General features: G+C 62.3%; 195 protein-coding genes, 1 tRNA gene and 11 pseudogenes (2 of these 207 cut by a window edge). 133 read left to right on the top strand and 74 right to left on the bottom strand.

Annotated elements, in window-relative coordinates; genetic code table 11:
• Positions 1 to 499, bottom strand: partial view of a gamma carbonic anhydrase family protein gene (locus tag ABIE53_RS13530; RefSeq protein WP_006051294.1) — the 5' portion only. The gene continues 26 nt to the left of window position 1, outside the view; 499 of the gene's 525 nt are visible here — the first part of the coding sequence; it begins with the start codon at positions 497 to 499; the stop codon falls past the left edge of the window.
• 403 nt (positions 500 to 902) lie between these two features.
• On the opposite strand from ABIE53_RS13530, the gene ABIE53_RS13525 reads away from it, so the two are divergent.
• The 10 genes from ABIE53_RS13525 (at position 903) to ABIE53_RS13480 (ending at position 10102) form a co-directional block, all read left to right on the top strand.
• Positions 903 to 1808, top strand: a complete 906-nt coding sequence (locus tag ABIE53_RS13525; RefSeq protein ID WP_192698849.1) for a ferritin-like domain-containing protein — start codon at positions 903 to 905, stop codon at positions 1806 to 1808.
• A 102-nt stretch (positions 1809 to 1910) separates the two neighbouring features.
• On the top strand, positions 1911 to 2795 hold the full coding sequence (locus ABIE53_RS13520) for an alpha/beta fold hydrolase (RefSeq protein ID WP_029967461.1): 885 nt from the start codon (positions 1911 to 1913) through the stop codon (positions 2793 to 2795).
• A gap of 129 nt (positions 2796 to 2924) precedes the next feature.
• On the top strand, positions 2925 to 3755 hold the full coding sequence (locus ABIE53_RS13515; protein WP_029967460.1) for a 3',5'-nucleoside bisphosphate phosphatase: 831 nt from the start codon (positions 2925 to 2927) through the stop codon (positions 3753 to 3755).
• Positions 3756 to 3914: 159 nt separating this feature from the next.
• Entirely contained in the window at positions 3915 to 4550 is a 636-nt protein-coding gene (locus tag ABIE53_RS13510; RefSeq protein WP_006051298.1) for an L-threonylcarbamoyladenylate synthase, read from the top strand.
• A 47-nt stretch (positions 4551 to 4597) separates the two neighbouring features.
• A complete protein-coding gene (locus tag ABIE53_RS13505) occupies positions 4598 to 5260 on the top strand; it encodes a site-2 protease family protein (protein WP_006051299.1) in 663 nt (220 codons plus the stop codon).
• A gap of 6 nt (positions 5261 to 5266) precedes the next feature.
• The gene (locus ABIE53_RS13500) at positions 5267 to 6469 is read left to right on the top strand and encodes a tryptophan--tRNA ligase (protein WP_006051300.1); all 1203 of its coding nucleotides are present in this window, start codon (positions 5267 to 5269) and stop codon (positions 6467 to 6469) included.
• Positions 6470 to 6486: 17 nt separating this feature from the next.
• Positions 6487 to 7086, top strand: coding sequence for a class I SAM-dependent methyltransferase (locus tag ABIE53_RS13495; RefSeq protein WP_107706565.1), 600 nt, complete (start codon positions 6487 to 6489; stop codon positions 7084 to 7086).
• Between the two features lie 43 nt (positions 7087 to 7129).
• A complete protein-coding gene (gene dapA, locus ABIE53_RS13490) occupies positions 7130 to 8056 on the top strand; it encodes a 4-hydroxy-tetrahydrodipicolinate synthase (protein ID WP_006051302.1) in 927 nt (308 codons plus the stop codon).
• Between the two features lie 125 nt (positions 8057 to 8181).
• Complete coding sequence (gene bamC / locus ABIE53_RS13485) at positions 8182 to 9321, top strand: NlpB/DapX family lipoprotein (protein WP_107706566.1); 1140 nt, start codon at positions 8182 to 8184, stop codon at positions 9319 to 9321.
• A 7-nt stretch (positions 9322 to 9328) separates the two neighbouring features.
• Positions 9329 to 10102: an MBL fold metallo-hydrolase gene (locus ABIE53_RS13480; protein ID WP_107706567.1), complete on the top strand. Its 774-nt coding sequence runs from the start codon at positions 9329 to 9331 to the stop codon at positions 10100 to 10102.
• Between the two features lie 154 nt (positions 10103 to 10256).
• On the opposite strand, the gene ABIE53_RS13475 is transcribed toward ABIE53_RS13480, so the two are convergent.
• Positions 10257 to 10955, bottom strand: a complete 699-nt coding sequence (locus ABIE53_RS13475; protein WP_006051305.1) for a Bax inhibitor-1/YccA family protein — start codon at positions 10953 to 10955, stop codon at positions 10257 to 10259.
• A gap of 343 nt (positions 10956 to 11298) precedes the next feature.
• On the opposite strand from ABIE53_RS13475, the gene ndk reads away from it, so the two are divergent.
• From ndk to ABIE53_RS13390, 17 genes are all read left to right on the top strand, one after another.
• Complete coding sequence (gene ndk / locus ABIE53_RS13470) at positions 11299 to 11724, top strand: nucleoside-diphosphate kinase (protein ID WP_006051306.1); 426 nt, start codon at positions 11299 to 11301, stop codon at positions 11722 to 11724.
• A 158-nt stretch (positions 11725 to 11882) separates the two neighbouring features.
• Positions 11883 to 13034, top strand: a complete 1152-nt coding sequence (gene rlmN, locus ABIE53_RS13465; protein WP_029967454.1) for a dual-specificity RNA methyltransferase RlmN — start codon at positions 11883 to 11885, stop codon at positions 13032 to 13034.
• Positions 13035 to 13249: 215 nt separating this feature from the next.
• Positions 13250 to 14326, top strand: a complete 1077-nt coding sequence (locus ABIE53_RS13460; protein WP_053858429.1) for a helix-turn-helix domain-containing protein — start codon at positions 13250 to 13252, stop codon at positions 14324 to 14326.
• A gap of 83 nt (positions 14327 to 14409) precedes the next feature.
• Positions 14410 to 15726: a flavodoxin-dependent (E)-4-hydroxy-3-methylbut-2-enyl-diphosphate synthase gene (ispG, locus tag ABIE53_RS13455; protein WP_053858428.1), complete on the top strand. Its 1317-nt coding sequence runs from the start codon at positions 14410 to 14412 to the stop codon at positions 15724 to 15726.
• 20 nt (positions 15727 to 15746) lie between these two features.
• A complete protein-coding gene (gene hisS / locus ABIE53_RS13450; protein ID WP_053858427.1) occupies positions 15747 to 17087 on the top strand; it encodes a histidine--tRNA ligase in 1341 nt (446 codons plus the stop codon).
• A gap of 79 nt (positions 17088 to 17166) precedes the next feature.
• Entirely contained in the window at positions 17167 to 17796 is a 630-nt protein-coding gene (locus ABIE53_RS13445; RefSeq protein WP_053858426.1) for a YfgM family protein, read from the top strand.
• Between the two features lie 74 nt (positions 17797 to 17870).
• Positions 17871 to 19016: an outer membrane protein assembly factor BamB gene (bamB, locus tag ABIE53_RS13440; RefSeq protein WP_029967447.1), complete on the top strand. Its 1146-nt coding sequence runs from the start codon at positions 17871 to 17873 to the stop codon at positions 19014 to 19016.
• A gap of 625 nt (positions 19017 to 19641) precedes the next feature.
• Positions 19642 to 20979 carry a ribosome biogenesis GTPase Der gene (der, locus tag ABIE53_RS13435; RefSeq protein ID WP_029967444.1) on the top strand — a complete coding sequence of 446 codons (1338 nt, stop codon included), beginning with the start codon at positions 19642 to 19644 and terminating at the stop codon, positions 20977 to 20979.
• A gap of 142 nt (positions 20980 to 21121) precedes the next feature.
• The gene (gene hfq / locus ABIE53_RS13430) at positions 21122 to 21358 is read left to right on the top strand and encodes an RNA chaperone Hfq (protein WP_006051315.1); all 237 of its coding nucleotides are present in this window, start codon (positions 21122 to 21124) and stop codon (positions 21356 to 21358) included.
• Positions 21359 to 21430: 72 nt separating this feature from the next.
• The gene (gene hflX, locus ABIE53_RS13425) at positions 21431 to 22603 is read left to right on the top strand and encodes a GTPase HflX (protein ID WP_114156720.1); all 1173 of its coding nucleotides are present in this window, start codon (positions 21431 to 21433) and stop codon (positions 22601 to 22603) included.
• A gap of 49 nt (positions 22604 to 22652) precedes the next feature.
• Entirely contained in the window at positions 22653 to 24065 is a 1413-nt protein-coding gene (gene hflK, locus ABIE53_RS13420; protein WP_114156231.1) for an FtsH protease activity modulator HflK, read from the top strand.
• Between the two features lie 12 nt (positions 24066 to 24077).
• Positions 24078 to 24980, top strand: a complete 903-nt coding sequence (gene hflC, locus ABIE53_RS13415) for a protease modulator HflC (RefSeq protein ID WP_114156230.1) — start codon at positions 24078 to 24080, stop codon at positions 24978 to 24980.
• Between the two features lie 45 nt (positions 24981 to 25025).
• A complete protein-coding gene (locus ABIE53_RS13410; RefSeq protein ID WP_006051319.1) occupies positions 25026 to 25217 on the top strand; it encodes a DUF2065 domain-containing protein in 192 nt (63 codons plus the stop codon).
• A gap of 244 nt (positions 25218 to 25461) precedes the next feature.
• Positions 25462 to 26613, top strand: coding sequence for an ATP phosphoribosyltransferase regulatory subunit (locus ABIE53_RS13405; RefSeq protein ID WP_006051320.1), 1152 nt, complete (start codon positions 25462 to 25464; stop codon positions 26611 to 26613).
• A 244-nt stretch (positions 26614 to 26857) separates the two neighbouring features.
• Positions 26858 to 28204 carry an adenylosuccinate synthase gene (locus tag ABIE53_RS13400; protein WP_006051321.1) on the top strand — a complete coding sequence of 449 codons (1347 nt, stop codon included), beginning with the start codon at positions 26858 to 26860 and terminating at the stop codon, positions 28202 to 28204.
• A 3-nt stretch (positions 28205 to 28207) separates the two neighbouring features.
• Complete coding sequence (locus ABIE53_RS13395) at positions 28208 to 28798, top strand: phosphoribosyltransferase (RefSeq protein ID WP_006051322.1); 591 nt, start codon at positions 28208 to 28210, stop codon at positions 28796 to 28798.
• 254 nt (positions 28799 to 29052) lie between these two features.
• Positions 29053 to 30939, top strand: coding sequence for a potassium transporter Kup (locus ABIE53_RS13390; protein ID WP_029967434.1), 1887 nt, complete (start codon positions 29053 to 29055; stop codon positions 30937 to 30939).
• A gap of 149 nt (positions 30940 to 31088) precedes the next feature.
• Here ABIE53_RS13390 and ABIE53_RS13385 read toward each other — a convergent pair whose 3' ends face one another.
• On the bottom strand, positions 31089 to 33440 hold the full coding sequence (locus ABIE53_RS13385) for a Tex family protein (protein ID WP_006051326.1): 2352 nt from the start codon (positions 33438 to 33440) through the stop codon (positions 31089 to 31091).
• A 142-nt stretch (positions 33441 to 33582) separates the two neighbouring features.
• Positions 33583 to 33852, bottom strand: coding sequence for a hypothetical protein (locus ABIE53_RS13380; protein ID WP_153067628.1), 270 nt, complete (start codon positions 33850 to 33852; stop codon positions 33583 to 33585).
• Here ABIE53_RS13380 and ABIE53_RS13375 point away from each other — a divergent pair.
• From ABIE53_RS13375 to yoaA, 3 genes are all read left to right on the top strand, one after another.
• A complete protein-coding gene (locus tag ABIE53_RS13375; RefSeq protein WP_114156719.1) occupies positions 33830 to 34690 on the top strand; it encodes a hypothetical protein in 861 nt (286 codons plus the stop codon). The two genes, ABIE53_RS13380 and ABIE53_RS13375, sit on opposite strands and share 23 nt — an antisense overlap.
• 247 nt (positions 34691 to 34937) lie before the next feature.
• Positions 34938 to 35156, top strand: coding sequence for a DUF465 domain-containing protein (locus tag ABIE53_RS13370; protein ID WP_006051328.1), 219 nt, complete (start codon positions 34938 to 34940; stop codon positions 35154 to 35156).
• Positions 35157 to 35220: 64 nt separating this feature from the next.
• Positions 35221 to 37497 (top strand): DNA repair helicase YoaA, encoded by a 2277-nt coding sequence (gene yoaA, locus ABIE53_RS13365; RefSeq protein ID WP_192698850.1) that lies wholly within the window; start codon positions 35221 to 35223, stop codon positions 37495 to 37497.
• A 169-nt stretch (positions 37498 to 37666) separates the two neighbouring features.
• On the opposite strand, the pseudogene ABIE53_RS32000 reads toward yoaA, so the two are convergent.
• A pseudogene (locus ABIE53_RS32000) lies at positions 37667 to 37928 on the bottom strand (hypothetical protein).
• A 233-nt stretch (positions 37929 to 38161) separates the two neighbouring features.
• The gene (locus ABIE53_RS13355; protein WP_502922733.1) at positions 38162 to 39052 is read right to left on the bottom strand and encodes a JmjC domain-containing protein; all 891 of its coding nucleotides are present in this window, start codon (positions 39050 to 39052) and stop codon (positions 38162 to 38164) included.
• Between ABIE53_RS13355 and ABIE53_RS31995 the strand changes: the two genes are divergently transcribed.
• The gene (locus ABIE53_RS31995; protein WP_502922732.1) at positions 39032 to 39241 is read left to right on the top strand and encodes a hypothetical protein; all 210 of its coding nucleotides are present in this window, start codon (positions 39032 to 39034) and stop codon (positions 39239 to 39241) included. The genes ABIE53_RS13355 and ABIE53_RS31995 overlap by 21 nt on opposite strands.
• A gap of 203 nt (positions 39242 to 39444) precedes the next feature.
• Entirely contained in the window at positions 39445 to 39990 is a 546-nt protein-coding gene (locus tag ABIE53_RS13350) for an FKBP-type peptidyl-prolyl cis-trans isomerase (RefSeq protein WP_006051465.1), read from the top strand.
• Here ABIE53_RS13350 and ABIE53_RS13345 read toward each other — a convergent pair.
• The 6 genes from ABIE53_RS13345 to ABIE53_RS13320 all read right to left on the bottom strand — a co-directional run bounded on the left by ABIE53_RS13345 (position 39970) and on the right by ABIE53_RS13320 (position 48480).
• The gene (locus ABIE53_RS13345) at positions 39970 to 41403 is read right to left on the bottom strand and encodes a hypothetical protein (protein ID WP_244231009.1); all 1434 of its coding nucleotides are present in this window, start codon (positions 41401 to 41403) and stop codon (positions 39970 to 39972) included. The two genes, ABIE53_RS13350 and ABIE53_RS13345, sit on opposite strands and share 21 nt — an antisense overlap.
• Positions 41390 to 44071: a DNA mismatch repair protein MutS gene (gene mutS, locus ABIE53_RS13340; protein WP_114156227.1), complete on the bottom strand. Its 2682-nt coding sequence runs from the start codon at positions 44069 to 44071 to the stop codon at positions 41390 to 41392. Before mutS ends, ABIE53_RS13345 begins: the two co-directional genes overlap by 14 nt.
• 138 nt (positions 44072 to 44209) lie before the next feature.
• On the bottom strand, positions 44210 to 44833 hold the full coding sequence (locus ABIE53_RS13335; RefSeq protein WP_114156226.1) for a flagellar biosynthesis sigma factor: 624 nt from the start codon (positions 44831 to 44833) through the stop codon (positions 44210 to 44212).
• Positions 44834 to 44835: 2 nt separating this feature from the next.
• A complete protein-coding gene (locus tag ABIE53_RS13330) occupies positions 44836 to 45843 on the bottom strand; it encodes a DUF2515 family protein (protein WP_006051469.1) in 1008 nt (335 codons plus the stop codon).
• A gap of 104 nt (positions 45844 to 45947) precedes the next feature.
• Positions 45948 to 47246: a lysophospholipid transporter LplT gene (gene lplT, locus ABIE53_RS13325; RefSeq protein ID WP_114156225.1), complete on the bottom strand. Its 1299-nt coding sequence runs from the start codon at positions 47244 to 47246 to the stop codon at positions 45948 to 45950.
• 430 nt (positions 47247 to 47676) lie between these two features.
• Positions 47677 to 48480 (bottom strand): inositol monophosphatase family protein, encoded by an 804-nt coding sequence (locus tag ABIE53_RS13320; protein ID WP_029970735.1) that lies wholly within the window; start codon positions 48478 to 48480, stop codon positions 47677 to 47679.
• A 795-nt stretch (positions 48481 to 49275) separates the two neighbouring features.
• On the opposite strand from ABIE53_RS13320, the gene ABIE53_RS13315 reads away from it, so the two are divergent.
• Positions 49276 to 50151 (top strand): RNA methyltransferase, encoded by an 876-nt coding sequence (locus ABIE53_RS13315; protein ID WP_029970736.1) that lies wholly within the window; start codon positions 49276 to 49278, stop codon positions 50149 to 50151.
• 274 nt (positions 50152 to 50425) lie between these two features.
• The gene (gene cysE, locus ABIE53_RS13310) at positions 50426 to 51337 is read left to right on the top strand and encodes a serine O-acetyltransferase (RefSeq protein WP_114156224.1); all 912 of its coding nucleotides are present in this window, start codon (positions 50426 to 50428) and stop codon (positions 51335 to 51337) included.
• A gap of 224 nt (positions 51338 to 51561) precedes the next feature.
• On the opposite strand, the gene ABIE53_RS13305 is transcribed toward cysE, so the two are convergent.
• From ABIE53_RS13305 to ABIE53_RS13290, 4 genes are all read right to left on the bottom strand, one after another.
• Positions 51562 to 52359: a UDP-2,3-diacylglucosamine diphosphatase gene (locus ABIE53_RS13305; protein WP_006051474.1), complete on the bottom strand. Its 798-nt coding sequence runs from the start codon at positions 52357 to 52359 to the stop codon at positions 51562 to 51564.
• Positions 52360 to 52405: 46 nt separating this feature from the next.
• The gene (locus ABIE53_RS13300) at positions 52406 to 52900 is read right to left on the bottom strand and encodes a peptidylprolyl isomerase (RefSeq protein ID WP_006051475.1); all 495 of its coding nucleotides are present in this window, start codon (positions 52898 to 52900) and stop codon (positions 52406 to 52408) included.
• A gap of 171 nt (positions 52901 to 53071) precedes the next feature.
• The gene (locus tag ABIE53_RS13295; protein WP_006051476.1) at positions 53072 to 53656 is read right to left on the bottom strand and encodes a peptidylprolyl isomerase; all 585 of its coding nucleotides are present in this window, start codon (positions 53654 to 53656) and stop codon (positions 53072 to 53074) included.
• A gap of 45 nt (positions 53657 to 53701) precedes the next feature.
• Entirely contained in the window at positions 53702 to 54574 is an 873-nt protein-coding gene (locus ABIE53_RS13290) for a tetratricopeptide repeat protein (protein ID WP_114156223.1), read from the bottom strand.
• 345 nt (positions 54575 to 54919) lie between these two features.
• Between ABIE53_RS13290 and cysS the strand changes: the two genes are divergently transcribed.
• From cysS to ABIE53_RS13240, 10 genes and pseudogenes are all read left to right on the top strand, one after another.
• Positions 54920 to 56317: a cysteine--tRNA ligase gene (cysS, locus tag ABIE53_RS13285; protein WP_114156222.1), complete on the top strand. Its 1398-nt coding sequence runs from the start codon at positions 54920 to 54922 to the stop codon at positions 56315 to 56317.
• 47 nt (positions 56318 to 56364) lie between these two features.
• On the top strand, positions 56365 to 57477 hold the full coding sequence (locus ABIE53_RS13280; RefSeq protein WP_107706581.1) for a DNA-3-methyladenine glycosylase family protein: 1113 nt from the start codon (positions 56365 to 56367) through the stop codon (positions 57475 to 57477).
• Positions 57478 to 57603: 126 nt separating this feature from the next.
• Positions 57604 to 58575, top strand: a complete 972-nt coding sequence (locus ABIE53_RS13275; protein ID WP_006051481.1) for an acetyl-CoA carboxylase carboxyltransferase subunit alpha — start codon at positions 57604 to 57606, stop codon at positions 58573 to 58575.
• Between the two features lie 61 nt (positions 58576 to 58636).
• Positions 58637 to 60109, top strand: a complete 1473-nt coding sequence (tilS, locus tag ABIE53_RS13270; RefSeq protein ID WP_114156221.1) for a tRNA lysidine(34) synthetase TilS — start codon at positions 58637 to 58639, stop codon at positions 60107 to 60109.
• Positions 60110 to 60509: 400 nt separating this feature from the next.
• Positions 60510 to 61762 (top strand): annotated as a pseudogene (locus ABIE53_RS13265) (aspartate kinase).
• Between the two features lie 199 nt (positions 61763 to 61961).
• Positions 61962 to 62055: transfer RNA gene (locus ABIE53_RS13260), tRNA-Ser, on the top strand.
• Positions 62056 to 62368: 313 nt separating this feature from the next.
• Positions 62369 to 62422: pseudogene (locus ABIE53_RS13255) on the top strand (hypothetical protein); the annotation flags it as partial.
• A gap of 18 nt (positions 62423 to 62440) precedes the next feature.
• A complete protein-coding gene (locus ABIE53_RS13250; RefSeq protein WP_308810912.1) occupies positions 62441 to 62563 on the top strand; it encodes a hypothetical protein in 123 nt (40 codons plus the stop codon).
• The gene (locus ABIE53_RS13245; protein ID WP_308810907.1) at positions 62536 to 63090 is read left to right on the top strand and encodes a tyrosine-type recombinase/integrase; all 555 of its coding nucleotides are present in this window, start codon (positions 62536 to 62538) and stop codon (positions 63088 to 63090) included. The genes ABIE53_RS13250 and ABIE53_RS13245 overlap by 28 nt, the downstream gene beginning before the upstream one ends.
• Positions 63087 to 63362, top strand: coding sequence for a helix-turn-helix transcriptional regulator (locus ABIE53_RS13240; RefSeq protein ID WP_310399526.1), 276 nt, complete (start codon positions 63087 to 63089; stop codon positions 63360 to 63362). The genes ABIE53_RS13245 and ABIE53_RS13240 overlap by 4 nt, the downstream gene beginning before the upstream one ends.
• Positions 63363 to 63585: 223 nt before the next feature.
• On the opposite strand, the gene ABIE53_RS13235 is transcribed toward ABIE53_RS13240, so the two are convergent.
• Complete coding sequence (locus ABIE53_RS13235) at positions 63586 to 63747, bottom strand: hypothetical protein (protein WP_165939632.1); 162 nt, start codon at positions 63745 to 63747, stop codon at positions 63586 to 63588.
• Positions 63748 to 63986: 239 nt separating this feature from the next.
• Positions 63987 to 64550, bottom strand: coding sequence for a TetR/AcrR family transcriptional regulator (locus ABIE53_RS13230; RefSeq protein ID WP_006051394.1), 564 nt, complete (start codon positions 64548 to 64550; stop codon positions 63987 to 63989).
• A 115-nt stretch (positions 64551 to 64665) separates the two neighbouring features.
• Here ABIE53_RS13230 and ABIE53_RS13225 point away from each other — a divergent pair, with 115 nt between their 5' ends.
• The 3 genes from ABIE53_RS13225 (at position 64666) to ABIE53_RS13215 (ending at position 67317) form a co-directional block, all read left to right on the top strand.
• Complete coding sequence (locus ABIE53_RS13225; protein WP_053858345.1) at positions 64666 to 65310, top strand: glutathione S-transferase; 645 nt, start codon at positions 64666 to 64668, stop codon at positions 65308 to 65310.
• Between the two features lie 82 nt (positions 65311 to 65392).
• The gene (locus ABIE53_RS13220; RefSeq protein WP_006051397.1) at positions 65393 to 66358 is read left to right on the top strand and encodes an alpha/beta fold hydrolase; all 966 of its coding nucleotides are present in this window, start codon (positions 65393 to 65395) and stop codon (positions 66356 to 66358) included.
• A 245-nt stretch (positions 66359 to 66603) separates the two neighbouring features.
• Positions 66604 to 67317: a dienelactone hydrolase family protein gene (locus tag ABIE53_RS13215; protein WP_044021824.1), complete on the top strand. Its 714-nt coding sequence runs from the start codon at positions 66604 to 66606 to the stop codon at positions 67315 to 67317.
• Between the two features lie 552 nt (positions 67318 to 67869).
• On the opposite strand, the gene ABIE53_RS13210 is transcribed toward ABIE53_RS13215, so the two are convergent.
• Positions 67870 to 68661 (bottom strand): alpha/beta fold hydrolase, encoded by a 792-nt coding sequence (locus ABIE53_RS13210; protein WP_107706583.1) that lies wholly within the window; start codon positions 68659 to 68661, stop codon positions 67870 to 67872.
• Between the two features lie 352 nt (positions 68662 to 69013).
• Between ABIE53_RS13210 and ABIE53_RS13205 the strand changes: the two genes are divergently transcribed.
• The 4 genes from ABIE53_RS13205 (at position 69014) to ABIE53_RS13190 (ending at position 71817) form a co-directional block, all read left to right on the top strand.
• Positions 69014 to 69439: a MarR family winged helix-turn-helix transcriptional regulator gene (locus ABIE53_RS13205; protein WP_107706584.1), complete on the top strand. Its 426-nt coding sequence runs from the start codon at positions 69014 to 69016 to the stop codon at positions 69437 to 69439.
• Positions 69440 to 69515: 76 nt separating this feature from the next.
• The gene (locus ABIE53_RS13200; protein ID WP_107706585.1) at positions 69516 to 70064 is read left to right on the top strand and encodes a nuclear transport factor 2 family protein; all 549 of its coding nucleotides are present in this window, start codon (positions 69516 to 69518) and stop codon (positions 70062 to 70064) included.
• A 2-nt stretch (positions 70065 to 70066) separates the two neighbouring features.
• Positions 70067 to 71113 carry an aldo/keto reductase gene (locus ABIE53_RS13195; RefSeq protein ID WP_107706586.1) on the top strand — a complete coding sequence of 349 codons (1047 nt, stop codon included), beginning with the start codon at positions 70067 to 70069 and terminating at the stop codon, positions 71111 to 71113.
• 2 nt (positions 71114 to 71115) lie between these two features.
• Positions 71116 to 71817 carry a glutathione S-transferase family protein gene (locus tag ABIE53_RS13190; RefSeq protein WP_376915293.1) on the top strand — a complete coding sequence of 234 codons (702 nt, stop codon included), beginning with the start codon at positions 71116 to 71118 and terminating at the stop codon, positions 71815 to 71817.
• Here the strand turns inward: ABIE53_RS13190 and ABIE53_RS13185 are convergent.
• Entirely contained in the window at positions 71741 to 72724 is a 984-nt protein-coding gene (locus ABIE53_RS13185) for an AraC family transcriptional regulator (RefSeq protein ID WP_114156219.1), read from the bottom strand. The two genes, ABIE53_RS13190 and ABIE53_RS13185, sit on opposite strands and share 77 nt — an antisense overlap.
• A 466-nt stretch (positions 72725 to 73190) precedes the next feature.
• Here ABIE53_RS13185 and ABIE53_RS13180 point away from each other — a divergent pair, with 466 nt between their 5' ends.
• From ABIE53_RS13180 to ABIE53_RS13160, 5 genes are all read left to right on the top strand, one after another.
• Positions 73191 to 74429: an efflux RND transporter periplasmic adaptor subunit gene (locus ABIE53_RS13180; protein ID WP_192698851.1), complete on the top strand. Its 1239-nt coding sequence runs from the start codon at positions 73191 to 73193 to the stop codon at positions 74427 to 74429.
• A gap of 14 nt (positions 74430 to 74443) precedes the next feature.
• Positions 74444 to 77581: an efflux RND transporter permease subunit gene (locus tag ABIE53_RS13175; protein ID WP_107706588.1), complete on the top strand. Its 3138-nt coding sequence runs from the start codon at positions 74444 to 74446 to the stop codon at positions 77579 to 77581.
• A 167-nt stretch (positions 77582 to 77748) separates the two neighbouring features.
• The gene (locus tag ABIE53_RS13170) at positions 77749 to 79251 is read left to right on the top strand and encodes an efflux transporter outer membrane subunit (RefSeq protein ID WP_165919796.1); all 1503 of its coding nucleotides are present in this window, start codon (positions 77749 to 77751) and stop codon (positions 79249 to 79251) included.
• A 73-nt stretch (positions 79252 to 79324) separates the two neighbouring features.
• A complete protein-coding gene (locus ABIE53_RS13165; protein ID WP_107706590.1) occupies positions 79325 to 80299 on the top strand; it encodes a LysR family transcriptional regulator in 975 nt (324 codons plus the stop codon).
• Between the two features lie 131 nt (positions 80300 to 80430).
• Complete coding sequence (locus ABIE53_RS13160; RefSeq protein ID WP_006051409.1) at positions 80431 to 81000, top strand: TetR/AcrR family transcriptional regulator; 570 nt, start codon at positions 80431 to 80433, stop codon at positions 80998 to 81000.
• Positions 81001 to 81114: 114 nt separating this feature from the next.
• Here ABIE53_RS13160 and ABIE53_RS13155 read toward each other — a convergent pair whose 3' ends face one another.
• From ABIE53_RS13155 to ABIE53_RS13145, 3 genes are all read right to left on the bottom strand, one after another.
• Entirely contained in the window at positions 81115 to 81654 is a 540-nt protein-coding gene (locus tag ABIE53_RS13155; RefSeq protein WP_107706591.1) for a hypothetical protein, read from the bottom strand.
• 92 nt (positions 81655 to 81746) lie between these two features.
• Positions 81747 to 82745 carry a quinone oxidoreductase family protein gene (locus ABIE53_RS13150; RefSeq protein WP_107706592.1) on the bottom strand — a complete coding sequence of 333 codons (999 nt, stop codon included), beginning with the start codon at positions 82743 to 82745 and terminating at the stop codon, positions 81747 to 81749.
• A gap of 23 nt (positions 82746 to 82768) precedes the next feature.
• Entirely contained in the window at positions 82769 to 84001 is a 1233-nt protein-coding gene (locus ABIE53_RS13145) for an MFS transporter (protein ID WP_376915289.1), read from the bottom strand.
• Positions 84002 to 84129: 128 nt separating this feature from the next.
• Here ABIE53_RS13145 and ABIE53_RS13140 point away from each other — a divergent pair, with 128 nt between their 5' ends.
• A complete protein-coding gene (locus ABIE53_RS13140) occupies positions 84130 to 84978 on the top strand; it encodes a LysR family transcriptional regulator (RefSeq protein ID WP_181324798.1) in 849 nt (282 codons plus the stop codon).
• Positions 84979 to 85769: 791 nt separating this feature from the next.
• Positions 85770 to 85945, top strand: a pseudogene (locus tag ABIE53_RS13135) (IS5/IS1182 family transposase); the annotation flags it as partial.
• A 133-nt stretch (positions 85946 to 86078) separates the two neighbouring features.
• On the opposite strand, the gene ABIE53_RS13130 reads toward ABIE53_RS13135, so the two are convergent.
• The 6 genes from ABIE53_RS13130 to ABIE53_RS13105 all read right to left on the bottom strand — a co-directional run bounded on the left by ABIE53_RS13130 (position 86079) and on the right by ABIE53_RS13105 (position 90596).
• Positions 86079 to 86492 carry an ExbD/TolR family protein gene (locus ABIE53_RS13130; RefSeq protein ID WP_107706595.1) on the bottom strand — a complete coding sequence of 138 codons (414 nt, stop codon included), beginning with the start codon at positions 86490 to 86492 and terminating at the stop codon, positions 86079 to 86081.
• The gene (locus ABIE53_RS13125) at positions 86492 to 87190 is read right to left on the bottom strand and encodes a MotA/TolQ/ExbB proton channel family protein (protein ID WP_107706596.1); all 699 of its coding nucleotides are present in this window, start codon (positions 87188 to 87190) and stop codon (positions 86492 to 86494) included. The genes ABIE53_RS13130 and ABIE53_RS13125 overlap by 1 nt, the downstream gene beginning before the upstream one ends.
• Before the next feature lie 54 nt (positions 87191 to 87244).
• Positions 87245 to 87694: an energy transducer TonB gene (locus ABIE53_RS13120; RefSeq protein WP_244230935.1), complete on the bottom strand. Its 450-nt coding sequence runs from the start codon at positions 87692 to 87694 to the stop codon at positions 87245 to 87247.
• A 546-nt stretch (positions 87695 to 88240) separates the two neighbouring features.
• Positions 88241 to 88981, bottom strand: coding sequence for a DUF6250 domain-containing protein (locus tag ABIE53_RS13115; RefSeq protein WP_107706599.1), 741 nt, complete (start codon positions 88979 to 88981; stop codon positions 88241 to 88243).
• 110 nt (positions 88982 to 89091) lie between these two features.
• Positions 89092 to 90042, bottom strand: a complete 951-nt coding sequence (locus ABIE53_RS13110) for a FecR family protein (protein WP_107706600.1) — start codon at positions 90040 to 90042, stop codon at positions 89092 to 89094.
• Complete coding sequence (locus ABIE53_RS13105; protein WP_244230934.1) at positions 90039 to 90596, bottom strand: sigma-70 family RNA polymerase sigma factor; 558 nt, start codon at positions 90594 to 90596, stop codon at positions 90039 to 90041. Before ABIE53_RS13105 ends, ABIE53_RS13110 begins: the two co-directional genes overlap by 4 nt.
• A gap of 396 nt (positions 90597 to 90992) precedes the next feature.
• Between ABIE53_RS13105 and ABIE53_RS13100 the strand changes: the two genes are divergently transcribed.
• Entirely contained in the window at positions 90993 to 93545 is a 2553-nt protein-coding gene (locus ABIE53_RS13100) for a TonB-dependent receptor (RefSeq protein WP_132384533.1), read from the top strand.
• Positions 93546 to 93694: 149 nt separating this feature from the next.
• On the opposite strand, the gene ABIE53_RS13095 is transcribed toward ABIE53_RS13100, so the two are convergent.
• On the bottom strand, positions 93695 to 94978 hold the full coding sequence (locus tag ABIE53_RS13095) for an oligogalacturonate lyase family protein (protein ID WP_107706603.1): 1284 nt from the start codon (positions 94976 to 94978) through the stop codon (positions 93695 to 93697).
• A 465-nt stretch (positions 94979 to 95443) separates the two neighbouring features.
• Here ABIE53_RS13095 and ABIE53_RS13090 point away from each other — a divergent pair, with 465 nt between their 5' ends.
• The 14 genes from ABIE53_RS13090 (at position 95444) to ABIE53_RS13025 (ending at position 108757) form a co-directional block, all read left to right on the top strand.
• Complete coding sequence (locus ABIE53_RS13090) at positions 95444 to 96202, top strand: GntR family transcriptional regulator (protein WP_107706604.1); 759 nt, start codon at positions 95444 to 95446, stop codon at positions 96200 to 96202.
• Positions 96199 to 96942: an ABC transporter ATP-binding protein gene (locus tag ABIE53_RS13085; RefSeq protein WP_192698852.1), complete on the top strand. Its 744-nt coding sequence runs from the start codon at positions 96199 to 96201 to the stop codon at positions 96940 to 96942. The genes ABIE53_RS13090 and ABIE53_RS13085 overlap by 4 nt, the downstream gene beginning before the upstream one ends.
• 3 nt (positions 96943 to 96945) lie before the next feature.
• Positions 96946 to 97731, top strand: coding sequence for an ABC transporter permease (locus ABIE53_RS13080; RefSeq protein ID WP_107706606.1), 786 nt, complete (start codon positions 96946 to 96948; stop codon positions 97729 to 97731).
• A gap of 19 nt (positions 97732 to 97750) precedes the next feature.
• Complete coding sequence (locus tag ABIE53_RS13075; RefSeq protein WP_107706607.1) at positions 97751 to 98761, top strand: ABC transporter substrate-binding protein; 1011 nt, start codon at positions 97751 to 97753, stop codon at positions 98759 to 98761.
• A 53-nt stretch (positions 98762 to 98814) separates the two neighbouring features.
• A complete protein-coding gene (locus tag ABIE53_RS13070; protein ID WP_181324813.1) occupies positions 98815 to 99819 on the top strand; it encodes a zinc-binding dehydrogenase in 1005 nt (334 codons plus the stop codon).
• Positions 99820 to 99846: 27 nt separating this feature from the next.
• Positions 99847 to 100317: a PaaI family thioesterase gene (locus ABIE53_RS13065; RefSeq protein WP_107706608.1), complete on the top strand. Its 471-nt coding sequence runs from the start codon at positions 99847 to 99849 to the stop codon at positions 100315 to 100317.
• The gene (locus tag ABIE53_RS13060; RefSeq protein WP_107706609.1) at positions 100317 to 101090 is read left to right on the top strand and encodes a VOC family protein; all 774 of its coding nucleotides are present in this window, start codon (positions 100317 to 100319) and stop codon (positions 101088 to 101090) included. Before ABIE53_RS13065 ends, ABIE53_RS13060 begins: the two co-directional genes overlap by 1 nt.
• The gene (locus tag ABIE53_RS13055) at positions 101087 to 102655 is read left to right on the top strand and encodes a class I adenylate-forming enzyme family protein (protein ID WP_107706610.1); all 1569 of its coding nucleotides are present in this window, start codon (positions 101087 to 101089) and stop codon (positions 102653 to 102655) included. Before ABIE53_RS13060 ends, ABIE53_RS13055 begins: the two co-directional genes overlap by 4 nt.
• Positions 102656 to 102671: 16 nt before the next feature.
• Entirely contained in the window at positions 102672 to 103751 is a 1080-nt protein-coding gene (locus ABIE53_RS13050) for an ABC transporter substrate-binding protein (RefSeq protein WP_107706611.1), read from the top strand.
• Positions 103748 to 105064, top strand: a complete 1317-nt coding sequence (locus ABIE53_RS13045; protein WP_107706612.1) for an acyl-CoA thioester hydrolase/BAAT C-terminal domain-containing protein — start codon at positions 103748 to 103750, stop codon at positions 105062 to 105064. The genes ABIE53_RS13050 and ABIE53_RS13045 overlap by 4 nt, the downstream gene beginning before the upstream one ends.
• Complete coding sequence (locus ABIE53_RS13040; RefSeq protein ID WP_107706808.1) at positions 105061 to 105819, top strand: ABC transporter ATP-binding protein; 759 nt, start codon at positions 105061 to 105063, stop codon at positions 105817 to 105819. The genes ABIE53_RS13045 and ABIE53_RS13040 overlap by 4 nt, the downstream gene beginning before the upstream one ends.
• A complete protein-coding gene (locus ABIE53_RS13035) occupies positions 105816 to 106622 on the top strand; it encodes an ABC transporter permease (protein ID WP_107706613.1) in 807 nt (268 codons plus the stop codon). The genes ABIE53_RS13040 and ABIE53_RS13035 overlap by 4 nt, the downstream gene beginning before the upstream one ends.
• Positions 106623 to 107427: 805 nt before the next feature.
• The gene (locus ABIE53_RS13030; protein ID WP_132384534.1) at positions 107428 to 107733 is read left to right on the top strand and encodes a hypothetical protein; all 306 of its coding nucleotides are present in this window, start codon (positions 107428 to 107430) and stop codon (positions 107731 to 107733) included.
• A gap of 331 nt (positions 107734 to 108064) precedes the next feature.
• A complete protein-coding gene (locus ABIE53_RS13025) occupies positions 108065 to 108757 on the top strand; it encodes a phosphatase PAP2 family protein (RefSeq protein ID WP_107706615.1) in 693 nt (230 codons plus the stop codon).
• A 106-nt stretch (positions 108758 to 108863) separates the two neighbouring features.
• Here ABIE53_RS13025 and ABIE53_RS13020 read toward each other — a convergent pair whose 3' ends face one another.
• Together ABIE53_RS13020 and ABIE53_RS13015 are read right to left on the bottom strand one after the other, a co-directional pair.
• Complete coding sequence (locus ABIE53_RS13020; RefSeq protein WP_006051418.1) at positions 108864 to 108974, bottom strand: DUF2254 domain-containing protein; 111 nt, start codon at positions 108972 to 108974, stop codon at positions 108864 to 108866.
• Entirely contained in the window at positions 108964 to 109161 is a 198-nt protein-coding gene (locus ABIE53_RS13015; RefSeq protein ID WP_258196059.1) for a DUF2254 family protein, read from the bottom strand. The genes ABIE53_RS13020 and ABIE53_RS13015 overlap by 11 nt, the downstream gene beginning before the upstream one ends.
• Before the next feature lie 478 nt (positions 109162 to 109639).
• Between ABIE53_RS13015 and ABIE53_RS13010 the strand changes: the two genes are divergently transcribed.
• The 5 genes from ABIE53_RS13010 to ABIE53_RS12990 all read left to right on the top strand — a co-directional run bounded on the left by ABIE53_RS13010 (position 109640) and on the right by ABIE53_RS12990 (position 121504).
• The gene (locus tag ABIE53_RS13010; protein ID WP_107706616.1) at positions 109640 to 110284 is read left to right on the top strand and encodes a hypothetical protein; all 645 of its coding nucleotides are present in this window, start codon (positions 109640 to 109642) and stop codon (positions 110282 to 110284) included.
• Between the two features lie 920 nt (positions 110285 to 111204).
• Positions 111205 to 119811 carry a glycoside hydrolase family 94 protein gene (locus ABIE53_RS13005; protein ID WP_107706617.1) on the top strand — a complete coding sequence of 2869 codons (8607 nt, stop codon included), beginning with the start codon at positions 111205 to 111207 and terminating at the stop codon, positions 119809 to 119811.
• 78 nt (positions 119812 to 119889) lie between these two features.
• Positions 119890 to 120333 carry a hypothetical protein gene (locus ABIE53_RS13000; RefSeq protein WP_029970750.1) on the top strand — a complete coding sequence of 148 codons (444 nt, stop codon included), beginning with the start codon at positions 119890 to 119892 and terminating at the stop codon, positions 120331 to 120333.
• 390 nt (positions 120334 to 120723) lie between these two features.
• The gene (locus ABIE53_RS12995; protein ID WP_053858329.1) at positions 120724 to 121137 is read left to right on the top strand and encodes a type II toxin-antitoxin system HicB family antitoxin; all 414 of its coding nucleotides are present in this window, start codon (positions 120724 to 120726) and stop codon (positions 121135 to 121137) included.
• Between the two features lie 160 nt (positions 121138 to 121297).
• Positions 121298 to 121504 (top strand): hypothetical protein, encoded by a 207-nt coding sequence (locus ABIE53_RS12990; protein ID WP_029970752.1) that lies wholly within the window; start codon positions 121298 to 121300, stop codon positions 121502 to 121504.
• Positions 121505 to 122085: 581 nt separating this feature from the next.
• Here ABIE53_RS12990 and ABIE53_RS12985 read toward each other — a convergent pair.
• The gene (locus ABIE53_RS12985) at positions 122086 to 122373 is read right to left on the bottom strand and encodes a DUF1488 family protein (RefSeq protein ID WP_081653058.1); all 288 of its coding nucleotides are present in this window, start codon (positions 122371 to 122373) and stop codon (positions 122086 to 122088) included.
• A 746-nt stretch (positions 122374 to 123119) separates the two neighbouring features.
• Between ABIE53_RS12985 and ABIE53_RS12980 the strand changes: the two genes are divergently transcribed.
• From ABIE53_RS12980 to ABIE53_RS12970, 3 genes are all read left to right on the top strand, one after another.
• Entirely contained in the window at positions 123120 to 123572 is a 453-nt protein-coding gene (locus ABIE53_RS12980; protein ID WP_029970754.1) for a DUF2934 domain-containing protein, read from the top strand.
• A gap of 726 nt (positions 123573 to 124298) precedes the next feature.
• Positions 124299 to 125213: a LysR family transcriptional regulator gene (locus ABIE53_RS12975; RefSeq protein ID WP_107706620.1), complete on the top strand. Its 915-nt coding sequence runs from the start codon at positions 124299 to 124301 to the stop codon at positions 125211 to 125213.
• Between the two features lie 204 nt (positions 125214 to 125417).
• Positions 125418 to 126185 carry an SDR family NAD(P)-dependent oxidoreductase gene (locus ABIE53_RS12970; protein WP_053858327.1) on the top strand — a complete coding sequence of 256 codons (768 nt, stop codon included), beginning with the start codon at positions 125418 to 125420 and terminating at the stop codon, positions 126183 to 126185.
• 141 nt (positions 126186 to 126326) lie between these two features.
• Here the strand turns inward: ABIE53_RS12970 and ABIE53_RS12965 are convergent, their stop codons facing one another.
• The 6 genes from ABIE53_RS12965 to ABIE53_RS12940 all read right to left on the bottom strand — a co-directional run bounded on the left by ABIE53_RS12965 (position 126327) and on the right by ABIE53_RS12940 (position 133644).
• Positions 126327 to 126713: an MFS transporter gene (locus ABIE53_RS12965; protein ID WP_132384535.1), complete on the bottom strand. Its 387-nt coding sequence runs from the start codon at positions 126711 to 126713 to the stop codon at positions 126327 to 126329.
• A 424-nt stretch (positions 126714 to 127137) separates the two neighbouring features.
• Complete coding sequence (locus ABIE53_RS12960) at positions 127138 to 128469, bottom strand: MFS transporter (protein WP_107706622.1); 1332 nt, start codon at positions 128467 to 128469, stop codon at positions 127138 to 127140.
• Between the two features lie 28 nt (positions 128470 to 128497).
• Entirely contained in the window at positions 128498 to 129799 is a 1302-nt protein-coding gene (locus tag ABIE53_RS12955) for an MFS transporter (protein WP_107706623.1), read from the bottom strand.
• 130 nt (positions 129800 to 129929) lie between these two features.
• Positions 129930 to 131558 carry a CoA-transferase gene (locus ABIE53_RS12950; protein ID WP_006051435.1) on the bottom strand — a complete coding sequence of 543 codons (1629 nt, stop codon included), beginning with the start codon at positions 131556 to 131558 and terminating at the stop codon, positions 129930 to 129932.
• Positions 131555 to 132295 (bottom strand): enoyl-CoA hydratase/isomerase family protein, encoded by a 741-nt coding sequence (locus ABIE53_RS12945; RefSeq protein WP_107706624.1) that lies wholly within the window; start codon positions 132293 to 132295, stop codon positions 131555 to 131557. Before ABIE53_RS12945 ends, ABIE53_RS12950 begins: the two co-directional genes overlap by 4 nt.
• Before the next feature lie 11 nt (positions 132296 to 132306).
• Complete coding sequence (locus ABIE53_RS12940; protein ID WP_107706625.1) at positions 132307 to 133644, bottom strand: FAD-dependent oxidoreductase; 1338 nt, start codon at positions 133642 to 133644, stop codon at positions 132307 to 132309.
• A 198-nt stretch (positions 133645 to 133842) separates the two neighbouring features.
• On the opposite strand from ABIE53_RS12940, the gene ABIE53_RS12935 reads away from it, so the two are divergent.
• Positions 133843 to 134529, top strand: coding sequence for a GntR family transcriptional regulator (locus ABIE53_RS12935; RefSeq protein ID WP_006051438.1), 687 nt, complete (start codon positions 133843 to 133845; stop codon positions 134527 to 134529).
• 58 nt (positions 134530 to 134587) lie between these two features.
• Here the strand turns inward: ABIE53_RS12935 and ABIE53_RS12930 are convergent, their stop codons facing one another.
• From ABIE53_RS12930 to ABIE53_RS12920, 3 genes are all read right to left on the bottom strand, one after another.
• Positions 134588 to 135448 carry an isocitrate lyase/PEP mutase family protein gene (locus tag ABIE53_RS12930; RefSeq protein WP_107706626.1) on the bottom strand — a complete coding sequence of 287 codons (861 nt, stop codon included), beginning with the start codon at positions 135446 to 135448 and terminating at the stop codon, positions 134588 to 134590.
• Positions 135445 to 136782 carry an MFS transporter gene (locus tag ABIE53_RS12925; RefSeq protein ID WP_107706809.1) on the bottom strand — a complete coding sequence of 446 codons (1338 nt, stop codon included), beginning with the start codon at positions 136780 to 136782 and terminating at the stop codon, positions 135445 to 135447. Before ABIE53_RS12925 ends, ABIE53_RS12930 begins: the two co-directional genes overlap by 4 nt.
• Before the next feature lie 110 nt (positions 136783 to 136892).
• On the bottom strand, positions 136893 to 137843 hold the full coding sequence (locus tag ABIE53_RS12920; protein ID WP_244230932.1) for a LysR family transcriptional regulator: 951 nt from the start codon (positions 137841 to 137843) through the stop codon (positions 136893 to 136895).
• A gap of 286 nt (positions 137844 to 138129) precedes the next feature.
• Between ABIE53_RS12920 and ABIE53_RS12915 the strand changes: the two are divergent.
• Positions 138130 to 139639 (top strand): annotated as a pseudogene (locus ABIE53_RS12915) (M81 family metallopeptidase).
• A 35-nt stretch (positions 139640 to 139674) separates the two neighbouring features.
• Here ABIE53_RS12915 and ABIE53_RS12910 read toward each other — a convergent pair.
• Positions 139675 to 140643 (bottom strand): LysR family transcriptional regulator, encoded by a 969-nt coding sequence (locus ABIE53_RS12910; protein ID WP_107706628.1) that lies wholly within the window; start codon positions 140641 to 140643, stop codon positions 139675 to 139677.
• Between the two features lie 74 nt (positions 140644 to 140717).
• On the opposite strand from ABIE53_RS12910, the gene ABIE53_RS12905 reads away from it, so the two are divergent.
• The 5 genes and pseudogenes from ABIE53_RS12905 to ABIE53_RS12885 all read left to right on the top strand — a co-directional run bounded on the left by ABIE53_RS12905 (position 140718) and on the right by ABIE53_RS12885 (position 145132).
• Positions 140718 to 141611: an MBL fold metallo-hydrolase gene (locus ABIE53_RS12905; protein ID WP_107706629.1), complete on the top strand. Its 894-nt coding sequence runs from the start codon at positions 140718 to 140720 to the stop codon at positions 141609 to 141611.
• Between the two features lie 26 nt (positions 141612 to 141637).
• Complete coding sequence (locus ABIE53_RS12900; protein WP_107706811.1) at positions 141638 to 142645, top strand: alpha/beta hydrolase; 1008 nt, start codon at positions 141638 to 141640, stop codon at positions 142643 to 142645.
• 180 nt (positions 142646 to 142825) lie between these two features.
• The gene (locus ABIE53_RS12895; RefSeq protein WP_114156212.1) at positions 142826 to 144457 is read left to right on the top strand and encodes an HAL/PAL/TAL family ammonia-lyase; all 1632 of its coding nucleotides are present in this window, start codon (positions 142826 to 142828) and stop codon (positions 144455 to 144457) included.
• Between the two features lie 48 nt (positions 144458 to 144505).
• Positions 144506 to 144622, top strand: a pseudogene (locus ABIE53_RS12890) (GntR family transcriptional regulator); the annotation flags it as partial.
• A gap of 51 nt (positions 144623 to 144673) precedes the next feature.
• Positions 144674 to 145132 (top strand): GntR family transcriptional regulator, encoded by a 459-nt coding sequence (locus ABIE53_RS12885; RefSeq protein WP_244231007.1) that lies wholly within the window; start codon positions 144674 to 144676, stop codon positions 145130 to 145132.
• A 99-nt stretch (positions 145133 to 145231) separates the two neighbouring features.
• On the opposite strand, the gene ABIE53_RS12880 is transcribed toward ABIE53_RS12885, so the two are convergent.
• Complete coding sequence (locus ABIE53_RS12880) at positions 145232 to 145981, bottom strand: SDR family oxidoreductase (protein ID WP_107706630.1); 750 nt, start codon at positions 145979 to 145981, stop codon at positions 145232 to 145234.
• Between ABIE53_RS12880 and ABIE53_RS12875 the strand changes: the two genes are divergently transcribed.
• From ABIE53_RS12875 to ABIE53_RS12830, 10 genes and pseudogenes are all read left to right on the top strand, one after another.
• Complete coding sequence (locus ABIE53_RS12875; RefSeq protein WP_310399508.1) at positions 145982 to 146635, top strand: TetR/AcrR family transcriptional regulator; 654 nt, start codon at positions 145982 to 145984, stop codon at positions 146633 to 146635. It begins immediately after the preceding gene.
• Between the two features lie 260 nt (positions 146636 to 146895).
• On the top strand, positions 146896 to 147621 hold the full coding sequence (locus ABIE53_RS12870; protein ID WP_006051450.1) for a GntR family transcriptional regulator: 726 nt from the start codon (positions 146896 to 146898) through the stop codon (positions 147619 to 147621).
• Positions 147622 to 147652: 31 nt separating this feature from the next.
• Positions 147653 to 148459 (top strand): SDR family oxidoreductase, encoded by an 807-nt coding sequence (locus ABIE53_RS12865; RefSeq protein ID WP_006051451.1) that lies wholly within the window; start codon positions 147653 to 147655, stop codon positions 148457 to 148459.
• Positions 148460 to 148474: 15 nt separating this feature from the next.
• Positions 148475 to 149407, top strand: coding sequence for a 3,5-dioxohexanoate:acetyl-CoA acetone transferase (gene kce / locus ABIE53_RS12860; protein WP_006051452.1), 933 nt, complete (start codon positions 148475 to 148477; stop codon positions 149405 to 149407).
• Positions 149408 to 149423: 16 nt separating this feature from the next.
• On the top strand, positions 149424 to 150203 hold the full coding sequence (locus ABIE53_RS12855; RefSeq protein WP_114156211.1) for an N-acyl homoserine lactonase family protein: 780 nt from the start codon (positions 149424 to 149426) through the stop codon (positions 150201 to 150203).
• A 39-nt stretch (positions 150204 to 150242) separates the two neighbouring features.
• Positions 150243 to 151382, top strand: a complete 1140-nt coding sequence (locus tag ABIE53_RS12850) for a sugar ABC transporter substrate-binding protein (RefSeq protein ID WP_107706631.1) — start codon at positions 150243 to 150245, stop codon at positions 151380 to 151382.
• Positions 151383 to 151392: 10 nt separating this feature from the next.
• Complete coding sequence (locus tag ABIE53_RS12845) at positions 151393 to 152916, top strand: sugar ABC transporter ATP-binding protein (protein ID WP_107706632.1); 1524 nt, start codon at positions 151393 to 151395, stop codon at positions 152914 to 152916.
• Between the two features lie 10 nt (positions 152917 to 152926).
• Complete coding sequence (locus ABIE53_RS12840; protein ID WP_107706633.1) at positions 152927 to 155026, top strand: ABC transporter permease; 2100 nt, start codon at positions 152927 to 152929, stop codon at positions 155024 to 155026.
• A gap of 15 nt (positions 155027 to 155041) precedes the next feature.
• Entirely contained in the window at positions 155042 to 155983 is a 942-nt protein-coding gene (locus tag ABIE53_RS12835) for a 3-hydroxyacyl-CoA dehydrogenase (protein ID WP_107706634.1), read from the top strand.
• A 37-nt stretch (positions 155984 to 156020) separates the two neighbouring features.
• Positions 156021 to 156925, top strand: a pseudogene (locus ABIE53_RS12830) (SMP-30/gluconolactonase/LRE family protein).
• A 175-nt stretch (positions 156926 to 157100) separates the two neighbouring features.
• On the opposite strand, the gene ABIE53_RS12825 reads toward ABIE53_RS12830, so the two are convergent.
• Both ABIE53_RS12825 and ABIE53_RS12820 read right to left on the bottom strand, forming a co-directional pair.
• Positions 157101 to 158471, bottom strand: a complete 1371-nt coding sequence (locus tag ABIE53_RS12825; RefSeq protein ID WP_107706635.1) for an FAD-dependent oxidoreductase — start codon at positions 158469 to 158471, stop codon at positions 157101 to 157103.
• Positions 158472 to 158581: 110 nt separating this feature from the next.
• On the bottom strand, positions 158582 to 160231 hold the full coding sequence (locus tag ABIE53_RS12820; protein WP_107706636.1) for an FAD-dependent oxidoreductase: 1650 nt from the start codon (positions 160229 to 160231) through the stop codon (positions 158582 to 158584).
• A gap of 220 nt (positions 160232 to 160451) precedes the next feature.
• On the opposite strand from ABIE53_RS12820, the gene ABIE53_RS12815 reads away from it, so the two are divergent.
• The 10 genes and pseudogenes from ABIE53_RS12815 to ABIE53_RS12770 all read left to right on the top strand — a co-directional run bounded on the left by ABIE53_RS12815 (position 160452) and on the right by ABIE53_RS12770 (position 168404).
• Positions 160452 to 161423 carry a GlxA family transcriptional regulator gene (locus tag ABIE53_RS12815; protein WP_114156209.1) on the top strand — a complete coding sequence of 324 codons (972 nt, stop codon included), beginning with the start codon at positions 160452 to 160454 and terminating at the stop codon, positions 161421 to 161423.
• Between the two features lie 160 nt (positions 161424 to 161583).
• A pseudogene (locus tag ABIE53_RS12810) lies at positions 161584 to 162385 on the top strand (SDR family NAD(P)-dependent oxidoreductase).
• Positions 162386 to 162427: 42 nt separating this feature from the next.
• On the top strand, positions 162428 to 163189 hold the full coding sequence (locus ABIE53_RS12805; protein ID WP_114156208.1) for an SDR family oxidoreductase: 762 nt from the start codon (positions 162428 to 162430) through the stop codon (positions 163187 to 163189).
• Positions 163190 to 163302: 113 nt separating this feature from the next.
• Positions 163303 to 164505 (top strand): MFS transporter, encoded by a 1203-nt coding sequence (locus ABIE53_RS12800; RefSeq protein WP_107706638.1) that lies wholly within the window; start codon positions 163303 to 163305, stop codon positions 164503 to 164505.
• Between the two features lie 159 nt (positions 164506 to 164664).
• Positions 164665 to 165018, top strand: coding sequence for a DUF1428 domain-containing protein (locus ABIE53_RS12795; RefSeq protein ID WP_006052629.1), 354 nt, complete (start codon positions 164665 to 164667; stop codon positions 165016 to 165018).
• Between the two features lie 133 nt (positions 165019 to 165151).
• Complete coding sequence (locus tag ABIE53_RS12790) at positions 165152 to 165529, top strand: nuclear transport factor 2 family protein (protein WP_107706812.1); 378 nt, start codon at positions 165152 to 165154, stop codon at positions 165527 to 165529.
• Positions 165530 to 165605: 76 nt separating this feature from the next.
• A pseudogene (locus ABIE53_RS12785) lies at positions 165606 to 165734 on the top strand (ABC transporter ATP-binding protein); the annotation flags it as partial.
• A 258-nt stretch (positions 165735 to 165992) separates the two neighbouring features.
• Entirely contained in the window at positions 165993 to 166811 is an 819-nt protein-coding gene (locus ABIE53_RS12780) for an ABC transporter substrate-binding protein (RefSeq protein WP_107706639.1), read from the top strand.
• A 91-nt stretch (positions 166812 to 166902) separates the two neighbouring features.
• Positions 166903 to 167643, top strand: coding sequence for an amino acid ABC transporter permease (locus tag ABIE53_RS12775; protein WP_181324801.1), 741 nt, complete (start codon positions 166903 to 166905; stop codon positions 167641 to 167643).
• Positions 167640 to 168404: an amino acid ABC transporter permease gene (locus ABIE53_RS12770; RefSeq protein ID WP_114156207.1), complete on the top strand. Its 765-nt coding sequence runs from the start codon at positions 167640 to 167642 to the stop codon at positions 168402 to 168404. The genes ABIE53_RS12775 and ABIE53_RS12770 overlap by 4 nt, the downstream gene beginning before the upstream one ends.
• A 162-nt stretch (positions 168405 to 168566) precedes the next feature.
• Here ABIE53_RS12770 and groL read toward each other — a convergent pair whose 3' ends face one another.
• Both groL and ABIE53_RS12760 read right to left on the bottom strand, forming a co-directional pair.
• A complete protein-coding gene (gene groL / locus ABIE53_RS12765; protein WP_006052636.1) occupies positions 168567 to 170207 on the bottom strand; it encodes a chaperonin GroEL in 1641 nt (546 codons plus the stop codon).
• Between the two features lie 18 nt (positions 170208 to 170225).
• Complete coding sequence (locus ABIE53_RS12760; RefSeq protein WP_006052637.1) at positions 170226 to 170516, bottom strand: co-chaperone GroES; 291 nt, start codon at positions 170514 to 170516, stop codon at positions 170226 to 170228.
• Between the two features lie 300 nt (positions 170517 to 170816).
• Here ABIE53_RS12760 and ABIE53_RS12755 point away from each other — a divergent pair, with 300 nt between their 5' ends.
• Positions 170817 to 172313 (top strand): sugar ABC transporter ATP-binding protein, encoded by a 1497-nt coding sequence (locus ABIE53_RS12755; protein ID WP_114156206.1) that lies wholly within the window; start codon positions 170817 to 170819, stop codon positions 172311 to 172313.
• Complete coding sequence (locus ABIE53_RS12750) at positions 172310 to 173389, top strand: ABC transporter permease (protein WP_114156205.1); 1080 nt, start codon at positions 172310 to 172312, stop codon at positions 173387 to 173389. The genes ABIE53_RS12755 and ABIE53_RS12750 overlap by 4 nt, the downstream gene beginning before the upstream one ends.
• Here the strand turns inward: ABIE53_RS12750 and ABIE53_RS12745 are convergent.
• Genes ABIE53_RS12745 through ABIE53_RS12730 form a run of 4 tightly spaced genes read right to left on the bottom strand, consistent with a single transcriptional unit; the run spans position 173380 to position 177947 of the window.
• Complete coding sequence (locus ABIE53_RS12745; protein WP_114156204.1) at positions 173380 to 174339, bottom strand: ABC transporter permease; 960 nt, start codon at positions 174337 to 174339, stop codon at positions 173380 to 173382. The two genes, ABIE53_RS12750 and ABIE53_RS12745, sit on opposite strands and share 10 nt — an antisense overlap.
• A complete protein-coding gene (locus ABIE53_RS12740; protein WP_114156203.1) occupies positions 174332 to 175360 on the bottom strand; it encodes an ABC transporter permease in 1029 nt (342 codons plus the stop codon). The genes ABIE53_RS12745 and ABIE53_RS12740 overlap by 8 nt, the downstream gene beginning before the upstream one ends.
• A complete protein-coding gene (locus ABIE53_RS12735; RefSeq protein ID WP_114156202.1) occupies positions 175357 to 176910 on the bottom strand; it encodes a sugar ABC transporter ATP-binding protein in 1554 nt (517 codons plus the stop codon). Before ABIE53_RS12735 ends, ABIE53_RS12740 begins: the two co-directional genes overlap by 4 nt.
• Entirely contained in the window at positions 176907 to 177947 is a 1041-nt protein-coding gene (locus ABIE53_RS12730) for a sugar ABC transporter substrate-binding protein (RefSeq protein WP_114156201.1), read from the bottom strand. The genes ABIE53_RS12735 and ABIE53_RS12730 overlap by 4 nt, the downstream gene beginning before the upstream one ends.
• A gap of 236 nt (positions 177948 to 178183) precedes the next feature.
• On the opposite strand from ABIE53_RS12730, the gene ABIE53_RS12725 reads away from it, so the two are divergent.
• The 4 genes from ABIE53_RS12725 to ABIE53_RS12710 are packed head-to-tail and all read left to right on the top strand — an operon-like array spanning position 178184 to position 183203.
• Positions 178184 to 179431, top strand: coding sequence for an SfnB family sulfur acquisition oxidoreductase (locus ABIE53_RS12725; RefSeq protein WP_244230931.1), 1248 nt, complete (start codon positions 178184 to 178186; stop codon positions 179429 to 179431).
• 4 nt (positions 179432 to 179435) lie between these two features.
• Positions 179436 to 180650 (top strand): SfnB family sulfur acquisition oxidoreductase, encoded by a 1215-nt coding sequence (locus tag ABIE53_RS12720; RefSeq protein ID WP_114156200.1) that lies wholly within the window; start codon positions 179436 to 179438, stop codon positions 180648 to 180650.
• Between the two features lie 45 nt (positions 180651 to 180695).
• On the top strand, positions 180696 to 182078 hold the full coding sequence (locus ABIE53_RS12715; RefSeq protein ID WP_114156199.1) for an LLM class flavin-dependent oxidoreductase: 1383 nt from the start codon (positions 180696 to 180698) through the stop codon (positions 182076 to 182078).
• 48 nt (positions 182079 to 182126) lie between these two features.
• Positions 182127 to 183203: a substrate-binding domain-containing protein gene (locus tag ABIE53_RS12710; protein ID WP_029970784.1), complete on the top strand. Its 1077-nt coding sequence runs from the start codon at positions 182127 to 182129 to the stop codon at positions 183201 to 183203.
• A 164-nt stretch (positions 183204 to 183367) separates the two neighbouring features.
• On the opposite strand, the gene ABIE53_RS12705 is transcribed toward ABIE53_RS12710, so the two are convergent.
• The 5 genes and pseudogenes from ABIE53_RS12705 to ABIE53_RS12685 all read right to left on the bottom strand — a co-directional run bounded on the left by ABIE53_RS12705 (position 183368) and on the right by ABIE53_RS12685 (position 188943).
• Positions 183368 to 183628: a hypothetical protein gene (locus tag ABIE53_RS12705; protein ID WP_006052649.1), complete on the bottom strand. Its 261-nt coding sequence runs from the start codon at positions 183626 to 183628 to the stop codon at positions 183368 to 183370.
• A 175-nt stretch (positions 183629 to 183803) separates the two neighbouring features.
• Positions 183804 to 185342: an efflux transporter outer membrane subunit gene (locus tag ABIE53_RS12700; protein WP_114156198.1), complete on the bottom strand. Its 1539-nt coding sequence runs from the start codon at positions 185340 to 185342 to the stop codon at positions 183804 to 183806.
• A complete protein-coding gene (locus tag ABIE53_RS12695) occupies positions 185339 to 186415 on the bottom strand; it encodes an HlyD family secretion protein (RefSeq protein ID WP_114156197.1) in 1077 nt (358 codons plus the stop codon). The genes ABIE53_RS12700 and ABIE53_RS12695 overlap by 4 nt, the downstream gene beginning before the upstream one ends.
• 12 nt (positions 186416 to 186427) lie before the next feature.
• Positions 186428 to 187901 (bottom strand): annotated as a pseudogene (locus ABIE53_RS12690) (MFS transporter).
• 355 nt (positions 187902 to 188256) lie between these two features.
• Entirely contained in the window at positions 188257 to 188943 is a 687-nt protein-coding gene (locus ABIE53_RS12685) for an antibiotic biosynthesis monooxygenase family protein (protein WP_114156195.1), read from the bottom strand.
• 14 nt (positions 188944 to 188957) lie between these two features.
• Between ABIE53_RS12685 and ABIE53_RS12680 the strand changes: the two genes are divergently transcribed.
• Together ABIE53_RS12680 and ABIE53_RS12675 are read left to right on the top strand one after the other, a co-directional pair.
• On the top strand, positions 188958 to 189158 hold the full coding sequence (locus ABIE53_RS12680; protein WP_153067626.1) for a hypothetical protein: 201 nt from the start codon (positions 188958 to 188960) through the stop codon (positions 189156 to 189158).
• 135 nt (positions 189159 to 189293) lie between these two features.
• Positions 189294 to 190214 (top strand): LysR family transcriptional regulator, encoded by a 921-nt coding sequence (locus tag ABIE53_RS12675; protein ID WP_044021990.1) that lies wholly within the window; start codon positions 189294 to 189296, stop codon positions 190212 to 190214.
• On the opposite strand, the gene mug is transcribed toward ABIE53_RS12675, so the two are convergent.
• A complete protein-coding gene (gene mug, locus ABIE53_RS12670) occupies positions 190187 to 190717 on the bottom strand; it encodes a G/U mismatch-specific DNA glycosylase (protein ID WP_244230930.1) in 531 nt (176 codons plus the stop codon). The genes ABIE53_RS12675 and mug overlap by 28 nt on opposite strands.
• Positions 190714 to 191739 (bottom strand): GlxA family transcriptional regulator, encoded by a 1026-nt coding sequence (locus ABIE53_RS12665; protein ID WP_006052655.1) that lies wholly within the window; start codon positions 191737 to 191739, stop codon positions 190714 to 190716. Before ABIE53_RS12665 ends, mug begins: the two co-directional genes overlap by 4 nt.
• 345 nt (positions 191740 to 192084) lie before the next feature.
• Here ABIE53_RS12665 and ABIE53_RS12660 point away from each other — a divergent pair, with 345 nt between their 5' ends.
• The 4 genes and pseudogenes from ABIE53_RS12660 (at position 192085) to ABIE53_RS12645 (ending at position 196194) form a co-directional block, all read left to right on the top strand.
• Positions 192085 to 192750 (top strand): AraC family transcriptional regulator, encoded by a 666-nt coding sequence (locus ABIE53_RS12660; protein WP_192698853.1) that lies wholly within the window; start codon positions 192085 to 192087, stop codon positions 192748 to 192750.
• 198 nt (positions 192751 to 192948) lie between these two features.
• Positions 192949 to 194816 (top strand): annotated as a pseudogene (gene ilvB / locus ABIE53_RS12655) (biosynthetic-type acetolactate synthase large subunit).
• Between the two features lie 20 nt (positions 194817 to 194836).
• A complete protein-coding gene (locus ABIE53_RS12650) occupies positions 194837 to 195169 on the top strand; it encodes an ArsR/SmtB family transcription factor (protein ID WP_114156716.1) in 333 nt (110 codons plus the stop codon).
• 83 nt (positions 195170 to 195252) lie between these two features.
• On the top strand, positions 195253 to 196194 hold the full coding sequence (locus tag ABIE53_RS12645) for an aldo/keto reductase (protein WP_114156191.1): 942 nt from the start codon (positions 195253 to 195255) through the stop codon (positions 196192 to 196194).
• Positions 196195 to 196357: 163 nt separating this feature from the next.
• Here ABIE53_RS12645 and ABIE53_RS12640 read toward each other — a convergent pair whose 3' ends face one another.
• Together ABIE53_RS12640 and ABIE53_RS12635 are read right to left on the bottom strand one after the other, a co-directional pair.
• Positions 196358 to 196813 (bottom strand): VOC family protein, encoded by a 456-nt coding sequence (locus tag ABIE53_RS12640; protein ID WP_053858299.1) that lies wholly within the window; start codon positions 196811 to 196813, stop codon positions 196358 to 196360.
• Positions 196814 to 196818: 5 nt separating this feature from the next.
• On the bottom strand, positions 196819 to 197775 hold the full coding sequence (locus ABIE53_RS12635; RefSeq protein ID WP_006052661.1) for an enoyl-CoA hydratase/isomerase family protein: 957 nt from the start codon (positions 197773 to 197775) through the stop codon (positions 196819 to 196821).
• A 383-nt stretch (positions 197776 to 198158) separates the two neighbouring features.
• Here ABIE53_RS12635 and ABIE53_RS12630 point away from each other — a divergent pair, with 383 nt between their 5' ends.
• The 3 genes from ABIE53_RS12630 (at position 198159) to ABIE53_RS12620 (ending at position 200475) form a co-directional block, all read left to right on the top strand.
• Entirely contained in the window at positions 198159 to 199484 is a 1326-nt protein-coding gene (locus tag ABIE53_RS12630; RefSeq protein ID WP_114156189.1) for an epoxide hydrolase family protein, read from the top strand.
• Positions 199485 to 199593: 109 nt separating this feature from the next.
• Complete coding sequence (locus ABIE53_RS12625) at positions 199594 to 199953, top strand: BON domain-containing protein (protein ID WP_114156188.1); 360 nt, start codon at positions 199594 to 199596, stop codon at positions 199951 to 199953.
• 318 nt (positions 199954 to 200271) lie between these two features.
• The gene (locus ABIE53_RS12620) at positions 200272 to 200475 is read left to right on the top strand and encodes a universal stress protein (RefSeq protein WP_376915257.1); all 204 of its coding nucleotides are present in this window, start codon (positions 200272 to 200274) and stop codon (positions 200473 to 200475) included.
• Between the two features lie 23 nt (positions 200476 to 200498).
• On the opposite strand, the gene ABIE53_RS12615 is transcribed toward ABIE53_RS12620, so the two are convergent.
• Complete coding sequence (locus ABIE53_RS12615) at positions 200499 to 200912, bottom strand: response regulator (protein ID WP_149029180.1); 414 nt, start codon at positions 200910 to 200912, stop codon at positions 200499 to 200501.
• 156 nt (positions 200913 to 201068) lie between these two features.
• Positions 201069 to 201716: a response regulator transcription factor gene (locus ABIE53_RS12610; protein ID WP_006052666.1), complete on the bottom strand. Its 648-nt coding sequence runs from the start codon at positions 201714 to 201716 to the stop codon at positions 201069 to 201071.
• Between the two features lie 315 nt (positions 201717 to 202031).
• On the opposite strand from ABIE53_RS12610, the gene ABIE53_RS12605 reads away from it, so the two are divergent.
• Entirely contained in the window at positions 202032 to 202709 is a 678-nt protein-coding gene (locus ABIE53_RS12605; protein ID WP_006052667.1) for a type 1 glutamine amidotransferase domain-containing protein, read from the top strand.
• Positions 202710 to 202809: 100 nt separating this feature from the next.
• Positions 202810 to 204543 carry an FAD-dependent oxidoreductase gene (locus ABIE53_RS12600; RefSeq protein ID WP_053858296.1) on the top strand — a complete coding sequence of 578 codons (1734 nt, stop codon included), beginning with the start codon at positions 202810 to 202812 and terminating at the stop codon, positions 204541 to 204543.
• Positions 204544 to 204563: 20 nt separating this feature from the next.
• Here the strand turns inward: ABIE53_RS12600 and ABIE53_RS12595 are convergent, their stop codons facing one another.
• Entirely contained in the window at positions 204564 to 205571 is a 1008-nt protein-coding gene (locus ABIE53_RS12595; protein WP_161966572.1) for a LysR family transcriptional regulator, read from the bottom strand.
• A 478-nt stretch (positions 205572 to 206049) separates the two neighbouring features.
• On the opposite strand from ABIE53_RS12595, the gene ABIE53_RS12590 reads away from it, so the two are divergent.
• The 3 genes from ABIE53_RS12590 (at position 206050) to poxB (ending at position 214467) form a co-directional block, all read left to right on the top strand.
• Positions 206050 to 212016, top strand: a complete 5967-nt coding sequence (locus ABIE53_RS12590) for an ATP-binding sensor histidine kinase (protein ID WP_114156186.1) — start codon at positions 206050 to 206052, stop codon at positions 212014 to 212016.
• 75 nt (positions 212017 to 212091) lie between these two features.
• Positions 212092 to 212601 carry a DUF3331 domain-containing protein gene (locus ABIE53_RS12585; RefSeq protein ID WP_310399737.1) on the top strand — a complete coding sequence of 170 codons (510 nt, stop codon included), beginning with the start codon at positions 212092 to 212094 and terminating at the stop codon, positions 212599 to 212601.
• A gap of 144 nt (positions 212602 to 212745) precedes the next feature.
• Positions 212746 to 214467 carry a ubiquinone-dependent pyruvate dehydrogenase gene (gene poxB, locus ABIE53_RS12580; protein ID WP_029970807.1) on the top strand — a complete coding sequence of 574 codons (1722 nt, stop codon included), beginning with the start codon at positions 212746 to 212748 and terminating at the stop codon, positions 214465 to 214467.
• A 60-nt stretch (positions 214468 to 214527) separates the two neighbouring features.
• Here poxB and ABIE53_RS12575 read toward each other — a convergent pair whose 3' ends face one another.
• Together ABIE53_RS12575 and ABIE53_RS12570 are read right to left on the bottom strand one after the other, a co-directional pair.
• Positions 214528 to 215166, bottom strand: a complete 639-nt coding sequence (locus ABIE53_RS12575) for an AEC family transporter (RefSeq protein ID WP_376915253.1) — start codon at positions 215164 to 215166, stop codon at positions 214528 to 214530.
• Positions 215167 to 215194: 28 nt separating this feature from the next.
• Positions 215195 to 215470: an AEC family transporter gene (locus tag ABIE53_RS12570; RefSeq protein ID WP_376915251.1), complete on the bottom strand. Its 276-nt coding sequence runs from the start codon at positions 215468 to 215470 to the stop codon at positions 215195 to 215197.
• 230 nt (positions 215471 to 215700) lie between these two features.
• Here ABIE53_RS12570 and yfcF point away from each other — a divergent pair, with 230 nt between their 5' ends.
• Positions 215701 to 216333, top strand: coding sequence for a glutathione transferase (gene yfcF / locus ABIE53_RS12565; protein WP_192698907.1), 633 nt, complete (start codon positions 215701 to 215703; stop codon positions 216331 to 216333).
• A 180-nt stretch (positions 216334 to 216513) separates the two neighbouring features.
• Here yfcF and ABIE53_RS12560 read toward each other — a convergent pair whose 3' ends face one another.
• The 8 genes from ABIE53_RS12560 to ABIE53_RS12525 form a co-directional block, all read right to left on the bottom strand.
• The gene (locus ABIE53_RS12560) at positions 216514 to 216816 is read right to left on the bottom strand and encodes a gamma-butyrobetaine hydroxylase-like domain-containing protein (protein ID WP_114156183.1); all 303 of its coding nucleotides are present in this window, start codon (positions 216814 to 216816) and stop codon (positions 216514 to 216516) included.
• Positions 216813 to 217817, bottom strand: coding sequence for a HEAT repeat domain-containing protein (locus ABIE53_RS12555; RefSeq protein WP_114156182.1), 1005 nt, complete (start codon positions 217815 to 217817; stop codon positions 216813 to 216815). The genes ABIE53_RS12560 and ABIE53_RS12555 overlap by 4 nt, the downstream gene beginning before the upstream one ends.
• 39 nt (positions 217818 to 217856) lie before the next feature.
• The gene (locus ABIE53_RS12550) at positions 217857 to 218132 is read right to left on the bottom strand and encodes a 4Fe-4S dicluster domain-containing protein (RefSeq protein ID WP_053858289.1); all 276 of its coding nucleotides are present in this window, start codon (positions 218130 to 218132) and stop codon (positions 217857 to 217859) included.
• A 12-nt stretch (positions 218133 to 218144) separates the two neighbouring features.
• Complete coding sequence (locus tag ABIE53_RS12545) at positions 218145 to 219884, bottom strand: fumarate reductase/succinate dehydrogenase flavoprotein subunit (RefSeq protein ID WP_053858288.1); 1740 nt, start codon at positions 219882 to 219884, stop codon at positions 218145 to 218147.
• Complete coding sequence (locus tag ABIE53_RS12540; protein WP_114156181.1) at positions 219881 to 220714, bottom strand: GntR family transcriptional regulator; 834 nt, start codon at positions 220712 to 220714, stop codon at positions 219881 to 219883. Before ABIE53_RS12540 ends, ABIE53_RS12545 begins: the two co-directional genes overlap by 4 nt.
• A 159-nt stretch (positions 220715 to 220873) precedes the next feature.
• A complete protein-coding gene (locus ABIE53_RS12535) occupies positions 220874 to 222058 on the bottom strand; it encodes a porin (protein ID WP_114156180.1) in 1185 nt (394 codons plus the stop codon).
• Between the two features lie 69 nt (positions 222059 to 222127).
• Positions 222128 to 224551 carry a glycoside hydrolase family 31 protein gene (locus ABIE53_RS12530; RefSeq protein WP_114156179.1) on the bottom strand — a complete coding sequence of 808 codons (2424 nt, stop codon included), beginning with the start codon at positions 224549 to 224551 and terminating at the stop codon, positions 222128 to 222130.
• Between the two features lie 18 nt (positions 224552 to 224569).
• A complete protein-coding gene (locus tag ABIE53_RS12525) occupies positions 224570 to 225856 on the bottom strand; it encodes an MFS transporter (RefSeq protein ID WP_006053087.1) in 1287 nt (428 codons plus the stop codon).
• 604 nt (positions 225857 to 226460) lie between these two features.
• On the opposite strand from ABIE53_RS12525, the gene ABIE53_RS12520 reads away from it, so the two are divergent.
• The 4 genes from ABIE53_RS12520 to ABIE53_RS12505 all read left to right on the top strand — a co-directional run.
• Positions 226461 to 226808 carry a hypothetical protein gene (locus ABIE53_RS12520; protein WP_006053088.1) on the top strand — a complete coding sequence of 116 codons (348 nt, stop codon included), beginning with the start codon at positions 226461 to 226463 and terminating at the stop codon, positions 226806 to 226808.
• Between the two features lie 341 nt (positions 226809 to 227149).
• Complete coding sequence (locus tag ABIE53_RS12515) at positions 227150 to 228976, top strand: extracellular solute-binding protein (protein WP_374710135.1); 1827 nt, start codon at positions 227150 to 227152, stop codon at positions 228974 to 228976.
• 63 nt (positions 228977 to 229039) lie between these two features.
• Positions 229040 to 230077: a microcin C ABC transporter permease YejB gene (locus tag ABIE53_RS12510; RefSeq protein WP_114156177.1), complete on the top strand. Its 1038-nt coding sequence runs from the start codon at positions 229040 to 229042 to the stop codon at positions 230075 to 230077.
• Positions 230077 to 230686: the 5' portion of an ABC transporter permease gene (locus ABIE53_RS12505; protein ID WP_006053091.1), read on the top strand. The gene runs 497 nt beyond the window's last position; the window shows 610 of its 1107 coding nt (coding positions 1-610); the start codon lies at positions 230077 to 230079; its stop codon lies beyond the right edge, outside the window. Before ABIE53_RS12510 ends, ABIE53_RS12505 begins: the two co-directional genes overlap by 1 nt.

Genomic DNA, 230686 nt, shown 5'->3' with positions numbered 1-230686 from the left:
TGAAATACTCGCGGCGCTCGGCGTAACTCGCCGTGCCGCGCTGCATGTTGGCGATGTCCGCGTCGGTCAGTTCGCGCACCACTTTCGCGGGCGCGCCGAGAATCAGCGAATTGTCGGGAAACACTTTGCCTTCAGTCACGATGGCGCCCGCTCCGACCAGACAGTTGCGGCCGATTACCGCGCCATTCAAGACCACCGCCTGAATTCCGATCAGCGCGCCTTCCTTGATCGTGCAGCCATGCAGCATGACCTGATGCCCGATTGTCACGTTGGCCTCGATGGTCAGCGGAAAGCCCGGATCCGTGTGCAGCACCGCGTTTTCCTGGATGTTGCTGCCCGCGCCGAGCGTGATCGGCTCGTTGTCGCCGCGCAGCGTCGCGCCGAACCAGACGCTCGAATTTTCCTCCAGCGTCACGTTCCCGATGATGGTCGCGGAATCCGCGACGAACACGCTTTCGTGGATGTTCGGTGCGGCGTCGCCAAGCTTGTAAATGGTCACGTTGTCTCCTCGTGGATCGGTCGGATCGGTCGCCGGGCGTGCGGACGGCTCGCGGCGTGTCGGGTTTGACGGCTTTTCGTTGGCTGCTGCGAGGCGCTTTGGGCTCTCGCGAGCGTCGAATCGAGTATTGTAAACGGTTGTGTGGTTCGGCCGCTTCGTGCGATATGCGGGGTGGTGGGCGCGGTTTGGTGGGTCTGGCGGGTTGCTGTTGCATGGTGTTGCAGCGTGCGGACACAAGCGGCCAGTGCGGCCATGCCGTCAGACCTGCAAGCGGCGGTAGCCACTGCGCTTGTGACCCGACCGACGCCAGCTCCGTTCGCTGTTTGCCCGCGACAGGCGCGCGCTGCCCTTAAACGTCCGTCGACCTCCGTCGCTCTCACTTCCCTCTACCGATCACGCTGCCATGATGTCCGCCGCTTCGTCCGCTTCGTCCGCTTCGTCCGCTTCGTCCGTTCAGTCCGCGTCTGACATGGGCGACGACGCGCTTTGCGCGCGCACAGCGGCGCTTGCCGCGCTGCGCGAACCCGATCCGGCGACCAAGGCAAACGCCGCGCGCGCGCTCTACGCAGCGGTGCTCGACGGCAGCCTGCCGTGTATCGCCAATATCACACTCGACGAACCGCCGGAATTGCCCGGCCGGCCCGCGCGTCCGGAACTCGTCGAGCCGCGCAAGCTCGGGCGGCGCAGCATGCAATCGCCTCAAGGTCGCTCGGTATTGCTGCACGCGCTCGCCCACATCGAATTCAACGCGATCAACCTGGCGCTCGACGCCGTGTGGCGCTTCGCCGGCATGCCCGCCGCTTTCTACACCGACTGGCTGAAAGTCGCCGCCGAAGAGGCGTACCACTTCTCGCTACTGTCCGCGCGGCTCGCGGACTACGGCCATGCGTACGGCGACTTTCCCGCGCACGACGGCCTGTGGGACATGTGCGAGCGCACCCGTGGCGACGTGCTCGCGCGCATGGCGCTCGTGCCGCGCACGCTCGAAGCACGCGGCCTCGATGCGTCGCCGCCGATCCGCGCGCGTCTGCAGCAGGCGGGCGACGACGCTTCGGCGTCGATTCTCGACGTGATTCTGCGCGACGAAATCGGCCACGTGCTGATCGGCAATCGCTGGTTTCGTCATTTGTGCGACGAAGGCGGGCTGGACCCGCACACGACCTACACGCGCCTCGCCGACCAGTATCACGCGCCGAAATTGCGTGGTCCGTTCAATTTCGAGGCGCGCCGCGATGCAGGTTTCGACGACGCGGAACTCGCCGAACTGGCGGCGCTGGCGGGCCTCGACGTGGACGATCCGCAAAAGTAGGGCGTCTCCACGCGACTGAGTTAGTCCGCACTCGGGCGCCGCCCATCGTCGGCCTATCTCGTTATAATCGAACGATCATTCTTTTTTGGCGGGCATCCGACCATGAATACTTCCCGCTCCGAGTTCGTCGCCGTCCGAGGCATCCGTCTGCATGTGCGGCGCTGGGGCCATCCCGACGCGCCGATGCTGTTCATGCTGCACGGCTGGATGGACGTCGCCGCGTCGTTCCAGTTCGTCGTGGATGCGCTCGGCGGCGACTGGCAGGTCATCGCGCCGGACATGCGCGGCTTTGGCCTGTCCGACTGGCCGGTGGCGCAAAGCGGCGGCGGCCACTACTGGTTCCACGATTACCTCGCCGATCTCGACGCGCTGCTCGACCACTACGCGCCGACCGGCCAGGTAAATCTCGTCGGGCATAGCCTCGGCGCGAACGTCGTCTGCCTGTATGCGGGCGCGCGCCCCGAGCGCGTGCGGCGGGTGGTCGATCTGGAAGGCTTCGGACTCGCGCCCGCGCACCCGGCGCAAGCCCCGAAGCGTCTGCAGAACTGGCTCGACGAGTCGCGCGATCCGCCGCAACTCAAGCGCTACGCGTCGCTTGACGAGGTCGCCGGGCGCCTCATCAAGACGAATCCGCGGCTCGCCCCGGCCCGCGCGGAGTTCCTCGCGAAGCACTGGTCGAAGCCCGACGGCGAAGGGCGTTTCATGCTGCTCGCCGACCCGGCGCACAAACTGCGCGGCCCGACGCTGTACCGGCTCGACGAGGTCATGGCCGTCTGGCGCAAGGTGAGCGCGAAAGTGCTGCATGTCGAAGCCGCCAATTCGCCGACGCTCGCGACACTGGCCGGCGAGATTCCGCTCGACGAATTCAAGGCGCGTTTCCAGGCATTTGCCGACTGGCGCGAGAAGTTCATCGACGAAGCGGGGCACATGGTGCACCACGACCAGCCCGAACAGGTGGCGGCGCTGATCGAGGGATTCTGCGCGTAGCGCGGGGAAGGGGGCACAGCGCCGGCGCGAGCGTCGCAGCGAAGCCGCCGGAGCAATCGCCTACGAGATTTGCTCTGCGTCCACTTACTGCGTTGCAGTAAAATGGCTGCAAACCTTCTCCAGACGATGATGAACGCCGACCTCCACTGTCACTCCACCGTTTCCGACGGCCAGTTCGCGCCGGCCGATGTCGCGCGCCGTGCGCATGCGGGGGGCGTGACCTTGTGGGCGCTGACCGATCACGACGAACTCGGCGGCCAGCAGGAAGCGCGTGAAGCCGCCGCGGAACTGGGCATGAGCTATCTGAGCGGCGTGGAAATTTCGGTGACGTGGGCGGCGCGTACCGTTCACATTGTCGGGCTCGGCATCGACCCGACCAGCTCGGTGCTGATCGACGGCCTCGCGCGCACGCGCAACGGCCGCGCGGCGCGCGCCGAGGCAATCGGCGAGCAACTGGCCACGCTCGGCATTCCCGACGCGTATCAAGGCGCGCTCAAGTACGTGTCGAACCCGGACATGATCTCGCGTACGCATTTCGCGCGCTTCCTCGTCGAAAGCGGCTACGCCGCGTCCACGCAAGACGTATTCAACCGCTATCTCGGCGACGGCAAACCCGGCTATGTGGCGCACCGCTGGTCGAAACTGGCCGACGCGGTCGGCTGGATCAAGGCGGCCGGCGGCGAGGCAATCGTTGCCCATCCGGGCCGTTACGCGTACTCGCCGACCGAATTCGACGCGTTTTTCGCCGAATTCATCGACCTCGGCGGCAAGGCAATTGAAGTCGTCACGGGCAGCCACACGCCCGATCAATACCGCGAATACGCCGACGTCGCGCGCCGCTTCGGGTTCGAGGCGTCGCGCGGGTCGGATTTTCATGCGCCGGGCGAGGGGCGTGTCGAACTGGGCACGCTGCCGCCGCTTCCTTCCGATCTCAAGCCCGTCTGGGAACGCTGGCTGTGAACGCGCGCCGTGCCGACGCGGCACGTCGTGTGCGAGCCAGGGGTCTGGCGCGCTCGCGTTCCCGCTCGTCAAGTCCGCGTTTGCTTCGCACGGTCCACGGTCGTTTTGCCTTGAGCCGCGCTATAAACCGTTGTTTCTCCGTCGCCATCGTTAGCCGCCATGTCCCAATACTTCCGGCTTCATCCCGATAACCCGCAGCCGCGCCTCGTGAAGCAGGCCGTGCAGATCATCAACGACGGCGGCGTGGTCGCATTGCCGACCGACTCGAGCTACGCGCTCGCGTGCCATCTCGACGACAAGGACGCCGTGGAGCGCCTGCGCCGGATTCGCGGCCTCGACGAGAAGCAGTTGCTGTCGCTGCTGGTGCGCGATCTGTCGGAACTCGCGAACTTCGCGATGGTGGACAACCGTCAGTACCGGCTGATCAAATCGGTGACGCCGGGGCCTTATGTGTTCGTGCTTCAGGCCACGAAAGAAGTGCCGCGGCGGCTCTCGCATCCGTCGCGCAAGACGATCGGCCTGCGCGTGCCGGACCATGCGATCACGCTCGCGATTCTCGGCGAACTTGGCCAGCCGCTGCTCGGCTCGACGCTGATTCTGCCGGGCGAAACGGCGCCGCTCAACGAGCCCGAGGAAATCCGCGCGCGGCTTGAAAAACAACTGGATCTCGTGATCGACGGCGGGGCTTGCGTGTGCGAGCCGTCCACGGTGATCGATCTGACCGGCGACGAGCCGGTGCTGGTGCGGGCAGGGCGCGGTTCTCTCGCGCCATTCGGTCTCGAAGAGACGGCATGAGCGAAAGCGGACAGACGCACGCAATCGCATTGTTACAATAGCGAGTTATGGATTCTTCCCTGATACAAACCATCGCGGTCTACGCGTTGCCGGTGATCTTCGCCATCACGCTGCACGAGGCCGCGCATGGTTACGTCGCGCGCTGGCTCGGCGACAATACGGCCTACGTGCTCGGCCGCGTTTCGATCAATCCGATGCGGCACATCGACCCGCTCGGCACGATCGCCATTCCGTTGCTGCTGTACTTCGCCACGAGCGGCGCGTTCATGTTCGGCTATGCGAAGCCGGTGCCGGTCGCGTTCGGCAATCTGCGCAATCCGCGCTGGGGCAGCCTGTGGGTCGCGGCCGCCGGGCCGGGATGCAACTTCGTCCAGGCGCTGATCTGGGGCCTGTTCGGCGTGGCGCTCGCCGTGATGGCCGTCGACGAACCGTTCTTCACGCGCATGGCGGGCGCGGGCGTCGGCGTGAATCTGGTGCTCGGCGTGCTGAATCTGTTCCCGCTGCCGCCGCTCGACGGCGGCCGCGTGCTGATGGCGCTGTTGCCGCCGCGCCAGGCCATCGCGCTGTCGCGCCTCGAACCGTATGGCTTTTTTATCGTCATGGCGCTGGTCATGACGGGCACGCTGACGCGCTACTGGTTGAGCCCGCTCGTCGCGCTCGGCTACAGCGGCATCACCGCAATCCTGACTCCACTTGTTTCGCTTTTCTAAATAATCATGTTCCCAGACCGTATCTTCTCCGGCATGCGGCCCACCGGGTCGCTGCACCTCGGCCACTATCACGGCGTGCTGAAAAACTGGGTGCGGCTGCAGTCCGAATACCCGTGCTTCTTCGCTGTCGTCGACTGGCACGCGCTGACGACCCACTACGAAACGCCCGAGGTCATCGAGAAAAACGTCTGGGAGGTGCTGATCGACTGGCTCGCCTCCGGTATCGACCCGGCGCAGGCCACGCTGTTCATCCAGAGCCGCGTGCCCGAGCATGCGGAGCTATCGCTGCTGCTCGGCATGAGTACGCCGCTGGGCTGGCTCGAACGCGTGCCGACCTACAAGGAGCAGCAGGAAAAGCTGAAGGACAAGGATCTGTCCACGTACGGCTTTCTCGGCTATCCGGTGCTGATGGCGGCGGACATTCTGCTGTATCGCGCGTCGCTCGTGCCGGTCGGCGAAGACCAGGTGCCGCACGTCGAAATGACGCGTGAAATCGCGCGGCGTTTTAACTATCTGTACGGCCGCGAGGCGGATTTCGAGGACAAGGCGAACGAAGCCGCGAAGAAGCTCGGCGGCAAGCGCGCGAAGCTGTATCACGAACTGCGCAACGCCTATCAGCAGGAAGGCGACGACGAGGCGCTCGAGCAGGCGCGCGCGATGTTGCAGGAATCGCAAAGTCTGTCGATGAGCGACCGCGAGCGCCTGTTCGGCTATCTCGAAGGCTCGCGCAAGATCATTCTGGTCGAGCCGCAGGCCATGCTGACCGAAGCGTCGCGCATGCCGGGTCTCGACGGCCAGAAGATGTCGAAGTCGTACGGCAACACGATCGGTCTGCGCGAAGATGCCGAGACCATCACGAAGAAAGTGCGCACCATGCCGACCGATCCGGCGCGCGTGCGCCGCACCGATCCGGGCGATCCGGACAAGTGCCCGGTGTGGCAGTTGCACCAGGTCTACACGGACGAAACCACCCACCAGTGGGTCCAGAAGGGCTGCCGGTCGGCGGGTATTGGCTGTCTCGAATGCAAGCAGCCGGTGATCGAAGGCATCTTGCGCGAGCAGCAGCCGATGCTCGAGCGCGCGCAGAAGTACATGGACGACCCGTCGCTGTTGCGCGCGATCGTCGCCGACGGCTGCGACAAGGCGCGCCGCTTCGCCACGGAAACGATGCGCGACGTGCGCGAGGCGATGGGTCTGTCGTACAACTGACGAGCGGCGCGCACGTCATGAGCACGCCGGCCGCAGCCATGCATGGATTGGGCGAGCCGTCGCGCTGGGTGCGTCATTGGGCGCATCTGGTCGCGGCGGGCGGCGCGGTGCTCGACGTCGCTTCGGGTGCGGGGCGGCATGCGCGCTTTTTTGCGTCGCTGGGGCATCCCGTCACCGCGATCGACCGCGACGCGGCCGCGCTCGATGCGCTCGCCGACGAACCGCTCGTCACACGTATCCTGGCCGACATCGAAGGCGCTCCGTGGCCGTTGCGCACGGACGAGAAGTTCGCGGCGGTCGTCGTCACCAACTATCTGCATCGGCCGCTTTTCGGCCAACTGGTTTCGTCGCTCGCGCCCGGCGGCGTACTGGTTTACGAGACCTTCGCGCAAGGAAACGAAACGGTCGGCAAGCCCTCTAACCCCGCGTTCCTGCTCGCGCCTGGCGAGCTGCTCGAGGTCGTGCGCGGGCACTTGCGGGTGGTCGCGTTTCAGGACGGTTTTCTCGCGCAGCCACGCCCGGCTTACGTCCAGCGCATCTGCGCCATTCTCGAGGCGGACCGCTCAGACAACCCCGCGCAGGCGGCGCCCCCGCCTTGTTACGAGTTGGCTGGCTAATCCGCTACAATCGCGGTTTACCTGATCAAATTCATGGCGTTTCATGACTAACGGCACACACTCGGGCAACACCGCCGGCAACGACGGCGTTCAGATTCGCGGCAGCATTCCTGCCATCATCACCCCGATGCTCGAAGACGGCAGCCTCGACCTGCCGGCGTTTCGCAAACTGATCGACTGGCATATCGCCGAGGGCACGAATGCGCTCGTGGTGGTCGGTACGAGCGGCGAATCGGCCACGCTTTCCGTCGAGGAACATGTGCTGATGGTCAAGACCGCGGTCGAGCACACGGCGGGCCGGATTCCGGTGATTGCGGGCTCGGGCGGCAATTCCACGACCGAAGCCATCGAGCTCACGCGCGAGGCAAAAGAAGTCGGCGCAAACGCGACGCTGCAGGTCGTGCCGTACTACAACAAGCCGACGCAGGAAGGCATCTACCGTCATTTCGTGAAGATCGCCGAAACGGTCGATCTGCCGGTGATCCTGTACAACGTGCCGGGCCGCACGGTCGCGGACATGAGCAACGAGACCATTCTGCGTTGCGCGCAGGTGCCGGGCATCATCGGTGTGAAGGAAGCGACCGGCAATATCGATCGCGCCGCGCATCTGATCAAGTCGGCGCCGGCGCACTTCGGTATTTACAGCGGTGACGACCCGACCGCCATCGCGTTGATGCTGCTCGGCGGCCACGGCAATATCTCAGTGACGGCCAACGTCGCGCCGCGCGCCATGAGCGAGCTTTGCAAGGCCGCACTTGCGGCGGACGCGAAGACCGCGCGCGAAATTCATCTGAAGCTCTTGTCGCTGCATAAGAACCTGTTCATCGAATCGAATCCGATTCCGGCGAAATGGGCACTGCAGCAATTGGGTCGTGTGCAGGGCGGCATCCGCCTGCCGCTCACGCCGCTCGACGCGCAATACCACGAAGTGGTGCGCGGCGCGTTGCGCGAAGCGGGCCTGCTCGGCTAACCGGGCGGCCTGTCATACCCGTCAGCGCTCGCCCAGCCACCGGCATTTCCTTAACCGACGTCGATCCAGCCCACGTTCCCGGCACCCAGAACCAGGCACCGCGTTCCAGCATCACGAAGGACCTCATGAAACGTTCCGCACTTTCCCTCCACGCAACCCGCATGGCGGCGCTGACGCTTGCCCTGGTGACGCTCGCCGGCTGTGACACCCTGAACGACTGGTTCGCTTCCGATCGTGTGAATTACAAGGCTGCGGGCAGCGCGCCGCCGCTCGCCATTCCCGGCGACCTGACCACCACCGGCACTGATCAGCGTTACGTTGCACCGCCGGCCAATCTGGCGTTGGGCGGCGCGAGCAAGCGCGCGGTCACGGCGGCCGGCAATTCGACCGAAGGCCAGCCGACCGCGCAAGACCCGTACGGCATGCACATCGAGCGCGACGGCGACCGTCGCTGGCTGGTGGTGAACGGCCGCTCGCCGGAACAACTGTGGCCGCAGCTGCAGGAGTTCTGGCAGGAAAACGGCTTCGCACTGAAGACCGACGCGCCGGCCACCGGCATCATGGTGACCGACTGGGCGGAAAACCGCGCCAACATTCCGGACGACTGGTTCCGCCGCACGGTGGGCAAAGTGATCGACTTCGCCTATTCGTCGGGCACGCGGGACAGTTTCCGTACGCTCGTGTCGCGCGGTCCTTCCGATACCACGGACATTTCCGTCACGCATAGCGCGATGGAAGAAGTGCTGACGGGGCAGGACAAGACGTCGTCGCGTTGGGAAGAGCGTCCGCGCGACCCGGCGCTCGAAGCGCTGTTCCTGACCAAGCTGATGCAGAAATTCGGTCTCACCGAAAAGCAGTCGAAGCAATTGCTGACGGAAGCGCGTCCGGCCACGGCTCCCGCCACGCTTGACAAGAGCGCGGGCGCGTCGACGCTCGACCTGCAGGAATCGTTCGACCGTGCGTGGCTGCGCGTGGGCCTGGCGCTCGACCGCACCAACTTCACGGTCGACAACCGCGATCGCGAGAAGGGCATCTACTACGTGCGCTACGCCGATTCGATGCAGGAACTGAAGAAGGAAGGGCTGCTCGGCAAGCTGTTTTACAGCGGCACTTCGACGAAGAAGCCTGGTCAGCAGTTCCTCGTCAACGTGCGCCCGAAGGGTGACGCCGTGACGCAGGTCGCGGTGCTGGACACGAACGGCCAGATCGACAATTCGTCCGACGCGCAGCGCCTCGTGACGCTCCTGCACGCACAGCTGAACTGAACAGGCCGTGCGGTTCGCAAGTCTTGGCAGCGGCAGTGAAGGCAACGCGTTGCTGGTGGAGGCGCAAAGCGGCGTAACCACCACGCGCGTGCTGCTCGATTGCGGCTTCTCGGCGAAAGAAGTCGAGCGGCGCCTGAACCGGCTCGGTTCGAGCGCCGAAGCGCTCGACGCCGTTCTGATCACACACGAACACAGCGACCACATTGGCAGCGCGTTGACGCTCGCGCGCAAGTGGTCGATTCCGCTCTACATGAGCTGGGGCACGGCCCGCGCGGTCGGTGCCGACGAAGCCGACGTCGATCTGCAAGTGCTGTGGGGCGACGAGGCCGTGGCGATCGGCGACCTGAGCGTTCTTCCCTACACCGTTCCTCACGACGCCCGCGAGCCGTTGCAATACGTGTTCTCGAATGGCGCGAGCCGTCTTGGCGTGCTGACTGACGTCGGCACGTCCACGCCTCATATCAGCACTGTGTTGAGCGGCTGCGACGCGCTGGTGCTCGAATGCAATCACGACGTACGCATGCTGGCCGGCAGCCGCTATCCGCAATCGCTGAAGGCGCGGATCGGCGGCAATCACGGGCATTTGAACAACGACGCGGCGGGCGAAATTCTGGCTTCGCTCGATCGCTCGCGTCTGCGCCATCTGGTCGCCGCGCATTTGAGTCAGCAGAACAATCTGCCGGAACTCGCGCAGGCCGCGATGGCGAGCGTGCTCGGCGCCGCGGCGACCGAGGTGGTGGTCGCGTCGCAGACGGATGGATTCGAGTGGCTCAGCTTGTGATGCGCGAGTAGGTCCGGGGCCGCGGCGGTTTGTCGCCGGGGCGCATCGTCATCGCACGCGTAAAAAAAGCCCATAACGAGCGATCGTTATGGGCTTTTCACGATTTCCACCAGGCCGGCGCGTTGAGCGCCGCCGAGGTGCGAGGTGTGAAACCTTAGTTGCGGTTGCCGCCGAAAATGCCGAGCAGCGCCAGCAGGTTCACGAACACGTTGTACAGGTCGAGATAGATCGCGAGCGCCGCGGTGATGTAGTTCGTCTCGCCGCCGTTCACGACGCGCTGCACGTCGAACAGCATGTACGCCGAGAAAATCACGATCGCCATGACGGACACCGTGAGCATCAGCGCCGGCAGGTGCAGGAACACGTTCGCGACCGACGCCAGCAGCAGCACGATCACGCCCATGAAGAGCCACTTGCCGAGACCGGAGAAGTCGCGCTTGCTCACGGTCGCGATGGTCGCCATGGACGCGAAGATCACACCAGTGCCACCAAAGGCGAGCATGATCAGCGACGGGCCGTTGGAGAAGCCCAGCACGAAGCCCAGAATGCGCGACAGCATTAGGCCCATGAAGAACGTGAAGCCCAGCAGCACGAACACGCCCGCGGAGCTATTTTTTGTTTTCTCGATCGCGAACATGAAGCCGAAGGCGATCGCGAAGAACGCCAGCAGGCTCATGGCGGGACTGGTGGCGGCGAACAGCGAAAAACCGGTGGCGAGACCCACCCACGCGCCGAGCACTGTCGGAATCATGGACAGCGCCAGCAGCCAGTAGGTGTTTCGTAGCACCCGGTTACGCGTTTCGACCGTGCTGACCGCGCCAGTGCGGCCAAAGCTATACGGATGATCGTTCATGGTCTCTCCTTACGTCAGAAGCGTGTTGCGTGATGTTGTCAGCGGATTGTCCAGCGTTCTTGCCCGGTGGTGCCCGTTGTTGCCATATGCCGCCGCGCCGGACGCTGTTCGCCGCCCGCCGCAAACTACCCGATCATAAGATCGGTGCGATGGCCCGGAGTTTCAATGCGTTCATGCTGCGAAAAGTGCGTTGAAAGTCCCACACGGCCTACGCTACCAGCATTCACAAACTCCTGCTTGGAGTCTTTCAATGCTGTAAGGGTTCAATCGCAATCATACATGGGAACATGCTACAATAGCGGATTCATTTGAATCTGTAACCTCTTAATTTTTTGGAGTTTTTATGGCGATCGAACGCACCCTGTCCATTATCAAGCCGGACGCAGTGGCCAAGAACGTGATCGGCCAGATCTACAGCCGTTTCGAAAACGCCGGCCTGAAGATCGTGGCTTCGCGCATGGTCCATCTGTCGCGCGCCGACGCTGAGAAGTTCTACGCTGTGCACGCCGCACGCCCGTTCTTCAAGGACCTGGTTGAATTCATGATCTCCGGCCCGGTGGTCGTCCAAGTGCTGGAAGGCGAAAACGCCGTCCTGAAGCATCGCGATCTGATGGGTGCAACGGACCCGAAGAAGGCCGAAAAGGGCACGATCCGCGCCGACTTCGCCGACAGCATCGACGCGAACGCAGTGCACGGTTCGGACGCCGCTGAAACGGCTGCAGTTGAAATCGCGTTCTTCTTCCCGCAAGTGAACGTGTACTCGCGCTAATGCTGAATTGCCCCGGCGGCCGGTGCAGTCAATGCGTTTATTCACACCAATCGCCGGGCAAAGTAGTAAGGTAAAAGCAGCAGGATGGGCGCGAACGGTTTTGCGTTCATGCAGCTTGTTGCATGAACCAGTCTCGCACTGAAATGGCAGGAATCGATATGACGAGCAGTTCCACCGTCAACCTTCTCGACCTCGACGCCCAAGGGCTCGTCGCTTACTGCGACAGCCTGGGCGAGAAGCCGTTTCGCGCCAAACAATTGCAGCGCTGGATCCACCAGTACAACGCTGCGGACTTCGACGGCATGACCGATCTGGCGAAGTCCTTGCGCGAAAAGCTCAAGGGGCGCGCCACGATCTCGATGCCGGGCATCGTCAGCGACCATATTTCTACCGACGGCACACGCAAGTGGCTGATCGACGTCGGCAACAGCAACGCGGTCGAAACCGTTTTCATCCCGGAAGAAACGCGCGGCACGCTCTGCGTGTCGTCGCAGGCGGGGTGCGCGGTGAACTGCCGTTTCTGCTCGACCGGCAAGCAAGGTTTCTCGCGCAATCTGACCACCGGTGAAATCATCGGCCAGTTGCGCATGGCCGAGTTCGCGCTGCGCGCGTCGCTCGGCGCGGCCGGCGGCCGCGCCGTGGGCGGCGAAGGCAAGGGCGAGCGCGTCGTCACGAACGTCGTGATGATGGGCATGGGCGAGCCGCTTCTGAACTACGACGCAGTTGTACCCGCCATGCGCCTGATGCTCGACGACAACGCCTACGGCCTGTCGCGCCGGCGCGTCACGCTGTCGACCTCGGGCGTCGTACCCATGATGGACCGGCTGGGCGCCGATCTGCCTGTTGCGCTGGCGGTATCGCTGCATGCGCCGAGCGATCCGCTGCGCGACATGCTGGTGCCGCTCAACAAAAAATACCCGCTGCGCGAATTGATGGCGGCTTGCCAGCGCTATCTGAAAGTCGCGCCGCGCGATTTCATTACCTTCGAATATTGCATGCTGGACGGCGTGAACGACAGCGAAGCGCAAGCGCGCGAGCTGCTCGCGCTCACACGCGACGTCCCGTGCAAGTTCAATCTGATTCCGTTCAATCCGTTCCCCGAATCGGGCCTGGTGCGCTCGAAGTCGGAACAGATCAAGCGGTTTGCACAGGTGTTGATGGACGCGGGCGTCGTCACCACCGTGCGCAAAACACGCGGCGATGATATCGACGCTGCCTGCGGTCAGTTGGCGGGTGCGGTGAAAGACCGCACGCGTCTCGCTGAGCGCACCGGGAAGGCAGCGAAGATCATCGAGGTTCGCGCCGTCTAGCAGGAAGGGGCGGGGGGCTGCGAAGATTCGGCGCAAGCGCCGGAGAATGCGCAAAAACGCTTCACGCCCCGGCAATTGAAAAGAAAGTTTGCAGAATCGATCGGAAGCGGCACAAGAGGCCGCGCATTTTGTTATAAACGGTCTGCGATTCGGACATGAGGTTTGGACCGGTCCGGTCGCACAGTGAAAAAAGAATCGACGCGAAAGGATTTGGGATGAGTGAGCCGCAGCACCCGCAGCCGCAGGACACAGACACGAACGAAGGCCGCCCGGCATCTGTCGCACGGGCGGTGGTGCAGCCTGTGGGGCAGCCGGGCCTGGACTCGCTGGCGGCGGTTGGCGCGCGCTTGACGCAACTGCGCGAATCGAAGAACTGGTCGATCGAAGACGTTTCTGCCCGCCTCAAGGTGGCGCCCGCCAAATTGCGCGCGCTCGAAGCGGGCGACATCAGCCACTTGCCGGACACCACGTTTGCGCTCGGCGTCGTGCGCAGCTATGCGAAGATGCTCGGCGCCGATCCCACGCCGTTTACGCAGGCTTTGCGTCGCGAGAAGGGCGTGCCTGCGCCGGATCTGTCGATGCCGGCTTCATCGGGCAAGGATTTGCCGCGCGGCCGCGTGTCGCTGTCGCTCGGCGGGGGCGCGCAAAGAAGCCGCTCGTGGTTGTGGGGCGTCGCGGCGGTGATCGTCGCGGTTATCGCGCTCGCCATGTGGCATACCAATGGCGGCGATTCCACGGCTTGGCTCGCGCGCCTGAAAGCAAGCGCGAACGGCGGCGCGGGTGGCGCCACTGGTGCGTCCGGTGCTGTCGCGCAAGGCCCGGCGGCCGGCTCGGAGGCAGCCGCTCAGGAGGCGGCGCCCGAGACGGACGCTGCGGCGCAAGGCGCGTCGTCGGCTACACCGATGCCCGCTCCGCTCGCTGCCGGCACGGCGCCGGCTTCGGCGCCGCCCGTCACGGCTACGCCTGCTGCGCCCTCTGCTCCTGTGGCGAGCGCGCCGGCGGTGGTCGCGGGCGCATCGGCGGCAGTTGCAGCGCCGCGGGCAGGTTCGGCCATCGTTGCGCTGCGCGTCACGCAGGATAGCTGGTTCAGCGTGCGCGGCAAGGACGGCAAGGAAGTGTTCTCCGGCCTCGTGCGTGCAGGCGACACAAAAGAAGTGACGGGCGAAGCGCCCTTGAAGGTTACGGTCGGCAACAAGGCGGGTCTCGAGTCGATCACGCTCGACGGCCAGCCGGTCGATCCGTCGAAATATGCGGCGGCGAAAGGCAACGTGGCGCGCTTCGCGCTGCCTTGATACAGACGGTGTGCGCCGCGGCCAACCGGACCGCGGCGCTTTTTCAATTCAGGCGCTGCATTTTTGCGGCGACTGCGGCGTAAATGGGTTTTTCGATGCAATCCGAAGCTCAATCCCAATCCAGTAGCAAGATCGTGTCAAACGAGCCGGTGTTCGGCGGACAGGCGCCGCGGCGCAAGTCGCATGCGGTCGACGTCCGTTGGGGCGGCCAGCTCGTCACCATCGGCGGCGACGCGCCGGTGCGCGTCCAGTCGATGACAAACACGGACACCGCCGACGCCATCGGCACCGCTATCCAGATCAAGGAACTCGCGCAAGCCGGTTCGGAACTGGTGCGCATCACGGTCAACACGCCGGAGGCGGCCGCGGCCGTGCCGGCGGTGCGCGAGCAGCTCGACCGCATGGGCGTATCGGTGCCGCTCGTCGGCGATTTTCATTACAACGGCCACCTGCTGCTGCGCGACTACCCGGCGTGCGCGGAGGCGTTGTCGAAGTACCGCATCAACCCCGGCAATGTCGGCCACGGCGCGAAGCGCGACACGCAATTCGCGCAGATGATCGAAGCGGCGGTGAAGTACGACAAGCCGGTTCGTATCGGCGTGAACTGGGGCAGTCTCGACCAGGACCTGCTCGCGAAGATGATGGACGAAAACGCCGCGCGTTCCACGCCGTGGGAAGCGCAAAGCGTGATGTACGAAGCGCTGATCCAGTCGGCGATCGGCTCGGCGGAGCGGGCGGTCGAACTCGGTCTCTCGCGCAACCAGATCATTCTGTCGTGCAAGGTGAGCGGCGTGCAGGACCTGATCGCGGTGTACCGCGAGCTCGCGCGCCGTTGCGATTTCGCACTGCATCTCGGTCTGACGGAAGCGGGCATGGGCTCGAAGGGCATCGTCGCGTCGACGGCGGCGTTGTCGGTGCTGCTGCAGCAGGGCATCGGCGACACGATCCGCATTTCGCTCACGCCTGAACCGGGCGCGCCGCGTACCGGCGAAGTGATCGTCGGCCAGGAAATTTTGCAGACCATGGGTCTGCGCTCGTTCACGCCGATGGTCATTGCCTGCCCCGGCTGCGGTCGCACGACCAGCACGCTGTTCCAGGAACTGGCGTCGCAAATCCAGACCTATCTGCGTACGCAAATGCCGGTCTGGCGCGACCAGTATCCTGGCGTCGAAAAAATGCACGTCGCGGTGATGGGCTGCATCGTCAACGGTCCGGGCGAGTCGAAGCAGGCGAACATCGGCATCAGCCTGCCGGGATCGGGCGAGAATCCGGCTGCGCCCGTGTTTATCGACGGCGAGAAGGTCAAGACGCTGCGCGGCGAGAACATCGCGCAAGAATTCCAGCAAATCGTGAGTGACTACGTCGAGCGCCGCTATGGCCGCGCCGAGGCGCTCAACTAAACATCGGCTATCGCATACAGATGACTGAACAGAAGAAAAAGCTCGAGAAGCTGTCCGGCGTGAAGGGCATGAACGACATCCTTCCGCAGGAAGCCGGGCTGTGGGAATTTTTCGAAACGACCGTCAAGTCGATGCTGCGTTCGTACGGATACCAGAATATTCGTACGCCTATCGTCGAACATACGCAGCTGTTTACGCGCGGTATCGGCGAAGTGACGGACATCGTCGAGAAGGAAATGTACAGCTTCACCGACGCGTTGAACGGTGAAAATCTGACGATGCGCCCGGAAAATACGGCGGCGGTGGTGCGTGCGGCGATCGAGCACAACATGCTGTACGACGGGCCGAAGCGTCTGTGGTACATCGGCCCGATGTTCCGTCACGAGCGTCCGCAGCGCGGCCGTTATCGGCAGTTTCATCAGGTCGGCGTGGAAGCGCTCGGCTTTGCCGGCCCCGACGCCGACGCTGAAATCATCATGATGTGCCAGCGGCTGTGGGACGACCTCGGCCTCATGGGCATCAAGCTCGAGATCAATTCGCTGGGTCTCGCGGAAGAGCGCGCGGCGCATCGCGTCGAACTCATTGCGTACCTCGAAAAGCATATGGACGTGCTGGACGAAGATGCAAAGCGGCGTCTCTACACGAACCCGCTGCGCGTGCTCGATACGAAGAACCCGGCGCTCCAGGAAGTCGCTCAGAACGCGCCGAAGCTGATCGACTTTCTCGGCGAGGAATCGCGCGCGCACTTCGAAGGTTTGCAGCGCATTCTCAAAGCGAACAACATTCCGTTCACGATCAATCCGCGTCTCGTGCGCGGTCTCGATTACTACAATCTGACCGTGTTCGAATGGGTGACGGACAAGCTCGGCGCGCAAGGCACGGTCGCCGCGGGCGGCCGTTACGATCCGCTGATCGAGCAACTCGGCGGTAAGGCTACGGCTGCATGCGGCTGGGCGATGGGCATCGAGCGGATTCTCGAGCTGCTGAAAGAAGAACAGCTCGTGCCCGAAGACGAAGGTTGCGACGTGTACGTGGTCCACCAGGGCGATGCGGCGCGCGAGCAGGCCTTCATCATTGCCGAGCGGCTGCGCGACACCGGTCTCGACGTGATCCTGCATTGCAGCGCCGACGGTCAATCAGCGAGCTTCAAATCGCAGATGAAACGCGCCGACGCAAGCGGCGCCGCGTTCGCCGTGGTGCTCGGCGAAGACGAGATCGCGAACGGTACGGTCGGGGTCAAACCGCTGCGAGATACAAATGCTAACGGCGGTAAAAACGAGCAACATAACGTGCCCGCCGAAGACTTGACCGAATTTCTAATCAATGCGATGGTTGCAACCGCCGAAGACGGCGACGACTGATCGCGATGTCGTCGAGCCGGTTTTGTGACCGATCAGACTCGACACGCACACGTAGCAAGAAAGAGGAAATCGCCGGGCAATGAGTTACCACGACGAACAAGAATCGATTGAAGGTCTGAAGGCATGGTGGGCGCAGTGGGGCAATGCAACCACGTGGATCGTGCTGGTGGCGCTGGTCGCCGCAGCCGGCTGGAACGGCTGGAATTTCTGGCAGCGGCGTCAGGCCGCGGAAGCCGCCGTGCTGTACGACCAGGTGCAGCAGGCGGTGGCATCGGGCGATAAGGCGAAGATCAGCCGCGTCGCCGCCGACATGGAAGACAAGTTCAGCCGCACCGCGTACGCGCAAATGACGGCGCTTGGCGCCGCGAAGGCGCTGTACGCAGCCGGCGACGAAGCCGGCGCGAAAACGCAGTTGCAATGGACCATCGATCACGCGAAGGACGACGAGTTCAAGCAGATCGCCAGGCTGCGCCTCGCTTCGCTGCTGCTCGACGAGAAGGCTTACGACCAGGGCCTCGCACTGCTCGCCGAACCGCAATCCGACGCGTTCAAGGGCATCGTGGCCAACGGCCGCGGCGATCTGCTCGCCGCTCAGGGCAAGCGTGACGACGCGCGCGCGGCCTACAAGCTCGCGCTCGAATCGCTGCCGAAGAACGACAGTTCGGAGCGCCAATTGATCCAGTTCAAGCTGGACGCGCTGGGCGGCTAAGCAGCGCGCGCAACGTCGCCCGCCAAGATCAACCGGCCTTTCTTTAACCTATTTCCTGAATGCTTCGTCCACCGATGAATCTGCTGAAACGTTACGCTGTGCCCGTTGTCTGTGCGATGACCGTCCTCGCTCTCGCGGCATGCTCATCCACGAAAGACGAGCGCCGCGTGCCGACGCCGCTCACCGAGTTCAAACCCGTGCTCGACGTACAGCAAGCCTGGAAGACGAGCGTCGGCAAGGCAGGCCGTTATCTGTTCTCGCCGGTTGCGATCGGCGACGCGGTGTACGCGGCCGGCGCGAACGGCTCCGTTGCGAAGATCGACGCGCAAACCGGCAAGGACATCTGGCGAGTCAAGCTGCACGACGACATCTCCGCGGGTGTCGGCAGCGACGGCACGCTGACGGCCGTCGGCGGTCTGAAGGGCGACGTCTATGTGCTCGGCACAGACGGCAAGCAATTGTGGACGGCCAAGGCGCCCGGCGAAATCATCTCGCCGCCGCTCGTCGGCAATGGTCTCGTGGTCGTGCGTACAGTCGACGGCCAGATCGTCGCGTTCAATGCGCAAACCGGCGAGCAGAAGTGGAACTACCGCAATCGCGCTGTGCCGCTGAACCTGCGCGTGTCGTCGGGCATGACGTTCGCGGGCGACGCGGCCGTGCTGGCCGGTTTCCCTGGCGGATCGTTCTCGGCGATCAATCTGCAAACGGGTGAGACGTACTGGCAAACGCCGGTGTCCTATCCGAAGGGCGTGACGGAAGTGGAGCGCATCAACGACGTGACCGGCCCGCCCACGCTGGTCGGTTCGGAAACCTGCGCGGTGACGTTCCAAGGTCAGATTGGCTGTTTCGATGCGAACTCGGGCCGTGCGCTGTGGGAAAAGGCGTTCTCGAGCGCGAGCGGTCTTGCGCAGGACGATCGCGCGGTCGTCGCACCGGACGACTGGTCCGTCGTGTCCGCGTTCGACGTTACCACCGGCGCGCCGCTGTGGAAGAACGACAAGCTGAAGAACCGCGAACTCGGCGTGCCGTTTATCCTTGGCCGCGCTGCGGTGCTGGGCGACTATCAGGGCTACGTGCACTTCCTGTCGCGCGAGGACGGAACGCTCGTCGCACGCATGAAGACCGACGGTAGCGCGATTAGCGCGGCACCCGTGCTGGCCGGCGAGACGCTCGTCGTGCAAACGCGCGACGGCGACCTGTACGGTTACCGTCCGCGCTGATTGGCGGGGGCGCTGTCGAGCGCGCAGGCCGGCTTTGCCGGCCGCGCGTTTTTTGAGGCGCGTAGTAGTGGTAGCACCTTTGCGTGCGCCGACGCCGGCAGGCGGTGCAGGCAACGCACATCGCGCGTGCCACATCGCGAGGTAAGTAAGCGATTCCACCGGACTGGCTGAGCCGGTGAGAACGAAAAACGCTGCAAAAGCGAGCGGCACAATCGCTGCGAATAACAGCGATCGGCCGCGAACGGCGAACACAGCAGCGCATGAACGCGATGCAGTCGAGCGATGCACGCAAGCGATCAACAAAAGCAGCACGCGTGACGCCGCTTGTTGCTGGTGGTGCCGCAGTCAGTGCCGCAGTCAGCAGCATAGTCAGCGGCGCAGTCAGCCGCATCACAAGACACGCAGCGTAGCCGGCGAACGAACCGCCTGCAGCAGGACATGACCTCGCAGCCGATCACGCTGCGCATCAGCCAAACCCCCGTCCGCCTCGGCGCGCATCTGGACAGCGCATCCGGGGCTGGCCGAATTCGTGATAATTTTCGTCAAACGCTGCCGTGTAGCGGCGCAATGGCGTCGCTATGCGGACGGTCGATTCCGATCCGCGTTTCACCGTGAACAACATCTGATGAAACCCGTTATTGCCCTCGTCGGGCGCCCCAATGTGGGGAAATCCACGCTGTTCAACCGCCTCACGCGTTCGCGTGACGCGCTCGTCGCCGACTTGCCCGGCCTCACCCGCGATCGCCACTACGGCGAAGGGCGCACTGGTGAGCGGCCGTATCTCGTCGTCGACACGGGCGGTTTCGAGCCGGTCGCGAAAGACGGCATCCTGCACGAGATGGCGCGCCAGACGCGCCAGGCGGTGGAGGAGTCGGACATCGTCGTGTTTATCGTCGACGGACGCAATGGTCTCGCGCCGCAAGACAAGTCGATCGCCGACTATCTGCGCAAGACGGGCCGGCCGATCTTCCTCGTCGTCAACAAGGCCGAGGGGATGAAGTACAGCACCGTTGCCGCCGACTTCTACGAACTCGGTCTCGGCGATCCGCGCGCGATTTCGGCCGCGCACGGCGACGGCGTGACGGAAATGATCAACGAGGCGCTCGGCGTCGCGTACGCGGGCCAGCCCGAAGAGACCGACGAGGACAAGGAAGCGCGCGGCGTGAAGATCGCGATCGTCGGCCGTCCGAACGTGGGCAAGTCGACGCTGATCAATGCGCTGGTGGGCGAAGAGCGCGTGATCGCATTCGACATGCCCGGCACCACGCGCGATTCGATCTACGTCGACTTCGAGCGTCAGGGCAAGCCGTACACGCTGATCGACACGGCAGGTTTGCGCCGCCGCGGCAAGGTGTTCGAAGCGATCGAAAAGTTTTCGGTGGTCAAAACGCTGCAGTCGATTTCGGACGCCAACGTCGTCATTCTGCTGCTCGACGCGCGCCAGGATATTTCGGAACAGGACGCGCACATTGCCGGCTTCGTGGTCGAGCAGGGCCGCGCGCTGGTGGTCGGCGTGAACAAATGGGACGGGCTCGATTCGCATGTGCGCGAACGCACGAAAGCCGATCTGGAACGCAAACTAAAATTCCTCGACTTCGCCAAATTCCATTTCATTTCGGCTGCGGAAAAAACGGGAATCGGTCCGCTCATGCGCTCGGTTGACGACGCCTACGCCGCGGCAATGTCGAAGCTGCCCACACCGAAGCTGACGCGCGCGCTGATCGAGGCGGTCGAGTTCCAGCAGCCGCGCCGACGCGGTCCGGTGCGGCCGAAATTGCGTTACGCGCACCAGGGTGGACAGAATCCGCCGATCATCGTGATTCACGGCAACGCGCTCGACGCGATCACCGAAACGTACAAACGCTACCTTGAAAACCGCTTCCGGGAAACTTTCAAGCTGACCGGGACTCCATTGCGAATAGAGTTCAGATCGTCGACGAACCCTTACGCGGACAAAGGCTGAAACCCGCGTGTGCGTTGGGTTTGGCCGCTTCGGCAGGGGCCCCGCGCGAAAACGAAAATCGGCTATAGTGTAGCGGTTGACGGCAGATACCTTTTCTTCTGTCGTCAATTCAGTCAACCTGCAAAAAAATACGGAGTTTGCTATGAGCAACAAAGGGCAATTGTTACAAGACCCGTTTTTGAACGCACTGCGTAAAGAGCATGTGCCGGTGTCGATCTACCTGGTCAACGGCATCAAGCTTCAAGGGAACATCGAATCGTTCGACCAGTACGTCGTGTTGCTCAGGAATACGGTCACCCAGATGGTCTACAAGCACGCAATCTCGACTGTCGTGCCAGCCCGTCCGGTGAATTTCCACCCGGATTCCGAACAGTCCTAACCCCCGTCGCGGCCGGCATAGCGTCGCCCGTTGGCGATTACTTCCGGCCGCCTCATTTTGATACCGTCCAATTTGATCAATGCAGCGCTTGTCGGCATCGACTTCGGTAAGATCGATTTCGAAGCCAGTCTCGAAGAACTCAGCCTGCTCGCGCAAAGCGCGGGCGCGAATCCTCTAGTCACCCTCACCGGGCGCCGGGCGAGTCCCGACGCGAAGATGTTCGTCGGCAGCGGCAAGGCCGAAGAACTGCGCCTTGCGTGTGAGGCCAACGACATCGAACTCGTCATCTTCAATCACGCTCTTGCGCCTGCCCAGCAGCGCAATCTGGAGCAAGCGCTTAATCGGCGCGTGATCGACCGCACGAGTCTCATCCTCGATATTTTTGCGCAGCGCGCCCGCAGCCACGAAGGCAAGCTGCAGGTGGAGCTCGCGCAATTGCAGTATCTGTCCACGCGGCTGATCCGTGCATGGACTCACCTCGAGCGGCAAAAAGGCGGTATCGGCTTGCGCGGGCCTGGTGAGACGCAGCTCGAAACCGACCGCCGGCTGATCGGCGAGCGCATCAAGGCGCTCAAGTCGCGGCTCGAAAAATTGCGCCGCCAGCATGGCACGCAGCGCCGCCAGCGCTCGCGCAATCAGACCATGTCGGTGTCGCTCGTCGGCTATACGAACGCGGGCAAGTCCACGCTCTTCAATGCGCTGACGAAGGCGCAGGCGTACGCGGCCGATCAGCTTTTCGCCACGCTCGACACGACTTCGCGCCGTGTTTATCTCGGCGACGAAGCGGGGCAGGTGGTGGTGTCCGACACGGTCGGCTTCATCCGCGAACTGCCTCACCAACTCGTCGCGGCGTTTCGCGCCACGCTCGAAGAAACGATCCACGCGGATCTGCTGCTGCATGTCGTGGATGCTTCCAGCGCCGTGCGTCTCGATCAGATCGATCAGGTGAACGAGGTGTTGCACGCAATCGGTGCGGACACCGTCCGGCAGGTGCTCGTGTTCAACAAGATCGACGCGGTGCCCGAATTGGCGGCCCGCGGCGAGGCGGTCGAGCGAGACGAGTATGGTAATATTTCGCGCGTCTTTTTGAGCGCGCGCACGGGGCAAGGGCTGGACACATTGCGCGCTGCCATCGCTGAGATCGCTACTGCCGAACCTCTTCCCGACACGCTGCTGGACTCGTCGGAAGAAGACCGGTCGGCAGCACCACGCGAGCACCGCAAGGTTCCAGAACTCGGGCACTGACCCGTTCCAATTGCACTGACCCGCTGTCTACTCTGGTGAACGAACACAGGTGAACGATTACAACGAGCGGAGTATCTGGCTGCGCATGCGCGCCATGCTTTCACTGAACGATCCGCGCTGGGGCCGTGGCGATGGCAATGGCGAGCGCCAGCGGCCCGTCGAGCCCAAGCGGCCGCAGGCCAAGGAAGGTGAAGGCCCGCCCGATCTCGACGAGATGTGGCGGGATTTCAACCGTCGTTTGAGCCGGATGTTCGGCCGCAAGGGCGGCGGTGCCGGCGGCGGCCGTCCGGACAACGGACGTGGCGCGCGCATTGGCGTCGGCATCGTGATCGGCGTACTGATCGCCATTTATCTCGGCAGCGGCGTGTTCGTGGTGCAGGACGGCCAGGCCGGCGTCGTGATGCAGTTCGGCAAATATCGCTACACGGCCGCGCACGGTGTGCACTGGCGTTTGCCGTATCCGTTCGAAACGCACGAGCTCGTCAATATCGGCCAGGTTCGCCAGGTGGAGATCGGCCGCAACAACGTCGTGCGTCTTGCGAACGTGAAAGACGCGTCCATGCTGACGCACGACGCGGACATCGTCGACATTCGCTTCGCCGTGCAGTACCAGATCCGCAAGCCGACCGATTACCTTTTCCGCAGCGTCGATCCCGACCAGAGCGTGATGCAGGCCGCGCAGGCCGCGGTGCGCGGCATCGTCGGCGCGCGCAGCACACAAGACATTCTTGGTCAGGATCGCGAAGCAATTCGCCAGCAATTGATCGCGGCAATCCAGAAATCGCTCGATCAATACCAATCCGGTCTCGCTGTTACCGGCGTGACAATCCAGGCGGTGCAGGCGCCTGACCAGGTACAGGCCGCGTTCGACGACGCTGCGCGCGTGCGTCAGGAAAACGAGCGTGCGAAGCGCGACGCGCAAGCCTATGCAGCCGAGCTTCTTCCGCGTGCACAAGCGGACGTGGCGCGCCAGATCGACGACGCGAAGAAGTACAGCGACAAGACGGTGGCGCAAGCGCAAGGCGACGCGGACCGCTTCAAGGAAGTCTATGCGCAGTACTCGAAGGCGCCCGCTGTGATTCGTCAGCGCATGTATCTGGAAACCATGCAGCAGATCTATTCGAATACGACCAAGGTCTTTGTGGACAACAAGAGCGGCAACAACGTGCTGTATCTGCCGCTCGACAAGCTCGTCGAGCAGAACCGTCAGCGTGTGGCAGATGCCGCGGCAGCCGCGGCTGCATCGGGCGCCGCAGCGGCGGGTGCGTCGCAGCCGGCGAATTCGCCGGGTGCTGTGGCGGCGCAGGCGAATGCCGCATCGGCTGCCGCCGCATCGACGGCTGCTTCCGGGTCCGCATCCGCAGCAGCCGCCACGCCTGCAAGCCGCGCGGCGGCGAGCAGCGACGCGCTACGTTCGCGCGAGTCCTTCCGCAGCCGTATGCGCGAAGACGACGTTCAATAAGGAGCGCAGAACATGAACAAGATCATTGCGCTCGTCATCGCGGTTGTCATCGTGCTGTTCGCCGCTTCGTCGATGGTGGTCGTCGTCGACCAGCGTCATATGGCGGTGTTGTCGTCGCGCGGCGACGCGGCGCCGGCGTTGCTCGGGCCCGGACTGCACGTGAAGCTGCCGCCGCCGTTGCAAACGGTGACGCTCGTCGATAGCCGCATCCAGTCGCTCGACGCGCCGGACGAAGACCGCTACGTAACCGCCGACAAGAACGATTTGCTCGCGAACCCGGTCGTCAAATATCGCGTGACCGATCCGCTGAAGCTGCTCGCCGAAACGAAGGGCGACGTGCAAAGCCTGCCGGAGCGCCTCGCGCTCGTCGCGCGCGGCGCACTCGGCGACGCATTCGGCAAGTACACACTGGCCGATGCGCTCGCCAAACAGCAGACACTCGCCGACGAAGCGCGCGGCGCGATGGACAAGACGGCGGCGTCGCTCGGTGTGTCGGTGGTGGACGTGCAGTTGACGCGGGTCGATTTTCCGGCCGCCATGGCCGACTCGGTCTACAAGCGGATGATCGCCGAGCGCCAGCAGATCGCGGCCGACGAACGCGCGAAAGGCGCCGCCGAAGCCGACAAGATCAAGGCCGACGCCGTCGCGCAGCAGCAGGCCATTCTGGCTAACGGCTATGGCCAGGCGCAGACCATCAAGGGCGAGGGCGATGCGAAAACCGCCGAGATCGCCGCGCAGGCGTACGGCAGCGACCCGGAGTTCTATCAGTTCTATCAAAGCATGCAGGCGTACCGGAACACCTTCAAGCCTGGCGACGTGATCGTGGTCGACCCGAGCAGCGAGTTTTTCCGCTTCATGCGTAGTCCGACCGGCGGCGCAGCCCCGGACGCTTCCGCGGCCTCGCGCAAACACTAATAACCCGGAACGCCGCGGCATTCGCATCGCGGCCCCTTCTTTCGCATGGATATAGTCGGCTCGTTACTGCTCGCGATCGCGTTGATGCTGGTTATCGAGGGGATGTTCCCATTCGTTTTTCCGAGCGCGTGGCGCGACACGTTCCGTAGAATAGCGGAACGGCCCACGCATCAGATTCGTATCGGCGGCCTGATCGTCATGCTGCTGGGGCTGATTCTGCTGTTTTTCGTGACTTGACGCGGAGCGTGGGGCGACGCGCGATGCGCGACACGCGACGCCTCAGCGTGAACAAGCCCGCGATGTTTCCGCATCGACCGCCGCGTGTTTCGACAGGCGCTCTTCCTGCGTAGCGACTGCATGAGCCGTACGCTTCCGCCGCCGTCTGCCGAAGCCGCCGCAATCGAGCCCGAGTCCGAGCCCGCCATTCACACTTACTACCGGCGCACTGTGCCGCCGTGTTCAACGTCGTAGGACTGTATCGATGTCGACCTGGTTACTTCCCGAGAACATTGCCGACGTGCTGCCGTCGGAGGCCCGCAAGATCGAAGAATTGCGGCGTCGTCTGCTGGACCGTTTTCGCTCGTACGGCTACGAGATGGTCATGCCGCCGCTGCTCGAATACATCGAGTCGCTATTGACGGGCGGCGGGCACGATCTGAACCTGCGCACATTCAAGCTGGTCGATCAGTTGTCCGGACGCACGCTCGGCCTGCGCGCCGACATCACGCCGCAGGTCGCGCGTATCGACGCGCATCTGCTGAACCGTCAGGGCGTCACGCGTCTTTGCTACGCCGGGAATGTCGCGCATACGCGGCCGCGCGGTCTGCACGCGACGCGCGAGCAGATTCAGATCGGCGCTGAAATTTACGGTCATGCGGGCCTCGAGGCCGACCTTGAAATCCAGCAACTGATGCTCGATGCGCTGCATCTCGCGGGCCTGGGCAAAGTGCGCCTCGACCTGTGTCACGCGGGCGTGCTCGCGGCGTTGATCGAAGCGGAGCCGGCCGCCGCCGAACTCGGCCAATCGCTTTACGACGCGCTGGCGGGCAAGGACGTGCCCAGGCTCGTCGAATTGACCGCGAATCTTTCGGCCGTCACGCGCGATGCATTGCGCGCGCTGCCTGCGCTTTACGGCGACGCGTCGGTGCTCGAAGAAGCGCGCGCGCGTTTGCCGAATGCGCCGGCCATCGCACGCGCGCTCGACGACCTCGCATTCCTCGCAAGCCAGGTCGAAGGCGCCGAAGTGATGATCGACCTCGCGGATTTGCGCGGCTACGCGTATCACAGCGGCGTGATGTTCTCGGCGTATGTCGACGGCGTGCCGAATGCGGTTGCGCGCGGCGGCCGTTACGACCACGTCGGCCAGGCGTATGGCCGGGCGCGCGCGGCGACAGGCTTCTCGCTCGATCTTCGCGAAGTCGCGCGCATTTCGCCCGTCGAAGCGCGCAGCAGCGCGATTCTCGCGCCCTGGCAACACGACGACGCGCTGCGCGTGAGCGTGGCCGCGTTGCGCGACGCCGGTGAAGTCGTGATCCAGGCGCTGCCCGGTCACGAACACGATCTCGACGAATTCGCGTTCGACCGCGTGTTGGTCGAGCGCAACGGCGCATGGACCGTCGAACCGCGCTCGTGAGCGCGTTTTAATAGCGTCGCTCACGGTTTTTTCGCGGACACATCGAGGCGCGCAGCAGTTGTTCCGCATGCGTCGCCGGACATCGCGCGGCTATTGGCTACCCTTGGCCAACGTCGGCCACCACCGGCCGCGCTCCTTTCACGATACCCACCATAACGTGCATGCCGTTGAGCGGAAACGGAAAAATTCCGGAAGCGTCCGCGAACATAGGTAAAATACGTTTTTAACCAGCTTACGAAACAACATGTCTGCCAGCGCAGTGAATGTGAACCCCGGGCGTAACGTCGTCGTCGTGGGAACCCAGTGGGGTGATGAAGGCAAGGGCAAAATCGTCGACTGGCTGACGGACCACGCTCAAGGCGTCGTTCGCTTCCAGGGCGGTCACAATGCCGGCCACACGCTTATCATCGGCGGCAAGAAAACCATCTTGCGCCTGATCCCGTCGGGCATCATGCATGCCGGCGTCGCGTGCTACATCGGCAATGGCGTCGTGTTGTCGCCGGAAGCGCTGTTCAAGGAAATCGGCGAACTCGAGGCCGCAGGCGTCGACGTGCAGAACCGCCTGTTCATTTCCGAAGCCACCACGCTCATCCTGCCGTATCACATTGCCATCGACCAGGGCCGCGAAGCGCGCCGTGGCGCGAGCAAGATCGGCACCACCGGCCGCGGCATCGGCCCGGCTTACGAAGACAAGGTGGCGCGCCGCGGCTTGCGCGTGCAGGACCTGTTCGAGCCGGAGACTTTCGCCGAACGTCTGCGTGAAAACCTCGACTATCACAACTTCGTGCTGACGCAGTACCTGGGCGTCGCCGCTGTCGACTTCCAGCAAACGCTCGACACGATGCTGAGCTACGCCGACCGTCTGAAGCCGATGGTGACGGACGTGTCGCGCCGTCTGTACGACGCGAACGCCGCCGGCAGCAATCTGCTGTTCGAAGGCGCGCAAGGCACGCTGCTCGACATCGACCACGGCACCTATCCGTTCGTCACGTCGAGCAACTGCGTCGCGGGCGCGGCAACGGCGGGCGCGGGCGTCGGTCCGCAAAAGCTGAACTACATTCTCGGCATCACCAAGGCGTACTGCACGCGCGTCGGCTCGGGCCCGTTCCCGAGCGAACTGTACGACGCGGACAACGCCGCGCGCCAGGAAGCGATCGGCCTGGAACTCGCCACCGTCGGCAAGGAATTCGGCTCGGTCACCGGCCGTCCGCGCCGCACCGGCTGGCTCGACGTCGCCGCGCTGCGCCGCTCGATCCAGATCAACGGCGTGTCGGGCTTGTGCATGACGAAGCTCGACGTGCTCGACGGCCTCGACGAAGTGAAGCTGTGCGTCGGCTATACGGTCGACGGCAAGAACGTCGATCTGCTGCCGCGTGGCTCGTCGGAAGTCGCGCGTTGCGTGCCGGTGTACGAAACCTTCGCGGGCTGGAAGGAAAGCACCGTCGGCATCAAGGAATGGGACAAGCTGCCGGCGAACGCGCGTGCGTATCTGTCGCGCGTGCAGGAAGTGGCGGGCATTCCGATCGACATGGTGTCGACCGGTCCGGATCGCGACGAGACCATTCTGCTTCGTCATCCGTTCAAGGCTTAAGCGATGGTGCAAGGTGTCCCCATGATTGCGATGAAAGATCCGCGCAACGACGATAAAAACCTGTGGGTCGGCTGGGACGAGTATCACCGGCTGATCGAATTGCTGGCGCTCGCCGTGCATGAATCGGGCTGGAAGTTCGACAAGATTCTGTGCCTCGCGCGCGGCGGTTTGCGCGTGGGCGACCAGCTTTCGCGCATCTACGATTTGCCGCTGGCTATTCTCGCAACCAGTTCATATCGCGAAGCGGCCGGCACGGAGCAGGGCGAACTCGACATCGCGCAATACATCACGATGACGCGCGGTGAACTGCACGGCAACGTGCTGCTCGTCGACGACCTCGTCGATTCCGGCGTGACGCTCGCACGCGTTCAGCAGCATCTGAAGGAACGCTATCCGGCCATCACGGCGGTGCGTTCGGCGGTGCTCTGGTACAAGGGCTGCTCGAAAGTGAAGCCCGACTATCATGTGCAGTACTTGCCGACCAATCCGTGGATTCATCAACCGTTCGAGGAGTGGGATACGGTTCGCCCGCACAACCTCGGCGCGTGGATCAAGCGCGGCATGGCGCAAGCGCAGGAGTCCTCGGAAAATTGATGCCTCAAAAGCGCATCGTAGCGGAGCCCCATAGGGCTCCGTTTTTTTATGCGCTGGCAACAACGCGCGGCGCTTCGCCCGCGCGCAGTGACATTCGCCGCACGAGACGTTACGCAGCAGACGCGCACATATCGCAGTGCTACACTGCGCGGACCATCCACGTGGTGTGTCCACAATAAGCTGGGCGGTCTCAGGCAGGCGGTTTAGAATAGCGGTCGCTTTTTTCCGCCCAGGAAACGGATTTCCTCGCGTTTATGACAGATAACAATCACGTGCACAAACAGCCACTACCTTCGCTCGCGCTCGCCGCGATCGGCGTGGTGTTCGGCGATATCGGCACGAGCCCGCTGTACGCGCTCAAAGAGGCGTTCAGCCCGTCGCATGGCATTCCGCTGACCGATCAATCCATCCTGGGCGTGATCTCGCTGCTGTTCTGGGCCATCGTGATCGTCGTCGGCATCAAGTACGTGCTGTTCGTGATGCGCGCGGACAACAACGGCGAGGGCGGCGTGCTCGCGCTCATGGCGCTGGCGCTGCGTTCGCTGGATGAGAAATCGAAAATGGCCGGCCTGCTGATGATGCTCGGCATTTTCGGCGCCTGCATGTTTTACGGCGACGCGGTGATTACGCCCGCCATTTCGGTGATTTCCGCCGTCGAAGGTCTCGAGATCGCGGCGCCTCATCTGTCTCATCTGGTGTTGCCGCTCACCATCGTGATTCTGATCCTGCTGTTCTGGATTCAGCGGCACGGCACCGCCACCGTCGGCCGTCTGTTCGGTCCGATCATGGTCGTGTGGTTCGTCGTGCTCGCCGTGCTCGGGCTCTGGCATATCGTGCAATCGCCGACTGTGATCCGCGCGCTGAACCCGTATTACGCGTACTCCTTCATGGCCGCGCACGTGTTGCAAGCGTATGTCGTGCTCGGTTCGGTCGTGCTCGTGCTGACGGGCGCCGAGGCGCTCTACGCGGATATGGGCCACTTCGGCGCGAAGCCGATCCGCATGGGCTGGTACGTGCTGGTGATGCCTTCGCTGGTGCTGAACTATTTCGGCCAGGGCGCGCTGCTGATGCACGACGCGAAGGCGATCGAGAATCCGTTCTTCCTGCTCGCGCCGCAGTGGGCGTTGCTGCCGCTCGTCGTGCTGTCGACGGTGGCGACGGTGATCGCGTCGCAGGCGGTGATCTCGGGCGCGTATTCGTTGACGAGCCAGGCGATTCAGCTCGGCTACGTGCCGCGCATGAAGATCCTGCATACGTCCGAGCTTGCTATCGGCCAGATTTATGTGCCGGTCGTGAACTGGATGCTGCTCTTCATCATTCTGTGCATCGTGATCGCGTTCAAGAGTTCCGATAACCTCGCGGCCGCGTACGGCATCGCGGTGACGGCGACAATGGTCATCACCACGATCCTCGCATGCGTCGTGATGGTGAAGGTGTGGAACTGGAACAAGTTCCTGGTTGGACTGATCATCGCCGTCTTCATCACGATCGACCTAGGATTTTTCGGCGCGAATCTGCTGAAGGTGGAAGAGGGCGGCTGGCTGCCGCTCGGCATTGGCGCCTTGCTGTTCTTCCTGCTGATGACGTGGTTCAAGGGCCGAATGATCGTCAAGGAACGCACGGCCGCCGACGGTATTCCGCTGATGCCGTTCCTGCAAGGGCTGCTCGCGCATCCGCCGCACCGCGTGTCGGGTACGGCGATCTACCTGACCGGCAGCGATACGCTCGTGCCCGTCAGCCTGCTGCACAATCTGAAGCACAACAAGGTGCTGCATGAGCGCACCATCTTCCTGACCTTCATCACGCGCGACATTCCGTATGTGAACGACGCGGAGCGTGTGACGGTGAGGAACATCGACGGCGGTTTGTATCTCGTCAAGGCCGCGTACGGCTTTAATGAAACGCCGGACGTGAAGGCCGTGCTCATGGAAATCGGCCGCACGCACGACATGACGTTCGAGTTGATGGACACGTCGTTCTTCCTCGCTCGCGAAACGGTCGTGCCCACGCAATTGCCCGGCATGTCGGTGTGGCGCGAACGTGTGTTCGCGTGGATGCATCAGAACGCCGCGAAGCCGACGGACTTCTTTAGTATTCCCGCGAATCGCGTGGTGGAGCTGGGAACGAAGATCGAGATTTGACGGACGGCGCAGTAGCCCGCAGTAGCCGGCATTAGCTCTAACGAAAAAAACCCACGCAATGCGTGGGTTTTTTGTTGGCAGCCCCGTGAGAGACGGCGTGCATTCAGCGGCGCAGCATAAGCACTTCGCACACCGAACGCACAGGCGCCTTACTTCTGCTTGAGCTTCGCGAATGCCGCGGCCATTGCGCCACCCGGTTCCGGTTCACGCGAGCGCTGCTGCGGCGCGCCGCGTCCATTGCCGCCGCCCGCACGGCCGGAGCCGCCGCGATCCTGCTGCGCACCGCCGCCACTGCGCGTTGCGGCCGCGCCGAACTCGTCGTCCAGACGCATGGTCAGCGCGATACGCTGGCGCTTCACATCGACTTCGAGCACCTTGACCTTGACGATCTGGCCGGCCTTGACGACTTCGTGCGGGTCCTTGATGAACTTCGTCGACATGGCGGACACGTGCACGAGACCGTCCTGGTGCACGCCGACGTCGATGAACGCGCCAAACGCCGCGACGTTCGTCACCACGCCTTCGAGCACCATGCCAGGCGTCAGGTCGCTGACTTTCTCGACGCCTTCGCGGAACGTCGCCGTCTTGAACTCAGGCCGCGGATCGCGGCCCGGCTTTTCGAGTTCGAGCAGAATGTCGCGCACGGTCGGCAGACCGAAACGATCGTCGACGAATTCGGCGGGCGACAGGCCGCGCAGCGCGTCGCGATTGCCGAGCACTTCGCCGGCATGCTTGTTGATCTTCGCGAGAATCCGTTCGACGACCGGATACGCTTCCGGGTGCACCGACGAGCGGTCGAGCGGATTTTCGCCGTTGTTGATGCGCAGAAAACCGGCCGCCTGTTCGAAGGTTTTGTCGCCGAGACGCGGCACCTTGCGCAAGTGCTCGCGCGAAGGGAACGGACCGTTCGCGTCGCGATAGTCGACGATGTTGCGAGCCAGCGTGGCGTTGAGCCCCGACACGCGCGCGAGCAACGCGACCGACGCCGTATTCGCATCCACGCCGACCGCGTTCACGCAGTCTTCGACCACGGCGTCGAGCGAGCGCGCGAGTTCGCGCTGGTTCACGTCGTGCTGATATTGGCCGACGCCGATTGCCTTCGGCTCGATCTTCACGAGTTCGGCGAGCGGGTCTTGCAGACGCCGCGCGATGGACACCGCGCCGCGCAGCGACACGTCCATGTCCGGGAATTCCTTTGCCGCGAGTTCGGACGCCGAGTAGACCGACGCGCCCGCTTCCGACACGACGATCTTTTGCAGCTTGAGTTCGGGATGACGCGCGATCAGTTCGCTCGCGAGCTTGTCCGTTTCACGCGACGCCGTGCCGTTGCCGATACTGATCAGCTCGGCCTGCGTCTGCGCGCAGATGCGCGCCAGTTTCGCGATGGAGCCGTCCCAGTCGCGGCGCGGCTCGTGCGGGTAGATCACGTCGGTGGCGAGCACCTTGCCCGTCCGATCGACCACCGCGACTTTCACGCCGGTGCGCATACCAGGATCGAGACCGATCACGGCCTTCGGGCCCGCCGGCGCGGCCAGCAGCAGGTCCTTCAGATTGCGCGCGAACACGCGGATCGCTTCGTGTTCGGCTTCCTCGCGCAGATTGGTCAGCAGTTCGTTTTCGATGTGCGGCTGCACCTTCACGCGCCAGCACCAGCGGCACACGTCCGACAGCCATTTATCGGCCGGACGGTTTTGATTGGCAATGCCGAAATGACGCGCGATCAGCGTCTCGCCCGGATGCGGCACCTGCGCGTCCAGTTCTTCGCCGAGGCCGAGCTTGATCATCAGCACGCCGGCATTGCGGCCGCGGAACAGCGCGAGCGCGCGATGCGACGGCACCGTGCGGATGGTTTCCGCGTAGTCGTAGTAATCGCGGAATTTTTCTTCTTCAGCGCTCTCTTTGCCTTCGACCACCTTCGACGACACCACGCCCTGATTGAACATGTAATCGCGCAGCTTGCCGAGCAGGTCAGCCGTTTCGCCGAATTGTTCGGAGAGGATGTCGCGTGCGCCGTCGAGCGCGGCCTTCACGTCGGCGACGCCTTTCTCGGCGTCGACATACGCGGCGGCTTCGGTTTGCGGGTCGAGCAGCGGATTGCCGAGCAGCGCATCGGCGAGCGGCTGCAGGCCGGCTTCGCGAGCGATCTGCGCGCGCGTGCGGCGCTTCGGCTTATACGGGAGATAAAGGTCTTCGAGCACCTGCTTGCTGTCGGCGCCTTCGATCGCGGTGCGCAGCTCGTCGGTGAGCTTGCCCTGTTCGTCGATGCTCGCGATGATCGCCGCACGCCGGTCTTCCAGTTCGCGCAGATACAGCAAGCGTTCCTCGAGGTTACGCAACTGCGTGTCGTCGAGATTGTCGGTCACTTCCTTGCGGTAGCGCGCGATAAACGGAACGGTCGCTCCTTCGTCCAGAAGTTGCACCGCGGCCGCGACCTGGCGCGGCTGGACGGACAGTTCGGCGGCGATGCGCTGTACGATCTTGAGTGCTACGGTTTCCGTCATAAGCTCTTGGGTTTCCTGCGGACTCGGTCAGGGGCCGTGCGCCGGCGGCGCCTCGCACACACACGAGGCGCCGGGCACGCAGTGCGTGCGCGCTGCGACCAGTTTGCTAGAGCGGGGCATTTTGCCACAAATGCCAAAGGGCTCAACCGCGCGGGGGTGATAGAATTTCGGGCATGTTCCGTTGACCCTCTCTGACGTTGCCAATCACGTTGCCAATCTCCTTTTTGTTCAACCGCCAGGGCTCGCGCCCGGTTTCCCGCTTGCCACATTTGCCGCTGTTCGCCGCGCGCTGGCCGTTTGCTTCGCGTGTAGCCGGGTCGCGTCGTGTCGACCTTTTCGCGTGGGTTTCCAGCAGAACGTTGATGGCGTCTTGCGCGGTGTCGGCGTGCATGATGGCTGCGGCGCTGGCCATGTCAGAGCCTGCTGCGGCGCAATCGGTGACGCCCGCGGCCGCATCGGCTGTGCAGGGTAGCAGTGCCGGCGGTGACACGAATGCCGCTGCCGACGGTGCAAGCAGCACCGCAGCGCTGGACAGCGAATTCGACGCGCGGCAGAGAACGCTGGATCAACGCACCGAGGAAAACAACTATCGCTATGGCGTCGCCGAGCATGACTGCTACAGCACGTTCTTTGTCAATCACTGTCTGAACAAGGCGCGCGATCAGATGCGCACGGTTCAGGCGCAGATCCGCAAGGAGCAGTTGGCACTCGACGGCGAGCAGCGCGCCGAGCGCGCGCGCAAGCGCGACGAGCAGGCGGCGATCAAGCGCGCACAAGACGAGGCGAGCGCGCCGCAGCGTGCCGCCGAAGACGCGCGCAACGCCCAGGCTTACGAAGACAAGCAGCGCCAGCACGCGCTCGACCAGGCGCAGCGCAGTGCCGAGGCGCCGCAGCGCAGCGCCAACGCCGAGGCCTACGAGGAAAAGCAGCGTCAGCACGCAATCGACCAGGCGAAGCGCGGCATCAGCCCGTCGCAGGCGGCTGCCAATCAGCGGGCTTACGACCAGAAGCAGGGCGACTTCCAGCGCAAGCTGGACGAGGCTCGCAAGCAGGGCGCGCAGAAAGCGCAGGAGCGCGTCGAGAAGCAGCAGAGCTTCGAAAAGAAACAGGCCGAGGCCGCGCAGCACCGGGCCGATGTCGAAGCGCGCCAGAAGCAGGCCGCCGAAAAAGCCGAGCAGAAACGCCAGGAACAGTTGAGGCAGCAGAAGCAACTCGAAGAGCAGCAGAAACAGCAACAGCAGCAACAGTAGCGAGCCGCGCCGTGCGCAGTGCGTGTGACATGCGTATGGCGTTGAATGGCGCTTGCATGGTGCTGGATCGCACCCATCCGCACGGTGGGTGCCATGCGGTTGTAATATCGCAGTAGTGCACGCAGTAGCCAGCGCGCGCCGTAGTGCAGACAGTCGCCGTAACGCGTTTTGAGCCGGACAGCAACCTCAGGCAACGGGCTGAACATCGCGAACATGCAGCCCGTGTCACAGTCGAGCGGAGGCGAGCATGCGCGATCAACATCACGTCATCAACGCGGACACACTTCGCGACCGGATTCTGCAACTGCAATCGGAGCATAGTGGGCTCGACCGTTTGATCGACCGAATATCGGATGAGCCCGGCATCGACGACTTCGAGTTGCAGCGCCTGAAAAAGCGCAAACTCAAAGTCAAGGACACCATCATCTTGCTGCAATTGCAGCTCGAACCGGACGCACGCGCCTGAGTTCGCGGCCTGGCAGGCGCCGGGCGCGCGCCGCGCGAGCCGGACTTTGCAGGAAACGCTTGCCTTGAATTCACCGCTTGAAACTTCGCTTGAAACTTCATCACGCGCGAGTGCCGCCGACAGCGCCTCTGACACCGGCACACCTGCGCCGCGTCCCGCCGCGCCGGCGCTGAGCGCATCGCTCGATCCTCGCCGCGCCGCGGAACTGAACGACATCTTCGCCGACAACGGTTTGCTGGCGCGGCAGATCGACGGCTATCGCTCACGGGCGTCGCAAATCGAAATGTCGCGCGCCGTCGCTGCCGCCATGGAAGCATCGGGCCGCGCGATGCCCGAGCCCGCGATGTTCGAGGCGCAAAAACGTCCGGCGCGGCGTCTGCAAACTGCCGGCGCGGATGCCGCAAGCGAGACCGTCGAAGCCGACGGAGCGAAGGCGCTCGACGGCGCCGAGAACACGCTGATCGTCGAGGCCGGCACGGGCACGGGCAAGACCTATGCGTATTTGGTGCCGGCCATGCTGTGGGGCGGCAAGGTGATCGTCTCCACGGGCACCAAGCACCTGCAGGACCAGCTCTTTCAGCGCGACATTCCGACCGTGCGCGACGCACTGGCGGTGCCCGTGTCGGTGGCCATGCTCAAGGGCCGCGCGAACTATCTGTGTCACTACTATCTGCAGCGCACGGCCGATAACGGCCGCTTGCCGTCGCGCCAGGAAACCTCGTATCTGCAGGACATCGTCCGCTTCGCGAAGATCACGCGAACCGGCGACAAAGCCGAACTCGCGAGCGTGCCGGAAACGGCGGCGGTGTGGTCGATGGTGACGTCGACGCGGGACAACTGTCTCGGCCAGGAGTGTCCGCATTACAAGGACTGCTTCGTGATGCAGGCGCGCCGCGAGGCGCAGCAGGCCGACATCGTGGTGGTGAATCACCACCTCTTTTTCGCCGACATCATGCTGCGCGACACCGGCATGGCCGAGCTGCTGCCCACGGCCAATACGGTCATCTTCGACGAGGCGCATCAGCTTCCCGAAACGGCCACGCTGTTTTTCGGCGAGACGCTTTCCACCGCGCAGTTTCTCGAACTCGCGCGCGATTCGGTGGCCGAGGGCTTGGGGCATGCCCGCGACGCCGTCGACTGGGTCAAGCTCGGTTCGACGTTGGAGCGTGCCGCGCGCGACGTGCGGCTTGCGTTCAAGGAAGATTCGGTGCGCTTGTCGATCGGTCAGTTGCCCGACGATCACCCGCTGTTCGCCGCGCTCGAAGCGCTCGAAGCGGAACTCGACGCACTCGAGTCCGCGCTCGCCGGACAGGCCGAGCGCGCGGAGTCGATCGGCGCCTGTTTGCGCCGCGCGCGCGAGTTGCAGGGCGTGCTCGCCGGCTGGACGACTCCGCCTACCGAACTCGAACGTCAGACTGCGGATACGGATCGAAGCGCTTCCGCCGAAGCCAAAAACGAGCGCGCCGATCCGAACGAAAAAGTGCGCTGGATCGAAGTCTTCGCGCACACGGTGCAGTTGCATGAGACGCCGCTCTCGGTCGCGCCGATTTTCGCGAAGCAGCGCGCCGGCGTGCCGCGCGCGTGGATCTTTACGTCGGCTACGTTGTCGGTGCGCGGCGACTTCACGCACTACGCCGCGCAAATGGGCCTGAACGCCAAACGTTCGATGACCTTGCCGAGCCCGTTCGACTATCCGTCGCAAGGGCTGTTGTATGTGCCGCGCAATCTGCCGCAGCCGTCGTCGCCGACGTTCACAGACGCGGTGTTCGACGCGGCCTTGCCGGCGATCGAAGCCTCGGGCGGCGGCGTCTTCATGTTGTGCACGACGTTGCGCGCCGTGGACCGCATCTCCGCGAAATTGCGCGATGTGATCGAGGCGCGCGGCTGGAACTATCCGCTGCTGGTTCAGGGCGATGCGAGCCGCACGGAATTGCTCGATCGTTTTCGCGCGTACGGCAACGCGATTCTTGTCGGCAGTCAGAGCTTCTGGGAAGGCGTCGACGTGCGGGGCGACGCGCTATCGCTCGTCGTGATCGACAAGCTGCCGTTTGCGCCGCCCGACGATCCGGTTCTGTCAGCGCGGCTCGATGCGCTCACGAAGAAAGGTCTGAGCCCGTTCGCGGTTCATCAGTTGCCGCAGGCTGTCATTACGCTCAAGCAGGGCGCAGGGCGGCTGATTCGCGCGGAAACCGATCGCGGCGTGCTGATGATCTGCGATACGCGTCTCGTCGATAAACCTTATGGGCGCCGGATCTGGCAAAGCCTGCCGCCGTTTAAGCGCACGCGTGAAATCGAGGTCGTCCGCGAATTCTTTGAAGAGAACGACAAAGCCGCGCAATAGGCGAAATGGCATAGCCGTATTTCCACGCCGCGAAAACGACGCTGGAATAACGGCGCTGAAATAACAAAACGCCACGGATGTGAGTCCGTGGCGTTTCGCTTTACCGCTCGGGAAATCGCGATGATTTCCCGATGCGGTTTTCGCCCGAAGGCGAACCCTACGCGACAGCTTACTGGCTTGCGCCCGAAGCCGGAGCAGCAGCCGAAGCAGCAGCGCCTTGCGTCCGAAGCAGCGGTCGAAGCCGAAGCAGCAGCGTCGCTCGCAGCAGCAGCCGCACCCGATGCAGCAGCAGCCGAATCCGAAGCAGCGGCAGCCGGTGCCGAAGCGGCAGCTGCGTCGCTAGCCGGTGCAGCGGCCTGATCGTTGCTCTTGTTGCATGCAGCCAGTGCCACAGCTGCCAACAGGGATGCTACGAGGAGGGATTTCTTCATGATCACGTCCTTTTATGGTTAAAGGTAAGCAACAGCGCAAAATAATACCGGTAATGTGCTCCAACACCGACTTCGGCCGCTGGTGGAGACGCTCTTTTGACGAGCAGGAATCTTCCCTACGGCTTGGGCGGAAATTATATGCACTTTCGTACTGACAATCCATAAATCCGGGGTCAATACGTTGTCTTTCTCATACAAAATTTCACTGTACTGTGTATAACAGACACGCGAGGCTAGGCAAGCTCGCCCATCCGTATCCAGCCCGCACGATACCACTCGTGTAGCCGTGCTGTCACCGACGAATCGTGTGAGAGTGTTACAAAGCGTTTCGCACTCAGACATCGGTGATCTGCGAGATCAAAGAGCCACTTTTTCGAGCCGTCAAACGGAAATTTCTCTCCGTTTATGAAGAAAAAGCGGCGGTTGTACAACAAACTCGTCTTGCGGTCCAGTCGCACTCCGGACTTCAATGCTTCACTGATAAAACGCGCTTCGTTGAGCGGCCTTTGCGGCGGATCAAAGACGACACTCGGCTTGGGTTCGCTGAGATACGTGCCAAGGAACGACGCAATGTCCTGCTCATTCCATCTGACCTCAGCAAGGATTGCGCCAACGCGTTCGACGAGCGCCGCCGGCAGTTCCGCCGGCCGGTCCACGGCGGGCTGCTGGGGATCGCGGTAAAGCGCGCCGGTCCGGCCGTTCTCTTCGCCGCGCTCGGCCAGATGGTAAAGGAACTGCGCCGTCAGCTCGCCCGCCGACGGCGCGCGAAACCCGATCGAGCAGGTCATGCATTCGCCCTCGGCGACGCCGTCGTGTGCGATATGCGGCGGCAGATACAGCATGTCGCCGGGCTCCAGCACCCACTCTTGTTCTGCCTCAAAGTTCTGTAAAACTTTCAACGGCAAGTCCGGCTGCAGCGTCAGATCTTTCTGCGCGCTGATGCGCCAGCGCCGCTTGCCTTTTACTTGCAAAAGAAACACATCGTAGGAATCGAAGTGCGGGCCCACGCCGCCGCCGTCGGTCGCATACGAGATCATAAGATCGTCCAGGCGCGCGTCTGGCACGAAGCGGAAGCGGTCGAGCAGGGCGCGCGCGCGGTCGTCGTGCAGATCGACGCCTTGCACGAGCAGCGTCCACGCGCGCCGCTTCAGCGACGGCAGTTCGTCAGGCGCGAACGGGCCATGCTCGAGTTGCCATTTATTGCGAAAGTGCGTGATGAGGCGCGCCTCGACGTCGTCTTCGTCCGCGAGTTCGAACAACTCGTCGCGCGAAAGCGGCGCTTCGACGTGGGGAATTGCCTGGCGGATCAATAACGGTTTTTTCTGCCAGTAGCGGCGCATGAATTGCGACGGCGTGAGGTTGCCGAGCAGCGGCGTGGGCGTGTCGGGCGAGGGCGGGAAAATCGCGGAAGCCGGCTTTGCAGCCGGTGAAGAATTGCGTGCCGAAGCTGCTTCGGCCGGGTGGTCAGTGGGCCGCTTGGGCATCGTATAATGTGAGTTGTATTCTGGAGAATCGAATGAAAATCGCAAAGAACACCGTCGTGTCGGTCGCTTACAAGCTGTCGGATGCGCAGGGCAATCTGATTGAAGAAAGCGACGAGCCGATGGTCTATCTGCACGGCGGCTATGATGGCACGTTCCCCAAGATCGAGGAAGAGCTCGACGGCCACGAGGCCGGCTTCGAGACCCAGATCCAGCTGGAGCCGCAAGACGCATTCGGCGAGTACGACCCGGAACTCGTGAAGATCGAACCGCGCAATCGCTTTCCGGAACCGCTCGAAGTCGGCATGCAGTTCGAAGGCACGCCGGAAGAAGGCGATGACGACCTCGATTCGCTCGTCTACGTGGTGACCGACGTCGCTGAAGACAAGGTCGTGCTCGACGGCAACCATCCGCTCGCCGGCATGGCGCTGCGTTTCGCGTTGACCGTGAAAGACGTGCGTCCCGCGACCGAAGACGAAATCCAGCACGAGCATGCGCATGGCGCGGATGGCCTGGAAGTGCTCGACGAAGACGACGACGCGGACGACGAGAGCGGCAAGTCAGGGCCCACGCTGCACTGAGTGCGGCTGCGAGCCGGTAGCGCCTGAGCCGGCCGCACCTGAAGCGCTTGAAGTGCCTGAAGCGCCTGAAGCGCTGGAGGCTCCCGGCGCACTCCGCTGCCCTGGCGGAGTCGATGTCGCGGGTCCGTATCCGCCGCCGCCCTGATCGGCCGGAATGCGCGGCAACTGATCGAGTTGCTGCGAGTCCGGTTGTGACTGGCCGGGCGTAGGAAGAAGCGGCGGCAAGTCGGACGCCGGCCCGAGCGACGGCACCGCCGGCATCGAAGCGGCGGGCTCGTCCCTCGGCAACACAGGCTGCGTCGTGGGCATCGGCATATGCCGCGGCACCTCGCGCACCGTCACGCGGAACGGCGGTTTTCTGCCGAAGTCCGCATCAATCTGAATCCACTGGTTAAGACGATCATGCGGCGCGAGCGCGATACGCGTGAGGTTCGTCACCAGATTCCCTTTGTCATTGCGTAACGGCTGGTCGATCGCGAAGCCGGCGCTCGCGTGTTCGTCGTCGAAATGGACGACGAGCACCGGCCCGTGGAAGATCTGCGCGAGCTTTACGAGGCTGCGCTTGAACTCGAGGAAGCCGTCGCGGCGCGGATTGCGTCCGAAGCGCAGCCATGCGAAACGCTCTGGCCGTTCATAGCGCTCGGCGTCGGGGTCGCCCTGAATGAACACGACGATCGCGCGTGCGTCACGGCGCTTCGCAAATTCGCCGGCATGTTCGAGCCAGAATGCGTTGGCGATCACGCGGTCTTCGAATTCTCCGTTGCGCCCGCCGGCGGTCAGATAGTGATTGTTGGGGCTCGGCGCATTGAGCCCGACGAACACCGTGTCGCCCACCTGCCAACGCACATTCTCGCGATACGGGCGAAAGCGCGATACCTCGCTCTCTCGCGTCAGTGAAAGCGGGTTCTGGCCCATCGAGTTGGCATCGCCGAGAAGCGTCTGGCGCAACTGGTCGAGCCGTTCGACCGGGTCGAAGCCGCCTGCCTCGGCGCTCGCGCAATCGACCCAATCGTGCTGGCCTGGAATAAAAAACAGCGCGGGCCGCGACGTTTCCAGCACCGCGTGGCGCCGTTCATACAGCGCATCGCGGCAGGCTTCTTTCGGGCCTTTCAGATTGCCGTCGTAGACGATAAAAGAGACGTCGCGTTCGCGGCCGATTGCGTCGATGAGCCGTTGGGTCGGGGCCTCGTCGGCGGGACTTTGCATCGTGTTCGCGATGACCGCGAAGCTGTAATTCGGCGCGGCTGCATGAGCCCGCGGTGTGGGAAGCAGAAGTGCGAAGGCGAGTGTGGATACGAGACCTGCAACGCGCAGCCCAACTCTGCTCGCTACCCTCGGCGCCATAGCTATAGCCGACCCCGCGCGGAATTCGCGCGGACGCTCGGCAAGACCGCGTGCCTCAATGATCCGCATCCGGCGCAGCGGCCAACTCGTGTAGTTCATACAGCAGATCGAGCGCCTCGCGTGGCCGCAGATCGTTCGGATCGATGCCGCGCAGACGCTCGACAAGCGCCTGCATAGCCGGCGACGCGTTAGCAGGTTGCGGCTCGTCGTCCGCATCTTCAAGCAGCATCGGCGACGGCGCCGCGAACAGATCGAGCTGCGGCGCCGGTTGCCCCGCGGACTGCTGCTCGAGATACGCAAGATGCTTGCGCGCCGCGCGAATCACCGCGTTCGGCACGCCGGCCAGTTGCGCGACCTGCAAACCGTAGCTCTGGTTCGCCGGACCTTCGTTGACGGCGTGCAGGAACACGATGCCATGTCCGTGTTCCACCGCCGACAGATGCACGTTCGCCGCTTGTGGGAATTCCGCCGGCAACTGCGTGAGTTCGAAGTAATGCGTCGCGAACAGCGTATGGCAACCGTTATGCGCAAGCAGATGCCGCGCGATGGCCCACGCGAGCGCGAGGCCGTCGAAGGTCGATGTGCCGCGGCCGATTTCATCCATCAGCACAAGGCTTTGCGGCGTCGCGTCGTTAAGAATCGCGGCCGCTTCGGTCATCTCGACCATGAAGGTCGAACGGCCGCCGGCGAGATCGTCCGCCGCGCCGATGCGCGTGAAAATCCGGTCGATCGGCCCGAATGCCGCACGCCGTGCAGGCACGTAGCTGCCGACGTACGCGAGCAGCGCGATCAGCGCCGTCTGGCGCATGAAGGTCGATTTACCGCCCATGTTCGGGCCGGTGATCAGCAGCAGCTTGCGCTCCGGCGTGAGCGTGCAGTCGTTGGCGATGAATTGCTCGACCTGCGCCTCGACAACCGGATGCCGTCCCTGTTCGATCTCGATGCCCGCATCCGGCGAGAAACTCGGCGCGACCCAGTCGAGCGCGCGAGCGCGTTCGGCAAAAGCGGCGAGCAAATCGAGCTCGGCGAGCGCCGACGCGACGCGCTGGCAGTCCGGAATAAACGGCAACAGCGCCTGCAGCAGCGAGTCGTAGAGCGAACGCTCGCGGGCAAGCGCGCGTTCCTGCGCGGACAGCGCCTTGTCCTCGAACGTCTTCAGTTCCGGCGTGATGTAGCGCTCGGCGTTCTTCAACGTCTGACGGCGGCGATAATCGTCCGGCACCTTGTCGGTCTGGCCGCGCGTGACCTCGATATAGAAGCCGTGCACCTTGTTGTATTCCACGCGCAGATTGCCGATGCCCGTGCGCGTGCGTTCGCGCGTTTCCAGATCGATTAGGAACTGTCCGCAGTTCTCCGAAATATCTCTGAGTTCGTCGAGTTCGGCGTCGTAGCCGCGCGCGATCACGCCGCCGTCGCGGACCATCGCGGCCGGCTCTTGTGCGATGGCGCGCGTGAGCAACTCGACGCACGCTTGCGGCGGCTCGAGCGACGCGTCGATGCGCGCAAGCGATTCCGCGTTCGACGAAACGGCGGCGAGCCTCGCGCGCAGTTCAGGCAGCGCGATGAAGGTGTCGCGCAAGCTCGACAGATCGCGCGGGCGTGCCGACAGCAGCGCGAGACGGCCGGTGATCCGCTCGATGTCCGAGATGTGCCGCAGTACGCCGCGCAGCGAGTCGACGTCCGTGCCCGCGCCCGCGGGCGCGTCGAGCAACGCGCCGATAGCCTGCTGACGCGCGCGTGCAACCGCCGATTCACGCGGCGGATGATGCAGCCAGTGACGCAGCAAACGGCTGCCCATCGTCGTGCAGCAGGTGTCGAGCAGCGAACACAGCGTGGGCGATTCGGTGCCGCGCAAAGTCTGCGTGATTTCCAGGTTGCGCCGCGTCGCGGGGTCGAGGCCGATATATTCCGATTCGTACTCGACCTTCAGACTGCGCACGTGCCGCAGTTGCTGGCCTTGCGTGGCCGCCGCGTACAACAGCAACGCGCCGGCCGCGCCGCACGCGCAGGTGAGCGAATGCGCGCCGAAGCCGTCGAGGCCCGCGACTTCCAGTTGATCGCACAAGCGCTGCGTGCCCGAGGCGACGTCGAAGTGCCATCCGGGCACGCGCGTGAGCGCGCGAGCGCCCGTAGGCGGCGTCCAGCTCGTGGAATCGGCCGTCGTGTCGGCGACCAGGATCTCCGCCGGGTCGATGCGTTCCAGCGCGGCGGCCACCTGGTCGGGCGCGACTTCGGCGAGCCGCAACGCGCCGCTCGCGAGATTCAGCCACGCGAGGCCGACGCTCGTCGCGACGCCGCGGCGATTGTGCGCGACGCACATGGCCAGCAGGAACACGTCGCTCTTGTCGGACAGCAGCGCGGCGTCCGTGAGCGTGCCCGGCGTGACGACGCGCACGACCTTGCGTTCGACAGGACCTTTGGACGTGGCCGGGTCGCCGATCTGCTCGCAAATCGCCACCGATTCGCCGAGCTTCACGAGCTTCGCCAGATACTGTTCGACCGCGTGATGCGGGACGCCCGCCATCTTGATCGGATTGCCCGCCGACGCGCCGCGTTGCGTGAGCGTGAGGTCGAGCAGACGCGCGGCTTTTTCGGCGTCGTCGAAAAAGAGTTCGTAGAAGTCGCCCATCCGGTAGAACACGAGCGTGCCCGGATGCTCCGCCTTGATGCGCAGGTATTGCTGCATCATCGGGGTATGTTGTGCGACGTCGCTGGCCGCTGCGGTTTGAGTGCCCATCCTCGGTATCTTTCTGCTTTAGCTGTTCAGGGCGTGAGTTTAACCCGCCGACGCCGCGAGCGGACCCTGGCCGAATGGCCGATGCGGGTTGCGAGGGGTGCGGCTAGGGAATGGCGTGGCTGTTGGCAGAGCGTTCGTTCAACGAGCAGGCGAATCTTCAAACACTGGTGGACTCAAGTCCAAGGTGATCACATAGCGCTCGTCGTTTGGATGGCCTCTGCTGCCGAAGCACCGGATATTGACTGAAACCTGATATTTGTTACCGGCTTGCCAGCGCGTTGTGGGGGCGGTGCATGCCCGGATCGCATTTCGGGCTGCCTGAGTGTCTTCGATAGGGCGGTTGTCGCGAGACTGGAACGGTTTCCAGCCCCCCCGCTGGAACTGCTTTTGCAGGTCCGTGAGAATAGCGATCGACGCGTCAAGCGGCAGTGTTTCGATTTGTGGCGATAGGGTAACAAGCGACACATTGCCAAGCTGATCCGCATAAAGACTCAGGAACCTGGCAGGCGGCGTAACGAAGCCGAACTGCGAATCGCTGAAGCGGAAGATTGCGGGGCGCGTTACGTAAAGGTTGATGGACTTCTCGTCGGTTGCAGCCGGCAGCGTCGATCGCGAGTGCTGCCGCACGTGTTCATAAGACTCACCAAGCGTCAGCACGACTTCGTCGACGGGTCTTGTCATCGCGTATATGCCCCAAACGACAGCGGAGCCGAACAGCGCGCACGCCGCGTACCCGAACCACCTGATTGTTCCGCGCACCATGATCACCTCGGGTGCGCAATGAGATACAGCGAGTTTTCGACCGAGTGCTTTTCGATCGGGTCGCGTAACAACTCGTCGAACCGCTGGGCTGCGCGGATAACGAACGCCATGCGCTGATCGGGATCTGCGATGTTGGCGAGAGCCTGGTTGCTGAAACGTTCGTTCTTCGCGCTGGTTGCTGCCAGTGTGCATTGGTTCGCAAATGCCAACTGGATCTCGCGCGCGGAACCGGTCGGAATGTGCCACGCCCACGCGAACTGGTTGGCGCGCATCAGCACCGCGAACGCCGGATCGGTGTACATGGCCGGTTGCAGGATATTGATCTGTTCGTGACGGGCAAGCAGCCTGACGCCCTCCGCGAGGTTGCCTGCATCGATTGCCCGGAACGCGAGTAACACCTCGGGTTTGCTTTCCGCGAAGAGAACACGGTCTGCGATCGGCCAGATAACCGACCCGCGGAGACCCGAGCGCTCGGTCAGGCATTTCTGAAATCGCTGCAGCCCGAACTTCCTGTAAAACATGTGCAGAGGCCAGACGTCGAGAAATAGCGCCGTGTTTCCCTTTGCGAGCATCTGATATACCTTTTCTGCGCCCGTACCGTTCACCTGATCCGGGATCGGCATGCGCGGCGATCCGTACGGTGCGATCCGTTCGAGCGGAGAGCTTTGTCTTTCCCATTGTTGGTAAGCGTTACGCTCCCGATTTGACTTGCCGATCAGTTCCGCAGCGTTGAGCAAGCCGCACCCGACCTGTTTGGATGCAAACGCCGCGAGCCCCGCCCACTGGAACCGGTGATCGTCTAGCCACAACTGCGCATACGCGGCGTTGATGCGTCGATTGCGGGCGATGGGATCGTCGATGGCAACGAGGGCCTCCGCTTTTTTCTGGTAGAAGCGCCAACAGTTGATGCAGTCTTGCTGGTCATCTTCCGACTGCTTTTTTGCGGCCGCTTCCTCGTCTCTCCAGTTCGGGTAACAGACCGGACAACGGTGGTTTTCGCACTTCGCCATCGAGCTCTTTCTCGCTGTCGGGTCTTGGGGATTTGCTGACCCCAGTTTCCCACGGCAAGAGCAGAGGCTATCTCGATATGCGGGTATTCGACGTCACGCCACCCTCATTCCTCCAGCAGCGCATGCATATTCGCAGACCGTTCGTTCGCCGCACTCCGCCGCTTTGCGAGCCACATCATGAACGTAATAAAAACGCCGAACACGACGATGATCCATTGCGCCGGCATCTTCGCCGTGAGCAGCAGCGCGTACGCGCCGAGCATCAGCAGCACTGCGAGATTCTGGTTGAAGTTCTGCACCGCGATCGAGTGTCCGGCCGACAGCAGGGTCGCGCCGCGATGCTGAAGAATCGCGTTCATCGGCACGATGAAAAAGCCGGACAACGCGCCGAGCAGGATCATCAGCGGATACGCGAGCAGGATGTAGACCGGCACGACATATGAGCCGATGTGGATGCCCGCGCCCGCGGGGAAAAGGTTCTTGTTGTAGAAGGCCATCGCAATGGCGACCGCGCCGGTGACGATGCCGACCGGCAGCACGGTCAGCGAGCGGCGCAGCGGAATCAGCGCGGCCGCCGCCGCGGCGCCGACAGCGATGCCGAGCCCGGTCACGCCTTGCATGACCGCGGCCTTCGAGAGCGACAGGCCGAGGTTCACGTTGGCCCATTTCAGCACCAGCAATTGCAGCGTGACGGCGCCGCCCCACATCAGCGTCGTGACCCACAGCGCGATCTGCGCGAGCTTGTCGGCCCACAGCACGTTAAAGCAATGATAGAAGTCGCCGACGAGCTTCGTCGGCTCGGTCAGGCGATTCGGATAGCGCGCGCCGGTGTCGGGAATGAAGATGTTGATGGCGGCGGCGATCGCGTACGTGAGCATGACCGCGAACATCGCCAGATCCGCCGACGAGCCGATCAGCGGCAGATGCGCGCGCGCGACGAATTTATCGGCGAATGTGCTGATGAGCGCGCCGCCCACCATGGTGCCGACGATCGTCGAGAGCACTGTCGCCGATTCGAGCCATGCGTTGGCCTTGACGAGTTTTTCGGCGGGCAGCAACTCGGTGAGAATGCCGTATTTCGCCGGCGAATACGCGGCCGCGCCAAAGCCGACCACGCCGTAGGCGATCATCGGATGCACGCCTGCAATCATCATCATGCAGCCGCTCGCCTTGAGAGCATTGGAGATGAACATCACGTGGCGCTTTTGCATGGCGTCCGCGAACGCGCCCACGAATGGCGCGAGCAGCACGTACGAGACAGTGAAGAAGATCTGCAGCAAGGGCGTGACCCACGCAGCCGAGCGGATCACCGATAACAATGCGATGGCGGCGATCAGCAGGGCATTGTCGGCAAGCGACGAAATGAACTGCGCCGCGATGATCGTGTAGAAGCCTTTTTTCATGAAGCGGATGGGAAGCGGCGCGCGAGGCGAGGCGCGAAGGACGCAGGAACGACGCACGGATGCGAGCGCGGATCGCTGCGCACACAACGCGCAGGCGGGCGCAGCGTGGGACGCGGAATGCAGCCGGCGAAAAGCGTAGGCCGGCGCGGCTTCCCGCTTTGTAGCACGAACGCTCGCACGATGCAGGCGCGCTAATGAAAAAGCGGCCGAAGCCGCTTGTTGAGTGGGTCTGTGTGTCGAGTGCTCGTCGTGATTGCCGGCGCGCAGTGCGCGGCTTACCCGTGGCGTCGCGTTGTGCTCGCCTGGAGCTTCGGGCGCTACGACGCGGAAGCGCGTGCCGCGCAACTCACGCGCTTCTCGCTCGGTAACGGCTCGCGCATGCGCCCGCTACACTCGGGCTGCGGATCGACCCGCCAGCCCGCCGCGCAACTCAAGCCGCTTGCTGACGCGTGCGGCTGTAACGCGAGAGGATCGGCACCATCTGCGCGTAAATCTTCGGATTGCCGGCGACGACTTCGCCGACGTGCAGGAAGTCCGAGTCGCCGGTGTAGTTGCCCACCAGACCGCCCGCTTCGGTAATCAGCAGGCTGCCCGCGGCGACGTCCCACGGGTTCAGGCCTTGCTCGAAGAAGCCGTCCATGCGGCCCGCGGCCACGTTTGCCAGATCGAGCGCGGCCGCGCCGGGACGGCGCAGGCCCGCGCAGGCTTGCGTCATTTCGGCGAACTGGCGGCCATATGCTTCGAGACCATCGGTTTCGCGGAACGGGAAGCCGGTGCCGATCAGGCCGTCCGCGAGACGATCGCGCCTTCCGACGCGAATGCGGCGGTCGTTCAGGAACGCGCCGCGGCCGCGCGAGGCGGTGAAGAGGTCATTGCGGGTCGGGTCGTACACGACGGCCTGCGTCACGATGCCCTTGTGGGCCAGCGCAATCGACACGCAGTAGTACGGAAAGCCGTGAATGAAATTGGTGGTGCCGTCGAGCGGATCGATGATCCACTGGTACTCGGACTCGTTGTCCGACTTGCCGGATTCTTCGGCGAGGATAGCGTGATCGGGATAAGCGGTCTTCAGCGTGTCGATGATCGCGGCTTCGGACGCTTTGTCGATCTCCGTGACGAAATCATTGTGCTGTTTCTTGCTGACCTGGATCAGATCGAGATCGAGCGACGCGCGGTTGATGATCTGGGCTGCGCGGCGCGCGGCCTTCACAGCGATGTTGAGCATGGGATGCATGGACGGATCCTTGTGCCGGGGCAGCACGGCTGCTTGCCGGTAAATAAGCGCGACGCGCGCGCTAATGGGCGCCCTCGATGAGGCGCGGAAACAGCACGGAACGCTCACCCGGTACAGGACCGGCGTGCATTCCGCCAACGGAGACGAATTGAATAAGAACGAGGCGCCGGGTTCTGGCTGATAGCTCTGCCTGACTGCGTGCACTGCTTTGAACTGGTGCGGTATGCAGATCGGCGTGGCGCAGGCCGGACGCGAATTCCGGTATTTTACCCGAGTCTGCCAGGCGCGGCAGGGTTCGGGTTGGGGAGGGCGCTGGTGGGCGTGCGTGGGCGCTTGCATGCGGATTTGAATGTGATGTTGAAGAGGCGGTCGGAGACGCGCTCGAGCCTCTTGCAACCCGCTTGCGCACGGGCTTGAGCCGCGGTTTCGCGCGCGCGTGAGCTGCTCGCGCACGGTCTTCCAGCCGCGCTCGAACCCGCGCTTGGAGACGCGCTTGAGCGGCTTGCAACCGCGCTTGCACATGCGCTCCCAGCCGTGCTCGTGCACGTGCTCGGAGACGCGCTCCAACTGCTTGCGGCGGCGCTCGCTCACGGGCGCGCAGCCGCGCTTGCACACGCACTTGGAGACGCGTTCGAACTGCTTGCAACCGCGCTTGCCCACGCGCCGGCGCGCAGCCTTCCAGCCGCGCTTGACGACGCATTTGCAGCCTCGATCCCGCCCGCCCACACACACGCCGTTCGGCGGCTTCGCGCGTTGGCGCTACCATACGCGTTCTCCGACTCGCAGGCTTTCATCGTGGACCACACCCACCATTCTTCCGATCCCGCCGTGGCAGACTTGCGCGGCGGCTTCACGTCGACGCGCTTCGTGCTCGTCGAGCCGAGCCATCCGGGCAACGTCGGAGCCGCGGCGCGCGCGCTGAAAACCATGGGTTTCTCGCGGCTCGTGCTCGTGTCGCCGCGCGTGCCTCATGTGCAGAGCGATCCGGAGGCGATAGCGATGGCAAGCGGCGCCGATGACGTGCTCGCCTCCGCGCACGTCGTGCCGACGCTTGCCGATGCGCTCTCCGGCGTGCACTGGTCGATCGCGTTGACCGCGCGGCAGCGCGAGTACGGCCCGCCGCAATGGACGCCTCGCGCAGCCGCAAGCCTCGCACGCGACGAAGCGTTGCACGGCGAGATCGCGCTCGTGTTCGGCAACGAGCGCACGGGCTTGTCGAATGAAGACGTCGAGCGATGCAGCGCGCTCGCGCATATTCCCGCGAATCCCGCCTACAGTTCCCTGAATCTCGCTCAGGCCGTGCAGGTCCTCGCGTATGAGTTGCGCATGATCTATCTGACGAGCGGTGCGGAGGTCAACGCATCGGCGAGCCGCGCGCCGCAAGCGTCGACTGGGTCGGCTGCATCGGCTCCATCGACCGGCGCCGCTGCATCGGCCGAGCCTGCAGGTCCGCGTGCCGCGAGCGATGAAATCGAAAGCATGTTTGCGCATCTCGAAAGCGCGCTCGTCGCACTCGAGTTTCTCGATCCCGCGAATCCGAAGAAGCTGATGTCGCGCTTGCGGCGGCTCTTCGCGCGTTCCGGTCTCGAGCGCGAGGAGGTGAACATCGTGCGCGGGATTGCGAAGCACATCCTGCTGAAAACCGGCCGCAAGGACGACAGCGCACGCTAGCGCGCGGCGCGGGGAATGAAGGGCCAATGAGCGAGCAATGAGCGAGCAATAAGCGAGCAATGAGCGGCCAATGAGCAAGCAATCAGCGGCCGTGCTGGCGGCCACCGACTAGCACGACGACCTTTTGCGCTACATGGACTTGCGGCAGGTTTGCGCGAACCGTCCTACAATCCTCGAAACCTTCTAAGCAAAGCTGCCGATCTGCTATGCGGCAGCCGTGCACGCGCGCATGACGTTTCGCGCGCGGCTTCCCCCACATAACATAGTCCCTGCCATGTTCACGAGACTTCGCGAAGACATTGCCACTATCCGCGAGCGCGATCCCGCCGCCCGCAGTGCCTGGGAAGTGCTCACGTGTTATCCAGGCTTGCACGCGCTGGTGCTGCACCGGTTCGCGCATGCGTGCTGGCGTGCGCGGCGCCGTTGGCTCGCGCGTTTCGTTTCGCAGATGGCGCGCTTCATGACGGGCATCGAGATCCATCCGGGTGCGACGGTTGGACGGCGAGTCTTCATCGATCACGGCATGGGCGTGGTGATCGGCGAGACCGCGCAGATCGGCGACGATTGCACGATCTATCAGGGCGTCACGCTCGGCGGCACGTCGCTCACACGCGGCGCGAAACGGCATCCGACGCTGGAGCGCGGCGTGATCGTGGGCGCGGGCGCAAAGGTGCTCGGAGGGTTCACGATCGGCGCGGACGCGAAGATCGGCTCGAATGCGGTGGTGACGAAGCCTGTGCCCGCCGGCGGGACGGCGGTCGGCAATCCGGCGCGAATCATCGTGCCGGCGGCGGCTGCCGCTGCATCTGTCGTGGCGAAGGCTGCCGCTGTTGGCATGCCGGTCAATGGCCGCGCGAGCGCAGCGTCGGATGCCACGGCGAACGGCGCTGCTGCGTCGAATGGCGTAACGCGTGAGGATGAACGCGGCAAGCTAGCCGCCAGGCGCAGCGATTTCTGCGCGTACGGCATCACGCCGAATGCAGACGATCCCGTATCGCTCGCCATTCACGGGCTGATCGATCATGCCGCGACGCAAGCGAAGCGCATCGATGAAATCGTCGTGGCGCTCGAGCATCTGGGCACGAGCCTGGAAGGCCTGCAAGGCGCCGATGCCGCGCTGCTCGATTTACGCCGTTTGTCCGCGGCGATCGCGGGCAAGGTGGAGGGGACGGTGGCCGCGCGTTGAAGGCTTGAAGATGCGCGGGGCCGTGAGCGCGGCACCGCCTCTTCATGCCACCGTCGGCGGCACAGCACATCATCATGCGGCCGGAGGCGGGGCGCAGCGTGGTCTCGCTGCTACGCATAAGACACGACCTTTTCATGCCGCCGTGGCGGCGCATCGCCTCGTCACGCCGCGGGTGAAACGCCACCTCATCACGCCGCGCAACGCACCACCTCTCACCACCACTCTCAATCGAGCGGTAACGCCCGAATCCCTTCCGAATCGACGCGCAAATAACCGCCGCGTCGCTCGCCATGATCGAGATCCCAGTCGGGCAGCACCCAGCGTATGCCGCCCGGCTCGCGATGACGCGCGGGGCGGTGCGTGTGCCCGTGAATCATCGTCGCCGCTTTCGACCACTTGAACAATGCGGCGACGCCTTTGGGCGTCACGTCGTATTTGAGTGAAACGGGACGCATGCGGCCGCCCTCGCTCTTCGCCCGCATGTTTTCCGCGAGCGCCTGACGCCACGAAAAGGGCGACGCGAGAAACAGCATCTGCGCAAGGCGGTTGCGCGCGAATCCGCGAAACAGTTGATAACCGCGGTCCGCGGTGCACAGACGGTCGCCATGCGCGACCGCAATGCGCGTGCCGAATGCGGTGATCACGAACGGGTCGGGCAGCCAGATCGCGCCGGCCGCTTTCATGAAACGCTTGCCGAGCAGAAAGTCGCGATTGCCGTGCATGATGTAGAGCGCAATGCCGCGCTCGGTCAGCGTGTGCAACAGCGCGGCCATCCGCGCGACGAACGGCTCGGCGAGCATGTCGTCGCCGATCCAGTACTCGAACAGATCGCCGAGAATAAAGACCGAGTCGGCCTGGTCGGCGTTGACGCGAATGAAGTGTTCGAACGCGGCGACCGTGCGCGGGATCGCCTCGCTCAAATGAATGTCGGAGAGGAACAAAAACGGGCGTGCGGCGTGCGGGCGTTTGCCCTCGCCAGGCACGCCCGCGGCGACGCTTCGCAGCGGCTTTTCTTGCAGCATTGAAGGTGCCTGTATCGCAGTTTTTCTAGTTAAGGCGCGTCCGCAATCAGTCGACGACCACGGCTTTTTCGATCACGACGTCGTCGACCGGCACGTCCTGATGAAAGCCCTTCGAGCCCGTCTTGACCTTCTTGATCTTCTCGACGATGTCCATGCCTTCGACCACCTTGCCGAACACCGCATAGCCCCAGCCTTGCGGCGTCGGCGACGAGTGGTTCAGGAAGTCGTTGTCGTTCACGTTGATGAAGAATTGCGCGGTCGCCGAATGCGGGTCGTTCGTGCGAGCCATCGCGATCGAGCCGTTCACGTTCTTCAGACCGTTGTTCGCTTCGTTGTTGATCGGCTCGGCCGTCGGCTTCTGCTTCATGCCGGGTTCGAAGCCGCCGCCCTGAATCATGAAGCCGTCGATCACGCGGTGAAACACCGTGTTGTCGTAGTGGCCGGCCTTCACGTAGTTGAGGAAGTTCTCAACCGACTTCGGCGCTTTCTCGGCGTCCAGTTCCAGTTTGATGACGCCGTGGTTCGTATGCAGTTCAACCATGATGGAATCCTTTGATGAACGGGGTGGGTGGAAAAGACGCGGCGAGCCGTCGTGCGCTGTGCAATCTGTGCGCGTCGATGCGTTTGACGGCGGGCCGCGCGGGGCGTGAGTTCGACGCTTCTACGCGTGCGTGATGTTCAGTGTTGTTCCGTGTTGCTCTGGGTTGTTCCGTTACTTGCCGCCGACCACGGTAGCCGATTCGATCACGATCGGCTTTTGCGGCACGTCGCCCATCGGACCGCGCGTGGTGGTCGGCGCGGCTTCGATCTTTTTGACGACGTCCATGCCGCTCGTGACCTTGCCGAACACCGCATAGCCGTTGCCGTCCGGATTCGGATAGTCGAGGCCCGCGTTGTCCACCGTGTTGATGAAGAATTGCGCGGTCGCGGAGTTCGGGTCGCTGGTGCGCGCCATCGCGAGCGTGCCCATCGTGTTCTTCAGACCGTTACGGCTTTCGAGCGGAATCGGCGCGCGCGTGGGCTTCTCCGCGAAGCTCTGCGTGTAGCCGCCGCCCTGGATCATGAAGCCGCGAATCACGCGATGAAAAATCGTGCCGCTGTACTGGCCGGACTTCACATAGTCGAGAAAGTTGGCGACCGTTTTGGGCGCTTTCTCAGGATACAACTCGACGCGAATATCGCCTTCCGACGTCTTGAGGAGGACGGACGGATGCGCGGCTTGCGAACCGGACTGGGCGAACGCGGGTGCGTTCGCGATCAGGGCGGCGCTGCCGAGCGCCAACATCAACCATTTCATGAAAATCCTCAGGGTTGGAAAAAACGTATGACCGCGGCGGCGGCCTTATTGCGAGGGTGCCATGTAAGGCGGCATGGCGAGCGAGCCGTTGGGTCCGCCGTACTGGAAGCTCGGCGTTTGCGTCATGTTCGCGGTGGAGCCGGGCGCGTATTCCTGCGGCGCGGCCGCGGCCCGTTTCGGCGCTTTCGCGGTCTTCGGCGGCGATACGATCTTCTGGATGTCGGCGATGCGCTGCGTGGTCGTGGCGTTCGCCTTGCCGAGGCTTTGCGCGCGGCGATACGCTTCGTTGGCCATGCGCAGATAGAGGTCGCCCAGGTTCTCGTAAGCGAGACCGTAACCGGGGTTGACCTTGGTCGCGGTTTCGAGCGCCGCGCGTGCTTCCGCGTAGCGGCCGTGCTTGGCGTAGAGCGCGGCGAGGTTGTTGTACGGCTCGGGCAACTCCGGATACAACTGCGTGAGTTCGGTGAACGCGGTGATCGCTTCGTCGTCGCGGTTCAGATGCGCGAGCACGGTGGCGCGCTTGAACTTCGCCTGCGCGTCACGCGGATTCGACGCGATGCGAGCATCGAGTTGCGTCAGCGAGGCTTGCCAGTCCTTTTGCGCGATGGACGCGTCGATCTCCGGCGTGTTGTCGCGCACGGCGGGCCCTTGCGGCATGGTAGGCGTTTTCTGCGCGAAGGCGGCGGCGCCCGGCAGCATGCCGAGCGCGACGGCCACGGCGACACGCAGCGTGACGGCGCGCGCGAACTTGCCGCCAGCGCCGTGCACTGAGCCACGCACCGAAGCGCCAACAGAGGCGCGGAGCGGGGCGCGAACAGGGCCGCGAATAGAGGCGCGAACAAGGGTGCCGGCAAGGCCGCCAAACGCCGTCGCGGCGAGGGTCGCAGCGCTGCGCGCGCGGCCGCTGGAAGGTTTCATAGGCTCGGGTCTGGGTGTTATACTCCGAGCCATTCTAACAAAAGGTCTGCGCGTTCCGTCGAACCGCCGGCTGTCTTTTCGCCACTCGTGGTCGTCTCCGCCTTGATAGCAGTCTGACCGCCGCACCAGGTGCACCGGTTTGCTGCTGTGCGTGTTTCAACAGTCGCCGCTGTGCGTGTTTCACGTCGGGCAATAGTCTGGTCATCAAGAAGTCTGATCAGAGCCCGTCCGAACAGGTAACAGGCAATAGGCAACAGTCGGCAACAATTCGTCCCCGCCGTCGTGTTCGGGGGCGGCACGCACGAAACACATTGCGGATTTCTTTCGGCCCACGCACCGTTCTCTATGGAATCACTGCGCATCTACAACACGCTCGCGCGTGACAAGCAAACTTTCGTGCCCCTGCAAGCAGGCGTCGTGCGGATGTACGTCTGCGGGATGACCGTGTACGACTATTGTCACGTCGGTCATGCGCGTGTCATGGTCGTGTTCGACATCGTGCAGCGGTGGCTGCGCACGCTCGGCTACCAGGTCACGTACGTGCGCAACATCACGGACATCGACGACAAGATCATTCGCCGCGCCGTCGAAAACGGCGAGACGATCAAGTCGCTGACCGATCGCTTCATCAATGCGTTGCATGAAGATGCGGACGCGCTCGGCATCGCGCGTCCCGACATCGAGCCGCGCGCCACCGACTTCATTCCGCAGATGCTCGGCATGATCGAGACGCTCGAGACGAACGGCTACGCGTATCAGGCGAGCGACGGCGACGTGAACTACGCGGTGCGCAAGTTCGCGGGCTACGGCAAGCTCTCCGGCAAGTCGCTCGAGGATCTGCGTGCGGGCGAGCGCGTCGCCGCGAACGACGCGAAAGAAGATCCGCTCGACTTCGTGTTGTGGAAGCAGTCAAAAGAGGGCGAACCCGCCGACACGGGCTGGGACTCGAAGTATGGCCGCGGCCGTCCTGGTTGGCATATCGAATGCTCGGCTATGGGGTGCGCGCTGCTCGGCGAACGTTTCGACATTCATGGCGGCGGACAGGACCTGCAGTTTCCGCACCACGAAAACGAAATCGCGCAAAGCGAAGCTGCGACCGGTCAAACGTTCGTGAATTACTGGATGCACAACGGCTACGTACAGATCGACAATGAGAAGATGTCGAAGTCGTTGAATAATTTCTTTACGATTCGCGAGGTATTGGCGCAGTACGATGCCGAGGTCGTGCGTTTTTTCATCGCACGCGCGCACTATCGTTCGCCGCTGAACTACAGCGACGTGCATATCGACGACGCCCGCAACGCCCTCGGCCGCCTTTACACGGCGCTGAAAGACGTGACGCCGGACGGCGCCGCGCTCGACTGGAACGAAGCGCATGCGCAGCGTTTCCAGGCAGCCATGAACGACGACTTCAACACGCCGGTTGCGGTGTCGGTGTTGTTCGAGCTGGCAACTGAAGTGAACCGCACGCGCGACCCCGCGCTGGCCCGTCAACTGCGCTCGCTCGGCGCGGTGCTCGGGCTGCTCGGGCGCGAGCCGCGTGCATACCTGCAGCAGGCAGCGGGCGCCGCGGTAGAAGGCGCGCTGGAACCCGCCGCGATCGAAGCGAAGATCGCCGAGCGCGTGGCCGCCAAGCAGGCGAAGGACTATGCAGCAGCAGACCGGATCCGGGCGGAATTGCTCGAGGCCGGCGTTGCACTTGAAGACAAACCCGGCGGGCTAACCGAGTGGCGGCGCGTGTGAGCGCACCTCGTACTTCCCTCTGAACGACTCGCCAGGCAGGAGGCAGGATGGCAACGGCCACGAAGACGCCGGCTAAACGAGCCACGTCTCAAACAAACGCGGCAGCCGCGCCCAAGTCGACTCGAACGTCGGCGCGCACGGCAAGCGGCGCGGTGAAGGCAGCAACGTCGAAAGGCGCGGGAGCGGCGGCAAAAACCGCCGCGGGCGCCTCGAAGAAGACGGCGGTCAAGCGCGCGTTGAACGGCGCGTCCGCGCCTGCGCATGTGGGTTCGTCCGCGGCGTCGTCGCTTTCGTCCGCCACGCGGCGCACGAAGGCGTCGTCCGCGAAGGCATCGCGTGCGAAGCCGAGTAGCGCGAACGGCGCGTTGCCGGCCGAACTTGCGGGCGACGTGCAGGAGCTCGCGCGCGTCGCGAAAACGCGAGAGAACCAGGAAGGCGAGATCGTGCGCAAGACGCGCGCGTCGTCTTCGGCGGGCGGCGAAGCGGCGAGCGCAAGCGAGGTCGCGGTGCCGGTGCAGATCGCCGGGCTTGCGCCCGAAGTCACGCGTCCGGACTACTGGGACAAGGCGTGCGCCGACCTCGTCAAACGCGACCGCATTCTGAAGAAGCTGATTCCGAAGTTCGGTCCGGTGCATCTATTAAGCCGCGGCGATCCGTTCGTCACGCTCGCGCGCTCGGTGGTCGGTCAGCAGATTTCGGTGGCGTCCGCGCAGGCCGTCTGGGCCAAGGTCGCGGCGGCTTGTCCGAAGCTCGTGCCGCAGCAGTTCATCAAGCTGGGTCAGGAAAAGCTCACGGCATGCGGCTTGTCGAGGCGCAAGGCGGAGTATGTGCTCGACCTCGCGCAGCATTTCGTGTCGGGTGCATTGCACGTCGGCAAGTGGCGGTCCATGGAAGACGAGGCGGTGATCGCCGAACTCACGCAGATTCGCGGCATCGGCCGCTGGACCGCGGAGATGTTCCTGATCTTCAACCTGTCGCGTCCCGATGTGCTGCCGCTCGACGATCTCGGTCTGATCCGCGCCATCAGCGTGAATTACTTTAGCGGCGAACCGGTCACGCGCAGCGAAGCGCGCGAGGTCGCGGCGAACTGGGAGCCGTGGCGCACCGTCGCCACCTGGTATATGTGGCGTAGTCTGGACCCGTTGCCGGTCGACTACTGAAAGCAGAAGAAGCAATGCCGCTTGGCGAAACTATCAATTGTTAGATTTTGATAGTTGCGAAGTGGTTTTGACATCGGCGAGCGCGGTTAGAATACGCGCTGCCGGTAAGTCCAAGGATTAAAACCAATGAAGACCACCTTTCTGGATTTCGAACAGCCGATCGCTGAACTCGAAGCGAAGATCGAAGAATTGCGCTTCGTGCAGGACGATTCGGCCGTCGATATTTCGGAAGAGATCGAGCGGCTGTCCAAGAAAAGCCAGCAGCTCACGAAAGATCTGTACGCGAACCTCACGCCGTGGCAGGTTTCGCAAATCGCCCGTCATCCGCAGCGCCCGTACACGTTTGACTACGTGAACGAACTCTTCACCGATTTCCACGAGTTGCACGGCGACCGCCACTATGCGGACGACCTGTCGATCGTCGGCGGCCTCGCGCGTTTCAATGGCCAGGCCTGCATGGTGATCGGCCATCAGAAGGGCCGCGACACGAAAGAGCGCGCGCTGCGCAACTTCGGCATGCCGCGTCCGGAAGGCTATCGCAAGGCCGAGCGTCTGATGCGTCTCGCCGAAAAATTCAGCCTGCCGATCTTCACGTTCATCGACACGCCCGGCGCCTATCCTGGCATCGGCGCGGAAGAACGCGGGCAGTCGGAAGCAATCGGCCGCAATCTGTACGTGATGGCCGAACTGAAGACGCCGCTGATCGCGACGATCATCGGCGAGGGCGGTTCGGGCGGCGCGTTGGCTATCGCGGTCGGCGACAGCGTGTTGATGCTGCAATTCTCGACCTATTCGGTGATTTCACCGGAAGGCTGCGCGTCGATTCTGTGGAAAAGCGCGGCCAAGGCGCCGGAAGCCGCCGAAGCGCTCGGTCTCACCGCGCATCGTCTGAAGGCGCTGGGTCTGATCGACAAGATCGTCAACGAGCCGCTCGGCGGCGCGCATCGCGATCCGAAGGGCATGGCGGCGATGCTGCGCCGTGCGCTCGCCGATTCGCTGCGTCAGTTCCAGGGCATGAGCATCAACGACTTGCGCGAACGCCGTTTCGAACGTTTGATGTCGTACGGCAAGTTCAAGGAAACGACGCCGGGCGTTTGAGCCCGCGCGTTTTCTTTCGTCCATCGGCGCGACGCATGACTAATGCAACCGCGCTAGCGACATGACTCCCACTGCCGAATCGCCTGCGGACCGCCTCGTTCTCGAGGCGGTCCGCGTTGCGTTTGCCGCGCTGCCCGCGAGCGCGCGCGTTGCCGTTGCGTTTAGCGGCGGCGTCGATTCGAGCGTGCTGCTGGACGCGGCCGTGCGTGTCGCCGGCTCGTCGCGTTGCATCGCGTTTCATGTGCATCACGGCCTGAGTCCGAACGCCGATGCGTGGCTCGCGCATTGCGAGGCGTTCGCGCGCGAACGCGAGGTCGAGTTCGTCGTGCGTTACGTCGACGTTTCGCGCGATGCCGGCGTGAGCGTGGAGGCCGCGGCGCGCGATGCGCGTTATCGCGCGCTGGACGCACTGTGCGCGGCACACGGCATTGGCTGGTTATGGCTCGCGCAACACGCGGACGATCAGGCGGAGACCGTGCTGCTACAACTGTTGCGCGGCGCGGGCCTCGCGGGCCTCGCGGCGATGGCGCCGGAGTTTTCGCCTGCGGGCGCCGCGGCGGCGCGCGTGCGGCCGTTGCTTCATCTGCTGCGCGCACAGATCGAACGCTATGCGAGTGCGCACGAACTGCGCTGGATCGACGACGAATCGAATGCGGACACGCGCTATGCGCGCAACGCGCTGCGCCACCAGGTCACGCCCGCGTTGGCCGTTCACTTCCCCGGTTTCCGCGACGCGCTCGCGCGCACGGCGTCGCATGCGGCGTCGGCGCAGCGCTTGCTCGATGAGCTTGCGCGCATCGACCTCGACGCCGTCTCGCGCGACGACGGGCACGCGCTCTCGCATGACGCGCTCATCGCACTCGATGACGACCGCGCGCTCAATCTGATGCGTTACTGGATGCGCTCGCAGGGCTTCATCGCGGCGTCGAGCGCGCGTCTTGGCGATGCGCTGCGGCAACTACGCGAAGTGGGCGAGGGCGGTGACGGGCATCGTCTGCGCGTCGATCATGCGGGTCATGCGCTGCGCAGCTATCGCGGGCTGGTGTATTGGGAAGCGGGCGACAGCAGCGATCCTGCCGACGAAACTTCGCTTGCGGCGCGCGAGGTCAGCGAGTTGGTGTGGCAGGGACAAGCGACGTGGCGCTTGCCGCAATGGCGCGGGACGTTTGTGTTTGAAGCGGTTGACGCTTTAGCGGTGAACGCGGCGGATGCCAGCAATGCCATTAACGCCGCGCTCAACGACACCATTCCGATGAGCCTGCTGCAACACGCACCACTGCGCGCGCGTTCGCGCAGCGGCGGCGAACGCATGCGCGCGAGCGACGCGCCGGGCGCGCGTAGTCGAACGCTGAAGAACCTGTTCCAGGAGCGCGGCATTCCCGCGTGGAAGCGCGAAGTGCCGCTGCTTTTTCTCGGCGACGAACTGCTGTTCGTCCCGTTGCTCGGCGTGAACCACGCGGCGTTGCACGCTGACGTAGCGCCCGACGAAGCGCGCGTGCGAATCGTCTGGCGCGAGGACTTGCTGATCGCCTGACCGGCCGGTCGGGCACTGGCTTCATCGAACGGGTTGTCGTCCAAATAGGGCGCGATTCTGAGCGCGAGCTAAAGCGCGAATATGCATTACGGAACGCCGCGCAAGCGCCGCGGCACGCGTCGCCACGGCCTTCGCGGCTTGTCTTTTTGCCTCTGATCGGGTACGTTAACTTGTTTGCCCGACCCGCTTTTGCCCTCGCTTTTGTCGGTTTTCCGATCGTGATCCGAGTTTTCCGGTAAGCCATTAGCGATCAATCACGGGCAAATCCGCGCGTGCTGCACGCGCGCTGCATCTACGCCGCCATACACTCCGCCGCCGTTCACAAGACGTTGCGCCCGTGTGCTTTTGTGCGGTCGTCGCGAGCGCGCCAGCGCGGTTTCTCCTTCAGTTCAGAACGACAATGGCACTCATCGTACATAAATACGGCGGCACTTCGATGGGCTCGGTCGAGCGCATCAAGAACGTCGCCAAGCGCGTCGCGAAATGGCAAAAGGCCGGCCACAAGATGGTCGTCGTGCCGTCGGCAATGTCCGGCGAAACCAACCGCTTGCTCGGCCTCGCGAAAGAGATCACGAGCCAGCCGAGCCCGCGCGAACTCGACATGATCGCCGCGACCGGCGAGCAGGTCAGCTCAGGGCTGCTCGCCATCGCGCTGCAGGAAGCCGGCGTCGACGCGGTGAGCTACGCGGGCTGGCAAGTGCCGGTCAAAACGGATAGCGCGTTCACGAAAGCGCGCATTAGCGACATCGACGGCGAGCGCGTGCTGCGCGATCTCGACGCGGGCAAGGTGGTCGTGATCACGGGCTTCCAGGGCATCGACCCGGACGGCAACATCACGACGCTTGGCCGCGGCGGTTCGGACACGTCGGCGGTCGCGGTCGCGGCTGCGTTGAAGGCCGACGAGTGCCTGATTTACACGGACGTCGACGGTGTCTATACCACCGACCCGCGCGTGGTCGAAGAGGCTCGCCGGCTCGATCGCGTGACGTTCGAAGAAATGCTGGAAATGGCAAGCCTGGGTTCGAAGGTGCTGCAGATCCGTTCGGTGGAATTCGCCGGCAAATATCAGGTGAAGACGCGCGTGCTGTCGAGCCTGACCGATCCGCTCATCCCGCTCGACGCTGAAATGAAGTCGGGCACCCTGATTACTTTTGAAGAAGACGAGACCATGGAAAAAGCAGTCATCTCGGGCATCGCGTTCCAGCGCGACGAAGCTCGCATCGCGGTGATGGGTGTGCCCGACAAGCCGGGCATCGCGTATCAGATTCTCGGCCCGGTGGCGGACGCGAATATCGACGTCGACATGATCATCCAGAACCAGAGCGTCGAAGGCAAAACGGCGTTCACGTTCACGGTGGGCCGCGGCGATTATCAGCGCGCGATGGACATTCTCACGAACCAGGTGAAGGGTCACGTGCAGGCCGAGCAGGTGCTGGGCGATCCGAAGGTGTCGAAGGTTTCGGTGGTCGGCGTGGGCATGCGTTCGCATGTGGGCATCGCGAGCACGATGTTCCGCACGCTGTCGGAAGAGGGCATCAACATCCAGATGATCTCGACGTCCGAAATCAAGATTTCGGTGCTGATCGACGAGAAGTATATGGAGCTCTCGCAGTGCGCGCGCTGCATAAGGCGTTCGAACTGGATCAGGCGTAACTGGGTGTGATTTGGTAGAAGCGGCGGGGCGTGCAGGAGCGCCTCGTTCGTTGTTGTACATATGCGTGGCCTGGCGAAAAAAATCCTTCGTCAATGACGACATTGGCACAAAAAGTGTTCGTCGGACATTGACCTTGGCGGTCCGGCCCGCTATTATCTTGGCTTCGTCGCGCTGACTCCCTGCGCGAGCGAAAGTTTGGGAGACGTGGCCGAGAGGTCGAAGGCACTCCCCTGCTAAGGGAGCATCTGGGCCAAAACCTGGATCGAGGGTTCGAATCCCTCCGTCTCCGCCAGGAGCACCTTCCGGGACATTTCACGATGTCCCGGACTAAACCCCGGAAGGCCGCCACAAGCGCCTTCCGGGGTTTTTTCTTTGCTGCTTCCGGCTCGTACCGACAGAATCGACCCATCAAGTTGGGGTGAAAGTAGGGGTGGGAAATGGCGGAATCTCAATCCAGGCAACCTCATTGGCTCTCGCCAGCTTCGCATAGCGAAGCTGGTTGATCGCGGTTACTACGCCGATGGTGGCGGCCTTTATTTCCAGATTTCTGGCTCGGGTTCGCGCTCCTGGATCTATCAGTTCAACTATTCGGGCGTTCGCGCGAGATGGGGCTTGGGCCGATGACGACTGTCTCGTTTGCAGAAGCGCGTACCGAGGCGGCTCGATGCAGGGCACTCGTGAAGGACAAGATTGACCCGATCGAGGCGCGTAAAGAGGCGCGGCGCACCGTGACGGCGACAACCCTGCACGCTGGCGTGGTCACCTGGATAAGATGCTGGCAAAGCGCAGGCGCGCCCTGAAGCATTTTCCGACGTTGCCGTGGGCCGACATCCCTGAATTCATACCAAAGCTTAAGGTGAAGGAAGACCAAGGTTCACGCTCGGCCGCGATGTTGCACCTGGTGATCCTGACCGTCTGTAGAACGAATGAGATCCGGCGAGCGCGGCCCGAAGAGTTTGACTTACGCCACAAGATTTCGACGATCCCCAGCGAGCGGATGAAGATGGGCCTTCCTCACCGCGTGCCCTTGTGTGATACGGCCTGCGATCTCGTGAAGAGAGCTATGCGGACGGCCAGGTATGGCTACCTCTTTCCGGGCGACAAAAAGGGCGCTCCGCTTTCGAATATGGCAATGTTAGAACTGCTCGATGGCATGGGATATACAGACATCACGGTGCACGGGTTCCGTTCGACATTTCAGGACTGGGCGGAGGAGTATGGTGAGTATCCCGAAGTGCTAGCCGACAAGGCGATTGCCCACAAGACGAGCAACAAGGCCCGCCGTGCGTATCAGCGAGGTGACATGCTCGAGAGGCGCCGAAGATGATGGACCACTGGTCGCAGTACTGCGCGGGGATGTCTGCGAGCGTCGTGTCTATTACGCCCCCGAAGGAGAATCCGGCAAAGCAAAGTTTGATTCGCCTTCGCGAGGTGCGTCTGCGTGTTGGCCTGGGCACAAGTACTGTCTATCGGTATCTGGCCGGAGGTAAGTTTCCACGGCCAGTGCAAATCGGTGGTGGTAGGGTTGCATGGCTAGAGACCGACGTTGATGCATGGATTGTCGACCGCGTTGAGGCCAGTGGGCGCGGAGCAACCTAGCTTGGTTCCATTCTGTCGCGGCGGTTTGCGTGACATCAGAAGCCATCGGAGCGCGACAGAACACGGACTTGCGGGACCTTGAGTTGCTCGGTCGTACCGCTGGAATGAATGCTTCGTTTTCCTTTTTAATTCGTCCTCCGCCCTCGGCAGAAGTACTTCCGGTAGCAGTCCATACTGTCCCGCCACGGAGCCCGGCAGATTGCCCGATATGGCGGCCTTCGGCTCACCGGCCCACCGGCCAGTCACGCTTGCGCCCAATGGCTTCGCCGATGGCGTGGTTTTCCATGGCCGCTTCCGTATCCTGATCCGCTTTTCGGCGCACACGTTCCCAGTCAGTGCAGCTTTCGCCGCGCGAGCGAACATCGTGCATTTCCGCGCTAGTCATCGAAGTGATTTTCGAGCCACTCCCGATAGGCGCACTGTTCATCTCGTTTGGCCGGCGGAAACTCACGATTCGCAGCGGTCCTCGCCCGGAACGAACGCCACCGACAATACGGTCAGAACCTCGGATACGTAGTCAAAAGCCCGCTGGCGCCGTCCGCCATGATGAGGGCAATCTACGAACAGGGTATGTTCACTTTCCCGCACCCGATCGGCATCGCAAAGTCACAGCGCCTGCGCTGTTTACGCAAAAAGGCCGGTACTTCGATATGCCTGGACCGTAGCGTCGAAGACCGACACGTCGCCGCGTCCACGAGCGACCAGTTGCGCGCCTTCAATAGCCGCGAAAATTGCTAGCGCGTGGCGCTTAATAGACTCGGCATCTCTTCCGTCCTCTCTGAGAGACAGAACCTTAAAAAGCCAGTCGACGTTTACCTCGGTGAAGTGATCGACTTCTACCCGGACTTCGGCGGGAAGGTCATGATGCTCTGCCGCCATGATGCCGCAAAGACACATTCGATTGTCTTGCACGAGTGCCGAACGAAAGATGCTCGCATAGCGCTCCAGCGTCAGCTGCTCGTTATCGAACCGTTCGAGAAGGTCATGCAGCAAAGTGACCGCTTCCTCCGTGTACTGGCGCGCCAACGCCGCGCCTAGATCACCCTTTGTCGGAAAGTGGTGGTGCACGCCTGCGCTCTTGATGCCGACCTCTTTGGCGATTTCGCGGAAACTCAGCGCGTTGTATCCACGCGCCTGAACCATGCGTCGGGCAGAGCCGAGAATGCGCTGTTTGGTGTCAGTTGTCATGTGGGAGACTCTAACACGATACCTATCGATAAGTAAGTGTTGACACGGGGAGGACGCCTCGCTAAAGTGCGCTTCACTTACCTATCGATAGGTAACGACCCTTTTGAGACCGACCATGAAAATTTTCGACATTCCAGGTTTTCCCAACCCGCTTCGCATCCGGATCGTGCTGGCGGAGAAAAATCTTGCTTCCAAGGTTGAGTTCATCAAAGTTGATCTTCCCGCTGCGGAACACAAGCAAGCCGCCTTCCTCGCCATCAACCCCACCGGGACTGTGCCCGTTCTGCAGTTGGATGACGGAACGTACATCTCGGAGTGCACGGCCATCACTGAGTATCTTGACAATCTTGACGGCAATCCGGTGCTGACGGGCAAGTCGCCAAAAGAGAAAGCGCTGGTTCATATGATGCAGAAGCGGGCTGAGTCAGAACTGATCGATGCGGTAGGGATCTACTTTCACCATGCGACGCCGGGTCTTGGACCGGCGCTTCAGGCGTACAAGAGCCCCGATTGGGAGGGCCGCCGAGAATGGGGTGAACGCTCACGCGACAAGGCTGTTGCCGGGATGCGCTACTTTGACAAGGTGCTCACGGCGCAACCGTACGTTGCGGGCGAATCCTTCTCAATGGCGGATATCACAGTTTGGGCGGGACTCGTGTTCGCTGGTTTTGCAAACATTCGGGTCCCCGAGGAATGCACCGCGCTGCTCAATTGGCGGCAGACGGTTGACGAGCGCTCTTCCGTCAAGAATCCGGCGTAAGCAGCGTTCGTCCCCAACACCACGCCAGTTCTCGGAGCGCAGTAAGAATATTTTTTAATGTGTTGAATTCAGGAGTACTGAAGTGAGAAAACCGATAAAAATCGCGACGGTCAAGGCGGGGGTGCTAGTACTTGCTACAGCTGCCGCTTTCGCAACTACGCCATCCAATGCGGCAGGGGAAGGGCAGAATCTGCGCGCCGTCTACACGCATCAGACAGCGCCGACGAGGTTTATCGATGTAAACGGTACGAAGCTCGCCTATCGCCGTTTCGGAAAACCCGGCAATGTGCCGCTGGTCTTTTTCCAGCACTTTGTGGGCAACATGGACAACTGGGACCCTGCGGTCATTGACGGTTTTGCTAAAAATCGAGAGGTAATTCTGTTCGACAACGCCGGCGTCGCCAGTTCAGAAGGAGAAGTTCCCAGCACCGTCGAGGGGATGGCACGGCATGCTATCGACCTGCTTCACGCACTCAACGTCAAAAGGGCTGATCTTCTCGGATTTTCTCTGGGAAGTCTCGTAGCACAGGAAGTTGCCGTTGAGCGCCCTGAAGTTGTTCGACATCTGGTGTTGGTGGGGAGCGGACCTCGCGGCGGGGCTGGAATGGCCACGCTTACGCCAGAGTTCCAGGAAATGATCAAGAAGGACAGCGGAAACAACGATCAACTGCTGCTTGATGTGTTCTTCACGCAATCAGACGCGAGTCGCGCTGCGGGACGTGAATTCCTCAATCGCCTTCATGCTCGTTCGCGCGATCGTGACCCGGACGTGAATGATAAGGTCGCACCGGCGCAGGTAGCGGCGTTCGCGGCATGGGGCGCGCCTCACGCTGATGCGGATGCATACCTGAAAAACATCAAGCAGCCTGTGCTCATCGTGGGCGGCAATCACGACATCGTTCATTATCCGGTGAATTCGTTCACCCTGGAGGAGAAGCTGCCGAACGCTCAGCTGATTCTGTACCCTGACTCGAGTCATGGGGCGCAGTATCAGTATCCCAAGCGCTTCGTGGCCGATGTCACGGCCTTTCTCGATCGCGAAGACTAGAACCTTCATGCAGCAGCCGGTGCTCGCTTATGTTCATCGTCTCATAGCTGCTAGCCACGGAGAAACCTCGCAGCGACAAGAGACGAGTTTTTCAACTCTCAGGCGCGGGGTTCCGTGGTCATAGGCGGTACACGGATGCCCTTTGCGACTCTGAAAGCCGGTTGACCACGCAATAAGCAGGCAGCCGCGCTTAACTTGAACTGTCGATAAATTATGGGAGGAAATCCGATGCGCAACGTGGGACCATGGTCAGCTTTTGCCGTCCGGACGGTCAAGCCGTTGAGGGCTATCTTGCTAATCCGGCGAAGCTGGAAGGCGCGCCGGCAATCGTTGTGATCCAGGAGTGGTGGGGGCTTAACGCTCAGATCCGGGGCGTGGCGGACCGTCTGTCTCACGCGGGCTACATCGCGCTGGTGCCCGACCTCTACAGAGGAAAGTCTACAGTCGAGGAAGAAGAGGCTCACCACTACATGGATAGTCTGGACTTTGCTGACGCAATCTCTCAGGACGTTCGCGGCGCGGTTCAATACCTGAGTACGTACACGAGAAATATCGGTGTGACCGGGTTTTGCATGGGCGGCGCATTGACGCTTCTTGCCCTCAGCGCTGTCCCTGAATTTGCGGCTGGCGTTATATGGTATGGATTCCCGCCGCTGGATCGCCTGGACGCTTCTGGCATCAAAGCGCCCATCCAGGCGCACTGGGCCACACAGGATGCATTCTTTCCTGCCGCGGGTGTGGATGTGCTTGAGGAGAGGTTCGCCCGCAGTGAGGTCTCGGCGGAATTCCATCGCTATCTTGCACATCATGCGTTCGCCAATGAAACCGCCGTGGGCGATGGGCGCATATCAGGCACGCAATACGATCCGGTTTGGGCGCAACTCGCGTGGGACCGCACACTGACGTTTTTTGGCCGCACCCTTTGGAAGGAGCCAGTCGTAGTGAGACGTACGTCATAACCCACTGCGGTATTTCATGGCGCGATGCGACGCAGCGGCGAAAGGCGCAACACGCGGTCCATCGCTGAATACGGTCTCGCTATGCTGCACGCCGTGGAGATTGGCAGGACGAAGACGTCGCTGCCCCTTCCTAAAATCTCTGCTTGGGGGTACATCACCCCGTCACCAGATCGCAACGCATTACGCTCGCTGTGACCGTCATTCCTTGTCGGCTAGAAACCGCGGACAAAGCGAAGAATCTCGAGGTTATGCTTTTCCGCGTCGCCGGCATGTTGATCCTGCTGGCCATCTACGTCGCTCCTGCTCACGCCAGTTTCATTAGGCGAAGCGCTGACGGGTGAGATCCGTTGCGTAGCTGATTGGCCGGATGTGGTTGCCATGCAAGCGGAAAATAGCAATGACGACAGAAGCGTCGCAGCTACCACGAATATTTTGCGTGTGATCATTTTAAGGTCGTCAGGAAAATGATATCTCTGTCACTGCGTGAGCTATTGCGCAAGAGGGCGGGCGCGGCGGGCGTTAGCCCCGCCGCGCTGATGCTTTCGAGACCAGTCAGAGCACGCCGGTGGCTCGTGCCGCGTCGAGAACTACCGCGGCCACTGCGGCAGGTTGAGACATCAGTGCTACATGGCTCGCGCCAGCAATCGACGTAATCTTCGCGCCGATCTGTTTAGCCTCGGCCTGCTGGAGCGCCGCGGGAATGATCTGGTCCTGGTCGCCATAGACCCACCACGACGGTTTGGACTTCCAGGCGGCCACAGACACCTTATCGGTAAGACAGCGCGCATTGAGCGGCCCCTGAGCCGTGGCGAGCACACTGGATGTGTCTTTCGGAAGGTCCGGTGCGAAACTGCTCAGGTAGGTGTCAGTGTTGAGCGTAAGGAATCCAGTTTCGTCGGATACCAGACCCGCCTGCCAGGCCGGCTTCGGAAAGGGACTCGTCAGATCCGAGATCGACTGATTGTCTGCGGGCGCGAATGCTGACACATAAACGAGACCTGCAACCTTGTTAATGCTGCCGGCTTGCGTAATGACGGCGCCGCCGTAGGAGTGTCCGACCAGGAGGACGGGGCCCTGCTGGGCATCGATGGCACGGGTGACGGTTGCGGCATCGTCGGCTAGCGACGTGCGGGGAAGCTGAACAGTCACTACTTTCAGGCCACGCGCCTGCAGTACGCGCGTGACTGATGACCAGCTAGACCCGTCGGCCCACGCCCCGTGTACGAGTACGACCGTGCCCGTGGTGCTTGCGGAAGAGCTGCCGCATGCCGCAACGGATGCGAGGGTGACGAGACCGAGCGATACGACAAGAGCAGCAAAGAGCCGCAGAATGTAAGACTTCATGTTAGGAACGTTAAGACGCCAAATGAGATTTCAATATCGCGCCCGTCTAGCGACAGGAAGTATCAGGACGAGCGCGACGCCAACACGAACGGTAACCGGGCTCAGGGGCGCCGCCTATTGCACGTCGTCCGGTTTCAATGACATTGCGTCCGAAAGATAAGAGAGAAGATTTTTCGATGGTCGATACGACCGTATCCGCCAGCCCGTTGCAATGTCGGCCGGCGAAGCGTGGGCGACGGAAAAGTCGGCCGATCTCTGAGGCGGCCCCTCACAAAAGCACCTCTTTGGCTGAGTCGTGAGCCGCTATCCCGAAGCATTGACAAATGTGTAATAGCACATGAGAATAAGAAACATGAAACCGCTCACTGGTCCCGATCTTTGTCACTGTCTGGCTGCACGTCGCGCTGCCAGGTACGTGTCGCGTATTTACGATAGCCATCTGTCAGGCGTGGGCATTTCGATCTCGCAATTTTCGATACTTGCGCTCGTTGAAGAGCATCCAGGAATCGCGGTTGCCGATCTGGCGGACCTGATGGTGATGGAGCGGACCACGTTGGTACGTGCACTCAGACCCCTGAGGGACGCAAACTGGTTGACGAGCGATGCGGAAGGTCCGAAAGCGGCACTGACGTTCACGCTGTCCGCTGCGGGCAAGGCGAAGCTGTCGGAGGCTGAGCCCTGCTGGCGAGCAGCGCAGGCGGAGTTCGAAGCTGGCGTCAGTCGCAAACAGGCGGCTGCACTGCGGGCAGGTCTGTTGACCGTCGTCTTTGCAGGCTGAAAATTTTTCGTTCATATGTGTAATTGCACATATTATCTGTCTCATTCCGATCAACGTCTTCTTTCAAGGACTTTGCATGACAGCCTTTCCTTCCGTTCCGCATGTGAGCACAGTCAGCGCCGAAGACCGGGCGAGCGCCGTCGACTTCGTCAATCGCGTCAACTGGTTCTTCGAGACATGGGACGTCGAAGCCATGATCGAGGCATTCCTGCCCGACGCCGTGGCGTACCACTTTCACGGAACGATTAATGGACACACCGAAATCCGGCGCTTCTTCGAGCATGACTATCCGTATCTGATACCTGGCGTGGGGCGTCATGCCACAAACCATATCGTCGATGAGGACGAAGACGGCGTGGTCGTGCGATATCAAAACCTGCTGGTCCGCTATGCCTCGCCCGAGGATGCGTCGAAACTCGGTGCGGGCCAGGTGATGCACAACGATACCGGGCTGCCCGCGATCTGGCTGTATTCGCCGATGCGTGACCGGCTGCGCAAGACGGCGGCGGGGTGGAGGATCTATGAGCGCTATATCGGCGGTTCGACCACCAGTCGTGTCCTCACGCCTGCCGACACATCGGCAGCTGCCGTGGCGCCGTATCTCCCGAAGCTTCAAGGGGTGTAATCGTGCGATATCGTGTCTTCGGTAAACATACGGGCCTGCGCGTGTCTGAGCTGGTTCTTGGTACAGCCAACTTCGGCGGCCGGTGGGGGTACGGATCAGATCTTGATGCCGCACGCGAGATCGTCGACCGATATGCGGACGCGGGTGGTAACTTTCTGGATTGCGCCGACGTGTATCAGTTCGGAGAATCCGAGGAGTTTCTCGGTAAGCTCCTCTCGGGCCGTCGCGATAACTTCGTGGTTGCGACCAAGTACACTCAGGCAGCGGCGCCCAACGCGGGCGCTTTGGCGACGGGCAATAGCCGGCTCGCGATGCGCCTGTCTGTTGAGGCGAGCCTCAAGCGTCTCAAGACCGATCGCATTGACCTCTACTGGGTGCACTTTTCCGATGGCATCACACCAACGGACGAGATCGTGCGAGGCCTGGACGACCTGGTGTGCAGCGGCAAGGTGCTCTATATCGGACTGTCCGACTTCCCTGCGTGGCGCGTTGCGCGGGCGGCAACGATCGCCGAGTTGCGTGGCTGGGCGCGAGTTGCCGGCTTGCAGTTCGAGCACAGCCTGGTCGAGCGCACAGCCGAGCACGAACTGATGCCGGCAGGCCAGGCACTTGGACTTGGGATGGTGGCGTGGTCGCCGCTCGGTGGTGGACTGCTTTCGGGCAAGTACCGTCGGGGCGAGAAAGGGCGCCTTGAAGCACTGGGCGGTGCCGTATTCCAGCAGGAAAATTCCGGCCAGCGTACGGCGATCGTCGATGCCACCCTCGCGGTTGCGACCGAGCTTGGGGTCACGCCATCCGAGGTGGCAGTAGCGTGGGTCTTGCTAAAGGGTTCGCTGCCGATCATTGGACCTCGGACGAGCGAACAGCTATCGGCATACCTTGGCGCTGCAAAGCTCACGCTTGCACAGCATCACGTCGAGCGGCTGGATGATGCCAGTGCATTGGCTCCGATCTTTCCGCAGTCAATGATTGACGCGCCTGCGTACCGGCAAGCTGCGGCCGGAGGCCAGTACGAGCGCATCGTCATGCCCGAAACGCCGGCTCCCTGACAATGTCCGCCGACGTTACCCTGTATGGCGCGAAGACGGGTAACTGTCTTCGTGTGGCGATTGCGCTGGAGGAACTCGCGATCGCTCACCAGGTCGTGAAGCTCGATCTTCGGGCGGGGGAGCAGCGCACACCAGACTTCCTTTCACTGAACCCGAGTGGAAAAGTGCCGGTGCTGCGAGTTCGCTCGTCGGCGGCGCCTCCGCTCGTCCTCGCGCAGTCCAATGCGATTCTTCTTTACCTTGCGCGACGAGCGGGAGGCAGGTTGTTACCGCCCGAAACGGATGCATCGGCGCCCTTTGCACTCGAGCGATTCTTCTTTTTCGTGACTGACGTGATTGCGCCCAGCCACGCGGCCTTCTTTCTGAAGAACAAAGGGTGCAAGGAGGGGCAAGGGTTGATGGAACGGCGCAGCCTTGAGATGCTCCTTGCAAGCGAGAGGTTTCTGCAAAACGCACCGTTTATGGCAGGGCAGTCATTCACGCTCGCAGACATCGCTGCTGTCAGCATAGTGGCCGCGCAGTCGCCGTCGATCGACTGGGCGCGGTATCCGCAACTTCAGCGATGGTTCGCTGCCGTGATGGCGAGGTCCGGCGTAGAGCGTGGGCATGATCGCTTTCGACTGAAGCTCAGCGTGACGGCATGCTCTGATCCGGATCTGCACCATGACGTATGGCACCGGGCGAATATCCGAAATGTGCCTTGAAGGCCCGCGAGAACGAGGAGTCCGACTGGTAACCGGCGACAGACGCTGCCTCGCTGATTCGCACACGACCGTTGCGCAGCCGGTCGGCGGCAAGGCTCAGGCGCCACCGTGCGAGATACCTGAGCGGCGGCTCGCCGACAATCTCCGTGAATCGGTCCGCAAAGTGCGACCGGGACATGGTCGCAATCTTCGCAAGCGCACCCAGTTTCCATTCATGCGCGGGATCCTCATGCATGGCCGCCAGTGCACGCCCAAGTCGTGCGTCGCCGAGGCCCCGGAGCCATCCGCTATGAGCGGGACTCTTCGCCACCCACTCGCGCAAGCTCCGTATCACCAGCAGATCGATCAGGCGCGAGATCATGAGCGCAGCGCCTGGCGACGGCTCGCTCGCTTCCAGCCGCACGAACCGCAGGATCGCGTGTTGCCATTCCGGTGTACCCGATGCGTCGGCCCGGAGATGAATGACGTCCGGGAGACCCGCGATCAATGAGCCGGCGGATGCGGATTCGAATACGAACGAGCCCGTCAGGACGCGAAAGGGCTTTTCGGCGAAGCCGCGACATTCATCGGGTCGCGAGGGTGATCCGGGCAGAGAGTCACGCGCATGGATTGCGGAGAGAACATGCGCACATCCCTTAGGTAGCAAAACAAGATCACCGGCGACTAACGTGGTCGTACCGATAGCGATCGCGTCGAGCCGGAAGGCGCCGTCCTGAATAAAGTGAAAGCGGGCGCGTCCAGCATCAAAGGGCTTGCGTTGCGCCTCGACCGTCTCGTATATCTCGATTGATTCGCCTCGTAGCCGTATCAGATCCAGAACGTCGGAAAGCACATCTTGCCGGGACAGCCTGTGTGCACGCGATTCGCGCTCACAAATGGATCGCCTCATCGCGTCGTCGCCGATCATGTCTTGCGCCTCAAAAAAAAGCGCACTTCAGGGAACGTGCGCCGCGACAAAAGAAGGACCGGTATGGAGGAGCGCTCCTTCATGCCGCAAAAAGAACAAACGCAATCACCTGCCATGGCACGCGAAAGCGATTCCACGCGCACAGTAGTTAAAAGCGTGCACAGCATAGCGGATCCAGTTGTTCGCATAAATCCGTCGATGATGAATACACATGCTGCCAGGCGCGAACAATCGGGCGAAGCGTTGCTGGTTCTGAGATGCATCGGTTGAGGGCCGGTAGAGCTACTGGTTAGCGCCTTGAAAAGTCTTGACGTATTAGATTTCACATGTAATCTAACGCCAGTTAGAAGTTGTGCGAAATCTAAATAGCCGCGTTGTCCGGTCCGCGCAATCAGTTGGTGCGCCGATTGGTCGAGACGCCGTTTCGCGACGAGGCGAACGACAACACTTTTCGAGGTGATCGAAGTTGGATACGAAAACAAGGCTGGAAGACGGCAGAACAGTTCGTCGTGCGCGATATGGCACGGTGGGCCGACGCGCCAGAACCTGGGCTGCCGCGGCCGCTGTGATCATGGCAAGCGGGGGCGCGTGGTTTCTCTACTCGCATGATGGCGGTGATAGCGTCGCCAATGCCCGACCCGTGCCGCCCCATGAGGTAACGATCAGCCGGCCGCTGGTACGCGACCTCGACACCCGACTCGGATTTCTTGGCCAGTTCTCGGCCGTCGATCAGGTGGAACTGCGCGCACAGGTAGGCGGTACGCTCACAGGTGTTCACTTCAGGGACGGCGACATCGTTCACAAGGGCGATCTGCTGTTCACCATCGATCCCGTGCCGTATGAGATTCGGCTCGCGCAGGCGACTGCCTTGCGGCGGACCGCTGAGGCGCGCCTCGTTCTGGCAAAGCAGGAGTTGGCGCGTGCACGGGAGCTTGAGCGCAATGATGCTGGCACGACGCAGAACGTCGAGCAGCGCACGTCCGAACTGAATGCTGCGCAAGCCGCACTCGACGATGCTGCGGCGCAGATCCGCGACGCCCGCTTCGATCTGGATCGCTGCCACATCACGGCGCCGTTTACCGGCCGCATTGGCAGGCATCTTGTTTCCACCGGTAACCTTATTGCAGGCAGCCGTGGTGCAACGAGTCCGACGACATTGCTCGCGACGCTCGTCTCGCTCGATCCGGTCTACCTCGACTTCGATATGAGCGAGGCGGACTTCCAGTCGTTTTCGCAGTATCGCGGCGACGCCAAAGGGCCGATTGCAAATCGCGTCGAACTGGCGGCGGGCAATTCGACGACCTACACACGGCAAGGCACGCTTGATTTCATCGACAACGTGCTGGACCGTTCCAGCGGCACAATCCACGCCCGAGCGACGGTGTCCAATGCCGACCTGCGCTTTACACCTGGCGAGTTCTCGCGCGTGCGTCTCGCGGTGGCGCATCCCGCACCGACGCTGCTCGTGCCGGACGCATCCGTTTTACCCGACCAGTCCGAGTACCTCGTGATGACGGTTAGCACCGACGGAACGGTTGTGGCAAAGCATGTCGAGGTCGGTGAGATACGCGGGGGATTGCGTGTGATCCGCTCGGGCCTGTCTCGGGACGATCGCGTGATCGTCGACGGTTTGCCCTTTGCGGCGCCCGGAACGAAAGTGGCGACGCGCGATGGTGCGATCCGCTATGAGCCTAAACAGAACTAGCGGACAGTGAAGCCATGCGTATTGCCCATTTCTTTATCGACAGGCCGCGCTTCGCGACGGTGGTCAGTGCCTTTCTGACGCTAATTGGCCTGGGCGCGATGTTCGTGCTTCCCGTCGCACAGTACCCGGAGATCGTTCCCCCGACTGTGCAGGTGACGACATCGTATCCGGGTGCGTCGGCCGAAACGATTGCGCGAACAGTGGCCACGCCGCTTGAGCAGCAGATCAACGGCGTCGAGAACATGCTCTACATGAGCAGCCAGTCCACGGGAGACGGCCGGTTGACGGTCACGGTTACGTTTCGTATCGGCACCGACCTGAACGTCGCGCAGATGCTCACACAGAATCGGGTTCAGGATGCACTACCGCGCCTGCCCGAAGACGTCCGGCGCCTTGGCGTTCAGGTGAGGAAGTCCACACCTAGCATATTGCTGGCTGTTCACCTGTACTCACCTGACAGAACGCGCGACACACTTTATCTCTCGAACTACGCGACGTTGCACGTGAAGGACACGCTAGCGCGTCTGCAAGGCGTCGGCGACGTGCAGTTCCAGGGTGCCCGTGAGTACGCAATGCGTATCTGGATCGACCCCGACAAGGTCGCAGCCAACAATCTGAACGCGAGTGAAGTGCTCACAGCACTACGCGCACAGAACCTGCAGGTATCGGCTGGTGTCCTGAACCAGCCGCCCACGGCGGGCAGCGACGCGTACCAGATAAACGTAGAGGCGCTCGGCCGGCTGTCCACGCCACAGCAATTTTCCGACGTCGTCGTCAAGTCCGACGCACAGGGTCGCGTGACGCGGATACGCGATATTGGCCGGGTCGAAGTCGGCGCCGCAGACTACGGCTCAACCGCTTTCATGGACCGTGACAACGCTTCGACGTTGCTCATCTACGCGGAGCCCGGTGCGAACTCGCTTGCAGTCGAGCAGCAGGTTTTGTCCGCGATGCGCGGGCTAAAGAATGAGTTCCCCGCAGGAATGGACTACAAGATCATCTACGACCCGACCATCTTTATCGGCAAATCGGTCGACGAGGTGATTGTCACCATATTCGTCGCAATCCTGCTGGTTGTTGGCGTCGTCTTTCTTTTCCTGCAGAACTGGAGGGCCACGATTATCCCCGTCGTTGCAATTCCGGTCTCCCTGCTTGGGTCGTTCATCGTACTCGCCACGTTCGGAATATCGCTAAACAACCTGTCTTTGTTTGGCCTCGTGCTGGCGGTCGGCATTGTCGTTGATGATGCGATCGTCGTAGTCGAGAACGTCGAGCGCAACATGCGCTCTGGCATGTCGCCGGTAGAGGCGGCCCACCGGACGATGGACGAAGTGGGCGGGGCACTGCTGTCGATTGCGTTGACGCTATGTGCGGTCTTCATCCCGTCCGCCTTCCTTAGCGGGATTTCGGGGCTGTTCTTTCGCCAGTTTGCGGTGACGATCGCAGCATCGACTGTCATATCCTGCTTTGTGTCGCTTACGCTGAGTCCCGCCCTCTGCGCGGTGCTCTTCAAGTCGCATGAGCCGCATATCGCGTCGCACAGGGGCCTCGCGCAGCGTCTGCTACATGCGGGCTTCGATCGCTTTAACAGGGGCTTTGACAGACTGTCGTTCGGGTACGGAAACCTCACACGTCGTATCGTTCGTGGACTCACCGTCGTTCTCGCAATATACGTCGTGCTGATTGGCATTACGGGTCTTGAATTCTCGCGTACGCCAACCGGCTTTATTCCGGAGCAGGATCAGGGTTATCTGATTACCGTGGTTCAACTTCCGCCGGGCGCGGCACTCGACCGTACCGAGAAAGTGGTCCGAAATGCCATTGACATTATCCTGACGACGCGCGGAATTGAACACGTTGCCCCATTTGTTGGGCTTGACGCAACAACGTTGACCGTGGCGTCGAACTCGGGAACGATTTTTTCGGGGTTGCCGTCGCTGTACAACCACGAGATTCCGGGAGTGACCGCGAACACGGTACTGGCCGACCTGCGCAAACGCCTTTCCGTCATCAAGGACGCTTATGTGCTGACCATTCCGCCGCCTCCTGTGCAGGGTCTTGGCAATTCGGGCGGGTTCAAGATGATGCTGGAGGACCGCGCGGGACTTGGGTCGGAGGCGCTTGTGCATGCGGCGAATGCCCTTGTTGCTGCGGCCAACAGGGATCCCAGTTTTGCCGGAGTCTTTACCCTGTTCAATGCGGGGTCGCCATCGGTTTTCGCGAATATTGATCGTGTAAAGGCCGAAAAGGTCGGGCTCACACCCACGGATGTGTTTTCCGCACTGCAGGTCTATCTGGGTTCACAGTACGTGAACGACTTCAACTACCTTGGCAGAACTTATCAGGTCATTGTTCAGGCTGACGGGCAATTCCGGCATACGCCTCAGGACATTACCCGTCTAAAAGCGCGAAACCAGTTCGGTGAGATGGTGCCGGTCGGCACAGTGGCGCAAATGGAGAACCGTACGATTCCCTATCGTGTGCCTCGCTACAACTTGTATCCTGCCGCGGAAGTTCAGGGCGTCGCAGCGCCCGGCATCGCCACCGGTACAGCACTCCATCGCATGGAAGAGCTTGCCCATCAGGTGCTGCCGCAGGGTATCAGCTTCGAATGGACGGACCTGGCTTACCAGCAGCAGCAACACGGCACGCCGACGCTCCTGGTATTCGGAGCAGCTGCGCTCTTCGTGTTTCTCGTTCTCGTCGCGCAGTATGAGAGCTGGAAGCTACCGCTTGCGATCGTCCTGATCGTACCGATGTGTATTCTCGCGTCGGTCACTGGCCTGATCGCTCGCGGCATGCCCATCGATATCCTGGCGCAGATCGGCTTCGTCGTTCTCGTCGGACTGGCTGCGAAGAATGCCATCCTGATAGTCGAATTTGCGCGTCAGAAGGAGGACGAGGGGACCGCACCGGTTGACGCCGCGGTGCACGCTGCACGCACACGCCTGCGTCCTATCCTGATGACGTCTTTTGCCTTCATCCTCGGAGTGGCGCCGCTCGCGGTCGCCACAGGAGCAGGCGCTGAAATGCGCCAGTCGCTGGGAACGGCGGTGCTGTTCGGCATGCTGGGTGTGACTTGCTTCGGACTTCTGTTCACTCCTGCCTTTTATGTTTTCATCCGCAAATTTGGCCGTAAGGAGCGCACATGATCTTCACTACTGCCGTTGCTCGCGGACTAATGTGTGTTTCAGGTTCGCATAGTGAAGCTGGCAATCTTCGACACGAGCCGCATGACGGCGCCCCATATCTGCCCGAGATCAGCGGAGCGAAACCGGCGTGCCGGCGGCAGGCGGCTGAAGACGGACGTCACACGGTCATGCGCCGGCCTTCAACGAGCCTGCTCCGTGTTATATGCGTGGGCGTAGCAATCGCGACGGGCCTGGGGGCTTGTGCGGTGGGGCCAGATTATGCGGCGCCCACTACGCAGCTTGTGCCGTTCCATAACCGGGTTGAGACAAGCACCCAGCAAGCGGCCAGACCGTCTCCGCACCTCGACACCTGGTGGACCGGATTTGATGATCCAATGCTCGTAACCGTCGTTCAGCGTGCTCTTGCGCAGAACCTGGACCTTGCGGCGGCGTTTGCCCGCGTTCAGCAGGCGCGGGCGGTCGCAGCGGGGGCGGGCGCGCAGCTTCTGCCAACGCTCGATTTCGACGCGACGGGAACCGCCGAGCATCAGAGCCTGTTAAGTCCGGTCGGCACCATCGCGAAAACGTTTCCTGGCTACAGTCGCGACCAGCGCGAATACAACGTTGGGGCTACCGCGAGCTGGGAAATCGATCTGGCCGGCGGACTGCGCCGCAGCGCCGCTGCGGCGCGTGACGAAGTGCAGGCGGCCGAGGCTGAGCAACTCGGCACGCGGATTACGGTGGCCGCCGACGCCGCCGATGCATACCTGCAGGTCAGAGGGTTCCAGACGCGGCTTGCGGTGGCGCAGGATCAGATTGACACCGACGGACGCCTTCTTGAGCTTGTCCGGGTGCGGCGTCGCGCTGGCGCGGCGGACGAGAGGGAGATTGCCCAGGCCGAGGCGCTGCTAAAACAGGCAAGGTCCACTGTACCTATCCTGCGCACGTCGCTTGAGGCGCAACTAAACCGCCTGGATGTGCTGATGGGTGCGCAGCCGGGAACGTACGCGCATGAACTGTCCGTCTCCTCCACCATCCCCGCGATCCCGAAGATTGACGATAACGACCAGCCACTGGACGTCTTGAGGCGTAGACCTGACATCATCGCGGCGGAGCGGCGAGTGGCCGCTTCAAGTGAGCGGATCGGCGCGGCAATCTCGGGCTATTACCCGAAGATCTCCCTGTCTGGCGCGCTTGGCTTTGACAGCGTGAGCACCAATCACCTCTTTACCGCGGCAGCGTTTCAGCCGGTCGGTACGGGGGCGCTTCGGTGGCGTCTGTTTGACTTCGGGAAGGTGGATGCGGAGGTTAAGCAGGCGCGAGGCGCGAACGCAGAGGCGCTTGCACTGTATCGCCAGGCGGTGCTCAAGGCCGCTGAGGATGTTGAGAACGCGTTCACAGCGCTTTCCCAGACAGAGGCTCGACGGCAGGAGTTGCAGGATGAAGTGGCATCACTGACGCGCGCCCGCGACTTGTCCGAACGCGCCTACAGAGCAGGGGCCATAACCCTCACAGATGTGCTGGACGCGGACCGTCAACTCCTCGTCGCGCGTGACGATCTGGACAGCTCACGCGCGGACGCGGCGCGCGCCGCGGTCGGGGCATTTCGTGCGCTGGGCGGCGGCTGGGACATCTCCCCGGACGCCCGCGTGGCAACGAATAGTTCTCCACCGGCGGTTCCGGTCAGGTGAGATGCCTGGGCCGTTGCCTTGTTTCCTTCGTGAGCCGGGTGGTTGTCTGATACGGCGTCGACTTGGAGACGATATGGACCGGTTTCAGTCAATGCAGGTGTTCGCCAGGGTGGTCGAGCTGAACAGCTTTTCCCGTGCGGCGGACGCGCTCCGTCTTCCGCGTTCGACGGTGTCTGTTGTGGTCAGGAAGCTGGAAGCACATCTGCGGGTTCGTCTGATGCAGCGGACGACCCGACACCTTAGTCTTACTTCGGAAGGAGCGGAGTACTACAGGCATTGCATACGTATCCTGGCCGAGATCAGGGAGTCCGAAGAGATGCTTGCTAGCGCTCGGAACGGACCGCGAGGTCGGCTTTCCGTGCAGATCGCGACGGCGCTTGGAAGAATTGTCGTCTTGCCAGCCATCGACGACTTTCACAAACGGTTCCCCGATCTCGAGCTGATGATCGGTCTGGATGATCAGCCCATTCACTCGAGCGATGAGAACCTCGACTGTACAATCCGTATGGGGGAGCCTGACGACCCAGGCGTCATTCAGCGCCGGCTGTGTGATCTGGAGATAGTGACCGCTGGCAGCCCCGACTACCTTGTCCGTTACGGCGAACCTCAACGCGTGGAGGATATTCCGCAACATCTTGCAGTGCACTGCCTCTCACACGCTACCGGAAGAGTCGCGAACTTCATGTTTGACATCAACGGTGATGCGGTCGAGGTCGGCTTGCCGGCTGCGCTTTCAATCAGCGACGCGGAGAGCTGTGCAATATGCAGCGCTAACGGCATGGGACTAATTCAGGCTCCCCGGTTCATACTTGCGCCATACCTGAACTCGGGCGCACTCGTCGAAGTGCTGTCTCAGTGGCAGCCAGGGCCGATGCCGGTTGCAGCCGTGTTTCCGCACCGCCGGCAGATCGCCCTTAAGGCACGCGTCTTTGTGGAGTGGGCGGCGGAGCTATTGGAAAAAAGCCCTTTATTTCTGGGTAACCTCGATCTTGGTAATCCGTCTTCGAGTGGCTATCGCGTCGACGCAGAGGCGCCTTTGATCGACTGATGGCCCCGCCGGTGGTGGACCCGAAAGGCGCGACGATTCGCGTCACTCCCTACGCAATGAGTGCATCTCCGACTTGCACCGGCAAGCTGGATGTTATATCAAATCTAAATTAACGAAAGATCATCGAGGTCATGAGAAAATCCAGACAGGAGGCGGCCGAGACCCGCCAACGCATCGTCGAGGCGGCGTCCAGCCGGTTTCGGGAAAACGGCATAGACGGGACTGCCGTCGCCGATCTTATGTCGCAGGCGGGCCTGACGCACGGCGGATTCTACAAACATTTCACATCGAAGGAACACGTAGTACTGGAGTCGCTACAACTCGCCGCTGGGTCGCTGCGCGAATCGATGGAAGCGTCGCTGTCGCGTTCGACCGACGTCCGAGGTCTGAATGCGGCAATCAACGACTATCTTTCTTTGGAGCATCGGGACGATCCTGGCAGCGGCTGTCCCTTCGTCGCACTTGCAGGCGAGTTGGCACGCTCCAGCGACGAGGTGCGCGACGCGGCCACCGAGGGCGTCGTGAACCTTGTCAACCTCATCGCAAGCCGTCTCACCGAACTGCCACCCGCTGCGGCAAGGAAGAAGGCGCTTGTCATGCTATCAACCATGATGGGCGCACTTACGATGGCGCGTATGGTGAACGACGAGCAACTGTCGTCGTCCATCCTCCGGGAGGCCAAGAAAGCGCTGCTGCCATGACCTTCGTGGCAGCAGCGATGTTTATGACAGGCGGCGGCCAACTTGATCGGCAATGAGGACCTGGATCAGCGGTGAGTTGTGCTATTTCGCGAGTTCGGACTAAATCGCGGCGGGTCAGGGCGACGGCACTGGCAAGATGATTTCCGACGCGATTTTCCATTGACCATCCAGATTCAGCCATTGAATGATCATGATAAACGGACGCGGAGATGGATCCTGGCCGCCGTAGCTGACGGCGATTTTCATCGGCGCATACGTCTGTGCGACTGTTGAAGAAATACCCACCACCTTTAGTTTTGCCCAGTCGGGAAACAGTGTGAGTGTGCCGGCAGCGTAGATATCCTGAAGCTTGTGCGCCACTGATTCAGATCCCCAAAAGCCGGCCCAACTTCCCTCTGCGGGATCGACGCTTTTTGCGACCAGCAGCGCTGACGGTGAGTCCCAGAACATCTTCTCTATGGCTGCAGCGTCGTGACGGTTTGCCGCCAATGTCAATTGCCGGAAGCGGTTCTTCACATCTTCAAGCGATCCATCGGGCAAAGGGTGCGCGGAGTCAAGATTCACAGGAGCCACATCCGTTTGTGCGCCGTACGTTGCACCTGCAGACATCAACGCACCGGCGAGCGCGGCCACGGCGAGGTAATTTTTTTTCATAAATAATCCTGGGGATTGCGATCCTCGCGGAGAGCGTTCAGCGAGCGGGACCATGACTGATCTGCGCGAACGCGTTGGAGCAGGGCCATTGATCAGTACCTCGGATCGAGGACGATGACGCCCTGGGCTTCCCGGCGTTCGAGCATGGCGTGCGCATCGGCCGCGCGGCTCAGCGGGAGCGTAGCCGCAACCCTCGGTCGAATCAGTCCTTGTGCAATGCCGTCTTTCAGGAAGCGCAGACCACGCAGGATAAGATCCGGGCGCTGAAAAAACGAGGGCAGATAGACTCCGGTCAGCGTTTGCGCTTTTGCCATCAACCGACGCGGCGCGAGAGGTTTGCCGGGGCCGCGCGTCGAACCGATGACAACACATCGGCCAAGCATGCCAAGGCAGGCGAAGTTCTCGTCGAAGACGTCGCCGCCGACTGTTTCGAGGATCACGTCAACGCCTTTGCCGTCAGTGAGGCTCAGGACCGATTCCGGCCAGTGCGGCGAGTCATAAGCAATCGCATGGTCGGCGCCACGGCTCAATACGAAGGCTCGGCGGGTGTCTGAACTCGCGGTCCCGATTACCGTGGCCGCACCGAGTACTTTCGCAATCTGGACCGCGAGGTTGCCGACGCCGCCGGCTGCGCCATGAACCAGCACGCTTTCGCCCGGGCGCAGCACTGTGCAAACCTGAAGAGCGAGAAATGCAGTCACGCCCTGACACGGCACGCTCGCCATGACGACGTCATCGGTATCGTCTTCGAGTTCAACGAGCATGTCAGTGCGAGCCACTGCGCGTTGCGCGTAAGCGCCCTTCGACATCAGGGCCATCACCTTGCGCCCAACCAGGTGGTCGTGCGCCTCGGTGCCGGCATTCAGCACACGGCCGACCACTTGCAGCCCGCCGACCTGAGGTAGCGTCACGCCGCCGACCTGCGTCTCTGCCCGGTTGTAGACACCCATGCGCTCCCGAACATCCGGAAAGTTGACACCGATAGCAGTGGTTTCGATCAACACTTCGCCCGCTCGCGGCTCGGGGTCGGGCAATCCGACGTACTCGAGGACTTCGGGGCCTCCGAATTTTCGATACTGAATGGCTTTCATTGAGGACTTCCTGTTTGATGGGATCATGCCTCGCCTGGGCGAGAGCGGATCGAGTCCGACTTTGCCCAGAGGGCAATGCCGAGTTGCCCTGACAGGGCGATGACGACCAGTGCCGTAGATAACATCGGCAACTGCGTAAGGCGGATGCCCGCGGCAAGGGCGAGCCCGCCCAGCGCAGCGCCGGCAGCACTGCCGAGATAGTGCGCGGAGCTCTGTAATGCGACGACGACGCCTGCTTTGTCCGGATGCAAAGTCAGCAATCTGTGTTGTTGTGGCGCCTGCGAGGACCACGCCGCGGCGCCCCACACACCAAACAGGGCGAGAGCCGCTGCGGGATAGGGCAGCGCTGGTCCCAGGGTTCCGAAAACTGTGACCATCAGAATCTGCACGACCGACATCGCCCATTCCGGGTGGCCTGTGGCGTCGATCAGCGCGCCGCAGAAGTAGATGCCGAGAACCCCGCCTACACTCCAGGCCCACAGATAAGGCAACGGATCAGTGATGCCGCCGCTCGCGCGCAGCAGCGGTGCCACGAAGGTGTAGAGCCCGATTGATGCGGCAGATGTGACGAATGAAACAGCAATGGTTGCAGCGACACGAGGGTCGACCAGTACTGCAACGCGTTGGCGAAGCGAAGGTGGTCTCGAGGCGGCGATTTCGGGCATGCGCGAAACGACGCCCGTGAATGCGATTCCACCTAGCGCCACTATCAGCCACATCGCGCTTCTCCAGCCGAAACCGTGAGCGACGATGAGACCGCACGGTACGCCGACGGCGGTGCCCAGTGCGAGGCCGCCCACGACGAGACCGAGTGCGCGGCCTCGTCGTTCCTGAGAAACCAGGCTTGCAGCAGCACTGAATGCGCTGGGACCATATAGGCCTGCGCCGACTCCGGCTGCTGCGCGCGACAGGAGCAGGACGGTGAAGCTCGTTGCGAGTGCGCTAAGCGTGTTCGCGAGCGTGAAAAGGATCAGCGCTGCGCCTAGCACGCGCCGCACGGGCTTGCCTGCCGTCAGTGCGCCAAACACCGGCGCTGCAACGGCATAACACGCGGTGAACATTGTGACCGTTTGACCTGCCACGGAGGCGGAGACCGCGAAGGTGTTGGCGATGCCGGGCAGCAAGCCCGCCATGATGTACGCGTCGATGCCAAGCGCAAACGTGCCGAGGCATAAGGGAAGAATCCTGATCAACCTGGCTCCTCGGGAATCGTTAATTTCCATCGCCATCAATAGATGCCACGCGATGCGACGCATGCACTCGGCGCCGGCATCACGATAAGATGTCAAGCATCATGCAAAATAGCACTGGTACCGGAAGTCGGAAACCCGGAAAGCATTCACATCGCTTGTGAGAATTTGCACCAATGTTCGACTGGAATGACATGAGACATTTCATCGCCCTGGCGGAGGCGGGCACTCTGTCGGGTGCGGCGCGCAAGCTGCAGGTGGATCACGCCACAGTTGCGCGGCGTATTGCAGCGCTCGAGCACGCGTTGGGAGAAACGTTGGTGGACCGCCTTGCGAGACGTTGGCGGTTAACCGATGCGGGCCTCGACGTTGCGCGCGTCGCCGAGGGCATGCAGACGCAGGCTCATGCATTGGAAATGGCGGTGCGAAGCCGTAACACGGGAGCGCGGGCGAGAGTCGTTGTCAGTGCTCCGCCTGCTTTCGCGAGCGTCTTCCTCGCGCCTCGTTTTGCCGAACTTGCTTCACGGCATCCCGAAATCGAACTGACGCTCCTGGGCACTCAGCCGATGATCTCGCTCAGTCGTCAGGAGGCGGATATTGCCGTTCGCCTGACCCAACCTACCGAACCAAGCTATGTTTCTCGCAGGATCGGAAGCGTGAGTTACGGGCTGTATGCGGCGCAGGGCTACATCAGCCGGCCATCCGGCGAGTGGCAGTTCATTGCGTACCATGCGGCACTCGATCACGTACCGGAGCAGGTATGGCTGCTTGACTTCGCGGGTGGCCGCCGCATCGGGTTCAGGAGCAACGATCTGGTGAGCCAGCTTGCCGCGGCGCGCGAAGGTCTGGGCATTGCTGCGTTTCCCCACTTTTTTGCGGCAGACGATGAACGCGTAATCGCGCTGCCTGTGGACGCAGAAAAACTGTCGCGTGATATTTATCTGATCGCCCACGTTGACATGCGACGGCAGGCGGCCGTGCGTCTCGTGATGGATTTCATTGCGGAGAAGTTCGTCAATGACTTTGACAACGGGGAGCGGTAGAACGAACAGTTCGCTGCCGCCCACCCTGAAGGCTGGTTGCGAAATGCAGCGGGTCATTCGGCTGCAAGTCAGACGGCGAGGTAGCGGCTATCGGGGAATCGCTGATGGATAGCAGACACGGTATCTATCGGCCCGATGTCGAAGCACGATGAGCAAGCGCATTGAATTGAGCAGCGGTCAGGCCGGCCCATTCCGGTCAATGAGGGTAGCGAGCGCTAGCGTCCGGCTGATCGAAGGGCGATGTCAAAGGAAGACGAAACGACCCCACGCCTTTCCTGCCATCCTGGGCAAATAAGCACGGGCGAGTCGCATACCCGCCATGACGTGTGCCTGCCAGTGACGATCCCAGCTATCGTCATCGGTATCAAAAAAATCTTTCGGTTGAAAAATCCCCAGGTTGCTTACGACGATGTCTGGCCCGACCTCGGCTTCGATCAGGCCATGACAACCGTCCGCGGTGCGAGATCGAAGGCATGGCCCCGCGCGCGCCCAAGGCGCGCAATGCCCGCATCGACTTTCTGTTTGGCGCGACCGTTTAGGACAACGTTGGCTCCGGCGTTGTTAAGCGCGCGGGCAATCGCGAAACCAATGCCTTCATAAGGGCGGTCACTACAAAAACGCTCGCACGGCAACCACTACGAGAAGCGCCGTTAGCGCTAACACTCCCAGGCGCGCCGCCTGATGATAGTTTCCCGTTCCGGGAAACTGAAAAACGTATGGGGCGGCGGTCCCGTCGGCGCAACGCGGCGAGCATGCACAGAAGCTGATTTGCACCGTGCTCAACGCTCCGTGATGTTCCAGAACACCCGGCGTTCTCAAAGGACGGTCACGGACGCTTTCGCGATAGTGATGTACTGCGGCATGTGTTCGAGACAGTGCTGGGTCGCTGTATGTCCGAAGGACTCGTAGGGGTGAAGGATTCGCGATTGATGCAGGCAACATCAGGGCCGACGCGAATCCTGCACGCGCTGCGCGGCGAGCACCGAATGCAGCGCGCCGTGGTTCGCAATGCCGCTCGCTGCAATCCAGGCTGCCGTCAATCGCTGAACAACGAAGCTTTTCTGCAACCCATTGCACGTTGGCAGACGTCGAGCGATTTGTCAGGCACCCGCGCTCTCCGTAAGAACGGCAAGCTTTGTCACGCCCGCATGCTCGATCGCTGCCATCGCCTTCGCGACCGTACCGTAAGGCACGCTCGCGTCGGCTTGCAGCGAGACGCCCGAGTTCGGGTCTCGCGCGGCGAGCGCGCGCATTGCCGCATCGAGCTGCTCCAGCGTGCGAGTCTCGCGATCCACGTAGATCTGCCCGTGGGCATCAATGCTTACCATCACCGTTTTGGTGGCCGGCGCAGGAGCGGTGGATTCCGTTTTCGGCAGCTTCACGTGCAACGCATTATTCAGCAACGGCGCCGTCACGATGAACGCGACCAGCAGAACGAGCATTACGTCGACGAGCGGAGTGATGTTGATTTCACTCAACACGTCATCGTCGTCGGATGAAGACGAGAACGCCATTATGCGAGTACCTCCTTGAGCGGGTGGGCGAGGGCGGCCTGCGCGCGCGGCACACGAAACCCGGCCTTTTGCGCGAGCGTGACAAAGTCGATTGCGAAGGCGTCGAGGTCTGCGGCGCCGCCTTTCACGCGGCGCACGAAAAAGTTGTAGCCCAGCACAGCCGGCACGGCTACGGCAATGCCAACGCCAGTTGCAACCAGCGCCTCTCCGATTGGACCGGCAACCACCGCAATGCTTGCCGACTCCGCATGCGAGATCGCCGCCAGCGCGTGGATGATGCCGAACACGGTCCCAAACAGACCGACGAATGGGGCCGTGCTGCCGATCGATGCCAGCACGGCGAGACCCGCTTCGGCGCGGCGGCGCTCCGTCTGGATCTGCTGGCGCAGATGGCGCTCGAGCAGATCATGACGGCTCCAGCTGTGTTCAAGGTCTCCCGCGCCGCTATCGTCCGCGCCGGCCAGCGCGTCGAAGCCCGCCGATGCCAGTCTGCCAAGCGGGCTGTCCGGACGGTCGAGCGCAGCAGCTGCCGCAAAGCTGGGAGCTGCCCAGAAGCTGCTGCCGTAGCGTCGGCTGCCGGCTGCCGCGCGCGTCGCCTGAAAAGCCTTGACGACGATGAGCGTCCACGTAATCACAGAGAAGATTCCGAGCAGCCATAGGGCGCCCTGTACGATGAATTGAGTCGATGAACCGGTCATGTTGTGTTCCTTTATGGATCGTAAGCGTGGTCGATGCGGGAGGAAGATGGCGCCTTACTGTGCAAGCCGGAAGTCGATCGGCACCGTCACCCAGCCGTCGACCGCCTGCTCGCCGCGCCTGGCTGGCACGAAGCGCCAGTTGCGCACGGCATCGCGCGCGGCCTCGTCGAGGACACGGCGGCCGGAGCCGGTCTGCACCGTTACGGATTCGGGCGATCCGTCGGCGAGCACGTGCACGCGCAGCAGCACGCGGCCCTGCCATCCCTGATCCTGCGCAATCTGTGGATAGTCCGGCGCAGGGTTGCGGAGGTACGCGGCGTCGCCGATCGGCGCAGTGGTGGGCGGCGTGTCGGCGTGCTGCGCGGGCGATGCCGCTGACGTTGCTGATTGCGTGGCCGGCTGAGTGGCCGCCTCTCCCGCGGGCGGCGATGTCTGCTGCGCAGTTTGCGGCGGCGCCTCGCTCTGGGTTATCGCAGGCTTCGATGTCGGCCTGGGATCGGACACCCGGTGTTCGACTGGCCGCGCCGGCACAGGAGCGGGCCGCTTCGCCTCGCGCGGCGGCTCCACGGACGGTCGTTGCGCAGCAGCTTCGACATGAGCGGCTTGTGGCAGCGCACGCGGAGCGGCGCCAAGCGTCACGGTCATCGGCAACGGTTGCGGTGGACGAGCGGGCGCGTGCGTTTGCCACGAGTGGACGAGCCACCAGAGCGCTCCGTGCACCGTGACGACCGCGATCGCCGTCAGTGCGAACGTACGATGCGCTCGAGATGTCGCCAGACGCGCGGGCGGCGATACGCCCGGTTGGCGTCCTGCCTGGTGCGCGGCTGAGCCGCCAGCCGGACGCTCAACGCTCGCAGCGGCGGCGCGTGCCTGGGCGGCTTGCTCATCGTCACGATGAGCGACTGCCTGCGCTGATCTCTGTGTCTGCGCGGCCCGGCGTACAGCGGCATAACGATGACTGAGCGCTGCACTCATCGTGCGGCTCCCGCGGGCGTAAAGGTATTAATTGACATTGATAGGTATCGTCTCGTTGCTTGACGCACGCTTCGCTTAAGGCAGGGCGCGAATCGCAAAGTCGCGAATGGTCTGGCGCGAAGCGGTCGAGCGGAAGCCAAACCAGCCTGCGTCCGGCAGCGGCCCAGCCGCCGCGAAGCACGGCTTGCCGTCGAGATAGAAACGTGTGCCCCTGCCATCGACGACGATCCGCACGCGGTATGCGTGATTGGCACGCAGCAGCCAGGGCGGAGCGGTGTATTCGGCAAGCAGGGGCCGCGACGGCGTGCCGTCGTAGTGACGAAAACGTGTGGTCGTGTTGTCGTTGCCCCCCACGCCGACGTAGTACAGCGTCAGTGAGTCGTAGTCGGTAAAGCGGCCCGAACCGCCGAACGGTGGCGCATGATCATCCTTCCTGTGTCCCGCGTGCGACGCGCTCGCGAGCCAGAACTGATTCATGTCGGACACGCGGTCGTTGGGGTCGCCGTGGTCGAGCACTGTGCGCGTGTAGCTGATTTCATAATGTCCGTTCAGACGCTGGCGAAGCCACACGGTCAGACCGCGTGTGCCGTTGAGCACCAGCGCATGCGCTTGTGTATAAACGGGCGGCTTGCTGCTCGGTGCGGACGCACGAGGCGCAGCCGAAACAGTAGGACCGTTCGCGGAGGCGGGCTCAGCTTCGACGACCCAGCGCCGGGCGTCGAACGAGGAGAAGTCGTCCTTGACGATCGTATGCTGCGCTGCCTGAAGCGGCGCGCAGGCCAGCAGCGCGAGCGCCGCGATGGGAATGTTGCGCACGTCCTGGAATCCGTCACGTTGCAGGGAAGTTGTTCAGACGAAGCCGCATTCGCGGCTCATATTGGACATGTGCAACGGGACTCAAGAAGCGTCAGTGCCCGTAACAAAAATTAGCTGAAAACGCTGACATAGTCGCCGATTCGCGTCAGCTCGACGGGGGCGCTGTCCGCGACCTGAGTGAGCGCTCGCGGAATATCGCCAAGAAGAAAGACGCCGCTCACGCGCAACTGGTTTGCCCCTCCAGTCACACGGATCACACCGGAGTCATAGCGATTGAAGACATCGACAAGCGCGGGCAACGGCAGGTTGTCGGCGACAAAGATGCCACGTGTCCACGCGCTCACGAGATCGAAAGGCTGCGCAAACCTCGTTAATCCTGCTTCGGTGAACGCGACGCTTTCGCCCGCCGCGACGTAGACGGGCGCGCGGCCAGGCTGGGAAATGCGCGCTTCGCCCCGGCCAACGGACACGACACTATGCCGATGTATGCGCCCGACGTTAAGCGCACCGCCGTCTGCTTCGACCACGCCGTGTACGGTCTCGAAGCGCCCGGGCGCACCGGCCCGCGACGAGGGCATTTCAACCAGCACCTGGCCTGCGGACACGCGCAGCGCGCGGTCGCTCGGCGCGGCTATGCGGTACACGCGGCTGCCCGCATCCATCGTCATGCGCGAGCCGTCGGTGAGACGCACGGTGCGACGCTGACCGATCGGGCTGCGCCAGTCGGCATCGAGCCCGAGCCGGTGCACACCGTCGCGCACCGTGGCGAAGCCGAGTACGGCGACCATGCCGCCGAACCCGGCACGCAGCAGCCTGCGACGTTTCCCGGATGGCACGCGCAACGCGTCGGCGACAGCTGCGCGTTCAGCCGGCACCGCAGGGCGCATCCGCGCGAGGCGCGCCTGCAACGCTTGCCACGCGCGGGCGTTGGCTTCGTCGCTGCGCCATGTGTCGAAGGCGGCCTGTTCGTGCGGACTCAGCTCTGCTTCGCGCAGCCGGACCTCCCATTCGATTGCGGTGCGCTCGGCCGTTTGCACCTTGGCCCCGGCAAGCGCGCTCATGACACCTCGCAACACAGCGCCAGTGCCTGTGCAACGTACTTGCGCACCATGCTGACCGAGACACCGAGTCTCGCCGCGATGTCCGCATATTTCATGTCCTCGTACTGGCTGAGGATGAACGCCTCGCGAGCGCGAGCGGACAGGCGTTGCAGGGCGGCGTCGATCAGCAGGATGTCCTGCACCGCTTCAAGCGCGACTTCGGGTGCCGGTGCCACTGGCTCCGGTGCGAGAGCGAGCCGCGCAAGGTAAGCGCGTTCAATGTCGCGGCGCCGCCAGTGCTCGAACGTCAGGCGTCGCGCGATCGTTGTCAGCAGCGCGCGAGGCTGACGAATCGCACTGACGTCCGGATACCCTGCAAGTTCGGTGAAAGCACTTGCGGCGAGGTCTTCGGCGTCGCTGCTGGAGCCGACCAGTCGATGCATGCAACTGGTGAGCCAGCCATAGCTGCGGCGGAATTCGTCGCTGAGAAAACGTTCGCGCATGAGCGCCGGACTGATCAGCGTATCAGCGTTGCCGGTGCGATCGGCGCGCAAGCTTTGAGATGGGATCGCCATAACGTTCAGGCTTGACGCGCTGCGCACAACGCGTCTTGAGCAAGGTGAGCAAATGCGGGAGCGGCAATTCTAAGTTGCGCGTCGCGTCGCCCAAAGCACCGTTTCTCGAATCGTTATCAGGTTCGTTGTGCTGCGTATTCCACGAATCGATTGCTCTGAAACGCGTGAAATGCAGCAAGTCCACGCGTCGCTCGCTGACGCTTTCGCACCCTGGCTGCACATGTCCACCGTCGCCATGTGACAGACGCGCGCCGGCCACTGGCCATAGGCGCCGCGGCTCCACGAGTCGATCAACTTGAAAAGCAACTGTACAACGACAGGGATACCGTGAAACGACCAGGCAAAAACGCGCGATGCGGCGCGTCACCGCGAGCGACCATCAGAAGCGGCACAACGTTGTGCACTCTTGCAACCGCGCTCGTTTTCTCCAGTGGCGTTGCACTCGCACAGAGCACTGCGACGCACTCCTTCCATCTTTCGGCGCAGCCGCTCAACCGTACGTTGCTGTCCATCGCCGCGCAGAGCGGTGTGCCGCTCAGCTACGATCCGCATATCGTCGAGAATCTGGTTGCTGCGCCGGTGGACGGCCAGCTGAGCGCGCAGGGCGCGATCGCTCAGGCGCTTAAGGGAACGGGACTCGAAGTCGCGGCAATCGACAACCGCGCGCTGACTGTGCGCCGCGTGCAGGCTGCCGTGTCGACAACGGAGGGAAGCGGCCCAAAAGCTGACCGGCCAAAACGGCCGGTGACCCAGTCAGCAGGCACCGCCGGGAAGACGACGGAGCTCGGCACCGTGACGGTGAGTGCAACTCGCCAAGCGAGAAAGGAGGACCCGCAGCGCGCGCCTACTTCCAGTTACCGGGTGACGGGCACGGAGCTGCAGCAGCAGCGCATCACGTCGCTGGCGGACCTGCAACAGATCGTGCCGGGACTGAACGTGCAGACCACCGATCCGTCCGATACGCAAATCACCATTCGAGGAATCGGCGACGGCGGAGGGCAGATGAGCGGCGAGCAAAACATCGGCATGCCGAGCAGCGTGGCGGTTTATCTCGACAATGTCTATCTGCCGCGGCCCGGCATGCTTGCCGGCGCGCTCGCAGATGTCGATTACGTCGACGTGCTGAGCGGCGCTCAAGGTACGTTGTTCGGCGCGAACTCCACCGGCGGCGTGGTCGACGTCCACACGCCGCTGCCCAGCTTCAAACTGACCGGCTCGGAGAGTCTGTCGATCGCCGAGCGCGGCACCGTAATGAATCACACGATGTTATCCGGCCCGATTTCGGATACGGTGGCGGGCCGCATTGACTACGCGCACGCCAGCACGGATGGTGACGTCACAAATGTGATCAACGGGCACACGCTCAACGGAAACTCGAGCAACGCGCTGCGGGGCCAGTTGTTGATCAAGCCCAACAGCCGGTTCAGCGTGCGCCTGAGCGCCGACTACGACAACGAAAACGGAACGCCGACGCCAGTGACGTACTCGTCGAACTCCGTCAACGGCGTCAACAGTTTTCTGACCCATTCGCAGCGGGTTGGCAACGAGGTGGTGTACGGCGGCAGCGGTCACACCGTCGCACTGGACGACGAAAACAGCTTCCATCTCGTGCAGGGCGGCGCCTCCGCCGAAGCGAACTACCGCTTTGACAACGGCTACAACCTGCGCTCGGTAAGTTCGTACCGCTACTTCAGCTACGTTCCTTCCACCGCCGACAGCCTGAGCGTCCCGATCTACGCAGACAGCGGCACGCAGTTTCTCGACCGCTCCTGGTTACAGGATTTCCGCCTCGATTCGCCGCGCGGCAAGTATTTCGATTTCGCGCTCGGCGCGACCTATATGGGTGAGAACCAGTCGACCCAGGCCTTTACGCGCTACGGTCACAGCGCGCTGCCCAACATCTACTACGATTCCACTATCTATAAAGGTCTCACCGTCATTCGCGATGGCACGTTGCACGACGAAATGTGGTCGGGTTTCGTGCAAGGTACGTTTCACGCGACGCCTCGCCTCGATATCACCTCGGGCGTGCGTCTCACGTATGACAAGAAGGGCGGCCAGTTCGTGCGGTACAACAAAAACGCGTTCGATTCGGGCTACATGACTCAATACAATACGCTGCCGTCGGCGACGCTGAACTTCAAGTACCTCATCTCACGCGACGTCTCCAGCTATCTTGCACTGTCGTACGGCGAGAAGGCGGGCGGTCTCAACGTTTCATCGGGCGCGGCCGCGAAGGAAGGCCTGGACTCACTCGTGATCCGGCCAGAGCGCACGAAAAGCGCGGAGCTGGGCATCAAGGGCACGCTGTTCGATGGCACATTGAACGCGAAGGCTGACGTGTTTCTCACGTACGTGAACGACTTCCAGACGCAAGGGTATGACCCGTCGACGCAATCGACATATCTGACGAACGCGGGTACGTTCCGCTCGCGAGGCGCTGAGTTCTCGCTGCAATACACGCCCGATGATCACTTGCTGCTGCAAACGTCGGCCGTTTATAACGACGCGCGCTATCTCAACTATCACCCGGCGATCTGCCCGCCGGAAGTCACGCTTGGACCAGGGGGCTCCTCGGCTGTCTGTGACCTGACCGGGCATCAGGTGTTCAACGCACCCAAGCTGACTTTCAATGCGACGGCGCGCTATACGTGGCATACGCTCAGTGGCTTGACGTCATTCGTCAGCGCCCGCTATTCATATCGCACGTGGGCGTTCGGCACCGTCGACGATTCGGCGTTCACACGCATTCCGGGCTACGGGCTCGTAGCGCTCTCGGCGGGCACCGGAGGCAAGTTCAATCGCGGCAGTTGGACCGCCTCGGTATGGGTGAATAACCTGTTCAACAAGACCTATTACCGTCGTCTGGTCGAGAGCGATTATGGTTCTGTGATCGGCTGGATCGGCGAACCGCGTACGATCGGCGGCACGCTCACGTACCAGTTCTGAGGCCACACTGCGCCGGTATGACCGACTCATGCGGGTGGGTCACGCAGCGAGCCGTTGACCATCATGGTGGCTCGAGCCTGGCAGCCGGGCCGCCACTCCGATGCCGCGAGGGTGCCCGGGCCGCATTGCAAAAGCTGAGTCTGTGAGACTTACTCGGCCCCAGACGAGGAGACTGCGCGGGCGACCTCCACAGCGAAGACGTAGACGGGTCCGAGCATGTTCGAGCGGAAGATCAGATACTTGCCGTCGGGGGTGAAGCGCACGTTCGGTTCCAGCCGGTAGTTATGCCTGGACATGTTGAGCAGCCGCTCAGCTCTCAGACGTCCCGGCTGGATCAGGTTTTCCCCGAGGCTGTGGTCGTCCTTGATCAGTTCCGGGCGGAACAGATAAATCCATTGTGCGCCCGGCGCCGTGCTGCCGTCACCCGCAAACAGTGCGCCGTCGGCAGACCGGGTGAAATGGATCGACGACTGCTGCTGGTCGTAGTGATACCAGATCCGCTTGCCGTTCCCGACGTTGTAGCTGGCCACGAAGGCATCCACGTTCTCGGGAAAGTGCAGGTCGTACCAGATGTTCCCGTTGTTGTCCCACCACTGGTGGCCGCTGCCCTCCATCTGCATGATGCGTGGATCGATGTGCCGGTTGCCGGACCCATCGGTGCGAATCGTCCACAGCTTTTCGACCTGTTGCCATGCACCCTGATGGGCATACATCAGCAGCGTTGGATCGGTCGGCGAGAACTGCAGATGATCGATCCAGTCCGTGCTCGCGAAGATGGGCTTGATGCGGCCGGTTTTCAGATCAACGGTGAACACGATCATCGGCAGCCGTGCGGCCAGACGCCGGGCCATTTTCTGCTCCTTGTTCAATGGCTCGGCGATCCAGTTCGCAGGCGTGGCCTGGCCGGCCTGACGGCCATTGAAATCTTCGCCATCTCCGACGATGTAACTGCCCACACCCAGGCTTTCGTCGGCATTGATCGAGAAGATGCCGGCGCGGGATGGCAACTCAGCGATCTTGCGCTGCTTGCCGGTGTCGATATCAGCCGCCCAGAGCGACGCATATCGGGGGTCGTCGGACGAGCCCTTGAAGTAATAGACCGTAGGTGTCTTGCGTCCAACGACCACCGCGCCGGGGCCGCCGCCCACCGGCCCCTTGACGAGGGGCCGGGACGCGAAGGTCGCGAGGTCGATTACGCCGATACCGTGATCGGCAGTGGTATAGACCATCTGCTTGCCATCCGGCGTAAAAGCGTTGATGTTGAAGTAGAGGCTGGCCGATCCGGGCTCGTCGGTCAGTCGAATGACGCGGTGGCCGGTATCGGGATCAATCCAGCTACGCGGCACTGGTTGTTCGCCTGCCGCGGCGATCGTAGAGAAAGTGAGCAGGGCGAGGCCTGGAATGAATCGGCGTAGGCGCGACGAGATGGTCATGATGGGTTACCGGAGGGTCGAATAAACCTCGCGGCTGGCGCGAGGCAGACGACCTTGATGTGCAATGGCAAGCCCAAAGCGTCAGTAACACGATCCGGTGGCCATCGCGAAGGTATTGCGGGTCGCCCGTTAGACGTTACAGCGGATCTCCCGCGCATCGTGTACGGTCGTTGTGCAGGGGGACGGTGCACGCTCAGGGCGATTTGCTCATCCCGCATCCACTCGACGCGCGGCACCACGTTACCGCCTCACGCTCGAACTCTCCCAACGCGTCGCGCATCGGCGTGCGGCTCACATTCGACCGCCTGGCGACCTGATCGTCCGAAGGCACGAGTTCGCTGCTGGGCGGCCCACGCTAGCAAAATGCATGAGATCGATAGCGCATTTTGTTCGTTAGCGATTCGGCAAAGACCGCCTACGATACCCGCTTGAGTGTTTCAAGCAACTGTCGTGAGCAGCTCACCAATGCCGTCGTCGATAATCCACGAAGACCCACAAGCAGATCCCACCGAAGCCGACAGCCGTGCGGCAGTCTCGCGCGGCGACGATGCTTACGCGCGAATCCGCCGCGATATCCTGTCGTGCCGCTTCATGCCGGGCTCGACCGTCAGCGAGAGCCAGTTGATGGAAACCTATGCGATCGGCAAGAACAGTTGCCGCATTGCGCTGGTGCGTCTGGTGCAGGAGGGGTTCGTCCGCTCGATTCCGCGTCAGGGCTATCGGCTCGCGCCGGTCACGCTGCGCGACGTCGAAGAGGTGTTCGCGCTGCGGGTGCAACTTGAACCGCTGGCGGCGCGGCTCGCATGCGGGCATGTCGACATCGCGCTGCTGCGCCGTCTTGAAGCCGCCTGCCGGGTGCCGTACCCGGAGCGCGCGCTCTCCGACCAGATCGATGTATTCCTCGACGCCAATCGCGACTTCCACCTCGCCATCGCGGCCGCGAGCGGCAACGAGCGGCTGCACCGCGCGCTAGCGGGTCTGATGGACGAAATGTCCCGGCTCGTCGCGCTCGGCTTCGGCGTGCAGGGCACCAAGCCCGAGATCAAGCACGACCATAACGCGATGATCGACGCGTTCGAGGCCGGCGACGGCCGTCGCGCCGAAACGATTGCGCGCCGGCATATCGAGACCTTCCAGGCGATGACGATGGAGAAAGTCTACGCGAGCCTCTCGAGCGCGGGCGCCTCCCTGCCGGTCTTAAGCGTGGCGGAGTTGCGCCGATGAGTTCGCAGGCCATTTCGTTGCGCGGCGTGAGCAAGCATTACGGCGCGCTGCCGGTGTTGCAGCAGATCGCGTTCGACGTCGCGCAAGGCGAGACCGTTGCCTTGCTCGGCACCTCCGGTTGCGGCAAGAGCACGCTGCTGAACATCGTCGCCGGTCTCGTCGAGCCGGACGCGGGTGAACTGTGGATTGAAGGCCGGCTAGCGGAAGGTACGCGGGAGCGCCACGCGCTCGCTTACATGTTTCAGGAGGACCGGCTGCTGCCGTGGCGCACGGCGCATGCGAACGCGGCGTTCGGTATCGAGGCGCAACAGCCGCCGGTGCCGACGCGCGAACGCCACGCGCGCGCCGCTGCCGCACTCGAACTGGTGGGCCTCGGCGCGTTCGGCGACGCGCATCCGCATCAACTGTCCGGCGGCATGCGCAGCCGCGTCGCGCTGGCCCGCAGTCTGGTCACCGAGCCGCGCATCCTGCTGATGGACGAACCCTTTTCGAAACTCGATCCGCAGACGCGCGAGCAGATGCACCACGAATTGCTGCGTATCCGCGAACTGCACCGGATGACCGTGCTGTTCGTCACGCATGACGTGGAAGAGGCGGTCGTGCTGGCGGACCGCGTGGTCGTACTCGCGCCGCGGCCGGGCCGTGTGCGCGACATCGTCGGCGTGGATCTGCCGCGGCCGCGCGTCGTCACCGATCCCGCCGTCGCCGAGGCGATCCGCCAACTCCGTCTGCTGATCTGAGCCATGTCCACTGCGCCGTCTGGTTTGTCGTCCCGTTCATTTGCCGGACTCGTTGCCCAGCGCGCCGTGCTGGTTGCGCTGCTCGTCGCCGCCTGGTGGCTGGCATCGGTGCGTATGCCGCAATTCGTGCTGCCTGGCCCCGCGAAAGTCGGGGCCGCGTTCATCGCGCTGGTACATAGCGAGACCTTCTTCGACGATCTCGGCATCACGCTGTACCGGGTGCTCGCGGGGTTTGTGCTGGCCGCGATCGTCGGTGCGCCGCTTGGCATCGTGCTGGGTTCGAGTCCGCGCGCGGCGCGTTTTTTCGAGCCGTTGCTGTCGATCGTGAATACGGTTTCGTCGGCGATCTGGGCGGTGTTTGCGATTATCTGGTTCGGCATCTCCAACGCGACGACGATCTTCGTCGTGTTCATGACCGCGATGCCGCTGATCCTGACCAACGTCTGGCAAGGCGCGCTGACGGTGGATCGTCAGCATGTCGAACTGGCGCGCAGTTTCCGGATGACCTCCTCGCAGATCATGCGCAAGATTTTTCTGCCGACGATCCTGCCGCATTTCTTCGCCGGCGCGCGGCTCGCGTTCGGCTTCGGCTGGCGCGTGTCGCTGGTCGCGGAGACGATCGGCTCGTCGAACGGCATCGGCTACCGCTTGCGTCAGGCGGCGGACCTCGTGCAGACCGACCAGGTGTTCGCGTGGACCGTGACGCTCGTCGCGCTGATGCTCGCACTCGAATCCGGGGTGCTCAAACCGCTCGAACGGCGGCTCTTCCGCTGGAAAAAAACAGCTTAACCATAACGGGGCATAGACCATGAAGCGTATTCCTTTGCTGAAACACGCGGTATTGTCCGCGGCGCTCGCAGTGGGCGCCGTACTCGGGCTCGCGCAGACTGCACAGACCGCGCAGGCGGAGCCAATCCGCGTCGGCTACTGGACGAGCGGCGTGAGCCTCGGCTTCGGCGCGGTGCTCGAAGCGCAGAAATTCCTCCAGCAACGCGGCCTCGACGTCCAGTTCGTGCGCTTTGCCGACGTGAACGCGCCGAACCGCGCGCTCGCCGCGAATGCGATCGACTTCGCGTTCGCCGCGCCGGCCGCGGCGGTCTTCAGCACGGCGGCCGAAGGCGTGCCGCTGAAGATCGTGCTGGCCACGCAACCCGCCGACGTCGATTTCGTCGTGCCGGACGATTCGCCGATCAGGACGCTCGCGGAGCTACGCGGCAAGAAGGTCGGGATGTCGCCAGCGGGCAGTTCGGTCGCGGCCATCGCGACCGCGGTGCTGCAAGGCAACGACGGCATCAGAAGCGGCGACTTCTCGCTCGTGCCGGGCAACGAAAGCCGCCTCGCGCAATTCCTCGTGCAGAAGCAGGTGGACGCGGCCGCGCTGCGCTCGGTAACGATCGCGCAACTGCAGGAGCTGAAAGTGCGCCGGCTCGGCAGCTTCGGCGATCAGTGGAAGAAGCTGACGAAGTCCGACGCGACGCCGTATATCGGCGTGAGCGCGATCCGCGCCGACTATCTGGACAAGCATCCGCAAGACGTTGCGAAACTGATCGCGGGCTTGCGCAGCGCCTTGCAGTGGGGCGCTACGCACAAGAGCGAAGTGGCGGCGATCCTGCAAAAGAGCGCCAATCTGCCGGCCAACGACGCGCAAGCCTACGCCGCGCGCTGGTCGGACATCAATCGCGTGACCTTCGAGCCGATCGATCTCGACACGCTGAAACGCGAGCATCGGATTTTCGTCGACGGCGGTGTGATCAAGGGCGAGTTGCCCGACGATCTGTTCGTCACCGGCCCGTACATCGCATCGAAATCGATTCAATAACTATTCAGTAGAACCCATTGGAGCAGATCATGGCATCACCCATCCCTTCGACGATGAAAGCGCTCGTGCTGAACGAGCACGGCGATCTCGACCAACTGCGCGTCGTCACCGATAAGGCCGTGCCGGGCGCGGCGGCCGGCGGCGTCGTGATTCGCGTGCGGGCCTCCTCGTTCAACTATCACGACGTGTTCACCGTCAAGGGCATGCCGGGCATCAAGGTGCCGCTGCCGGTCGTGATCGGCCTCGATATGGCCGGCGAGATCGTCCAGGTGGGCGCGGGCGTGGACGGCTGGAAGGCCGGCGATCGCGTGCTCGTGAATCCGCTGAACCGCGAAAAAGGACTGATGGGCGAAATGCTCGACGGCGGGATGGCGCAGTACTGCGCGGTGTCGGCCGAACAACTGATCGCGTTGCCCGACGCAGTCAGCTTCGACGACGCATGCGCGTTGCCGGTCGCTTACGGCACCGCGCACCGGATGCTGATCACGCACAACACGGTCAAGGCCGGCGACCGTGTGCTGATTCTCGGCGCGAGCGGCGGCGTGGGCACGGCATCGCTGCTGCTCGCGAAGCAACTCGGCGCGGAAGTGATCGCGTGCGCCGGCAGCGACGAGAAAACCGCGCAACTCAAGGCGCTGGGTGCGGACCATGTCGTCAACTACAAGACTACCGATTTCTCGAAGTGGGCGATCGGCCAGTACGGCAAGCCGCAGCGCCGCAGCAATGAAGGCGGTGTCGACGTGGTGGTGAATTTCACCGGCGGCGACACGTGGGTGCCGTCGCTGAAATGCCTGAAACGCGGCGGCACGCTGCTGGTGTGCGGAGCAACCGCGGGCCACGCGCCCGCCGAGGATTTGCGCTACATCTGGAGCTTCGAGCTGAAGGTGCTCGGCTCGAACAGCTTCTACGACGACAACCTGCGCGCGTTGCTCGGCCAGATCGCCAGGGGCGAACTCAAGCCGCGGATCGATCGCGTGCTGCCGCTCGAAGAAGCCGCCGAAGGCCTGCGCCTGATTCGCGACCGCGAAGTGCTGGGCAAGGTCGTAGTCAATCCCTGAACACTGTCCGAATCAGAAGGAAGCAACATGAACGAAACGACATTGCCGGCGCCGCACGAGATCGAGGCGCGACTGCGTCGCGCGCCTTTTCATGAATGGCTGGGCCTGAAGGTGATCGCGGTAGCCGATGGCGAGATTGAACTGAGCGCGACCTGGCGCGAAGAGTGGGTCGTGAATCCGGACAAGCGCTACACGCACGGCGGTATTCTTGCTGCGCTCGTCGACCTCGCGGCGGACTGGGCGCTGGTGTCGACGACCGGCCGCGGCGTGCCGACGATCGATCTGCGCGTCGACTATCACCGCGCGGCGCTGCCAGGCGACTTGCGCGTGAAGGGCAAGGTCATCAAATTCGGCTCGCAGGTGTCGACGGCCGAGGCCCATGTGTACGACCTCGACGGCAAGCTCGTCGCGAGCGGCCGCGGCGTGTATTCAACCGCGGCAACCGCGGCAACCGCGGCAAGCACGGCGAGCGCGACGCCGCAGTCCGCGAAAAGCTGATGCTGAAGCTCGATCATCTCGTCATCAACACGCGCTTCGATACCGACGCGGCTCAGGGTTTGTTCGAGCAGCTCGGTTTCACGCTGGCGCCGCGCGGCTATCACACGCTCGGCTCGCTGAATCACGCGATCGTGTTCGGCGACCCCGACGACCACTACCTGGAACTGATCGGCCTGCCGGCGGACGGCAAGACGATTCGCGAGGAAATCGCGTCGAGCGCACTGGGCGCGGACGGTCTGGTGTTTCGTATCGACGACCCCGACGCGACCTTCGCCGCGTTGCGCGATGCCGGTCTCGAAGCCACGCCGCCGCAGACTTTCTCGCGCCCGGTGCCGCCGCTCGGCGACGCGCGCTTCACGACGGTTCGGCTCGCGCCGGATCAGTTGCCCGGCGGCCGCGTGTACTTCTGCCAGCATCTGACACCCGAGCTGGTGTTTCGCGACGAATGGCGCGCGCATCCGAACGGCGCGTATGCGCTCGAGCGCCTGCATCTGATCGGTGCGCCGGCGGACGCGTATGCGCGGTTGGGCGCGCTCGCACCGGGCTTCGAATTGGCGTTCCACACCCGTGGCGAATTCGACGCGCACTTCGCTCCGCTCGCGGAGCATGTGGTCGAGCGCACGCCGCGCTATGCGGCGATCACGGTTCGCACGCCGCAATGGCGCGAGATCGGCGAGCGGGCAACCGCGGCCGGCTTGCCGACGGTGACGCAACCAGACCGCACGCTGGTGGCGCTGCCGCGCTTCGATACGCTGCTGGAATTCGTTCGATGACTTTTCCGCTCAATCTCGGCGCGTTGATCGATCGCGATCAGGACCCGCACGCGCTCGCGCTGATCGACCTGGAGGAAGGGCAGCCGGCGCTTCGCTACAGCTTCGGCGAACTCGATGCGATGGCCGACGCCGTCGCGCGCGGTCTCAGTGCGACGGTTTCGCGCGGCGAGCGCATTGCGGTGCTGGCCGCGAATTCCGCGCAATACATCGCGACCGTGCTCGGCGTCATGCGGGCGGGGCTGGTCGCCGTACCGGTGAATTTCAAGTTTCCCCGCGCCCTGATCGCGGACGTGATCGCCGATAGCGGCGCGCGCGTCGTGTTCTGCGATCCGCCGCGCGCGGCGGACGTGCCGCCCGGACTGCCACGCGTGGTATTCGACTACCCGCAGCAGACACCGTTGCCCGACGACGCCGTCACGTTCTCCGCATTCACCGGCTACCGCAACACAGAGCCACATACGCCGTTCGACGCCCACGTCCCAGCAACGGACGAAGCCGCACTGATTCTGTATACGTCGGGTTCGACCGGTCGTCCGAAGGGCGTGGTGTTGTCGCATCGAAGCCAGCTGTGGGTCGTGCAGACGCGGCTCGCCGCGCAATCGCTGCACGACGAGCGCCTGCTGATCGCCGCGCCGCTGTTCCACATGAATGCGCTGGCGCTCGCGTTTCTGGCGCTGGCCGCGCGCGCGAGCACCGTGTTGTTGCCGCAGTTCAACGCGCGTCGATACATCCAGGCGATCGATGCGTGGCGCTGCACGTGGCTCACGTCCGTACCGCCGATGATCGCGATGATGCTGCAGGAGCGCGGGTTGCTCGCGCAGACCGATCTGTCGTCGGTGCGCTATGTGCGGATGGGCTCGGCGCCGGTCAGCGACGCGTTGCTGGAACAGATCCATGCGTTGCTGCCCAACGCGAGCGTCATCAATGCCTATGGGACGACCGAAGGCGGTCCGGTGGTGTTCGGCCCGCATCCGGGCGGTTTGCCGACGCCGCCGCGCGCGGTGGGCTTTGCGCATCCGCTGGTCGATCTGCGGCTCGCCGACGAACAGGGTGTGCCGGTCGGCGAGGAGGGCGAGTTGCAGATCCGCAGCCCCGGCCTGATGAACGGCTATCACAACCGCCCGGAACTCGCGCGGCCGTTCACGCCGGACGGCTTCTACCGAACCGGTGACGTGTTTCAACGCGACGCCGACGGCTTCTACACTTTCGTCGGCCGGCGCGACGATATGTTCGTGTCGGGCGGCGAGAACATTTTTCCCGGCGAAGTCGAGGCCGTGCTCGAACGTCATCCGTCGATCCAGCAAGCTTGCGTCGTGCCTGTCGCCGACGACATCAAAGGGACCAAACCCGTCGCGTTCGTCGTGCTGAAACCGGGTGCGTCGCTTGCCGCTGAAGACGTCAAGCGCTTTGCGCTCGAGCACGCGCCTGCGTATCAACATCCGCGTCACGTGTGGCTGGTCGACACGATTCCGCTCGCGTCGACCAACAAGGTCGATCGGACCACGCTCAAACGCGTCGCGGCGCAACGTGTTGCCGCCGATCCATCCGTCAGCAGGAGTCCATAAAAAAATGAAACCACGCATGAGAACACTTCACGCTACGCTGCTTAAGCTCGTTTGCAGTTCGTTCCTTCTTCTCGACGCCGTCAGCGCGCACGCGCTCGACGAGGTCACGGTCGGTCTCGCGATTCCGCCGGCCGTGCACGACGGCGCGCCGTACGCTGCCGCCGGCAAACTCGGGCTCTTTAGGGAAGAAGGGCTCGACGTGAAGCTGATCGTGTTCCAGGGCGCGGGCGCGCTGATTCCGCAAGTGGCGAGCAAGCGCATCACATTCGGCTATCCGACCGCGGAGCCGGTGCTGTCGAGCTATCTGAACGGCGGCACGCCGCTACCCGTGCGCTATTTCTACAACGGCGTGCCGGCCAACACGATGGAGTTCGCGGTGCTCGCGTCGTCGCCGGTGAAAACGATCGGTGATCTGAAGGGTAAGAAGATCGGCGTGGGCGCGCTGAGCTGGGGCACGATTCCGGGTGGCCGCGCGGCGTTGCGCGAAGCCGGCCTCAAACCCGGCGACAACGTCGACTACGTAGCGGTCGGCGCGCTGGGCGCGGGTTTTCATGCGCTGAAAACCGGTGCTGTCGATGCGCTCAATTTCAACAGCAGTTGGGACGACATGCTCGAACTGTCGGGTACGCCGATCCGGCGCATCCGCTACCCGGCCGTGTTCGACGAAACCGCGGGCAACGGTTTTATCGCGCATCGCGATACCTTCACCGAGCATCCGGATCTGATCGCACGCTTCGGCCGCGCTTACACCAAGGCGCAGGTCGTCTGCCAGGCGAATCCGGCGTTCTGCGTGAAGGCGTTCTGGGCCGAACATCCGGAATCGAAACCACAAGGCGACGACGCAAAGAACCTGCAGCAAGCGGTCGAACTGCTCAAGCGCCGGCTCGACCGCGTGCTGCTGGGCGCCGACGGCAAACCGCGCCAGCCCGGCGCCTACAACCTGCCGGCCGTGCGGGCGAATCTGGCGGAAATGCAGAAGGTCGGCGAATTCCCGAAGGGCGACGTGCCCGTCGAGCAGATTTTCTCGAACCAGTTCGTCGCCGACTTCAGCCGCTTCGACGCGGCCGCGCTGCGCGAACGTGCGAGGCAGCAATGAGCGCGCGCATCGAGGTGACGCCGCGCGTCGCGCTGATCGATGTGGCGCGCGCGATCGTGCTGTCCGGTTTTGCGCCGCGCGCCGAAGTCGACGTGACCGCGCGGCAGCGGCAGCACGACGGCAGCGAATGGGAGAGCGTCAACCGTTTCGTCGCGGACGAGCGCGGCTCCGTCGATCTGCGGACCGCCGCGCCGGTGTCCGGCGACTACGCGGGAAGCGGCGCGCAAGCGCTGGGCATCGTCTGGTCGATGCGCTGCGTGAAGGAGGCGCCCGGCGTCGACGGCATCGCGCCGTTGCACGTCGATATCGAAGCACGCGGCGAAGCACGCGAGGTGCGCGACGGGCCCGATGCGATCGCGCGGGCGTCGTTCATGCAGCAGATCGTGGCAGAGGGCGTGACGCGTCGCGAGATCCGCGAACACGGCGTGGTGGGCACGCTGTTCGTGCCCGCGACGCCCGGTCCGCATCCGGCCGTCGTCGTGCTCAACGGGTCCGGTGGCGGGATCAACGAGCCGCGCGCCGCGTTGTATGCGGCGCACGGGATCACGGCGCTGGCGCTTGGCTATTTCAAGGCGCCGGGACTGCCGCCGGCCATTTCCCGCACGCCGCTCGAATACTTCGCGCAGGCGCTCGACTGGTTGCGGCAGACCGTTCGGCCGCGCAACGGCTTCGTGGCGGTCGCCGGCCAGTCGCGCGGCGGCGAACTCGCGCTGCTGCTCGGCGCGACGTATCCGGAGCGGGTATCGGCGGTGATCGGCTACGTACCGAGCGCGGTGCTGCACGGCACGCTGCGCGCGGGCGCCGTCGGCGAGGCGCCGGACGCGGTCGCCTGGACACTCGGCGGCAACGCGCTGCCGCACGTGTGGGACGACAACCGTCGTGCGGACTGGAGCGCGTTCCGGCATCCACCGGCGCCCGGCGAGCCGATCCGCCAGGCGCCGGCGTTCGTGTCCGCACTCGACGACGCCGACGCGGTGGCCCGCTCGCGGATCGCGGTCGAGCGCATTGCCGCGCCGATCCTGCTGATCTCGGGCACCGACGACGGCTTCTGGCCGTCGACCCGTTACGCCGACATGATCGTCGACGACCTGACACGGCGCGGCTTCGCGCATCCGGTCGAGCATTTGCGCTATGAGGGCGCCGGCCACTCGATCCTGTTCCCGCACGTGCCGACCACGTTGGTCGCGCGCCCGCATCCGGTGGCCGGCGTGCGGATCACAGCGGGCGGCATGGCGGCGGCCAATGCGCACGCAAACGAAGCGTCGTGGCCGCGCGTGCTCGAATTCGTCAAAGCGGCGAGCGGCGCGGCATGAGTTCGATCGCTGCGTTTGCCGCCGAACGGATCTCGGTGCGCTATCAAACCCGCAGCGGCGCGATCGACGCGCTGCGCGACATCGACCTGCGCATCGCGGACGGCGAGTTCGTGGCCGTGCTCGGACCGTCCGGCTGCGGAAAATCGACGCTGCTGAAAGTCGCGGCCGGCCTGATCGCGCCGACGGGCGGCAGCGCGACGATTGGCGGCAAGCGGCTCGACCGGCCTGGCCGCGACGTCGGTGTCGCGTTCCAGAAGCCGAACCTGCTGCCGTGGAAAACCGTGCTCGACAACGTGCTTTTGCCGGCGCGCACGCTACGGCTTGCCTTAGGCCCGGCGACGCAGCGCGCGCGGGACTTGCTGGAACTGGTCGGCCTTGCCGCATTCGCGAACAACTATCCGGCAGAACTTTCCGGCGGCATGCAGCAACGCGTCGGGCTCGCGCGGATGCTGCTGCACGATCCCGGGTTGCTGCTGATGGACGAACCGTTCGCCGCGCTCGATGCGATGACCCGCGAGGCGCTGACGCTCGAACTGCAACGCATCTGGATGGCTCAGCGCAAGTCGGTGCTGTTCATCACGCACAGCATTCCGGAAGCGGTGTTTCTGGCCGACCGCGTGGTGGTGATGTCGGCGCGGCCGGGTCGTATCGTCGACGATTTCGCGGTGCCGCTCGAGCGTCCGCGCACTGCCGACACGATGGCGAGCGCCGCGTTCGTCGATGCCTGCCGTTATCTGAGAGGACATTTCCAATGACCGCCCGACGCGTGTTACCCGCGGTGCCGGCCTTCGTTTATCCGCTCGTCAGTCTGCTCGTGGTGATTGCCGTCTGGCAGGCCGCGGTGCGGCTGTTCGCGATTCCCGATTACATCCTGCCGGCACCGCAGCAGGTATTCGACGCGCTGGCGAGCGGTTTCGCGGACGGCACACTGTGGCCGCACATCGGCGCGACCCTGGTCGAAACGCTGGCCGGCTATGCGATCGGCTCCGCGCTCGCGGTGCTGCTGGGCGCGTTGCTGGCCGAGTCGCGGATGTTCGAGCGCTTCGTGTTTCCGCTTCTCGCCGGCCTGCAGGCGATGCCGAAAGTCGCGCTCGGGCCGATCATCCTCGTGTGGTGCGGTTACGGCAGCGCGTCGAAAATCGTGCTCGTGGTGCTGGTATGTTTTTTCCCGCTGTTCATCAATACGGTCAACGGACTGCGGCGCGCCGACCCGGATCTGCTCGACGCGTGCCGCGCATTTTCCGCGTCGCGGGCGTTTCTGTTCCTGCATGTGAAGCTGCCCTCGGCCGCCTCCGAGATTTTCAGCGGCTTGCAGATCGGCATTTCGCTCGCGCTTATCGGTGCGGTGGTCGGCGAGTTTTTGTCGTCGCAGCGTGGGCTCGGTTATCTGATCAGTTCGTCGTCGGTGAACATGAGTGTCTCGACGATGTTCGCGGGCGTCGTGCTGCTTGCGGTGATCGGCGTGAGCGGCGCGCAGACCGTGCGCGTTGTGCAACGCCGCGTGGTGTTCTGGGAGCAACGAACCACGCGGACCGTCGCCGAGGCGGACGGCGGCTGAGACTCAGCAAAGCGGGTGCATGCGCAGCCACAGGGCGTTCGCTAACGAGCGACGTGAAGACGCCTGATGAGTACCACCGCGGTCATCGAGCTATCGAAACAGGAGCCGTCTCTGCTGACTGCGCTATCCGACGCTTTGACGCCTGCCCGGCCGATCGCGATGCCGGCATTGATTAAGTAGACGTCCGAAACGGCAAGTTCGCGGCGAATCGCAAACTTGCCTGCGATCAAATGCAGGGCTTCCTGTTGAACCGGCCGTTGCGTGCCGCCGATCTTCTCGCGTTCCTGCGCGCCGGTGCTGACCGGATCGTCGCTACGGGGAGCGCCTGCCCCATGCCTGCAGGATGAGTGGAAACCCGGTGCCTCGCATGGTTCGACGCCTGGAGTGTCATCGACTGCGCGATGCTTTGAACCGCCTCGCTATACTGCGCCGATGACCGTTCCAGGTCCCGAAGCTGGCGTTCATACGGCATTGGTGTGAGCGGCAGAAGTGGCTGGGCTACGGTCGTCTGCGCGACGCGCGGGTCGTGGGTTCAGGCACACGGCGGCATCATGCAGAGATCGGCCATGAAGAGTCTTTCGCGCCGTTGGATGTGCGGACGCTCAATCGTCTCAATCTCACGGCGAAGCCGCCCTGTGCCCGACGGCAATTGACGCGGTTCGGGCCGTCGGCATCGTTATCGTGCATTCCGGCGCGAGGCATTCGAATGTGAACCGATCTTCCATTTCCCCCGGCGTCAGAGAGTGTCGCGCCGGGGTGCACGCGCAGATGTAACCCGTGAGCCGGACACGCGGGAGCGCAGAAAATGGCTGCTGATTCCGAACTGAGCCGTCGCTCGTCGGACTTTGTCCGGGCCAAGATGGGAGAGCAGCCGGTGAAGTGGCCGACAGTACCTTTACCAAACCACCGCATGTTCCATGGTGAAGCCCGGCGAGACGCAACGCCCCGCCAACCACGCTTTTCGCCCGACTCCTATGATCTGGTCTACCGCGCGGCAAACAAGCGCCAACGGCCGGAGAAGGTTCGATGCCACACCGATCCGGCAAATGTCGCGGAGGAGAATAGAGCGACGGATGTCTTCAACAACGTTGCCGGCCGAAAAATCGCCTAAAGGACGCTATCGGCCATACATCTGTGGTCGCCCGGCTGCGCGACCTGGAAGCCAAAGGCGAACGACCCCATGCGAGGTTCACCGGATCCAGACGGACGTGGTGTCGAGAGCATATACCCATGCTCAAACGGTAAGGCGCTGCCGCAACTCCCGGCGACCGCCACGCGCTTTCTCAAGGAGGCTTGCGGCGTTGACGGCTAACGTTTGTGAGTGTGAAGCATGTGCTGCGACGACACGCTCGAGAGGTCGGATATCGATGAACTCGTCATCGCTCCGATCCAACGTTTGGCTGCGCAGTTCCATAACTAGAAGATCGGGAGAAGATGCAAAGATGAACCCTTTCGATACGGCAATCCAGGCTTTTCTGACGCACACTGCGATGACTTGCGGTGTATTGAACCACCCGATAAGAGTCATCGCGGACCTCTACACATTCAAAGGCCTGGTGCTCGTACCCGTATTGTGGTGGATATGGTTCAAACCCAGCCAGCGGGGCGAATGGGAGCGTGAAATGGTTGTCGCGACGATCGCGAGCGGTCTTCTCGCACTCGCGGTGTTCAGGCTTATCGCCCGATATTTGCCATTCCGGATGCGGCCCATGTTCAATCCCGACCTGCACTTCAATTTTCCGTCAGGTGGCCTCGATCCGGCCGTACTTCCCGCGTGGAGTTCGTTTCCGAGTGACCACGCGATGTTGTGGATTTCGGTTGCGATGGGAATTTTCCTGGTTCGACGCGGCGTCGGCGTGCTCGCACTTTTATACACCGCGATCGTCATATTACTGCCGCGCGTTTATCTCGGCTGGCACTATCCGACCGACATACTCGCGGGGGCGGCGATTGGGGTGATCATCACCTGGTGCATGACTCGGGACCCCATTAGGACCCGCTTTTCAGCTCCGATCCTCGGATGGATGCAAAGATTCCCCGGGCCTTTCTATGCCGTGATGTTTGCTTTGTGTTTTGAACTGGTGACCCAGTTCAACGAGCTACTGGTTCTCGGCCGGTCCCTGGTGCAAGGCTGACGGTCGCGCGATCGAGCAGTGCCAATTCGACGCGCAACGCGTCATGACGATGTTCCGGAAGGCTCTGAACGAGATTCTCAATGGCCGCGGGCAGACGTCGCGCGATCTAAACGCTGCCCGCGCCGTACTGTCGTATCTCGCGAAAACTGATATGCACGAAGTCTTCCCAATTGGGCGTCCGCAAGATCATGCGCACCTGCCCCGACTTATCCACCATCTCTTCGATGTGCGGAGACCGTTTGCCCACCACGCGCAATAGTCGGTGCAAACTGGTCGATGGCAAGCACGGCCGTCGTCGGATCGTTGATCGCCGCCGACAGCGCTTTCAGCGCAATATCGACCAGGATGCGAAACGCGAACATAGGGTCCTGCTCGATGCTGCGTTCCGTCCCGAAAGCGACCAGGGTGCGGAGCCTCCTTTCATCGATTGCGCCACAATTCCGTACAGATAGAACAGGGGTTCGTCCACCGCGACGAAATCACCCACTTGCGGTACGAATTCAATGATTGAGTCAGTGCGCCGCGCCTTGGCCACCAGCCATTCCAGATTCACCGCCAGAACGATGCGAGATTTGCCGCGATGATGAACAATCCGATCCGGTACGCCTCTGTCCTCCTCGCGTCCGGCGGGGTAAGAAGCATTCGAAAATCTCTTGCAATGCTGAGGATGCCGGATCATCAATCCCCATAGCTACGATGCATCCGACTCCGGCGAAAGGGACGGCGGCACAAGCCGTGCGAGCGCCGCCGCGCAAGCGGGAAAAAGTGTAATGGGGCAGAATTGGATGGTGAGCACCTTCAAACGCGCGTGAGAGGAAGCGGTGCCAGACTTCGGTCATCAGGGCTTTCCGTTACCGAGGCAACTTTGCTGTAGAGGAATCAATGAAGAAAGGAAAGACAAAACTCACCCGCCATGATGCTGAGCGCCTTTTCGAGGGGCTGCCCGTCAGTAAGACGACAGGATCGAACCGGCCGGAGAACCCATTCGAAGCAGGGGTGTTCGACGTGGTCGAGCGCGTCGACGACGAAACCAAACTCTGGAAAGACAGCCTCATTACTCTTCCGATGTCGATCGAGTTGCCGACCGGCTACGAGTCGGTCTCGCGCCTGCGCGAGGCGATGGCGCGGGCCTGGCGCGTGAAGTGGGTGAGGGAGGGCAAAAACGAGGTTGTCGCGGAGTTTCCGGAAGGGTGGACCGCCGTTCGCCCCGAGACCGGCCCCATAGAGTTGCGAGATCCGTCCGGCGTGGTCCGTGCCTTATACGGGTGGGCCACGGATGCGGAACTCAGGATTCTTCCACGGTACGTTGTTGAGTCGCAGGCGAACAGATCGAGCGGACTGGGCAGCTTGCTTGTCCGTGATCGCGGGACCGGTCAAATTCTCGAGAGGTCGTCAACATGGTCGGCTCGAACCGGTACCAACCATCCAGATTGGACCAGGCTGTCGGCGTGGCTCAGCTCACGCTATCCACAACACCACGACCCGCTGAGGTACTGGGAAGATTGCGAGGAAAACACACAAAACTGAGTAGCGGTGCAAAGTAGCTACCGACGGGCAACGAGACAGAGCGCGGCGATATCGTCGCGAGTCCCCTTAGTCGGTCCACCCTATCGCTACGTTCGGACAGGGCGTTTGCTCCGATGGCATCGTGCATGCATGGCATGCGCCGGTAAATCCAGACGATCCGGCGATCGTCGAGTTGGCCGACTCGTCGGGAACGCATCTACACGGTACTCGAAAAAATATAAATCGCGACAGCGTCACCAGATGCGTTCACACTGGGCGACATGGCCGTTGCTTTCGCGACGGGCAAAACCGGGGAACCATATTGGCGAAGAGCACGATGCGCGGTAATCGCGAAGTTAAAAAGCCCAAACAACCCAAAAAGGTAGTGTCTCCTGCGGTAGGCGTGTCCCCAGCGCTTGCCTCGAAGACCACCGCAGGCAGCGCACCGGCCAGGAAGAAATAGCAGGCGCCTGGGACACGGATCCGTGTCCTTTCTGCTCCATCGTTTCCGTATGTTCAGCCGCAAGCTGCGTCGACGGGGCTGTGCATACGTGCTCCCGCCCGTCGCCGATTGCGGCACCGGTCACATCGAAGCTTATCTGCCAAATTTAGTGTGCCCCTCGACGGCAGCTACCGTTTTGCGCGGGGGCGAGTCATTGCCGACCGCTTCCGCAGAAGCCGCATAGCTGCTTGGTTGTCCTGACGGTTCCTCGCGTGTCCGCCCACACCGTGAATCAAGCCACATCCCGCAGGCGTGCATGCAGGCGAAGGTGGGGTGTGGCCTCGCCGAAGGAAGATCCGATCATGTTCCAACTCGATGAGCCGTCGGTCGCTATTACGATGGCAAACCCGACGGCAAGCGCTGTGCGCGCCGCTAACATGACACGCCACCGCGACCGGTCCACCCGGCCGAACTCATCGGCGCCGCAGGAAGTGCGCCTGTGAAAACGATCCTCCGGTATGTCGCGAGACATCGTTCGCCGTCGGCGCCGTGGACCGACACCGCGCCGGTGCGCGAAGAGCTGTTCGGCGTCGAACGGCTCGAGCAACATGCGGAAAGCCTCGCTGCCGCGCAACCGGTCACGAAGACACCGCCTGCCGTTTTATCGCTGCACACGAGACTGAACGATAATGCCGCGGTCCTGCTCGCGGCCTACCGCGCGAGCGCCGAAGAACTGGAGCGCGGCCGGGGCGTGGTGCCCGCCGCGGAATGGCTGCTCGACAACTATCACCTCGTCGAGGAGCAGATCCGCGAGATTCGTGACGACTTGCCGCCCGGCTACTACCGTCAGTTGCCCAAGCTTGCCGCAGGTCCGTTCGCCGGGTATCCGCGCGTGTTCGGTATTGCGTGGGCGTTCGTTGCGCATACCGACAGCCACGTCGACCCGCAGATCCTGCGGCGTTTCATCAGCGCGTATCAACGGATTCAGCCGCTGACAATCGGCGAATTGTGGGCCGTGGCGATCACGTTGCGCATCGTGCTGATCGAGAACCTGCGACGCCTGACTGACCAGATTACTGCTGGCCGCAGCGCACGCGCTGACGCCGATGCACTCACCGACCGTCTGCTCGAATCGGGGAGTGCCCGTTCGGCGCTCGAAGCGGACATTTCCACGCGCTCCTCAGGCCTGTTGTCGGAGCTGTTCGCCGCACAGCTCGCAAAACGGCTGCGTGACCAGGATCCGCGCATCACGCCGGCACTTGGCTGGCTGGAAGAGCGGCTCAAGCTTCAGGGCGTCTCTGTCGATGAAGTCGTGCAACACGCACAGCAGCGGCAGGGCGCGTCGAACGTCACCGTGCGCAATGTGATCACCAGCATGCGGCTGATTTCCGACATCGACTGGACCGAACTGTTCGAGAGCGTGAGTCTTGTCGACGCGCGGTTGCGCGCGGACAGCGGCTTTCCGACGATGGATTTCCCGACGCGCAACTTGTATCGCAGCGCGATCGAGCAACTGGCGCGCGGCTCTTCTTTCACCGAACTCGAAGTCGCCGGACTAGCGCTGGAATCGGCCCGGGTGGCGGCGCTGGAAGCAGGCGATGGCGCACATGCGCAACGCGCCGGCGACCCCGGCTATCACCTGATCGCCGAGGGCCGGCGAGCACTGGAGCGGGCGATCGGATTCCGGGCGCCTGCGCGTCTGCGGATCACGCGCCTCAACGTCCGCCTCGGCATCCACGGCTATGTCGCCACAATCCTGACGCTCGCCCTGGCGTTACTCGCGCTCGCGTTGTGGGCACTATCCACACTAGCGCCGCCCGGTACCGAAGCCTGGGTACTCGCGCTGTTTGCCGTATGCGCATTCCTGCCTGTCACCGAGGTCACGACCGCGCTAATCAATCGCGCGGTGACATGGAGTTTCGGCGCAATCACGTTGCCCGCTCTCGAACTGACTGCCGGCGTGCCGTCGTCATTGCGCACACTGGTTGCCGTGCCGACGCTTCTGACGAGCGAAGCCGATCTGCGCGAGCAGGTCGAACGCCTCGAAGTGCATCACCTCGCGGGAGCCGGTGGCGACCTGTCCTTCGCGTTGCTCGCGGACGGGCTCGATGCGGATCAGGAAGTGCTGCCGGACGACGCACACCTGCTCGCCGTGGCCGCCGGCGCGATCGACGAGCTGAACCGCCGTTACGAGCCAGGCCCCGGCGGAAGCCGTTTCCTGCTGCTACATCGCCGCCGCGTGTTCAATGCGAGCGAGAACAAATGGATGGGCTGGGAACGCAAGCGCGGCAAGCTGCACGAACTCAACCGCCTGCTGCGCGGTGCGACGGATACGACCTTTGTGTCGATCGCCGGCCGTGCACCGCAGGTGCCGCCCGAGGCGCGCTACGTCATCACACTCGACGCCGATACGCGTCTGCCACGCGACGCCGCGCTGCGGCTGATCGGCAAGATGGCGCATCCGCTGAACCGGCCGACGTTTAGCGACGCCGATCAACGCGTGGTCAACGGATACGCGATCCTGCAACCGCGTGTCACGCCATCGCTGCCCGTCGGGCAGGAAGGGTCACTGCATCAGCGCGTCTTCTCCGGCCCCGGCGGGATGGACCCGTACGCGGCGGCGGTGTCCGATGTCTATCAGGACCTGTTCGGCGAAGGGTCGTATACCGGCAAGGGCATTTACGACGTCGATGCGTTTGAGGCGGCTTTGCGTGGACGCGTGCCCGAAAACGCGCTGCTCAGTCACGATCTGTTCGAAGGGATTTTTGCGCGCGCCGGACTCGCGTCGGATGTCGAGGTGGTCGAGGAAGTGCCGTCGCGTTACGACGTGATCGGCAAGCGCCAGCATCGCTGGACGCGTGGCGACTGGCAATTGCTGCCGTGGATCGTCGGCTATCGCGGCCGGGACCGACACGCGATGCCGTCGATCGGCCGCTTCAAGATGCTCGACAATTTGCGCCGCTCGCTGCTCGCTCCCTTCATGGTCGCCGCGCTCGGCCTATGCTGGCTGATGCCGATCCACGCCGGAATGGCAAGCTCGCTGCTGGTGCTAAGCGCGCTCGCGATTCCCGCATTCCTGCCGACGCTGTTCGCGATCCTGCCGCGCCGCAGCGGCATCCATCTGCGCAATCATCTGGACGTGCTGGCCGCCGATGTGCGGCTCGCAACCTTGCAAACAGTTCTGTCGACCGCGTTCCTCGCTGACCAGGCGTGGCGCATGGGCGATGCGATTCTCCGCACGCTGATACGGCTGTTCGTGACGCATCGCCGGCTGCTCGAATGGACCACCGCCGCCCAGTCGAAGGGCAGCCCCCGCCTCGACTTGCGCGGCTTTTATCGGCAGATGAAAGGCGGTGTCGCGCTCGGCCTTGTGCTGCCGGCTGGTGCGATCGCGTTCGCACCCTCGCACTGGCCGCTAGTGCTGCCGTTTGCGCTGTTATGGCTCGCCGCGCCGGCGCTCGCGCTGTGGTCGAGCCGGTCGCCGACCGTCGCGCGGCGTTTCGCGATGGCGGACGCGGACGCACGCGGCCTTCGCCTGATCGCGCGACACACGTGGCGTTTCTTCGAGACCTTCGTTACGCCGGCAGAGAACATGCTGCCGCCCGATAATTTCCAGGAAGATCCGAAGCCGGTCGTCGCGCACCGCACCTCGCCGACCAACCTCGGGCTCTATCTGCTGTCGGCGGTTGCTGCGCGGGATTTTGGCTGGGCGGGGACGACGGAGACCGTCGAACGGCTCGAAGCGGCGTTCGCTTCGATGCACAAGCTCACGCGTTTCAAGGGGCATTTCTATAACTGGTACGGGACGCTCGATCTCCAGGTGTTGGCACCGGCGTATGTTTCGTCGGTCGATAGCGGCAATCTGGCCGGTCATCTGATCGTTCTCGCCAACGCGTGCGAAGAGTGGCCGCATGAATTGCTCGCGCCGGCCGCGCGGTCCGGATTGATGGATAACCTGCGACTCGCGCGTGAAGCCATCGACACGCTGCCCGCCGCAGGCGGTGAACATGGCAGGCAACTGGTTGCGATCCTCGAAGAGATCAGCAAGCAGTTGCACGGTCCGCAGGCGTTCGAAGCGCTGTCGCCATCGCTCACGCGGCTGACCGAAAAGGCCGCGAAGGCAGCGCGTGAACTCGTGCCCGCCGGCGGCGGCGATAGTTCTGCCGACCTGATGTTCTGGATCGATGCGTTGAGTAAAAGCCTGGTCGAACATGCCCGCGACCGGCAACAACTCATCGCGGCACCAGAGTTTCTGCAGGCACGCCTGAAGTCGCTCGCCGATACGTCGCGGGCGATGGCGCTCGACATGAACTTCGCATTCCTGCTCGATCCGGAACGCAAGCTGCTGTCGATCGGCTATTCCCAATCCGACAACAGCCTGGACGTGAACTGCTATGACCTGCTGGCGTCCGAAGCGCGTCTCGCAAGCCTGTTCGCCATCGCGAAAGGCGACGTGACGACGCGCCACTGGTTCCGCCTCGGTCGCGCTGCAACGCCGGTCGGTGACGGCTCGGCGCTGATCTCGTGGTCGGGGTCGATGTTCGAATACCTGATGCCCTCGCTGGTGATGCGTGCACCGGTCGGCAGCCTGCTTGAGCAGACAAGCCGCCTGGTGGTGGAACGGCAAGCCGCGTATGGGCGTTCGCTTGGCATCCCGTGGGGCATTTCGGAATCGGCGTACAACGCACGCGACATCGAATTTACCTACCAGTATTCGAATTTCGGCGTGCCCGGCCTTGGCCTCAAGCGAGGGCTTTCGGAGAACCGGGTGATCGCACCGTATGCAACGGGGCTAGCCGCGATGGTCGACCCACTAGCCGCGCGAGAGAACTACGCACGACTCGCCGCGCTCGGCGCGCTGGGGCGCTATGGTTTCTACGAAGCACTCGATTTCACCCGCTCGCGGCTACCTGAGAACGAGGATGTTGCGATCGTGCGCAATTTCATGGCCCATCATCAGGGCATGACGATCGTGTCGATCGCGAACACGTTGCTCGACGCGCAGATGCGGGCACGTTTTCATCGCGAACCCATGATCCAGGCCAGCGAACTGTTGCTGCAGGAGCGTATGCCGCGCAATGTCGCCGTCGCGCATCCCCGTGCCGAAGAAGTGAAAACGTCAGCAACGGTCGCCGGCGTCGTGCCGCCGACCGTACGGCGCCTCACAGCGTCGGCCGTTGCCGGCGCGGCGCCCGTGACACACCTGCTGTCGAATGGACGCTACGCCGTCATGCTGACTGCGACCGGCGCCGGCTACAGCCGTTGGCGCGATCTCGCCGTGACGCGCTGGCGCGAAGACGCAACCCGCGACGATTGGGGTTCTTTCATCTTCCTGCGCGACACGCAGAGCGGCCACGTGTGGTCGGCGGGCGCAAAGCCGGCTGATAGCGCTGCCGATTACGAAGAGGTTGTGTTCGGCGAGGACCATGCTGAATTCATCCGCCGCGACGGCTCGTTGACAACGACGATGGACGTACTGGTTTCCGGTGAAGCAGACGGTGAAGTGCGCCGCGTCTCGTTGGCCAACAGTGGACGCCGCGCGCGCGAGATCGAACTGACATCCTATGCGGAAATCGTGCTCGCGACGCCGGCTGCCGACAACGCGCATCCCGCCTTCTCACGGATGTTTGTCCAGACCGAGCACCTTGCGGAGTTCGGCGCGCTGGTGGCCACGCGCCGTCTGCGTTCGCACGACGAAAGACAACTGTGGGCTGCGCATTTCGCGGTTGTCGACGGCGAGATCGTTGCCGAGCCGCAATACGAATCGGATCGCGCGCGCTTTCTGGGACGCGGGCGCAACGCCGGCACGGCGGCAGCGATCTTCGACGATCAGCCGCTGAGCAATACTGCCGGGACCGTACTCGATCCGGTCCTTGCGCTCAGATATCGCGTGCTGGTGCCGCCGGGCAAGGTCGCGCGCGTGACGTTCTGGACAGTAGTGGCCGAGTCGCGAGCGCTGTTGCTCGATCTGGTCGACAAACACCATGACCGCAACGCGTTCGACCGCGCCAAAACGCTAGCCTGGACGCAGGCTCAGGTGCAGTTGCGTCATCTCGATGTCGAAGCCGACGAGGCTGCGGATTTTCAACGCCTCGCCGCGCCGGTTATTTACGCCGATGCGCGTTTCAGGGCGCCGTCGGACACGATCGTTCGAGGAGCAGGTCCTCAGTCCGGAGTCTGGCCGCACGCGATCTCGGGCGACCTGCCGATCGTGCTGCTGCGTATCGATGACGTCGAGGACATCGCGCAAGTCCGGCAATTATTGAGGGCGCACGAGTACTGGCGGATGAAGCGGCTGGACGTCGATCTCGTCATCGTCAACGAACGGGCTTCGTCTTATATCCAGGAGTTGCAGGGTGCGATCGAGACAGCCGTGCGCAGCAGCCAATTGCGGCCGCGTATCGGCGAAGAGCTCGCGCAAGGAGCGGTCTTTACGCTGCGCGCCGATTTGATGAGCGTGGAGGCGCGGGCGCTGCTGCAATCGGTCGCGCGTGTCGCGTTGATTGCGCGCCGCGGTTCGATCGCCGACCAGCTCGCGCGCTTGCCGCAGTCGCCGGGACAGCCATTGGCGCTACGCCGGCAGAAGCCGCCGATGTCGTCGCCATGGCCCGCGGCGCCTCATCCGCCTCGCGCGCTTTCGCCGGTTGCGTCGAGGCTCGAGTTCTTCAACGGTCTGGGCGGCTTCGATAAAGACGGCCGGGAATACGTGAGCGTCCTCGTGGGGGGCGCGACCACGCCCGCGCCGTGGATCAACGTGATCGCCAACTCCGGCTTCGGCTTTCAGGTCGCGGCGGAAGGCAGCGGCTACACCTGGGCCGAAAACAGCCGCGAGAACCAACTCACGCCGTGGTCGAACGACCCCGTCGAAGACCCGGCCGGCGAAGCCATCTATGTGCGCGACGAAGTCACTGGCGATGTATGGGGCGCCACCGCGTTGCCAATCCGCGACGGCGGGACGTATGTGGCGCGTCACGGGCATGGCTATAGCCGCTTTGAACACGAGGCGAATGGCATCGCGCTCGACTTGCTGCAATACGTGCCGCTCGCCGACCCACTGAAGATTTCGAGGCTGACGTTGCGCAATCTGTCCGGCATGCCGCGCCGTCTGTCCGTGACGGCGTGGATGGAATGGGTGCTTGGCAAATCGCGCGGCGCATCCGGACCCTTCATCGTGACGGAAATCGACTCCACTACCGGCGCGATGCTGGCGCGCAATCCGTGGAGCATGGGGTTCGCGGGGCGAGTCGCGTTCGCCGACCTGGGCGGCCGGCAGACCTCGTGGACGGCCGACCGCACCGAATTTCTCGGCCGCAACGGGCGGACTGCGGCACCCGCCGCGCTAACCGGCAACGCGCCGCTGTCTGGCGCAACCGGCGCGGGCCTCGATCCATGCGCGGCGTTGCAGCGCGTGATTGAGCTGGGCGTGGGTGAGACCGTCGAAGTCGTGTCGTTCATGGGGCAGTGCGCGTGCGTCGAAGACGCACGCGCATTGATCGAGCGTTATCGCAAGGCCGACCTCGACGCCGTCCTCGCCGAGGTGACGACCCAGTGGCAGAACGTGCTCGGCACCGTCCAGGTCAAGACCCCCGACCGCGCGATGGATCTGATGCTAAACGGCTGGCTGCTGTATCAGACGCTCGCATGTCGCGTCTGGGCACGCTCGGCGTTCTATCAGGCGAGCGGCGCGTATGGCTTCCGCGATCAGTTGCAGGACGGCATGGCGTTGACGCTGGCGCAGCCGGACGAGGCCCGGCGACATTTGTTGCGCACTGCGGCGCGGCAGTTCATCGAAGGCGATTTCCAGCACTGGTGGTTGCCTCAGTCGGGGCAAGGCGTGCGCACGCGGATTTCCGATGACCGCGTGTGGCTCGCGTTCGCGACGGCGACTTACATTGGCTGCGCGGGTGACGTCGCGATTCTCGACGAGATCGTGCCGTTTCTCGATGGACCGCCACTGCGACCTGGCGAGCACGATGCGTTCTTCCAGCCGATGGTCGCGGATGAATCAGCGTCGCTGTTCGAGCATTGTGCGCGGGGCCTGGATCAATGTATGGAACTGACCGGCGAGCACGGTTTGCCTCTGATCGGCACGGGTGACTGGAACGACGGCATGAACCGCGTCGGTGCGCACGGCAAGGGAGAAAGCGTTTGGCTTGGCTGGCTCTTGTTGCGGACGATCGAATTGTTTGCCCCGCTGGCTGAATCGCGCGATGCGGTTTCCGTTGCGCATGCTGCACGCTGGCGTGCGCATGCGGGCTCGGTGCGCGAGGCGCTGGAGCATGAAGCATGGGACGGCGAATGGTATCGCCGGGCGACGTTCGACGACGGCACGTGGCTTGGCTCAAAAGACAGTGACGAGTGCCAGATCGATTCGATCGCGCAGTCGTGGGCGGTGCTGTCCGGCGCGGCAGATCCCGCCCGCGCGGCGCTGGCGATGACCTCGCTGGAAAAGCACCTGATCCGTCCGGAAGACGGGCTTGCTTTGCTGTTCACGCCGCCATTCGATAAAACGTCGCACGATCCAGGCTATATCAAGGGCTATCCGCCGGGGCTGCGTGAAAACGGCGGGCAGTATAGCCACGCAGCGATGTGGGCGATCCTCGCGTTCACCAAAATGCGCGAGGGCAACAAGGCCGCCGCGCTGTTTTCACTGCTTAACCCCGTCAATCATGCGCGTACGCCGACAGAAGTCGACCGCTACAAGGTCGAGCCCTATGTCGTCGCCGCCGATGTGTATTCCGTGCCGCCGCACGCCGGGCGCGGTGGCTGGACCTGGTACACGGGGTCCGCTGGATGGATGTACCGGGCGGGTGTCGAGGGCATTCTCGGGATTTGTCGCGAGGGCGGTTTTCTTGTGATCGATCCGTGTATTCCGGACACGTGGCCGGGGTTTGAAGCAACGGTGACGATGGATTCGACGCGGTATGAGATTCACGTCGAAGCCGCTGACGAGCTCGATGTGACGCGCGCGGTGCTCGACGGCGCGAGTCTCGAATGTGGTGATGGACGGGTGCGCGTACCGCTCGATGCCGGCTCGCACAAGCTCCTGATTTCGCTTTGTCTCCGCGTAAGGGAAGACGTGAACTCGGGCGCGTACGTCGCGTGACGAAGCACGCATCGTGCTCCGAAAGGAAAACAGGAGACGAATAGTGGTAATGACAGGCAAATCCGACCGGAGCAAACGATGTTGGCATGGCACTACACCACGGGACAAAAGTTCCGGCAGATCAGCGCAAGCGGGATGCTCATCCCCGGCGGCATCGGGGCCGAGCCCACCGGGACGCCTGTACTGTGGTTTTCGCGTAATCAGCATTGGGAGCAAACCGCCGGCGACGAGTGCCATGAGACTGGGCAATCGGTGCGCCGTCTGACGATGCGTGAGACTTACGTGGCGAGCGGCGGGCTCGTGCGGTATGGATGCGATGTTAAACGCCTGTACGCCGGCGAAGTGCTGCGGCGAAAAGCACAGATGACCCACGAAGTCTGGGCGGCCTTGTATGCCGTTGGGAAATTGCAGCAGGCGTATCCTGCCGCGTGGTGCGGCTCGGTTGACTCAATGCCGGTTGATGGCATGGTAGTGCACGTGTTGAGCGAATCATTCAAATGGCAGCGCTTCGAAGCATGCTAGCCGATTGTCCGTCATTGATAATCGGGCTTTCTGGACCTGCATGAGCAGGCCGTCCCGGCGATGCAGGCGCGACGCACGCTTTCCTTTCACACTGTCACGATTTAGTTTGCTTTTCGACGGCCATGAGCGCATGGTGAAGATCCAGATGTACCTGACGGCCCTTTTTCGCATCCGGACAGGTATCGGTTCATGACGGTCAGTATCGCTTAAGGAGCGCGCGATCATGACCATCTCCACTATCGAATACAGAGAGTACGAGCTATGTACGTACTCTCACCACGCATTCCTTCTGCATCGTGATCCGTATGCCAAAGGACCCAGGCAGTTCCCGTCGTTCGTACGCTATGACGTACCGCATGCGAGTCAGCACGCAGCTGAGTGGAGCAGGTCATGCAATATCCGCTTTATGTGCACCGTGACGGAACTGCCGGCTTTCGCGCCAGTTTTCCCGATCTTCCCCGAGCAGTTGCGAGCGGCCATTCGTTCGATAAGCTGAGACGCAACGCGCAAGAGGTTGTCGAACTGATGTATGACCGCAGCGAGCAACTCATACCCGCTCCAACCTGCAGTACATCCGAATTGCAATCGCTCGACATGGACGATGGGCAAGGGATCTGGATGTTCGTCGAGATCAACCTGACGCGGGTTACCTCGAAAGCTGTGAGCGTTCAATTCAGTCTGCCCGAGAGTCTGCTGCAGCGAGTGGATGCTGCAGCAAAAGGGCGACACTCGACGCGCTCCATGTTCTTTACGCTGGCTGCCGTGCACGAACTTGGAAACCGGGACGAAGGGCAATTGTCCTAGATGCCGGTTTTACGGTGGGTGTTCGCGGACGGCTTCCATCGCGCGCCACGACCGCGTCAGCATTCAAAACCCGACCTTGCGATGGGTCGCGTCGTCCCGCTATCGGGGCGACGCCGACCACCTGATGGCGAACCAGTTTTTTCCATAGCAGGAGTGCATCATGATCGATGACCAGGTAAATGCCGAAGAACTGGCAGAAAGCAGGAAACAGAGAGAGGCCGCGGCGAATGCGACGGATGATGGTATGCCCGTGGGCCCCGAAGATGAAAAGCGGGTTGTCGACGGCACTCAATACAGAGGGCCGAAGCAGTGGATCCGGCACGCAAGGAAATTGCTGGGTGCTGGAGGCGGCTTTATGCGACCTTGATTTCGACTTGAAGCCATGCGCGTAAAGCCATCAATGGCTCGTGTGAGACGTTCGGGACGCCTCACACGCTGGTACGGGAGCGCGCAGAGCGCGCGGCCCATAAAGAGCTGATCCGCGACACCGAATCACCTTTGCAAGGATCCTGATGTCGCGCTACCAATTCGAAGGAGATCTGGCGCATCTCGAACGGATCATTCCGTTACTTGTGCACGGAAATCCCCTGGCGCTAGCGTACTGGCAGCGTCGAGTCTCGTCGCTATCGCTGCAGCAGAGTCTGCTTCCTGACGGCACCAGGCGCGTAACCCGACTGCTTAACGTATTCAATGAAGTCGAGCGCGCATTGATATCAGGCAAGGCCACCGCCCGACGGTCGCCGGGATGAACCGCGATGCGTCAGAAATAAATCGGAGAGGGGGCGAGCCGGCACATGCCCGGGCGCTGCAGTTCCGGCCAGCGCATATCTTGGTACGGGTCTTATTCCAGGCGGGAGGTTGGCGAACTATGGCGTCGAAACCATGCGCGCTTCCTGCACGAAGCCGGTGTTCACAGATGAGGAAACATTCTCGCGACAGGGCTGTAGATCATGAAATCGAATACCGGTTCTGCGGGCCGCCGACATACTGCCTGTTTGCGATTTCGAGAACCTTTTCACGAAACTCGTCAAAGGCACCAAGCAGCGAACGCTCGTCGGACCCAACGCCAGGTTGCAGATTTCTGAGCATTGCGTCGTCGATCATGAAGGTGATCTCGCGCGAATCGTCGTACCCCCAGAAACACACGCAATGTCGGGCGGCATCGTAGCTACGGCTGGGGTTGGGAAATTTAAGCACCGCGATCAGTCTTTCTCGTACACGGCCGAGTAGCGCCACTTAGTGGCGTTGGAGTCGATCGTGGCGTAACTGGCGCGTCTTTTCTCTGCTCTCAGAGCATCCGCTGCGTCGAGTATATGAGCACGCGTCCTGCATTCGGCGGCGTACTCGTTCTCCCTGCCAATTGCAGCAGAAGCGGGCTTGAATTGCGATCGCATGATGGGGCTCCTAAGCTGGAGGTCGCTCATGGACGACCGGTCTACCCACTGTATACCCTTTGGCTGGCATCGACGTCTTTATTTACCTGCATCCCTGGCGTTCAGTTTTCCGAAACGTTATGCAGGTCCGCATAGAAAAATTCGCTCGGACTGAGAGCGCCAGTCGATACCATTCGTATTGACCTGCTGCTCAGCGGTTGGTAGCGCGGTCATGCTCCCTCAAAAAAACGAAAAGTGCAGGCCGATGATTTCACTGGCAGCATCGCCCGTGAAGCGTTGGCGCCGGCATTCCACGTTCTGATGAAACCGTCCGGGTCCAGCATGAAAATTGCGCACTTCCTGTCACCTGCGACGAGAAGCTGAAAAGCCTGCTCTTTCGGAAACTTCCCCGGTCCGTGTGCAATTTGTCATAGCGTTTGAATGCAGCGCGCTGACGGAGGTTCTTCCCAATGGCCTTGTGCGGGCCTACCGCCAGGCATGATACGCGTTCAAGTTGTGCGGGCCGCTATTGGCGTCCCAAGCGGTGCAGGTCCGGGGCCGACAATGGGCTGGCCCCTCCATCCCAACGAAAACACCTGGAAGACGATCATGATCGAGCGACTGGTTGACGTAATAGACCGCAGCGGCACTGTGCTGCACACATACCCGATTACGCTGGGCGAGTCGGGCAACGCCGACGACTCCGAATACCTGGCCAAGGCGCTGGAAGCAGCAGCGCACAGCCGGCTTGTGCCGGACGCTGAACTCGGTACCCTGACGGCCAGGATGCACACGAGCCGGGGCGGTCAGATGGCTCCCTACGGCGATGACTTCTTGAGGGACTCGGAAACGAAATCGGGCCTGGAGCAGGCTGTTCGGGAACGCGCCTATCTGCTCTGGGAGAAAGACGGGCGCCCTGAAGGACGTGCGGAAGAATACTGGCATCGCGCTCTCGACCAGCATCTTCGGGAGCGCGCCTACGTTCTGTGGCAGCAGGAAGGAAGTCCCGAGGGGCGACAGGATGAGTATTGGCGTCGGCTTGTGGATTTCCAGGCTCAGTGATTCCGATCACCCTTGGACCGTCCGGTGCGTAGCGAAAAGGAGAACCGAGGCGGCATGCGCAGACATCCCCTTCGACCAGGTCGGGCGGATCGGTCTTCTTGCATCGCCGAACCATTGATATCGATCGCCACGGCGGCCTCTCGCTGCGGGTGCGTGTGAGCGCCGCGGCGACAACGGGGAAAGGCTGACATAAGAGTCGAGGCCGCTAACAGTGGCCGACACTCGAACGGCTGCAACGACCCCGATGACCCGCCGACCAAAATGACCGTCAGAATGGCCGTTATAGCTTGAAAGCGCCCTTCGGGTAAGGACGGGCCCGACGACCGCTTCGGGTCCGAAAGCACGCGTTCGCTGACATCCGGACCCTGCATTGGGCCAATTGATACACGAACGGCAGGGGCCCGATCTACAACTGCCTCACGGACATCGTCACCTGAGTTCCGGCAATGGCCGAACTGATGTCCCCGAAAAGTTCGCCTCGACGATCGGACCGCTCCATTACGTGCCTTTGATCTCGTGACGGCGCGATAGGCGGCAGCGCGTCGGGGGCGCCTGCGAAATTGCGCCCTGACACCATTGTCCGGCATGGGGCTGCACGGTCTGGGCTATACCTGATTACCTGATGGAACTGTCGGTATCGGAAACGGTACTGACATGTCCTCCTGAGCTGCTCGCCGTTTCGCTACACTGCGCATTTTCGCCGACAAGCTTGCCAGGAGGATGCGCATGGACCGCATGGTGACGATGGAAACCTTTGTGACGGTTGTCGATGCGGGTTCATTCTCTGCCGCCGCCCGTCGGTTGAAGCTAGGTCAGCCAGCTGTCTCAAAGGCGGTCGCCCAACTGGAGGAACGTCTGGGCGCCCGTTTGCTATTACGATCGACTCGTGGCTTGGCGCCGACGGCGGCCGGGCAGCGGTTCTATGAGCACGCGCTCAGGGCCATCCATGAGGCAGATCAAGCCGAACAGGCCGTGCGCGAGTCTTCCGATGGTCTGTCGGGGCAACTGCGCATAGGCGCGGCCGTCACCTTCGCCCGGCTGCACGTTTTGCCGGCGCTAAGGTCTTTCCTCCATCAACACCCCAATCTGAGCATCGACATCGTGCTTGACGACCGGTCCGTCGATTTACTGGAAGAGGGCGTCGATGTCGCTTTGCGTATGGGCACGCTGGACGACTCGTCCATGACTGCGCGTCGCATCGCGAGCGGGCGGAGAGTCGTAGTCGGCACGCCGTCATATTTCGCGGAAGCCGGAGTTCCGCAAACACCTGTCGAGCTCGGCCGGCATCAGGCGGTCGTCTATTCCGTGCGAGGCGGCGGTGAATCATGGTTGTTCAGCCGCGATGATGGATCTGATTCAACCGTGACCCTGTCCGGCCGAATCAGCGTGAACGCGGCTGAAGGCATGCGCACGGCAGTGCTCGCTCACATGGGCCTTGCTGTCGCATCGGAATGGATGTTCGCGCCTGAACTCGCGGACGGCACGGTGCAGGCCGTCCTGACTGACTGGACCTTGCCCACCATCGACCTGTGGGCAGTTTTTCCCGCCGGGCGTATGACGACAGCGAAAGCGCGCGCGTTCGTCGCGTTCGTCGAGCACATTCTCAATGAGCACAAATCCAGCGACGACCCGATTGCCTAGCCGCAGTGCAGCCCGGTTCGATTCGCCCCGACCTGTTCCCTTGCCGCAGGAATAGGAGCTATTCCTCGGCCACGACTACCGTACGACGCCGCCTGAGCGGAGGATACGCATCAACCAATGCATCACAGATTGGCTCTGATGCAGCGGTCTCTCCTGCAGTTCCTGCGGGAGAACCGATTCAAAACCTACCCGTTGAGGAAAACCATGACTCAAGCTCTGAAAGGCAAACTCGCCCTCGTTACCGGCGCTTCGCGCGGAATCGGTGCAGCCATTGCGGCACGTCTTGCGCGCGATGGTGCATCCGTCATCGTTCACTATGCGTCGAGTGCGGAGCGCGCCCAAGCAGTCGTCAACGAGATTCGCGATGCCGGCGGCGAGGCTGAAGCTGTGGGCGCCGACCTGTCGAAACCGGAAGGCGTCAGAAGCCTCGTCGACTCGCTGAACGGCGCGTTCGGCGGCCGTTTCGAGGGGCGGCTCGACATCCTTGTCAACAACGCGGGCACAGTCGAGTACGGACCATTTCTCGATTCTTCGGAGAGCTCGTACGACACGCACTTCAACTTGAATGTTCGTGCGCCGATCGAACTGGCAAAAGACGCGGCGGCGCGCATGGTCGCGGCTGGCTGGGGGCGCATCATCAACGTAGGTTCGGCCTTTGGCGAAGCCGCGCCACTGCCTGGCGTGACGCTCTACATCGCGTCGAAGTTCGCTCTCAGAGGCTTCACGCGCGGGCTGTCGCGTGAACTCGGCAAATACGGCGTGACCGTGAATGCTGTTCAGCCCGGCCCGATCGATACAGAACTTGCTCCGCAGCCCGGCACGGAAGATCACGCGACGATGGTAAAGCTCGCGAGCGTCGGCCGTTTCGGCAAACCCGCAGAAATCGCGGCGGCCGTCGCATATCTCGCCAGCCCCGAAGCAGGCTACACGACCGGCGAAAGCCTGACAGTCGACGGCGGATGGATTGCCTGACGCGGGCGGCCCTGTTGAACGCTATTCGAATGGCGCGTGCATTTCGATTTCGAATAGCGTCAACTGAGCGCAGCTAACTGCCGACGGTCATTTTCCGACGGCATTGCGCCCGGTCCGAGCAGTCAGGTGTAGCGGCAAGTATCAACGCCCTGCGGTATGCAGGGCTCCCGCATTCACACAACTGCCAAGCGACAGCAGCAGAACGCCGGCCGCAAGCGGCAGAAGCGGGGCGACTTGCAGCGGTAGTCCATAGTTGTGCCGCAAGTCGAAATACCTCCCGACCGCGACCGGTCCAGACACTGCGCCAAAGGCGTAGCCCGAAAACGCGATCCCATAGAACAGGCCGAAGCGCTTCAAGCCGATATACGAGCGGACGAGGAGATGCGATAGAAGGTCGCCTTCGCCAATTGCAAGCCCGACGAGCGCCGAGGCGAATAGCGCGCTGGGGTAGCTGTCGAGTTGCGCTAGCAGGACAAACCCGGCAGCGCCGGCCGTTAAGAAAAGGCAGGCCACGATCGGTGCGTGCACGCGATCCGCGAGTATGCCGGAGGCGAGCCGGCCAATGAGAATGCCGAATCCTGCGAACGAAGCAGTGCGCGCTGCGTCGTGAGCCGATATGCTGGGGCCACTGCATGTCGTCTCGCTAGCCGATGCACGCGAGCTCGCAGCGCGCTGCCGCACGACGCTGTTCGAAAGTGTTCATCCGATCGAGGCACGGCGTGAGCGAATTGCACGAAGTGCAGTCACCGCGATCGTGGATACATCACATTTCGGCGCCTGTCTGCGACAAAGCAGCGTTGATGTGCGGCAGATATGCAGGAACTCGACCACTAGTGCTCGCAATTCAGGCGGGCAGCTAGTCTGCATAGGGTGCAGGTGGTCGAAGGCTTTCAGGCCACTCCAGTACCGAGACCGCGATGGAAGTCCTGGGTGCTCAGCCGAATCGGCTGCGTCATGAAGACGTCGCAGAACGTATCGCAATCGTTGGGGCTCGACCCGTGGTCCGGATGAAACTCGCCGCGACAATTCCCGCCACCACACAGAACGCGATGAAAAACCAGCCGTTGGTATAGGTCTTGTGGCCCGATGCGTCGACGACCACGAGCGCTGCAAAGATCTTCGCGGAGAAAGCCGCGACGAAGTAGCCCGCGCCATTGACAAAGCCCATCGCCTTGCCATAAACCTCGGGGGAAAAGATTTCGGCAGGCAGCGCGAGGAACGGGCCCCATGCCATGTTCCCGAAGAATCCCATGCCGCAGAGCGCGACCGCGAGCAGAACCTGATTCGCCTGTTGCAACGTGCCGAGCAGAACCACGAACGGCGCGAGCCCGATGAAGCACACGAGGATCATGATCTTGCGGTTACCCTTGAAGACTTTGTCCGACATGTACGATGAGATGAAGCTGCCGATTGCGCCTGCCGCGAAGTAGAGGCCGCTCCACCAGCCCATCGTCTGCATTTTGAAGCCGAAGGTGTCGGACAGGTATAGCGGAATCCACGTGAGCGCGCCGTAGAGCGTAATCTGCATCACGATATCGACGAAAACGACTGCGACATACGTGCGATTCTTGAACAGATCGAGAAAGCGCACGCCGGCGCCCTTGAGAATGGTCTTTTGCGCCGATGCATATTGTCCGCGTGTGATCGTGCCTGCTTCGAGCTCGTCGCGGTACGCGTATTCGAGATCGGCTTCGGTCGCATGGCGATAGTGCTCCGGCCGGTCGAACACGAACACCGCGATCAGGGCGAGCGGCACGACCCCGAGCGCGCCCGTGACAAAAAACACGATGCGCCAGCTGTCCGCGTGCGCCGCGAATTGCGTAGCAAGGACGCTCGCCCATGCGGGCGTGATAATCCACGCCCACGCCAGAACGGTTTGCGCACGCGCGCGGCCTTCCTTGTTGAACCAGCGCATGAGCACGCGCGCCGAAGGAACGTATTCGGTGCCCACCAGCATACCGAAGATCGCCATCCGCCAGAGGTATTCTTCGCGCGTCTGGATGAGCCCCATATACATCGTCATTGCGGACCAGACGATGACCGAGAAGATCAGCATTTTCCTGGCGCCGAAACGGTCCGTCAGCAAGCCCGATACGTATTGCGCGGGCCCGTAGAAGAGCAGCATCAGGAAGGCGCCGGTGCCGATATCCGCGGTCGTCAATCCGATGTCGTGAGCGATCGCTGGATTGAGCACGCTGCTCTTCACGCGATCGAGATACTGGATGCTGTACGCGATGAACAGCACGAACGCGATGATCCATCGGTAAGCTACGCGAGGCCGCATTTTTGTCTCCTTGGCTAGTCGTATGTGTTTATCGCGTCGACGTCGCGATTTCGGGTGTGAGGCTCTGGTCGGCCGGTGCGCGTGGCGCGCGTACAAAGACCGCGACTGCCAGTGCACCGAGCAGGGCGATGGCGCCACTCAGCATGAATGCGCTTGCGAACACAGAGGTCGCCTGCACCAGAAAGCCTGTCGCTGCGGGCGCGAGAATGCCCGCCGTGTTCGCGATCAGATGCATGAAGCCGCCGACGCTGCCCATGCGCGTGTGCGGGACGGTGTCGAGAATGATTCCCCAATACGCGCCGAGCGTGAGGTTCATGAAGAACACGGTGACGGCCATCAGCGCGACGGCGAGCGGAAGGGTCGCGACGCGGCCCGCCAGTGCAACGCACACGGCGGACACGACCAGGCTCGTCACGATGACGATCTTGCGGGAGAGCACGGCTCTCCCCGTAGCGCGGTAGATGAGGTCTGATATCACACCGCCGAGTGCAATACCGACGGCCCCGCACGCCCATGGAATGACGTTCACGAAGCTCATTGACTGCAGGCTGAGATGGCGTTCCATCGTCAGATAGCTCGGGAACCACGAGAGAAAGAAGTACAGGATGTAGGCGTAGCCGAAGAAGGCGAAGGCCGTCGCAAGAATCGATGGACTGCGCAGCCACGCGCCGAGCGGCCGGCCGTCGTCTTCGGTGACCGATGCGGATTCAACGGGCGTGTCGTCGCGATGATGCGCGGGCTTTGCGTCAAGCCAGCGGTTCTCTTGCGGACGGTCGGTGACCAGCAGTGCCCACAGCGCGACCCAGACGAGCCCGAGCGCCGCTATCACGACAAACGACACGCGCCAGCCGACGGAAAGCGCCAGCATGCCGACGATCGGCCCGGCGATCGCGCCGCCGAATTGCTGTCCCGCGTTCGCATAGCCGACGGCGCTTGCCTGTTTGTTGCGCTCGAACCAGCCGCTAATCATCTTGTTCGTGCACGTCGCATACGGTCCTTCGCCTGCACCGAAGATCACACGCACGACGATCAGCGAACCCATGCCTACGACGCCCGCCGTGAGTCCGCAGAACACGGACCACAGCGACATGCTCGCAACGAGCACGCGCTTCGCGCCGAACCTGTCGGCCGCATAGCCACCGACGAAGCAGAACAGCGAATACCCGACGAAGAACACGCTGAACACGATGCCCAGTTCCGCGGGCGTAAGTTGGAGATCTTTCGCGATAAGCGGCGCAGCAACCGACAGCGCAGCGCGGTCGAGGTAGCTGATCGCGCCGGCGAGAAACAGCATGAGTACGATGAACCAGCGTAGTGAGCGGAGCTGCATGAGTGTCTCCTGCATGCGATAGGGATTGGGTCGCCGCCGCGCAACCGATGGACGCGCGTCGCCGGAAGAAGTGCCTTGCGGGCGCTTCTCCTGACGCGTGTCTATTGGATTCGGAGCGCCCGGGTGGCGCTTACGAAACTTCGTGTTCGCCGAGCGCGGTTTCGTCGAGATCGGCGCCTGCCTGCACGCCGGGTTGGAGGAGCGCCGCATCCATGAGCGGCAGCGGATCGAGGATGAGCGCGGGTGCGAACGCCATGTGGTCGAGCACATCGCGCCGCACGTCGATACCCGGTGCGATCTCGCGCAGCACGAGCCCGTCGTTCGTGGCTTCGAAGACTGCGCGCTCTGTGACGATCAGCGCGCTCTGGCCGCGCGCGACGCCGTTGCGAACGGAATACGTGATGCTCTGGGCGTCGCGCACGAATTTGCTGACCTTCCCCTCGCGGCGAATGTTCATCCGGCCGTTTGCATAGTCGACGTCGAGCCCGCCGGTTGTGAACGTGCCGGTGAACACGAGCCGCTTCGCGTTGGCCGCGATATCGGTGAAGCCGCCCGCGCCGGGATTCGCGCGTCCGAACTTGCTGACGTTCACGCTTCCATGCGAGTCGTATTCGGCGAATGCGAGCGCGGCGAATTCGCACAAGCCGCCGTCGATGACGTCGAACTGCTGAAGGCCGTCGAGCAGCGCGCTCGGATGCAGGTTCGCGGAGAACTGCCAGCCGTTCATCACGATGCCACCGTAAGAGCCGTGCTCGGTGGTGAACCAGTAATCCTCGGAACCGGTCTGCGGATCGATCAGACCTTGCTCCGCAAGAATGAGCGGAATGTCGGCCGCTGCGCCGAAGCCGAAGATGCCGAGCTCGCGCTTCCTGACCTCGAGCGCCGCGCGCCGCGCGATGACCTTGTCCGGCCCGAACGGAATCGAAGGAAACACGTGGCGATCGCCCGCCGAGACAAGGTAGTTGCGATCGTAGGGCGTGCCGGTCGTCATCATCATTTCCGCATCGACGACGATCGAATCGACGAAGATGCCCGGCAGGCGCACTTGTGTCGCGGGCCGCTCGCCTCGTCCGACGATGCGTCGCACCTGCGCGATTACGCGTCCGCCGCTGGCCTTCGCCGCGAGCGCAAGTGCGAGACCGGACGAGACAAGCGGCTCGTCTTCGAAGGACAGGTTGCCGAATTCGTCGGCGCTGCTTGCGCGGATGATTGCAACATCGATCGGCCAGGTTGGATAGAAGAGGCATTCCTCACCGTTTAGCGTGATCTTCTGGATAAGATCGTCCGTGCAGCGCGCGGTGAATTTGCCGCCGCCCTGAGCGGGGTCCGCATACGTGCCCACGCCGATGCGCGTCACATAGCCGGGGCTCTTTCGTGCGACTTCGCGCAGCCAGTGCATCGACGCACCGATCGGCCACGAATACGCCTCGATGCGGTTCTCCTGGATGAGTTGCATCAGCGCGGGCCGCTTGCCCGTGCGCGGATCGATGGGATTGATATAGGAACCTGCGACGATGCGCTTCATCAGGCCCTCACGCGCGACATGGTCCATACCCTTGATGCCGACGGCGTCGCCCGTTCCGCACGGGAAATAGAACGTCAGGTTGCGCGGCGTACCGGTGTCCTCGAAGCGCTTGCCGAGTGCCGCGAGCGTGGCGTCCGGCACGACCCAGCCGATGACGCCGACGGATGCGACGGTCTGGCCGTCCCTGATTGATTCCACGGCCTGCCTGGCCGTCACGACCTTGCTCATATTCATGATTTCACCGCGAATTTTGCGAAGATTTGTTGGGCCGCATCGGACTTGCAGTCGTCGGCAAAAATGCGGGCTGCTTCTCGGTCCAGACGCTCGCCATCGAGCGCGATGAACGGCTCGAAAAAGCGCTTGGCCGACGCGACAGCACCGCGTGGGAGTCTGGCGAGGCGTTGCGCGAGCGCGATTGCCCGCGCGTCGACATGACCTGCTTCGGCCAAATGATCAGCGACGCCCAACCGGTGTGCTTCCACGCCGTCGATGGGTTCGTCGCCCCACACGAGCATGCGCGCCCGGACCGCGCCGACCCGCGCGATGAGCGCCTGCAGGCCCCACGGCGGCAGCCAGCCGTTCGGCACCTCGGGAAGATGCCAGCGTGCGTTGACAGCGCTCACGACGAGATCGCACGACACCGCGAGAATGAAGCCGCCGCCGAGCGCGAAGCCCTCCACCGCGGCAATCACCGGCTTCGATAGTCCCGCTATGCCGCGCGCGATCCGCGCCGTTTCGAGTTCGTGTTCGCACATGTGATCGATCGAGAGGCCGCCGAGCTCCTTCAGGTCGCTGCCCGCGCAAAAGGCCGGTGGGGCGCCCGACAGCACGATCGCGGCGACCGAAGCGTCGCTTTCCGCCCTCCGCAATTCCTGTTCGAGTTGCTCCATCAGCGCCTGACTGAGCGCGTTGCGCCGCTGCGGACGGTCGAGCACGAGTTGCCGCACGCCGCCGATGTCTTCGATTTGCATTTGTATTCTCCTTAGCTCAGTTGTGCGCCGTCGCGGTCGAGCGCGCGGCGGATCGCCGACGGCTCCACCTGACGGGGCTCCAATCTTTCGTTGATGGCGATGGCCGCCGCATGTCCGATCGCGTGCCCGTACGAGAAGCACTGCGCGGTGACGCGCGCCGATGCGACCGCCTCGTGTTCCGCCGACAGGCAGCGGCCGGCCACGAGCAGGCCATCTCCCGACTGCGGCACGAAGCAGCCATACGGCACCGTGTAAAAGTCGTCGAGAATCCACTCGACCTTCGGCTTTGCACCCGCATGCAGTTCGATTGGCCACGGCGATACGGCGATGCCGTCGTCGAACTTGCGAGCCGCGAGCACGTCGTCGTTCAACAGGCGCGTGACTCCGCTGACCTGCCGGCTCTGGCGTATGCCCACCTGCATGCCCGTGTCGTTGACGAAGGCGTTTTCGCATCCCGCGAGGTTCTTCCGGAAGAACTGTGCGTACGCATGCACCTGCTTGCGCCCTTCGATTTCCGCTTCGGTGAAGTCATCGCGCAGCAGCGAGTTCAACTCGCGGCCGTCCGCACCGGTCACGCGCGTGCAGTTGCAGAGCAATTCCCCGGGCCGCGTCGTCGTGAAGAGCCAGATCTTGGCGCGCGGCAGATTCGCGCCCGCGTCTGCGGCGGCGCGCAGTTTCAGCGAGACTTCTTCGCCCATGATGGTGTCGTCGCCGTAGGCAGCGAGAAAGCGTCCGATATCGACGCCCAGCAGGCGGAAGATCATCGTCGGGTTCTGCACACGTCCGTCATGACCGATGAAGCTCGACAGGCCCGCCATCGCGACGACGTCCGCGTCACCGCTTGCGTCGATGGTCAGCTTCGCGCGGATATCGAGCGGACCTTGCTTGGTCCATGCCCGTACGCCCTCCACGCGCGCCCCATCCATCAGCGCGCCGGTCGCGATCGAGTGATAGATCACCTGCACGCCGGCACCGGCGAGCAGCGCGTCGGCGGTATCGCGCCAGATCAACGGATCGTGCACGCGCGTCCAGGTGCGCCCGTACCGGACGGGGTCCGCCAGTCCTCCGCGCGTTTCCAGCGCGCGCACGAATTCGTCCGCGAAACCGAAGACGACCTGCTCGGGTTTGGCGCCGGCGCGCTCCGTCGCGAGATACAGACCGCAGACAGTGCCAGAGAGGCCCGCGACCGCGCCGCCTCCGCAAAAGCCATAGCGTTCGAGCACAGTGACGCGCAAGCCTTGCCTTCGCGCCGTGACGGCAGCCGCCACGCCCGCCGCGCCGCCGCCAACGACGAGAACGTCGGTGGAAAGTGCATCGACCAGGCGATGTTCCACCACTGATAAACTCATAATATACTCCTGACATGTCAACACAACATCAGGATAGCGATTGGAGTGAGGCCGCGTCAACCGCTGTCGATTGCAGGTTAACCCCGAGGGCGCATCGCGAAGCGCACGGTGCGGCAGGATCGGGGCCGGCGCAAGCCGCCTCACGCGGCCGATATGTAATACTCACTTTGGTCCAATCGAACTCTCTAACCGGCTTTCATGACGAAATCCAGCACGCGTGCCACGCCCGCCGACCCCGATGCAAACGAGCCCAAGGTGGATTACGCCTATCGGCGTCTAGAAGAGATGATCGTGACGCGGGCACTGCCACCGGGCGCGCTCGTGTCCGAGGTGCAGCTCGCAAACGAGATCAATGTGGGCCGCACGCCAGTGCGCGAGGCACTGGCGCGCCTGAAGCAGTTCGGGTTCGTGGAAACACATCCGCGGCGCGGCACATTCGTGTCGACCGTCGATGTTCGCAAGCAACTGGAACTGCTGGAAGTGCGTCGCGCCTTGGAGCCTCTTGTCGTGGCAGCAGCATGCGCGCGCGCCACAAGCGAGCAGCGCACGGAGATGAAATCGCTCGCCGACCACATCGTCCGGGCGGCCAGGCAGCGCAATGTGAATGAATATTTCCGGGTGAATCGCGCGATCCACGAACTGGAAGTCACCGCAACGCACAACTCGATGCTCACGACGACCATGCAGGTCATCCATGCTCAATCACGGCGCTTCTGGTTCGTGCACGTACAGCAGAGCGAGGCTTTTGCGGAGGGCGCCGCTCGCCACGCGGCCGTGCTGCGCGCGATCGCGAAGGGTGCGGCCGACGAAGCGACGGTCGCGGGCGATGAACTGATGGTCTTCCTCGATCGGCTTACGCGCTCCGCGTTCGACACGTTCCGCTGAAGAGGCGTCGCAGTTTCGGTGTCAGGACACTTCGAGAGACGAGCGCCCGGATGTTGGTTCATGGATCGATCAAGCAATATTCAGCGGCGCGCCGATTGAAGTCTTCGTAACCGGTAAGTGCGTCGAGCGCGGCGCTGGACGCGAGCGATCCATCAAGTGCACGAATATCGCGTTGTTCCGTGAACGTCCGCAGGGTTTGCTCAATGGCATGTTGTGCCGCTTGCAGGCATAGGCCGTGATAGATCGCGACGTCGACTCCGGCCGCCTGCTCGTCGGCGACGCTCGCGCCGGCCGTGTTGACCAGCACGACCTTGCCCGGAATCCGCGCGCGGATTGTCGCCAGTTGGGCGACATCAAGCGCGCCCGGCATGACCGCGTCGGCCCCAGCGTCAAGATACGCGAGCATTCGTTCTAGCGCATCCAGTGGACTGCCGGTGACGTCGGCGATATCAGTGCGCGCGATGATCTGGAAGTTCGGATCTTCGCGCGCATCGAGCGCCGCGCGGATCTTCTGTACCATTTCCCTCGTCGAGAGCACTGCTTTTGGCATATTGGTGTGTTTGCCGCTGACGTGATCCTCGATATGGATCGCACTAACGCCGGTTCGCTCGAGAGCGCGGATCGTCTTGCCGATACCTGTCGCGTTGAAGAAGCCGCCTTCGGCATCCGCGATCAGGGGAATGCTCAGTACGTCGCAGAACTCGGCGAGCCTCGCGCACAGCGTCGTCAGATCGAGCCAGCCGACGTCTGGTTGCCCGACGCTGGTCGATAGCGCATAGCTACCGACGTAGGCGACCTCGAAGCCTGCGCGTTGAACCTGCAACGCCGATAGCGGATCGAAGGTGCCGGGAGCAGCAAGCGTGCGCGGTCTGCTCATCCGCTGTCTCAGTCGGGCACGTAGGAGAACCGCTGCATTCATGACGACTCGAACTCCGCGGCGGCGAGATCCTGTGTGCCTGCCGGCGAAGGCAGGCGGTTGAACGACAGCAGCAGACTACCGATCACGAGAATTCCGACCATGCCGAGCAGGCCGGCCTGCATCGTACCCGTCAGTGTCTTGAAATAGCCGATTAAGGTCGGACTCACGAAGCCTCCGAACAGTCCGATCGTGTTGACAAGCGCGACGCCGCCGGCTGCCGTGTCGCCCTTCATATAGTCGGACGGCATCGCCCAGAATACCGTGTACGCGGCCCACAGCCCGGCGGTCGCCACCGTGAGGCTGATGATGGTGATCAGCAGGCTGGTATCGTTCAGCGCGGCGATCAGCAACGCGACGGCGGCTAGCGTGAGCATCGACACCGTGTGCCAGCGGCGCTCGCCAAGACGGTCCGAGCGGCGTCCCCACCAGACCATCGCAAAGATCGCCGCGATGTAGGGAATCGCCGCGAGGATGCCGATCGTCATTGTGCTGGTGACGCCAGCGCTCTTAAGGATGGTCGGCAGCCAGAAGCTCACGGTGTAATGCCCGCAGATGATGCAGAAGTACGAGACGCCGAGAAGCAGCACGCGTGGATCGGAGACCACTTGGCGGAACGAATGGTGACGAGGTTCGTTGCCTGCTGTGTCGTGCTTCAGCTCGGCGGCGAGCAGACGCTTGTCGGTGTCGCTGAGCCATTTCGCTTCGGCCGGGCGATCGGTGATCCAGAATAGGCCGAACACGCCGAGCAAGACGCTCGGCAGTCCCTCGGCAATGAACATCCATTGCCAGCCGTGGAGGCCGCCGACCGTGTCCAGCAGCATCATCGTGCCGGTCGACAGCGGCGCGCCGAAGATCCCGCCGATCGGCCCGCACAGCATGATCACGGTGATCGCGCGTGCCATCCGGTTCTGGGGGTACCAGTAGGTCAGGTAGAAAATCAGCCCGGGCGCGAAGCCAGCTTCGAACACGCCGAGCAGGAAGCGGATCACGTAGAACGCGTTCGCGCTCGTGACGAACATCATGCTCGCCGAGGTCAGTCCCCAGAGGATCATGATGCGGCTCAGCGTGCGCCGCGCGCCGATTTTCGGGAGCAGGATGTTGCTCGGAATCTCGAAAAGCATGTAGCTGAGAAAGAAGACGCCGGCGCCGAGACCGTACGCGGCGTCGCTCAGGCCGACGTCGGCCTGCATCTGCAACTTAGCGAAACCGATATTGATCCGGTCGAGATACGCAAACACATAGCACAGCGTCAAGAAAGGCAGGAGCCGCCAGTTGATCCGCGCAAACAGGTTATTCGTGGAGGTCGTCAACGACCACGTGGCGTCGCTTTGCATGTTGTCATACACCGTCGGGGGATGGGAGGTGTGGACAATGTTTCCCGGTCAAAACGTGGGGCACAACAGCAATCGCATCGCCGTTGCGCTGCCTTTTCGGCATCGCTCGGTCAGCATCGCACAAGCGCACTGCTCACATGCACTTCGGAGCCGAATAGCGGCATTTGCTCGACGATCAGATCGAGCACGCGTTGCGCGGCATTCGGCAATCGACGGCCCTCGCGGACCAGCACGCACGACTGTGCCGCACCGAACAGGGGATGCGCGAGCGGCGCGACGCAGAAGGCCGGATCCGCGCTATCAATGAGCGTCGCCGCGTACGTCAGGAAGGTAACGCCGTTGCCGCTGCGCACGAATCGCTTAAGCATCGCGACCGAGTTCGACACGAGCGCCGGCGTCAGCCGCACGCGCTCAAGGTCGGCGACCGTGCGCACGATCTGGCCCAGCCCGAAAGCCGACGACATCAGCGCGAGTGGAAACGGCGCGAGTTCGGCGATTGTCAGCGGTGTGTTCCGCGACGCGAGCGTGTGCGCGCCCGACATCAGCACGCAGACCGGGTTCGCGGCGATCGCATGCTGCGTCACACGCGCCGCGGGCTGCGGGTTGTACGCGAGGCCGATGTCCACCTCATCGTTCGCAACTTCGCTGATGACGTCGTTGACCGCAAGCGTTTTCGCACTAATGTTCAATTGCGGATGCGCGTTGATAAACGGTGTCAGCACATGATCCATGAGCGGGTCGACGAAGCCTTCGCTGATGGCCAGGCGCACGCTGCCGATCCGAAGGCCGTTCAAATTTTGCAGCGTATTTTCAAACACCGCGCGTTCGGACTGGCAGCCGCGCCAGTACGCGAGCAGCGCGTGCGCTGCCTCGGTCGGCGCGACGCCGCGATTGCCGCGTTCGAACAACGGCGTGCCGATTTCGTCCTCGAGCAGCTTCATCTGTCGTGTCAGCACTGAGGACGCGGTGTTGAGCGCATCCGCCGCCGCGCGGATCGAGCCGCGCGCCAGAATTTCGTGGAAGTAGCGCAGACGGCGCTGGTTGATTTCACCAATGGCCATTCGGTTCTCCTGATCTGTCGGAATGATCTCGTCTGAGGCGAGTCGCGATGAACCCGACAGCCGTGCGACCTTCCGGGCTGTTGAAATGTTAGCAGTATGTCAGAGCGTGCATCCGGGGGCGAGGTACCGGTCTGTGTCAGCGTGCTGCCCGTCAGGCAGCGTCGAAGGCCGCATTTTGCTGTTGCCGCGCGCTCGGGTCTGGATCGAGCATTGAAGCCTGCGCTATTGCATCGGTCTATGCCTCGCGGCATGGCAATTACCCGTCAAACCTACCAGACAAAGCGGAATGAAAATATTGATCGCGGGTTTCCAGCACGAAACCAATACATTCGTCGAGCGAAAGGCGCTCTACCAGAACTTCGTGAATGGTGAAACGTTCCCCGCGTTGAGGCGCGGCCAGCAAGTGCTTGGTTTCCGAAACGTCAACCTTCCGATCGGGGGCTTCATTAGCGAGATCGAACCGGACGGTCATACGCTTGTCCCGGTACTTTGGGCAGGCGCAGGTCCCTCGGCACACGTTATGCATGACACGTATGAGAAGATTGCCGGCGAAATCGTCGAGGCGGCTGGAATGCATGTGCCGGATGCTGTTTACCTCGATCTGCACGGCGCCATGGTCGCCGAACAGACCAACGATGGCGAAGGCGAACTGCTGGCCCGCTTGCGAAGCGTGATCGGACCTCGCGTTCCTATCGTCGCGTCGCTCGATTTGCACGCGAATGTCACCGAGCGCATGCTTGCTTGCGCCGACGCGCTTGTCGCGTACCGAACCTATCCCCACGTCGACATGGCTGCAACGGGCGCGCGAGCTGCTCGCCTTTTGCGGGCGCTTCTGGGTGGAGAGCGTTGGCACTGCGCCTGGCGCCGGTTTGCCCTTTCTTATTCCCCTGAACGCAATGTGCACCCTCGTCGACCCGGCAAAGTCGGCCTTTGAGAAGGTCGAGCAACGTGAGAAGGCCGGTCTTGCCTCAATGTCGTTCACACTCGGCTTTCCTGCCGCCGACTTCCCCGAATGCGGGCCGATGGTGTGGGCGTACGGGACACATAGGAATCCTGTGGAAGCCGCCGTCGGCCAAATTTTCGACGGGATAGCGCTTTCAGAGGCGGACTGGGCCGTCGATTTCCTCACGCCGGAGGACGCCGTGACGCAAGCCATGCAGCTGTCCGACGGCAAGAACAGACCGGTCGTGATTGCCGACACGCAGGACAATCCGGGCGCCGGGGGCGAATCCAACACCACCGGAATGCTTCGGGCACTCATCGCCCAGGGCGCCAGTAGTGCTGCATTCGGCGTTGTTCATGATGCCGAGGCCGCTATCGCAGCACAGCAGACCGGCATCGGCCGCTCGCTGGAAATTGAACTGGGTGGTGAATCCGGCTTGCCTAATGGTGCGCGCTTTCGTGGTGTTTTCGAAGTCGTCGAACTGTCGGACGGGAAATGTGTGTTCGATGGCCCAATGCTGAATGGCATGCAGGTTCAGTTGGGGCTGACTGCATTGCTGAAAATCCACGAGATTTTCGTCATTGTCAGCAGCGAACGTCCACCTCAGATGATGGATCGCAATCTCTATCGGGTGGCGGGTATCGAACCCGAGAACATGCGCATTCTTGTCAACAAAAGTTCGGTGCACTTTCGTGCCGACTTCGACGCCATTGCTTGCGCGACACTCGTCGCAAAAGCGCCGGGAGCCATGCGCGCCGATCCGCGCGATCTTCCCTGGAAGGACTTGCGACCCGGTTTGCGCATCGCTCCGCTCGGCGCCCCCTTCAGCGCGCGCATTGACGAGCCCGTATGAACAACGGGCCGGACCGCGCCGGAGGACCCCTTGGTTTAACTAATCTTGTCGGTGGCGATTTCGAATGACGGGCTGGCTTCCTCGATCTGCGCCAGGATTGGTTCAACCTGCTGCCGTAGCCACTCAGAAGCCGGGTCTCGATCTGAATAGGCAGCCCAGACCATCGAAATTGGTGTGACTCTAAAGTCGAACGGGACGGGGCTTGCCACCAGCCCCAACAGCGCGGCGTACCGTTTGATGATCCTCGACGGCAACGTAGCGATGACAGGCGTTTGCATGACCGCGCCGAGAATGGTCAGGAATTCGGGCGCAGCCATGGCCACGTCAAGTTCAACGCCGGCGGCGCGCAGGGCGTCGTCCAGGCATCCGCGAATACTCGCGTTTTGCGAGACAAGGGCGTGTTTCTGAGCCAGGTACGCACTTCGGCTGACGGGCATCGACAGATTGAGCAGGCGGGGGTTGAAGCAGCACATCAAGGACTGTTCGAACAGCAGTTTCCTTCGATGCCGTTCAGCGCCGTCGCCAAAACATCCAATCGCCAGATTGATCACGCCGTCATCCAGCATCCTGTGCACGTCGCCCGGTTGCGCCGGGCGACCGAGTAGCCGGATTCCTGGAGCACACCTTTGTACGTGGGCGGTCAAGCACGGCATCAGGAGCACCTCGAGCTCGCTCGAAAAGCCGATCGAAAAAGTCCGCTCCTCGGTTTCGGGACGAAACCTTTCGCGGGCAGTGATCGCATCCTGAGCCTGCTCGAGAACCGTGCCGATTGCCGCCGCGAGCGCTTCAGATCGGGGCGTCGGCTTCATTGTGTGCCCCACACGAACGAAGAGTTGGTCATCGAACAGCATACGCAGCGTACCAAGGTTGTGGCTCATGGCCGACTGCTGGATCTTCAACCGCGTAGCTGCCTTGGTGACGCTGCGCTCGCGCATCAGCGCATCGAAGGCGACCAGCAGATTCAGGTCGAAAGACCATAAATTGAAGTGATCGATGGAGCTCATGATTTGAATCGATTTGTTCGTTCGTTGCTCGAATCATAGACTACGGACGTCCTTTCAGCCAAGCGAGACCCAGCATGGTTCATCCGAACAAAACCTACCGGATCGGTGATGTGACCGTCACCAAGATCGAAGAAATGCGCCTGAACGTCGCGCCGCCGTCCTTTCTTTACCCGGCGTGGGAACCTGAACAACTCGAGCCCAATCTTCACTGGCTTACGCCCAGCAACATGGACGCGACGACCGGAAACCTGATCCAGAGCATTCACACGTGGCTGGTGCGCGCGCCGCATCACACCATCCTGATCGATACCGGCTCCGGCAACGACAAGGAACGGCCGCAGAATCAGATCTTCCATCATCTGAACACGCCGTATCTGCAGCGGCTCGCCGCGGTTGGCGTGCGCCCTGAGGAAGTCGACTATGTGTTGCATACGCACCTTCACGTCGACCATGTCGGCTGGAATACACGGCTCGTCGATGGCCGTTGGGTGCCGACCTTCCCGAATGCGCGGCACGTGTTCGCGAGGGCGGAGGAGGACTATTACGGCGGCCCCGACAGCCACAACGAAGTGAACGTGCCCAGCCTTGGCGTATTCGAGGACAGCGTCGCGCCGATCATTGCCTCCGGGCAGGCCGAACGCATCAGCAACGACGGGGGCGAGTACCTCGATAACTTCGTGTTCCGCCCGACCAAGGGACACAGTATTGGCCACATGTCGATTGAACTGCATTCGAAGGGGCAGGCGGCGCTCTTTACCGGAGACGTCATGCATCACCCGTTGCAGGTGGTGCGCCCCGACTGGAATTCGGTGTTCTGCGAATGGCAGGACGAGGCCCGCGCGTCGCGCCGCTGGGTGCTGGAGCAGGGCGCCGAACGCAATCTGCTGCTGTTCACCCCGCACTTCGCCGAGACATCGGCCGGTTACGTCACCAGCCAGGGCGACCGTTTCTCCTGGCGCTATGAATAATGAGCCAGACCCAGGAGCTACCCATCATGAGGCAGAACATCGTGGTTAAAGGAAAGCAACTTGTCTTCGAGGAATTGCGCGTAGCGACCGGTACCCCCGGCATTGACCTCTACGTTCGCAACAAGCGCCCCGCCGCGCTCGAGACCTTCACGGCGGAACGCACCATCGTCATGGTTCACGGTGCCACCTTTTCGTCGGGAAGCCTGTATGACGTTCCGTTCAACGGAATGTCGTTCATCGACTTTCTTGCCGCGGCGGGATATGACGTCTATGCGCTCGACGTGCGTGGTTACGGCCACTCAACACGCCCGGCGGAGATGGAGCAGGCAGCGGATCTGAGTCCTCCGGTCGTCGGCACCGACATCGGGTTGGCCGATCTTGGCACCGTGGTCGATTACGTCCTCAAGCGTCGCCAGCTGGACAAAGTATCGGTATTTGGCATGTCATGGGGCGGCACAGTGGCGGGTGCCTATACCAGCCGCAATAACGACAAGGTCCATAAACTGGTCCTATTGGCGCCGCAGTGGCTGAGCGATCGGCCGATTCCTATCGACACTGGCGGGAGGCTCGACGCGTGGCGCCTGGTTCCGGTGCGCGAAAGCAAGGCCCGCTGGCTCAGCACCGCACCGGAACACGGACGCGCGAGCCTGGTCCCGGAAGGTTGGTTCGAGCAGTGGGCCGATTTCACGCTGGCCGAGGATCCCTGGAGCCGGGAGCGCGCGCCGCACCAGTTGCGGGCCAGTAACGGCCCGATCCAGGATATCCGTGACTACTGGCGTGCGGGACGAAAATACTACGAGCCGGCCGAGATTCGTGTGCCCGTGTTGCTTGTCCATGGCGAGTGGGATATCGATGTGCCTATTGACCTCGCGCAGTCGCTTTTCCTTGAACTCAGGAACGCGCCTTACCGTCAATGGGCTGAAATAGGCGAAGCCACGCACCTCGTTTTGCTCGAGAAAAATCGCTTGCTCGCGTATCAGGCGATCCGGGACTTCTACGACCGCACTTTCCAGGAAGAAACCGGGAAGCGCTAGCACAAGCGCAGGCCCACGCCCGGAAGCCCCACACTCATTGCGACTCTCGTCGACAGGCTTATCGGCCTAAACAGTGGTGTGCCCGACGACTGACTATTAGTGCGATTGAGTTGCGATCGTCGAAAAGATTGCTAGTCGAGCACATTCTATAGATATAGATAAAAACCACTCGAGGCCCTCATGGCAAAAAACGAAATCGCACTCACAGGTTCCGATCTGACGATCGACCAGATCATCGCGATCGCGCGTCACGGCGCTCGCGTTCGTCTGTCTGACGCGGCTCGGGCGAATCTGTTGTCGACTCGACGATTCATTGAGGAAAACTGGCTGGTCGACGACGCTCCCCTGATGTATGCGTTCAACACCGGGGTAGGAGCCTTGAAGAATCAACGTATCAGCGCTTCGGACATCGCGCGGTTTCAGCGCAATCTTATTCACTCGCACTCCGCGAGCACCGGCGAAAACATGCCGCTTGAGGTCGTGCGCGCGATGATGGCGATCCGGGTGAACACCTTTGCTCGCAATCACTCCGGCATACGCGTCGCAGTGGTCGAGCGGCTTGTCGCGATGCTCAACGAGGGCATTACGCCCGTCATCCCGGCAAAAGGAAGCGTCGGTGCCAGCGGGGACCTTGCACCGTTGGCCATCATGAGCGGTGCATTGCTTGGGTTGGAACAATCGAAAGTGACGTTCCAGGGCGCCGTAACAAGCGCGCGCTCCGCATTTGAGCGATCGGGCCTTTCAGTGACCTTCGATGTGGAAGCAAAGGATGCGACAGCATTGATCAATGGCTCGACGGCGTCGTTGGCGTACGCGGTCATCGCCGCTTTCGACGCGCGTCGCCTGCTGACTAGCGCAACGATCTCACTGGTGTTGTCGTTGGAGGCAATGCGGGCGGAGCGGGCCTGCTTTGAAGACCGTGTGATGCTAGCGCGTCCACATCCGGGGCAGCGCCGCGTCGCTGCGGCCGTTCGCACGCTGCTCAATGGTTCCATGCGATGCAGCACCGAGGCACGTGCCATTCCGATCGATGCTCTTGCCGCGCCGGGCGACACGGTCCAACCGCGGATACAGGACGTCTATTCGTTCCGCTGCGCGCCACAGGTCTACGGGCCCGTTCTTGATGCACTCGATTACATTGACGGCATACTCGTCACCGAGATGAATAGCGCAACGGACAATCCGTTGATATTCGCTTCCGATGCAGGCTACGACATCGTCTCGTGCGGGCATTTTCACGGACAATACGTCGCGCAAGCGATGGACCTTCTCGCGTTGGTGACGACCGACCTGAGCGCAATCTGTGATCGCCGTAATAATCAGCTGATCGATCCGGCCTGCAACTACGGATTGCCGAGAAACATGATCGCTACCGAGCCGGGCATCAACACGGGTTTCGCCGTTATCCAGAGTATGGGTACCGGACTCGTGCTCGAGAACATAGGGCTATGTAGTCCAGCCAGTGTGACGAGTCTGCCTGCCAAAGGTAACCAGGAAGACCACATCAGTAATTCCTGTTTCGCTGCGCGGCGCACGCGGACGGTTGTCGAAAATGCGCAGGCGGTTGTCTGCGCCGAAATTCTGATTGCATCTCAGGCGCTCGATATTAGTCGCCAAGCGCTCTCACACCTGCCGCTCGGCCTTGGCGCATCCACGGCGCTGGAGAAAGTCAGATCGGTCGTTCCTGCGATGATGGGTAACGATCGGTGGGTGCATGACGATGTCGAAGCGGTAAAATGCCTGGTACAAAACGGCACGCTGAATGAAGCGGTTTCGGTTGCCTGCGGCGATATCTGGGCACCTTCGGCATAGGGAAAGCAAACGTGGATGTAGACAGCTCGGATTCACTTCCTGCACGCATTGCGGCGGCGCTGGCCGAACAGATTTATCCGGGGCGATCTTAGGCCGGGAGCGCGAGTTCGGCAGGACGCAATCGCAGATGAGTTCAATGCCAGTCACGTTCCGGTCCGGGAAGCATTCAGGCGTCTGGAAGCTCGCGGCCTGCTGGTTTCGCGCGAGCGTAAAGGCGTGTATGTCCCACTGCTCGATCAGGCATCCATCATTGAGATTACCCGGATGCGTACCGCACTTGAGGTTCTGGCGCTCCGGTACGCGATACCCAACCTGACTCAAGATGACATCACGTGTGCAGAAAACGCGATGCACAAAGGGAACACGGCCCGTGACATCAGCACGTGGGAGGCCGCCAACCGGGAATTCCATGCAAGTATTTATCGACCCTGCCAAATGCCTCGGCTGCTTTCACATATTGACGCCCTGCATGAGGCGCGACTTCGCTACATGTATGCGACATCGACGCTGATTGAGTGGGACGTCAAATCAGAAAACGAGCATCTGGAGATTTTGGAAGCGATAAAAGCGAAAGACGATCGGAGTGCCTGTGCGTTGATGGAAAAACATATCGATGACGCAGGGTGCATTCTTGTCGATGCGGTGGGTTCTCTTCGCTCACAGACTGACGAGTGAGCCAGGCGCGCGCATTCGTACGTCCGGCATAACCTCGCTCACTCGCCGCGGAAATCCGCGCCCGCCCGGCGAGAGCGGCGCGACAGCGACATCGAGGGCTCAAACGGCAATGGACCCGCCGTCCACGAACAGTTCAACGCCCGCGATATAGCTGCTCTCGCTCGACGCCAGAAAGAGCACGGCGCGCGCGACTTCATCCGGCTGGCCCAGACGCCCCAGCGGCACGAGCTGGTTCAGCATATCTTCGACTCCGGGCCGCGCATCGAGGTAGCTTCGCATCGGGCTTGTCTCGGTCCCGCCCGGCGAGACCACGTTCACGCGAATGCCTCGCTCTTTCAGGTCGGTCGTCCAGCTTCGCGCAAACGACCGCACAGCCGCCTTGCTTGCGTTGTAGAGCGACTGGCCAGGAAAGCCTTTGCTGCCAGCCACCGAGCCATTGAGGACGACAACGCCACCCGACGAAAGTAGTGGCAAGGCCTTCTGCACAGTGAAGAGCATGCCGCGCACGTTGAGGCCGAAAAGCCTGTCGAAACCCTCCTCGTCGATGGTGCCCAGCGGACGCGGCTCCACCTCGGCAACGCCTGCATTTGCGAAAACCACGTCGAGCCTGCCGTGGTCGCGCTGGATGCGCTCATACAGTCGATCAAGGTCGGCGAGGTTGCTCGCGTCCCCCCGAACGCCCACCGCACCGTTGCCGATTTCCTGTATCGCCTCGTCCAGTCGAGCTTGCCTGCGCCCCATGATGTAGACCCGCGCGCCTTCGTCCGCGAAAAGCCTGGCGCTCGCAAGGCCGATGCCCTCGCTGCCGCCGGTGATTGCTACAACCTTGTTCCCGAATCGCTTTGCCATATGCGTTCCTCGTTAAGTGGAGTATTGCTCCACTTAGTATATGGAGGCATCATCCACTTATCAACAGAAATCAAGGCAACGATGAACAGAAAGTGTTCGACGACCGACGAAGCACCGCTGCGCGCCGATGCAGCCCGGAACCGGGAACGCATTCTCGAAGCGGCGGAAGCGCTGTTTCTCGAACGCGGCGCTGAGGTTTCGCTTGACGATATCGCGAGGCGCGCCAACGTTGGTATCGGCACGCTCTACCGCCGTTTCCCGACGCGCGACGCGCTGCTTGCCGCGGCGAGTGATGAGCGCCTGCTGTCGCTTGCCAAAGCAAGCCGCGCACGCGATGACAAGCTCGAACCGATCGCGTCCCTGCGCGCCTTCGTCAAGGAGCTCGTGAACCACGCGAACCACTATCGCGGGCTCGCTGCGTTGCTCGGAACGGTATTACAGGAAGGGACGCCTGGCTGCCGCGCCGGCAGTGAAGAAGGACGCCGGCTGCTCGAGCGGGCCCAAAAGGCGGGGGCGGTTCGAAAGGACGTCTCCATCGGCGATCTCGTGTGTGTCGTGACGGCGATCGCTCTCGCCGTCGAGCAAGGCGGCACAACCAGATCCCGCGTCACCCACCTGATCGATCTCTTCTTCGACGGCATCGGCAAAACGTAAGCGCGGCACCAGCGACGTCTCGACTCGAGATCATGAGCGTTCAGGCTGTTTCATTTAAGCCGAGCGTTTTTGTACTGCGGCCGCCGCATCGGTTGAAGCCTGTTTGGGGCCCAACGCGATGGAAAGCCTTCCGCGTTTTCCCCTAGCAATCCACGGTTGACTCGGGCTCGAGCAAAGGCCAAACTTCTTTCAACGCAAGTGTGATCACAGGTCACACTTGCGCCGGAATCTCACATCGCAGCGAATCCACGGAGGCATTAGTGGCGCCACGCACGAGTTCAGACCTGCCCGAGCTTCAGCTCGTGGCGCGTGAAACGATGGCCGGTCGCGTCTATGCGCAACTCAAGGAAGCGATCATGACCGGACGCTTCGCGCCAGGACAATTGCTGAGCCTGCGCAGCGTGGCGGACGCGGTCGGCTCGTCCACCATGCCGGTGCGTGCGGCGCTCACACGCCTGCAAGCCGAGGGCGCGCTGATCGACGGACCGGGCCGCGCGCTCATCGTCCCGCCCATGACAGTCGAACTCCTCGAAGAGTTGCGCGACGTGCGTATCGCGCTCGAAGGCGCCGTTGCAAAGCGGGCTGCGACTCGCATGAGCCGCGAAGATCTCGCTGTGTTGCAACAGGTATTCGACACCATGAACGCGCACGTCGAAGCGGGCGATGTGCCGGCCTATCTGCGCAGCAACTTCGAATTTCACATCGCGATCTATGCGCACGGCGCGAGCGATATCACGCTGTCCACGATTCAAAACCTGTGGATGCGCATCGGCCCGTTTCTGAATCTCGTGGCCCCCGACATTCCGCACATGCGCAGGTCGATGGATGCACACCGCCATATCGTCGAGGCCCTGTGGCGCAGCGACGGCGAGGGCGCGCGCGCGGGCATCGAGCAGGACATCGGCGAAGCCGCCGCCGATCTGAAGGAGCGCTTGCAAAGCGCGATACAGGACGGCGAAGACCCCGGCGAACAGGCACGCGCCTGAGTTGTAAAAACACGGACAACGGAGACAGACAATGACGGTTCTTCAGATGCTGAAGCCGCACGCGGGCTTGCGCGTGCTTATCACGGGCGGCGCATCGGGCATCGGCCTCGTGATGGCCCAGGCGTTCATCGAAGCAGGTGCTCGCGTGCATGTTTGCGATGCGAGCCAGCAGGCGATCGACGCGCTTCAAAAAGCCCAGGAAAGTGTGGAACTGAACCGCATCACGGCGACGCTCGCCGACGTGGCGGATCGCGCGGCCGTGGAGCGCGTTTTCGTCGATGTGCAGGCGGAGCTTGGCGGTCTCGACGTGCTGGTCAATAACGCAGGCATTGCCGGGCCGACCGGCGGCGTCGACGAGCTCGACGAGCAGGAATGGAACAACACGGTCGACGTGAATCTCAACGCGCAGTTTTATTTCGCGCGCCGCGCGGTGCCGCTTCTCAGGCAGGCGCGCGATGGCGGCACCATCATCGCGCTGTCGTCGGTGGCCGGGCGTCTTGGTTATGCGTTCCGCACGCCTTACGCCGCGACCAAATGGGCGGTGGTCGGCATGACCAAGAGCCTTGCCATCGAACTCGGGCCTTCGAATATCCGTGTCAACGCGATACAGCCCGGCATTGTGAAAGGCCCGCGCATCGAGCGCGTGATCGCGGCGCGCGCGAAGCAGCTCAAGCTTTCCTACGAAGAGATGGAGAAGCAGTATCTCGCCAAAATCTCGCTGCGCCGTATGACCACGCCGGAAGAAGTGGCCGCCACCGCGCTCTTTCTGTGTTCGCCCGCCGGCAGCGGCATCTCGGGACAAGCGATATCCGTCTGCGGCAACGTCGAATTCCTCTAACCGCACGAGGCTCACATGGCAACGAAACGCAAGGTCATCATCACGTGCGCGCCGACGGGCGCAATCCATACACCGTCGATGTCGCCGTATCTGCCGGTTACTCCTCAACAGATCGGCGATGCCGCGCTTGCCGCGGCGAAAGAAGGCGCGGCGATCATTCATCTGCATGCGCGCGATCCGGACGACGGTCATCCGACCCAGGACCCCGCCGTGTTCCAGGAGTTCTTGCCGCGCATCAAGGCCGAATGCGATGCAGTCATCAACCTCACCACGGGCGGCAGCCCGCATATGACGGTCGCGGAACGCCTGAAGCCCGCGCATCATTTTCAGCCGGAAGTGGCGTCGCTCAACATGGGCTCGATGAACTTCGGCCTGTATCCGATGCTCGAGCGCTTCAAGGAACTCAAGTACGACTGGGAACGCAAGCATCTGGAGAACAGCCGCGATCTGGTGTTCAAGAACACGTTCGCGGATATCGAATACATCCTGACGTCTTGCGGGGCGAACGGCACGCGTTTCGAGTTCGAGTGCTACGACATCTCGCATCTGTACAACCTCGCGCATTTTGTCGACCGTGGGCTCGCGAAGCCGCCGTTCTTCGTGCAAAGCGTATTCGGTCTGCTCGGCGGCATCGGCGCGCATCCGGAAGACCTCGCGCATATGCGCCGCACGGCGGATCGCCTGTTCGGCAAGGACTACGTGTGGTCGATTCTCGGCGCGGGACGCAATCAGATTCCGCTCGCTTCGATCGGCGTGGCGCAAGGCTCGAACGCACGCGTCGGCCTTGAAGATTCGTTGTGGATCGAGCCGGGCAAGCTCGCGGAATCGAGCGCGGCGCAGGTCCGCAAGATACGCCAGGTGATCGAAGGCCTGTCGCTCGATATCGCGACGCCCGCCGAAGCGCGCGAGATGCTTCAACTCAAGGGCGCGGCCAACACCAACTTCTGATAGCGGAGAGCGCAGCGTGAACGCCAGATTGAAAGTAGTCGCGATGCCGACGGGCTGGCTCACCGTCGATCGCTCGTCACAGGTGTACGGCCGCTATTTCGGGCAGTCGATCAAGGTGCCGGTGTGGTCCACGGCGATTGTCGGCGCGCAGAAAAAGATCGTGGTGGATACAGGTATCCACGATCCGGGCTGGGTGTCGGACTTCGTGTGTCCTTGCGACCAGGCGCCGGAAGAGAAGCTCGAGCGCGCACTCAAACAATACGTCGGCTGGAGCGCGGACGAGGTCGACATTGTCATCAACACGCATCTGCATTACGACCATTCGGGCGGCAATACGCTGTTCAAAAACGCGCGCTTTATCGTGCAGGCGAAAGAGTGGGAATACGCGGGCCAGCCTCTGCCGACGCAGGCCACGTACTACCAGGAGTTTCTGATCGGCCGCGAGCCGCTCGCGTATTTCCGCTGGCAGTTCGTGCATGGCGTCGCCGATATCGTGCCGGGCGTGCGCGTCGTGCCGACGCCAGGACATACGCCCGGCCATCAATCCGTTGCGGTGGATACGGAAGACGGCGTGGTGCTGATCGCGGGGGATTGCGCGAACTGCATGGAAAACATCGTCGATCTGGTGCCGGTGGGCATCGTGCACGAGACGCTTGCGGAAATGGGCTCGCTCACGCGCATTCGCCAGATCGCCGATTACGTGATCCCCGGCCACGATCCCAACGTCGTGCCGGGCAGCGCGGGTATCGCATTGCCGGCCAGTGCGCACTTGCCGCATGTACCGGTTTCTGGCTGAAGCGTAGTTCGACACAAAAAACGAACATTGGAGGATGACATGAAAGCATGGACGCAATCTATTCGTCGTGCGGGACTGACGGCGCTCGGTATCGGTATGGGTATCGGCTTCGCTGCGGCGCTCGCTGTCTCCGGCGAGGCGCATGCGGCGGGCAAGTACAAGGTGTTCCTGTCGATGAGCTATGTCGGCAACGACTGGCAGACCGAGGCCGCGAACATGGTCAAGGCGATGGCGAACACGCCCGCGCTGAAGGACAAGGTCGATCTCGAGGTGCAGGTCGCGGGCACCGACGCGCAGAAGCAGATCCAGCAGATCAACTCGATGGTGCAGGCGGGCGCGAAGGCGATCATCATCTATCCGATCTCGCCCACGGCGCTGAACCGCGCAATCAAGAACGCCTGCTCGAAGGGCGTGGTCGTCGCGGCCTACGACGGCGAAGTGACCGAACCGTGCGCCCACAACGTGACGATCGACCAGCACCAGGCCGGCACCGTCACGGCGGAATGGCTTGCGAAGACGCTGAACGGCAAGGGCAACATCGTGCTGATCAACGGCGTTCCGGGCACGTCGGTGGATCGCGCCCGCACCGAAGCCGCCAAGGCCGTGTTCTCGAAGTACCCCGGCATCAAGGTCGTGGCGGAAGGCACGGGCATGTGGAGTCAGGCCACGGCCAAGACCGAGCTGTCGAAGATTCTCGCGACCAATAGCTGGGACAAGATCGACGGGCTGTGGATGCAGGTCGGCTGCTTCACCGCCGCGTCGATGCAGCTCGATGCCGGCATCGCCGACGACAAGATCAAGCCCTGCGCGGGTGAGTCGTCGAACGGTCATCGCGTGCAGATGCTGCCGCCTGGCGAGGTGAAAGGGCAGGGCGCCTATCGCTCGATCGGCTACCGTTCGATTTCGTATGGCGCGCCGCCGTATTCGGGTGCAATGGCGCTCAAGATGGCCGTGCAGAAGCTGGACGGCAAGGACTTCCCGCAGCGCATCACGCTCAAGCTGCCGCTCGTCGAAACGCCGCAGTCCAGGCTGTGCAAGACCGGCAGCATCGACGAACTGAAGGCGGGGTGCACGGCCTTCATGCCGGACAAGGTGCCGCCGGGCTGGTTCGCGGACATCTATTCCGAGGAAACCAGAGAGGTCGGCTTCAACGCGGCGCTCACGGGCAACCAGGACTGAGGACCTTGTCATGAGCGACGCATCTCTCGCCATCGACCTGTCGAACGTGACCAAGCGCTTCGGCGCCACCGTCGCGCTCGACGGCGCGTCGTTTCGCGTCAAGCGCGGTGCCGTGCACGCGTTGCTCGGCGAGAACGGCGCAGGCAAGTCCACCACCGTCAAGCTGCTGTCCGGGTTGATGCAGCCCGACGCGGGCACCATCCGCGTGATGGGCCGCGACCTGACGATGCGCGGCCCGCAGGACGCGCATCGCGCCGGCGTGCAGACGGCGTTTCAGGAGATGACGCTGGTGCGCGATCTCACGGTCGCGCAGAACCTGCTTCTGTCGTACGAGCCGACCGGGCTCTTCGGCCGCATCAGAACGCGCGAGGCGCAGCGCATGGCGGCGCAGTGGCTCGAAGAACTCGATCTGCCGGACGTGCGCCCCGGTGCGTATGTTCGCGATCTGTCCTTGCCGGTGCGGCAAAAGATCGAGATTGCGAAGGCGATCCTGCGTGGCCCGCAAGTACTGCTGCTCGACGAGCCGACTTCGTCGCTGTCGGGCGCGGACGTGGCGTGGCTTTCGCGCCGGATCGATGCGTTAAAGGCAAAGGGCGTCACGTTCGTGTTCATCTCGCACCGCATGCAGGAAGTGCGCGAGTTCTGCGACAGCCTCACCGTGTATCGCAATGGCCGCGATGTCGGCTCATTCGACACGCCCGACATTTCGGACGACGAGGTAATCCGCCTCGTCATCGGCCGCTCCATGGAAGCGAAATATCCGCCGAAGGTCGCGCCGCCGGCGCTGGCGCAGGGCCAAACCCGGCCGCCCGCCATGCAGGCGCGCCGCATCCGCGTGGACGGCGTGGTGAGCGACTTCGACCTGACGCTTGTCGCCGGCGAAGTGCACGGCATCGCGGCGTTGCAGGGTATGGGCCAGCGCGAACTGTTCGAGGCGCTGTTCGGCGCCACCTATATCGACGACGGCGAAATCCGTATCGACGGCAAGCCGGTCACGCTGACCTCGACCGCCGATTCGCTGAAGGCCGGTGTGTCGACCAGTTTTCTGCCTGAAGACCGCAAGACCGAAGGTCTGTTTCTGCGTCTGCCCGGCGGAGAGAACGTGTCGCTGCCGGTGATCGGACGTTATGCGCGCTTTGGACTGATCGACCGCAAGCGCGAGCAGGCCGCGATCGCCAGGTCGCTTGCGCAGATGGAAGTGAATCCGCGCGCGCTCTACAAGCCGTGCCTGTCGTTCTCGGGCGGCAACCAGCAAAAGATCGCAATGGCCAAGTGGATGCTCACGCAAAGCCGCGTCTGGCTCATGTTCGATCCGACGCGCGGCATCGACGTGGGCACCAAGCATCAGATTTTCGTGCTGATGCGCGCGTTCGCCGCGGCAGGCGGCGCCGTGCTGTTTTATTCGACCGATGTTCCCGAACTCGTCAATGTGTGCGACCGCGTGTCGGTGATGTATCGCGGCCGCAACGTCGGAGAATTGTCCGGCGATGCGCTCACGGAAGAAGCCGTGATGCGCAACATGCTTTCCAGCTGAGAGGTTGGCCATGAAAATAGCTATTGCGTCGCCCGACAGCGGGATCGTGCGTCGAGGCGCGGGCGCTGCCTGGGCCGCGCGAGTCGATCATCATCGCGGACTGATCATCGCGATCGGCGCGCTCGTCGCAATGCTCGTTGCGTGGGGCGCGCTGTCGGCCACGCCGGTGGGCGCGTACGACATCGGCTCCGTCATTTCGAGCGCGACGACGCTCGCGCTCGCCGCGCTCGGACAGACCATCGTCGTGCTGTCGGGCGGCTTCGATCTGTCCGCGTCGGCAGTCGTGTCGCTCGCCAACGTGCTCGCGGTGCGCTTCGTGCATGGCACGCCGCTTCAACAATGGGCGGGTGCGGCGCTGATTCTCGCGACAGGCGGCGGCATCGGTTTGATCAATGGCGCGCTGATCGCGTGGTTCCGCCTGCAATCCATCGTGGTCACGCTCGCGACCATGTTCATGGTTCAGGGCGTGACGCTGCTGATCCAGAACAAGCCCGGCGGCAGCGTCGGCGACGAGTTCGGCGCGTTCATCACATCCGATCTGATTGACGGGAAACTGCCGATGTCGGCCGGCGTGCTGATCGCCGCGCTGCTGATATGGGCGTTTATCCGGCGCACGCGTTTCGGCGTCGGTCTGTACGCGCTCGGCAGCGACGCGGACAGCGCGTACGCCAACGGCATGCCCGTCACGCGCTATCGCATCATGACCTACGCGCTCGCAGGCATGTTCTACGCGGCGGCGGGCCTGTACGTGTCGGCGCAGACGGGCTCTGCCGATCCCCTCGTCGGCCGTCCGCTGCTGCTGTCGATGTTTACCGCCGTGGTGCTCGGCGGAACGTTGCTCGGCGGCGGGCGGGGCGGCTGCGTCGGCACGGTGTTCGCCGCCATGACGCTGATGGTCACCGTGAATATCCTGCTGGTGCTGAACGTGTCGGCGTTCTTCACGACGATCGCGGAAGCGGTGATCCTGATTCTCGCGGTACTCGGTTCGTCGATCGGCAAACAGTCGGCCGCGCATGAATGCGCGCGTCACGCGGCACAATGGCTGAGGGCGATGCGAACCGGCACGCGAGTGAAGAACGACGCTCACGCGCGGCGCGTGTCCTTCGAAGTGAGCGGTTTTCAGCCGATCGCCAACACGGAGCTGAAGGGCCGCGCGATTGCGGACTGGATCGAGCGCAACCGCGAGTGGGTGAAGTATGTCGTGCCGGCGTATCTGCTGTTTTTCGCGGTAGTGGCGATCACCGGCTTCGTGTATGGCCCAGCGGTGCTGACCAGCGCGAACTTCTACAGCAGCCTGCTGACGCTGACATTGTTCCTCGCGATTCTCGGCCTCGGACAGGGCGCGGTGATCCTGACCGGCGGACTTGATCTCTCGATGCCCTGGCTCATCACGCTGGCCGGCGTTCTTCTCACGGGCCTCACGCACGGCGCGAACGCCGCGGCGGCGTGGGCGGTCCCGGCCGTGCTCGGCGTCGGCCTGCTCGTCGGCGCATTCAACGGCGTGGGCGTCGTGATGCTGGGCCTTCCGCCAATCGTCGTGACGCTTGCCGCCAACGGCCTGCTGCAAGGTCTCACGCTGATCTACTGCAATGGCTCGCCGCAAGGCTGGTCGCCGTCCGCGATCAGCGAATTCACCAACGGCAAACTCGGGCCCTTGTCGTTCGCCGCATGGAGCGTGCCGGTGTTTCTCGCGCTTGCGCTGTTGCTGCTGCATCGCACGCCGTTCGGGCGGCGCGTGTACGCGGTCGGCAATTCGCAGGTCGCGGCGAAGCTCTCAGGTGTGCGTGTCGGCACCACGCTGATCGCCGTGTACTGCCTCTCAGGATTGTGCTCGGCGCTCGTCGGTTTGCTGCTCGCGGGGTTCAGCTCGCAGGCGTTCCTCGGTATGGGCGATCCGTATCTGCTGCCGTCCATCGCGGTGGTCGTCGTGGGCGGCGCTCTGATCACCGGCGGGCGCGGGCATTATCTCGGCGTGTTCGGCGGCGCGCTGCTGCTGACCGCTCTCGGCACGCTGCTCGCGGGCACGACCGTGCCGCCCGCCGTGCGCGACATCATCAATGGGCTCGTCGTGCTGGCGGCCGTCATCACGCTGCGCGACCGGCGCGCATAACATCGGGACACATTCATGCAGACGAAGACGACAGCGGTAATCGGTTCGGGGCGCATCGGGCGCGCGTGGGCGATTGTGTTCGCGCGCAGCGGCTTCGACGTGAAGTTGCACGACGCCTCGCAAGACATGCTGAGGGACGCTGTCCCGGCCATTCGCGAAAGCGTGGAGGACCTCGCGTCGTTCGATCTGATCGACGAGCCGGCAGAGGCGATCGTCGCGCGCATCACAACATGCGAGACCCTTGCCGAAGCGGTCGCAGAGGCGGATCTCGTGCAGGAGAACATTGCCGAAATCGTCGACGTGAAGCGCACGCTCTTTGCGCAGCTAGACCGCCTGACGAAGCCCGACGCGCTGCTTGCCAGTTCGACCTCGGGTCTGCCGGCATCCACGTTCACCGAAGCGTTGCAAGGCCGCGCGCGCTGTCTCGTCGCGCATCCGGTGAACCCGCCGTCGCTCGTGCCGCTCGTCGAGTTGTGCGGGGCGCCCTGGACATCGCAGGACACGCTCGAACGTGCTCGCGTTTTCTATGAGCAAGCTGGACAGAAGCCGGTCACCGTGAATCGCGAAATCTCGGGTTTTCTGCTTAACCGCCTGCAAGGCGCGGTGCTCGATGAGGCGTTGAGCCTCTACGAGCAGGGCTATGCGAGCGCCGCCGATCTGGACACCGTGATGCGCGACGGTCTCGCGATGCGCTGGTCCTTCATGGGCCCGTTCGAGACGATCGATCTGAACGCGCCGGGCGGCGTGGCCGACTATGCACAGCGCTATGGCGGCACATACCGCAGCATCGCCGAAACGCGCGTGCCTTTTGACTGGGCCGCCGCCACGCTGGACCGCCTCGATGCCGAGCGGCGTGCCGCGCTGCCGCGCGAGCGTATCGAGGAGCGCAGCCGCTGGCGGGATCGGCGTCTGATGGCGCTGCTCGCTCATCGGCGCGCGCTCAAGGACAACGAGTGAACCGAAGCGCCAACATCGTGCCAACAAGGAGACGACGATGCCTGAAGTACGCTTGCTCGTGGATGCGAACAATCATCTTGGTGAAGGCCCGCTATGGGATGTCAAGGAGGAACGGCTGTACTGGATCGACAGTACCGCCGCGGAAATCTATAGCTGCCGCGCGGACGGCAGCGAGGTAAAGCGCTTTTTCGTGCCGCGTCATATCGGTTCGATGGCGCTGCGCGAGCAGGGCGGCGCGGTCGTGGCGCTTGCCAACGGCCTGCATTTTTACGACTTCGATGCGCAGACGGTGCAGTTCATCGCCGATCCGGAAAGCGACGATCCCGAGACCCGCTTCAACGACGGCAAGGTGGACCGGCGCGGCCGCTTCATCGCGGGCACGATGTCCTACGATTTCGACCGCTACGACGCGGATCGCGGCCAGCGCTCAACGCGCAGCGGCGGTCTGTACCGCCTGGATATCGACGGCACGCTGGCGCGGCTGGACTCGGGCATCAGCTGTTCGAACGGACCCTGCTGGAGCCCCGACAATCGCACGCTGTACTTCACGGACACGTATAGCAGGGAGATGTACGCGTACGACTACGACATCGAAACCGGCGCCGCCGGCAACCGCCGCCTGTTCGCATCGGCGCGCGACATGGCCGGCACTTTCGACGGCGCAACCGTCGATGAGGAAGGCTACGTCTGGTCCGCGCTGGTGTTCGGCGGGCGCATCTTGCGCTTCGCGCGCCGGACGGCAAGCTCGACCGCGTCGTCGAATTCCCGGTGCGCAATCTGACGAGCGTGATGTTCGGCGGCCCGAATCTCGACACGCTCTACGTGACGACGATGGGCCGCCCGATGTGGGGCATTCCGCAGAAAGAACGCGAGAAGGGCGGGTTGTTCGCGGTGACGGGGCTGGGAGTGCGCGGTTTGCCGGAGCCGCGTTTCGCTGGGTGAGAGAGCGGGCCGCCAACGTCACGCGATTCTTGCAAACTCCCCGGACAAAAGCAGTGTCGTTCGACATGGTTTCGCGCACGCCGTGCGCGGGCTGCATGCCGCCGGTTGGACCGGCCTGGGTAATCGCAGACAAGCAAGGAGGTTCATCGCTGCAAGTCTCTATCGCGGCTCCTCATTAGGGCGCACGCTGCGGCACCTTCGCAAGCAGGATATTGAGGCCCTCGGAGATCAGCGGATGCGCAATGATTGCATCGCGCACGGCCGTATAAGGTAATCCGCCGAGCATCGCCATCTGCACCGCGGTCACTACCTCGCCGGCATTGGTGCCCAGCATCGCAAAGCCAAGGATGGCGTCTGAGTCCGCGTCGATCAGCATTTTCATGAAGCCCTTCGTCGCGCCGTTCGTCCGCGCCCGCGGCACCGCCGCCATCGGCAGCTTTGCAACACGTACCGCGATGCCGCGCGCCTTCGCGTCGGCTTCGCTGAGACCGATACGACCGAGTTCCGGCTCGATAAAGAGCGCATACGGAATGATTCTGTCGCGCGTGGTTTTCGCATTTTCCCCAGCGAGTTGCGAGCGCAACACGCGGTAATCGTCGAACGATGCGTGCGTGAACATCGGTGTGCCTGCGACCTCGCCGATGGCCCATGTGCGCTCTGCTGTCGTCGCGAGACGTTCGTCCGTTCTGATGAAGCCGCGCGCGTCGACTTCGACCCCGGCGGCGTCGAGGCCGATACCGGACGTGCCAGGGGTGCGGCCCGCCGCGACCAGAAGATGACTCCCGCTCACCGTGCTGCCATTCTGCAGTACCACTGTCACCAACTCTCCCGACTTGCCCGTCACGCTGGCGGGTCTCGCGCCGGTTCTGATATCGATGCCTTCCTCTTTCAGCGCCGCCTCGATCGCCTCGGTGACGTCCTCGTCTTCACGCATCGCCACGCGCGGCGCGTCCTGTATCAGCGTGACCTTGCTGCCCAGTCTACGGAATGCCTGCGCCATTTCGAGCCCGATATATCCACCGCCGAGAACGATCAGGCTTTCGGGTAACGTCGTCAGCACCAGCGCTTCGACGTGCGTCAGCGGCTCGGCGGCCTTCAATCCCGGCACATCGGGAATCGCCGCCGTCGTGCCCGTGTTGATAAAAGCATGTTCGCCTTCGATCATTCGCAGACCGCCGTCATTGGTTTTCACTTCGAGCCGGCGCGGTCCGACAAAGCGGCCCGTGCCCAGCACGAGTTCGAGGCCGGAGTCACGCAACGCGTTGCGATTGATTTCCACCATACCGTCGACCACGGCTTTCACGCGCTGCGACACTTTGGCCATGTCCGCGGCCCTGCCATCCTGTCGATGCAGTATGTATTCGGTGCGCGCGGTCTGGATCAGCGTCTTGGTCGGTATGCATGCCACGTTGATGCACGATCCGCCGATCATGCCTCGTTCGATCACGGCAACCTTGCGGCCCGCCTGCGCGAGTTCCATCGCCAGTGTCTTGCCACCTTTGCCGCCGCCAAGAAATACATATTCGAAGTGCTCGATCGTTGTCATCGCGGAGTTCCTTTTTGCCCGTCAACTATCATCGCCCGACATCGGCGGTACCTTGAAAATCAGCACTAGCATCGTGCTGTGTGCTGCACGCCAATCCATCACGACGGCGCTTATGCCTGAGCGACCGTCCGCTCCAGTTGACGATGAATCTGCGCGACGACGGCAGCACCGTCTCCCACCGCCGCGGCAACACGTTTGGTCGAAGTCGAGCGGACGTCCCCCGCACAGAACACGCCGCGCACGCTTGTTTCATGCTCTTGCGACCCAGGTCCGGCGCCTTCGCCCGTAAGCACGAAGCCGTTTTTGTCGACGGCGACGCCGCATCCGTCAAGCCACGACGTGTTGGGAGATGCACCGGTAAACAGGAACACGTGTTCCGCGGATACAACCGACCGTTGCGTCCCGCTCAAAAGCTCTACTTCCTCGAGCGTCCTGGCGCCTCTCAGCGCGGTGATCTGAGTGCCGTACGTCACATCGACATTGTCCAGAGCAGCGATACGGTCGATGAGATATTGCGACATACTGGCCTTCAGGCTTTGTCCACGTACCAGCATGCGAACTCGCCGCGCGCGCGACGCGAGGTACACGGCGGCCTGTCCCGCGGAGTTTCCGCCGCCGACCAGCAATACGTCTTGTCCCGCGCAAAGCTTCGCCTCGACCGGCGAAGCCCAATAGTATGTTCCTCGTCCCTCGAAGCGTTCCAAGCCCTGAATGTCGGGTCTGCGATAAGCCGCGCCCGAAGCGATAACGATCGTTCGGGACCGGATGGTCACGGCGGAGGACAAGCGCAGCGCGAACGGCGTTATGCCGCAATCGAGGCTTTCCGCCTGAGCGGGAATGGCTACGTCGGCTCCGAATTTCTGTGCCTGTACGTACGCGCGGGCGGTGAGCGCATGGCCGGAGATGCCTGTTGGGAATCCGAAGAAGTTTTCAATGCGGGCGCTGGCACCGGCCTGTCCGCCTGGCGCACTATGATCGAGTACGATGACTCTCAGCCCCTCGGACGCGGCATAGACGGCTGTCGCCAAACCCGCCGGACCCGCTCCGACGATTGCGACGTCGTAGACATGCTCCGGATCGAAATCAGGGAGCCAGCCCAGCGCGTTGGCAAGCTCCGCTTCATCGGGTGCTCGCAAGATGGTCCCGTCTGGATGCAGCACGAGCGGGTAGTCGGCGTCATCGCGTACCCACTTCGCTACGTAACGGGCTGTGTCGTCGTCTTCTGACGACGCGCCGATGACCGCATGAGGAACATTGTTACGTCGCAGGAAACTTTGCAATGCGTGGAGGCGGGCGTTATGCGGTTGGCTGACTATAACGATCCCATTGCCTCGCTCAATAAGCGCAACCCGCCTGAGAATAAGCGCCCGCATAATGCGCTCACCCAGCTCCGCTTCGGCGATCAGGAGCGCCCGCAGTCTGTCGGGGAGGATGTGAATGGCCGATACATCGCCGACCGCATCGCCGTCCACTATGCATCGACCGCCGGATAGCTGTCCGACTTCCGCAACGAAGTGTCCCGGACCGTTTTCGCTAACGACGGCATGACGCCCGAACGCGTCGCGGCTACTCACGCGAATCATCCCGTGCAATACCACGCACATCCCGAACCCTGGCGCGCCGACTTCGAAAATCCGTTCCGATGTCCACGAACGAACAACGCCGTATTGACGCAGTCGTGCTAATTCGGCCTCGGTCAGTTGCGGATACTTCTGTTCATGACGGTCGGTAGCTGGCGCTAACCATGTGGAGCTGCTCATTTGCGTTCCTGCGGTTGCGTGCGCGATGGGAAGTTCCACGCGCCTGATTGAGCCGGCTATTACATCGACACAGACGTCGACACAGACATCGACACAGCGCGCTGTTATGCCGGACTAGCGGCACGGTATTGGCGGATAGGATGCTTATCATCCATGCCGCAGGCAGGCTTTTACAACGACATTTATACTCACGTTTTCGGACACCACGGCTGGCGTATTAATGCATCGGATTGGCTACTTCTTGACGGACGACTTCCAGGTCATGGCCATTGGGACCCAGACCGTATTTGAAATCGCCAACGTCGTTGCGCGCGAGCCTATTTATCATGTGACGAATTACTCGCTGCAGGGCGGAGAAATCCGCTCGTCGCTCGGCGTCTCCGTCATGACCAGGCCGGCCGATTCGAATGCGACGGCAGACACCTGGATGATCAGCGGCGTGGCCAATCCAACCGGCCGCACCACAACCGCCGAAGAACTCAGATTCATCAGCGAGGCGGCCGCGCGCTCACGGCGCACCGCGGGCCTCTGTACGGGTGCGTTCGTTCTCGCTGAAGCCGGGCTTCTAAACGGTAAACGCGCGACCACGCATTGGGCGTTCGCAGACGCTTTGCAGGCGCGCTGGCCGCTCGTTCAGGTCGAAGCCGACCGCATCTTTATCGTCGATGGCCCGATATGGACGTCAGCGGGTTTGACGGCGGCGATGGACCTGGCGCTTGGCCTGGTGGAGAAGGACATGGGTGCGGACTTCGCGACCAGGGTGGCGCGTGCGATGGTCATGACGCATCGGCGCTCGGGCGGGCAGTCGCAGCACTCTGAAATGCTGGCGCTCGCGCCAAAGTCGGACCGGGTCCAGAAGGCGCTCGAACATGCACGCCTCAATTTATCCAAACCCTTGCGCGTGGACGATCTAGCGAAGGCAGCGCATCTGAGCAGCCGGCAATTCGCGCGCATTTTTCTTTCCGAGACCGGCATATCTCCCGCGAAGGCAATCGAACGTCTGCGTCTGGAAGAGGCGAGAAATCTGATTGAACGTGGCCGTCATTCACTTGAAACAATTGCGCGCGAAACAGGATTTCGTGACAGGCGTCATCTCCGGGAAGTGTTCACGCGGGCCTATCAAATCACTCCTCAGTCGTTGAGGAGAGAGTCGCGGAATGTGACCGGCGACGATCACCCGATCGACGAATAGAAAGAGACGGCTTTAGTGCCGCGAGAAATTCGACGGGCTGCCAGTCGGTCATCCCTTCTATCTGGAATGTCCTAAAACATGACCTTTAACGTCATTTGAGTTGGTGGCCTTCGGCACCACAATTCACTCCGGCACAACTGTCTTCAACCGGAGTGACATGATGACGCAAGCACATTTGGGCACAGCACTGATTACGGGCGCATCGTCCGGTATGGGTGCGGTGTATGCCGAACGCCTCGCGCGACGCGGTTACGAACTCATACTCGTTGCCCGCAACCGTGAGCGCCTCGCCCGCGCTAGCCAGCCGTATCACGACGCAAACCCAACGCAGTGTCGAGATTCTCGACGCCGACCTCGGGACTCGGGCCGGCCTTTCGATCGTCGAAACAAAGCTGAAACAGGACGCGACGATCACCCTGCTGGTCAATAACGCGGGCGTCGGTACGCACACGCCTCTCGAGGACAGCGACGTCGATGCGATGTCGCGCATGATCGATCTCAACGTGACGAGCGTGATGCGTCTTACCTACGCCGCCGTGCCCGGCTTTGTGTCGCGCGGCAAAGGCGCTGTCATCAATATTTCGTCGATCGTCGCGATTGCGCCGGAAGCGCTCAATGGTGTCTACGGTGGAAGCAAGGCCTTCGTGCTCGCATTCAGCCAGTCCCTGCACCACGAGCTTGCCGGCAAAGGAATTCGGATCCAGGCCGTCTTGCCGGGCGCAACGGCTACCGATTTCTGGCAAACGGGAGGGCTACCCCTCGAAAACCTGGACAAGTCGATCGTGATGTCCGCGGAAAACATGGTCGATGCGGCGCTGGTCGGGTTCGAGCGGGGCGAGCTCGTGACGATTCCTTCGCTGCACGACGTCGCCAAATGGGAAGAATACGAAAGCGCGAGGCGTGCAATGTCGCCGCTATTGTCGACCAACGTTCCGGCACCGCGCTACACGACCACTCACTGACATTGGTTGCCGATACACATCTACATTAAGGAAGCGGTGATCATGAAACTTTCAGGCAACACGATATTCATTACGGGCGGCACGTCGGGTATTGGACGCGCGCTCGCCGAAGCGTTCCATCAACGCGGCAACAAGGTGATCATTGCCGGGCGGCGCAAAGCGTTACTCGACGAGGTCGCAAAGGCGAACCCGGGCATCGGTGTCATGGAACTCGACATTGCAGACGGCGCGCAGATTCAACAGGTGGCAAGGCAATTGATCGGGCGCTATCCCACGCTGAACGTCTTGATCAACAACGCGGGCATCATGCCGTTCGACAACGCGGGCAGTGCGCTCGACGATGAGCAGGCGGTGCATCTGATCAATACAAACCTGCTCGGTCCGGTGCGGATGAGTGCGGCGCTTGTCGAACATCTCAAGCAGCAGCCGGAGTCGACGATCATCAACAACAGTTCCGTGCTCGCCTATGTACCGCTGGCTGCTACTGCGCTGTATTCCGCAACCAAGGCAGCAGTCCACTCGTACACCATGTCGCAGCGATTCATGCTGCGCGACACCAGCGTGCGCGTGCTCGAAATCGCGCCGCCGTGGGTCGACACGGATCTCGTCCACAGGAGTGGCGATCCGCGTGCAATGCCGCTCGATGCGTTCATCGCCGAGACCTTGGACAAGCTCGCTACCGCGACGCAGGAAGTGGTGGTCAGCGCTGCCCAGCCGCTGCGCGACAACGTCGGACCTAACGAGTATGCGTTCGTCGACCAGTTCAACCTCTCGTTGAAAGACAACCCCATTCCAGTAGCCTGACGTACCCGAACGGCGATCGCGACAAAGCGGCGCTCGGCGCCGCTTGCGCGGTCCGGCCGCTTGTCCGCCGTCCGCCGTCCGGCGCCGGAATCGCTCAACTCCAGTACTCGCTCATGACCCCAGCTATCCCTGCGAAAACCACGCGTGCGCTTCGGGCGCTCAGTTTTGCGTACTTCGTGCAAGCGACAGGCGCGTTGTCGGTCGTCGGCAGTCTCAATGCGATTTCGCGTGAATGGGGTCTTGCCGACGCGCAAAGCGTCTACCTGATATCTTTTTTTGGCGTGACCTTCGCGTTTGCCGCGCCTTTTCTGCAAGTCGGCTTCGGACATTTGCGACGGCGTCGCCAGGTGCTCATCGGGCTCTCGCTCTTCAGCGCCGCCGCATTGCTGTTCGCGGCCGCACCAAACTACTCCGTCCTCGTTCTGTCGCGCGTGCTGATGGGATTGGGCGCGGGATTTATTGGTCCTGTGCTTGGCGCATTGGGATCGAGCCTCGTTGAACCCAGGCATCAGGGCAGCGCGATCGCCATCGTTCTGCTCGGACTGAGTATCGCGGGTCTCGTCGGGATGCCGCTTTCGGCATGGGTCGCTCACGTGTGGGGGGCGCGGGCGTTATTCGTTGCGATTGCGTGCGCGGGCGCGGCAACAGCGGCGCTTATCGTGGCGGTCGTGCCCGATTCCAGCGAGGGCGAGCATGTCGAGCTCAGAACCGTTACATCGCTGCTAAGCCGTACCGAGACACTCAGCGCGTTTCTCGTCGTGTTTTTCATCGCGGCAGGCGTCTATTCGACGTACTCGTTTATTGCGCCGATTGTTCGCGACACGTTCCATGCCGGTTCCAGCGCTGTATCGGCCGCGCTTGTCGTGCTGGGCGTTGCCGGCGTCGCAGGCAACCTTTTCGTGACGCGTGCCGCGAGGCGCTATAGCGCGGAAGCGATGTTGACCGCTGGGCTCGCGCTGCTCGCCCTCGACCTCGCGTTGCTTTGGATGACGCCACCCCATCTGCAATGGTTCTTCGTTGCGCTTGCTGCCTGGGCATTCGCCACGGATCTGCTGTGGCCTTCCCAGCAGCGCCGGATCGTCGAGATGGTGCCGGACCGGCGCGGGACTGCATTAGCGTTGACTGCGTCGTTCGTATTTTGCGGAATCGGCTTTGGTTCGGCAGTGGCGGGGCATGTCTATCCGGTGTTCGGTTTTGCGGGTGTCATCTGCACCTCGTTGGGCTTCCTCGCACTTTCCGCTGTTAGTCTGATTATTTCGCGGGCTTCCGTTGTGAGGATTCAGGTGCCTGTCGCCGGCGGCTCGAGTCAGTCCTGATCTTCCAGTGCGCGCGCACGCGGACGAAATTTATCGTGAGCTTTGTCGATTTCCTCAAGCGTGGTTCGTCGTGTGTATAGGGCGGCAAGATTGCGGCAATGCGGTCCCGATGTCGCTTTTGCGCCCTTATTCATGACTCACGCAAACCGGAGATCGTTCATGACTTACATAGATGGGTTTGTCGCCGCGGTGCCCACGGCCAATCGCGAAACGTACAGGAAGCATGCCGAATCGGCAGCGGCCGTCTTCAAGGAGCACGGCGCATTGAAGGTGGTCGAGTGCTGGGGAGACGACGTCCCGGAAGGGAAGCTGACGTCTTTTCCGATGGCGGTCAAACGGCAGCATGACGAGGCGGTGGTGTTCTCCTGGGTTGTCTGGCCTTCGCGTCAGGCACGAGACGACGGCATGAAAGCGGTGATGGCCGACCCACGGCTGCAGCCCGACACGAATCCGATGCCTTTCGACGGCAAGCGGCTGATCTACGGCGGGTTTGAAGTGATCGTGGACGCATGAGGGGCAAAGAAGGCGGCGCCGGTCGGGTCGACAATGGCCAGGAGCCTGCGATGCACCTGAGTTTTCCGCAGGTCAGCCTGCGGGAACAGGCCGTTGAGGCGCTTTCCTGAAACATTCAATGGAGACGACGTATATGCAGCAAGATCCTGCCGACATCGCCCGTGCGAGTTATCTCGCCTATGTACATAAGGACCGCGCCGCCATCGAGGCGCTGATCGGCGCTGACTTCCATTTCACTAGCCCTCTGGATAACCGCCTGGATCGCAGCACTTACTTCACGCGTTGTTGGCCGAACAGCGAGACGATTACCGACTTTCAGTTCGTCGATGTCGTTGTTCATGGCGAACAGGTGTTCGTCGTTTACGAAGCAACGACTCTTGGCAGTCGACGATTCCGCAATACGGAGCGGCTGACCGTCCGCGGCGGCAAGATCGTCGAGGCAGAGGTCTATTTCGGCTGGTCCCTTCCGCACGACGCGCCCGATGGCGGATATGTGACGTCGGTCGCGTAGCAACTCATTGGATGCCAGAAGCGCGGTTTTGCGCGGTTGTCGGCAATGGGACAACCGGATGACCTGGCCGCGATGCGCGCATCGCGGCTATGTGCTGCAGACCGGCCGCGTGGTGTTGTCGGGCACCGCAAGCGAACTGCTCGGCGATCAACGGATTCGCGATGCTTATCTCGGCGGATCGCTTGCGGCGGAAACGGGGTCGTGAGCGCGACGGATTGTGGATTGCCCTGGTGCGTTGCGTGGATAGACGACAGGTTCCGCGCGGACACCCGCACTGAAAACGCGAACACGGGAATACCCAACCCCGCCGCCGCGCCCCACCCATTATCAGAAACGCTGCTTAGCACCTGAAAATTGCTTGGTTTGTGCCGTGCGCGAGCGTTGCTAGAGTCCACTTCTCACGCTAAGGCACGCGCTATTCGACCTCGCGCGCGGCCCATCAAAACAACAGGAAACCACCGCTATGAATCTCAGAGTGCTTGGCGCAGCGATCGCCGGAAGTCTGCTTGTCATGTCCGCCGCCGCGCACGCGGATCGCCTCGACGACATCAGGAAGGCGGGCGTATTGCGCGTGGCCGCGTTCGACAGCAATCCGCCGTTCGGCTTCGTCGATCCGAAGAGCAATCAGATCGTCGGGCTCGACGTCGATTATGCGCGAGCGCTCGCCACGCGCCTCGGCGTCAAGCTCGAGATCCAGCCGACCAATCCGGCGAACCGCATCGCGTTCCTGAAGTCGGGCAAGGTGGATCTCGTGTTCGCCAACTTCACGATTACCGACGACCGCAAGAAGGAAGTGGATTTCAGCACGCCGTATTTTGCGTCGGGCACGCAATTCATCGCGAAGAAGGGCACGCTTACTTCGCCGCAACAGTTGAACGGTTTGCGGATCGGCGCCGACAAAGGCACGACCAATGAGCAGCAGGTGCGCGCGCAATTCCCGAGCGCGACGATCATCGCTTACGACGACACGCCGTTCGCCTTCGCCGCGCTTCGCACGGGCAACGTGCAGGCGATCACGCAGGACGGACCGAAGCTCGTCGCGTTGCTGGCGAAGGTGCCGGACAAGGCGAACTACGAGATCCCGCCGTTCACGATCTCCAACGACTACGAAGGCGTGGGCGTGCCGAAGGGCGAGACGCGCCTGCTGAATGTCGTCAACGACACGCTGAAGGATCTCGAAGCCAAGGGCACGGCCGGCACGATCTACGATACCTGGTTCGGCCCGAAGAGCGCCGCGCCGCTGCCGCGTCTGTTCAGGATCGGCGATCCGCAGAAGAGCTGAACGCCCGTCGCTTGACAGCCGCCTCGACATGGCCCGGTCACGAAACGCGTGACCGGGCCTTCTTGCTGATACAGGACCGCGTTTTCTCCAAATGCATTTGATGAACTTCTGGCTGGGCCCGCGCTATCTCGGCTGGCTCGCGCACGGCTTCCTGATCACGCTGATCCTGTCGGCGTGCGTGAGCGTGTGCGCGACGTTGCTTGGATTCGGGCTGGCAATGGCCCGCATCGCGCAACATCGCGCGGTCGCCACGGCGGCGAAGCTCTACGTACTCGTGTTTCGCAATTCTCCGTTGCTGGTCCAATTGCTGTTCTGGTACTTCGGCGCGGCAATGCTGCTGCCTTCCGCGTGGATGACGTGGCTGAACACGCCGCATGTCCTGAGCGCCGGGCCGTTTGCGCTGCACTGGCCGAGCTTCGAACTGTTCGCCGGCTGGCTCGGGCTGACGTGCTACAGCACGGCCTTTATCGCCGAGGAGTTTCGCGCCGGAATCCGCGGCGTGGGCATCGCGCAATATCAGGCGAGCGCGGCATTGGGCATGACGCGTTACGCGACCTTGCGGCACGTGGTGCTGCCGCAAGCGGTGCGGATCGCCACGCCGCCGCTCGCGGGGCAATACATGAATATCGTGAAGAACTCGTCGCTGACGATGGCGATCGGCGTCGCCGAGTTGTCGTATGCGTCGCGCCAGGTCGACACGGAAAGCTTCCGGACTTTTCAGGCGTTCGGCACGGCAACCGTGCTGTATGTCGGCACCGTCGCGCTAATCGAAACGGCTCTCGTGATCTGGCAGCACACGGGCGTACGCGCGCTGCAACGGGGGCGAGCATGACCGCCCTCGAGTGGCTGCCGACGCTGCGCTATCTGCTGCTCGGTGCGTTTCCCAACGGGCCGCTGGGCGGCGCGGCGCTGACGGTCGTGCTCTCGGTGGTGTCGGCGTTGCTGTCCGCCGTCGTGGGATTGGCGGGCGGCGTGGCGCTCGCGCTGACACGCGGCGGCGCATACGTGGTGCTGCTCGGAATCGTCGCGTTTTTCCGCGCAATTCCGGTGCTGATGCTGATCTTCTGGACCTTCTTCCTGATGCCGACGCTGCTGCATATCGACGTGCCGGGCCTCGTCGCGGTGGTCTGCGCGCTGTCGCTGATCGGCGGCGCGTATCTGTCGCATGCGGTGCATGCGGGGATCGTGTCGGTCGGCGCGGGCCAGCAGCAGGCGGCGCTGTCGCTCGGGCTCACGCGCTGGCAGGCATTGCGTCATGTGGTGCTGCCGCAGGCCGTGCGCATCATGCTGCCGTCATTCGTGAATCAGTGGGTGTCGCTGGTGAAGGACACGTCGCTCGCGTATATCGTCGGCGTGCCGGAATTCACGTTTCTCGCCAATCAGGTCAACAGCCGTCTGATGATTTATCCCGCGCAGATTTTCGTATTCGTCGGGATCGTGTATCTGGTTTTGTGCTCCGCGCTGCAATGGATCGCGTCTCGGGTGTTGTTGCGGGAACGGGCGGTTCACGTGACGCGCATCGATGCGGCAACGGAAATGGAAACCGAGGCCAGTACGGTGCGCGATGAACAACACGGCGTGGCGGTGCGTTGATGCGATGAGTTTGCGCATCGGCTGCGGGCCGTGAGCGGAGAGCAGGCGAGAGCAGAACAGACACAAGCCGGCTCGCGATAAAGCGAATACCGGCCCGTGTCCCTTGCGTTTAACCGCGCGCAGTGCAAGTGCGCGATGCCTTGCGGCAGACGGTACGGGTACTTAGAAATCGAGTCCCGGCCCGCCCGCGCCGGGACCGCCCGGCTGTCCCGCTGCCGGCGCATCCTTCGGCGCTTCATGGACGGTGGCGTCGGTGGTGAGCAGCAGACCCGCGACCGATGCCGCGTTTTGCAGCGCCGTGCGCGTCACCTTGGTCGGATCGAGCACGCCCGATTCCACCAGGTCGCCATACTCGCCGGTCTGTGCGTTGTAGCCGAAATTGCCCGTGCCTTCCGCCACTTTCGCGACGACCACGCTGGCCTCTTCGCCGGCATTCGTCACGATCTGCCGCAGCGGTTCTTCTAGCGCGCGCAGCACGATCTTGATGCCCGCATCCTGATCGGCATTCACGCCCTTGAGCGCACTGATAGCCTGCTTCACGCGAATCAGCGCGACGCCGCCGCCCGGCACGATGCCTTCCTCGACAGCGGCACGCGTTGCATGCAGCGCGTCGTCGACACGGTCTTTCTTTTCCTTGACCTCGATCTCGGTCGCGCCGCCGACCTTGATGACCGCCACGCCGCCCGCCAGTTTCGCGACCCGTTCCTGCAGTTTCTCGCGGTCGTAGTCCGAACTGGCTTCCTCGATCTGCGTGCGAATCTGCTTCACGCGTGCTTCGATGTTCTTGCTGTCGCCCGCGCCGTCGATGACGGTGGTGTTTTCCTTGCCGACCTCGATCCGCTTGGCCTGACCGAGTTCCGCGAGCGTCGCTTTTTCGAGCGACAGTCCCGTTTCTTCGGCGATCACCTGGCCGCCGGTCAGAATCGCGATGTCTTCGAGCAGCGCCTTGCGGCGATCGCCGAAGCCCGGAGCCTTCACAGCAACCGTCTTCAGAATGCCGCGAATGTTGTTGACCACGAGCGTAGCCAGCGCTTCGCCTTCGACATCTTCCGCGATGATCAGAAGCGGGCGGCCGGCTTTCGCGACCTGTTCGAGAACCGGCAGCAGATCGCGAATGTTCGATACCTTCTTGTCGTGCAGCAGCACGAACGGGTTATCGAGCACGGCCACCTGTTTGTCCTGATCGTTGATGAAATACGGCGACAGGTAGCCACGATCGAATTGCAGACCTTCCACCACGTCGAGTTCATCGTCGAGCGACTTGCCGTCTTCCACGGTGATCACGCCTTCCTTGCCGACACGGTCGATCGCTTCGGCAATCCGCTGGCCGATCGACTCTTCGCCGTTGGCCGAGATCGTCGCGACCTGAGCGATTTCCTTGCTGGTCGTGGTCGGCCTGCTGATCTTCTTGAGCTCGTCGATCGCGGCGATCACGGCCTTGTCGATGCCGCGCTTCAGGTCCAGCGGATTGAGGCCCGCCGCCACATACTTCTGTCCTTCACGGACGATGGCTTGCGCGAGCACGGTCGCGGTGGTGGTGCCGTCGCCGGCGGCGTCGCTGGTGCGCGAGGCGACTTCCTTCACGAGCTGCGCGCCGATGTTCTGCACGCGGTCCGGCAATTCAATTTCCTTGGCGACCGAGACGCCGTCCTTGGTCACGATGGGCGAACCGAAGCTGCGTTCGAGCACAACATTGCGGCCCTTCGGACCGAGCGTGACCTTGACCGCGTTGGCCAGAATGTTGACACCTTCCACGAGTTTCGAGCGGGCGACGTCGCTGAAAATGATTTCTTTTGCTGCCATGATTTGACGCTCCGTTCGTTATTGAGTGACCACTGCCACGACATCTTCTTCGCGCAGCACGAGCAGTTCGTTGCCGTCGACTTTGACCGACTGTCCCGCATATTTGCCGAACAGCACGCGCTCGCCGACCTTGAGGTCAGGTTCGACGCGCTTGCCGTCGCTATCGCGCTTGCCCGGACCAATGGCGATAACTTCGCCCTGATCGGGTTTTTCGGCAGCGCTTTCAGGAATCACGATGCCCGAAGCGGTTTTGGTTTCCTGGTCGAGACGCTTGACGATCAGGCGGTCATGCAAAGGACGTAGGCTCATGGTTCGATATCCGCGTGTGAGTTTTGGCACTCGTCGTTGGTGAGTGCTGACCGGAATCGAGTATAGAAAGAAGAGCGCGCGTTGCTCCAATAAGCGATTCATCGAAGGTTATGCGCGTTTGGCATTTGGGTGGAGGCTAGTCGCCCGTTGCTTGCCGTTCGGTCTCCGGGCCGATATCGGGCCAGGGAAGAGAAAGCGGCCACACTATCGATATGAGCAACGCTTCGTTGGCCGGCTGATATCCGCTAGCTACGATGGTCGGTCATTCGCTACGAGCGCAGTCACGCTGCGCGCTCTTCGATGGCCGTTCCCATTCTGACCGTCGCCGCCGTTTCGAAACGCTTCGGCCCCACGCTGGCGCTCGATTCCGTCGACTTCTCGATCAGCGCCGGTGAAGTCGTCGCGCTGATGGGCGCCAACGGCGCGGGCAAATCCACACTGGTCAAAATCTTGAGTGGGGTTTATCGCCCCGACGGCGGCAATCTGAGCTTGCGTGGCGAGCCGTTCCAGCCCGCGTCGCCGCATCACGCGAAACAGCTCGGCATTGCCACCGTCCACCAGTCCATTGCTGATGCGGTGGTGCCGACGCTTTCCATAGCGGACAACCTGTTGCTCGACCGCCTGTGCGATCCGGCCTCGCCGTGGCGCGCGCCGCCGGCAGCGCGCATTCGTGACGCAGCGCCGTTGGCCGCGCGGGTAGGGCTGGACGCCGATCTGGCTGCGCCCTTGGCGTCGCTGTCGCTCGCCGCGCAGCAGCTCGTGACGCTGGCGCGTGCTTTGGCTACGCGACCGGCGCTGCTGATTCTCGATGAACCCACGGCCAGTCTGTCCGAGCCGGAGGCCGAGCGTCTCTTTGCGTTGCTCGAGCGCTTGCGCGATGAAGGTGTTGCGATTCTGCTGGTATCGCATCGGCTCGGCGACCTGCGTCGTATTGCGCAGCGCGTGACGATTGTGCGCGACGGCCGCATCGTCTCCGACTTGCGCGCGCCGATCGATTTCAACGCCGCAGTGGAAACGATGATCGGCCGCAAACTGCGCAGCGATCGCAACGCGGCCGTCTCCACTCATGCTGCTCTCTGCGCTCAGAAGCCCTGCTTCAGCGTACGCGATCTGCAATTGACGCCCGGCAGCGTCTCTTTCGATCTCGACGTGCAGCAAGGCGAAATCGTCGCGATCGCCGGGCCGGTCGGCGGGGGCAAGTCGCGTTTTGCACGGGCCATTTTCGGCGCGATCCGCACAGCGTCCGGCACGATGACGCTCGACGGCAAGCCGTGGCGTCCGCGCTCACCTGCCGACGCAATCCGCGCCGGTGTCTTCCTCGCGGGCGAAGACCGTTGGCGTACATCGCTGTTTCCGGACAGCGTACCGTTCGCGTCGATCGCGGGCACACTCAGCTTTCCGTTTCTCACGCGCTGGTTCAGGCGGGGCGTGGTCAATCGCGGCCGCGAACAGCGCGCGGCGGCCGACGCAATCGACAACTTCGGGATTCGCTGCACGGGTCCGGATGACCGGCTCACGCGTCTATCAGGCGGCAATCAGCAGAAAGTCGTGCTCGCGCGCTGGCATGCGCAGCCCGCGCGTTTGCTGCTGCTCGACGAACCGTTTCAGGGCGTCGATGCGGGCGCACGCGCCGATATCGTCGATACGTTGCGGCGTCACGCCGGCCAACGCGCCACGCTCGTTTTCGTCAGCGATCTCGAAGAGGCGCTCGAGATCGCCGATCGCGTTGTCCGTTTCGATCGGGCCACGCTCGAGCCTGCCGCCCATTCCGACCTCAATCTCCACACTCACTCATGAAAACCAGCTCTTCGATTGCATCCGAGGCCGTCGATCAAAACGCGCACGCCGCACGAACCCCGGTCGCACGCAAAGGCGGCGCATTGCGCAGCCTGCGAGGCCACCTCGAACGAACCGGCATGCTCCTCGTGCTCGCGCTACTGATCGTCGTCTTTGCGCTCAACCAGCCGGCGTTTCTGAATATCGACAACCTGTTCAGCATTTTGCAGTCGGTGTCGATTGTGGCGCTGCTCGGAATCGGCGTGACCGTGACGCTTGCGGCGGGCGGTTTCGATCTGTCGGTGGGCAGCGTGGCCGCATCGGCGCAGATGGCGGCGAGCTATGTGTTGATCGTCTGGCACGGCAATACGCTCGCGGCGGTCGCCGCATGCTTCGTCCTCGGCGTGCTGGCGGGTCTCTTCAACGGCCTGCTGATTACGCGCCTGCGCGTGCCGGATCAGCTTGCCACGCTCGGCACGCTGTTTCTGCTGGCCGGCTTGCAATTGATACCCACAGGTGGCCGTTCGCTCGCCACGGGTACGATCCTGCCCGACGGCACGGAAACGACCGGCGTATTCCCCGATGCGTTCCTGGCGCTCGGACGTCTGCGTCTATTCGACATCGTGCCGCTGCCGGTGATCGTGCTTGCCGTGTTGACGGTGGTGGCTTGCGTGCTGATGGAAAGCACGCGCTGGGGCCGCGTCATTTACGCAATCGGCGGTAACGAGACGGCGGCGCGTCTCGCTGGCGCACCGACTGCGCGCTACCGGATCGCCGCGTATGTCGTGTCGGGCGCGATTGCTTCGCTGGGCGGCGTGCTGATTGCCGCGCGCGTCGGCCGTGGCGATGTCAGCGCGGGCCATTCGATGCTGCTCGATGCCGTCGCGGCATCGCTGGTCGGATACGCGGTGTGGGGCGCCAAGCGGCCAAACGTGTTCGGCACGGTCGTCGGCGCAGTGTTCGTCGGTGTGTTGTTGAACGGCTTGACGATGCTCAACGCGCCGTACTACATGCAGGATTTCATCAAGGGTGTGCTGCTGGTCGGCGCGTTGGCATTTACGTTTAGCGTGGGACGTGGCGCGGAATCTCACGCATAACGGGCGCGGCGCTGAGCGAAGCTGACGGCCAGCACGGCGAAGATCAATGCGCCGGTCGCCACTTGTTGCCAGTAGAAATTCCAGCCGATCAGCAAGAGTCCGTTTGCGACCAGACTGAGCAGCAGCACGCCAAGCAAGGTGCCGACGACGCCAGGACGGCGCGTCGGCGACAACGTGGTGCCGATAAACGTCGCACCGATCGCATTGAGCAGATAACCGTTGCCGGCCTGCGGAACGTACGCTTTGACGGTGGACGAAAGCAGCAGTCCCACGACGCCATAAATCAACGCGCTGGCGATAAAAGTCACTGCCGTGATCGTCGCCACCGGCAGCCCCGAATAGCGTGCAACGCCAGGTTGCGCGCCAAGCGCCGTAATCGCCCTGCCGAACGCGGAGCGCGAAAGCGTGACGTGTACGATAAGCGCCAATGCAGCGACGATCCATAACGGCACCGGGAGGCCGGCTACGGCGCCATGCGCGAGCGCACTGAATAGCGGCGGCAACGCCATATTCAACAGATACACGGGCTGTCCGCCATCGGTCGCGAGTTGTTGCACGGTTTGTCCGATGAACAACGTGCCGAGCGTCGCGAGAAACGGCGCGATGCCGAGTCTGCCGATCAGCACGCCGTTGAACGCGCCAATTACGAATGCGGCGGCGAGACCGCCCAATGCCGCCGGCAACACGCCCACATGATGTGCGCTCAACAGCACGAACGCGAGACTGGCGACGTCGATAGACGTGCCGAGCGACAGATCGATCGCACCCAGGGACAATGCGAGCGTCATGCCAAGCGAGGCGATAGCGAGCAATGCGAAGTTGTTGAGCAGAACGTCGGCGAGATTGCCGGCCCGCGCAAAACCGGGCGCAAAAACCGCAAAGAAAACGATCACGGCGATCAATGCGCCGACTAGCGCGAAGCGCTGAAAGCGTCCGATGGTTTCAATCATGGGCGTGACTCCCCGCATGACGGCGGCGGACCAGAGCAGTGGTGGCGACCACAAACAGAATCAACACGCCTTCCACTCCGTTGACCCAATAGCTCGATACATTGTCGAGTTGAAAGCCGTTGCTGATCACGCCGATAAAAAGCACGGCGAGCAGCGTGCCCGGAATGGTCGGCACGAGGCGCCGCGAAAACACGACGCCGAGCAATGCCGCCGCGACGGTCGCCAGCAGATTTTCTCCCGCGCCCGGTGAACTGCCGCTGAGTAGCGCGGTGGAAGCCAGTGCCGCCAACGCAGCCGCCACGCCGCTCAACACGTAACTGGCCGCAATGTAGCGATGAGTTCGAACGCCCGCTGCCTGCGCGGCGTCGCGATGAGCGCCGACCGCGCGCAAGCGCAATCCGAACGGTGTGTAGTGAATCAGCAAGGTGAAGAGCGCGGCAACGAGCAGCAACGTATACGCAAGATGGGGCACGCCAAGCGCGCCATTGTCAAGCAGGAAGCCAGGCAATGCTCCGCTTGCAGGCACCGACGTATTCTGCGTGAGCACCAGTTCGAATCCGGCGCAGAGATTCATCGTCGTCAGGGTGGCAAGCAACGGGAAGATGCGCAGTACGATCACGGCGAACGCGTTGAGCGCACCGACTGCGGCGCCCGCTGCTAGCGTCAGCGCGAAAGCGCTCAAAGGCGAAAAGCCCTCGCGCAGCGTCACCGCGTACACCGCCGCACTCAGCCCGAGATTGGCCGCGACGGACAGATCAAGGCCGCCTCTGATCGGATCGGCACCGCCGCCTATCAGCACAATCGTCAACCCAAAGCCGAGTATTCCAACGACTGCGGATTGCTGCACGACGTTGGCCAGATTGGCGAGGCTGAAAAAGAGCGGCGAACTGATGGCAAAGCCGACGAACACTGCGGCAAAGGCGAGCGCCGCACCGCTGCGCAGCCACCATTGCGCGCCGAAGAAGCGTTCGGGCAATTCGAATTTGCCGCTACGTGGCGCGTTTTCGAGAACCTTGCTCATGCGGCAACCTCCTGTTGCGACGACGCGCCGCGTGCACCGGTTGCCCATGCGAGCACGTCCTGGCTATCGGCTTCGCGTGAGACGAGTTCGCGTACGATCCGGCCTCGCGCCATCACCAGCACGCGGTCGGTCATGCCGAGCAGTTCGATCAGATCGCTGGAGAACAGCAGTACGGCGGCACCGTCCCGCGCAAGCCGGTCCAGCAGACGATAGATCTCCGTTTTTGCGCCGATGTCGACGCCGACTGTAGGCTCATCGAGCAGATACACCGACGACGCGCGGCTCAGCCACTTCGCGAGCGCGACTTTCTGCTGGTTGCCTCCGGACAGATGCCGCACCGGCGCTTCCGTGCCCGGCGTGCGCACGGCCAGATCCTCGATCAGACCTTGCACGGCGAGGGTCTCGCTGCGTTGCTTCAGCAGCCCGAAGCGACTGAAGCGCGCGAGACTGGCAAGCGTCGTGTTCTCGCGCACGGAAAGCGCGGGCGCAACGCCGTGCGCGCGCCGGTCTTCCGGAACGAAGGCAATGCGTCGGCGCACGGCGTCCTGCGGACGTCGCAAACGCACCGGCTTGCCGTCGATTTCGATCACGCCCTCGACGCCGCGTTCAAGCCCGAACAGACTGCGGATCACCTGCTTGCCGCCGGAGCCGAGCAAACCGGTCACGCCGATAATCTCGCCGCGCCGCACATCGAACGAGACGTCTTCGAAGCGGTTTTGCGCGCTCAGATTGCGTACGCTCAACACGGTTTCGCCAGGTGTGCGCGCCGACTGGGGCATACGCGTTTGCGGCTGCGCGCCGATCATTGCCGTGACGAGCGACTCCGTAGAGGTGGTGCGTGCATCGACATGAGCGACGTCCGCGCCGTCGCGCAGCACGGTCACGCGATCGCAGACAGCGGCGATTTCATTGAGGTAATGCGACACGTAAAGGATGGTCAGGCCGCGTTGCCGCAGACGATCGATGGTCTGCAGCAAGCGGTCCACTTCGCGGCTCACCAGCGCCGCGGTCGGTTCGTCGAAGACGAGGATGCGCGGCTCGCGAATCAGTTCGCGCGTGATCTGCACGATCTGCTGTTCAGCGACGCTGAGATCGGCTATCAGCCGGTTGGGCGGCAAGTCGACACCGAAGTGTTTCTGCAACGCGTCACGCGCATCGCGCTGCATGCGGCGCACGTCCAGTAGACGAAACGGGCCCGCCGCGCGTGGACCGAAGCTGCGTTCGTCGCCCAGCCAGAGCGCTTCCGCGACCGTGAAGGTGGGCGGCAGCATGCGTTCCTGATGGATGAAGCCAATGCCGGACCCATGCGTGTGAGCGGACGCATCGAGCGGTTGTTCGATGCCGTCGACGCTGATCGTGCCCGAATCCGCTGCGTGAATACCGGCGAGAATCTTGATCAGCGTCGATTTGCCCGCGCCGTTCTGGCCGATCAGACCGTGTACGCTGCCGCGCGCCACGTTGAGCGACGCGCCGCGCAGCGCGGGCACGCCGTCGAAATGTTTGACGACGTCGCGCAGCACAAGCGCGGAAGGATGCGCCTTTGGATTCATTTCGAGCCGAGTTGTCCCAGGGTTTGCTGGACGTTGCCGGCGTTGTCCTTGGTGACGAGAATCGACGGCACGTAAGTGTAGGGCGGCAAGGTGCGGTCGCCCGCGAGGTAGCGCGCGACGTTGTCCACGGCCGTCTTGCCGATCAACGCCGGTTGCTGTGCGACCACGGCGCCTGCGCTCGACTTCGGGTCCTTGACGAGCGCCACGACGTCCGGGCTGCCATCCACGGCGTAGGTTCTGATTTCATTTCGATGCGCGGCATCCACGGCCTGCGTGGCGCCGACCTGCGGCACGTCCCATGCCGACCAGATCGCGGCAATCTGCCCCTTCGGATACTTCGCGAGCAACTGGCTCACTTGCGCATACGCGCTTTGCACCGTGTTCGGGATTACATCGCGCAACTCGGGCTGGATGATGTGCACTTTCGGGTAGTACTTCAGCACGGCTTTCAACTGGTCGTAGCGGATTGCGCAAACCGGCACGCCGTAAAAACCATTGAATACGAGGATGTTGCCCTCGCCGTGAATGTCGTTGACGAGCTTCAGCGCAAGCTGTTCGCCGATGAAGAAGTTATCCGAAGTCGTGTCGTTGATACTCGACGGAGATGCTGTGTCGATTGTGAACAGCGGGATGTTGGCCTGGCGTATTTTCTGCAACCACGGCTCCAGTACTGTTGCAGTGCCCAATTGTTCGATGATCGCATCGGGCTTCTGCGCGATCAGCGTCTGGATCTGCGCAATCTGGCGGTTGTCGTTGCGGCCCGCGTCGAGCGCGATCGGTGTGCCGCCGAGGCGTTTTACTTCATCCACGGCGCCCTGGTAGGCTTTCAGATCCCAGTAATGATCCGTGCCTGCCACAGTAATGCCGATGCGTTTGCCCTTGAGCGAGGGCACCGGCGCGACGTTATCGCCCGTGGACGCCGCCACGGGCGTTTCGCCTTGCGCGTGCGCTGGAGAGAAGAGGCCTCCGGCGAGTGTGAAAGCGGTTGCGGCGAGCAGCGAGAACAGAGTGGGCAGAGTGGGCAGAGGGCGTTTCATGGTGTCCGGTTTGAAGAGGCAAGAAGGTCCATCCTGCGATGACTCTAATCAACAACGCATCGCGCATGAAACTATCGAATCGGACTATCTTTATCAGGTCGGCTGCGAAGTGCTTATCTGCGGTTGCGGAAAAATTCGTTTGCCATCCGAAGGAATATTCATTTCATAAACGTTCAGTTTGCGCGCGTCGTACCCGCTGATAGATTGTGTAATCAGTCACTCAAGCGGAGATTCGTATGGCCGAGGTACATGAAGCGAACGAAGCGAACGCGTCGCAGGTAAGCGGTGTGCATCAACATGCCGCGCGTGTCATTGCGGATGACGCCGAGGCGATTGCCGTCGCCCATGAACTGGCTGTGCGTCTCGCCAGGGACGCCGCTCAGCGTGATCGCGAACGCCGCTTGCCGCACGAGGAAATTGAATGGTTTTCGCAATCGGGCCTGTGGGCGATCACCGTGCCGAAGGCGTATGGCGGCGCGGGCGTGTCCTTCGTGACGCTGACGGAAGTGATCAAGATCGTTGCAGCAGCAGATCCGTCGCTCGGACAGTTGCCGCAAAACCACTTCGGTCTGGTAGATGTGATTTCGCTGACAGGGACCGAAGAACAGAAGCGCTATTTCTTTGCGCAGATAGTGAGCGGCAAGCGCTTCGGTAACGGCTTTTCGGAAAAGGGCACAAAACACGTACTGGATCTGAAGACGCGCGTGCGGCGTGACGGTGACGAGTACGTGGTCGACGGCACCAAGTTCTACTCGACGGGGGCGTTGTTTGCGCACTTCGTGCCGGTGCTGGGCCTCGATGACGAGCGTAAAGGCTGGCTCGCGTATATACCGAAGGGCACGCCGGGTCTGAATGTGATCGACGACTGGTCGGGCTTTGGGCAACGCACGACGGCGAGCGGTACGGTCGTGCTCGAGGGCGTGCGCGTGCCTGCGTCGCATGTGTTCCCTGCGCATCGCGTGTCCGATTTCCCCACCTTGAACGGACCCGTTTCGCAGATCATTCAGGCGGCGATCGACGCAGGTATCGCACAGGCCGCGGTGAACGACACGCTGACGTTCGTGCGCACGCGCTCGCGGCCGTGGATCGATAGCAATGTCGAGCGCGCCGGCGACGATCCGCTGACCGTGCGCGAAATCGGCCACCTGCATATTCAGTTGCACGCCGCCGAGGCGCTGCTGGAACGCGCCGCACGGACACTCGACGCGATCGCCGCCAAGGGCGACACCAGCGAGGACGATGTGGCGCTAGCTTCCGTCGCAGTCGGCGAGGCCAAAGTCCTGACCACGGAAATCGCACTACTGGCGAGCGAAAAGCTGTTCGAGCTCGCAGGCACGCAGTCCACCTTGAGCGAACACAATCTGGATCGCCACTGGCGCAATGCGCGCACGCATACCTTGCATGATCCGGTGCGCTGGAAATATCACCTTGTCGGCAACTACTATCTGAACGGCGTCAAACCGGCCCGGCATGCGTGGAACTGATGCTATGAATGCCTTGACAGAACCGGCGGCGCGTAGCGAAGCAAGGCGGATTGCCAACGACGAAGAAGCGCTGCACGTCGCGCGCCAGTTAGCGCGGGACTTCGCCCGCGAAGCGTCGCAGCGTGACCGTGAGCGCCGCTTGCCGCATGCGGAAATCGAAGCCTACTCGTCGAGCGGTCTTTGGGGCATTGCTGTGCCACGCGAATTTGGTGGACCCCAGGTGTCGTTTGCGACGCTGGCCGAGGTAACCGCAATCATCTCCGAAGCCGATCCTGCAATAGGCCAGATTCCGCAAAATCACTTCTATATGCTGGACGTGTTGCGGGTTAACGGCACGCGCGAACAGCAGGCGTTTTATTTCGAACGGGCGCTTGCGGGCGAACGATTTGGCAATGCGCTGTCTGAGCGCGGCACCCGAACCGTCGCTGATTACCGCACCACGTTGACACCGGACGGCAACGGCTTTCGCATCAACGGGACGAAGTTCTATTCGACGGGTGCGCTGTTTGCGCAGTGGATTCCCATTGTCGCGAAGGCTTCCGACAATACGCTGCATGTGGCATTTGCGAGCGCGCAGACGCCAGGCTTGTCCGTGGTGGATGACTGGTCGGGCTTTGGCCAGCGGACCACGGGTAGCGGCACGACCACGCTCGATAACGTTTATGTGGAAGCCGCCGCGGTCGTGCCGTATAGCGCGGCGTTCAATGCGAAGCCCACGACGGTGGGCCCGGTCGGTCAATTGATTCACGCCGCAGTGGATCTTGGCATTGCGCGTGCCGCGTTCGCCGATGCACGGCGCTTCGTTCGCGAGCGGTCGCGTCCGTGGATCGACAGCGGCGTGGAACGCGCAAGCGACGATCCGCTGACGATCGAATTGTTCGGCAAGCTCGCGTTGCAACTCAATGCCGCGGACGCGCTGGTTGAGCGCGCAGGACGCAAGGTGGACCTCGCGGCTCAGGAGTCGAATGAGCAGACCGTTGCTGCCGCATCGATTGCGGTGGCGCAGGCGCGTGCTGCCACAACGGAAATAGCGTTGCAGGCCTCGACGCGTCTAATCGAACTGGCGGGCACGCAGTCCACGTTGAGCGAGCACAACCTCGACCGCCACTGGCGCAATGCCCGCACGCATACGCTGCATGATCCGGTGCGCTGGAAATACATCGCCGTCGGCAACTACTTTCTGAACGACGTGCTGCCACCGCGTCACGGCGCCATTTAGGGCGCTCGCCGCTTCCTTTTTGCATCAACCTAACTGGATCCGATTATGGCCAGACAGATCCGTCTAAACGCGTTCGACATGAATTGCGTTGGGCATCAGTCGCCGGGCTTGTGGGCGCATCCGCGTGACACATCGTGGCGATACAAGCACCTCGATTACTGGACCGATCTTGCGAAGCTGCTCGAGCGCGGCAAGTTCGATGGCCTGTTCATCGCGGATGTGCTCGGCATTTACGATGTCTTCAAGGGCAACGGCGAAGCGGCGATCCGCCAGGCGGCGCAGGTGCCCGTCAACGATCCGGTCCTGCTCGTTTCGGCGATGGCGAATGTCACCCAGCATCTCGGCTTTGGCGTGACGTGCTCGCTTTCGTACGAGCACCCGTATCCGTTTGCGCGGCGCATGTCGACGCTCGATCATCTGACCAACGGGCGCGTGGGCTGGAACATCGTGACGTCGTATCTGGATAGCGCGGCGCGCAATGTCGGTTTGCCGAGCCAGGCGAACCACGACGAACGCTATGCGCTCGCCGAAGAATATCTGGACGTTTGCTACAAGTTATGGGAGTCGTCATGGGAAGACGACGCCGTTGTGCGCGATGGCGAACGACAGGTCTTTACCGAGCCGTCGAAGGTGCATCCCATCGAGCATCACGGCAAGTACTTCGACGTGCCGGGCATCCACCTTTGCGAGCCTTCTGTGCAGCGTACGCCGGTGCTGTACCAGGCGGGCGCATCGAAGCGAGGGAAGGACTTCGCCGCGCAGCACGCCGAGTGCATTTTCATCGCGGCGCCGTCGCGCACCATTCTCAAGCAGTTCGTCGCGGATATTCGCGCTCGCGTGAAGTCATTCGGCCGCGATCCGCATGACGTGCTGATTTTCAATCTGCATACGGTGATTACCGGAAAGACCTCCGCCGAGGCCCATGCAAAACATGCGGATTATCGGCGCTATGCAAGCGACGAGGGAGCGCTCGCGTTGATGTCGGGCTGGACAGGCATCGACCTGTCGAAGTACGAACTGGACGAGCCGCTGCGTCACGTCGAGAGCAACGCGGTGCAATCCGCGGTGGAGGCTCTATCGAGCGCCGATCCCACGCGCGTATGGACCGTGCGCGAGATTGCGAAGTGGGGCGGCATTGGCGGACTTGGACCGTTGTCGGTGGGTGATCCGCAGGAGATTGCCGACGAGTTGCAGTCGTGGGTCGAAGAGACCGACGTCGACGGTTTCAATCTCGCCTATGCACTGACGCACGAAACGTTTAGCGATTTCGTCGATCTCGTCGTGCCGGAATTGCAGCGCCGCGGCGTGTACAAGACCGAGTATTCGAACGGTTCGCTCCGCGAAAAATTGCATGGCAAGGGGGCGCGTCTTGCGGAACCGCATCCTGGCGCGCGCTATCGGGCTCGACATACGGCGCACGCCGAATGAGTTTGCATTCACCCATCACTACGTTAACCGGTTTGCAGGAGACCTCCGATGAAATCGATTTTTAGTCACACGTTGCGCGCGCGACGCATGGCTGTTGCATTGACGTTGTTCTCCGCGGCGGCGATGCTGGGCGTTGGTCAGCCGACGCACGCCGCGCCGCTCAAGGGCGCACCTGCACCGTTCGACAAGGGCGGCGTGAAGATTGCGTTGGTCAACTATCTTTCGGAGGGCGATTTCTTCCAGGCCTATGAGGCCGGCGCGCAGAAGCAGGCCAAGGCGCTTGGGATCGACCTGCGCATTTACGAGGGGCGGCAGGATGCTGCCGAACAACGCGAGCAGATTCAGCAGGCGATCAGCCTTGGCGTGTCGGCGATCATCGTGAATCATGGCTTGCCGGAATCGCTTAAGGACGTGGTGCAGCGAGCGTTGGATAAAGGCATCAAGGTGGTTGCATTTGACGTCGACCTGAACAACCCGAAGGTGCCGCAGATCGAGCAGAGCGATCATGACCTTGCGACGCTGCTGTTGAATCAGGCGGTCAAGGATAACGGCGACGCGTTCTCCGCCGGCTATGTCTATGTGGCGGGCTTTGCGCCGCTGGACCGGCGCGATGCCGTGTGGCGCGAGTTCAAGAGTGCGCATCCACAGGTGCAGGAGAAGGCGCGCTTTGGGACGGTGAACAATCCGATTGCGCAATCGGTCGCGAACCAGGCCGCGGCGGCGTACCGTGCGCATCCTGACATTCGTGTGGTCTTTGCGCCTTACGATGAATTTGCACGCGGCGCGAAGCTGGCAGCGGATGAAGCGAAACTAGGATCAAAGGTTCGCATTTACAGTGCCGATATCTCGACTGCGGATATAGAGGCGATTCGCGCGCCTAATAGTGCGTGGGTAGCGACCGCTGCGACTAATCCCGCGGTGGTTGGCGCTGTTTCTGTGCGGGCCGCGGCTTTGGCAGTGGCGGGTGAGGGGCTTGCGCATCATATCGTGGTCAAGCCTACGCTTATTACGCGTGACGATCTCGTGAAGAACGACATCAAGACTGTCACGGAGCTGGGGGCCAGGTTTCCGGCGTTCAGGTCTAGCGATGCGGCGAGTGCTGCCTGGATTCCTGTGGCGGAATGAAGGTAACGCTATTTTCTTTGTCTTGATGAGGGGCGCCAGTGCAGAAGCTTGCCGGGGCCCGCTATGACAGCCGGGCGGCCCTCATACAGACTTCGATCCGTTGCTGAGCCGAGGAACTGCCTGTCGTTCATCGGCGGCACGCGTCCCAGCCCGGCCCGGCCCGGCTAACTGCCCTGATAGATGTCGCAAGACAAGCCCACGACACAAGCGCCGCCATTCCTCGCGCGTCCGCTTGCGGTCGATCCGCTGTACTGCGGTCCGCGGGAGTCGTTGCCGCTCATGGAGCCGGAAGACTGCGCCATCGGCGGCTGAGACAGCGTTGAGTTCGCCCCCTGACTGGTATTGCCGGCCGGCTGCGAAAATGCAACGCCCGATCCGGCAAAGAGCGCCGTTGCGACGAGTACTGAAGCAAGAGAGACTTTCATTTTCCACCTCGATTAAAAGAACGGTTCTGATTAGTCGATCACGATGACCAATAGAATCGCGCAGATTGAACTGCTGATTTCAAGTGCCCCATTGGTTCCCCGTTAGTGCCACATCAGTGCCGCAATTCGCTATTGCGTGTCGATTGTTAGAAGGAGAGCATTGGCATGCAGGAAGTTACTGCCTGGCATCCTGCTGCGCATACGTCGACTCCCAACCGCCGCCGAGTGCCTTGCATAACGTGATGAGATTCGTCGCCGCGTTCGCCGTGCTGCGCTCCAGATTGCTTTGCGCGTCGAGCAGCTGCTTCTGCACATTGAGCACGTCGAGAAAGTCGACCGCTCCCGCTTTATATCGTTGCCGCGCAATCGAAAGCGCACTCTGATTCAGACGTACGACCTGTTGCAGGCGCTCGTTGCGCCGCTGTTCGGCGTCGTAGAGAACCAGCGCATCGTCGACTTCGCGCCACGCGGCCAGCACCGTGCGCTTGTAGACGATTGCGGCTTCCTGCTGTTGCGCCTCGCGCAAATGAAGTGTTCCTTTCAGGCGGCCGCCTTCGAAGATGGGAAGCGTGATCGACGGTCCGATAACAAACTGTCCCGATGCCCAGTCCGCGAGATTCGAAAGCTGAAGGCTCTGAAATCCCGCGCTGCCGTTCAGCGATATGCGTGGATAGAAATCGGCTTTCGCCATTCCAATCGCAGCGGTGGCGGCGTGCAACTGCGCCTCGGCTCTTCTGATGTCGGGCCGCCGTTGCACGACTTCCGATGCGAAGCCGATAGGCACATTGTTCGGAAGCTTCGGAACAGCGCCTCGCGCGCTCAAGGTTTGCTGTAGTTCGCCAGGCTGCATTCCGAGCAATAAGCCAATTGAGTTGATGGTCGTCTCGCAGTTGGCTTCAAGAGTCGGAATCAGGCTTTCAATCGACGCCGCCTGGGCGGCCGCATTCGCGACGTCCAGATTCGTCGTGACGCCTTCACGCACGCGCGTTTCCGTGAGCTTCGTGGCATCGCGTGCTATTTCAAGGTTCTGCTGGGCTATTTCAAGCAGAGCCTGAGTGTCGCGCAACTGCACATAGTCGCGAGCCAATTCGGCCCGCGCGGACAGGAGCACAAAGTTGCGGTCCTCATATGATGCGTTACTCACCGCCGTCGCGGCTTCGACACCGCGTCGTACGCGTCCCCAGAAATCGAGTTCCCACGATGCATCGAAGCCGAACTGATAGAGGTCATAAGCGGGCGAGCCTTTGTCGCCTGGCAATGGGGCCACGCCGGTAGGCGACGCGCCCGAGGCCGATTGGCTTTGGCTTCCTGTCGGCGTCACGCCGAGCAAAGACAGAATGCCGTTTATGCTGCCTCGCTCGCGGTTATACGATGCGGCGGCGCTCACGGTCGGGTACTCGTCGGCGCCGACAATACGTTGCTGCGCACGGCTTTGGCGCAAGCGGGCCGACGCGGCTGCCACGTCGAGATTCGCATCGGTGAGGCGTTGCTCCAGCGAGTCCAGCGTGGGATCGTTGAGCAGCTTCCACCAGTCCGAATCAAAGCCGGCTTCGATCGCGCGGCTTGGTGCCTGTGCGGATTGCGTGCGACTGAATACATCGGGCACAGCGGTCTGCGGGCGTTCGAAATTGGGGCCCACCATACATGCACTGAGCAACATGCCAAGCAGCGTCGCGAGCACCGGTGTACGGATTGAACACAGATTCGCGTTCATTTTGGGTCCGCTCCGCTGATCGACACTTCGGCGGGCTTGCCGACATCGACTTCCGTTTCGACAGAGAGGCCCACGCTCAATGCAGATGCAGCCTGTTGCCCCGGGTCGATGCTGATCTTGACAGGCACACGCTGAACGACCTTCGTGAAGTTACCCGTAGCATTCTCCGGCGCAATGGGCGCGAAGCTCACGCCGGTAGCAGGCGCAAGACTGTCGACGTGGCCTCGGATCACGACGCCTGGAAAGCTGTCCACCTTAATACGCACGCGTGCGCCGGGCCGCATTCTCGCGAGCTGGTTTTCCTGGAAGTTAGCCACGACGTATGCGTCCGATAGCGGAACGATGGCGACAAGCGGGGCGCCCGGCGTAACAAATGCGCCCACACGCGCGGAACGTCTGCCGATCTTGCCGTCGACCGGTGCGCGAATCTCCGTATACGACAGGTTGAGCTTTGCCTGCTGGAGCGTGGCTTCGCTATGCGCTAACGCGCCGGCCGCCTTGTCGCGCTGTGCACGCAAAACGTCGAGGTTCTGCTCGGTCGCGACAAGCACTGCCTGATTGCGCGATTGCTGCGCCAGTTGCTCGGCTAATGCGCTGGAAGAACGCTGCTGCTCTTGCGTCGTTCCGGCGCCGGCTTCCGAAAGATTGCTGTAACGCGCGGCGTTTGCTCGCGCAAACTGGATCTCCGCTTCGTCGGAGCGAAGCGTGGCTCGCGCCTGCGCGACGAGCGCGGGGTGACGCGCGATTTCGGCGTCATAGTTAACGACCGATGCTTTCGCCGCAGCGACGTCCGCTTCGGCGCTCATCAGCGCGGCGCGAAAATCGCGGTCGTCGATGCGTGCGATCAGTTGCCCCGTCTTCACCTGCTGATTGTCCGCGACAGGTACTTCGGAAAGCTGGCCGGGGATACGCGCTGCGAGTAGCGTGAAATCGGCCGTGACATAGGCGTCGTTGGTCGACTCGCTATTGGGCGTCGCGAGCAGCCATAGGCAGGCGACACCAATGGCGCAAGCTACTGACACATACGCTATGAGGCGAAGCGTTTTGTTGGAAGGGCGGGTGAGAACGGACATATCTATTGTCGTTTAGCGTGAAGATGGCGGCGTGGTGCTCCAGGGCGGATAAATGCGCGTGGGTAACACCGGAACAAGAAAAAGCAGGGCGACGGCAATGCACGCCATCACGCGATACAGATCAGCGGATGTCAGCACGATTGCCTGCTCGTGAATGCGCTGCGCGAGTGCGCCGAAACCGTGATTTGCATCGACGCTTTGAGTCGTGATCAACGCGTTATTGCCAAGCCGGTCCACGAGCATGCTCGAGTGAAAGTGCTGGCGCGCAGTACCGAGCCCTTCAATGAGACCGGTGGCCGCCACGCCGGCGAAAACTTTTAGCGTGTTGAACATCGCGGAAGCAAGCGGGCCTTCTGTTGGCGGCAAGCCTCCGGTTACGCCCATCAGGATCGAGAGGATCACCATTGGTTGCGCGGCAATCTGCAACGACTGCAGCCAATAAAAGTTGTCGCGAATCCACTCGGAAGTCATGTAGCTTCCCAGGAAGCATGTGGTAGCCATGAGTGAAAGTCCGATCGCGATGACCCATCTGCGATCCACGCGCTGCATGTTCAGCAGCGCGGCAGTCAGAGGCAGCGCAATCAATAGCGGAATCGCGACCAGCAGCGCGAGCGGTGCGGTTTGCAGCGGCCTGTATCCGTGTACTTTCGCAAGGTATTGCGCGGGAATGACGGCTACGCCGGTCAGCAGGATCACCGCGCCCGCGAGTGTAATCAGGCCGTGTGTGAAGTTTCTGCGGCGTAGTAGTTGAAGGCCGAAGAACGGCGAGGGATGAAACCACTCGTTGATGAGAAACGCGGCCAGCAACAGCGTTCCTCCACCGAGCATGACGCGAATGAAGCCGGAATTCAGCCAGTCGAGGCGGTCGCCTTGCAATAAACCAATCACGAGCATGGCGATAGCGGGAAAGCCGGTGACGAAGCCGGTCCAGTTGAACGACTTGAAGCGTTCTGTCTTCGAGGATTCGTCGGGCAGTCCTTGCTGTATCGCTACGCAGCTAATCAGGCCGAGCGGTACGATTTGCCAGAATGCCATTCGCCAGTCGACGTACTCGGTCCACAGAGCCGCGAGCGGCGTTGCCAGCGATGGTCCAAAGGTTGCGGTCAGCGCGTAGCCGGCAAGGCCGTATAACTTGATCTTCGGCGGAAGGTAGCGCAGCGCCGCGATGATCAACATGGGAGGCAGGCAGCCGCCGGCTATTCCCTGCAGCACACGCAGCGCATAAAGCGCCGGGAGGTTCGGTGCAAACGGGCAAAGAACACCGATAAGCATCGCGGCTATTACGGCGCCCAGCGTGAAACCGCTTCAGCGTGAGCGTTATCGCGAACCAGGGCGCGAAGACCATCGTGGCGACATTCGCGGCCTCGAAGAGGGCGGTCAGCCAGCTTCCGTCATCGTGTCCGATTGAAAGCGCACCGCGAATGTCGGTCATCGCCACTGCGGTGACCTGCTCGTTAAGTATTGCCAACAAAGACGCGAGAAGCATCCCGACGAGACCCGTCGCAAGACGAGGCGACAACTCCGCTGCCGCGGACTTAGGAGGAAGCGGGCTCTCTGTCTCGCGGACGACACTCGGTGACGACGCATCTGCTACGTCCGATGTTGCCGTTCCCGCGTTCCATGGCGTAGCGATGGTCATATGAGTGCGCGAATCGAGTAAGGTTGAATAAGGCTATGAATCGGACGTTGATTCATTCTAGGAGATCGCCTTGCTCTTCGAAGACAACAGAGCTGGCGCAGTTGGCCATTTCGTTCGCAAATCAGGCCACGGCTCGGCCTGGCACAATGACAATGTGCGTCCATCGCAATAGTCTTTTGTTTCCCGGACGCTGCTTTACTGTCTATGCGGAAGGTTGCACGTCCGCAAAGTACTGAGGCGCTTCGCGACGATCGAACATGCCGTACTCGCGCACCACGCGGATATGCCGCAGACGCACGTCTTCCGGCAATGCAGCCTTGCGTTCGAAAGATTCGGCGGCGGCGTGATCGCGCCAGGTCAGCACAGTGATCACATCGCCGGGCGCCATTAGCGCGTCGAATATGTCCCACGCCACGAGGCCCGCTGCCGCTGTCGCTGTTGTTGCATCAAATCCGAGCGACCTTGCCACGGCTTCTGCGCCGGCCTCTTTGGCCCACTCGGGCGCGCGCTGCGCATCGAGCAGTGTCACCGCAGTACCCGCGCCCGCCTCGGTGACATCGAGCCGTTGCTCGAGCAGAACTTCTCCTTCGGGCACGCGTGTATCGGCCACAGTCTGGCCGATGCGCAGCCGATAGTCGGCAAACACACGATCGCGCGCCGCCTGTTGTATCTGATGATGCTTCGTCGTGGTGCGCCAGCGAACCAGCGACTTCTCGTCGCGCCAGCTCGATAGGGAAAGAAGCCATCCCTCGCGCGTCAGGCTGGCGTAGCGGGCGTTGTCGATAAAGCCGACGATCTTCTCGAGTTCCGGGCGCAGCATCTTTGCCATGCCGAGGTAAAGGTCGAACTGTTCAGGTAGCGGATTGACTTCGAGCATTGCAGAAAACATAACGGACTCTTCCTTTGCTTGGCGATACGATAAGTGGCGAGTTGATTGTCCGCGACGCGTGGGAATTGCAGAAGCCGGAATGGCTCGCGTATCGGGCCAATAACGTGGAGAAATTTGCCAGCGCCGCGAAAAGCTTCATCACCGTTTTCATGCGGCGAACAAGTGTTTTTCCTGCCGCGCAACAGAGTGCCTTTGATTCGCGACGAGCATCATGAAAACTCGCTTTGCAGTCACCCGGAAGAGTAAGAAGCGGGCCAATTTGAGTCGAATTCAGGCCAATGCGGGATTCGGGCTATTACGGCGCCTACAATCGCGGTGTAGACGTGAGCGTTACCGCATGGGAAGTCGGAATGGACAAATTGCGCGAGATGGAAGTCTTTGTTGCCATCGTGGATCGTGGGAGCTTCACGAGCGCGTCGGAGAAACTCGGCATGTCGACGCCCGCGGTTTCTCGCGCGCTCAATTCACTCGAAGCCCGTCTCGGCACGCAACTGCTCGCGCGAACCACGCGGACAATACGGCCGACCGACGCAGGTCTCGGCTATCTCGACGCTTGCCGCAAAGTGCTGGACGCGATCACCGAGGCCGACGCCAATGTCGCCGCCGATCATCTGAATCCCGTTGGCACACTGACTGTTTCCGCGCCGGTGATGTTTGGTCAGCGCTTTATCGCGCCGCTCATCAATGCGTTTGCGCTGCGCTATCCGGAAGTCACCGTCAACGCCATCTATGTCGACCGCACCACGCGGCTACTGGAAGAAGGCGTGGATATCGCCGTTCGCATCGGCCATCTTGGAGATTCGTCGATATTCGCTATTCCGTTGGGGTTTGTGCGGCGTCGGACCTACGCCGCGCCTGCGTATCTCGCGGCGCATGGCGAGCCGCGTCATCCAAAAGATCTCGCCGATCATCAATGTGTGTCGTTCACGGGCGTCTCTCATCCGCTCGAGTGGGTGTTCGATGGCAACGGTACGAGAATGCCGGTTCGAATCCAGCCGCGAATGATCGTCGACCTGACTGCGGCTGCCGTTCTGGCGGCACTCGATTGCGTGGGATTGACGCAATTGTTGTCCTATCAGGCAGCTCAAGAGGTACAGGACGGCAAACTCAAGCCTATTCTGACGGCATTCGAGCCGGAGCCCACACCAGTGAGTCTCTTGCATATCGAACGGCGAGGCGCGAGCGGGAAGGTCCGCGCTTTTGTCGACTTCGTGACGGAGAGCCTGCGCAGCAATCCGCATCTTCAATCCGAAGACGCAACGGCGACGTAAAGTTCGCGGTAAGCACGCACGAGTAATTCGAGGCTATAGGCACGATTCAGGCCACTCGGATTTGGCAGCACCCACGCACGCGCACCACCGAAAGGTTCTTGCTGAAGTCCCCATTGAAGCTCGCGTTTGCCGGACATAGCGGATAGCGCCATCTTCCCGAGAAAGGCAATGTAGCGTGGCGCATAGCGTTTGATCTTTTGCTCGAACGCAGCCGCGCCTGCTTCGATTTCCGCTCGCGATAGCTGGTCGGCGCGTGCGGTTGGGCGCGATACTGCTGTAGTGAGACCGCATCCATACTGAAGGAAGCTGCGGTCGTCTTCAGGCCGAATCTGTTGCGGAGAAAAACCCGCGAGATGAACGGCACGCCAGAACCGGTTGTTTCTGCCCTCGAAATGATGGCCGGTCGTTGCCGCACGCACGCCAGGATTGATACCGCAAAAGACCAGCGACAAACCCGGCTCGAGAACATCCGGAAGAGAAGGGGCCAACTCTTCAGGAATCACAACTGCGGCGAAAGCTGAGATGCGGCGTGCTGATCGGCGCCGCTATAGGTCCGCGGCGGTGCGCTTACTGTGCCGCGAAATCTTTGGCGGTATTGTTTCGGCGTAACGTTCAGTCTTCGGGTGAACGTGGTCCGCATTTGCGTGGCGCTGTGAAAGCCGCATTGAAACGCGACGGTTTTCAACGGAGCGTCCGAGTCTTCAAGCAGTTTCCTCGCAGTGTCCACGCGAACCTGCTCGACGAACGCCGACGGTGTGACCTTTGCATACTTGGCGAAGAGCCGCGAGAAGGTGCGCCGGCTTACCGAAACAGCGCCTGCCAGTTGTTCGATCGACAATGCGTCGGTGATATGTTCGGTGACATAGCGGTGCACCTTGCCGATGATCGGGTTTTCCTCCTTGCCTGCACCAATGTAGGGGCTGTACTGCGACTGGCCGCCTTCTCGCTGGATATAGACAACCAGACGTTTGGCAACGCGTACCGCCATCTCGTGTCCCCAGTCTTCCGCCACTAACGACAAACACAGGTCGATGCCCGCCGTCACACCGGCAGAGGTGAAAAGACGACCGTCACGAATGAAGATCCTGTCGGGCTGTACTCGAGCAAGAGGGAAGTTGTCCGCGAGGCGCCTTGCATCGGCCCAATGGGTCGTTACCTGCTTGCCGTCGATCAAGCCAGCATGTCCAAGCACGAATGCACCGTTGCAAACGGAGCCGAAGCGCGCCGCTCCGCGTGCCTGGTTTTGCAGCCAGGTCAGCAATTCGTTCGGTGGATTGCAGTCAGGCAACCGGGGCCCGCCTGCCACCAGTACGAGGTCGAACTGAGTGACGGAGTCCGCATAGCCATAAGGAACGGCAAGCTGCATGCCGTTTGAACACGTGACCGTGCCGGCTTTGCTACCGACGAGCGACACTTCATATCGCTGATGCTCGGGAAGGTTTGCATTCGCTTCAGCGAATACATCGAGTGGGCCTGCTACATCCAGTGCTTGCGCACCTTCGAATATGACAATGGCGACTTTCATGCCGTGACCTTCATCGAGTAAGAGCACGCTCGCCTTGACGGTGCAGACCGTGTTTTCGTGGGAATTCCATGCATTGCGATAAGCCGCGGCAACGAGCGAGCGCCTAGCTTACCCCAATGATGGCGCGGCCCGCCCGTCACAAGTGGTAAATGACTTTTTCGCTGGCGTAAAGAGAGAAGCGCCTCGCCTGCGCGTGGGAACGCCTCTTTTTGCAAGGTGGCGCAAATCCCGCATCGAATGGCCTGACATCGCGCGATCTACGCAGTCGCACATGGGCCGCATTGATTAGACTTCGTTTGAAGAATCGTTCGTTCTGGGTTGGGTGCACTGGCGGAGAAATGGCGCATGCGTGTCGCAATGATGCTGTATGCAGGCTTTCAACTGCTCGAGGTGAGCGGGCCGATGGATGTATTCGAGGAAGCAAACCGCGTATGCGGTGAACGGTTCTATGTACAGCATGTCATTGGCCCGACACTCGGGCCGGTCATGTGCTCGAACGGGACCGCGGTACGGACGACCGAATCGCTGCGCGATTCACGGACATCGTTTGATATCGTCATCGTGCCCGGCTCTCCGGCGGTTGGCTCGGCGCGTGAGCATCGGGAACTGGTGAACTGGCTCGGCGGCGTGGATCGTACTGCGACAAAGATCGCGTGCATATCCAACGGTGCGTTTCTGCTGGCGCGTGCCGGTCTCGCCGATCATCGCTCATTGACTATTCGCGAGTGCGACGCACATCGTCTCGCGAGGGACTTTCCATTGGTGCACGTCGTGCCAGATGCGGGTTGGCTGAAAGACGGCAATCTCTATTCTTCTGACGGCGTGAGCGCCGGTGTTGGCCTCGCGCTGGCTCTGGTCGAAGAAGATCTGGGCGTGGATGTGGCGCATTACATTGCGGAGACATTGCTGGCTCACACGTTCGACGAAGACCGCGTCAAAGACCGCGTGGCCCGAAAGCGAACTCTTTTGGCCTGTGACGCAAATGCATCCCCGCGCAGCAGGTCCCGATAGTTGGCAGAATCAATTCATCCTCGCAATTCTTCCAGATGCACACCAAGGAAGTGCTAAATGGACTGCACCGGTATGGAGATCCCGCCGCAGTAATGGTCCATGAACTGGCGCCGAACATACGCTGTTCTCGAATTGAACGGGATATTCCCCAATCGCGGCCGCTGATGCCCTCAGCGCCGGTTTCCATACGAGTCAGCCGTGACCCAGAATCCACAAATAGCTTCGCAAGTTTGTCCAGACCCGACACATGAAGGCGAACTGATGTCGGGCGCCGACATCATTCTGCGTGTACTCGCGGAACAGGGCGTCGACACACTATTCGGCTATAGCGGCGGCGCGATCCTGCCGACTTACGACGCGGTGTTTCGATTCAATGAAGCGTGCGCGTCGCATCCCGAGCGCCAAATCAGATTCATCGTGCCGGCCAATGAACAGGCGGCCGGCTTCATGGCCGCCGGCTACGCGCGCGAGCGAGCGGAAAAGTGGGCGTATTCATGGTCACGTCCGGACCTGGCGCGACGAACGCCGTGACACCCATTGCGGACTGCAATGGCGATTCGATTCCTGTTGTACTGATATGCGGGCAAGTGCCGCGCGCCGCGATCGGCAGCGATGCTTTTCAGGAAGCGCCGGTCTTCAACATCATGTCGGCCTGCTCCAAACAGGTGTTCCTGGTGACCGACGCAACGAAACTCGAGCAGACCCTGCGAAGCGCATTCGAGATTGCACGCACCGGACGTCCCGGTCCCGTTGTCGTCGACGTGCCAAAGGACATTCAGAACTGGATGGGCGTTTATCAGGGCAAAGGCACGTTGCAGTTTCGCGGCTATTCCGATCGCCTGCGCATGGTCGCGAAAGGCAGCGATCTCGGCGAGGACAAACGCGCGCGTTTCTTCGATCTTCTGCGGCAGAGCGAACGTCCGCTGTTATACGTCGGCGGCGGTGTCATCGCAGCGGGCGCAGCAGCCGAGCTGCGCGCGTTCTCGGAGCGTTACAGGATCCCGGTAGTGACGACGCTAATGGGTCTCGGCGCCATACCGGCAAAACACGAATTGTCGCTTGGCATGCTCGGCATGCACGGCGCCGCGTGCGCGAATTATGCAGTCGAAGATTGCGACTTTCTGATTGCCGTGGGTTCCCGATTCGACGATCGCGTCGCCGGTGGCCGCCCGGATGCATTTGCCGCCGGCGCACGTTACGTCGCGCATATCGACATCGACGAGGCTGAGATCAACAAAGTGAAGCGTACGCACTGGAGCCACGTGGGCGATGCGAAGCACGCGTTGCGTTCGTTGATGGAGCACGGTGCAGGTGTGCAATCGCCTGCCGGATGGCTCGAACGAGTGGTGGAACTCAAGCAGCGCCACGGCATGAACTACGACAGGCGCAGTCCGCTGATTCAGCCGCAATTCGTCGTCGAGAAACTCAGCGAAATTACTCAGGGGAGAGCCATTATCAGTACGGGCGTCGGCCAGCATCAAATGTGGACGGCGCAATTCTTCGAGTTCATCGAGCCTCGCAGCTTTCTGACGTCAGGCAGCATGGGAACCATGGGCTTCGGATTGCCCGCGGCTATTGGCGCACAACTGGCGCGGCCGGATGCGCTGGTAATCGACATCGACGGTGACGGCAGTATCCGGATGAATGCGGGCGAACTGGAAACAGCGAGCACGTATGGCGTCCCCGTCAAGGTGCTGCTGCTCAACAATCGCGGTGACGGGATGATCAGGCAGTGGCAGCGTCTCTTTTACGAGGGCCGGACGTTTGTCAGCGACAAGTCGCTTCATCAGAAGGACTTTGTGATGGCGGCGCGCGCCGACGGATTCAAATTTGCCTGCCGCGTCGAAGCGATAAGCGAACTCGAGGACAAACTGAAGTCATTCGTGAAGTTCGAAGGACCCGCCTTTCTCGAAGTGATGATCGATGAGAACGCCGACGTGTTCCCGATGGTGGGGCCAGGCCAAAGCTACTCGGAGATGATCACGGGGCCTTTCATCCCTTCGCGTCGCACGCCAGAAGCTGGAGATCAGGGCGCAGTGCGTTTGAACGCTGCGGACATGTTCTGACCATGCCTTCTTCTATCGCCATGATCGATATCGACCGGATTTATAAAGCCCTTGCGAATCCCTTTCGGCGGGACATTCTCGAATGGTTGAAGACGCCTGCCAAAGTATTCGAGCAGGGCCATTTCGATTTCAGTCATGGCGTACCGCCGAATCTGATTCATGCGCAAAGCGGTCTATCGCAGTCGACCGTCTCGGCCCACATCGCAACACTCGTCGCGGCCCGGCTTCTTGTTGCGACGCGGGCAGGGCAGTGGACTTTCCTGTCGCGCAATGAAGAAGTGATCCTCGCGTTTGCCACGCAGGTGAGTGACAACTTGTCAGCATCGCGCCCGCGTAGAGCTTCGTCGAAATAGTCGGGCATGCCGCGCAAATCATCCTATGCTGAAAGTCCGGCAGCCGCCGGAAGACATTTGCACAAACTCCTGGAGGTGTCGTCATGAATGAGCCTTCCGATTTCCAGCTCAAAAGAATAGCGCTCAGTCACGGCGGCGGCCATATGCCCGCAGTCGGATTTGGCACGTTGATTGCCGATGCAGCCGTCACGACAAGCGCCACGACCGCTGCGCTAAAAGTTGGATATCGGCACCTTGATTGTGCCGAGCGATACCGCAATGAGCGCGAGGTGGGCACGGCTTTACAGGCCGCGCTGTCGGCACGAGAGCTTTCGCGAGAAGACATCTTCGTCACGACGAAACTGTGGAATTCCAATCACCGGCCCGAGCGCGTCGAACCTGCGTTCAATGCGAGTCTGGACAGACTCGGGCTCGATTATCTGGACCTTTACCTGATTCATACGCCGTTCGCGTTTCAACCTGGCGACGAGCAGGACCCGCGAGACGAGCATGGAGCCATTCTCTATGATCGCCGTGTGACTTTACTCGACACGTGGCGGGCCTTGGAAGATCTCGTCGACCGTAAAAGATGCCGCGCGATCGGCCTTTCCGACATTGGTCTGAATGAGCTCGAGCCGCTGTATGAAGCTGCGCGAATCAAGCCGGCGGTCGTTCAGGTCGAGGCTCATCCTTATCTTCCGGAAAGAGAACTTCTGGAGTTCTGCCAAAAGAACGACATCGTCTTTCTGGCGTTTGCGCCATTGGGGCATGGCATAAGGCCCGGACCACTCGAAGATCCGGTTGTCTTGCGGATTGCCGAGCGAGTTGGAAAGACGCCTGCGCAAGTGCTGATCGCATGGGCAGTGCAGCGCGGCACCGCTGTATTGACGACACCCAAGACTGACGCGCGTGCGCGTGAAAACTTCGACATTGCGCCGCTGCCCGATGACGCTTTCGACGCGATCAATGACATTCAGACAAGGCAGCGCTTCAATGAAGTCGTGAAGACCGGCAATCCTGGGTTTATTCCGCGATCGCAGCTTTGATGCGTTGGCCGGGGTCATGGGTTCCGCTTTCCCCGGATACGAGTCCATCCGAACGTATTACATGAACACACGAGCGCACGATGCGCCACACCGTATCGGACGATGGCACCGCGCGGTGTTCGCGGCTACCGCCCTCGAGCGCGAGCTCGTCGCAATTCGTTTCTTAAACGCGCGGGTCGAAATCGAATTCGAGCCTGATGCCGCCGGGTTCATAAACCATCGCATGCCGCTTTGGTCCTTGACCGAGGTCTTCAGGCGCGAATTCGGCCACCACGCCTGCCCATTCCGAAACGCGCGCAAATATCTCGTTTAATGCTTCTTCACTACCCACCTTCAATGCGAGATGGTGCAGGCCGACGTTGGTCTTGCGGTCGAACTCGACGCGCCGGTCCGCGTCGAGTACTTGCCAAAGCGTCAGCGTGACGTGTCCATCGGACACGAACGCCGCAGGGTAGCTCGGGCGCTCGCCAACGAGAGTCCAGCCGAGGCATTCGGTGAAGAACTCCACCGTGAGCTTGAGGTCTCGAACCGTCAGACCGATATGGTCTATTCCGCGGGTTAGGGGTTTGCCTTCCACTGTGACTTCTCCGTTATTAATGAACCGGTCGCATTGCGCCATTATGCCTACTTGCCACCCCGACTTACTTCGCCCGTATATCGATCCAGATGAATCTCCACGTCGGGCTTTTTCTGCAGCCCGAGTTCCATCAGCTTCCCGATATCGTGCTGTGCCTGCGGACGCTGCACAGAAGTAATGAAGGCGTCCCATTGTGGGCCGAGTTCGCTATCGGGCGGGAGAGTGGCAATGTTGACGAAATGCTTGATTTCCCCAATGGTTTGCTTGTCGAACGAGGCGATGCGCCGGGCCAGTGTGTCGACAAACTTATCCAGCTCGGCATCTGGCAGCGAGCGGTTGACATAGCCATATCGCTCCGCAAGTTCGCCGTTGATGTCGCTGCCGCTCAGCAGGATTTCAAGCGCACGGCCCCGTCCCATCAGGCGGGGAAGACGCGACATCGGTCCGCCACCCGGATCGAACCCGGCGCCCACCTCGAATTGCGAAAGCACGGCTTTTTCGCGGCTGGCAAAGCGCATGTCGGATGCAAGCGACAACTCACTGCCAACGCCGGTAGCCCGGCCCCGGATCGATACGATCGACACGACAGAAGAGCGGCTCAGGCGACTCAACATATCGGGCAATGGCGGCATACCGGTGGGTCCGGGCGGCATGCTCGTAGTCGCTTCGAGCGGGGGCACGAAATCATAGTGAGTCAGGAAAAAACCAGGTACGGCGCTGTCGAACACCACGACCTTTAGTTCGGGATCGTTTTCTATCTGCGTGATGACGCTGTTCAACTGAGGTATGGATTCGGGGCCGAAGATATTGAACGGCGGATGATCGATCGTGACACGCCAGTATTGCGGCGTTACGCGTTTGATGCCGAACTCCGGCTTTGCGCCCGCTTCCAGTTGCACCGCCTGCTTCGCGGCAGCGCCGCTTTGATTCTCTTGTGCGATCGCGCTGCTATTGAAAAACAGTGGGCTTGCGATCAATGCCACCACAAATTGAGTCGGGTTCATGTTTGCTTCCTTTTGGTCCTGAGAAGATTCGCGGGACAAAAAGCGTGCGGCGCATCCGGTCCACCCAGGTAGTCTAGTCGCGGCCTTGTGCAAGACCAATGAGCGTGACGCCATCGCTCGATCAATAGTCTTGATACCGTATTGAGCGACGCGAAAAAACGGCTGGCGTATCCGGCTGCGTTGCCGTCGCATGACATCTCACACGGTGCTTTACGCGCATCGTATGTATCGCTGCGGCCACGCTGATTGCAGCGGAAAAGATCTATTCGCGGCCGACACAACTGTTGTTCTAACCCGGCCGTTTACCCGCAAGGTTTGTTTACCCACAATCGCTACCACCACTGCGACGTGCGGCGTCGCACTTATTGCCAACAGGAGTCTGTATGGCCGACGATATCTTTCCCGAGACCGCATCGCGCCGTCGCTTTATCGGCGTGGCGGCGTCGGCCGCTGTTGCTGGTTCACTAAGCCGACTGGCGTTCGCAGAACCGAATCGATCGATCATTGACGCATCGCCATCGGGCAGTGCCGACAAATCGGCTATTCGGCCACTCCGTGTGCACGCGCCGGAATCAAAAGTTATCGATCTAAAGAGGCGGATAAAGGCGACCCGCTGGCCTGAGCGCGAAACCGCGAAGGATGCGTCTCAAGGCGTGCAACTCGCAACCATGCAAAAGCTCGCCCGTTGCTGGGTGACGGACTACAACTGGCGCGACGTCGAGGCGAGACTGAACTCGCTGCCGCAATTCGTCACCGAGATTGACGGCGTCGACATTCACTTCATCCACGTTCGCTCGAAGGACGCCAATGCGTTACCGGTCATCATCACGCACGGGTGGCCTGGCTCGATCATCGAGCAATTGAAGATTATTGGCCCGCTGACGAACCCAACGGCGTACGGCGGCACTGCGTCCGATGCATTCGATGTCGTGATTCCGTCGCTCCCTGGCTACGGCTTCTCGGGGAAGCCGACCGAGGAGGGCTGGGACCCCGTTCGCATCGCACGCGCATGGGTCGTACTGATGCAGCGGCTCGGCTACACGCGGTACGTCGCGCAAGGCGGCGATTGGGGCAATGCGGTGACGGAGCAAATGGCTTTGCTGACACCGCCGGAACTGCTCGGCATTCACACCAACATGCCGGCGACGGTGCCCGACGACATCGCGCAGGCACTCAAGTTCGGAGAACCGGCGCCCGCGTCTCTGTCAGCCGACGAGAAGCACGCGTTCGATCAGCTCGACTATTTCTACAAGCACGGCCTCGGCTACGCATTGGAAATGGCGAACCGTCCGCAGACGCTGTATGGCATCGAAGATTCGCCGCTCGGCCTCGCCGCGTGGATGATCGACCACGACGCCGCCAGCCAGGCACTGATCGCGCGAGTATTTGACGGTCAGTCCGAAGGGATCACACGCAACGACGTGCTCGATAACGTGACGCTCTATTGGTTCACGGGCACGGCAATTTCATCGGCGCGCCTGTATGAGGAAAACAAGCTGAACTTCTTTGCGCCGAAGCACGTTGCTATTCCGGTTGCCGTGAGCGTCTTTCCCGATGAGATCTACGCTGCGCCGCAAAGCTGGACAGCGAAAGCATATCCACAGTTGATCCACTACAACCGCCTTCCGAAAGGCGGCCACTTTGCGGCGTGGGAACAACCGCAAGTTTTCTCGGAAGAGCTGCGCGTGAGCTTTCGGTCTCTGCGTTGACCGCACAGATACGGCGGGTAGAAGCGCAATGCGGGTGACGTCATGTAATCAGGATTGCCCGCGACTGACTATCGATCGTCCATGATTTGCTTACCGGCAGGAGCCTGACATGCAAACCCGAGTACTGATCTTCACCATGACGGCCGTGGCCGCTTTTACGATGGCTTTGCCTGGCGGCATACCGAGTACTTCGGCTGCGGATTCGTCGTCCGTCAGCACGGACGCTCCGAGCAAGAAGCAGCTTCGAGCCGACAATCGCGCTTTGAGTCATGCCGTGCGCAAGTCGCTCACGAAAGTGAAAGGGCTGGACTCCTCGCACATTAACGTGCTGGCGCACGGCGGCGTCATCACGCTTGCGGGAACTGCGCCCGATGAGGCGCAAATCCAGTCGGCCGGAACAGCAGCGGAAAACGTAGGAGGCGTTCATCGCGTGGACAGCCGGCTCACGGTCTACGAGCCCGGAAATTGACTTCGTGTGGCGACGGAGCCCGCGTGTGAATCTGATCTTCGATGGGTAGGCTCACCATGTTCAATATCCTTCTGGTGCCGCTGGACGGCACGCTTCAAAGTGCGAATGTCATCGACCTGGTGCGGCGCGTCGCGTCGCCGGGTCGCGCGACCGTACATCTTCTCTGCGTTATCGATCCTTCTTATGCACTGCCTCCCGGTAGCGAAAGCGGTATCGCGCCCGACGGGCTGACCTATCCGCCCGCAAGCGCGCAGACATCGTTTTGCGCGATCCGTCCTCGCCACAGCAGCCGGGCAGCTTGCCGGCCACAATCTGATCGTGGAGCAGCACCTTCGCGCGGGAAATCCGCCGGCCGATGTGATCATCGAACAAGCCGGGCTGCTGGCCGCCGAGGTCATCGTGATGGGGCACCACCATCTGTCACGGCTGCGCCGCTGGGCTAATCCGTCGATCAGCGGAGAAGTGATCGACCGGTCGCCTTGTCCCGTACTGATCGAAACACGGGACAAAGGGCTGACGTGATGATGGCGGCGATAAAAGCAAGGTTACGTCTGTAGTATTTCACCAATCAGCGCGAGTAGCCGCACGCCGTCCACTGGCTTCGAGAAGAAACCGGCGGCTCGGCTCGCTTGCGCTTTTTCGAATAGCTGTTGCGTCGCGTAAGCCGTAATAAAAATGACGGGGCTTGGACGTTGCCATAGTTTGATCGACTCAAGAAGCGCAAAGCCGTCCATGCCGGGCATGTGAATATCGGCGATAACCAGATTCGGTTGCGATCGCGACGCATCGACCAGAAGATGGTTGGCGGACTCGTAAACAATAGCGTGCCAGTTCGCCGAACGAAGCAGATTGGATATCGCCATCCGGATGGATTCGTCGTCGTCCACCACTGCAATAGTTGCAGGAGAGCGCTTTGATTTCATCAGGAATCCACAGAGCACGGACACGGATTCGAACAAGCTGATTCTTCTTGCAACTTACAGGCCAATGGGCGAAGCAGCAATAAGACGTTCGAATGATCCGGATGACAGTGTGTATTAGCCTGAGCGCATTCGTCGTGATTGAGGAAGAGGTAAGGGCAGTGCGATAGGCCCGGCCGGTTTGTCGAGCCGCTCCTAGTGCAGAGGCGCCACTTGCTGTAGCTTCCTCACGACGTCAGGCACTGAGCGTGCATTCAACTTGTGCATCGCTTGCGCGCGATGGATCTTGACTGTCACTTCGCTCAGAGAAAGCTGGCCCGCGATCTGCTTGTTCAGCAGTCCATCGGCGACCAGTTTGATGACTTGCCGCTCGCGCGCCGTCAGGGATTCGTACGTTTGACGGATGCCCGCCACGATCTTCGCCTGACGCTTCAATTCTCCATCCCGCTTCAGCGCGGCGGCGATCGTATCGATCAGGTCCTGATCCTTGAACGGCTTTGTCATGAAGTCAAAAGCCCCTGCCTTCATCGCCTTCACGGACATTTCGATGTCGCCGTGCCCGGTCAGAAAAATAACCGGAAACGGGACGCTCTCCCGGAATGGATGCTGTTGCAGCGTGAGGCCGCTCGTGCCTCGCAGCCGAACGTCGAGAATGAGGCAACTGGGCACGTCGGGCATTTCCGCGGCCAGAAAGTCGTCCGCCGATTCGAACGCCAGTACCTTGATGCCGACGGAAGTGAGCAGAGAAGTCAGTGCGCCCCGAATGGATTCATCGTCGTCGACCACATAAACAAGCGAGTCCGACAATGATTCCCTTGCGCCCATCGCATTGTCATGTTTCATCGCTTGCTCATCCAGAACTGGTTGCATTAAGCCGACGCGGATACGTTCGTATAGTAAGCAACCGTCCCGCTTATCGCCAGGTTTTTGTAGAGGGTTTTGCATCTTGCCACTCGAGCCGGGCGCTGAAGACGAAGTACTCGTTCTGCGCAACCGCACAGGCCGGCAACGCCATACGTAGGTATTGATTGAACAATCGAACGGCGGTCGCCCGACATGCGTTGTACGTATGGTGTGCCGCCGCGATTGGGCGTAGCGTTACCGGTGTCCGCCCAGCCGTCGCACAGGCATGTCCTCGCAATCAACCGGAGACTGACAATGAAGGTTTTGATGGTTTTGACTTCGCACAACGTGCTTGGAAACACCGGCAAGCCGACCGGTTTCTGGCTCGAAGAGTTCACGGCTCCGTACTATGCGTTCGTCGATGCCGACGTGGAGGTCACCGTGGCTTCCGTCAAAGGCGGCCAGCCGCCGATCGACCCCAAAAGCGACGAGCCCGGCAACCAGACAGATTCCATGGAGCGCTTCAAGAAAGACGCTGCCACCCAGGCAATTCTCGCCAACACCGTCAAGCTGTCCGAAGTAAGCTCCGACGGCTACGATTCGGTCTTCTATCCGGGCGGGCACGGCCCGCTGTGGGACCTCGTGGAAGACAGAAACTCGATCGCCTTGATCGAGGCGTTCTATAACGCCGGCAAGCCGGTCGCCGCCGTCTGTCACGCGCCGGCCGTATTGAACAACGTCACGTATCAGGGGCAGCCCATCGTCAAGGGAAAGCGTGTCACGGGCTTTACCAATAGCGAAGAAGAGGCTGTGCAGCTTACCGCGGTCGTACCGTTCCTGGTCGAGGACGAGCTGAAGCGTCTGGGCGGCCTGTTTGAAAAAGGCCCGGACTGGTCGGTATATACGATCGTAGACGGGCGGCTGATCACAGGCCAGAATCCGGCTTCGTCTGGCCCGGCTGCCAGAGAACTGATCAAGCTCCTGCGGGCCTAGCGAGTGCAGGGCGTGATTTGCCGGCGCTGCCGCCTGCCTGCCGCGACGGCGCGCAGCCTCGCCACGCGGGCGCCAGCCGGCCGGTCAAGGAGGTTCGGCAATGAGCAACGAGCCAGAGTCGCCAGGCAAGGCGCCCGCCCGCGAAGTGACGGAGAACACGAGCCGCGTTGATGACGAGGCGCTCGCCGACGACCCTGCGGTGCGCGACCATCCTCGCTACAACCAGATGTTTCCGGTCCTCTCCGCTGCGGAGATCGACAGCATACGGCGGTTTGGCAGCGTGTCGCGCTACGTCAAGGGCGACTTGCTTTACCGTGCCGGAAGCCGTTGCCCAGGAATGTTCGTCGTGCTGTCAGGCAAGGTCCGGATAGTCGGCCGCGACGGCCTCGGCCACGAACGCGTGATTCACACCTACACGAAGCGCGGCGAATTTACCTCTGACGTCACCCAGCTATCTAGCAAGCTGGCCGTGGTCGACGCGCATGTCCTCGAAGATGTCGAAGCCGTGCTCGTGCGGCCCGCCGAGCTTAGCGCGATGATGGTGAGCGAAGCCGACCTCGGCGAAAAGATCATGCGCGCGCTGATCTTGCGGCGGGTGCTCGTCATCGAACGCGGACAGGGGGTCGTTCTCGTCGGCTCGTCGCGCCATCCGCAGTTGGCCGCCTTGCAGAATTTCTTGCGGCGCAACGCGTTTCCCAACATGACGCTCGATAGCGAGCAGGACGCCGAAGCCATCGCGTTGCTAGAGCGACTGACGCCGCAGCCCGACGACTTCCCGCTGATCTTTTGTCCGGACGGCACGGTGCTGCGAAACCCCGATGAAGGGCAACTGGCATCGTGCCTCGGCCTCATTCCGGAATTCGATCCGACGCATGTCTACGATGTGACGATCGTCGGCGCGGGTCCGGCGGGCCTGGCAGCAGCAGTCTATGCGGCGTCCGAAGGATTGTCGGTGGCGGCGCTCGACTGCCGCGCGCCCGGTGGGCAGGCCGGCACAAGCGCGCGCATCGAGAACTATCTGGGCTTTCCGACAGGCATCTCCGGGCAGGCACTCGCGGGCCGCGCGTTGGTCCAGGCGCAGAAGTTCGGCGCGCATATCGGAATCCCGTGCGAGGTCAGCGCACTGCACTGCGACAGGCAACCGCTTGTCGTCGAACTGATCGGCGGCCGCCGCATTACCACGCGCACGGTGGTGATCGCGAGCGGCGCTGAATATCGCCGGCCTTCCGTCGAGAACCTCTCGCGCTTCGAACGCTCCGGCGTCTATTACTGGGCGACGCCGATCGAGGCGAGGCTCTGCCGCAAGGAGTCCGTCGTGCTGATGGGCGGCGGCAATTCCGCGGGACAGGCTGCCGTTTTCCTCGCCGGGCACGCGGAACATGTGCACATGTTCATTCGGGGCGCGACCCTCGCTCGCAGCATGTCGCACTATCTCGCCGATCGTGTCGCGTCGCTCGCGAACCTCACGCTTCATACGCGGATGGAACTGACCGCGCTCGACGGCAATGCGCGTCTCGAGCGCGTGCACTACCGTGGTGCCGGCGGCATCGAAGGAAGCATGACGGCGCATCACCTGTTCGTTTTCATCGGCGCTGAACCCAATACGGGCTGGCTGGATCAATGTGCGGTGTCGCTCGACAGCAGCGGCTTCATATTGACCGGCGCCGACCTGGAAGAAGCCGGCGCGTCGACGATGCCGTTGCAGACGAACATCGAAGGCGTGTTCGCGATCGGCGACGTTCGCTCGGGTTCGACCAAGCGCGTCGCCTCGGCGGTGGGCGAGGGCGCGGCTGTCGTGGGGCAGATACACCGGTTTCTCGCGGCTGGCGGGTGAATAGACGCGCTCAGTCGTACTCAGTCGTAAACCGGCGAGCCGACCGCGTCGAACGAATGATGGATGGCGCGCGCCATGCAAGGCGGCGTGGCGGCTTTTCGCACCGTGACGGGAGCGACGTGCGGCGCTGTCGCGATGTCGTCGATGTTGAAGTGATTCACGATGAAGTCGATGAACGCGCGAATTCTCGCGGGCATGTTATGGCGCGTTTCGAACGCGACCGACAGGTCGAGACGCGGCATGTCGATGTCTGGCAGCACATTGACGAGCAGACCGCTGTCGATATCCGGCTCCGCCAGATAAGCCGGCAGCACGGCGATGCCGTGACCGTCCACGGACATCTTGTGCAGCATCGCAAGACTGTTCGACATGATCAGGCTGTCCGGATGACAGCGGCCATCGCCCAGCCGCTCGAGCCGGCGCAGGCATTCGGAGAACTGCTTGCCTGAATGCTGCAAGACCACATGATCGTTCAGCGCGGCCACCGTGGCCGGTACGCCGTGCCGCTGCAGATACATCGGCGATGCAACGAGCTGCATCGGACTGGACGCGAACCGTCTGGTGACGAGCGAATTGCCGCTGGCTTCCACTTCGGGAACGATCACGACATCGACCCGCCTTTCGACCAGGTTGATCGTGTCGTCGCACAGCGCCACATGCGGCATGACGAGCGGATAGGCGTCGCGGAACGACTTCAGGATCGGACTCAGGTGCCGCAGCCCGAACGCAACGGGAGACGCGATCCTGAGCACGCCGCACGCGCGGCGCTCCTGACCGGCAACGGCCATTTCGGCCTCGTCGATGTCGTCGAGAATACGGCGCGCGCTTTCCAGAAACGTCGCGCCGGCATCGGTCAATGCGACGTGCCGAGTCGTGCGTCTAAATAGCCGGGCGTCGAGACGTTTCTCCAACGCGACGACGCGTCGCGTCACGACGGCTGTGGTCACGGCGAAGTGCTCCGCGGTGCGGCTGAAGCTCGATGTATCGGCAACTTTCACGAAGATACGGATGGTTTCAAGATGGTCCATGATGCGACTCCTGGAGGCGACGCCGACGAGATCGAAGTAATCGTTATGAATCGATATGAGCGAGCATTTTGTGTGCAGCAACGCGGGCTGCATCGATCGTTAGCAGTTCTGCCAGGTTTGTCGTCGTACCCGCTCAGACCGCTGCGATGAGTAGATGAAACCGCGAGTCGGAAGGCCAGTCCATCACACGATGGTATGGCTTGCCACACCATCGTGCTATGACGAAGGCACCGTCGGGAAACTGCGTTGAATCGGTGCATTACAGGCTGAAAGATTCGAATGCGGCGACGCGGAGCGCGGTTGGTGGGGCGTCGCCGTTGCGCGTGCAACCGTAAGTTTTGCTTTGCGTTTGTTGTCTATTCGTACAAGAATGGTCGCTCAATGATCGCGAGCGTGATGTTGTTGGCTGATCGGGCGCGCAAGGTCCCGCGCTGGCTCCGTTCCTGTCCGTTCGGCGCACTCGACGACAGGAGGCGGCGTGATCCTCACCGGGTACGAACTCGAGCCATTACACGACGACGGCGATTTCTCGCTGTATCGGGCGAGGAAAGCCAGTCATGCCGTGACGATGCTTGCGCTGGTCGCCGCGCGGCCGACTTCGCGCAGTGTCGCGCGCCTCGTGCATGAGTACCGTCTGGCGCCGTTCCTCGATGCAAGCTGGGCGGCGCATCCGCTCGCGCTCGACCCGCGCCGCGAGCCGCCCATGCTGGTTCTCGACGACGACGGCGGCGAGCCTTTGCGGCGCATCTTGCGCCGTCCTCTCGAACTGGCGCGTGTGTTGCGTATCGCCGTCAACCTCGCAAAGGTCATCGGCCGCGTTCATCAATGCGGTCTCATACATAAAGACATCAAGCCGGCGCATGTGCTGGTCGATAGCAACGATCGCGTGCGTCTTACCGGCTTTGGCATCGCTTCGCAATTGCCGCAGGAGCATCAGCCGCCCATACCGCCGGAAGTCGTGGCGGGCACCTTTGCATACATGGCGCCTGAGCAGACGGGGCGAATGAATCGCTCGATCGACACCCGCAGCGATCTCTATTCGCTCGGCGTCGTTTTGTACGAAATGCTTACGGGTTCGCTGCCGTTCACGGCATCCGACCCGATGGAATGGATCCATTGTCATATCGCGCGCAGGCCGCCGCCGCCAGGCGAGCGGGCGAGGGGCATTCCCGAGCCTGTCGAGCGCATCGTGCTGAAACTGCTGGCCAAGGCCGCGGAAGACCGCTATCAAACCGCGGCGGGCGTCGAAGCGGATCTTCGTGCGTGCGTTGCGTCGTGGGGCACGAATCATTCGATTGCGCCGTTTGCGCTCGGCTTGCACGATGCATCGGACCGTCTGCTGATTCCCGAAAAACTTTATGGGCGCGAGGCGCAGATCGGGCACCTCGTCGACGCGTTCGAGAGAATCGTCGCGGGCGGCGCGACCGAACTCGTGTTGATTGCGGGCTATGCCGGCATCGGCAAATCGTCGGTCGTCAACGAGTTGCACAAAGTGCTGGTGCCGCCGCGCGGGCTGTTTGCTGCCGGCAAGTTCGATCAGTACAAGCGAGACGTTCCGTACGCCACCTTTGCGCAGGCATTCCAGTGGCTCTTGCGCGATCTGCTCAGCAAAAGCGACACGGAGATCGAGCCCTGGCGCGAACAGTTGATGGAGGCGCTCGCGCCGAATGGCCAGGTGATGGTGAACCTGATTCCCGAGCTCGCGCTCATCATCGGCGAGCAGCCGCCCGTTCCGAATCTGCCGCCGCAAGATGCGCAAAACCTGTTTCATTGGGTGTTCCGTCGCTTCCTGGGTGTGTTCGCGCGGGCCGAGCATCCGCTCGCGCTCTTCATTGACGATCTGCAATGGCTCGATACCGCAACACTCGAACTGCTGGAGCATCTCGTCACGCATCCCGAAGTGCGCCATGTTTTACTGATCGGCGCATACCGCGACAACGAAGTCGATGCGTCGCACCCGCTTGCGCGCACGCTCGATTCGATTCGTAGCGCGGCCGGCAACGTGCAGCAGATCGTGCTCGAGCCGCTGAACGCGCGAAGCATCGCGCAGCTTGCTTCCGATGCGTTGCACTGCGACGGCGCACCGGTCGAGGCGCTTGCGCAACTGGTGCATGAGAAGACAGGCGGCAATCCGTTTTTCACGATCCAGTTTCTGACCGCGCTGCACGATGAAGGCTTGATCCGCTTCGATCATCGCGCCGCGGTATGGACGTGGGATTTGCCGGGCATCCGCGCAAAGGGCTATACCGACAACGTCGCCGACCTGATGGCTGCGAAGCTCGGCCGCTTGTCCGCCGAAACACGTGACGTGCTGGGACAACTCGCGTGCCTCGGCAATGTGGCCGATGTCACCGCGCTGACATGGGTGCAGGACAAAGCGGAAGACAAAGCGGAGGAGGTCACCAACGCCCGCATGTGGGAAGCCATACGCAGCGGACTGGTGTTTCGCGTGGGCTCGAACTATGTGTTCGCTCACGACCGCGTGCAGGAAGCCGCGTATGAGTTGATTCCCGCCGGCGAGCGGCCCGCGGCGCATTTGCGAATCGGCCGAGCGCTCGCCTCGCATACTCCGCCCGAGGCGCTTCACGAGGCGATTTTCGACATCGTCAATCACCTCAATCGCGGTGCGGCTTTAATACAGAGCAAGACGGAGCGCGAGCAAGCCGCGGCACTCAACCTGATTGCAGGCAAGCGCGCGATGAGTTCGACGGCGTACTCGTCGGCCCGAAGCTATCTCGCCCAGGGCGTCGCGCTGCTCTCGGACGCCGCGTGGGACGAGCGTTACGACAGCACGCTGGAACTCTATCTCGCGTATCTGGAATGCGAGTACCTGGTTGGCGATTTCGCCAGGGCGGACGCCGTAGCCGATCTAGTACTCGAAAGGGCGCATGACAATCTCGATCGGGCCAAAGTATTCAGTCTGCGGATGGAGTTATATCAGCTCGCCGGAAAGTACAACGAGAGCTTCGCCGCCGCGCTCGCGGCGCTGCGTGACTTCGGTATCGTTTTTCCGGAGGCTGACGACGAACTCCGCGCGGCCGTCGACGACGCGTTGCTGGAGGTGCCCATCAACCAGGCGGGTCGTCCGACTGAAGCACTGGTCGATGCACCCGTGGCCGAAGACCCGGCGAGCCGCGCGGTCATCAATCTGCTTGTCGAAGCCATGCCGTGCGCGTTCGCCGCGCGTCCGGTCTTTTATCCGCTATTCACGCTGAAGGCGGTCAATCTCTCGCTGCGTCACGGCAATACCGACAACTCGAGTTTCGCGTACGGCAATTTTGCGTTGATGCTGGTTTCCCGTATCGGCGATATCCCGGCTGCCGTGCAGTTCTCCGAAATGTCGTTGCGTCTGAACGAAAAGTTCGGCAATCGCCGCCTGTACGGAAAGCTGCTTCATCTGTATTGCAGTCATGTGAATTTCTGGCGATGTAACATCGACGAGAACCTCCCGGTGTTTGAACAGGCGGCCGTTGCCTGCATGGAAGTGGGCGACCTCGTGTTCGCCGGCAATCTCGCGTTCAATGCCGTATGGCAGTCGATCGAAAAAGGCGACGCGCTCAAGGACGTGCACGCGCATTCGGCACGATACGCAACGCTCATGCTCGAGAGTCATAACGACGCGGTTCATGAAACGATTCGTATCGAGCAGCAGTTCGTCGCGAGCTTGCGAGGTCTGTCGAGCGGAATGCTCACGCTCAACGACGACCACTTCGACGAAGCCGCCTGTTGCGAGGCCATCGTCAAATCCAATTTCGGCTGCGGCATCGGCGTTTATCACATCATCAAGCTGATGCTCGCGTATCTCGATGGCCGCTATGCCGACGCACTGAACGCCGCAGCGATGGCCGACGCGGTCCTCAGTTCGGTGATGGCACTGGCGATCGAGCCCACGTTTCACTTTTTTCATGTGCTCACACTGAGCGCGCTTTATGCCGACGCGTCTGCCGGCCAGCAGCAGGCGTATCGGCAGGTCATCACAGAGAAGCTTCCGAAATTTGAAATGTGGGCGCGACATTGCCCCGCGAATTACGGAAACCGTTACTCGCTGGTGCTGGCGGAACTGGCGCGCATCGACGGTCGCGACGTCGACGCGATGCACCATTACGAAGACGCGCTGCGGCTCGCCCGCGTGCACGGCTTCATTCAGAACCAGGCGATGGCCAATGAGTTGGCCGCGCGATTTCACGCCTCGCGAGCTCGCGCGACGCTTGCCGATCATTATCTGGCCGATGCGCGCTCCTGCTACGAACGCTGGGGCGCACAAGGCAAGGTGCGTCAACTGGAAAGTATCTACCCGCAGTTAAGAGCCGAACTGGTCGACGAAGAAGGGTCGGTTGCGACATCGGTAGAACAACTGGACCTCGCGACTGTCGTCAAGGTATCGGAGTCCATTTTTAGCGGCATGGATCTGAACGAGCTGATTCGCAAGCTGATGCTGCTCGCGCTCGAACACGCCGGTGCCAACCGCGGGCTGCTGATTCTCGCGCGCGGCGACGAACTGCGCATCGAAGCGGAAGCCGAGACAGTCGGTAATACGGTGGCAGTGCGTTTGCCGAAATCGCGCCCGAGCGCCGCCGATCTGCCTATGTCCATCCTTCGCTATGTCGCGCGGACCCGGGACATACTCATGCTCGACGACGTGACTGCGCCCAACCCCTATTCACAGGACGAGTACATTCGCGCGCATGACTGCCGCTCAATCCTGTGTCTTCCGCTCGTCAAACTGACCAGGCTGATCGGCGTGCTGTACCTCGAAAACACGCTGACGGTGGACGTATTCTCGCCGGCCCAAACGGCCGTGTTGCGGCTATTGGCATCGCAGGCGGCGCTGTCGCTCGAAACGTTGCGGCTATACGCGGATCTTCAACATGCGGAAGCGCTGTTGACGGCCGCACAGGAGTTGAGTCACACGGGGAGTTTCGATTGGGATGTGACGGGCGATGCGATGTTCTGGTCGAAAGAGAGTTTCCGTATCTTTGGCTACGACGCAAGCATCACGCCGACGTTGCAGTTGATGCTCGATCGCGTCCATCCCGACGATCTTGCCTTCGTGCGCTCGGCGTTCGATCGCGCCGCGCGCGACGGCCAGGCGTTCGACATCGAGCATCGGCTGTCGATGCCGGACGGCTCGCATGGTCACTTGCAGGTCGTGGCGCACGTGGTGGCCGATGGGCCCGGTCAAAGGCGGCTGGTCGGCGCGCTGATGGACATCACGACACGCAAGCAGGCGCACGCCGCGCTTGCGCGCAGCGAGCAACGCTATCGCAGCCTCTTTCGCGATATACCGGTCGGGCTGTGGCAGATCGAGGCGCAGCCGTTGACCGCGATGCTGACCGAACTGCGCGGGCAAGGTGTCGACGATCTGTCGGCATATATCAGCGACCACGCAGACTGGCTCGAGCGCGCGAAGAACACGCTTGTCGTCGAAGAGACAAACGACCATGCGCTTCAGATGTTCGGCGCGACCGAACGGCGCGCGCTGCTTGGTCCGCTGCCGTGGGTCTGGAAGGAGAGTCCCGATACGCTGCGGCGCGCGCTCGAGAGCCGTTATCGCGGGGACATGCTGTTCCAGGAAACGACCCGGCTGCCGACGCTCGACGGGCGCGTGATCGACGTTCTGCTGACTGTCGCGCGCCCGCGCACGGTCGACGACCTGGGGATCGCGCTGATTAGCCTCGTCGACCTGACCGAGCGCGTTCGCGCCCAGGACATGCTGCAGCGGCTGCAGGCGGATTTCGCGCATGCGGCGCGCATTTCGATGCTGGGTGAATTGACGGCGTCGATCGCGCATGAACTCAACCAGCCGCTCGCTGCGATCGCGATAAATTGCCAGGTCAGCGAGCGCTGGTTGAACCGGCCGGTGCCCGAACTGGACGAGGTGCGGGACACGAACCAGCGCATCGCCGCCGATGCGCAGCGGGCCGTCGACATCATCGGCCGGATTCGCGGGATGGCGCTGCGGCGTGGGCCTAAATACACGCTCGAACCGCTTGCGCTGCTCATCGACGAGGCGCTGGTTTTCTTGCGCCGTGAGATCCAGACGCGCGACGTCCAGGTTTCGCTCGAACTTGCGCCGGGCGTGAGGCGAGTGCGCGCCGATCGCGTGCAGTTGCAGCAGGTGATCGTCAACCTCGTGGTCAATGCGATGCAGCAGATGGAGCAGACCGGCAGCCCGGAACGGCGGATCACCATTCGCACCAATGCGCCGGACGCGGGCACGCTGCATTGCGCTATCGAGGACAGTGGTCCCGGCATCGCGCCCGAGCATATGGATCGCGTGTTCCAAAGTTTCTTCACGACGAAGGAAGGCGGGATGGGAATGGGCTTGCCGATATGCCGCTCGATCATCGACGCGCATGACGGACGCATCGAGGCCGACAATCTGTCCGTGCACGGCGGGGCGCGTTTTCACTTCACGCTGCCGTCCGCGGGGGCTGCGCCTTAAGGCCATTGTTGATACCGGGGATCAAGTGTTGTTCGTGCTGCATCGGTTTTCCAGGTGAGCAAAAGCGCTATTTTCATGGAAGGCGAAATAGACGTCGGGGCATGGTCTGCGTGCAAAGTTCCCTTCACCCGACGTGTCTTCTACTGGAGAGCGCACTTGATCATGACCAAGCGAGTGGACCCGTGGGCGCAGACGATACATCTGCTTTTATCCGGATCGCGATGCGAGGAATGCGCTGGGCGAAGAACTTCCGCGCACGAGCGTATGACGCCGTGCCGTTCAGACGCGTACTCGAACGTGAACTGCGCTGCCCGACCTGTCGTGAGTCTGATCGAGCGAACCTCGCCGTCCGCCGTCACGATTCAGTGGCGCGATTCCACGAGCTGCTTCTACGGCGCGCAGATATGGCGAGTGGCCGGCGCCAAGGTTTCAGGCGTGTGTGTCCTGACCGGACAACGGATTCGTCGCGGCGATCGTATTTATCATCCCTGGCGGTCGAACCCGGAACCCGTCAACGCGCACGCCATGATTCTCGAATCGGCGCTAGAGTTGATGGCGCCGCTGCAACCGACCACCGCGCCGTGACGATTCATACACCGGCTTCAGTTGTTTTCAGGCGTAATTCAGGACTTGTTTACGACGGTCTCGTAGGTTATCAATTCGGCATGGCAATGCTGCGGTCCCGTCATTGCTTGCCGCCAGTCTTCATTCACTGAAAAGGAGTCAAGCATGGCCAGTAACACGATTGCCGGATACCTCGCGAGAACGCTTGCCGCAGCGGGCGTCGAGCGAATCTGGGGTGTGACCGGCGACAGTCTGAACGGGCTCGCCTACAGCCTCGATGAAGTCGGCTCGATACGCTGGATGCATACGCGTCACGAGGAAGCCGCCGCTTTCGCGGCGGGCGCCGACGCGGCTTCGAGCGGGCGCCTCGCGGTGTGCGCGGGCAGTTGCGGTCCCGGCAATCTGCATCTGATCAACGGTCTGTTCGATTGCCACCGCAACCATCAGCCCGTGCTGGCCATTGCGGCGCATATTCCTTCGAGTGAAATCGGCCTCGGTTACTTTCAGGAAACGCACCCGCAGGAGTTGTTCAAGGAGTGCAGTCACTATGTGGAAGTGGTGTCGTCGGCGGCGCAGTTTCCGCGCGTGCTCGCCCGCGCGATGCGCACGGCGATCGAGGAGCGCGGCGTCGCGGTGATCGTGCTGCCCGGCGACGTCGCGCTGAGCGAAGGCCCGGCCGAGCCAGTGTCGTGGACGGAAAGCGCCGCGCCGCGAATCCTGCCCGCGGAAGAAGACCTGGATCGTCTCGCGGCGCTCCTGAATGCGTCCGACGCCGTGACGATCATGTGCGGCAGCGGCACGCAAGGCGCGCACGACGAGGTCGTGGCGCTTGCCGATACGCTCGGTGCGCCGATCGTTCACGCGTTGCGCGGCAAGCAGTTCATCGAATACGACAACCCTTACGACGTCGGCATGACCGGGCTGATCGGCTTCAGCTCGGGCTATCACGCGATGATGTCGTGCGACACCTTGTTGCTGCTCGGCTGCGACTTTCCCTACCGTCCGTTCTATCCCGCTCACGCGAAAATCATTCAGGTGGACTGGAAAGGCTCACGGCTCGGCCGCCGTGCGCCGCTCGCGCTCGGACTCGTGGGCACGGTGAAAGAGACCGTCGCCGCGACGCTGCCAAGGCTGCAACGCAAAACGGATCGCGGTTTCATCGACAACGCGCGCAGGCATTACGCGTCGGCCCGCAAGGATCTGGACGATCTGGCGACGCCGGCGGGGCCAGGGCGGCCGATCCATCCGCAGTATCTGGCGAAGATGATCGACGAAGCCGCCAGCGACGACGCGATCTTCACCGCCGACGTCGGCACGCCCACGGTCTGGGCCGCGCGCTATCTGACGATGAACGGCAAGCGCCAGTTGCACGGCTCTTTCAATCACGGCTCGATGGCCAACGCGATGCCGCAGGCGCTCGGCGCGCAAGGGGCGCATCCGCGGCGGCAAGTCGTGTCCCTGTCCGGCGACGGCGGCCTGTCGATGCTGCTCGGCGATCTGCTCACCGCGCGGCAGCTAGACTTGCCGATCAAGGTCGTGGTCTTCAATAACAGCCTGCTCGGCTTCGTTTCGATGGAACTGAAGGCGGCCGGCTACCTCGATACCAATGTCGATCTGGCCAGAACCGATTTCGCGGCGATCGCAAAGGGTGCCGGTATCTTCGGTGTGCGCGTCGAGCAATCGGAAGATGTGGCGGCTGCGTTAAAGCAGGCATTCGATCATCCGGGGCCCGCGCTCGTGGACGTCGTCACGGCCAAACATGAACTGGCGATGCCGCCCAAAATCGAGTTGGCGCAAGCGAAGGGATTCAGCCTTTACATGATGCGCGCGATCCTCAATGGACGCGGTGACGAGATCGTCGAACTGGCGCGCACCAACTTGCGTTAGGCAGCGGGCCGATCTTGCGCGAGGCTGTTCATTCGCGTGTGGGATTGCTGGCTGGCCTCGTCAAAAGAAGCAGGCGATCAGCAATCCCTCAGTGAACACGCCGAGAATCGTACTGACGAGAATCGTTGCGGTGGCGTCGCGTGTGTAGGTGTTGCTCTTGATCGCGAACATGGCGGCGGCGGTCGCGGTCGGCACGGCCCCCGTAATGATGGCCTGATGTGCGGGGGCGCCGACTACGCCGAACAGTACGGCGCCGAGCGCCATCAACGCGGGCTGGACGAAGTTCTTCATGCCGAGATTCACGAGGATGTTGGCGTTGATCACGAAGCGCTCGCCGTAAAGCATCAATCCGAGTGCGAACAGCGACGTGCCGCCGGCGGCCTTTGCAATGAGGCCGACAGAAGTTAGCACCGGTTCGGGCAGCGTGATGTGGCAAAAGCTCAGCACCATGCCTGAGACCGGCAGCCACACAATCGGATGGATGACGGCGCGGGCAATGCTTTGCCGGAACACCCGCAACACGTCCGATCGCTCGCCGGCCTTTCCGTTGTTGCCGAGCCCGGTCAGGACTATCGTCAGCGGCAGCATGAACAGGCTCGTGATGAGATTGCCGACCAGCACCGCCAGAAATCCTTCCGGCCCGAACACCGCGGCGAGAATCGGCGCGCCGAAATAGGCCATGTCGGGAAATGCACACACCAGCGCCTGCATGGTGGCGGTGCGCAGATCATGTCTGAAGACGAATCGGGCCGATCCCCAATGCAATCACGTACGTGCCCATCAGTCCGAGTGTCAGGCATAACGCGAACCCCACGTTGTGCAGCTTGTCCGGCGAAGTCCTGACCGCGCCTTCGAAGAGCGCGAAGGGTAGTGCGAAACGGATGACGAGCGTCGCGAACACGTCTGCATCGCCATGTTTCAGCAAGCCTATGCGCGCCGATAGCCAGCCCAGCACGATCACGAACGCGACCGGCAGAAGTCCGTTGAGAATGGTGTTGAGCAAAGGTGCTCCTGGTTTTTCAACCGGCCTCGACGCCGCTGATTTTGATTCGCCTGTAGGGGAGTCTAGTTGGGAATGTCGGCGAGATCAGGTGAGGCAAAAGTCATTTTCGTTTTGTGCGGGGGTGGGGACTTGACGAGCTATAGTGAGAGAAATGACTCCGTAGAAAACCCGGCTCCTGGATTGCACTGAGCGTGCACCGAGCACCGAGCACTGACAACCACAACGACCCCATGCCCCAACCCCACCTTCACCTCTACACCGACGCCCAGTTCGCAAGCCCCTATGCCATGTCGGTATTTGTCGCGCTCGAAGAAAAGCGCTTACCGTTCACCCTTACAACGGTCGATCTCGGTATCGGTGCAAACCATCAAGCAAGCTATGCGGCGAAGTCGTTGACACAACGCGTGCCCACGCTCGTAAACGAAGACTTCGCTTTATCGGAGTCGTCGGCCATCACCGAATATCTCGACGACGCCTTTCCCGATACGCCGGTCTATCCTCAAGACACACAGCTTCGGGCGAGGGCTCGGCAAGTGCAAGCCTGGCTGCGAAGCGATCTGATGCCGATCCGGCAGGAGCGCTCGACCGAAGTCGTGTTCTACGGACGACGAGGCGCGCCGCTGAGCCCGGCAGCCGAGGCCGCGGCACACAAACTCTACGCCGCAGCCGAGACTTTGCTCGCGCAAAACAACGCGAACCTCTTCGGGCAGTGGTGCATTGCAGATACGGATCTCGCGTTGATGCTCAATCGTTTGATCCTGAATGGCGATCCGGTGCCTGCAAAGCTGATCGATTACGCCGCGCGTCAATGGGAGCGACCCTCGGTGCAGCGCTGGCTAGAGTTGGATCGTCCCGCGCTTTGAATCGTCAGCGTGAATGGTGCACAATAAATAACCCACGGGCGCCTGCGTTGCAGGTGTGAAGGTGGGCGTCACTCGCCAGCGTATGGTCGGAGAAATCGCCCGACACAGTGGCGCCCACATAGCAGCCGGAGTAACGCCCGGTCGTCCGTGGCCGTTTCGATATGTCTCATGGTGCCCAACTTACACCTCATCGTTTCGCTGAGCCTTCGCGAGCCGCTCAAGATAGACCCACGGAAAAATCCCGCGCTCATGCCCGTCGTCGAATATGAACTGCAAGCCATAGCCCGACGGCCGCGCATCGAGCAGCTTCACATCGGGTCGTGACAACGGAGCTTCCCCGTCGTACTTGCGCTTGCGGCACTGCGCGCACATACACGCCGCGCGCAATGCGGCGAACGGCAACTGCGCGGCCGAGCCGTCGGGCCAGCGTATCGACAGGCTCGCGCTGCTTGCGTCGATCGCCACATGGTCTGGAATGTTCACGGCCGACGCCCGGCGATTTGACGCAGCGCGATTCGCGCCGCCTTGCGCACTTCGGGATCGCCGTCGGCCTCGGCTGCTTCGAGCGCGGACAATGTGGGCGCATCGTCGCTGCTGCCGATCTCGCCTAGCGCGAGCGCGGCTTCCTTGCGCACGTTACTGATCGAATGCGAGAGCAGGGCAGCGACGCGCGCCGCGCTCGCGCTGTCGCCGATCTGTCCGAGCGCGCGCAGCGCACGCAAGCGCACTTGCCAGTAGGCGTCGTCGAGTGCTTTCTCCAAAGCCTCGCGCGATTCGGCGGCGCGCAGTTTGCCGAGCGTCGTCGTGGCTTCTTCGCGTACCTGCCAGGCGTCGTCGCGCAATGCACTGAGCAACGCCGCCATCGTCTCGCGATGTGCGGGCGGCGCAAAGCCAAGCGCCGCTGCCGCGGCACGCCGGATCGAAGCATCCGCGTCGCTGGTTGCGAGCGACGCCAACGGTTCAAGCGCGAGCGGATTCTTCAACCATCCCAACACGCCGACGGCTTGCTCGCGCACGTTCGCGTCCGCATCGGCGAGCGCCTGCAATGCAGGCGCGAACGCATCGGCCACGCGAAGTTCGCGCAACGCGCGCAACAGCGCGGCGCGCATGAACGAATCGGGACGCTTGAGCCACTCGAGCAGGATCGCGCCCGAGGACGCGTGCTTCAGTTCGGAGAGGCTCTGCGCCGCATTCGCACGCACGGACGCGTCGCCGTCGAGTAACGCGCCGCACAGCGCCTCGACCACATCGTCGCGCTCCCACGAAGCCAGCACGAGCGCCGCCTCGCTACGCACTTCAGGCGACGCGTCGCGCCGTAGCGCATCGACAATGGGTTCGATCACGCAGGCATCCTCGAGATCGGCGAGATCGATTAACGCGACCCGGCGCACGACGGCGTCTTCGGACGCGAGACGAGACAGCAGCGCGATGGCTTCCGCGGGAACGGCATCGAGCGAAGCATTCGGATCGGTCGAATCGGTCATGAATGGACGTGATGGAAGAGTAGACATTCCGCGCATCGCTTAACGCAGAAGATACGGAATGGACACCTTGACGGCGCCCGTCGGGCAATCCTGCTCGCAAGGCATGCAGTACCAGCATTCGTCGAATTGCATATACGCCTTGCCCTTCGTCATGTCGATTGCGAGCAGATCCAGCGGGCACACGTCGACGCATACCGTGCAGCCTTTTTCGGCGATGCACTTGCTTTCGTCGATCGTGACGGGCGCTGAACTGCGCTGGAAAATATCGTGTGGCGTAAAGGCGGTAGGCGGTGATGTAAGCGGCGTCGAGGACATCGTCATGCTCCGTCAGGCTGTGGCGGCGTCGAGCGCGGGCTCGCCGATCCGCAGGTTGCGATAGGCGTCGCGTTCGTTCTCGTTGAGCGCGACGATGTACGGCTCGACCGCACGCTTTTCGCTCGTCATGCGGCCATTCGCGTCCTTGCGCAAATGCGTATGGCAGAACCATTGCACGTCGTCGCGCTGCGGGTAATCCACGCGATGGTGGTAAAGCCCCCAGCGGCTCTCGGTGCGAAAAAGCGATGCACGTGCGGCCATTTCCGCGCAATCGCGTATCGCGCGCACTTCGGCAGCGCGCATCAACTCGTGCGGATTGGTGGCCGACATCGATTCGATATCCGAACTGATTTCAGCAAAGCGCTGTAGACCGATTTCCATTTTGCGTGTGACCTTCGGCGGCTGCAGGTAGTCGTTCACCATCCGGCGCAGCTTGTATTCGACCTGCGCGGGCGCGAGACCGTTGCTGCGCTCTAGCGGTGCATAAATGCGCGCGCGCTCGGCGTCGATCTGCTCTTCGTCGACGGCCGCATGTTCGCGGCCCGCCACGTAGTCCGCCGCGTTGTGCCCCGCGAACCATCCATACGTGAACGCGCCGAGCATGTAGTTGTGCGGCACGGCCGCCATGTCGCCGGCAGCATACAGTCCCGGCACGGTGGTTTCCGCGCGCGCGTTCACATACACGCCCGACGCGCTGTGTCCGCTGCAAAACCCGATCTCCGAAATGTGCATCTCGATCATCTGGCTGCGGTAATCGGTGCCGCGTCCCTCATGAAAGCGGCCGCGGCTCGGGCGCTCGTTCGTATGCAGAATCTGTTCGATCGTCTGAATGGTTTCTTCCGCGAGATGGTCGAGCTTCAGGAACACAGGGCCGTTGCCGCTTTGCAGTTCCTGATAAAACTCCCACATCATCTGGCCGCTCCAGTAATCGCATTCGATAAAGCGCTCGCCCTTGCCATTCGCGGTAAAGCCGCCGAGCGGACCGGTGACATACGCGCACGCGGGGCCGTTGTAGTCCTTGATGAGCGGATTGATCTGGAAGCACTCCAGATTCGCGAGCGCGGCGCCGGCGTGATAGGCCATCGCGTAGCCGTCGCCGGCATTCGTCGGGTTCTCGTAGGTGCCCATCAGATAGCCGGACGCCGGCAACCCGAGTCTTCCGGCCGCGCCGCAACTCAGCACGACGGCCTTCGCGCGCACCACGTAAAAGTCGGCGGTGCGGCAATCGAAGCCGAGCACGCCGCACACGCGGCCTTGCGAATCGGTCAACAGGCGCGTCGCCACGATGCGGTTCGTGATCGCGACGCGCGCGCGTTTGAGCTGCCTGTACAGCACTTTCTTGATGTCGTGGCCTTCGGGCATCGGCAGCACATACGAACCCATGTGATGCACTTTCTTGACCGCGTAGTCGCCGTTGCCGTCCTTTTCGAACTTTACGCCCCAGCGGTCGAGTTCCTCGATCGTCGTGAAGCTATGGCGTGCATACGCGTACACGGCCTCCTGATCCACGATGCCGTCGTTCGCGATCGTGATCTCGCGTGTGTACTGCTCGGGCGTCGCGTGGCCGGGAATCACCGCGTTGTTCAGGCCGTCCATGCCCATCGAGATCGCGCCGCTGCGCTTCACGTTGGCCTTTTCCAGCAGCAATACCTTCAGAGACGGATCGCGTTCTTTCGCCTTGACGGCGGCCATTGGGCCGGCCGTGCCGCCGCCGACCACGACGACGTCGTAGTCGAGTACATGGGTATTCATCGTGCCTCCGTTGCGTTTTTGGGGCTTTTTTGCAGGGGTTTTTGCTGTTGTTTTTGCTGTTCTTTCTCGCGGTCCACGCGCAGCCGGTATTGGAAGGCGTCGCCGCGAAAGTACAGATATTCGAAGTCGACAGGCTGTCCCGACGCGTCGTGCGTGAGACGCTCGATACGCAATACCGGGCTGCCTTCTTCGACGCGCAACGCATCGACGATATCGGCGTCGGCGAGAATCGCGTCGATGGACACATCGGCGTGACCGAGCGGCACACCGCAGTCGTTCTCGAGAATCAGGAAGATGTCGCGCGTCGCGAGGTCCGCGTTCGCGAGGCGCTTGCCCAGCGCTTCGGGCACCCACGTCAGTTCGAGCGAGACGGGCTCGCGATTGAGCAGCCGCACGCGATGAATCTCCGTGACAGGCGCGCCCTCGGCAATGTTCAGGCGCATCGCGACGTGGCGGCTGGCTTCGACCGTTCTGAAACTGCGCAACTGGTTGACGATTTCATAGCCCATCGACGACATCGCTTCGGCAAAGCCCTGCAGCGACGTGACGTTCTGAAATGCCTTGGGCTTCGCGACGAAGGTGCCCTTGCCATGCAGTTTGAACAGCAGACCTTCCTTCTGCAAATCGCCGAGCGCCTGGCGCACGGTGATGCGGCTCACAGCGAATCTGCGGCACAGTTCGTGTTCGGACGGCATCTGCGAATGCGGCGCATACGTGCCGTCGAGAATGCGCTCGCGCAGCGCGTCCTTGATCTGCGCGTACAGCGGAAGCGGGGAGACCGAGGCGGGAGCAGTGTCGGCGCCCAGCGGTACGAGAGTCGTTTTCGACATCGCTCAAACTTGTTATGACAAGACGATGTGAGTCTAGTAAGACGTCGTCTGCGATCAAACCAAGTTTTTCTGCTTTGTATTTCTCGCCGCGGAGTTAGAAGAATGAAAGCGCGGAAGATGCGCTGCAACGCCGGCAGCGCATCGTGCCCGGATGCAAAGTTAGAACGCGTGCCTCAAGCCGACCATGCCGACGAACTGCGAAGGTCCCGACGACGGCGTCGTGTTCTGCGAGTCGCCGACCACGGCCACTGCGTCGATGATGCTCGTCGCGCTGCTGCCCGCCGCGGCGAGCGTCTTGCCTCGCGCGAGCTGATACGCCTCGAGCGCGTAGAGCGTGGTGCGAGTGGAAAGGCTGTACGTCTGTTCGAGCGAAATCTGGTGATAGCGCGCGGGATCGCTGACGCCGTTCGCCTTGCTCGCCCGCGTGTAGCTGTAGCCGGCGCCGACAATTACGGCCGGCGTGATCCGGTACGTGGAAATCACGCCGTAGGTATTGAACACGCCTTCGCTTGCGAACAGCGAGCCGTGGCCCGGCGCGTATTGCACATTCGAATAGTTGATGCCGACCATCAGATCCTGCGCCGTGTAGCGTGCCGCGGCCGCGAACAACTGCGCACTGCGCGCCGTCGCGTAGCCGCTATTCACCGGCGAATTGATCGCGTAAGTGCCGAGCGCGGCGCTCGTCGCAATGTCCTTGAGCTTGACATAGCCCGCCGCGATGGCGAACGGTTTGTAGTCGTAGCGGAACGCCGCGCTGAAGTGGCTACCGTTCGCAACACTGCCCGGCACGCCGCCGAGCCCGTATTGCGCGCTGAATTGCAGACCTGCGAGTGTCGGCGATAGATAGGTAACCGAATTATTCAGGCGCAGCGTGGTGTCGAGTGCGTCGATGTCGCCGGGATGCGCGCCCGTTGCGCCGGTCAGCACGCCGGTCGGTCCTAGTGCGCCGACCATCTGGAAGTAGGGCGTGTACTGGCGGCCGAGCGTCACGGTGCCATAGCGGTCATTGCTGAGTCCCACGTACGCCTGACGGTTGAAGATGAAACCCGAACTGCTCTGCGCGCCCGTCAGCGAATTGAAGCCGCTTTCAAGCCGAAAAATCGCCTTGGTGCCGCCGCCGAGATCTTCCGCGCCGAGCAGGCCGAATTTGCTTGCTTGCAGATTGCCCTGGCTCATGTAGAAGTTCGCATGGCCGCGCTGATTGCTGACATAGGTGAACGCGTTGTCCACCACGCCGTATAGCGTGACGCTGCTTTGTGCCGATACGCCGCTCGACAGCAATGCGCCCGCGAGCGGCAGGCACGACATGACCGCGCGGGTCCGTGCGCGCTTCGATGAATTCATGGTGAGAAGTCTCCGGTCCAGTCTTTCGGTGTTTTCGGTGTTGTGTGATGCAACGGAATAGCGCGCGTTTCAGGGCGCGAGGGAAATGGTCAGGCATCGCCAGCCGTCGGCGGATTCGTCGTTAAGCAGCGTGCCGCGTGTGCACGTGACCGGTCGCGTTTCGTGTGCAGGCACGAACAGACGGACTTCGTTCTGCGTGTGCGGCATCGCGCCTTCGCGTTCTATGGCAACGCGCAGCGTCGCGGCGTCGCTCGCAATCGTCACGTTCCAGCGGCCTTGCGCGCCCGAACGCCAGGCTTCGCTTTCGCCGTCGTCTTCGATCGAGCCGCCATTTGCTGTGCCTGCGCCCAGGTAAGGCACGGCGATGAACGCGCGTTCGTCGGCGGATTGGCCGAAGTGCTGCTCGGCAGTGTTCAATGCGATCACACTGCCTTCGCGCAACAACATGACCGGTTGCTCGAACGGTGCGGGCAGCGTCACGCTCTGGCCGCCGTCGAACGATTCGCCGCTCCAGTACGACACCCAGCGCGTTCCCGTGGGCAGATAGGCGTCGCGCGTCGCTTGACCGGCATCCACCACCGGCGCGATCAGCATCGAGGAGCCGAGCATCATGTCGTCGCCATCGACGAGACAACGCGGGTCATGCGGAAACTCGGCGAACATGGGCCGCAAAACCGGCTCGTAGGCACTGTGCGATTGCCAGAGCAACTCGTACAGATACGGAATCAGCCGATAGCGCAGCTTGATGAGCGCGGCGATCTGCGGAGTCACTTCAGGGTACATCCACGGCTCGTTGACGGTGCCGTCGTCATTCCACGAATGAATGCTAAAGCGCGGCAGGAAGATGCCGAACGCGACCCAGCGCGCGAACAGTTCGGGACCGGGAGCGGGGCCCGAGAATCCGCCGATGTCATGGCCGCTGTTCGACACGCCGGACATCGCGAGCCCGAGACCCATCTTCAGATTGAAACGCAGCGTTTCCCACGACGTGTAGTTATCGCCCGACCACGTCTGAACATACCGATGCATGCCCACGCCGCCCGAACGCGAAACGAGAAAAGGCCTGCGTTCAGGGGCGAATTCGCGTTGCGCGTCGCGCGAGGCTCGCATCATCAACTGCGTTTGCAGCACCTTCGCCTGGTGCGCCGGATAGGCGTTGCCGAAGCCGCGCGCGATGGCGTCGCGTGTCCAGATTTCGAACTCGTTGTTGTCGTTCCAGGTTGCAGCGATGCCGTGTTTCAGCAGGCTTTCTTTCACCCGCGACTTCCACCAGTCGATCGTGTCGGGATTGGTGAAGTCGAGGTACGCGCCGACTTCGTCCCAGAACTGCACCCACGCGGGTTCGCCGTCGCGCGACTCGATCAGCAGGCCGGCCTTCGCGGCTTCTTCGAATGCAGGGTGATCCTGCAGCAGGCACGGCTTGATGTTCGCGCACAGACGCACGCCGTGTTCGAGATAGCCGTTGACGAAGCCGTCGATGTCCGGAAACTTCTCGTGATTCCAGTTGAAGACGTAGCGCTTCGGGCCGATCGACGTATAGCCCGACGACAGGTGGAACGAATCGCACAACACGTCGTGTTCGCTGCATCGTTCGATGAATTCGCCCATGCGTTGCTGCGCGTCCGGCGCGTCGGTGTAGCTCATCGTCGAGCCCGAATAGCCGAGTCCCCATTTGGGCATCCACGCGGGACGTCCGGTGAGCCACGTAAAGCGGCGCACCGCATGCAACGGCGTATCCGCCGACGCGATGAAGTAATAGTCGAGGTCGCCATGCTCCGCCACGAAATGGCGATAGTGGCCGTGATAGTTGTCGAGCTCGCGGCCCATGTCGAAGCGGCAATCGGCGAGCGTGTCGTAAAAGAGCCCGAAGCCCGTCGACGTTTGCGGCTGCCACGTCACGTAAAACGGAATGTGCTTGTAGAGCGGATCGGTCGTGCGCGCGTTGTAGCCCATCGCGTCGATATTGCGCATCTCGTACGACTGCTCCGCGCGATCGAGCGAGCCGGCTCTCTCGCCGAGACCGACGTAGATCTCGTCCTTGCGCCGCTCGACGTAGTGATAAACGCGCTCGTCCCACCAGCCGAAGTTGTACGCCTGCGTCTTGCGGTCGTTCATCACGCAATGCCATTTGGCGCCGCGCAGAATGTCCCACGCGCAGAAGCCGCCGTTAAGCGTCACGCGTAGACGGATGCACGCCGTTTGCACGACGAGTTGCGCGCCGTCGTTCGATACGTGAATGGGCGGCGGCGTGAAGCCGCTCATGTCGCGCCGTTCGCGGCCTTCGAGCGCAACGTCTTCCGCGCCGGGCGCGATGGCCCAGGTGCGCGGGCCATGCAGTTCGCCGTCCGGCAACACCAGCACGCGGATGATGTCTTCGGCGAGAACGTAGAGTTCGATCCGGCAATTCGCGGGCGAAGCGAGAACGATGCGATTGCCTTCGTGAGACGCTAGCGCGAAGCGCGGCGGATGCTTCAGATTCGTGATTGAGCGCATGATGAGTTCTCGATGAAATCACGCCGCTGCATTCGAGGCCGCATCGGCTTCGCGCGGACGTGCGTCGCGCGAAACGCCGCGCATCAGGATGATCAGCAGCGTCGCGCCGATGATGTCGAAAGCGCCGAGCGCGCCAAAGAGCGGTGTATAGCCGATGGTGTCCGCGAGCGCGCCCACCAGCAGCGAAAAGCCGAGGCCGCCGATCCACGCGGACATGCCCGCGAAACCCGCGACAGTGCCGACTTCGCCCGGATCGAAGACATCGGCGGCGAGCGTGTTGACGAGCGCGGAGATCATCTGATGCGCAAAGCCGCCGACGCAGAAAAGTGCGATTGCTTCGTACGGCGAAGCAACGAGACCGATGCAGGCGGGCCCGAGCATCATCAATGCGCCGAGCGCGACGCCTGCAATGCGCGACCAGATCAGCGGCACGCGCAGATGCTTCATCAGGAACGGCGACAGATAGCCGCCGAACAGACCGCCCAGGTCAGCCGCGAGGAACGGCAGCCACGCGAACAGCGCGATCTGTTTCAGATCCATATGGCGCTGCGTGGCGAGGTAAAGCGGAATCCAGAAGCTGAAGGTCTGCCATGCGGGCTCGGCGAAAAAGCGCGCTTGCGCGATTGCCCAGAAGCGGCGCGTGCGCAGCACTTCGCGAATGCTGCTGCGCCGCGCGGCCGGCGGCGTCTGTCCGCTGATGATGGTTTGGCGTTCGGCTTCGCCGATGTGCGCATGCTCGGCCGGCGAACGGTACAACGTGTACCACGCCGCGGCCCAGATGAAGCCGAGCGCGCCCGTCACGGCGAACGCGCTTTGCCATCCGTAACGAAGCGAGAGGAACACGACGAGCGGAGGCGCAAGCAAGGAGCCGAGCGACGTGCCTGCATTGAAGTAGCCGACCGCAACCGATTTCTCGCGATTCGGAAACCATTCGGCGACCACTTTCATGCCGGCCGGAATCGCGACGGCTTCAGTGAGGCCCATCAGACCGCGCAGCGCGGCGAGCGAGAACCAGCCGCTCGCGAAGCCGTGCAGCACGCCCGTGAGCGACCAGAGGCACGCAAAGAGGGCGAAGCCGAGGCGCAGACCGATCAGATCGATGATGAGACCGCACACCGGTTGCATGACCGTGTAGCCCACCTGGAACGCGCCGACCACATACGAGTACTGCTGCGTGCTCATGTGCATGAGCTTCATCAACTCGGGGGCCATCACGCCGAGCGCGTTGCGCGACAGGTAATTGACGATCGTCCCAAGACATACGAGAGCGATGATCCACCAGCGCAAACCAATGATTGTCTTCAAAGTCTGTCTCCGTGCCCGCATGTCCGGTGGCCAGCCGCTGACGCGGCAATGCGCGAATTCGAACATTTATCGGCGTTTAGTGTCAGTCATCGTATCACTGAGAAAGCTGTTTCATACTAGGGAAAACCATTGTTTGTAGCGCTGTATGGCCGGATTTAACGTGAGTATATGGGAGACGCGGTCGTGCGACCGTAACGAAGTCCGACGACTGCTTTCTTATCATAGGGCGATTAAAATGTTCTTTCGAACATGTAATGTTCATTGACGATCGGCGTGGTCGCCGCCGTGCAGCGCCCGCTCATGCCCGCGTGCGTCAGCAAGCGGGCAGGGGACCGCCGCCGGGCCGCAGGCGGCTTAAACGGCATAATAATTCGCCATCCTATGTATTTCGACGACTGCAGAGACCGCAAAAGCAGGCATGCGCGCCTTTGCCCTGGCTTTCCACTCGCTGCGTTCACCTACTCGGAACCGCCCAGGATGTAACCGGAAGTAACGTCAGACCGATGCTGCGATCTTATGCATCAGTTATTACAAAGTTGAAATACGCGGCTTGCGGGGTTGGGCTATATTTCCGCCAACAACACATTCTTCCAAAGGGTGATCGATGAAGTCCGCTCGTTTTGTTCCGCTTCTTCTCGGGGTTATCGCGTTGGGCGCGTCGGGTGCAGCCATGGCCGGCGGCGTCAATATCGGTGTCAATATCGGCATTCCCGCGCCGGTCTACGTGGCGCCGGCTCCCGTTTATGCGCCGCCTCCGCCGCCCCCGCCGCCTGTCGTGTATCAGCCGGCGCCGGTGTATTACGGCGCGCCGGCCGTCGTGATCGGCTGGCATGGCGACCGCTACTGGGACGGCCGCCGCTACTGGGCGCGCGACGACTGGTATCGCCATCATCCGCCGGGCCGCTATGACTATCGCCGCGATCACTACGATCACGGCCGCGGCTGGCATTGAACGGCAGCCGCGAATCTTTAGCGTCTTTGGCGCCTTTAGCTTCAGCGACGAGACAAACCGAACCGCCCCAACGGGCGGTTTTTTTATGCCTTCGCGCGTCGGCGATGTGGCCAGCGAACCTACAGTTGGCGTGAGTTTATTCGGTAGAATTCCCTCACCACGCAATTGCCCACTGACCAAAGGCGCTTATGACAACTGGCTCGCGACGGGTTCCATCGCCTCGTGCGCTTCAATGTGTTATCCAATACGTTATTCGACGCGTTACTTCGAGGCGCTCGCGTGTCGGTCCGGCCGTTGCATCGCGGTCATCGCGCAAAGCCTGCGTCGCGATAGGGTGTGGCGTGGTCGCTGCGGTAGGTCTCTTCGCGGCGCCGCAGGCTCGCGCGGTCTATGCAATCGCGCAGTACGGCGAGCCCAAGTATCCGGCCGGCTTCAAGCATTTTGGCTACGTCAACCCGAATGCGCCGAAGGGCGGCACGCTCGTGCTGGCCAATCCGAGCCGCCTGACCAGCTTCGATAAATTCAATCCGTTCACGCTGCGCGGCAATACCGCGCCCGGCGTCGACCTGCTGTTCGAAAGCCTGACGACCGGTAGCAGCGACGAAGTGGCGTCCGCCTACGGCTTGCTCGCCGACGACATCAAGGTTGCACCGGACGGTCTGTCGGCCACCTTCCATATCAACCCGCGCGCGCGCTTTTCGAACGGCGATCCCGTTACCGCGGACGACGTCAAGTATTCGCTCGACACGCTCAAGAGTCCGCAAGCCGCGCCGCAGTTCATGTCGATCTTCGGTCAGATCGTGCGCGCGGTCGTCGTCGATCCGCAGACGGTGCGCTTCGAATTTCACCAGCGCAATCGCGAGTTGCCGCTGCTCGCGGGCGGCATGCCCGTGTTCTCGCGCAAGTGGGGGATGAAAGCCGACGGCAGCCATATTCCGTTCGATCAGCTAGCGTTCGAAAAGCCCATTGGCAGCGGTCCGTATCTGATCGAACGCTACGACAACGGGCGCACCATCGCCTATCGACGCAACCCCGATTACTGGGGCGCGGCGCTGCCGGTGCGCGTGGGCATGTACAACTTCGATCGCATCGTCTACAAGCTGTATTCCGATAGCGTCGCGCGGCTCGAAGCGTTCAAGGCGGGCGAATACGATGCACTCGTCGAGTATGTCGCGCGTAACTGGGTGCGGCGCGATGTTGGGAAGCGGTTCGATAGCGGCGAACTGATCAAGAAGGTGTTCCCGCAGCACAACGGCACCGGCATGCAGGGCTTCATGCTGAACACGCGACGGCCGTTGTTCCAGGACGTGCGCGTGCGCAAGGCACTCGATCTCGCGCTCGATTTCCAGTGGCTGAACCGGCAGTTGTTCTTCAATCAGTACAGCCGTATCGACAGTTTCTTTGCCAACACCGATCTGCAGGCAAAGGGACTGCCTTCGCCCGGTGAACTGGCGCTGCTCGAGCCGTGGCGCGCGAAGCTCGACCCTGCGGTTTTCGGGCCGCCGCCGAAGCAGCCCGACACCGATCCGCCGGGCTCTTTGCGCGCGAATCTGCTGCAAGCCCGCGCGTTGTTGCAAGAGGCCGGATGGACCTATCGCGACGGCGCGCTGCGCAACGCGAAAGGCGAGCCGTTCGAGTTCGAGATACTCGACGACTCAGGATCGGCTGGGCAAATGGAGCCGATCGTCGCGACCTTCATTCGGAACCTGAAAAAGCTCGGCATTACGGCAACGTTTCGCGTGGCGGACTTCGCGGTGTATCAGAAGCGCCTCGACGCGTTCGACTTCGATACCACGACGATTCGCATGCCCGACGTGCAGGTGCCAGGTTCCGAGCAGATCGAGCGCTTCGGCAGCAAGGCAGCGGATACCCACGGCTCGGACAACGTAATCGGCTTGAAGTCGCCGGCCGTCGATGCAATCCTGCGCGCGCTCGTGCAGGCGCAAACGCGCGAGCAACTGCTGGATGCGACGCATGCGCTCGATCGCGTGCTGATGCATGGCTATTATGTGGTGCCGCACTGGTACAGCGCGACGCATCGGGTGGCGTTCAAGCGCGGGCTGGCCTGGCCGTCGACGCTGCCCCTGTACTATGGCGCGGAAGGCTGGATCACGTCGACGTGGTGGTTCGCAGAGCCGCAAGCGGCGAGTCAGGCGAAGCCGCAGTAATCGACCGCATTGAACCCGCACGCTATCGTCATTCACACACCGCCCTCGCAACGGAACGCCGCCATGTGGAGCTACATTCTCAAACGCCTGCTGCTGATGATTCCGACTTTGCTCGGCGTGCTGACGCTGACCTTCGTCGTGATCCAGTTCGTGCCGGGCGGTCCCGTCGAACAGATGCAGCATGAACTGCGCAAGGGCGCCGAGGGCGCGGCGCCGTTCGGCCTGCGCGCGCACAGCGGCGTGGACGCGCAGCAGATCGCGCAACTCAAGGCGCTCTACGGTTTCGACAAACCGCCGCTCGAGCGCTATGTGCTGATGCTCAAGCGCTTCTCGACGTTCGATCTCGGACAGAGCTATTTCCGCCATCAGAGCGTGTGGTCGCTGATCGTGTCCAAGTTGCCGGTGTCGATCAGCATCGGTTTATGGACGTTTTTTCTCACGTATCTGATTTCGGTGCCGCTCGGCATTTCGAAAGCGGTGCGCAACGGCTCGCGCTTCGACATCGCGACGAGTCTCGTCGTGCTGATCGGTTATGCGATCCCGGGCTTCGTGCTCGGCGTGCTGCTGCTCGTGCTGTTCGGCGGCGGCACGTTCCTGCAGCTTTTCCCGTTGCGCAATCTCACGTCGGATAACTGGGCGCAATTGAGCGTCGTAGGCAAGGTGCTCGATTACCTGTGGCATATCGCGTTGCCGATCACGGCTTCGGTGGTGGGCAGTTTTGCGGTCGTCACGATGCTCACGAAGAATGCCTTTCTCGACGAGATTCGCAAGCAATACGTGCTGACCGCGCGCGCCAAAGGTCTCTCGGAGAAACGCGTGCTGTGGAAGCATGTGTTTCGCAACGCGATGCTGCCGCTGATCGTCGGTTTTCCCGCAGCGTTTATCGGCGCCTTTTTCACGGGCAGTTTGCTGATCGAGACGCTCTTTTCGCTCGACGGTCTCGGCTTGCTGTCGTATGAGTCGGTCGTGCGGCGCGACTATCCGGTCGTGCTCGGCACGCTCTATCTCTTCACGCTGATCGGCCTCGCGACGAAGCTCGTTTCCGATCTTTGCTATGTGTGGGTCGATCCCCGCATCCAATTCGAACAACTGGAACGCTGATGAATCGAGCCCGCCTCTCAGCCGATGCAGCAGCGCGCGTCGAACCCGCGCGCGCGTTCGTCTCGCCTTCGCCCGCGCGCCGCATATGGCAGCGCTTTCGCCAACAGCGTCTTGGTTACTGGAGTCTGATCGTATTTGTCGTGGCGTTCGCTGCGAGCCTCGCGGGGCCGCTTTGGTCGAACGACAAACCGCTCGTGGTGCGCTACGACGGCCATCTGTATTTCCCGCTTTTCAACACCTACGCGGAAACGACCTTCGGCGGCGATTTCCCCGCGCCCGCGGATTATCTCGATCCTTATATCAAGCAGCGTTTCGACGCGCCGGGCAATTTCGCCGTGTATCCGCCGAACCATTATTACTACGACACGCTGAACTATTTTTCGAAAGCGCCGAACCCGGCGCCGCCTTCGCGTGAAAACTGGCTCGGCACCGACGATCGCGGCCGCGATCTGTTCGCCCGTCTGCTGTACGGCTTTCGCGTCTCGGTGGAATTCGGCCTCGTGCTGACTTTCATCGGCACGATACTCGGCATCGCGGCGGGCGCCGTGCAAGGTTATTTCGGAGGACGTACTGATATTGTCGGGCAGCGCCTGATCGAAATATGGAGCG

The organism is Paraburkholderia sp. OAS925 (assembly GCF_040543975.1).
GTDB lineage: Bacteria > Pseudomonadota > Gammaproteobacteria > Burkholderiales > Burkholderiaceae > Paraburkholderia > Paraburkholderia graminis.
Note: the sequence above shows the minus strand (reverse complement) of the source record. Positions and strands in the feature narration are given on the sequence as shown.

What these genes read in the sequence shown, in the direction of transcription:
- ABIE53_RS12595 (WP_161966572.1), bottom strand. Translation starts at nt 205,571, where the DNA reads ATGGACCATCTTGAAACCATCCGTATCTTCGTGAAAGTTGCCGATACA.
- ABIE53_RS13525 (WP_192698849.1), top strand. Translation starts at nt 903, where the DNA reads ATGATGTCCGCCGCTTCGTCCGCTTCGTCCGCTTCGTCCGCTTCGTCC.
- ABIE53_RS12940 (WP_107706625.1), bottom strand. Translation starts at nt 133,644, where the DNA reads ATGAGTTTATCAGTGGTGGAACATCGCCTGGTCGATGCACTTTCCACC.
- ABIE53_RS12625 (WP_114156188.1), top strand. Translation starts at nt 199,594, where the DNA reads ATGCAAACCCGAGTACTGATCTTCACCATGACGGCCGTGGCCGCTTTT.
- ABIE53_RS13035 (WP_107706613.1), top strand. Translation starts at nt 105,816, where the DNA reads ATGACCGCCCGACGCGTGTTACCCGCGGTGCCGGCCTTCGTTTATCCG.
- ABIE53_RS13160 (WP_006051409.1), top strand. Translation starts at nt 80,431, where the DNA reads ATGAGAAAATCCAGACAGGAGGCGGCCGAGACCCGCCAACGCATCGTC.
- ABIE53_RS13370 (WP_006051328.1), top strand. Translation starts at nt 34,938, where the DNA reads ATGCGCGATCAACATCACGTCATCAACGCGGACACACTTCGCGACCGG.
- mutS (WP_114156227.1), bottom strand. Translation starts at nt 44,071, where the DNA reads ATGGGCACTCAAACCGCAGCGGCCAGCGACGTCGCACAACATACCCCG.
- ABIE53_RS13175 (WP_107706588.1), top strand. Translation starts at nt 74,444, where the DNA reads ATGCGTATTGCCCATTTCTTTATCGACAGGCCGCGCTTCGCGACGGTG.
- ABIE53_RS13205 (WP_107706584.1), top strand. Translation starts at nt 69,014, where the DNA reads ATGAAACCGCTCACTGGTCCCGATCTTTGTCACTGTCTGGCTGCACGT.
- ABIE53_RS13445 (WP_053858426.1), top strand. Translation starts at nt 17,167, where the DNA reads ATGAGTTACCACGACGAACAAGAATCGATTGAAGGTCTGAAGGCATGG.
- ABIE53_RS13230 (WP_006051394.1), bottom strand. Translation starts at nt 64,550, where the DNA reads ATGACAACTGACACCAAACAGCGCATTCTCGGCTCTGCCCGACGCATG.
- ABIE53_RS12910 (WP_107706628.1), bottom strand. Translation starts at nt 140,643, where the DNA reads ATGAGCTCCATCGATCACTTCAATTTATGGTCTTTCGACCTGAATCTG.
- ABIE53_RS13095 (WP_107706603.1), bottom strand. Translation starts at nt 94,978, where the DNA reads ATGACCATCTCGTCGCGCCTACGCCGATTCATTCCAGGCCTCGCCCTG.
- ABIE53_RS12945 (WP_107706624.1), bottom strand. Translation starts at nt 132,295, where the DNA reads ATGCAAATCGAAGACATCGGCGGCGTGCGGCAACTCGTGCTCGACCGT.
- ABIE53_RS12730 (WP_114156201.1), bottom strand. Translation starts at nt 177,947, where the DNA reads ATGAAACGCCCTCTGCCCACTCTGCCCACTCTGTTCTCGCTGCTCGCC.
- ABIE53_RS12900 (WP_107706811.1), top strand. Translation starts at nt 141,638, where the DNA reads ATGAGGCAGAACATCGTGGTTAAAGGAAAGCAACTTGTCTTCGAGGAA.
- ABIE53_RS12835 (WP_107706634.1), top strand. Translation starts at nt 155,042, where the DNA reads ATGCAGACGAAGACGACAGCGGTAATCGGTTCGGGGCGCATCGGGCGC.
- ABIE53_RS13460 (WP_053858429.1), top strand. Translation starts at nt 13,250, where the DNA reads ATGAGTGAGCCGCAGCACCCGCAGCCGCAGGACACAGACACGAACGAA.
- ABIE53_RS12705 (WP_006052649.1), bottom strand. Translation starts at nt 183,628, where the DNA reads ATGAAAGTCTCTCTTGCTTCAGTACTCGTCGCAACGGCGCTCTTTGCC.
- ABIE53_RS12820 (WP_107706636.1), bottom strand. Translation starts at nt 160,231, where the DNA reads ATGAGCAGCTCCACATGGTTAGCGCCAGCTACCGACCGTCATGAACAG.
- ABIE53_RS13350 (WP_006051465.1), top strand. Translation starts at nt 39,445, where the DNA reads ATGAAAATCGCAAAGAACACCGTCGTGTCGGTCGCTTACAAGCTGTCG.
- ABIE53_RS13140 (WP_181324798.1), top strand. Translation starts at nt 84,130, where the DNA reads ATGAGACATTTCATCGCCCTGGCGGAGGCGGGCACTCTGTCGGGTGCG.
- hisS (WP_053858427.1), top strand. Translation starts at nt 15,747, where the DNA reads ATGACTGAACAGAAGAAAAAGCTCGAGAAGCTGTCCGGCGTGAAGGGC.
- ABIE53_RS13025 (WP_107706615.1), top strand. Translation starts at nt 108,065, where the DNA reads ATGAACCCTTTCGATACGGCAATCCAGGCTTTTCTGACGCACACTGCG.
- ABIE53_RS12510 (WP_114156177.1), top strand. Translation starts at nt 229,040, where the DNA reads ATGTGGAGCTACATTCTCAAACGCCTGCTGCTGATGATTCCGACTTTG.
- ABIE53_RS13090 (WP_107706604.1), top strand. Translation starts at nt 95,444, where the DNA reads ATGCCGTCGTCGATAATCCACGAAGACCCACAAGCAGATCCCACCGAA.
- ABIE53_RS13385 (WP_006051326.1), bottom strand. Translation starts at nt 33,440, where the DNA reads ATGACGGAAACCGTAGCACTCAAGATCGTACAGCGCATCGCCGCCGAA.
- ABIE53_RS12800 (WP_107706638.1), top strand. Translation starts at nt 163,303, where the DNA reads ATGACCCCAGCTATCCCTGCGAAAACCACGCGTGCGCTTCGGGCGCTC.
- ABIE53_RS13105 (WP_244230934.1), bottom strand. Translation starts at nt 90,596, where the DNA reads ATGGCGATCCCATCTCAAAGCTTGCGCGCCGATCGCACCGGCAACGCT.
- ABIE53_RS13410 (WP_006051319.1), top strand. Translation starts at nt 25,026, where the DNA reads ATGGATATAGTCGGCTCGTTACTGCTCGCGATCGCGTTGATGCTGGTT.
- ABIE53_RS13280 (WP_107706581.1), top strand. Translation starts at nt 56,365, where the DNA reads ATGGCAACGGCCACGAAGACGCCGGCTAAACGAGCCACGTCTCAAACA.
- ispG (WP_053858428.1), top strand. Translation starts at nt 14,410, where the DNA reads ATGGGTTTTTCGATGCAATCCGAAGCTCAATCCCAATCCAGTAGCAAG.
- ABIE53_RS12685 (WP_114156195.1), bottom strand. Translation starts at nt 188,943, where the DNA reads ATGTTTTCTGCAATGCTCGAAGTCAATCCGCTACCTGAACAGTTCGAC.
- ABIE53_RS12555 (WP_114156182.1), bottom strand. Translation starts at nt 217,817, where the DNA reads ATGACCGATTCGACCGATCCGAATGCTTCGCTCGATGCCGTTCCCGCG.
- ABIE53_RS13330 (WP_006051469.1), bottom strand. Translation starts at nt 45,843, where the DNA reads ATGGCGAAGTGCGAAAACCACCGTTGTCCGGTCTGTTACCCGAACTGG.
- ABIE53_RS13185 (WP_114156219.1), bottom strand. Translation starts at nt 72,724, where the DNA reads ATGATCGGCGACGACGCGATGAGGCGATCCATTTGTGAGCGCGAATCG.
- ABIE53_RS13060 (WP_107706609.1), top strand. Translation starts at nt 100,317, where the DNA reads ATGCTGAAGCTCGATCATCTCGTCATCAACACGCGCTTCGATACCGAC.
- ABIE53_RS13405 (WP_006051320.1), top strand. Translation starts at nt 25,462, where the DNA reads ATGTCGACCTGGTTACTTCCCGAGAACATTGCCGACGTGCTGCCGTCG.
- hflC (WP_114156230.1), top strand. Translation starts at nt 24,078, where the DNA reads ATGAACAAGATCATTGCGCTCGTCATCGCGGTTGTCATCGTGCTGTTC.
- ABIE53_RS12815 (WP_114156209.1), top strand. Translation starts at nt 160,452, where the DNA reads ATGCATCGGATTGGCTACTTCTTGACGGACGACTTCCAGGTCATGGCC.
- ABIE53_RS13245 (WP_308810907.1), top strand. Translation starts at nt 62,536, where the DNA reads ATGCTGGCAAAGCGCAGGCGCGCCCTGAAGCATTTTCCGACGTTGCCG.
- ABIE53_RS12935 (WP_006051438.1), top strand. Translation starts at nt 133,843, where the DNA reads ATGACGAAATCCAGCACGCGTGCCACGCCCGCCGACCCCGATGCAAAC.
- rlmN (WP_029967454.1), top strand. Translation starts at nt 11,883, where the DNA reads ATGACGAGCAGTTCCACCGTCAACCTTCTCGACCTCGACGCCCAAGGG.
- ABIE53_RS12790 (WP_107706812.1), top strand. Translation starts at nt 165,152, where the DNA reads ATGCAGCAAGATCCTGCCGACATCGCCCGTGCGAGTTATCTCGCCTAT.
- ABIE53_RS12920 (WP_244230932.1), bottom strand. Translation starts at nt 137,843, where the DNA reads ATGGCCATTGGTGAAATCAACCAGCGCCGTCTGCGCTACTTCCACGAA.
- ABIE53_RS13295 (WP_006051476.1), bottom strand. Translation starts at nt 53,656, where the DNA reads ATGAAATGGTTGATGTTGGCGCTCGGCAGCGCCGCCCTGATCGCGAAC.
- ABIE53_RS12960 (WP_107706622.1), bottom strand. Translation starts at nt 128,469, where the DNA reads ATGCGGCCTCGCGTAGCTTACCGATGGATCATCGCGTTCGTGCTGTTC.
- ABIE53_RS13215 (WP_044021824.1), top strand. Translation starts at nt 66,604, where the DNA reads ATGGTCAGCTTTTGCCGTCCGGACGGTCAAGCCGTTGAGGGCTATCTT.
- ABIE53_RS13380 (WP_153067628.1), bottom strand. Translation starts at nt 33,852, where the DNA reads ATGGCCAGCGCCGCAGCCATCATGCACGCCGACACCGCGCAAGACGCC.
- ABIE53_RS12975 (WP_107706620.1), top strand. Translation starts at nt 124,299, where the DNA reads ATGGACCGCATGGTGACGATGGAAACCTTTGTGACGGTTGTCGATGCG.
- ABIE53_RS13055 (WP_107706610.1), top strand. Translation starts at nt 101,087, where the DNA reads ATGACTTTTCCGCTCAATCTCGGCGCGTTGATCGATCGCGATCAGGAC.
- groL (WP_006052636.1), bottom strand. Translation starts at nt 170,207, where the DNA reads ATGGCAGCAAAAGAAATCATTTTCAGCGACGTCGCCCGCTCGAAACTC.
- ABIE53_RS12805 (WP_114156208.1), top strand. Translation starts at nt 162,428, where the DNA reads ATGAAACTTTCAGGCAACACGATATTCATTACGGGCGGCACGTCGGGT.
- ABIE53_RS13030 (WP_132384534.1), top strand. Translation starts at nt 107,428, where the DNA reads ATGGCTGCTGATTCCGAACTGAGCCGTCGCTCGTCGGACTTTGTCCGG.
- ABIE53_RS12540 (WP_114156181.1), bottom strand. Translation starts at nt 220,714, where the DNA reads ATGTCGAAAACGACTCTCGTACCGCTGGGCGCCGACACTGCTCCCGCC.
- ABIE53_RS13170 (WP_165919796.1), top strand. Translation starts at nt 77,749, where the DNA reads ATGCGCCGGCCTTCAACGAGCCTGCTCCGTGTTATATGCGTGGGCGTA.
- ABIE53_RS12550 (WP_053858289.1), bottom strand. Translation starts at nt 218,132, where the DNA reads ATGTCCTCGACGCCGCTTACATCACCGCCTACCGCCTTTACGCCACAC.
- ABIE53_RS12775 (WP_181324801.1), top strand. Translation starts at nt 166,903, where the DNA reads ATGCATTTGATGAACTTCTGGCTGGGCCCGCGCTATCTCGGCTGGCTC.
- ABIE53_RS12925 (WP_107706809.1), bottom strand. Translation starts at nt 136,782, where the DNA reads ATGCAAAGCGACGCCACGTGGTCGTTGACGACCTCCACGAATAACCTG.
- ABIE53_RS13320 (WP_029970735.1), bottom strand. Translation starts at nt 48,480, where the DNA reads ATGCATCCCATGCTCAACATCGCTGTGAAGGCCGCGCGCCGCGCAGCC.
- ndk (WP_006051306.1), top strand. Translation starts at nt 11,299, where the DNA reads ATGGCGATCGAACGCACCCTGTCCATTATCAAGCCGGACGCAGTGGCC.
- ABIE53_RS12520 (WP_006053088.1), top strand. Translation starts at nt 226,461, where the DNA reads ATGAAGTCCGCTCGTTTTGTTCCGCTTCTTCTCGGGGTTATCGCGTTG.
- ABIE53_RS13010 (WP_107706616.1), top strand. Translation starts at nt 109,640, where the DNA reads ATGAAGAAAGGAAAGACAAAACTCACCCGCCATGATGCTGAGCGCCTT.
- ABIE53_RS13155 (WP_107706591.1), bottom strand. Translation starts at nt 81,654, where the DNA reads ATGAAAAAAAATTACCTCGCCGTGGCCGCGCTCGCCGGTGCGTTGATG.
- ABIE53_RS12715 (WP_114156199.1), top strand. Translation starts at nt 180,696, where the DNA reads ATGGCCAGACAGATCCGTCTAAACGCGTTCGACATGAATTGCGTTGGG.
- ABIE53_RS12640 (WP_053858299.1), bottom strand. Translation starts at nt 196,813, where the DNA reads ATGGCGCAATGCGACCGGTTCATTAATAACGGAGAAGTCACAGTGGAA.
- ABIE53_RS12825 (WP_107706635.1), bottom strand. Translation starts at nt 158,471, where the DNA reads ATGACAACGATCGAGCACTTCGAATATGTATTTCTTGGCGGCGGCAAA.
- ABIE53_RS13085 (WP_192698852.1), top strand. Translation starts at nt 96,199, where the DNA reads ATGAGTTCGCAGGCCATTTCGTTGCGCGGCGTGAGCAAGCATTACGGC.
- ABIE53_RS12760 (WP_006052637.1), bottom strand. Translation starts at nt 170,516, where the DNA reads ATGAGCCTACGTCCTTTGCATGACCGCCTGATCGTCAAGCGTCTCGAC.
- ABIE53_RS12990 (WP_029970752.1), top strand. Translation starts at nt 121,298, where the DNA reads ATGATCGATGACCAGGTAAATGCCGAAGAACTGGCAGAAAGCAGGAAA.
- yfcF (WP_192698907.1), top strand. Translation starts at nt 215,701, where the DNA reads ATGCCCCAACCCCACCTTCACCTCTACACCGACGCCCAGTTCGCAAGC.
- ABIE53_RS13020 (WP_006051418.1), bottom strand. Translation starts at nt 108,974, where the DNA reads ATGGTGGATAAGTCGGGGCAGGTGCGCATGATCTTGCGGACGCCCAAT.
- ABIE53_RS12950 (WP_006051435.1), bottom strand. Translation starts at nt 131,558, where the DNA reads ATGAATATGAGCAAGGTCGTGACGGCCAGGCAGGCCGTGGAATCAATC.
- ABIE53_RS13515 (WP_029967460.1), top strand. Translation starts at nt 2,925, where the DNA reads ATGAACGCCGACCTCCACTGTCACTCCACCGTTTCCGACGGCCAGTTC.
- ABIE53_RS12675 (WP_044021990.1), top strand. Translation starts at nt 189,294, where the DNA reads ATGGACAAATTGCGCGAGATGGAAGTCTTTGTTGCCATCGTGGATCGT.
- ABIE53_RS12795 (WP_006052629.1), top strand. Translation starts at nt 164,665, where the DNA reads ATGACTTACATAGATGGGTTTGTCGCCGCGGTGCCCACGGCCAATCGC.
- ABIE53_RS13165 (WP_107706590.1), top strand. Translation starts at nt 79,325, where the DNA reads ATGGACCGGTTTCAGTCAATGCAGGTGTTCGCCAGGGTGGTCGAGCTG.
- ABIE53_RS12845 (WP_107706632.1), top strand. Translation starts at nt 151,393, where the DNA reads ATGAGCGACGCATCTCTCGCCATCGACCTGTCGAACGTGACCAAGCGC.
- ABIE53_RS12600 (WP_053858296.1), top strand. Translation starts at nt 202,810, where the DNA reads ATGAGCAACGAGCCAGAGTCGCCAGGCAAGGCGCCCGCCCGCGAAGTG.
- ABIE53_RS12610 (WP_006052666.1), bottom strand. Translation starts at nt 201,716, where the DNA reads ATGAAACATGACAATGCGATGGGCGCAAGGGAATCATTGTCGGACTCG.
- ABIE53_RS13235 (WP_165939632.1), bottom strand. Translation starts at nt 63,747, where the DNA reads ATGACTAGCGCGGAAATGCACGATGTTCGCTCGCGCGGCGAAAGCTGC.
- ABIE53_RS12710 (WP_029970784.1), top strand. Translation starts at nt 182,127, where the DNA reads ATGAAATCGATTTTTAGTCACACGTTGCGCGCGCGACGCATGGCTGTT.
- ABIE53_RS12905 (WP_107706629.1), top strand. Translation starts at nt 140,718, where the DNA reads ATGGTTCATCCGAACAAAACCTACCGGATCGGTGATGTGACCGTCACC.
- ABIE53_RS13495 (WP_107706565.1), top strand. Translation starts at nt 6,487, where the DNA reads ATGAGCACGCCGGCCGCAGCCATGCATGGATTGGGCGAGCCGTCGCGC.
- ABIE53_RS13290 (WP_114156223.1), bottom strand. Translation starts at nt 54,574, where the DNA reads ATGAAACCTTCCAGCGGCCGCGCGCGCAGCGCTGCGACCCTCGCCGCG.
- ABIE53_RS12970 (WP_053858327.1), top strand. Translation starts at nt 125,418, where the DNA reads ATGACTCAAGCTCTGAAAGGCAAACTCGCCCTCGTTACCGGCGCTTCG.
- ABIE53_RS12880 (WP_107706630.1), bottom strand. Translation starts at nt 145,981, where the DNA reads ATGGCAAAGCGATTCGGGAACAAGGTTGTAGCAATCACCGGCGGCAGC.
- ABIE53_RS13510 (WP_006051298.1), top strand. Translation starts at nt 3,915, where the DNA reads ATGTCCCAATACTTCCGGCTTCATCCCGATAACCCGCAGCCGCGCCTC.
- ABIE53_RS13390 (WP_029967434.1), top strand. Translation starts at nt 29,053, where the DNA reads ATGACAGATAACAATCACGTGCACAAACAGCCACTACCTTCGCTCGCG.
- ABIE53_RS13050 (WP_107706611.1), top strand. Translation starts at nt 102,672, where the DNA reads ATGAGAACACTTCACGCTACGCTGCTTAAGCTCGTTTGCAGTTCGTTC.
- ABIE53_RS13505 (WP_006051299.1), top strand. Translation starts at nt 4,598, where the DNA reads ATGGATTCTTCCCTGATACAAACCATCGCGGTCTACGCGTTGCCGGTG.
- ABIE53_RS12750 (WP_114156205.1), top strand. Translation starts at nt 172,310, where the DNA reads ATGAAAACCAGCTCTTCGATTGCATCCGAGGCCGTCGATCAAAACGCG.
- ABIE53_RS12700 (WP_114156198.1), bottom strand. Translation starts at nt 185,342, where the DNA reads ATGAACGCGAATCTGTGTTCAATCCGTACACCGGTGCTCGCGACGCTG.
- ABIE53_RS13040 (WP_107706808.1), top strand. Translation starts at nt 105,061, where the DNA reads ATGAGTTCGATCGCTGCGTTTGCCGCCGAACGGATCTCGGTGCGCTAT.
- kce (WP_006051452.1), top strand. Translation starts at nt 148,475, where the DNA reads ATGGCAACGAAACGCAAGGTCATCATCACGTGCGCGCCGACGGGCGCA.
- ABIE53_RS12745 (WP_114156204.1), bottom strand. Translation starts at nt 174,339, where the DNA reads ATGATTGAAACCATCGGACGCTTTCAGCGCTTCGCGCTAGTCGGCGCA.
- ABIE53_RS12650 (WP_114156716.1), top strand. Translation starts at nt 194,837, where the DNA reads ATGATCGATATCGACCGGATTTATAAAGCCCTTGCGAATCCCTTTCGG.
- ABIE53_RS13375 (WP_114156719.1), top strand. Translation starts at nt 33,830, where the DNA reads ATGATGGCTGCGGCGCTGGCCATGTCAGAGCCTGCTGCGGCGCAATCG.
- ABIE53_RS13130 (WP_107706595.1), bottom strand. Translation starts at nt 86,492, where the DNA reads ATGGCGTTCTCGTCTTCATCCGACGACGATGACGTGTTGAGTGAAATC.
- ABIE53_RS12660 (WP_192698853.1), top strand. Translation starts at nt 192,085, where the DNA reads ATGCGTGTCGCAATGATGCTGTATGCAGGCTTTCAACTGCTCGAGGTG.
- ABIE53_RS13045 (WP_107706612.1), top strand. Translation starts at nt 103,748, where the DNA reads ATGAGCGCGCGCATCGAGGTGACGCCGCGCGTCGCGCTGATCGATGTG.
- ABIE53_RS13110 (WP_107706600.1), bottom strand. Translation starts at nt 90,042, where the DNA reads ATGAGCGCGCTTGCCGGGGCCAAGGTGCAAACGGCCGAGCGCACCGCA.
- ABIE53_RS12720 (WP_114156200.1), top strand. Translation starts at nt 179,436, where the DNA reads ATGAATGCCTTGACAGAACCGGCGGCGCGTAGCGAAGCAAGGCGGATT.
- ABIE53_RS13300 (WP_006051475.1), bottom strand. Translation starts at nt 52,900, where the DNA reads ATGGTTGAACTGCATACGAACCACGGCGTCATCAAACTGGAACTGGAC.
- ABIE53_RS12695 (WP_114156197.1), bottom strand. Translation starts at nt 186,415, where the DNA reads ATGTCCGTTCTCACCCGCCCTTCCAACAAAACGCTTCGCCTCATAGCG.
- ABIE53_RS12895 (WP_114156212.1), top strand. Translation starts at nt 142,826, where the DNA reads ATGGCAAAAAACGAAATCGCACTCACAGGTTCCGATCTGACGATCGAC.
- ABIE53_RS13335 (WP_114156226.1), bottom strand. Translation starts at nt 44,833, where the DNA reads ATGGTGCGCGGAACAATCAGGTGGTTCGGGTACGCGGCGTGCGCGCTG.
- ABIE53_RS12875 (WP_310399508.1), top strand. Translation starts at nt 145,982, where the DNA reads ATGCGTTCCTCGTTAAGTGGAGTATTGCTCCACTTAGTATATGGAGGC.
- ABIE53_RS12630 (WP_114156189.1), top strand. Translation starts at nt 198,159, where the DNA reads ATGGCCGACGATATCTTTCCCGAGACCGCATCGCGCCGTCGCTTTATC.
- ABIE53_RS12635 (WP_006052661.1), bottom strand. Translation starts at nt 197,775, where the DNA reads ATGAACCCGACTCAATTTGTGGTGGCATTGATCGCAAGCCCACTGTTT.
- ABIE53_RS13065 (WP_107706608.1), top strand. Translation starts at nt 99,847, where the DNA reads ATGAACGAAACGACATTGCCGGCGCCGCACGAGATCGAGGCGCGACTG.
- ABIE53_RS13150 (WP_107706592.1), bottom strand. Translation starts at nt 82,745, where the DNA reads ATGAAAGCCATTCAGTATCGAAAATTCGGAGGCCCCGAAGTCCTCGAG.
- ABIE53_RS13145 (WP_376915289.1), bottom strand. Translation starts at nt 84,001, where the DNA reads ATGCGTCGCATCGCGTGGCATCTATTGATGGCGATGGAAATTAACGAT.
- ABIE53_RS13080 (WP_107706606.1), top strand. Translation starts at nt 96,946, where the DNA reads ATGTCCACTGCGCCGTCTGGTTTGTCGTCCCGTTCATTTGCCGGACTC.
- hfq (WP_006051315.1), top strand. Translation starts at nt 21,122, where the DNA reads ATGAGCAACAAAGGGCAATTGTTACAAGACCCGTTTTTGAACGCACTG.
- ABIE53_RS13000 (WP_029970750.1), top strand. Translation starts at nt 119,890, where the DNA reads ATGTTGGCATGGCACTACACCACGGGACAAAAGTTCCGGCAGATCAGC.
- ABIE53_RS12770 (WP_114156207.1), top strand. Translation starts at nt 167,640, where the DNA reads ATGACCGCCCTCGAGTGGCTGCCGACGCTGCGCTATCTGCTGCTCGGT.
- ABIE53_RS12865 (WP_006051451.1), top strand. Translation starts at nt 147,653, where the DNA reads ATGACGGTTCTTCAGATGCTGAAGCCGCACGCGGGCTTGCGCGTGCTT.
- ABIE53_RS12780 (WP_107706639.1), top strand. Translation starts at nt 165,993, where the DNA reads ATGAATCTCAGAGTGCTTGGCGCAGCGATCGCCGGAAGTCTGCTTGTC.
- ABIE53_RS12605 (WP_006052667.1), top strand. Translation starts at nt 202,032, where the DNA reads ATGAAGGTTTTGATGGTTTTGACTTCGCACAACGTGCTTGGAAACACC.
- der (WP_029967444.1), top strand. Translation starts at nt 19,642, where the DNA reads ATGAAACCCGTTATTGCCCTCGTCGGGCGCCCCAATGTGGGGAAATCC.
- ABIE53_RS13305 (WP_006051474.1), bottom strand. Translation starts at nt 52,359, where the DNA reads ATGCTGCAAGAAAAGCCGCTGCGAAGCGTCGCCGCGGGCGTGCCTGGC.
- ABIE53_RS13210 (WP_107706583.1), bottom strand. Translation starts at nt 68,661, where the DNA reads ATGAAGTCTTACATTCTGCGGCTCTTTGCTGCTCTTGTCGTATCGCTC.
- ABIE53_RS13075 (WP_107706607.1), top strand. Translation starts at nt 97,751, where the DNA reads ATGAAGCGTATTCCTTTGCTGAAACACGCGGTATTGTCCGCGGCGCTC.
- bamB (WP_029967447.1), top strand. Translation starts at nt 17,871, where the DNA reads ATGAATCTGCTGAAACGTTACGCTGTGCCCGTTGTCTGTGCGATGACC.
- ABIE53_RS13345 (WP_244231009.1), bottom strand. Translation starts at nt 41,403, where the DNA reads ATGCGGATCATTGAGGCACGCGGTCTTGCCGAGCGTCCGCGCGAATTC.
- dapA (WP_006051302.1), top strand. Translation starts at nt 7,130, where the DNA reads ATGACTAACGGCACACACTCGGGCAACACCGCCGGCAACGACGGCGTT.
- ABIE53_RS13200 (WP_107706585.1), top strand. Translation starts at nt 69,516, where the DNA reads ATGACAGCCTTTCCTTCCGTTCCGCATGTGAGCACAGTCAGCGCCGAA.
- ABIE53_RS13190 (WP_376915293.1), top strand. Translation starts at nt 71,116, where the DNA reads ATGTCCGCCGACGTTACCCTGTATGGCGCGAAGACGGGTAACTGTCTT.
- ABIE53_RS13400 (WP_006051321.1), top strand. Translation starts at nt 26,858, where the DNA reads ATGTCTGCCAGCGCAGTGAATGTGAACCCCGGGCGTAACGTCGTCGTC.
- tilS (WP_114156221.1), top strand. Translation starts at nt 58,637, where the DNA reads ATGACTCCCACTGCCGAATCGCCTGCGGACCGCCTCGTTCTCGAGGCG.
- cysE (WP_114156224.1), top strand. Translation starts at nt 50,426, where the DNA reads ATGTTCACGAGACTTCGCGAAGACATTGCCACTATCCGCGAGCGCGAT.
- ABIE53_RS12725 (WP_244230931.1), top strand. Translation starts at nt 178,184, where the DNA reads ATGGCCGAGGTACATGAAGCGAACGAAGCGAACGCGTCGCAGGTAAGC.
- ABIE53_RS12955 (WP_107706623.1), bottom strand. Translation starts at nt 129,799, where the DNA reads ATGCAGCTCCGCTCACTACGCTGGTTCATCGTACTCATGCTGTTTCTC.
- ABIE53_RS12995 (WP_053858329.1), top strand. Translation starts at nt 120,724, where the DNA reads ATGCAATATCCGCTTTATGTGCACCGTGACGGAACTGCCGGCTTTCGC.
- ABIE53_RS12585 (WP_310399737.1), top strand. Translation starts at nt 212,092, where the DNA reads ATGGAAGGCGAAATAGACGTCGGGGCATGGTCTGCGTGCAAAGTTCCC.
- ABIE53_RS13070 (WP_181324813.1), top strand. Translation starts at nt 98,815, where the DNA reads ATGAAAGCGCTCGTGCTGAACGAGCACGGCGATCTCGACCAACTGCGC.
- ABIE53_RS12740 (WP_114156203.1), bottom strand. Translation starts at nt 175,360, where the DNA reads ATGAGCAAGGTTCTCGAAAACGCGCCACGTAGCGGCAAATTCGAATTG.
- ABIE53_RS12735 (WP_114156202.1), bottom strand. Translation starts at nt 176,910, where the DNA reads ATGAATCCAAAGGCGCATCCTTCCGCGCTTGTGCTGCGCGACGTCGTC.
- ABIE53_RS12645 (WP_114156191.1), top strand. Translation starts at nt 195,253, where the DNA reads ATGAATGAGCCTTCCGATTTCCAGCTCAAAAGAATAGCGCTCAGTCAC.
- cysS (WP_114156222.1), top strand. Translation starts at nt 54,920, where the DNA reads ATGGAATCACTGCGCATCTACAACACGCTCGCGCGTGACAAGCAAACT.
- ABIE53_RS13475 (WP_006051305.1), bottom strand. Translation starts at nt 10,955, where the DNA reads ATGAACGATCATCCGTATAGCTTTGGCCGCACTGGCGCGGTCAGCACG.
- ABIE53_RS12850 (WP_107706631.1), top strand. Translation starts at nt 150,243, where the DNA reads ATGAAAGCATGGACGCAATCTATTCGTCGTGCGGGACTGACGGCGCTC.
- ABIE53_RS12840 (WP_107706633.1), top strand. Translation starts at nt 152,927, where the DNA reads ATGAAAATAGCTATTGCGTCGCCCGACAGCGGGATCGTGCGTCGAGGC.
- ABIE53_RS12755 (WP_114156206.1), top strand. Translation starts at nt 170,817, where the DNA reads ATGGCCGTTCCCATTCTGACCGTCGCCGCCGTTTCGAAACGCTTCGGC.
- ABIE53_RS12535 (WP_114156180.1), bottom strand. Translation starts at nt 222,058, where the DNA reads ATGAATTCATCGAAGCGCGCACGGACCCGCGCGGTCATGTCGTGCCTG.
- ABIE53_RS13125 (WP_107706596.1), bottom strand. Translation starts at nt 87,190, where the DNA reads ATGACCGGTTCATCGACTCAATTCATCGTACAGGGCGCCCTATGGCTG.
- lplT (WP_114156225.1), bottom strand. Translation starts at nt 47,246, where the DNA reads ATGAAAAAAGGCTTCTACACGATCATCGCGGCGCAGTTCATTTCGTCG.
- ABIE53_RS13225 (WP_053858345.1), top strand. Translation starts at nt 64,666, where the DNA reads ATGAAAATTTTCGACATTCCAGGTTTTCCCAACCCGCTTCGCATCCGG.
- ABIE53_RS12545 (WP_053858288.1), bottom strand. Translation starts at nt 219,884, where the DNA reads ATGAATACCCATGTACTCGACTACGACGTCGTCGTGGTCGGCGGCGGC.
- ABIE53_RS12665 (WP_006052655.1), bottom strand. Translation starts at nt 191,739, where the DNA reads ATGAAAGTCGCCATTGTCATATTCGAAGGTGCGCAAGCACTGGATGTA.
- ABIE53_RS13395 (WP_006051322.1), top strand. Translation starts at nt 28,208, where the DNA reads ATGGTGCAAGGTGTCCCCATGATTGCGATGAAAGATCCGCGCAACGAC.
- poxB (WP_029970807.1), top strand. Translation starts at nt 212,746, where the DNA reads ATGGCCAGTAACACGATTGCCGGATACCTCGCGAGAACGCTTGCCGCA.
- ABIE53_RS12930 (WP_107706626.1), bottom strand. Translation starts at nt 135,448, where the DNA reads ATGAATGCAGCGGTTCTCCTACGTGCCCGACTGAGACAGCGGATGAGC.
- bamC (WP_107706566.1), top strand. Translation starts at nt 8,182, where the DNA reads ATGAAACGTTCCGCACTTTCCCTCCACGCAACCCGCATGGCGGCGCTG.
- ABIE53_RS13240 (WP_310399526.1), top strand. Translation starts at nt 63,087, where the DNA reads ATGATGGACCACTGGTCGCAGTACTGCGCGGGGATGTCTGCGAGCGTC.
- ABIE53_RS13520 (WP_029967461.1), top strand. Translation starts at nt 1,911, where the DNA reads ATGAATACTTCCCGCTCCGAGTTCGTCGCCGTCCGAGGCATCCGTCTG.
- ABIE53_RS12530 (WP_114156179.1), bottom strand. Translation starts at nt 224,551, where the DNA reads ATGCGCTCAATCACGAATCTGAAGCATCCGCCGCGCTTCGCGCTAGCG.
- ABIE53_RS13275 (WP_006051481.1), top strand. Translation starts at nt 57,604, where the DNA reads ATGAAGACCACCTTTCTGGATTTCGAACAGCCGATCGCTGAACTCGAA.
- ABIE53_RS13500 (WP_006051300.1), top strand. Translation starts at nt 5,267, where the DNA reads ATGTTCCCAGACCGTATCTTCTCCGGCATGCGGCCCACCGGGTCGCTG.
- ABIE53_RS12980 (WP_029970754.1), top strand. Translation starts at nt 123,120, where the DNA reads ATGATCGAGCGACTGGTTGACGTAATAGACCGCAGCGGCACTGTGCTG.